This window comes from Streptomyces lunaelactis (assembly GCF_003054555.1).
Taxonomy (GTDB): domain Bacteria; phylum Actinomycetota; class Actinomycetes; order Streptomycetales; family Streptomycetaceae; genus Streptomyces; species Streptomyces lunaelactis.
This window is the reverse complement of the sequence record NZ_CP026304.1, coordinates 7,003,583-7,233,248: the sequence shown is the minus strand read 5'-3', so window position 1 is coordinate 7,233,248 and position 229,666 is coordinate 7,003,583. Positions and strand designations below refer to the sequence as shown.

The window sequence follows — 229,666 nt, the reverse complement described above, 5'->3', positions numbered from 1 at the left end:
CGCCGCGGCGCATGTCCTCGATCTGGACATGCCGCAGCCAGGGGGCGGCGTCGCGGACGCAGTCGGCGGGCGGTGCTGCCTCCAGGCACTGGCAGTGGCCGATGTCGAGGGTGAGCCCGAGGGGTTCGGGATCGCCGAGGAGACGGCGGAGGTGGTGGAAGTCGTCGAGTGTGGCGAGGAGGTGGCCGGGCTCGGGCTCGATGGCGAGGGGTGTTGCGGCGTTCTGCGCGGCGTCGAGGACGGGGGTGAGTGCCTCTTCCAGCCTCTCCCACGCGGTGTCGTTGGAGGTGTCCGCGGGGGTGATGCCGCTGAAGCAGTGCACGGCGTGGGCGCCGAGGTCGGCGGCGACCCGCACGGCGGTGGTGAGGAGGTCGGTGCGGGCGGCACGGCCGTCGGGGTCGGCGTCGAGGAGGGAGGGACCGTGTTTGCGGCGGGGGTCGAGGACGTAGCGGGCGCCGGTCTCGATGGTGACGCCGAGGCCCAGCTCGCTGAGCTTCTTGCCCACCTGGCGGGTGCGGGCGGCGAGTTCGGGGCCGAGGGGGTCGAGGTGCATATGGTCGAGGGTCAGTCCGACGCCGTCGTAGCCGAGGTCGGCGAGGAGGGCGAGGGCGTCGTCGAGGCGGAGGTCGGTGAGACCGTTGGTGCCGTAGCCGAGGCGGAGGTTCGTTGCGGGGCTCATGTCGGGCTCACCTTCCGTGCGAGCTTGCGGGCGAGCGGTACCAGCCCCATGACCGCGAGTGCGGTGGTGCCGGCGCCGGCGCGGGCGGCGAGGGCGGCCTGGAGCGGGATCATGGCCCGGATGCCGCCGCCGACGGCGCGCTGGGTGAGGGGCGGGGAGGGGTTGAGGGCGGCGTGGAAGAGGGGCTTGGCGGCAGTCCGGACGTAGGCGGCGGCGAGCGCGGCGGTGGCGAGGCGGCCGGGGGTGAGCGCGGCCCGGAGTGCGGGCGGTCCGGCTGACCGCTGGAGGCTCTCCCCTCCCCCGCCCCTTCCCGGCTGTGCCGATATGCGGCTCCGCCGCGTGGGGGGCAGGCCACCTCCTCGCGGAGGTCTCGATGCGAGCGCGCCCAGCGCGATCGTCGCCGCGAGCGCGGCGAGCGGCGCGAGGGTCGAGCCGCCCTGCGCCTCGCGTCGCGAGACGGTGGTGACGGCGTAGGTGTGCGCCGCGAGCAGGGCGGCGGACGGCAGCGCGGTGAACGCCGGACCGCGCGCGCCCGCAGCACGCCTCGGCTCGCCCGAAGTCCCGCGCCCCAGGCTCCCGCGCCGGGGCGGCGTGCCCGTCGCGACCGCGCCCAGTACCAGGTCCAGGCCTCTCGCCGTGGCCATCGCCGCCGGGCCGCCGGGGGTGTGTTTGAAGTGGAGGTCGTACGACCAGACCGCCGCTGACAACGCTGTCGCGACCGCCAACGCCGGGCGGCCCGCGCGGGACGCCAGTGCCAGGCCCGCCACCGTCAGCGCGCCCGCCGCCGTGAGCGCCGCCGTCGGGGTGATGCGGCCCGAGGGGATCGGGCGGTGCGGGCGGTCCACCGCGTCCTCCTCGCGGTCGGCCCAGTCGTTGAGGGCCATCCCCGCCTCGTACAGGCACAGGGACGCGCCCACCGCGAGCGCCGTGCCGCGGTTGGGGCGGGTTCCCAGGGTGGCCGCACCCGCCAGCGCGTCGCCCGGGACGGTGAACAGAGCGGAAACGCGCAGCAGTTCCGCCCAGGCCCGCAGGGTCACTTGGCCTCCCGCAGCCGGTCGGCGAACGACAGCAGTTGCCCGAACTGTTCCGAGAGCCCGGCCGGGCCGCCGTCCGGGTCCTTGAAGTAGAAGCCGAGTTCGGGCAGCGGCCCCGACAGGCCCGCCTCGTGGGCGCGGGACACCAGTCGCGCCAGGTCCAGGACCAGGGGCGCGGCCAGTGCCGAGTCGCAGCCCTGCCAGATGGTCTGGAGGATCATCCGCGAGCCGAGGAAGCCCTCGAAGGCGATGTGGTCCCAGGCGGTCTTCCAGTCGCCGAGGGCCGGTACGTCGTCGATGTGGACCTCGCCCTCCGGCGTATGGCCCAGCGTGTCGGCGAGGACGCGCTCCTTGCCCGCGTTCTTGGCGGCCGCGGCCGCCGGGTCGGCCAGCGACGCTCCGTCCCCGCCGCCCAGCAGGTTGGTGCCCGACCACGCCCGTACGGACAGGGCGCGCTGCACGAACATCGGGGCGAGCACGGAACGGAGCAGCGTCTGGCCTGTCTTGCCGTCGCGGCCCGCGTGGGGAAGTCCACTGGCCGCGACGGCGTCGGTGAGGGCAGCGGTGCGCAGCCCGGTGGAGGGGGTGAAGTTGACGTACGGGCAGCCGGCCCGGACCGCCGCGGCCGCGTACAGCGAACTCGGCGGCAGCCGTACGGCGTCGGGCGTCGGCTGCGGTTCGGTGGAGGAGACATTGACGACGACCACCCGGGCCAGCCCCCGCCGGGTCCGGAAGTCGGCCAGGTCGGCGGTGAAGGCGGCGATGAGCTCTTCGTCGCTCCGCGTGTCGCCGGACTGCGGCCCACCGGGACGTATCTCGCTGTCGGCCGCGGTCAGTTCACCGCGAACCGCCGCCGCCAGCCCGTGCGGCAGCACGCCCGCCGCCGCCAGTTCTTCGGCCCGCTTGGGCAGCGGGCAGTGCGCGATGTCGTGTCCGCCGAAGACCAACGACGACAGGGCGGGCAGGCAGGCATCGGCGAAGGGAGGCGTTTCGGTGACCATGCCGGCCGGCGAATGCAGCCCGGCGGTGACCGCCGCGCATCCGGCCACCGCGGTGGTGGCGACGGAGCCGCGGGCTCCGACGAACCAGACTCCGGTACTTCCTTGAGCGGTCTGAGCGGGCTCAGCGGACGAAGCGGACTCGGCGGACACGGGCTGCCTCCCTGCCATTTCGGTGTGGTGGAGGACGGCGGGCGGGGGGTACGGCGCCTCCCCGCCCGCCGCCGTCTGACGGGCGCGCCTAGGAGGGCAGCTCCCTGAGCTGGATGTTCCGGAAGGACACCTGGTCGTCGGCGCCGTGGTTCTGGAGGCCGATGTAGCCGTCCTTCAGGCTGCGCACCGGGTCGGTGTTGGTGAAGTCGTTGATCTTCACGCCGTTGAGGAAGATCTGCAGACGTTCGCCCTGGACCCGGATCTCATAGCTGTTCCACTGGCCGGGCGGCCGCAGCACGCGGTCGCGGGCCTTGATGTCGGCCGACTTGAAGCCGTAGACGGCGCCGGTGGTGCGATCGGCCGCATCGCTGGCGTCGATCTGCACCTCATAGCCGTTGTTCACGGCCGACCAGGGGTCGTCGGAGGCCGGGAAGCCCACGAAGACACCGGAGTTGTCGTCGCCCGCCATCTTCCAGTCGAGCTTCAGCGAGTACGAGGTCAGCTCCTTGGCCTGGTACCAGAGCATGCCCATGCCGCCCTCGGTACGCAGTTCCCCGTCGACGACGTTGAACTTTCCGGGCCCGGCCTGCTTCCAGCCGTCCACTGTCTTGCCGTTGAAGATCGGCCGGTAGCCGGTCTGCGGCTTGCAGTCGGCCTCGACCTGGCCGGCGGCGTAGCGCAGTCCGCCCAGCAGGTGCGTGCGGAAGGCCGGGTCGGCGTACGTCTCCTTGGTGTGGCCGCCGCCGGTGTAGAAGGAGCGGCCGCCCTGGTAGGTCTGGCACCAGGCGATCGGGTGGTCGCCCTTCATGGTGCCGCCCTGATAGGTGGTTTCGTCCAGGGTCGCCAGCACCCGGGCCTTGCCGCGCGGGTTGGTGCGGTAGTTGTACCACTCGTCGGTGCGCTCCCAGGCGTCGTCCAGATGCGCGGTCGACGGGTGCGTGTGGTCCTCGACCCGCACGGTGGCGGGCTGGATCTGCGGGTGCCCGGCGAAGTACGCGCCGACGAGCCCGCCGTAGAAGGGCCAGTCGTACTCGGTGTCGGCCGCGGCGTGCACGCCCACGTACCCGCCACCGGTGGTGATGAAGTTCTCGAACGCCTTCTGCTGCTCGGCGCCCAGTACGTCACCGGTGGTGGACAGGAAGACGACCGCGTCGTACCGGGCGAGGTTGCTGGTGGTGAACTGCGCGGCCTCCTCGGTGGCGTCGACCGTGATGTTGCTGGACGCGCCGAGTTCCTTCAGTGCGGCGACGCCGGCCGGGATGGAGTCGTGCCGGAAGCCGGCGGTCTTGGAGAAGACCAGGACACGCTTGGCGGTCCGGTCCGGTGCGCTGTTGGAGAGCTCGAAGTCGTCGACGTCGTAGAGTGCTCCGTCACCGCCCTTGAAGACCAGGAAGAGTTCGGTGGTCTTCTTCGGTACGGCCCGCAGGGGTACGTCGATGTCCTGGAAGGTGTCCCAGCTGCCGGTGACGGGCACGGGCGCCGAGCCGAGGATCGGGCCGTTCGCCGAGCCGGTGCGCACCTCGAGGAAGCCGCCGGCGCCGCCGGAGGAGATCCGGGCGGTGAGCTTGGTGGACCCGGTCAGGTTGTAGGGCTTGAAGGAGATCCAGTCGCCGTTGTGGATGTCTCCGACGGTCTTGCCGCCGTGCGCGCTCGCCTTGTCGTAGATCTTGATGCCCGAGGAGTTGTTGTAGTGCTCGGCCTGCCGGTGGCGCGGCTGGAGCTGCGCCTGGTCGTGGCCGGTGAGCGCGGCCTGGCCGCCGCCCCCGCCGTCGGTGTACTCGGCGTCGAAGACTCCGAAGATATTGGCGTTGGGGTCGTGGCCGCCGTCGGCGGAGGTCTTGATGGTGCCGGTGCAGCCGTTGGCCGAGGTGACGGGGTGGCCGTGGCTGTCATGGCCGAGGATGTAGGTCACCTTCACCTTGGCGCAGTCGACCGGCCCGTCCTCCGGGTCGGTGACCGTCACCTTGAAGGGGATCTCGTCGCCGAAGCTGAACAGCGCTCCCTCGGCCGGGAGTTCCAGGGTCACCTTGGGCGCGGTGTTGCCGACGACGACATGGACGCCGGCCGAGCCGGTGCGGCCGGTCGGGTCCTTGGCGGTGACGGTCGCCGTGTAGGTGCCGTTCTTCTTGTACGTGTACGTGGGGTTGGCCGCGGTGGATGTGCCGCCGTCGCCGAAGTCCCAGGCGTACGTGAGGGTGTCACCGTCGCCGTCGGTGGTGCCGGCCGAGGAGAAGGCGACCCGCAGCGGGGCCTTGCCGGAGGTCTTGTTGGCGGCTGCCTCGGCGACCGGGGAGAGTCCGCCGGTGGCGTTCTCGATCCGGTAGAGGCCGGAGTTCTCGTCGCCCCCGAACCAGGCGGTGCCGTAGTCGAGTACGTACAGCGCGCCGTCCGGGCCGAAGGCCATGTCCATGATCTGGGTGCCGGTCCATGGCACGGGGTTGATGGACTGGACCGCGCCGTCCTCGCCCTGCTCGATCCGCTTGATCCAGCGGCGGCCGAACTCACCGGCGAAGAAGTCTCCGTCGTACGCCTCCGGGAACTTCACCGGGGACGTGGAGGCCGCGTCGTAGCGGTAGACGGGCCCGCCCATCGGGGACTCGGAGCCGGTGCCGAACTCGGGCAGTGAGCCGCCGTCGTACGGGATCCAGGCGGGCTGCGCCGGCGGCAGGTCGACGAGGCCGGTGTTGTACGGCGACTCGTTCTTGGGCGCCGCGCAGTCGAAGGCGGCTCCGGACGTCTTGGTCACGAAGTCGTAGTCGACGTAGGCGTTGTTCTTGCCGGTGCAGAAGGGCCAGCCGAAGTTCCCGGGCTGCGTGATCCTGGCGAACTCGACCTGGCCGGCCGGGCCGCGCTTGGGGTCGGCCGCGCCCGCGTCGGGCCCGTAGTCGCCGAGGTAGACGATGCCGGTCTTCTTGTCGACGCTGAACCGGAAGGGATTGCGGAAGCCCATGGCGTAGATCTCGGGCCGGGTCCTGTCGGTCCCGGGCGCGAAGAGGTTGCCGTCGGGGACGGTGTACGAGCCGTCGTCGGCGACCTTGATCCGCAGAAGCTTGCCGCGCAGGTCGTTGGTGTTGCCCGAGGTGCGGCGGGCGTCGTACGCGGGGTTGCGGCCCGGCGTCTCGTCGATCGGGGTGTAACCGTCGGAGGCGAAGGGGTTGGAGTCGTCGCCGGTCGACAGATACAGATTGCCCTGGGCGTCGAAGTCGATGTCGCCGCCGACGTGACAGCAGATGCCGCGCGTCGCCGGGACGTCGATGACCTTCTTCTCGCTGGCGTTGTCGAGAGTGCCGTCGGCCTTGAGGACGAAGCGCGAGAGGCGGTTGACGCCGTCGAACTTAGCGAAGTCCTCGGGGGTGCCCGTGTTGGGGGCGTCGCCCGCGGGGGTACTCAGCGGGGGTGCGTAGTACAGATAGATCGCGCGGTTCTCGCTGAACTTCGGGTCCAGACCGATGCCTTGGAGACCCTCCTCGTCGTGCGAGTAGACGGGGATGGTGCCGACGACACGGGTGTTGCCGGCGCTGTCGGTCATCCGCAGCTCGCCGTTGCGTGAGGTGTGCAGCACACTGCGGTCGGGCAGGACCGCCAGCGACATCGGTTCGCCGGTCTCCTCACCGCCCTTGGCGAGGGTGACCTGCTGGAATTCCTCGGCGGCCGGCTCGGGGTCGGCGGCGGCCGCGATCTGCGGCGCGGTGAATACGAGCGAGGTCGCGGCGAGAAGACTGCCGGTGAGGAGTGCGAGTGCCTTGCGGGTTCTGAGCCTTTTCCTGTGCACGAATGTCCTCCGGGAGTGGCCGGTCGAACGGGCGGGCGGTGCTCTGCCCTCAATCGCCGGGCAGGCTGCGGGTGGAGCGCGTCCGCTGCGCTCTCGGGGCGGTGCTCGTCCTGCACCGCGCACCGGGCTGATTTCCGTGGGATCCGGAGTGCGCCGTCACGCCGGGGACCACCTATGTCCTGTACACCTCATGGACCGTATCCGGGTTCGTCCGGGACGGAAAGCCCTTGTGCAGCAGGGAAGTTCAACTTTTTCCTACCGCAGGACAAAGGCGTCACCGGGCAGGCCGGACCGGCCCGGCGGCGAATCCACCACCGGGCGCGGACCTGGACCGATCGACCCGGTCAGGTCTAGTCGCCGCCCCCGAAGGCCGCGTCGAAGGAGGCCGTGGGCGGGTCGAAATCGAATCGCTTCAGATCGGCAAGCGCTTCCGGGGCGCCCACCATGCGGTCCATGCCCGCGTCCTCCCACTCCACCGAGATCGGCCCGTCGTAACCGATCGAGCGCAGCATCCGGAAGACGTCCTCCCACGGCACGTCACCGTGCCCGGCCGAGACGAAGTCCCAGCCGCGCCGCGGGTCGCCCCAGGGGAGATGGGAGCCGAGCCGGCCGTTGCGGCCGTCGAGCCGCTTGCGCGCCTCCTTGCAGTCCACGTGGTAGATCCGGTCCCGGAAGTCGTAGAGGAAACCGACCGGGTCCAGGTCCTGCCAGACGAAGTGACTCGGGTCGAAGTTGAGCCCGAAGGCCGGCCGGTTGCCGACCGCCTCCAGCGCCAGCTTCGTGGTCCAGTAGTCGTACGCGATCTCGCTGGGGTGCACCTCGTGGGCGAAGCGCACGCCCTCCGCGTCGAAGACGTCGAGGATCGGGTTCCAGCGCTCCGCGAAGTCCTCGTAACCGCGCTCGATCATCCGCTCGGGCACCGGCGGGAACATCGCCAGCAGATGCCAGATCGACGAGCCGGTGAAGCCGATGACCGTACGGACTCCGAAGGCGGCCGCCGCACGCGCGGTGTCCTTGATCTCGGCCGCGGCCCGCTGCCGTACGCCCTCTCCGTCCCCGTCGCCCCAGATCCGGGCGGGCAGGATGGCCTGGTGGCGTTCGTCGATGATGCTGTCGCAGACCGCCTGACCGACCAGATGGTTGGAGATCGCCCAGCACGTGAGGCCGTACTTCTCGAGCAGCGCGTGCCGGCCGTCGAGGTACGAGGGGTCGGCGAGCGCCTTGTCGACCTCGAAGTGGTCGCCCCAGCAGGCCAGTTCGAGCCCGTCGTAACCGAAGTCGCGCGCGAGCCGGCAGACCTCCTCGAGCGGCAGATCGGCCCACTGGCCGGTGAAGAGCGTGAACGGACGGGGCATTCGGACCTCCTAGACCTGTGCCTGTACGGATGTCTGTGCGGATGCCTGTGCGGATGCCTGCGGTGCTGTCGGTACGGGGGTGAAGACCGCGTTCTTCTCCGCGCTCTCCTCCACCGCCGCGAGCACCCGCTGCACCTGAAGCCCGTCGGCGAACGACGGCGCCGGGTCGGTGCCCGTGGCGATCGCCTCGACCAGATCGCGCGCCTGGTGGGCGAAGGTGTGTTCGTAGCCGAGTGCGTGGCCGGGCGGCCACCACGCCTCCAGATACGGATGCTCCGGCTCGGTGACCAGGATCCGCCGGAAGCCGGAGGAGGCGGCGGGCTCGGTGTGGTCGTGGAAGGAGAGCTCGTTCAGCCGCTCCAGGTCGAAGGCCAACGACCCCAGCTCGCCGTTGATTTCGAGCCGCAGAGCGTTCTTGCGCCCCGAGGCCATCCGGGTGGCCTCGAAGGAGGCGAGCGCCCCCGACGCCAGCCGCCCGGTGAACAGGGCCGCGTCGTCGACGGTGACCGCTCCCCGCTCGACGCCGCCGGACGCGGAGAGACCGGCCGAGGCCCCCGCGAGCAAGGGCCTCTCCCGTACGAAGGTCTCCGACAGCGCCGAGACCCCGACCAGCGGCTCCCCCGCCAGATACTGCGCGAGGTCCACGATGTGCGCGCCCAGGTCGCCGAGGGCCCCCGAGCCCGCGTGCTCGCGCTCGAGCCGCCAGGTGAGCGGGAAGTCGGGGTCGACCAGCCAGTCCTGCAGATAGGTGAAGCGCACGTGGCGCAGCGTCCCGAGCCTGCCGTCGGCGATCAGCCGGCGGGCGTACGCGATCGCGGGCACCCGCCGGTAGTTGAAGCCGACCATCGCCAACTGGCCGCGTTCTCTTGCCAGTTCCGCCGCCGCGACCATCGTCTCGGCCTCGGCGACGGAGTTGGCGAGCGGCTTCTCGCACAGCACGTGCTTGCCCGCCTCCAGCGCCGCGACGGCGATCTCCGCATGGCTGTCCCCCGGTGTGCAGATGTCGACGAGCTGCACATCGTCGCGGGTCACGAGGTCGCGCCAGTCGGTCTCCGCCGCCGCCCAGCCGTGTTTGACGGCCGCTGCGCGCACGGCGGCCGCGTCACGGCCGCCGATCGCGGCGAGGACCGGCCGCATGGGCAGATCGAAGACGCGTCCCGCGGTGCGCCACCCCTGTGAGTGGGCGGCGCCCATGAACGCGTAACCGACCATGCCCACGCCCAGCGTCGGCGGAGCGGCCTCACTGTCCCTCTGTTCCATGCGGGTTCCTCTCATCGGTTGCTCGGTGGGGGCGGGCACGCCGGTCAGCTGAAGCCGGTGGGCAGGTACTGGGCGACGTTGTCCTTGGTGACGACGGCCGAGTACAGGGTGATCGAGGCCGGGATCTCCAACTCGGACATCCCGGCAACCCCCTTGGCCTGCCCGAGTGCGCGGGCGAGGTCGATGGCGGAGGCGGCCATCGTGGGCGGGTAGAGGACGGTGGCCTTCAGGACGCTGTTGTCGGCCTTGATGGCGTCCATCGCGGACTTGGCTCCGGCGCCGCCGACCATCAGGAAGTCCTTGCGGCCCGCCTGTGCGATGGCGCGCAGCGCGCCGACGCCCTGGTCGTCGTCGTGGTTCCACAGGGCGTCGAACTGGCTCTGCGCCTGGAGGAGTTGCGCCATCTTCGCCTGGCCGGACTCGACGGTGAAGTCGGCCGCCTGGCGGGCGACCTTCTTGATGTTGGGGTAGTTCTTCAGCGCGTCGTCGAAGCCCTGGGTGCGCTGCTTGGTGAGCTCCAGATTGTCGAGTCCGGCGAGTTCGATGACCTTGGCGTTCGGCTTGTCCTTCAGCTGCTCGCCGATGTAGTTGCCGGCGTTGAGTCCCATGCCGTAGTTGTCGCCGCCGATCCAGCAGCGGTAGGCCTGGGGGGACGCGAAGATCCGGTCCAGGTTGATGACGGGGATGCCCGCCTTCATCGCCTGCAGACCGACCTGGGTAAGGGCCTTGCCGTCGGCCGGCAGGATCACCAGGACGTCGACCTTCTTGTTGATCAGCGTCTGGACCTGGCCGATCTGGGCGGCGGTGTCGTTGGAGCCCTCGGTGATCTCCAGGGTCACCTCGGAGTACTTCTTCGCCCGCGACTTGGCGTTCTCGTTGATGGCGTTGAGCCAGCCGTGGTCGGCCTGCGGTCCGGCGAATCCGATGGTGACGGCCTTGCCCGGCTTGTCGTCGGCGGCCGGGACATTGTTGCCGGCCGTTTCGGTCTTCTTGGGTTCGTTGCTGGTGCAGGCGGTCAGCAGCGCGCCCGCGGACACGGCGGCGGTCCCGAACAGCAGGCCTCTGCGGCTGGTGGCTGGGATTTCTGGCATGACGGATCAACCCTTCGGCTGGGCGGTACGACAGATGGTGAAGTGGAGGGGTGGGGCGGGGTCAGGCTTCGCCGCCTCGCAGGGTGCGGTGCTGCACGAGGACGGCGGCGACGATGATCGCGCCCTTGGCGATCTGCTGGACGGCGCTCTCGAGGTTGTTGAGGGCGAAGATGTTGGTGATCGTGGTGAAGACGAGGACGCCGAGGACCGAGCCGACGATGGTGCCCCGGCCGCCGCTGAGCAGCGTGCCGCCGATGATCGCCGCGGCGATGGCGTCGAGTTCGTAGAGATTGCCGTTGGTGTTCTGACCGGATCCGGCGAGGACGATCAGCATGAATGCGGCGATTCCGCAGCACAGGCCGGACAGCAGATAGAGGTAGAGCCGCTGGCGGCGTACGTCGATGCCGGCGAGGCGGGCGGCTTCCGCGTTGCCGCCGACCGCGACGGTGCGGCGTCCGAAGGTCGTACGGTTCAGCAGCAGCCAGCCGACGACGGTGACCGCCGCGAAGACCAGCACCAGCGGCGGGATGCCGAGGATGTACGCGTCCTTGATGCCGAGGTCGAGCACGGAGTTCACGGTGACCATCTGGGTCTTGCCGTCCGTGATCTGGAGGGCGAGTCCGCGGGCCGATGCGAGCATCGCGAGCGTCGCGATGAACGGCACCATCCCGCCGTACGCGATGAGCAGTCCGTTCACCAGACCGCAGCCGAGTCCGACGATCACGGCGGTGAAGAGGATGCCCGCGAAGCCGTACTCCTGTGTTGCCAACGTTGTCGCCCACACCGAGGCGAGTGCCACGATCGCGCCGACCGACAGATCGATGCCGCCGCTGGTGATCACAAAGGTCATGCCGACGGTGACGACGCCGATGATCGAGGCCTGGGTGAGGACGAGCTGGAGGTTGCTCGTGGCGAGGAATTCGTCGGGCTTGGTGATGCCGCCGACCGCGATCAGGACGGCGAGGACGCCCAGCAGCGAAAGATTGCGGACATCGGGGCGCAGCCCGAGCGGGCGTTGCCAACTGCCTTTGTCCGGTGCCGGCTTGGCGGCGGGTATCGGCGCGTCGTGCTTCGCCGGAGAGGCTGGCTGCGTCATGCCTTCGGGCTCCCTTCCATCACAAGGTCGAGTACGCGGTGCTCGTCGAGCTGCCGGGCGTCCGCCGCGTGCACGACGCTGCCTTCGCGGAGCACCAGCACCCGGTCGGCGAGGCCCAGCACTTCCGGCACTTCGCTGGATACGAGAAGTACGGCGAGACCTTCGTCGGCCAGCCGGCGGATCACGGCATAGAGCTCGGCGCGCGCGCCGACGTCGACGCCCCGGGTGGGCTCGTCGAGCAGCAGCACCCGGCAGCCGCGCAGCAGCCAGCGCGCGAGTACGGCCTTCTGCTGGTTGCCGCCGGAGAGCGTACGGACGCGGGCGTCGGGGTTGTCGGGGCGCAGGGAGAGTTCCCTGGTCGCCTGCTGTGCGGCCCTGCGCTCCTCCTTGCGGTCGAGCCAGCCGCCGCGGGAGAAGCGGGACAGGGTGGAGACGGAGACATTGCGCGTGACGGACTCCAGCATCAGCAGCGCCTGCGCCTTGCGCTCCTCCGGGGCGAGTCCGATTCCGGCGCGGACGGCGGCGCGGACGCTGCCGGGGCGCAGCGGGCTGCCGTCGACGAGGACGCGGCCCGCGCTGGGCTTGCGGGCGCCGTAGATCGTCTCCAGGATCTCGGAGCGCCCGGAGCCGACGAGTCCGGCGAGCCCGACGATCTCGCCGGGCCGCAGTTCCAGATCGACGGGGGCGAACTCCCCTTCCCTGGCCAGCCCTTCGACTCGCAGGACCGGTTCCCGGGCCCCCGCACTGTCATTGGCCGGGCGCTCGGGGAAGACGTACTCGACGTTCCGTCCGGTCATCAGCGCGACGACTTCGCGGGTCGGCGTGGACTTGGCGGGGAGTCCGACGGCCACGGCCCGGCCGTCCTTGAGGACGGTCACGCGGTCGCCGATGCGCCGGATCTCCTCGAGGCGGTGCGAGATGTAGACGACGGCGACCCCGTCGGCGGTCAGGTCGCCGACGATTCGGAAGAGGTTGTCGACCTCGTCGGGGTCGAGGGCGGCCGACGGCTCGTCCATCACGATGAGGCGTACTTCGTGGGAGAGGGCGCGGGCCATGGAGACGATCTGCTGCTGGGCGGCGGACAGGTCGCCGACATGGCGGCCCGGGTCGATCTCGGGGTGGCCAAGTCGCTTGAGCAGCTTGGCTGTTGCCGACCTGGCCTCCCGGCCGCGTACGACGAATCCGGCGGCTGTCGGCTCGTGCCCGAGGAAGACGTTCTCGGCGACGGAGAGTCCTTCGACGAGGTCGAGCTCCTGGTAGATGGTCGCGATGCCGAGCCGCATGGCGGCGATGGGTGACTTCAGAGAGACGGTCTCGCCGCGCCAGGTGATCTGTCCGTCGTCGGGCTGATGGGCGCCGGCGAGCACCTTGATGAGGGTGGACTTTCCGGCGCCGTTCTGGCCGAGGAGGCAGTGGACCTCGCCGGCCTGGACCTCGAGGTCCACGCCGTCGAGAGCGCGGACGCCCGGGAACGACTTGGTGATGCCGGACATGGTGAGAAGGGGTGGTTCTGGTGCCATGACGAATCCCCTCGGCGGGTGCGGCCGGTGAGCGGGCAGGGCGTGGGGTGCTGGTGACGCTCATGGTGCTGGTTGCGCTCTTGGTGCTGGTTGCGCTGGTGGTTCGTGATCGACCGGCCCGGTCAGGCCGGCGAGAACAGGTGGTCGCTGATGAGCCGGGCCGCGCCGATCACTCCGGCGGTCGGTCCCAACTCGCCCAGCACGATGGGCAGATTGCCGGTGGCCAGCGGCAGTGACTGCCGGTAGACCTGGGTGCGTACGCTGGCCAGCAGCGTGTGGCCGAGGCCGGTCACGCCGCCGCCGATCACCACAAGACCCGGGTTGAAGAAGCTGACGAGCCCGGCGATGACCTGGCCGACGCGGTTGCCGCCCTCGCGGATGAGGTCGAGTGAGGTGGCGTCGCCCGCGGCCGCCGCGGCGGCGACGTCGACGGCCGTGAGCTTCCCGGCCGTCTCGAGCCGGGCGGCGAGCTCCTCCGAACGGCCGGAGCGCGCCGCGTCCTCGGCGTCGCGGGCGAGCGCGGCACCGCTGAAGTGGGCTTCCAGGCAGCCCCTGTTGCCGCAGGCGCAGGCGCGGCCGTCCGGTTCGACCTGGATGTGGCCGATGTCGCCGGCGCTGCCCGTCGTACCGCGGTAGACCTCTCCGCCGACGACGATGCCGCAGCCGATGCCCGTACCGATCTTGACGCAGAGGAAGTCGCCCACGGAGCGGGCGACGCCCGCGTGCTGCTCCCCCATCGCCATCAGATTCACGTCGTTGTCGACCATGACGGGGCAGCCGAGGTCCTGGCTCAGCGCCTCGCGGACCGGGAAGCCGTCCCAGCCGGGCATGATCGGGGGTGCGACCGGCACGCCCTCGGGGAAGCGGACCGGTCCTGGGACTCCGATGCCCGCGCCGTCGAAACCTTCGGCGAGTCCGGAGGCCCTGAGCTTGGCCGCCATCGACAGCACCTGCTCGAAGACGGCGACCGGGCCCTCGCGTACGTCCATGGGCTGGTTGACGTGGCCGAGCACCTCGAGCTCCGCGTTGGTGACGGCCACATCGATCGAGGTGGCGCCGATGTCGACGCCGAGGAAGCGCAGCGCGGGCGCGAGCCGGATGTTGTGGGAACGGCGTCCGCCGCGGGATGCGGCCAGTCCGTCCGCGACCACGAGCCCGGTCTCGAGCAGCCGGTCCACCTCCACCGCAAGCTTGGAGCGGGACAGATCAACCTGGTCGCCGAGCTGGGCACGGGAGTTGGGCCCGCCGTCGCGCAACAGCCTGAGCAGTCGCGCCTGGTGCGCGTTGGCGGGTCGAGCGGTCATACGTCTCACGTGCCCCTCCCCGCCTGATCGGCCGTCTCCGTCGGGCTTTCGAGGGGAACGTAGCAGCGCTTTCACGAACTGGGAAGAACTTGCGCGGGGTTCGGGTACAACTTTCTCCACACCCGGGACAAAGGTCCGATCGCCCGGGGACACTGGGCGGAGTGAGGCCTTCCGAGCGACGACGACGGGGACTGTCGTCAGCGGACCGGTGCATTCCCGATCGCTTTTTCGAGAACGTCGAGCACGGTGTCCCGGAGCAGCTCCACCTTGTAGCGGGTCTGCGGCAGGGGCGAGCAGCGTTCGGTGGCCGCGGTCGCGGCGCTGAGGAGGATCTCGGGGGTCGGTCTGCGCCCGACCAGGGCGTCCTCGACTTCCGGCAGCCGCAGAGGGGTGTGGGCGATGCCGCCGGCCGCGACGGCGACCGCGGTGACGACGTCGTCGGAGACGGTCACGCGGGCCACCGCTTCGACGAGCGGCCATTCCGCCTCGGCGCGGCTGATGGCCCGGTTGTAGGCGGCCCGTTCGCCGGGAACCGGAGCCGGCAGGGTGACGGCGGTGAGGATCTCCTGCGGAGCGAGCAGATGGTCGCGGGTGGGGTCCGATCCGTCGCCGTACAGGTCGGCGACGCTCAAGGTCCCGCGTTCGTGAATGTCGACCTGGGCGTCGTGGACGAGCAGGGCGATCGCGATGGATGAGGGGTGCGGTGCGATGCAGGGGCCTTGGTCGATCACCGCGGCGTTGGGGTGCACCCCGGTGCGCGCGGGACAGCCGTCGCCCCCGTCGCGATAGCAACTGAAGTGGGGATTGCGGTAGTACCAGCAGCGGTTGTGCTGGAGCAGGTTGCCGCCCAGCGTGCCGGCGGTACGGATCTGCGGCGTGGCCAGGGCGCCCGCCGTCCGGGTCAGGGCGGGATAGCCGGCCTGGAGACCGGGGTCGGCACAGAGCTCGGCCACACCGGTCAGCGCTCCTATCCGCGTGGTCCCGTCGGCTTGGCGGGCGATGCCGTGCAGGGCGGGGAGCAGGGGAATCTGGACGGAGGCCCTGCGAGTGACTCCGCCGCGCCGGCGGGCGGTGGTGTCGGTGCCGCCGGCGCGCAGTTCCGCGTCGTTGTCGAGCACGACTGCCGAGGCCTCGTCGAGGGTGAGGGGCTGGTTCACGGGCGCAGTCCTTCCAGGAGGCGGTCCGGGCGGATCGGCAGGTGATGGGGGCGCCAGCCGGTGGCGGCGTGGACGGCGTTGCCGACGGACGCCGCCACCGGCATCGTCGAGACCTCTCCCAGACCGACGCCACCACCGTCGACGTGATCGAAACCCTCCTCGTGGAAGTGGATGTCGATCTCCGGAATGTCGCCGATCCCGGGGATGCGGTAGTCCTCGAGGTTGTCGCTCAGCACGACACCGGTCAGCGGGTCGGTGACGCGCTCCTCGTACAGGGCGTAGCCGATGCCCTGGATGACGCCTCCCTGGCACTGACTCAGGGCACCGGCCGGCGAGATGATGCGACCGGCTGCGATCCCGCCCCAGACGCGCGTGACCCGCGTCCGGCCGAGGCGGGTGTCGACCTCGACCTCGGTGACATGAACGGCGCCGGTGAAACCCCTGCCGATGAGTACGCCACCGAGCCGTACGGGAGTGACGTAGCCACGGCGGTCCCGTGGACGCTTGCCGACCACCCGAAGGCCCTCGGCGTCGGCGAGAAGCTGTTCCACCACGCCGCCGGCACCCCGCGCGGGAGCCCTGGCGGCAAGCGCGGAGCCCAGCGCGGCGCGCAGGCGGACGGCGGCGTCGCGGGCGGCGGGCGCGATCGAGGTGGCGGTACGGCTGCCCCCGGAGGCGGGTCCATGGACGGTACCGGTGCGGCCGATGTCGACGCGGACCCGATCGGCGGGCAGGCCCAGTTCGGCGGCGATCACGTCGGCGATGACGGACCGGGAGCCCTGGCCCATGTCCTGGGTGGCCGTGCGGGCGACCACGGTGCCCTCTTCGACGGTGAGCTCGACCTGCGTGCCCGGGTCGAGGAAGTACATCCAGTTGGCGGCGGCGACGCCCACACCGCGCCGGAAGCGGCCGGTCTGCGAACCGGTGGCGGGCCGCCCGGTCCACATCGGCAGAGCCGCCGCCACGTCGTACAGGGCGCGCCGTTTGGAGTTGCCGTCCCAGCGGCGGCGCAGCGCGATGGGGTCCTCCCCTCTGCGGTGGGCCGTTTCGTCGACGGTCTGCTCGAGGACCCAGGCCAGGGGCGGTCCGCCGGGCCCGCGGAACGGGGTGGCAGGGGCACGGTGGGTGACGATGTCGTAGTCCCGCAGCCGCCGCGGGGCGTGCCCGTACATGAACCGTGCCAGGGCGGCCACGCCGGACCCGGTCGAGGTGCCGCCGTCTCCATGCACATCGAGGGTCAGCGCGGCCAGTTTCCCGTCCTCGTCAGTGAGCAGGGCGATGTCGGCCCGGGTGCCCGGCCGGTAGCCGCCGTCGGTGAGTTCCTCGGCGCGGCTCAGGACGACCCGCACCGGGGCGGCGTGCATCCGGGCCAGCTCCGCCGCGGCAACGATCTCGCTGGTCAGGGTGAGTTTCGAACCGAATCCGCCACCGACGTGCACCGCGGAGGCATGCACCTGCCCGGGCCGCAGACCGAATCGCTCGGCGGCCCGTTCGGCGACCAGGCCGATGGCCTGGGTGGAGACCCACAGATGAAGGTCGCCGTCGCCGTCCCACGAAGCCAGGCACGCGTGGGGCTCCAGCGACGTGTGCGCCTGGGGTTCGGCGGTGTACGTGGCCTCCACCAGACGCCGGTCCTCCCCCTGATCGCGGGCCTGCTCGATCCGCTTCTGGGCGAGAGTGCCGCGCCAGTTCATCTGCACCGGGCCTCGTACGTTTCCGTTCCACTTGGCGGGCAGCGCAAGCCCCTCGGACGAAGTGGGGGCCTGCTTGCGCTCCTCCTTGGTGGGATAGACCACCGGGCTGTCCGGGAGCTCGGCCCGGCCCAGATCGACGGTGGCCGGCAGAACCTCGTAGTCCACCTGGACCCGCTCGGCAGCGGCCTCGGCCGCGGCGAGGGTCTCGCCCGCGACGGCCGCGATCGGCTGGCCGACGTATCGGACCGTACGGTCCGCGGGCAGCAGGTCGACCAGCTGGTCGACCCCGCTCACCGACCTGACGCGGGCGTGCGCGTGCCGGGAGCGGATGATGACCCCGTCGAGGAGGCCGTCCGGGTGGATGTCCGTCGTGTACCGGGCCTGGCCGGTGATCTTCTGCATCGCCTCCACGCGGGGCGGCGGAGCGTCATCCTTGTCGTGTGCGCCCGTGCACGCCGCGGCGACAGCCGCGTAGATGCCCTCGTACGCCCCGCAGCGGCACAGGTGTCCGGCCAGGGCAGCGGCGATCTCGGCCCGCGAGGGGGCACTGTCGCCGTGCTCGGCACGCCACCGGTCCACGAAAGCTGCGGCTTCCATGACGAAGCCGGGCGTGCAGTAGCCGCACTGCAGCGCGTCATGGGCGGCGAAAGCCCGTTGCACCGGGTGCTCGCCCCGCAGACCCTCCACCGTGGTGACGGACGTGCCCTCCAGGGCTGCCGCCGGGGTCAGGCAGGCGACCTTGGGGACACCGTCGACGTGGACCGTGCACGCCCCGCAGACTCCGGCCCCGCAGACCAGTTTCGTCCCCGTCAGCCCCAGCGTCTCCCGCACGAGGTGGACCGCGGTTGCGTCCGGTTCACTCCCGACCTGACGCGCAGTTCCATTGACCGTTACATCCATGGGCGCCGCTGCTCACTTCCGGTTGCGGCACGCGGCATCCATCGGCTTCGAGCACCGCGCGCTCTTGAGCGTCAGTTTGCTCCTGCAGAGGGTGTTCAGCGAGAGGGAACGCCGCCGCCAAGCTGTGCGTGGCCGGACAATTCCTAGGAGCGCTCGCGCTGGTGGTAGGTCCGGCGTGTGTGCTCCGTGTGCGCCTTCATGACCTCCGTCGCCCGCACTTCATCACGCCCCGAGATCGCCGCGATCAGCTCCCGGTGCTCGATCCACGACTGCCTGCCGCGCTGCCGCGCCACCGGCGTGTAGTACCAGCGGACCCGCCGGTCCACCTGGCCGGCCAGCTCCGCCAGGACGGGATTCCCGGCGAGCTCCATCACCTTCGCGTGGAAGCGCGCGTTCGTGGCCACCGCCAGGTCGACGTCGTCGTCCGCCACGGCCTGTTCGCCCTGCGTGCACAGCTCCTCAAGGGCCGCGATGCCCGCCGAGCCGGAGTTCGCCGCGGCCAGCCGGGCCGCCTCCGCCTCCAGGAGCGTGCGGACCGAGAGCAGGTGGTCCGCCTCCGACTCGGTCGGCTCATGGACGAACGCGCCCTGCGCCGGGCGCAGATCGACCCAGCCCTCGGTGTTCAGCCGCTGCAGCGCCTCGCGCACGGGCTGGCGGGAGACCCCGAGATGGCCCGCGAGTTCGCTCTCGACCAGGTGCTGGCCGGGGCGCAGGGCGCGGGTCGTGATCAGTTCCAGGAGCGCCTCGTACACGCGCTCCCGCAGCGGACCCGGGCGTTCCAGCTTGGGCACGGTTCCCTGCGGCAGTCCTGCGGACAACATCACGGTCCCCTCCTGGCCAACAACGGCGAGCGACAATTGGCTATCGTCTACAGTCTACCGAGCGCAATCCGCGCCATGCAGAGATCCTCGTCACCTCTGGTCGGTTCACGTCATTTCACGTCGGCTGCGAGGAGCTCCGCCAGCCGTTCGAGGAAGACGCGCTGCCCTGTCACCAGCTTCTCCCGCGCCTCTTCGACACCGAACCACTCGGCCCGGTCGATCTCGGGGAACTCCTGCACACGGCCCGATCCTCGCGGCCACTCCATGGTGAAGGTGCCCGGCGCGAAGAGCGCGGTGTCGAGGTCGCCCTCCAGCGCCCAGACGGTGACGATCTTGCCGCCCCTCTGGCGGGCGTCGCCGAGCGGCAGCCAGGTGCCCTCGGGCGGCGCCAGGCCGAGCTCCTCCTCGAACTCCCGCCGCGCCGCGGCCATCGGCTCCTCCTGCGGGGTGTACTCACCCTTCGGTACGGACCAGGCCGCCGCGTCCCGGCCCTGCCAGAACGGCCCGCCCATATGGCCGATGAGCACATCGGCGCCCGTCCCTCGCCCGCGGAACAGCAGCAGGCCCGCGCTTCGCTTCGCCACCATGCCGCTCAGTCTGCCCCGGTTCAGGGGCAGCGGATGACCTGACCCGCGTACGAGAGATTGCCGCCGAAGCCGAAGAGCAGGACCGGATCGCCCGACTGGATCTCGCCGCGCTCGACCAGCTTGGAGAGCGCCATGGGGATCGAGGCGGCCGAGGTGTTGCCGGACTGGACCACATCACGGGCGATGACGGCGTTCACCGCGCCGATCTTCTGGGCGACGGGCTCGATGATCCGCAGATTCGCCTGGTGCAGAACGACCGCGGCCAGCTCCTCGGGGGTGACGCCCGCCCGCTCACAGACCTTGCGGGCGATGGGCGGCAGCTGGGTGGTGGCCCAGCGGTAGACGGACTGGCCCTCCTGCGCGAAACGCGGCGGGGTGCCCTCGATCCGTACGGCATGGCCCATCTCGGGCACCGAGCCCCACAGCACGGGACCGATCCCGGGCTCCTCGCTCGGCCCTGTCGCCTCGACGACGGCCGCACCCGCGCCGTCGCCGACCAGCACGCAGGTGCTGCGGTCGGTCCAGTCGACGATGTCCGCCATCTTGTCGGCGCCGATGACCAGAGCGCGCGTCGCCGCTCCGGCCCGCACGGTGTGGTCGGCCGTGGCGAGCGCGTGCGTGAAGCCGGCGCAGACGACGTTGAGGTCCATGACGGCGGGCGAGCCCATGCCGAGACGGGCGGCGACGCGGGCCGCGGTGTTCGGGGAGCGGTCGATCGCGGTGGAGGTGGCGACCAGGACGAGGTCGATGTCGGCGGGCGTCAGACCGGCGGCGGCCAGCGCCTTGGCGCCGGCGTGCGCGGCCAGCTCGTCGACCGGCTCGTCGGGGCCCGCCACATGCCGGGTCTCGATCCCGACACGGCTGCGGATCCACGCGTCGCTGGTGTCGACCATGACCGCCAGGTCGGCGTTGGTGAGCACCTTGGCGGGCTGGTAATGCCCGAGCGCGACGACACGTGAGCCGGTCATGGATGGGGTTCCCCTCGTACGGAAGTCAGGAACCACCCAGTCTTGGCTGCTACCACCCGGTACGACGGCATGTGATCCCACAGCTTCCCGGCCCGGACTTTGGAGCTTCTCCAAGGGTGCGACGAGCCTTGACCCGACTCTTGACCCTCTGGAAGGCATACTGTAGACAATATTCTGTCGACTCAAACCCTCAACGCCTCCTCCCTCGCTCGGTCGCTCAACCGAACGGAGAGCCCCGTGAAAGTCGCAGTTGTCGGCGCCGGTGCCATCGGCGCGTATGTCGGGGCCGCGCTCCATCGCGCCGGTGCCGAGGTCCATCTCATTGCCCGCGGCCCGCACCTGGCGGCCATGCGCCGTGACGGCGTGCGGGTGCTCAGCCCGCGCGGCGACTTCGTCGCACGGCCCCATGCCACCGACGACCCGTCCTCGGTCGGGCCCGTCGACTACGTATTCCTCGGACTCAAGGCCAACTCCTATGCGGGGTCGGGCCCGTTGGTGCATCCGCTGCTACACGAGCGCACGGCCGTCATCGCCGCGCAGAACGGCATCCCGTGGTGGTACTTCCACGGCCTGCCCGGCCCGTACACGGGACGCCGCATCGAGAGCGTCGACCCGGGCGGCGCCGTCAGCGCGACGCTGCCGCCCGAGCGGGCCATCGGTTGTGTCGTCTATGCCGCGACCGAGCTCGAATCCCCCGGTGTCGTACGCCATTTGGAAGGCACCCGCTTCTCCATCGGCGAACCCGATCCGACCGTGTCGCGGCGCTGCCTCGACTTCAGCGAGGCGATGGTCGCCGGCGGGCTCAAATGCCCCGTCGAGCCCGATCTGCGCAACGACATCTGGATCAAGCTGCTCGGCAATATCTCCTTCAACCCGATCAGCGCGCTCTCACGGGCCACGATGGCGCAGATCTGCCGCCACCGGGACACCAAGGCGCTGGTCGAGACGATGATGCGCGAGACGCTCGAAGTCGCGGCCGCGGTCGGCTGCCACCCCAAGATCTCCGTGGAGCGGCGCATCGCGGGCGCCGAGCGCGTCGGCGACCACAAGACCTCCACCCTCCAGGATCTGGAGAAGGGCAAACCACTCGAACTGGACGTGCTGCTCCCGGCCGTCGTCGAGTTGGCCGCCCTTACGAAGACCCCCGTACCGAAACTGTGCGCCGTGCACGCGCTCGCCGATCTGCTTGCCACGACCACGACCTCCTCAACAGGGAGCGCAGCATGAAGAAGAAGCCGCAGAAGCAGTATCCGAGGCTCACCCATCCGCTGGTCCGCGACGGCAAGGGCCAGTTGCGCAGGGCGAGTTGGGACGAGGCGCTGGAGCGGGCCGCGGCCGGGTTCCGGCAGGCCGGTGAGACGTACGGTCCAGATGCCTTCGCGATGCTCTCCTGCGCCCGCGCCACCAACGAAATGAACTACGTGGCACAGAAGTTCACCCGCGTGGTGATGGGCACCAACAATGTCGACTCCTGCAACCGCACCTGCCACGCGCCGAGTGTGGCGGGCTTGTCGGCCGTCTTCGGCTCCGGCGGCGGCACCTCCTCGTACGAAGAGGTCGATCACACCGACCTGATCGTGATGTGGGGCTCCAACGCCCGCTTCGCGCACCCGATCTTCTTCCAGCACGTCCTGAAGGGGATACGGAACGGGGCGCGGATGTACGCCGTCGATCCACGCCGGACCTCGACGGCGGAGTGGGCGGAGAGCTGGCTCGGGCTGAACGTCGGCACGGACATTCCACTGGCGCACGCGGTGGGCCGCGAGATCATCCACGCCGGTCTGGTCAACCGGGCCTTCGTGGAGCGGGCGACGACCGGCTTCGAGGAGTACGCGCAGCTCGTCGAGCCGTGGACACTGACGGCGGCCGCGAAGGTGACAGGTGTGCCGGCGGCGGCGATCCGCGAGCTGGCGCACGCGTACGCCACCGCCGAACGGGCCCAGCTGTGCTGGACCCTGGGCATCACCGAGCACCACAACGGCACCGACAACGTGCGGGCACTCATCAATCTGTCGCTGCTCACGGGCCATGTCGGCCGGTACGGCGCCGGGGTCCAGCCGCTGCGCGGCCAGAACAACGTCCAGGGCGGCGGCGACATGGGCGCGATCCCGAACAAGCTGCCCGGCTTCCAGGACATCCTCGACCCGGTCGCCCGGGTGAAGTTCGAGCAGTCCTGGGACACGGTCATCCAGCCGCGGTACGGCAAGACGCTCACCGAGATGTTCGAGGCGATGGAGACCCGTGAGCTGCGTGCGGTGTACTGCATCGGCGAGAACCCGGCGCAGTCCGAGGCGGACAGCGAGCAGGCGATCCGGCGGCTGGCCGCGCTCGACCATCTGGTGGTGCAGGACATCTTCCTGACCAAGACGGCGGAGATGGCGGATGTGGTGCTGCCCGCGACGGCCGCCTGGGCCGAGACGGACGGCACGACGACCAACAGCGAGCGGCGGGTCCAGCGGGTGCGGGCGGCGCTCGTGCCGCCGGGTGAGGCGCGCGAGGACATCGACATCATCTGCGCGATGGCCGAACGGCTGGGCCACGACTGGAAGTTCACGGACTCGCAGACCGTCTGGAACGAGCTGCGGTCCCTGTCCCCCGACCACTTCGGGATGACGTATGACCGGCTGGAGGAACACCAGGGCCTGCAGTGGCCGTGCCCGGACATGGAGGAGCTGCCCTCCAGCTACCTGCACGGCCGGCTGTGGGAGACGGACCCGGTCAGGCGCGGCACTCCGGCGGCCTTCGGTCTGGTCCAGCACGATCCTCCGGTGGACCTGACGGACGAGGAGTATCCGCTGCGGCTCACGACCGGGCGGCGGCTCGACTCGTACAACACCGGTGTACAGAGCGGGAGTTTCGCGTCTCCGATGCGGCGCGGGGAGTACATCGAGCTGTGCCCGGAGGACGCCGAAGCCTACGGCGTCTCGGTCGGCGAGGAGGTACGGATCTCCTCGCGGCGGGGCTCGGTGACGGCGCCGGTGTGGGTCGACCCCGCGCTGCGGCCCGGGCTGGCCTTCATGACCATGCACTTCCCGGACGAGGTCGACACCAACCAGCTGACGATCGAGGCGAACTGCCCGATCGCCGGTACGGCCGAGTTCAAGGCCTCCGCCATCCGGATAGAGAAGTTGGTACCCGCATGGACCTGAAATTCGCGGACGCGGCGAAGGTGTCGGACGACGAACGGGCCGCTGTCGACGGGTTGCTGGGCCCGGCGGGCACGGGCTGGGAGGGCGGCACCGAGCGTACGGACGAGGACCTGCGCTGGGCGCGCGGTGGCGCGGCGGCCCGCGACCGGCGTGACCTGCTGCTGCCGGCGCTGCACGCGGTGAACGACCGGGTGGGCTGGCTGAGCGAGGGCGCGCTGGACTACATCTGCCGGCGGCTCACGGTGCCGCCGGCGGAGGCGTACGGGGTGGCGACGTTCTACTCCATGTTCTCGGTGAAGCCACGGGCGTCGAAGGTGCTGCACGTGTGTACGGACCTGGCGTGTGCGGCGCGCGGTGGTTCGACGGCGCTTGCCGAAGGGCTGGGCCCGGACGTGGCCGTGCAGCCGAGCCCGTGCCTGGGCCTGTGCGAGCGGGCCCCGGCGGCGCTGCTGCTCCAGGCGGGCGCGCCTTCCCGGGGCTCCGCGCCCCCCGCTCCCCGGGGCTCCGCCCCGGACCCCGCGCCTCAATCGCCGGCGGGGCTGGGTGTGCCCGGAGGGGCTGAGTATTACGCCACCGCCGTCATCGCCCCGGCCGGCGTCGAGGCCGTCGTCTCCGCCGTCAACGCCCCGCAGCACGCGCCCGACGAGCCCCCCGCCGCCGCAGCCGTGCCACAGGCCGGGGATCCGGGGCTGGTGCTCCTCAAGCGCGTCGGGCTCGTCGACCCCACCTCCCTCGACGACTACCGCGCCAACGGCGGCTACGCCGCCCTCCGTCGCGCCTTCGCCATCGGCCCCGCCGCCGTCATCCGCGAAGTCACCGACGCCGGACTCCTCGGCCGCGGCGGTGCCGCCTTCCCGACCGGTCGCAAGTGGCAGGCCACCGCCTCCCAGCCCGACCACCCGCACTACCTCGTCTGCAACGCCGACGAGAGCGAGCCCGGCACCTTCAAGGACCGCGTCCTGATGGAGGGCGATCCGTATGCCCTCATCGAGGCGATGACCATCGCGGGCTACGCCATCGGCGCGCACCAGGGATACCTCTACCTCCGAGGTGAGTACCCCCGCGCCCTCGAGCGGCTCGGCAACGCCATCGCCCGGGCCAGGGCACGCGGACTGCTCGGCGAGGACGTCCTCGGCCAGGGGTACGCGTTCGACATCGAGATACGCCGCGGCGCCGGCGCGTACATCTGCGGCGAAGAGACAGCGATCTTCAACTCCATCGAGGGGTACCGCGGCGAGCCCCGCTCCAAGCCGCCCTTCCCCGTCGAGAAGGGCCTCTTCGGGAAGCCCACGGCCGTCAACAACGTCGAGACGCTGGTCAATGTCCTGCCCATCCTCACCGGCCGGGCCGAGGAGACCAAGCTGTTCTGTCTCTCCGGCAATGTGGGCCGGCCGGGCGTGTACGAGCTGCCGTTCGGGGCCACGCTGCGTGAGCTGATCGAGCTCGCCGGGCCGCCCGGGGCCATGCGCGCCGTGCTCCTCGGCGGGGCCGCCGGAAGCTTCGTACGCCCCGACGAGCTGGACATAACGCTGACCTTCGAGGGCACCCGGGCCGCGGGCACGACGCTCGGCTCCGGCGTGGTGCTCGTCCTCGGCGACACCGTGGAACTGCCTCGCATCCTGCTGCGCATCGCGGAGTTCTTCCGGGACGAGTCCTGCGGGCAGTGCGTTCCCTGCCGCGTCGGCACGGTCCGCCAGGAGGAGGCCCTGCACCGCATCAAGGACCGTACGGGCGCCGACGCCGCTGACGACATCGTGCTGCTGCGCGAGGTCGGCCGGGCCATGCGCGACGCCTCGATCTGCGGTCTCGGACAGACCGCCTGGAACGCCGTCGAATCCGCCATCGACCGGCTGGGAGCCTACGAATGACCGTGGTACCGCTTCAGCCGCCGCGCAGGCTCGTCGAGTTCACGCTCGACGAGCAGCCCGTACGCGTCCCCGAGGGATCGACGATCCTGGACGCCTGCCGAGGCGCCGGCAAGGACATCCCGACCCTGTGCGAGGGCGACACGCTCACGCCCAAGAACGCGTGCCGGGTGTGCGTGGTGGAGGTGGAGGGGGCGCGCACGCTCGCGCCCGCTTGTTCCCGCCGCGCCGAGGCGGGCATGACGGTGCGCACCGACACCGAGCGCGCCCGGCACAGCCGCAAGATCGTGCTGGAGCTGCTCGCCTCGTCCACGGATCTGTCGACCACCCCGCGCGCAGCCGAGTGGATCAAGGAGTACGAGGCGAAGCCGGCCCGCTTCGGCGCGGACGCGGCCCGCGTCAACGAAGAACCCAAGGTCGACAACGAGCTGTATGTCCGCGACTACGACAAGTGCATCCTCTGCTACAAGTGCGTGGACGCCTGTGGCGAGCAGTGGCAGAACACCTTCGCCATCGCCGTCGCGGGCCGCGGTTTCGACACCCGTATCTCCACCGAGCACGACGCCCCGCTCACCGACTCCGCCTGCGTCTACTGCGGCAACTGCATCGAGGTCTGTCCCACCGGCGCGCTGTCCTTCAAGACCGAATTCGACATGCGCGAGGCCGGCACCTGGGACGAGGCCGCCCAGACGGAGACGACCACGGTCTGCGCCTACTGCGGCGTCGGCTGCAACCTCACTCTGCATGTGCAGGAGAATGAAATCGTCAAGGTCACCTCGCCGCACGACAACCCGGTGACCCACGGCAACCTCTGCATCAAGGGCCGCTTCGGCTACCAGCACGTACAGAATCGGATGTGATGGCCATGGGACGGGTCACCGAGCGCCGCCGCACCATCCGCATCAGGGACGGGGTGGTGTCGAGCCGTCCCGACACCCTGGTCGCCGAGGAGCCCCTGGAGATCCGGCTCAACGGCAAGCCGCTCGCGATCACCATGCGCACCCCGGGCGACGACTTCGCGCTCGCGGCGGGCTTCCTGGTCAGCGAGGGCGTGCTCGGGGCGGCGGGCGAGGTGCGCAACATCGTGTACTGCGCCGGTGCGAAGGACGACGGGACCAACACGTACAACGTGGTGGACGTCCAGCTCGCGCCCGGCGTGCCCGTCCCCGACATCACGCTCGAGCGCAACGTCTACACCACGTCGTCCTGCGGTCTGTGCGGCAAGGCCAGCCTGGATGCCGTACGCACCACCGCCCGCTTCCCGATCGCCGACACTCCCCCGGTCCGCGTCGAGCCCGCGCTGCTCGCCCGCCTCCCCGACCGGCTGCGGGCGGCGCAGCGGGTCTTCGACCGGACCGGGGGTCTGCACGCGGCCGCGCTCTTCTCCGAGGAGGGCGAGCTGCTGGACGTACGGGAGGACGTCGGCCGGCACAACGCGGTCGACAAGCTCGTCGGCCGCGCGCTCCGAGACGACCGGCTGCCGCTGTCGCGGGTGATCCTGCTGGTGTCGGGGCGGGCGTCCTTCGAGCTGGCACAGAAAGCGGTGATGGCCGGTATCCCGGTCCTGGCCGCGGTCTCGGCCCCGTCGTCGCTCGCCGTCGACCTGGCCGCCGAGGCGGGTCTGACCCTGGTCGGCTTTCTGCGCGGCGCCAATATGAACGTGTACGCGGGCGACGAGCGCATCGCCCTGAGCACCGGGGTCTGAGGCGCCCCCGCTGCACGGGATACGGGCCCGGCCGGCGGGGAGCGCCCCCTGCGCCGGCCGGGTCCCTCCGTGCCGGGTCCCTCCCGTGCCAGGTCCCTCAGCGGACCACGTCCACGAAGACCGGGTTGGTGTAGAGCCAGGTGTCCACCCACGGGTCGCCGTTGCCCGGCTCGTGCGTGATCGGACCGTGCGGGTCGACGGACGCGCCCAGGCGTCCGGGGCCGTTGCGCTTGCCGTCGCTGCCGCGCAGCCGCAGGTAGCAGGACTCCTCGGCCCTGCCCAGCGGGATACGCAGGGTGTAGCGGCCCGTGCGGCCCTCGACGTCGGCGGTGTGCACGACCTTGGTGTCGGGCGCGCGCCACTCGTCGCGGTCGGCGGCCGGTCCGCACACCGCCCCGCGGATCACATCGAGGTGGGCCAGTCGCGGCACCTCACCGTGGTGGTTGGGGCGGGACGCGGTGGTGACGGTGACGTTGAGGACGATCTTCTCGCCGCGTCGTACGCGCAGCCGCCCGCCGAGGGTGACGCCGCGGCCGATGCCGTGCTCCCGGTTCACGCGTACGTCGATGCCGTCGATGAGCTGGCCGTGGTCGACCCAGACGCGGCCCGCCCGCAGGCCCGCCATCACCTGGCGGTAGCCGTAGCGGGTCACGCCGACGTGCGTACGGCTGAACTGGCCGGGCCAGAGGTCGCTGCCGGGCTGCGGCTCGGTGGTGTTGACGGGGTCCGGGAGCCGGCCGGTGTTGTCGAAGTTCTGGCCGGGCAGCCAGTCACCGTTCTTCCAGGTGTCGAACACGACCCGGTGAACGTCCGAGTTGGACGTGATCGAGAAGAGCTTGCCCTCGGCGAGCATCGCGTCCCAGAGGCCGCCGACGGTCGCGGTCGCCCAGTCGAAACCGCCGTACGTGACATAGGCCTCGCGCGGAAAGCCGGGCCAGGAGTTCGCGGAAGGAGAGTTCTCGTACTCTCCGCGGATACTGGAGGCTCCGCGGCCGGGGTGCGCGGCGCCCTGGGCGCCGGGCGCGCCCTCCATGCCGATCATGATCCCGGGCGCGGCGTCGCGCCAGGCGCGCATCTCGTGCGGGGAGTCGATGCCGAGGCGCTGCGGGTGGTTGGCGAGGACGAGGACGTCGTCGACATATCCGCGGCGGCGCTGCTGGTCGAGCCACTGCAGGGCCTTGACGGCGTGGGCCTCGTTGCGCGGGGTGTCCGGGTGGGTGGGGGCGCCCGCGGTGTAGCCGAGGAGCTTGCCGTCGTAGGCCTCCTCGAAGCGGGTGAGCAGCTCGACCTCGTGGCGCCCGGGCGGGGAGAAGACGGTGGCGTGCTCGGCGCCGGGGATGTACCACTCCAGGCCCTGGAAGATCAGCATCCGGCGGTTGTCGGCGCGCGCCCTGAGGATCTCCCGGTGCTCGGCGTCGGCGCCGCCGGCCCTGGCGTGACCGAAGTTGCTGTGCTCGGTGAGGACCATCCAGTCGACGCCGTACCGGGAGGCGGCGGTGGCCAGCTGGGAGAAGGTGTACTTCGCGTCATGGCTGTAGACGGAGTGCACATGGTGGTCGCCGACGAGGTAGGCGAGGTCGGGGTCGCCCCAGGCGGGGGTGTGCGCCTCGGCCGCGGTGGGCCCGAGGAGGGCGCCGCCCGCGAAGGCGGCGCCGAACAGGCCCGCGGTGCGCAGCAGTCCGCGCCGCGAGAGTCCCTGCGGGTCGAGCGAGTCCGCGGGGACGTCGGGGTCCGCCCAGCTGGGCAGGGGCTGATTCGGGCTCGGCATGGCTCTCCTCGGTGGGTGGCGCGGGCGATGGGTGGCGCGGGCAGTGGGTATGGAGCGGGCTGCGTCGCGGACGTCAGGCGATCATGAAGTCGCGTACGGGCAGGGCGCGTTCGACGATCCTGATGTCGCCGAGCCAGCCGTGCATCAGCCGGTCCAGTACGCCGCCGTACTCGTAGCCGCCCACCAGCCAGGGCAGTCCGAGGGTGGCGAGTCCGGTGGTGCGGGTGGCGGGGTTGCGGGCGACCGGGCAGCCGTCGACGTACATCGTGGTGTGCCTTCCGTCGTTGACGACGGCGACATGCCACCAGGTCTCGCGCTCCAGCTCATGGCCCCAGTTGGTGACGAGCCCCGGCTGGTTCAGCGGCGCGGCCGCCCACTGGAGTCCCGGTCCGTCGGAGACGGAGAGGGTGAGCAGGGGCTCGTCCGGGTCGCCTTCGGTCTTGCCGCCCGCGCCGAGGGTGCCCCGGCGGCCGAGTACGGCTCCCCAGGCGTGACGTCCGGCGTCCCAGTCGGCGGGGAGCCTGAGGAACGCCTCGACGGTGTAACCGGAGCGGAAGGTCTTGGCGTTGAGCGGGGCGCCGTTGGCCGTACGCAGATACGCGCCGCGCAGCGGGGGCTTGCTGCCGTCGAAGTACAGGCTGCCGTGTCCCGGCTGGTCGGGGTGGTGGCTGTCGGACCAGCGGAGCGTCTCGGCCGGGCTGCCGGGGACCGCCTCCCGCATCAGGTCGTTGCGGTGCCCGGAGAGGTCGGGGACGCGGAGGGCGGCGTCGCCCGGGGAGCCGCTCTGGTGCGAGCCGTCGAAGCGCCAGTACGCGACGGTGCCGGGCACGAGCATCTTCGCGGCGGGGCGCGGCCCGCGTGCCGGGACGGGCGCGAAGCCCGCGAAGCGCCTCTCGAAGTCGAGGGGCACGGAGAAGAGGTCCTGGGAGCCGGTCATTTCGATCTCCCGGCGCTCCAGCTCGTTGAGCCTGTCGCCCGCGCGGCCGAGGATCCACGGGGAGATGGTCTCCACGTCGATGGTGTTCCTGGCGAGGTCGAAGCGGTAGAGGCGGATCATCGCGCTGCCGCCGTAGTAGCGGTTCTGGTAGTTGGTGATGTGCAGATGTACGTCGTGGCCCGCGTCGTTCCGGCGGGTGGTGCGGGCGGCGGGCCAGTAGTGGCCGTTGAGCGTGAGGAAGATCTGGTCGTGACCGGCTATCAGCTCGTCCCACAGGTGCTTGCCGTGCGCGGAGAACTCGGCCTCGTCACCGGAGTTGTCCGCGTACACGAGCTCGTGCGTGGTGAGGATGACCGGCGTCTTCGGGTGCTCGGCGATGACGTCCCTGGCCCAGGCGAGGCCCGCCGCCGAGGGGCGCCAGTCGAGCGCGAGGACCAGCCACTCGCGGCCGGCTGCACGGAAGAGGTGGTACGTGTTGTAGCCGTCGGGCGTGGCCCCGCCGAAGGTGGGCAGCCGGCGCAGGCGCTGCGGTCCGAAGGCGTCCAGGTACGGGGTGCGGCCGCGCTGGTCGTCGGTCGACGACTTGATGTCGTGGTTGCCCGCGACGACGCTGTAGCCGACGCGGCGGCGGTCGAGGAGGTCGAAGGCCTTGCTCAGCGGCCCGAATTCGCCCGGCTGCCCGTTCTCGGTGAGGTCGCCGAGATGCGAGAGGAAGACGATGTTCTCGTCGCGGCCGTGGTCGAGGATGTAGCGCAGGGAGGCCTCGACGGGCGCGGAGTTGATGCTGGCGCCGTCGAAGAGGTACTGGGTGTCCGGCATGACGACGACCGTGAATCTGGGGCTGTCGGTGTCGGGACGCCAGCTGGCAACGTTGTCAGGTGCGTTGTGGGGTGCGACCTGTTGGGGCAGCGCCGCGGCGGGGGTGGCGGCACTCGCGAGTCCGGTGGCGGCGGTCGCGGTGGCGGCGCCCGCGAGTCCGGTGGCACGGAGGAACGTACGACGGCTGGAGCCGGGGACGAGCGGGCCGTCGGGCTGGTGAAGCGGACTGCACATGGACTTCTCCGCGGGGCGATCGTCGGGGGGACCGAGTGCACGCTAGCGGGGAGTGTCGGGCGGGCCGGGGCAGAGTTGGCAACTACTGAACGAAGAATCAGTGAATGGGGGTGGACCGGGCAGGCGTGTGGGGTGGGAGGGGGACCACCCCCTGCCTCGGGCCGCCGGCTCGCCCGGGCACATCCCGGGCCCTCCGCTTCGCCAGCACCGCGCACACCATCAACTGCATCTGGTGGAACAGCATCAGAGGCAGCACCGCCAGACTCGCCTGCGCCCCGAACAGCACGCTCGCCATCGGCAGCCCCGCCGCCAGGCTCTTCTTCGAACCCGCGAACTGGATCGCGATCCGGTCCCCCCGGCCGAAGCCCAGCCGCTTCGACCCGTACCACGTCAGCGCCAGCATCGCTGCGAGCAGCACCGCCTCGACGAGCAGCAGCACGCCCAGCCCGGCCGGTGTCACCTGGTGCCAGACGCCCGAGACCATGCCTTCGCTGAAGGCCGTGTAGACGACCAGCAGGATCGACCCGCGGTCGACGTAACCGAGCGCCTTCTTGTGGCGCATCAGGAACGCGCCGACCCAGCGCCGCAGCAACTGCCCCGCCAGGAACGGCACCAGCAGCTGCAGCACGATCTTCAGCAGCGAGTCCGCGGAGAAGCCGCCCGCGCTGCCGCCCAGCAGCACCGCCGCCAGCAGGGGCGTCATGAAGATGCCGGCGAGGCTGGAGAAGGAGCCCGCGCACATCGCCGCCGGCACATTCCCGCGGGCGATGGAGGTGAAGGCGATCGAGGACTGGATCGTCGACGGCACCAGGCACAGGAACAGCAGCCCGTTGTAGAGCTGCGGGGTCAGCACCAGCGGTTCGAGGCCCTTCGCCGCGAGGCCCAGCAGGGGGAAGAGAAGGAACGTCGAGGCGAGCACGGTCAGATGGAGCCGCCAGTGCCTGACCCCGTCGAGCGTCTCGCGCGTCGACAGCCGCGCGCCGTACAGAAAGAAGAGCAGGGCCACCGCGCCGGTCGACGCCCCGCCGGCCACTTCGGCCGCCGCCCCCGACGCCGGCAGCAGTGCCGCGAGGACCACGGTGCCGAGCAGCGCCATGATGTACGGATCGATCGGCAGCCAGGACGGCAACGGCAACGTGCGGCGGCTCATGTGCTCCACTTGCTCTCGGTTCAGGGCGTGCCCGCCCCATGGTCCTCCCGATCCGCGCGATCGGGAATCCCGTACACCACTCTGACTGTCATCACGGATCGCGATAGGCGGCTAGTCTTGGGGTATGTACGACCCGGCACAGCTGCGCACGTTCCTCGCGGTCGCCCAGACCTTGAGCTTCACCCAGGCCGCCCACCGACTCGGCCTGCGTCAGTCCACGGTGAGCCAGCATGTGCGCCGGCTGGAGGACGCGACCGGGCGCCAGTTGTTCAGCCGGGACACCCACAGCGTGGAGCTCACCGAGGACGGCGAGGCGATGCTCGGCTTCGCCCGGACGATCCTGCAGGCGCACGAGCGCGCGTCCGCGTTCTTCGCGGGTACCCGGCTGCGCGGGCGGCTCCGCTTCGGGGCCTCCGAGGACTTCGTCCTGACCCGGCTCCCGGAGATCCTGGAGTCCTTCCGCCGCGACCACCCCGAGGTCGATCTGGAGCTCACCGTCGAGCTCTCCGGGACCCTGCACAAGCAGCTGGAGGCGGGCCGGCTCGATCTGGTGCTGGCCAAGCGCCGGGCGGCCGACGACACCCATGGCGAACTGGTCTGGCGCGATCACCTGATCTGGATCGCGGCCGAGGGCGTACGACTCGACCCGGACCGGCCCGTACCGCTGATCCTCTTCCCGCCTCCGGCCGTGACGAGGGCCCGCGCGCTGGACGTCCTGGAGCGGCACGGCCGCCCCTGGCGCATCGCCTGTACGAGCGGCAGCCTCAGCGGCCTGGTCGCCGCAGCCCGCGCGGGCCTCGGGGTGATGGCCCACACCCGCGGCCTGGTCCCGCCCGGTCTGGTCCCCGTCCCCGACCGCGCGGGGCTGCCGGAGCTGGGCACGGTGGACTTCGTCCTGCTGCACGGCCGCCGCCGCTCCGCTGCTCAGGAGGCCGCGGACGCACTGGCCGGTGCGCTGCTGGCCGCGGGCGACCGGCTGCACGGACCCGCCGGCCGCCGACCGCCGGGCAGCATCAGCGACGCTCCTCGTAGGTCAGCTGTTTGACTGTCCGCAGCACCGGCGTGCACTCGACGTGCTGCACTCCCTCCAGTCGCCCCAGATCCTCGTTGAGGTAGCGGTAGACGGACGCCGTGTCGCGGCAGACGATCACCGCGACCAGATTGCAGTGACCGGCCGTCGCCCCGGCGAAGGCCACCTCGGGGTGCAGGGCGATGGCACAGCCGACGGTGTCCATCGCCGAGGGTGCGGCGGTGATCCAGAGGAGGGCGCGGGTGCCGTAGCCGAAGGCTTCGGGGTCGAACTGCACGTCGATGAAGAGCTCTTCCGAGCGCAGGAGTTGGTCGAGCCTGCGGCGTACAGCGGACTCCGAGCGGCCGGTGGCCTTCCGCAGCTCGGCGAAGGAGGCCCGGCCGTCGCGTTCGAGGGCGACGACCAGGGGCTCGTCGTCCGGGGTGATTCCGGATGCGGCGGACGGTTCTGCGTGGACCGGGCGCAGCGCGTCGGCCTGTTCCGGGGTGAGTGCCTGCTTCTTGCCCAGCCAGCCCGAGGGCCCGCCGTAGAAGCGGTGCAAGAGCTGGTGGGCCCGGATCTCGACAATGCTCGGCGTGCGCGGGAGCTTGCCGAGGAGCAGTTCGTCGTGTTCTCCGCGGGTACGGCTGACGGTCATGCAGACCACCTCCGTACCGCCCGACGTCAGGCCGATCCAGGCGGTGTCGGGGCGCCGGGCGAGTGCCCGGGCTATGGAGTCCGCGGCGTCGGGCGTGCAGCGCATCCGCAGCATCCAGCGGTCCTGGCCCAGGCGTTCCGCGTCACGGACTCCGACGACGCGCACACCGACCTCGGCGCGCAGCCGCCGGTAGCGGCGGGCGATCGTCTGGTCGGAGACGCCGAGTACGGCGGCGATCCGGCTGAAGGGGGCCCGGCCGTCGACGTCCAGGGCGTGCAGCAGCTGAAGGTCGAGTTCGTCGAGTGCGTGGGAATCCATCGCTGATCATGCACCTCATGTCGGATTCCGGTGACACGCGCGTCGTGACCGCTGGATCACGCCCCTTCTCCCGGATCGTACGGCAGGCAGGGAAACCGATTCCGACGGAGGACGTCATGCGTAAGTGGAGGCCGTTGATCGCGGTCTGTCTGGGGACATTCATGCTGCTGCTCGACGTGACGGTGGTGATCGTCGCGCTGCCCGACATGGCGAGCGGTCTTGCCGCCTCACTCACCGAACTCCAGTGGGTGATCGACATCTATGCGCTGGTGCTGGCGGCGCTGCTGCTCGGCGCCGGGGCAGCCGCCGATGTGGTCGGTCCCCGGCGGATGTACGTGGCGGGCACGGCGCTGTTCGCTCTGGCCTCGCTCGGCTGCGGCCTGGCGTCCGGACCGGGCTCGCTCATCGCGATGCGCGGGGTGCAGGGGCTCGGCGCGGCGGCGATGTTCGCCACCACGCTGTCGCTCCTGGCCGCGGCGTACGAGGGGCGGGACCGCTCCTTCGCGCTGGGGATCTGGGGGGCGGTCAGCGGAGCGGCCGCGGCGCTCGGTCCTGTGCTCGGCGGAGTGCTGACGCAGAGCCTGGAGTGGCGGTGGATCTTCTTCATCAATCTGCCGGTGAGCGTTGCGGCGGTCTGGCTGACCCTGCGCGCGATCGCGCCGTCGAAGCGAGCGGGCGGGCGACGCGTCGACTGGGCGGGTACGGCGGCGTTCGCGCTGTTCGCCGGGGCGGCCACGTACGGCGTGGTGCGGGCCGGGTCCGAGGGCTGGGCCTCGTCCCGAACGGGCCTGACGTTCTCCGTGGCCGCTCTCGCGCTTGCCGCCTTCGTCGTGATCGAGCGCCGCGCCGCGCATCCCCTGATCGATCTGTCGCTGTTCCGGCGGCCGTCGTTCGTCGCGGTCATGGCGGCCGGGGTGGCCTACAACGCGGCCGCCTTCGGGGTGCTGCCGTACACGTCCATCTGGCTGCAGACGGTGCTCGGCATGAGCCCGGTGGGAGCCGGTCTCGCACTGCTGCCGCTCGCCGCCACGGCGTTCGTGGCGGCCGCGGTGTCGGGACGGCTGCTGCACGACGCGCCGCACCGGCTGGTGATCGGCGGCGGACTGCTGCTCATCGGCGCCGGAACGCTCGGGCAGGCCGTGCTGGACGCGGACTCGGGGTGGGCGCCGCTGACGGCGGGGCTCGCGGTCGCGGGCATCGGGGTGGGTCTTGTCTCGCCGGGGCTCGCGGGCGCGGCGCTCGCTTCCGTACCGCCGCGGAACGCGGGAATGGCGGGCGGCTCGGTCAACACCTTCCGCCAGCTCGGCTACGCACTCGGCGTGGCCGTCTTCGGCACCGTCGCCACCGCGCGGATGTCCCACTCACTGGAGCGCGCGGGCGTGGACGGGGCGACGGAGGCGGCGCACACACTCGCGGGCGGCGGGGCGGGGGTGCTGCGGCATACGACGGCGGAGGAGGCGCTGCGCGCGGCGTTCGCCTCGGGTCTGAACACCGCGGCGGTCGTCGCCGGGGTCGTCGGACTGCTGGCCGGCGTCGCGGTGCTGGTGTGGGTACGGGCGTCCGCCGCGCCACCGGCCGAGCAGGTACGTACCAATCGCCCCGTCGCCGTAGAGCGACGGTGATCACCCCGTACAGATTCGGTGGAGATTCGGGCGCGGGGTTCTTACTCTTCGGTCAGAACGCCGCCCCAGGCCTCCCAACTGTGGCCGGATATCTATGGCTGACCTGTGGTGATGCCATTCGTCCACAGTTCTGCAGGCCCCTCCCGCCCGAAGACGCCGTGGGGTAGCGTCACGGCGCTGTGCGGAGCGTCACAAGGAGCAGGTCATTGCGCGAGTTCACTGTCCCACCCATGGCCGCGGCGCCTCAGGTAGGCGGACTGGCGGATGCGGTGTTCGACCATGCCCAGGACGACCCGCAGCGGGTCGCGCTCGGGCGCAAGGACGAGGCCGGCCAATGGCAGGACGTGACCTCCGCCCAGTTCCGTGACGAGGTGCTGGCGCTGGCCAAGGGGCTGCTGGCGCACGGGGTGCGGTTCGGGGACCGGGTCGCGCTGATGTGCCGTACGCGCTACGAGTGGACCCTCTTCGACTTCGCGCTGTGGAGTGTCGGCGCGCAGTCCGTGCCCATCTACTCCACCTCATCCGCCGAGCAGGTCTTCTGGATGCTGCACGACTCCGAGGTCTCGGCGTGCATGGTGGAGCACGAGGACCACGCCATGACCATCGGCTCGGTGATCGACCGGCTGCCGCAGATGAAGCGGCTGTGGCAGCTGGACGCCGGCGCCGTGCCCGAACTCATCGAGGCGGGCGCGCACATCGAGGACGACGTGGTGCACCGCCACCGGCGGGCCGTGACCCCCGACTCCGTCGCCACGATCATCTACACCTCGGGCACCACAGGACGCCCCAAGGGCTGTGTCCTCACCCACGCCAACCTGATGTTCGACACCGAGACCCTGGTGGCGCGCTGGGAGCCGGTCTTCCACTCCAAGCCGGGCGACGAGCCCTCCACACTGCTCTTCCTGCCGCTGGCGCATGTCTTCGGGCGGATGGTCGAGATCGCGGCGATCCGCGGCCGGGTCAAACTCGGCCACCAGCCGGTACTCCAGGCGAGCGCGCTGCTGCCCGATCTGGCCGCGTTCCGGCCCTCGTTCATCCTGGCCGTGCCGTACATCTTCGAGAAGGTCTTCAACGCCGCGCGCCGCAAGGCGGAGGCGGGCGGCAAGACGGGCCCCTTCGACAAGGCGGTCGAGGTCGCGGTGAAGTACGCGGAGGCCATGGAGCACCGGGCCTTCGGACTCGGCCCCGGGCCTTCGGCCGCGCTGCGGATACAGCACCAGCTCTTCGAGAAGCTCGTGTACGGGAAGGTCCGCGACGCGATGGGCGGCCGGGTGCGGCACGCCATGTCCGGCGGCTCGGGCATGAACCGGCGGCTCGGCCTCTTCTTCGAGGGCGCCGGCGTCACCGTCTTCGAGGGGTACGGACTCACCGAGTCCAGCGCGGCGGCGACGGCGAACCCGCCGGAGCGCACGCGCTACGGCACGGTCGGCCAGCCGATCCCCGGCACCACGGTGCACATCGCGGAGGACGGCGAGGTGTGGCTGCACGGCCCTCACATCTTCGCCCGGTACCTCGGTGACCCGAAGGCCACCGACGCCGTACTGCACGACGGCTGGCTGGCCACCGGGGACCTCGGCGCGCTCGACGAGGACGGCTATCTGACCATCACCGGGCGCAAGAAGGAGATCCTGGTGACCTCGAGCGGCAAGAGCGTCTCGCCCGTGGGCCTGGAGGAGCGGGTGCGCAACCATCCGCTGGTGTCGCAGTGCATCGTGGTCGGCAACGACCGTCCGTACGTCGCGGCACTGGTCACCGTCGACCAGGAGGCCATCGACCACTGGCTGGCCATGCAGGGCAAGCCCCCGCTCCCGGCGGCCGACCTGGTGCGGGACCCGGATCTGGAGAAGGAGATCCGGCGGGCGGTGGTGGCCGCCAACACCCTGGTGTCGAAGGCCGAGTCGATCCGTACGTTCCGGATACTGGCGCACCCCTTCAGCGAGGAGCACGGACTGCTGACCCCCTCGCTCAAGCTCAAGCGCAAGGCGATCGAGTCGGCGTACGCGGTCGAGGTGGACGCCCTCTACAGCTGAGGTCGCGCTTCTGACAGACAAGGCCGGAGCAGTATCAGGCCAACTTCGGGACCGGGAATGCGTCCGAGAGGGTGATCGTTAATGCTGGCAGTACCAGTTAGCGCTGGATTACCGACCGACGACCTAAGGATCGACCGCTCGTGAGCAAGGTCCCCTCAATCTCCCTCAACAATGGCGTCGCGATGCCGCAGCTCGGCTTCGGCGTCTGGCAGGTGCCCGACGACGAGGCGGCGAAGGCGGTTGCCACGGCCCTGGAGGCCGGGTACCGCAGCATCGACACCGCCGCCGCCTACGAGAACGAAGAGGGCACCGGCCGTGCCGTCGCCGCCTCCGGTGTCGCCCGCGAGGACCTCTTCATCACCACGAAGCTCTGGAATCCCGACCACGGATACGATGCGACGCTGCGCGCCTTCGACGCCTCGCTGGACAAGCTGGGCGTCGACCACATCGACCTGTACCTGATCCACTGGCCGCTGCCGTCCAAGGGCACCTACGTGGACACCTACAAGGCCTTCGAGAAGATCCACGCGGACGGCCGCGCCAAGGCGATCGGCGTCTCGAACTTCCTCCCGGAGCACCTCGAGCGCCTCATGGGCGAGACCTCGGTCGTGCCGGCCGTGAACCAGATCGAGCTGCACCCGCAGCTCCAGCAGGCCGAGCTCCGCGCCTACCACGCGAAGCACGGCATCGCGACCGAGGCCTGGTCCCCGCTGGGCTCGGGCAGGGGCCTCCTCGAGGTCCCGACGGTCGTCGCGATCGCGCAGAAGCACGGCAGGACGCCGGCCCAGGCGGTGCTGCGCTGGCATCTGCAGATCGGCAATGTGGTGATCCCCAAGTCCGTGACCCCGTCCCGGATCCGGGAGAACCTCGACGTCTTCGACTTCGAGCTGGACGCCGACGACCTGGCCGCGTTCGCGGCGCTGGACGAGGGCAAGCGGCTCGGCCCCGACCCGGCGACGTTCGCGTACGGCGCCTGACCGGCCAAGTATCGCGCCGCCGTCCGGTTCACTCCGGGCGGCGGCGTCGTGCTGTCCGGACTCGATGCCCCGCGATACTCACTGATTCCTCCTGGCGCAATCCAGTCGGCGGGGAACGTCGGCGACGGCAACCCAAGGTCGTTTTGCTCTAAGCGCGTCGATTCCTCATATTTTCTTGCCATATGCCTAGTCTTGGCGCTCCGTAGTTCCCCTTCACCAAGGAGAGTGCTCCATGGAGCGTTTCAAGCGCGCATCGGTAATGGGTATCGCGACAGCAGCCGTACTGGCCGGGTCCGTCGGCGTGGCCATGGCCGTTGTCGACCCGTCACCTCCCACGCCCCCGGCCTCGGAGCCGGTCACCGCACGACCAGCGCTGACGGCGAGAGCCACGGTCGGCAGCATCGGGGCGTGGCAGCAGTTCCGGGTGTACGGCACCGCTGAACACCTGGCCCCCGGCACCAAGGTGACCCTGCAGCAGAAGCAGGGCAAGCAGTGGGTGTCGCTGCCCGCCTCGATGCACACCACGCACAGGTCCACCTACAGGATGCGTGTCTACCTCGGTCTCAAGGGCCAGAACAAGCTCCGGATGGTGGGCGGCGGCACGACCTCGGAACACGTCACCGTCGTGGTGCACTGACTCGATCAGCGCGTGGACGGCGCCGCCCACGCCTGGTGGGTGGTTCATCGGCACGGACCTCAATTCGTACAATCGGTCCATGTCTACGGAGATGGCCCCCGGGCTCTACCTGGTACGCAATATCGGCAGCGGGCTGCTGCTCGAGGTGTACGGCGGGGCCAAGGGCGGCGGCGCCAATGTCCAGCAGGGCAAGGAGAGCGGCTCGCCCGCGCAGCAGTGGCAGATCGACCCCGTGCCCAACGGCAGCGGGCTCTACCACTTCGTGAACGCGGCCAGCGGCAAGCGGCTGGACGTCGCGAACGCCTCGACCGAGAACGGCGCCGACATCCAGCAGTGGAGGGCCAACAACTTCGGCGCCCAGGAGTGGATCATCGAGCGGCACCTGGACGCGCCGGGCACCGTCACCATCGTCAGCTTCATCAGCGGGCTGATGCTCGAGGTCGCCGACGGCAGCACGGACGACGGCGCGAATGTGCAGCAGTGGGAGGACACCGACTCCCCCGGTCAGTGGTGGCAGTTGGAGCCGGTCACTTCCTGACCAGCAGCGCGGCCCCGGCGGCAACAGCGACCGCGCCGATCGCCCCCGCGGCCAGGAAGCCGCGCGACGAGCGCCAGGAGAGCACGGACCACTGGGACTGCGCGGACAGCAGCGACCCCGTGCTCTGCCACGAGCCCACCGAGAACAGCGACTGGGCGGAGCCGATCGAGCCGACGGACAGGGTGCTGCCGACCGAGCCGACGGACAGCGCCGACCCGACGGAACCGATGGAGAGCACCGAGCCCACCGAGCCGATCGACAGCACCGAGTCCTTCGACCAGAGGGAGAGAACGGACTGCTTGGGCATGAGGCCATCCTGCCCCTGATTCAGCCCCGGCGGGCGGTGTGCACCGTGTGTGCCGTGAGCAGATACGCGTCCGCCCGGTGCCGAAGGCCCTGCGGGTCGTCCGCGTCCAGCAGCCGGTCGAGTACGGCCAGGTCGTCGGCCGCGAGCCGGCCGTCCAGGATCTTGCGCTGCCAGGCGAAGGCGGAGACGAGCTGTTCGCCGACTGCCTCCGGGACCGGCGCCGGGATGTCGAGCAGGAAGGAGCGCGTCCCGCTCGGCGTGAGTCCTCCGGCCGCCAGCAGCGCCCGCCAGTCCTCCACCTCGTCCTTCGTACCGGGCAGCTCCGCCCGCATCTGGATGAACCACTCCCCCGCGGCCGCGTCCAGCCTGCCCTCCAGACCCGGGCGGCCGATGCCGATGTCGCGCGGCAGATGGCGGGTGGGCAGTCCGCCCTCGACCACCGCGAGCACTCCGCCCGGGCGCAGCAGCCGGGCGAGGTCGCTGAGAGCGGCGCGCTGGTCGCCGATGTGATGCACCGAGTGGCCCGCCCAGACCAGGTCCGCCTCGCCCAACTCATCCAGATTGCTGGGGAGTTCGGCGTACTGCGTACGGACGCGGTCACCGAAACCGGCGCGCTCGGCCCGGATGCGCGCCCGTTCCAGGAGCGGCGGCGTGGCGTCCACGGCGACCACTTCGGCGTGCGGGAACGCCTCCGCGAGCAGCGAGGTGAGCACGCCGGGACCACTGCCGATGTCCAGGATCCGCCGGATACCGGCCGCCGGCAGCAGCTCACCGAGCCAGGCCGCCGCCTGCCGGTACAGGGGACTCTGCAGCTCCGCCCCGCGCTCCAGCAGCGGGCCCATCTCGTCCCAGTCGATGTGCGTCGTGTCGTGATGATTGCTCATGGCCCCAGCGTCGCGCGGCCCGTGCCGTCACGGCAAGCGTTGTTGCCGTTCCCGCAAAAGAGCACCTGTTCGGTGCTCCTGCGGACTGACGCCGCGTACTCGTTTGAAGGCGGCGCTCAGCGCGAACGAGCCGCTGTAGCCGACCTTCCTGGCCACCGCCTCGACCGTCGCGTCCGTCTCCCGCAGCAGATCCGCGGCGAGCGCCAGCCGCCAGCCGGTGAGGTACGCCATCGGGGGCTCCCCCACCAACTCGTTGAAGCGGCGGGCGAGTCCGGCCCTGGAGACCCCGCACTTGGCCGCCAGCAGGGCGACCGTCCAGGGGTGCGCGGGATCGTCGTGGAGCAGCCGCAGCGCCCGGCCGACCACCGGGTCGCCCATCGCCACGTACCAGGCGGGCGCCTTGGCGTCCGGGCGCGAGAACCAGGACCGCAGCGCGGCGATCAGCACCAGGTCCAGAATCCGGTCGAGCACCACGCTCTGGCCGGGATCGTCCCGGGAGATCTCGTCGTCCAGCACCGGCAACAGCGGGCAGTCCCAGACGTCGGCGGGCAGATGGAGCAGCTGGGGCAGGACGTCCAGCAGTCGCCCGCTGACCTCGCCCTCCATCTGGTACGTCCCGACCAGCATGGTGGCCGAGCCCTCGGGGTCGTTGCCCCAGCTCCGTACGCCCAAGTGCATGGATTCCGCGAGCGGTTCGCCCTGCAGGGTGTGGCAGGTGCCGCCGGGACCGATCAACGCCATCGGCTCGCGAGTTGGCTCGTCCGCCGTGGTGTAACAGTCCGGGCCGCGGGCGATCGCGACATCGCCGGGACGCAGCACCACCGGGTCACCGCTGTCGGGCACGATCCAGGCCTCGCCCGCGGAGACGCACATCAGGGTGAGCGGGGCGTGGTCCTCGATGCGTACGGACCACGGCGGCTCCATCACCATGCGCAGCAGGAACGCTCCCCTGGCGCGCGGTCCGTCCAGAAGTCCGGCGAGAGCGTCCATGACTCTCAGCGTAGACGGACGCGTATGGCATTGAGTCTCTGACGCATGGAGAGTCCAAGCCCGGGCCGCGAACCTGGAGACATGACAGAGAACCTGAAGCAGGAGACGGTGTTGGTGACGGCGGCCTCGGGCAAGACGGGTCACCGGGTGGCGGAACGGCTCGCGGCCCTCGGCAGGAACGTCCGGGCGGGCTCGCGCAAGGGAGCGGTGCGGTTCGACTGGGAGGACGAGTCCAGCTGGGGGCCGGCGCTGGCCGGCGCGGACGCGGCTTATGTCGCGTACTACCCCGACCTGGCGGCCCCGGGCGCACCCGATGCGATGCGGGCCTTCGGGCGCGTGGCGGCCGCGAGCGGAGTGGGGCGCCTGGTGCTGCTCTCCGGGCGCGGCGAGCCGGAGGCGGTGGTCGCCGAGCACGCGCTGCGGGACTCGGGCGTGGATCTGACGGTGGTGCGGGCGAGCTTCTTCATGCAGAACTTCAGCGAGGGTGCGTTGTACGAGGGGGTGCTGACCGGTGAGATCCCCTTCCCGGGGGGAGCCACGCCGGAACCCTTCCTGCACGCGGACGATCTGGCGGACGTACTGGTCGCGGCGCTCACCGATGAGGGGCACGTCGGGCTGGTGCACGAGCTGACGGGCCCGCGGCTGCTCACCTTCGACGAGGTGGCGACGGAGATCGGCCGGGCGACGGGCAGCGAGGTGCGGTACATCCCGGTGCCCGGTGACGAGTATGCCGAGATGCTCCAGCAGTTCGGCTTCCCGGCGACGGACTCGGAGTGGCTTGCGGAGTTGTTCACGACGCTGCTCGACGGGCACAACGCATCGCGGACGATCGGTGTGCGCAGCGTGCTCGGACGGGAGCCGAAGGACTTCACGGCCTTCGCGCGGGAGGCGGCGGAGTCGGGCGCGTGGCGGTAGGGCACCTGGGGGTAAGGCCGGGCAACTTCAGCCCGTCCGGCGTTTGAGGACAAGGCCGAAGGCCGTACGGGGTCCGGGGGCTTGCCCCCCACGCGGCGGAGCCGCACATCGATACAGCGGGAAGGGGCGGGTTGGCGCCCGGCGAGCGGGGAACGACGACCGATGGCCGCCGGCCGCTGACCGGCGGCCCCGCCCGTCAGCGGGCGCCGTGTGCCGGGGCGATCTGCTCCACCCGCTGGGCCAGGTCGAAGTCCTTCTCGGTGACCGCGCCGCCCGCGTCGTGGCTGTTCACCGAGAGAGCCAGGGTGTTGTAGCCCAGGGTCAGATCCGAGTGGTGGTTCAGCTCGTCCTGGATCCGCGCGATGTGTACGGCCATCGCGGCCGCCGCGAAATGCGTCGGGAGCCGGTACGCGCGGGCGATCCGGTCGCCCTCCAGGGTCCAGCCGGGGAGTTCCCGCAGCCGGTCCTCGATCTCCTTCTGCGACAGCGGCTCTGTGGGCATGACCGGGATCCCTTCGGGAGACGGCGACGACTGCGGCCACCATAGATCGGATCAGCCCTCCCCGCGCCACCACCGGGCGGCTCCGGCCGGGTGCTTTCGCTGTGCGCCGGGCGAGCCCGCCGTACATCCTCGTGTGCGGTTCAGGCGCGGGAATCCAGGACCTGTTCGATGGTGTCGGCCTGCTGCGCGGACTTGTCGGGGCGGTGGCGCAGCACACGGGCGAAGCGGAGGGCGACGCCGGCCGGGTAGCGCGGGGAGCGCTGCACCCCGTCGTACGCGATCTCCACGACGAGCTCGGGACGGACCGTGACCGTGAACCCGTCGTCGGCGATGGCCAGTTCGCGCAGCCGGTCCGTCTGCCAGCGCAGCATCTCGTCGGTGAGCCCCTTGAAGGTCTTGCCGAGCATCACATACGTACCGTCGGCGGCGCGTGCGCCGAGGTGGAGGTTGGACAGCACTCCGGCGCGCCGGCCGTGCCCCCATTCGACGGCCAGGACGACGAGGTCGAGCGTGTGGACGGGCTTCACCTTGAGCCAGGAGCGGCCGCGGCGGCCGGCGACGTACGGCGCGTCGAGGGCCTTGACCAGGACGCCCTCGTGGCCGCGGCGCAGGGTCTCGGTGAAGAACTCCTCGGCGGCGGCGATCTGTCGGGCCGACGCGGGGTCGTCGACGACGGTACGGCGGACCCGCATCGGTTCGGGGACGAGGCGGGCGAGTACGGCGTGCCGTTCGCCGCCGTCGAGGTCGAGCGTGGGCTCGCCGTCGGCGGCGAGGACGTCGAAGAAGACGGGTGACAGGGGCAGCGTGGCCCGGGCCGCGTCCACGTCCACGCGGGAGCCGACGCGGGAGGCGATGTCCTGGAAGGGGACGGGGCGTCCGGAGCCGTCGAGTGCGATCACCTCACCGTCCAGAATGAAGTGATCACCCGTCATCTCGCGTGCGGCAGCGGTGACTTCGGGGAGCCGGTCGGTGATGTCGTCCAGGGACCGGGTGTAGATCCGGATGCCGTCGCCGCTGCGGTGCACCTGGACACGGATACCGTCGAGCTTCTCCTCGACCACGCACGGGGTCCGGAGCGCCTGCACTGCTTCGGTCACCGACTTCGCCGTGTGGGCGAGCATGGGCTGTACGGGGCTGCCGACGCGCAGCCTGAACTGCGCGAGGACGGATGGCCCCTCGGCGAGCAGGGCGGCCGCGACGCGGGGCAGCGAGCCGTCCAGCATCACGGCCCGGCGCACATCCGCGGCGGGCGCGGCGGCCGCCTTGGCGACGGCCTCCAGCGCGACCGCGTCCAGGGCGCCCTGGCGTACCTCGCCCATCAGCAGCCGCATCAGGAACTCCTGCTCCGCCGGGGTGGCGACGGCGAGCAGCTCCCGCACAAGGCGCTTGCGCTCGGCCTTGGCGCCGGGGCCTGCGACCTCGGCGAGGGCGGAGAGCGCGGTGTCGGTGCCGGCGACGGTGAGACGGGGGTCGTCGGCGGGCGGCACGGGTTCCTTGAGGACGCTCCAGCCGATGCCGATGCGGCCTTGGGGCACGCGCCCGGCGAGGTAGGAGATGACGAGGGAGACGTCGGCGGGCCGGGTGCCGGCGAACAGCTCGGCAAGCGCGGCGATCTTCCGCGACCGCGCGGAGGTGGCGGCGACGGTCCGCGACACGTCGACGAGTCGAGCCAGCAACATGGCCCCATGGTGCCGCGCCCTCCGGGTGTGCGCGCGCTGGACGGGGGTCTTGCGGGGGTCGCCTCCGCCTACGCCAACCACATGACCGGGTGAGTGCGGGGCCGACCCTGCACGGCCCCTCCCCACCAGGACGAGACAAGACCAGCGGGCCGGGGTGCCCGCGCTTGCGCGGTGCGGGCTTCCGGTTCGCCGGTGGAAACCACCCACCGGACAGCAACCACCAACGCCCCCGGCCCACGCCCACCACATGACCGGGTAAGTACGCCACCGGCCCACACCCACCACATGACCGGGTAAGTACGCCACCGGCCCACACCCACCACATGACCGGGTGAGCACGCCGCATCGGTAACGGCCGGGTCCAGTCTCCCCACGGTTCACCCAACTCCCCTACTCTTCCGTCGATTTGATCGATCCGATGCAATCGACGTAAAGGCAGGGGACCCATGGGGAAGCTCTCGCGCGCCGCCGTGACCACCGCAGTCGCGGCCGGCCTGCTCGCCCTCGCACTCGCCCCGGCGGAGGCGTCCACGCCCCGCTCCGCGGACCCGGCGCAGTTGCCCTACTCCTCGGCCACCTGGGTCGGCGTGCACAACGCGTACGAGAAGGCGAAGTACTCCTACTTCGCGGACGCACTCGACTCCGGCGCCGGGATGCTCGAACTCGACGTGTGGACCAATGTGTTCGGCCGCTCGTGGCGGGTCTCGCACAGCAACCCCCTCGGCAACGACAACAATTGCGAGAATGCGGCCAACCCCGCCGAACTGCGCACCAAGTCCCGCAACCGGGACCTCGGCGGCTGCCTCTCGGACATGAAGGCCTGGCACGACGCCCACCCCGGCCACCGCCCCATACTGATCAAGATCGAGATGAAGGACGGCTTCCAGGGCAAGAACGGTCGCGGTCCCGCCGCGCTCGACGCGCTGCTCTCCGCCCGGCTCGGCGACGCCCTGTTCCGCCCGGCGGACCTGGCGGGCGGCAGCCCGGACCTCGACACGGCGGTACGGGCCAACGGCTGGCCCGCCCGCTCGGCGCTCGCCGGCAAGTTCGTGATCGAGCTGATCCCGGGCACGGTCGAGGAGGGCAACCCGGCCGACTCACTGTGGACCGACCGCGAGTACGCAACGTATCTGCGCGATCTCGCGGCGGCGGGGCGGCTGCGCGAGGCGGCCGCGTTCCCGGCCGTCCACGGCGCGGCCGCCGGCGACCCCCGTACCCGGTACGCGGATGCCCGCATCCGACCCTGGTTCGTGCTCTTCGACGGTGACGCCGGGACGTACTCGGGCGGCTCCGTCGACACCGCCTGGTACGACCGGAACCACTACCTCGTCGTCATGACGGACGCGCACAACGTGGCGCCCGCGATCGACGGCACCAATCCGACCGAGCCCCAGGCCCGGGACCGTGTCGGCCTGCTGGCGGGCCGACACGCGAGCGTGGTCTCGGCCGACTGGTACCCGCTGCCGTCGGTACTCGCGACCGTGGTCCCCCGGGGAGCGGGCCAGTAACAGGGCGTAACCCACATCACAGCCGAGCGGGCGGATTCAACGGAACGCCGAGGTATGGTTTACCGTTCATCAATACGTGGGTGTGGATGGGACTGTGTCCCCGAGCCTCACCTTTTGCCCACAGGGACGATCGTTCGGCTGAAGCCCTGTGGAGCGTTTCGCCGAGAGGCGACCGCCATGCGCACCCACCCCTTGGCTGCCCCGGCTGGAGACCCCCGCTCCGGCCGGGGCTTCTTACTGCCCGCCGCAGACCTGGAGGGACCCGCCCACGAGGCAGGCCGAGCCGGGGTCGGTGCTGGGCTCCACCGGAACGGCCGGCTCGGCGGGAACGGTCGGTTCGACCGGCGTCGGATCAACGGGGTCGGAAGACACTGCGGGGGCCGTCGGCCCAACCGGCGCCGTCGACGCGAGGCGAGCTGTGGACTCGACCGGGGCGGAGGGCTGCGCCGGAACCGCAGGTATGGCCGGTACGGGAGCCGCAGGCTCCGCAAGGGCCGCGGGCTCGACGGGCTCGGCCGGGACAGCCGCCGTCGGCGCGACGGGAGCTGTGGACTCAGCCGGAGCGGAGGGCGGCACGGGAACCGCAGGTACAGCCGGTACAGCCGCCGAAGGCTCCGCAGGAGCCGCGGGCTCGACGGGCTCAGCCGGTACAGCCGGGACAGCCGGCGACGGCACCGTAGGAACCGCAGGTTTCACGGCCTCGGCCGGGACAACCGCCGACGGCACCGCGGGCTCGGCCGGGGCAGTCGGCGCCTCCGCTTCCGCCCGAGGCGCGACCGGCGCGGCGCTCCGCCCGCCCCGCTCCGCCGAAGCCGGGCCCGAATCCGCCCCACCCGCATCCACCCCACCCGCATCCGTCGCACCCGAGCGCTCAGGAACCGGCCGCTCAGCCGGACCCTGGCGCTCAGCCGGCGCATCGCTCTCCCCGAGGCGCACCGGAGGCCCCTCCGGGCGCGCCTCGGTCGGCGCCGCGAGCGCCCGGGGCCCCGGCACCTGCGCGTCCGTGCCGCTGAAGACCAGCCCCACCGCGACCGCCGCCACCGCCACCGTCACACCGACCGCCCCCACCGCCACCGCCGGGAGCTTCCCTCCCTCGGTGAGCACATGGCGGACCGGCTCCCACAGGCCACCGTGCCCGCCGGACCCCCTGCCCGCACCGGCTCCGGCTCCCGCACCCGTTCCCACCAGCGGTGCGAGGAACTTGCCCGAGCCTCGCAAGAAGAACACCAGCAGCGCAGGCCCGACCATCGCGTGCAGCCGGTCGTTCGCGCTGTTCAGCAGGACCAGTCGGGCCCGGCAGTCCGCGCAGCCCTCCAGGTGCAGCCGCAGATCACTCGCCTGCTTGGCCGTGTCCGCCTCCCGCACGTGCGCGGGCATCCGTTCCCAGTGCCCCTCGCACCCCGGATCGCCGGGCGTGCCGGGGTACGCGCGCAGAAAGGCCTGGCGCATCCCCTCCCGCGCCCGGTGCAGCAGTACCGCCGTCGCCCCGCAGCCCGCGCCCATGCGCCGGCCGACCACGTCGAGGGGCTGGTCCTCGGCCTCGGCGAGCCAGAGTGCCTTCACCCAGCGCTCCGGCAGCTGCCCCAGCACGCGCGACAGGAGGTCGACGTACGCGATACGGCTGCCCGGATCGCCGTCCCCCCAGACCGCCGCCCTCTCCGCCGCCGCGGCTTCCGCCGGATCCCGCGGGGACTCCCGGTCCGCCCGGCCGACCGTCGCGGCGAGGTTGCGCACGGTCGTCAGCAGATACGCGGGCACATTGTCGACGGAATGCCCCGATGACAGCCGCCGCCAGACCAGGAAGTGCGCCTCGGCGACGAGATCGTCGGCCGGCCAGGAACCGCCGGTGAGGGAGCGTGCATACGCGACGAGCTGCGGCTGCTGCTCCTCGTAGAGGCGCGCATAGGCGTCCGAGTCCAGCATCGCGGGACCTTCGGACATGAGCAGGCTCCTGTCCCCGTTTAGGGCGTTATGCGGGATTGCGAGCCTAGCCACCTGGCGCTCGCCGAATCGACTCCTTGTGATGTAGGTCACATTACTCGGGGTCGGGACTGCCGGGCGGCGCGGAAGGCGTCGATGACGCCTGAAGTAATGGCGGCGGAGGGTCGTCAGGTACGCCGGTTTTGCCGAAACGGCAACGTCTCTCGCACCTGCCATGGTGCGACCGCATGATCGTGGGGCAGGGAAATCCTGCGTCGACCGCATCGGCGTGACCAGGGCCTCCAGGAGGAAAAATGTCGCAGCCCGCCCACTCACCCTCGGCTCAGGCGCTGGATGTGAGGCACCGGTTGGTGGACGTCCCCGGTGCCCGTATCCATCTGGTGGAGCAGGGCAGCGGCCCGCTGGTTCTCCTGGTCCATGGGTTTCCCGAGTCGTGGTACTCGTGGCGCCACCAGCTCCCCGCGATCGCCGCGGCAGGGTTTCGCGCGGTCGCCATCGACGTTCGGGGCTACGGACGTTCCTCGAAGCCCCGCGATGTCGCGGCCTACCGGATGCTCGCCCACGTCGCCGACAACGTCGCGGTCGTGCGCGCCCTCGGCGAAGAGACCGCGGTGATCGTGGGCCACGACTGGGGTTCACCCATCGCCGCCAACTCGGCGCTGCTCAGGCCCGACGTCTTCACCGCCGTGGGGCTTCTCAGCGTCCCCTATTCGCCTCGGAACGGGTTCCGGCCAACGGATGCCTTCGCCCGGATCGGTGGGACCGGGGAGTTCTACGTCAGCTACTTCCAGGAGCCGGGCCGGGCCGAGGCGGAGATCGAGCCGGATGTCCGCGCGTGGCTGGCGGGGTTCTACGCCGGGCTCTCGGCCGACACGATGCCGCCGGTCGGCGAGGGCAGCCTCTTCTTCGTCCCTGAGGGCGGAATGCTCTCCGACCACTTCGTCGGCGACACCCTGCCCGCCTGGCTGTCGGAGGCCGACCTCGACGTCTACGCGGGCGAGTTCGAGCGGACCGGGCTGACCGGCGCGCTCAACCGCTACCGCAACGTCGACCGGGACTGGGAGGATCTCGCCGCGTGGGACGGGGCGCCGATCACCCAGCCCTCGCTGTTCATCGGCGGGGAGCTTGACGCCTCCACCACCTGGATGGCCGACGCCATCGCGGCGTACCCCACGACCCTTCCCGGCCTGGTGTCCTCGCACATCCTCAACGGCTGCGGGCACTGGGTGCAGCAGGAACGCAGCGACGTGGTCAACCAGCTCCTGACCGACTGGCTGCGCCGAGGAATACGGCCGGCCGTTCAGACCGGCTGAGCCCGGGCGGCGTCCAGTTCGGCGTTGGCCCGGGCCTTGACCGTGGTCAGCACGCGGCTCGCGGTCGCCACCTTGGCCCCGGTGACACCGGCGACGATGACGACGGCGGTGGCCGCGTGGTCAGGGCGTCAGAGCCTCAGGCGGCGCCGTCGTCAAGTGACGGGCGGTGGCCTTCGGTCGCGCTCTCCGGTGCGTCGGCCTCCGCCTCGGCGGTCCGCCGGACCTCCTCCGGTTCGGTGGACCGGGCGGCTTCGGCGCGGAGCATGGCGTTGAGTGCTGCGAATGGGTCGATGGGCATGGCTGTTGCACCTCTGGGTGTGATGTCGCTGATGAGGGCTCGGAGAAGGCCGGGCCCGTCAGCAGCGCAGGACCACACAGCGCGCGGTGCGCGACGGGGGCGCCAGGTCCACCGGCCGGCCGATGCCGGGGCGGTACGGGGCGGGGGCGACGGTCTCGTCGCCGGGCCGCAGCCCGGGTGGCGGCACGACGGTCCGCGCCGGGCGGCGGTCCCGGGCCGGTGCCGACTGTTCGGTGCCGGACTCCTCCGGGAGGCTCTCGCCCACGGGGTCGAACGGCACTGTGGCAGGCATCCGCAGCTCCGGAGCACCCGCCATGGAGCCCGAACCGTGGCACACGCCCAGGAGTGCCAGCAGCACCAGGAGCACGACGGCGCGGCGCGCCGTCGCGGCGGCGGGCACGGGCCGGTTCATGCGCACGGGGATCACGGGGCTCATGGGGCACGACCTCCTGGACATGCCTCCTGTGCCCAGGAACCGCTCCGTTGTGCCCCGTTACGGCCGAATTCCGCTCTACCGGGGTACGCCCATTACGCCGAACTCACCGCGCCGCGCCCGTTCCGTGCGGGGTGATCACAGTGACACCCGTCCCCGACGCACCGCCCAGACCGACGAGCGCCGCCGGTGCCTCGTCGAGGCCGATCTCCGTCGTCACCAGCAGATCCGGCCGCAGCGCTCCGGAGGCCACCATCGCCATCATCTCCGGGTAGGCGTGCGCCGCCATGCCATGGCTGCCAAGGATCTCGAGCTCCAGCGCTACGACCCGGTCCATCGGCAGCCGGACGCCGTCGGGCAGCAGGCCGACCTGCACATGCCGGCCCTGGCGGCGCAGGCTCTGCACAGAGTTCACGCAGGTCACCGGCGCACCCAGGGCGTCCAGCGAGAGATGGGCGCCGCCGTCGGTCGCCTCGTGGACCGCTTCGGCGACGCTCCCGGTCAGCGCGGAGGCATCCAGGCACACCGATGCGCCGAACGTCCTGGCCAGCTCCAGCGCACCGGGCGAGACGTCGACGGCGACGACCCGGGCCCCGCACGCAGCGGCGATCATCACCGCGGACAGGCCCCCCCCGCCGCAGCCGTGTACCGCGACCCACTCCCCCGGCCGCACCCTGCCCTGCCCCACCACCGCGCGGTAGGCGGTGGCGAACCGGCAGCCCAGGCTCGCGGCCGTGGCGAACGACATCGTCTCGGGAAGGGCCACCAGGTTGGCGTCGGCGTGGTGGACGGGGACGTACTCGGCGAAGGACCCCCAGTGCGTGAAGCCCGGCTGCTCCTGCCGCTCGCACACCTGCTGGGCGCCGCGGGCGCACGCGTCGCACCGGCCGCAGGCACAGATGAAGGGCACCGTGACCCGGTCGCCGGGGCGCCAGTTGGCGACGTCGTCGCCCACCGACTCGATCACGCCGGACAGTTCGTGCCCGGGGACGTGCGGGAGCGTGATGCCGGAGTCGTGACCCATCCAGCCGTGCCAGTCGCTGCGGCACAGACCCGTCGCCTCGACCCGGACGACCGCACCGTCGTGGGCCGCCACGGGGTCGGGCACCTCCCGCACCTCGAGCGGCTTCCCGAATTCCTCGAACACCACAGCACGCAACGGGCACACTCCCTGCTCCGGCGGACCTTCCGTTTCCTCAACGTATCCGGAAGGCCGCGCTCAGCGGAAGGAAAACCCCTGGTCCCCGGGGCTCACGCTGCGACGAGAGGCAATACTCCACATCACCCGCTTTTGTCCGGCACGGCGGGACCGGCTGCCGGAACCCCTGCTTCCGTTTCGCCGTGGGGCCGGGAAACCTCCAGCGGTCCGACCGGCACCTGCGGCACCTCGCACTCGAGCAGCCAGCGCCTCAGCACCCGGTGGACGTGCTCCGCACCGACGAGTTCCCCGCCCGCGGCGACGGGTGCCGACAGCTCGAGCGGCGAGAGCAGGAAGGGCCGGGACTGTTCGCCGCCGAGCCCGCCGTGCGAGCTGATCTGCTCCTCGAAGGCGTGCACCGCGCCCGTCGCCGGATCGTGCATCGAGTTGACCATGATGTCGGCGACATGCGGGAACGAGTCGGTGCGGCGTACGGCATCGGCCGCGCCCTTGCCGAAGACGGCCAGCGGACCGTAGTCCGTCAGCTCCTTGACCGGCACCTCGGCGCCGTCCCTGCCGAGCACCACCGAGCCGTGCTCCTCGCTGCGCACCAGCAGAAAGCCGATTCCGGGATGGTTGGCGAGCGTACTGAGCAGCGCGGGGTGGCGGCGTTCGATCTGCTCGCGGCTCAGGCGTCCCTCCGAATCCGGGAAGGAGATCAGCGCGAGATTCCCCGAGGCGAGAACGATCGGGTCGGAGCCGGCCGGCGGTTGTTGTTCCGCGCCCTCGGCCACCCGCCGGTGCAGCGCGCTGCGCAGGGCGTCGCCCGCGGCGTCGCGTGCCTCGGCGCCGCGCTTGGAGCGTTCCGCCCGGCGCGAGACCGGCAGCCCGCAGCCCGCCCGCACCAGGTCCTTGAGCGAGAGCCCGTACGCGCCCTCGAAGGTCTCCCCCGGGCTCTGGCCGTGGTCGGACAGCAGCACGATCCGGTAGCTGCGCGGGGCGTGTTCGGCGACCTTGGCGATCAGCGCGAGCGAACGGTCGAGGCGCTCGAGCACCAGCGACACGTCCCGGCTGTGCGGCCCGGAGTGGTGCGCCACTTCGTCGTACGCGACGAGGTCGGCGTAAACGGCGGTACGTCCGACGAGCATGTCCCCGATCACCGCGGCGACCACCACATCCCGCTCGACGACGGTCGCGAACGCGCGGATGAGGGGGTACAGCCCGCCACGCTTGATCCGCGGCCGGTCGCCGCGCAGCCGCGCCCGCGTCGACTGGACGATCTCGCGCGCGACTTCGGCGATGAACGACAGTGCGGTACGGACGGCGTTGGCGGGGTCGCAGAAGTACGCGAAGTAGCCGGCCCGCGATCGGTTGGCCCGGCCGCGTCTGGCGGCCATGGACAGCACGAGGGCGAGCTGGTCGGCGCCGCCGCTGAAGAGGTTGCCGCGGCTGGCGCCGTCGACGGTGAGCAGTCCGCCGTCGCCGGTGCGTTCGATGGCGCGGCGCTGCAGTTCGCCGGCGCTCGCGGGCCGGTTGCTGACCATGACCCGGCCGCTGTCCTTCTCGTACCAGCGGAAGGCCGGGACATCGTGGTTGGAGCCGTGCAGGATGCCGAGCTGGCTGGCGCCGGTCTGGCTGGACCAGTCGGTGCGCCAGGGCGTGAGCCGGTGGGTGTTCCCGATCCAGTCGGCGACGGTCGGCATCACCCCGTCGTCGGCGGCCCGCCGCAGCACCTGGTGCCCGACCCCGTCGAGCTGCAGAAAGACCGTACCGGGAGTTCCCGTACGGCTGCCGTCCTCCCCGCTTCTGCGGCGACGGCGGTCGGCGAGCCGGGAGAGCCTGCGCCGGTAGGCGTTGTCGTCGCGGACGGCGAGCGCGGTGGAGGTGGTGGAGGCGACGGCGGACATGACGGCGGCGACGACGACCGCGGTCTCCGGGTCGGCCGCGCCGCGTCCGTCCGGGATCAGCCAGAGGGCGATCAGCAGCAGCGAGCCATTGAGGAAGAACACCAACAGGCCGAGCACCAGGGCCGGTACGAGCAGCAGGGCCCGTACCAGAATCGGCCAGACCAGCGCGCTCAGCAGACCGAAGGCGCCCGCACCCAGAGCGGCGGTGACCGCGGTTCTGGTCATGCTGTCGCCGTCGTCGGACTGGAGCTGGAAGTCGGGCAGCAGCCCGGCGAGCGCCAGCAGCGTCAGCGTGGACACCGCCCACACCACGATCACGCGCAGCAGGGCACTGCCGGCCGTACGCCATCTCCCCTGGACCACGCCGTCCTCACCTCACCCTTGGAGCGGATCTCCAGCGTGGCACAGGGGCGGACGCGATCCGGCGCTGCGTGCCGCGGCGCGATCAGCAGCCGCCGTAGCCGGCCGTCGGCATCGAGAGCCTGCGGTGGACGCCGGCCTTCATCGCCGCGTCGTAGGCGGGCTCGTCCAGGCCCGCGGTCTCCAGCCTCACGCCTCGGCGCTCGCACTCGGCGAAGAAGTCGGGCACGGAGGTCAACGCCCGTGACAACACACGTTCGTTGGGTGCGACGAAGAGGTTCACATGGCTCGCTTCGACGTCGGACTCGTACGCCGTCCATGGTCCGTCCCCCTGCGCTCGCCGTCGTCGCCGACGCTACTCCGATCGGCCCATCACCCGGACAGGACCTAGGCTCGTACGAGAACGGGAGCGGGAGCGGGAGCGGTCAGCGGGAACAGTCAACGGGAGCGGTCGGCGGGAACGAGGAGGCGGCGCGTGCCGGTGGAGGTCACCTGGTGGGGTCATGCCACCTGCACGATCGAGGACTCCGGGGTGCGAGTACTCACCGACCCGCTGTTCGCGCGCCGGATGGCGCATCTGCGCAGACGGAGCGGTGAGCTGCCGCCGGCCGAGGCCGCGGTCGCCGAGGCGGTCCTCGTCTCCCATCTGCACTCCGACCATCTGCATCTGCGCTCGCTGGCCCGGCTGGCGCCCGGTACCCGGCTGGTGCTGCCGCGCGGCGCGGGCCGCTCCGTGCCGGGGCTGAAGCGGGTCACGAGCGCGGCCGGGCTGCGGGTCACCGAGGTGGCGCCGGGCGACGAGGTGCGGGTCGACGCGCTGCGGGTGCGGGCCGTGCCCGCCCTGCACGACGGGCGGCGGCTGCCGCTGGGGCCGCACCGTTCGCCCGCGCTCGGCTATGTGATCAGTGGTGAGGCGCGTACGTACTTCGCCGGGGACACCGGGCTCTTCGACTCCATGGCCGAGGAGGTCGGCCCGGTGGATGTGGCGTTGCTGCCGGTGGGTGGCTGGGGGCCGTATCTCGGGCACGGGCATCTGGACCCGGGCCGGGCGGCGCAGGCACTCGCCGCGCTCGCGCCGCGCGCGGCGGTGCCGGTGCACTACGGCACGTACTGGCCGATCGGGATGGACGGGATCCGGCCGCACGAGTTCTACGCCCCGGGCGAGGAGTTCGTACGCAAAGCGGCGCGACTGGCTCCGCAGGTGGCGGTGCATCTGCTGGAGCACGGCGGGCGGGTCAGACCGGAGGCAGCCCGGTGAGATCTCAGGTGTCGCGAACGCTCGGACAGCTGTCGGAGGCCGTGGGGCGACTGCCGCCCGAGTCGACGCAGCAGGCCGTCGGCTATCCGTCGTTGTTCCTGCTGGTGGCGCTGGGTGCGCTGGTACCGGTGATCCCGACGGGGGCGGTGGTGAGTTCGGCCGCGGTGGTGGCCTTCCATCAGACGGATCCGCTGGCGCTGCTGTACGTGTTCCTGGTGGCGTCGTTCGCCGCGTTCCTCGGGGATGTCGGGCTGTACTGGCTGGGGCAGCGCGGGATCCGCTCCAAGAACGGCTCTCGCTGGCTGGTGGCGTTGCGCGACCGGGCCGCACCCGACCGGCTCGAGCAGGCGCAGCGCAAACTGGACGAGCACGGCGTTGCGGTGCTGGTGCTCTCCCGGCTGGTGCCCGCCGGGCGGATCCCGGTGATGCTGGCCTGTCTGCTCGGCAGGATGCCGCTGCGCCGGTTCGTGCGCGGCGACATCCCGGCGTGCCTCGCCTGGGCGGCGACGTATCAGCTGATCGGGATTCTGGGAGGCTCGCTCTTCGACGAGCCGTGGAAGGGCGTGGTCGCGGCGGTGGCGCTGACCGTGGTGATCAGCGGGGCGCCGGCGCTGTGGCGCAGGGTGCGGCGCGGTGCCGGAACCAGTTCTGGGAGCGGTTCCGGCAGCGGTTCCGGGACCGGGACGGCCGGTTCGTCCGACTCCACCGGCTCCACCGGTTCACCCGGCTCACCCGGCTCACCCGGTCAGCACGCGTGAGCCGCCGACCGGCAGGTCCCACAGCTGCCTGCGCGGGCGGCCGGTGCGCTCCCAGGCGGCACGGACCCGGCTGAGCGGCTCGAGCACCGGCTCCGCGGAGAGCACGAACGTCGCCCAGTGCATCGGGGCCATGTTCCGCGCCCCGAGGTCCTCGAAGGCGCGCACCGCCTCCTCGGGATCCGTGTGTACGTCGCTGAGCCACCAGCGCGGTTCGTACGCGCCGATCGGCAGCAGGGCCAGATCGAGATGGGGGTGCCGTCGGCCGATCTCCTTGAACCAGTGGCCGTAGCCCGTGTCGCCCGCGAAGTACACGGACTGGCCGTACGGGTCCGCCAGCACCCAACCGCCCCACAGTGAGCGGCAGGTGTCGGTGAGGGTCCGCTTGGACCAGTGATGGGCCGGCACGAAGTCGAACCGCACCCCCTTGAAATCCGCACCCTCCCACCAGTCGAGTTCGGTCACCCGGGTGAAGCGGCGGCGCCGGAACCAGCGGCCGAGGCCCGCCGGGACGAAGAGCGGAGTGCGGCGCGGAAGTCTCTTCAGCGTCGGGGCGTCCAGATGGTCGAAGTGGTTGTGGCTGATGACCACCGCGTCGATGCGCGGCAGATCCTCCCAGCGCACCCCGACGGGGGTGACCCGGGCAGGAGTACCGAGGATCCGGCGCGACCACACGGGGTCGGTGAGGACGGTGAGCCCGCCGATGCTCAGCACCCAACTGGCGTGTCCCGCCCAGGTGACGGCGAGGGTCGCGGTGTCGACGGAGGGCAGCGGTCCCGGTGCGAACGGCAGCAGCGGAATGTCCAGGAGCCCGTCGGGGCCGGGGCGTACGGCGCCTTCTCTGGCGAGGCGCGCCATGGCGCGTACGCCGGGGAGCGGCGCGGTGAGGCGGTCGGCGAAGGACCCGGGCCAGTGGCGGAGCTCGCCGAGGGGACGGGTGAGGGAGTGGGGGCGTATGCCGGCGGCCGGGGCGGCCGGCGGGCCGGCGGCCGCTGTGTGTCCGGCGGCTCCTGCCCGCGCTGTCTCCACCGCTTGACCTGCCTGACCTGCCTGACCTGCGTGTGCCGAGTGCCGCGTCCGTCCCGAGGGCTCCGAGTGCTCCGCCTGCTCCGTCCGATCCGTCATCCGGGGCTCCGTTCAACGCAGTTCGTCGAAGGCCGTTCCAAGAGTCCTCAACGCCTCGGCCACATGCGGCAATTCCAGAGGTGTCAGTGAGGTGAGGGATTCCAGTCGCTGCTCCGGAGTCGCTCCCAGCAACGGCCCCGTGGCCAGCCGTACGCGCAGTGCGCCCAGCTCGTCGCCGAACCGGTGCCCACCGGGCACGGGGGTCCCGAGGCGGTCCGTCAGATACTCCTCGAGCTCCATGGAGTCGTTCACGCCCCGTTCGGCGAGCCGGGAGCGCAGCGGTCCGAGGTCCACATACAGATGGCGGCCCGCCTGCGGAGGGCGGGCCAGCGCGCCGGAGACGAGGACCGCGCGGTGCGCCGCTGCCGCCACGCGCGCGTGGAGCGCGGCGGCCTGCACCGCCCTGGCCGTGACCGGACCCGGCTCGCCGAGCGCGTGGGCGGCTGCCGCCGCGATGGGTGCGGCCACGACCGCGCCGAGGGCGGTGAGGATGTCCAGGGTCCTGGCACGGCGGACGATGCCCTGCTCGGTGGGCGGGAAGCGGGCGACGGCGACCGGCCAGGAGGCGGGGGTGAGCGCCCCCGCCAGGTCACTGATGACGGTCACGTCCTCGGGGCACATCTCGGCGGGGCTGAGCAGCACGGTCTCGTGCGGCTGGTGCAGGGTGTCCCGCCAGGTCTCGTCGCTGATGATGTGCAGGCCCTCGCCCACCGCGGCCTCGCACGCCTCGCGCACGGTCTCGGGCGGGGCGACGGTCGCGGTGGGATCGTCGACGACGGACAGCAGCAGCAGACGGGGCACACCGCCCTCGGCGCGCACCCTGCGTACGGTCTCAAGGAGCGCGAACGGATCGGGTACGCCGCCGCACTCCGCCGGGGTCGGCACATGGTAGGCGGGCCGGCCGAGGAGCCGGACCTGCGGAGTCCACCAGACGGGGCACGGCCGGGGCATCAGCACATCCCCGCCGTACGCGCCGATCAGCGCGAACAGCAGGGCCTGCGCGCCGGCGGCGGCGGCCAGCTCGTCGGGCCGGGAGCGCAGCCCGCGCCGCCACCAGTAGCCGGCGGCCGCCTCGCAGAGCTCGGGGCCGCCACCCGGCGGCTCGCCCTCGGCGCGCTCGCCCGCCGCCGCGAGCACGGCGGCGAGCTCGGGCAGCACGGGCAGTCCCGTCTCGGGGGCGGGCGGGCCGTAACGGACGGGACCACGGCCTTCCGGAGACGTCCGCTGCATGCCGCCACCTCCGCCGCTCGCATCCCGGAACCTCGGCCCGGCCCGTAGGGGTGGCTTGCGGATCAGGCCACGCCTCGGGGGCCTCTTACCCAGCCCTTTATGGGGCCCCTTCCCTAGCCCTTTATACGGAGGTTTGGGGCAGCCCGCCGTGCGGGAGCGGCAGACGAACGAGCCTCAGACGACCGTGACCGGGTGGCGGACCACGGCGTCGAGGAGATAGCCCTGGGTGTTGTGGACCGTACGGCCCGGCTGCGTGTTGCCCGCCCGGTCCGTCGTACGGGCCAGCAGCTGGGCCGGGCCCGTACGGCGCGGGTGCCAGTCCGCCGTCCAGCGGACCCAGCTGTCGCGGCGCGGGGTGTCCCGCAGCCGCGCCCGGTGCCAGTGCGCGCCGCCGTCGGTGCTGATCTCTACGTGCCGCACGGGGGCCGCCGCCGACCAGGCGCGGCCGGTGAGCCGGTGGTGCTCGCCCGCCTCCAGGTTCGCGCCGATCGGCAGCTCGAACGCGCTCTTGACGGTCTGCCGGCTCAGCGGTGTGCTGCCGCCCGGCGGGTAGGCGTCGCCGAAGAGGCGGTAGAAGTCCGTGGTCCACGGCGACGACAGCGGTGTGTCGCTCACCTCGATGTCGCCGAGCCACTTGATGGAGGCGATGCCGATCCAGGCCGGGACGATCGCCCGGACCGGGTAGCCGTGGTCGTACGGGAGGGGCTCGCCGTTCATCTCGTACGCGAGGATCACATCGTCGAGCGCCTTGGCGACCGGCAGCGGGCGGCGCACGCGGCCATGGTTGACGCCGCCGCTGATGAACTCCTCGTCCAGCCCGCGCGGCATGACGTCGACGGCGGAGGAGGAGATGCCGGCCTCGTGCAGCACATCTCGCAACCGCACTCCGCGCCAGCGCGCCGCGCCGATCGCACCGAGTGTCCAGGGGGTGCCGCTGACGGTCTCGCCCTGCTGGGTGGCGTAGAAGTTGCGGCCGTTTCCGGCGCATTCGACGAGGACGGTACGGGTGACGGACGGCAGCGAACGCAGCCGGCCGTAACTGAACTCGACCGGGCGGCGGCCGTGGAGCCCGCTGCCCCACACCGTCAGTTTCCAGTCCGACTCGCTCAGCACGGGGGTCGAGGTGTGGTTGCGGACGAAGAAGCGGTCGGCGGGGGTGTCCAGTCCGCTGGAGCGCAGGGCGGCGAAGTTGGTTTCGGCATTGGTGCCGCGGATCGTGAACAGCTCGGGCGGCAGCGATTTGACGATGCCGCGGGCTGCGGGCGCCGGAGCGGGAGCGGCGGCGGCCGGAGCGGCGGCCGCGAACTGGGCCGCGACCGGCGCGGCGGCGAGCAGCTTCAACAGATCACGGCGGTCCAGGGCAGGGGACAACGCAGTTCTCCTCCTGTCGATGAGCATGTCCGTGATCCTAGGTCTCGGCAGGCGGCAGGCAGGAGGTTCCCGTGACCCCGGCGTGGCTGTGGCCGATACTTCACTTTCCGCGTGGCGGTCGCGTCCACGGGGTACCCGCGAAACATGTCCGACGCTTACGCACAGACAAATCCGCAGGTCCGTGCCCGGATCGCGGCGCTGCTCAGCGGCTGGGACCGGCGCGTGCTGCACGCCGTCGCCGACCGGGAGTGGCCCGGCGCCGAGCCGGTGCTGCCACGGCTGAGCCGCAGCGCCAACCACGGGCTGCTGTGGTTCGGGGCGGCCGCCGGCATGGTGGCGCTGGGGCGCGGGGCGCGCTCGCGGCGGGCCGCCGTACGCGGTATCGCGTCCCTCGCGGTCGCTTCAGCCACCATCAACACCGTCGGCAAGCGTTCGGTACGCAGAGCGCGGCCGGTGCTCGACGCGGTCCCGGTGATAAGGCGGCTGAAAAGGCAGCCGTTCACCACATCCTTCCCCTCCGGGCACGCCGCATCGGCCGCGGCCTTCGCGACGGGGGTCGCCCTGGAGTCCAGGAGCTGGGGCGCGGTGGTGGCTCCGGTGGCCGCCGCGGTCGCGCTCTCGCGCGTCTACACGGGCGCGCACTATCCGAGCGATGTGCTGGTGGGAGCGGCGCTGGGGGTGGGCGTGGCATTCGCGGTACGCGGGGTCGTGCCGACCAGGTCGCAGCTGCCCCCGCCGGGCAGGCCGCACGCCGATGCCCCCGTACTGCCCGACGGCGAGGATCTGGTGGTCGTGGTCAACCGGCAGGCGGGCTCCGCGGACGCCGCCGTGCCGGTGGTGCGCGAGGCACTGCCGCTCGCGGAGGTCGTGGAGTGCACACCCGACGAGCTGCCCGCGGAGCTCGGGAAGGCGGTGGGCCGCTGCCGCGCACTGGGCATCCTCGGCGGCGACGGAACGATCAGCCTGGCGGCGTCCGTCGCCGCCGCGCACGGTGTGCCGCTGGCCGTCTTCCCCGGTGGCACGCTCAACCACTTCGCGTACGACCTGGGCATCGAGTCGGTCGACGACACCTGCCGGGCCATCGCGGCCGGTGACGCGGTCCGGGTCGACCTGGGACGCTTCACCCCGGGCCCGGACGGCGGCACGGGCCACTTCCTCAACACCTTCAGCCTGGGCGTCTATCCGGAGCTCGTACGGATCCGGGAGCACTGGTCGCCGCGCATCGGCGGCTGGCCGGCCGGTGTGCTGGCGGCGGCGCTGGTCCTGCGCGGCGAGCACCCGCTGGAGGCCGAGGTCCAGGGCAGGCACCGCCCCATGTGGCTGCTGTTCGCGGGGAACGGCATCTACGAGCGGATGGGCCCGACGCCGGGCCACCGCCTCGATCTGGCGAACGGTCTGCTGGATGTCCGGGTGGTGCACGGCGGCCGCTGGCCGGGGCTGCGGCTGCTGGCCGCGGCGCTGGCAGGACCGCTGAGCCGCTCACCGGTACACGCGGCGCAGAAGCTGCGGCAGCTGCGGATCAGCGGGCTCGCGCCGGGGACCCCGCTGGCGTACGACGGTGAAGTGGCCGAAGCCCCGCGGGAGCTGGTCGTGGACAAGGCCCTGGAGGCGCTCACGGTCTACCGCCCGCAGGCTCTGCTCTAGGCCGGCTCTAGGCCGTGTCTGACAAATCCCGCCTCGAGGACGGCGGCTCCGTCGAAACCTGATCGACGGGGCCGGGCCGCTTCCCGCACCATGAGGCCATGCAGATCCGCCGTGCGCTCACCCCTGACGCGGCCGGGATCGCCGCGGTCCACGTACGGTCCTGGCAGGCGGCGTTCCCCGGTCTCGTACCGCAGCGGCATCTCGACGCGCTCGACCCCGCGCGGGAGGCGCTGGCCTGGGCGGGACGGCTCACCGAACCGCGCCGGCCCGCCGCGGGGGTGCTGGTCGCCGAGACCGATGAGGGGATCGTCGCCTTCGCCGGTTACGCACCGGGCCGGACCGCGGGCACCGCTGAGATCGGCGCGCTGTACTCGCTGCCCGAGGTGTGGGGTACCGGAGTCGGCCGGCGTCTGCTGGCGGCCGTCGTCCAGGAACTCACCGCGGCCGGCCGCACCCGGGCGTCCCTGTGGGTGCTGGAGGCCAACGAGCGCGCCCGGCGCTTCTACGAGGCGGCCGGCTGGCGCCCGGACGGCGCCGTCGAGGTGGATACGACCGGCGGTCGCCCGCAGATCAAGCTTCGCTATCAACTCCCGCTTCTCGGCCCCGTCGTGGCCGAGCCCATCCGCACCGACCGGCTCGTCCTGCTGCCGCTCACCGTCGAGCACGCGCGGGAGATGGCCACGGTCCTCGCCGACCCGGCGCTGCACACGTTCATCGGCGGCGAGCCCGATACTCCCGGCGCTCTGCGCTCGCGCTATGCCCGCATGCTGGCGGGCGCGCCCGATCCGACCGTGTCCTGGTGCAACTGGGTCATCAGCCTGGAAGCCGAGTCCTGCCTCACGGGCACCGTCCAGGCGACGGTCGGCCTCGCGGGACGCGGCCGCACCGCCGAGATCGCGTGGCTGGTCGGCACGGACTGGCAGGGCCGGGGCATCGCCACCGAAGCGGCGCGCGGACTCGTCGGCTGGCTCGCCCGGCAGCCGGTGCACACCGCCGTCGCCCATGTGCACCCGGACCACCTCGCCTCCGCGGCCGTCGCCGCGGCGGCGGGGCTCACCCCCACCGACCGGGTGCAGGACGGCGAGGTGCGGTGGGAGGGGAGGCTTGCCGTGGCTTCGGTTCCCGGTCCGGACCTCGCGTAGTCCATATTGCAAGACTCAGGTCTCGATATGCGGAACATCGGCGTACCGTTGCCGTACCCGCTTCACGGAGAAGGAGTCCGGCATGCCGAAGGGGACCGCCGTCTACACCCACGGGCACCACGAGTCCGTGTTGCGCTCGCACCGCTGGCGGACCGCCGCCAACTCGGCGGCGTATCTCATCGGTGAACTCCACCCGGGCCTGGAAGTGTTGGACGTGGGCTGCGGCCCAGGGACCATCACCGCCGATCTGGCCGAGCTGGTCGCGCCGGGGCAGGTGACCGCGGTCGACGCCGCCGAGGACGTACTGCACCAGGCGCGCGGGACCGCCGCCGGACGCGGTCTGGACAATGTCCGCTTCGCGGTCGCCGATGTCCACGCACTGGAATTCCCCGACGACTCCTTCGACGTCGTCCACGCCCACCAGGTGCTGCAGCATGTCGGCGATCCGGTGCGCGCGCTGCGCGAGATGCGGCGCGTCTGCCGGCCCGGCGGCATCGTCGCGGCACGCGACAGCGACTACGGCGCGTTCACCTGGTTCCCCGCGATCCCGGCCCTGGACGAGTGGCAGCACCTGTACCAGCGGGTGGCGCGCGCGAACGGCGGTGAGCCCGACGCCGGCCGCCGGCTGCTGTCCTGGGCCCGTGCCGCCGGCTTCACCGATATCACCGCCACGGCCGCCACGTGGTGTTTCGCCACGCCGGCCGAGCGCGCGTGGTGGAGCGGTCTGTGGGCGGACCGTACGACCGCGTCGGTGTACGCGAAGCTCGCGGTCGAGGGCGGCCACGCCTCGGCCGGGCAACTGGCGGCGATCGCCGACGCCTGGCGGGAGTGGGGCAGCCAGGACGACGCCTGGTTCATGGTTCCGCACGGCGAGGTGATCTGCCGGGCCTGAACGATGTGCCGGGCCTGAACGATGTGCTGGGCGCGAGAAATGGGCCTGGGACGTACGCGTATCGGGCAACCGATTTCGTCATCCGCGACCCCGAACTAAGGTCGCCCGTATGGAGATCCTCGGAACCACGCTGCGTATCTGCGTCGACGACCTGGATGCCTCGGTGGCCTTCTACGAACGTCTCACCGGCGCCACGCCACTGCGCTTCGAGCGCGCCGGCGTCTCGGCCGCCGCGGTCGGCTGCTTCCTGCTGATGAGCGGCCCGGTGTCGGAGCTGGAGGTGCTGCGCAAGGTGACGGCGACGATCGCGGTGAAGGACGTGGACGACGCGTACGCCACGCTCGCCGAGGTCGGCGCCCGGATCATCGCTGGTCCGGTGGCGACGCCGGCGGGCCGCAATCTGATCGCCGTCCACCCCGACGGGTCGGTCTTCGAGTACGTCGACCGCAAGACGGCCGAATGACCGCGCGCGCAACCTCGTTGGCAACGTGCACACGCGTGGCGAACCCGCGCCGGACGCCCCCTCGGGCCTGAGAGTCCCTCAGGCCCGAGAGCGCCTCAGCTCTGCGGCCGCATCCGGTAGTCGTACGCGTCCGGCAGCGGCTCGTCAGTGAGTGCCGACCACACCTCGCCCAGGATCTCCGCGCCCTCGCGCAGGTCCGCGACCTCGAAGCCCGCGTCGAACACGGCGCGGGCTTCCGCCGCCCGCCCCTCGGCGAGCAGCAGTTGGGCGTCGATCAGCCGGAAGCGGCCGCGCTCCAGTACCGACGGACGCAGCCGGGACCAGACGTCGCGGGCCTCGGCGGTGCGGCGTACGGCGAGCAGTGCCGCGATCGCCTCCCGGCCGAGGGCCACCGTCGCCGCCGTCCAGGAATCGCCGTCGTCGCGGCGCTCCTCGCACAGGTCGTCGAAGGCCTCGGCATACCGCTCCGCGGCCCGCTCGGCATTGCCGCCCTGCTGGTCGGCGACGGCGAGGCAGCGGAGCAACGGCCAGCGGGAGGGGGCGAGTTCGAGGCCGCGTTCCCAGCTGCGCACGGCCTGGGCGAGGTCGCCGGCGTGCCACTGGGCGACGCCGAGGTGGTACTCGGCCAGCGGATCGGCGGGGGCCGTCTCCAGCATGTCGCGCCAGTGCGGTGCGACGAGCGAGGGTCCGGGCGGGGTGACCCGGCGGGGCTCCGGGAAGACACCGGTCCGCAGCAACTCCCGCCAGGGCGCCTGCTCCTCGCCGAGCGTCGACTCGTCGAAGGGGGTGCCGGGCAGCTTGTGTCCTTCGCGCAGCACTTCGAGCGCGCCCCAGCCGGATCCGGTGGCGAGCGTCTCGGCCGGTTCGGCGTCCGCGTAGGGGCGCCACGCCTCGTACGCGGCGTCCACCGCCGCGCGGGGCAGGGCCTCGGACAGCCGCGACCCGACCTCCGCGCGGGCCGCGCTCCAGTCGTCGCCGTGCACCGTCGCGGCGTCGGCGGCGAGGGCTCCGTACGACTCCAGCCAGCTGAACTCCTCGCCCCCGTCCAGGCGTATGTGCTCGAGCTGGGTGCGGGCGAGTCCGGCCTGGATCTCGGCGTATCCGGTCGTGCCCGGCTCGGTCAGCCAGTCCTGCCAGCGGCGGCCGCCGCGCCCCGAGCCCCAGAGGAAGAGCTTGCGGCCGCGCAGGATGTCGGTCGACGTCTGGACCAGGCCCCGACCGCCCTCGTCGAGGGATGCGATCCACTTACGCGCCTCGGCCGGGACGTCGTAGAAGTAGTCCGCGGGGTATTCGCTGCGCAGCGGGTACGTACGGTCCGCGCCCTGGAAGTCCGGCACCGGCACCCGGCGCAGGCTGCGCTCGTAGCCAAAGTGCCAGGCCTCGTCGGCGGGTGCGATCACCCGCGTCGACTCATGCTCCTCGACGGCGATGTTGGACCACCAATAGACGGGCGCGGGCCGCTCGTGCGGATTGCGGATCCGTACGCCGACATGGAGGAAGTCCGAGTCGGCGGGCAGCCACAGATCGACCTGGAACGGCAGATCGCGCAGCCGCTCCCACTCCCAGAGCCGGACCATCTCGCCGCCGTCGGGGGCGGGAACGAGGGCGGCGTGCAGCGGGGCGCAGGAGAGTGTCGTGTGGCCGGTCGCGCCGATGTTCCACTCGATGCCGCCGGAGAACCAGGCGCCGTTGAGCGCGAAGTCGGCGGGCTGGAACACCGGGTTGCGGTAGAGGAGTTCACGCCCGGCCGGCTTGTGGTGCAGCGAGTGGATTCGGCCGCCGAGGCCCGGCAGTACGGTGGCCCGCAGCCGTTCGTTCTCGATCACGATGGCGTCGAGGCGGGTCGGTGTGCGCTCACGGCCGTATCCGTCGAGCACCCGCACCGGCAGCAGGGTGCGCAGCGGCTCGTATCCGATCTGCCGTGCCATGTCGCGCGGCAGCCCCTGCCTGGCGCGCTCGTCGAGGGAGTGCGTCTCGTCCAGCGGCCGCAGGGCGGGCAGCGGGTTCGGCGGTCCCACGGTGGCTGCGGGCAGGGTCAGGACAGTACGCCGCACGGTCGTGGCCAAGGCAACCTCGCTTCGCTCGCGCGGGCTGCCGGCAGCTCCTTGTGGCCGGCACCCCGGTGACCATGGAACACGGTGGGCTCCGGGGTGACCAGGGGCTCTACGGGTCAGTCTTCGGCAAAGGCGGCCACGATCGGATCCGCGAGCTGCGCCCGACGGTGACTGACATGGACACGATGAAGATCAACTGCAAGGGCCGCTGAGGCCGGGCGTTCTCACCTGGCGCGCCTGCGGAAGAGGAACCAGCCGCACAGGACGCCGATCACGAACATCGCGAGGAAGCTCAAGTACAGCGGCATGGTCACTTCGGGGATCAGGAGCCGGACTTTGACGTGGCGGGTGTTCTCGAAGATGAAGACGACCGCCAGGATCGCGATCACGATCACGATGATCCTGGCCGGCGTGAACCGGCCGCTGACGCCGCCCTTCGCTCTGCTCGATGCTTCCTTGGGACTCATGGGACCAGGATGAACGGATCCTGGTCCCCTGCGGGCGGTGGAACGGGCCGTACGGGTGAGCCGTGTCGCCCGTCGGTGGCTGCCCGCCCGTGGTGGGCGAACTGTGCCGACGCCACCTTGTCAGACAAGTAGCGCGTGGACAGTGGCCTCGCATAACTTGCTGACAGTGAGCCGAGGAGGATCAGTGGCAGTCAGCGCGCAGCGGAGGCCGGTCGTCGTTCTGTACGAGCGGATCGCGGACGCCATCCACGAAGGCACCTATCCGCCGGGCTCCACGCTCCCCTCCGAGCCCAGGCTCGCGACCGAGCTGGGGGTCAGCCGGCCCGCCCTCCGCGAGGCCCTGCTGCTGCTCCAGGAGGACGGGCTCCTGTCGGTACGGCGCGGGGTCGGCCGGACCGTCAACGACCGTCCGCCGAGGCGTGGTTACGAACACATCCAGCCGCTGGAGGAGCTGCTGTCCGCCGGCTCCCCGCTCCGGGTCCGGCCCCTGCTGCGCGCCGTGGAGGAGCCCACCGACTTCACCACCCAGCATCTGCTGGCGCCGGCCAGGGCGGAGCTGCGGTTCTGGGAGTCCCTGCTGGCCGGGGAGGGTACGGCGGCGGCGCTCAGCCAGGAGTGGGCGGCGGCCGAAGAGGTACTGGACGAGGTGCATCCGGCCTTCGCCGCCGCACTGCGGGCCGCCCCGGCCCCGGCCACCTCGATGCTCGCGGTGCTGACCGCGACCTCGCGCGGGGTGGCACTGACGGCGCACAGCGGGGTGACCGCGACCCTGCTCGGGCAGCGGCGCGGAGAGCAGCTGGGCCGGGCGCCCGACACCCCCGCCGTGCTGGTCACACAGGTGGTACGGGTGGAGGACACCCCGATCCTGGCGGCCAAGCACATGCTGCCCACAGGGGCGCCCGCCATGCCCGTACTCCAGTCGAACTGAGCGCCGCGCGAGCACGGGAGACGCCCGTCACGGCACGATCCCCGGCCGTGCCGTACACTCCGGGCGCATGCACTTGTCTGACATCCTCCGCGCACCGAAGGCCGTTCTCCACGACCACCTGGACGGCGGCCTGCGCCCCGCCACGATCATCGAGCTCGCCCGGGAGTGCGGCTACACCGAGCTGCCCACCGAGGACCCGGCCGCGCTCGCGGTCTGGTTTCGCGACGCCGCGGACTCCGGCTCGCTGGAGCGCTACCTGGAGACCTTCGCCCACACCTGCGCGGTGATGCAGACCCGCGAGTCGCTGCAGCGGATCGCGGCGGAGTGCGCGGAGGACCTGGCGGTGGACGGAGTCGTCTACGCCGAAGTGCGGTACGCCCCCGAGCAGCACCTGGAGCGCGGTCTGACACTCGACGAGGTCGTCGAGGCGGTCAACGCGGGATTCCGCGAGGGCGAGCGCCGCAGCGGCGGCCGGATCACGGTCCGCGCGCTGCTCACCGGCATGCGCCACACCGAACGCTCCCTGGAAATAGCCGAGTTGACGGTGGCGCATCGCGACCGCGGAGTGGCCGGATTCGACATCGCGGGCGGCGAGATCGGCAATCCGCCGGCCCGCCACCTCCCGGCCTTCCAGCATCTGAAGCGGCACAACTGCCACTTCACGATCCACGCGGGCGAGGCGGTGGGCGCCGAGTCGATCCACGAGGCGGTCCAGATCTGCGGCGCCGAGCGGATCGGCCACGGCGTGCGCATCACCGACGACATCACGGTGCACGACGACGGCACGGCGGACCTGGGCCACCTGGCCTCGTACGTACGCGACAACCGCATCGCCCTGGAGGTCTGCCCGACCTCCAACCTCCAGACGGGTGCTGCGAAGGACTACGCAAGCCACCCCATCGATCTGCTGCGCCGCCTCGGCTTCCGTATCACCCTCAACACGGACAACCGGCTGGTCTCCGGCACCACCATGAGCCGGGAGTTCCAGCAGATGGCGGATGCCTTCGGCTACGGCCCCGAGGTCTTCGAGGAGTTCACGGTCGCCGCGGTCCAGTCGGCGTTCCTGCCGCTGCCGGAGCGGCGCCGGCTCATCGACGAGGTGATCCGCCCGGGGTACGCGGCGCTGGTCGCCTAAGCGGTGTCGGGGAAGTCCGGGTGGGTGAAGGTGGGGGCACCCCCGTGCCCGAAGGGCTACGGGGGAGGGTCGAGGGCCGAGTCTGGCAAGGCGGAGGAAGGAGTCCACGCGGAGCGTCGGCGACTGACGACAACGCAGCCAGGCGACAGCCATCGGCCCGCGACGCCGCCCGGACTTCCCCGGGGCCGCTCAGGGTTTCAGGCCGAAAGTCAGCCGGTCAGAGCAGCGCCGGCTCGTCGAGTGTGAGCGTGCCGGCGTCGGCGTCCAGCACCGCCGGCACGCCGAACGGCACCGTCAGCGCGGTCGCGCTGTGCCCGAACCCCAGCTCCTCCACGACCGGCACGCCGAGCCCGCCCAGCCGGTCGTGCAGTACCGCGCGCACCTGTTCGTACGGACCGCACTCCGCCCAGGAGCCGAGCGCGACTCCCGTCACGCCCTCCAGCAGGCCGGAGCGCAGCAGTTGGGTGAGGATGCGGTCGAGGCGGTAGTCCTCCTCCCCCACGTCCTCGATCAGCAGCAGTCCGCCCCGGGCGGAGGTGCGGGCGTGCGGGGTGCCCACATCGGCGGCGAGCAGACTGACGCAGCCGCCGAAGGTGATGCCCCGGGCCCAGCCGGGGACCATGGTGCGGGCCGTCTGCAGACCGAGGGTGCGTACCGACTCGGGCTCGAACAGCGTGGCGCGCAGCGACTCCTGGGTGCGGCCGTCCTTGAGGAAGCTCAGCGCGCCCACCATCGGGCCGTGCAGCGTCGCCAGTCCCATCCGCACGGCGAACGCCTCATGGAGGGCGGTTGTGTCGCTGTAGCCGACGAGGACCTTGGGGCCCGCCGCGCGGATCGCGGTCCAGTCGAGCAGATCGACCATGCGCTGCGCGCCGTATCCACCTCGGGCACAGATCACCGCCGTGACCGAAGGATCGCACCAGGCCGCCGTCATCTCGCGGGCACGGGCCTCGTCCGCCCCCGCGAGGTACCAGAACTCCGGGTGCCGGCCCCGGACATGAGGCATCACGACGGGGTCCAGGTCCCAGCTGCGCAGGATCTCCAGTCCCGCTTCGAGCCGGTCCTCGGGGACGGGACCGCTGGGCGCCACGACGGCGACCTTGGCCCCCGGCCTCAGTCTCGCGGGCCGGATCAGGGGCATGAGGGTCACGTCCTGAGCTCCAGCAGGGGGACGTCACGGCGTGGGATGCGGAAGGTCTGGGCGTAGAGGGAGAGTTCGCACTCGAGCGCACGGATCATGGTCTCGGCTCTGCGGAAGCCATGGCCCTCGCCCTCGAAGGCGATATACGCGTGCGGGATGCCGCGCCCGGCCATCTGTGCCAGGAACCGCTCGCACTGCACGGGCGGGCAGATCACATCGTCGAGCCCCTGGAGCAGCAGGAACGGCGTGGTGATCCGGTCGACGTTCCGCAGCGGCGAGCGCTCGCGGTAACGGCCGGGCACGTCGGCGAGCGGGCCGATCAGCGACTCCAGATACCGCGACTCAAAGTCGTGCGTCCCGTCGGTGGCCCAGCCCAGCAGGTCGAGGATGGGATAGATGATGGTGCCGCAGGCGTAGACATCGGTGGTGGTGAGCGAGGCGGCCGTGGTCCAGCCGCCCGCGCTGCCGCCGCGGATGGCGAGCCGCGCGGGGTCGGCGGTGCCCTCGGCGGCCAGCGTCTCGGCGACGGCAGCGCAGTCCTCGACGTCGACGACTCCCCACTGTTCGCGAAGCCGGTTGCGGTACTCGCGGCCGTAGCCCGTGGAGCCGCCGTAGTTGACCTCGGCGACACCGATGCCGCGCGAGGTGAAGTAGGCGATCTCCAGATCGAGGACGAGCGGGGCATGGCCGGTGGGGCCACCGTGCGCCCACACCACGAAGGGCGGCAGTTCGTCGTCGGGCGCGATCCGGTCCGGGCTGTGCGGCGGATAGATGTGGGCGTGGATCTCGCGGTTGTCGGGGCCCGCGAACGTACGGATCTGCGGCTCCGGGTAGTACGCCGGGTCCACCGGGTCGTCGTGCGCCGAGCCGATGACGCGGGTCCGCCCGCTGCGGGTGTCCAGCTCGACGACCTCGTACGCGCTGCGCGGGCTTGCCGCGACCCCGATCACCCGGTCGCCGTGCACGGCGAGGGTGGGCGCCCACTCGGTCCAGGGTCCGGCGGCGTCGACGAGCTCGCCGGTCTCCGGGTCCAGGATCCCCAGCGCGGTGGCGCCCCTGCCGTGGATGACGGCGACCAGCCCGTTCTCCATGGGGTGGAACCACGTGAGGCCGAGCTTCCACAGCGGCCCGCCGAACTCCTCGCCGCGCCCCGGGCAGAGGCCGGTGCTCGGCACGACGCCGGGCCCGAGCGCCTCGGGACGGATGCGCTGCAGTTCCCACCAGTTGCCCACGTCGGAGACGAAGAGCAACGAGCCGTCCGGCGCCCAGTCGACCTGGGCGACCGACTCGTCCGTGTCCCCGACGACCGGCCGCACCCCACTGAACGGGCCGCCGTCCGTCACCTCGCCGAGCATCACCACCGTGCCGTCCCAGGGCATCTGCGGATGGTCCCAGGCGATCCAGGCGGCGTGCCGCCCGTCCGGTGAGAGCCGCGGCCCGGTGACGAAGCGGTGCCGGTCGTCGGAGAGCTCGCGCACCGCGCCGCGGTCCTCGGCCGCCGAGCCGTCCAGCGGCACGGCCGCGATCACCCGTCGTACGTCCGCAGGGGCCTCGCCGGTGAACTCCTCCAGCACACACCAGACCTCGCCCCGGTCCAGGTGGAGCTGCGGGTCGGCCCAGCGCAGCCCGCCGCCGAGTGCCGACACCGGTGTGAGCGGCCGCGGCTCGGCCTCGGGCGCGTCCGGCTCGTACGCATAGAGGCGCTGGTCGTTGAAGTGGACGAAGACGACGAGCGGGCCGCCATCGGCGCGCCGGGCCCCGGCCCAGGGCCGGCCGCCGTACTCGATGACTCTGCTGCGCAGGTTCCACGGGGCGGCGAGCACCGACGCCTCGCCGCCGTCGGCCCGTCTGCGCATCAGGGCGCGCCTGCCGCCCTCGGTGGGGCGTGCGGCGGTCCACCACACCTCGTCGCCGACCATGCCGAGATACTCCGCGCGACCGTCGTGCGAGGCGGCCAGCACCGCGTCGATCGGTGACGGCCAGGTTCCGTAGGCTCCCGTGGGTACCATTCCCGACTCCCCCTATGCGGACCGCAGATAGTGGTCGAGCACCTCTACCCCGAAGTGCAGCGCCTCGACCGGGACGCGCTCGTCGACCCCGTGGAACATGGCCGCGTAGTCGAATCCGACAGGCAGCTTCAGCGGCGAGAAGCCGTAGCCGGTGATGCCGAGCCGGGAGAACTGTTTGGCGTCGGTGCCGCCCGGCATGCAGTACGGGACCACATGCCCGTCCGGGTCGAAGCGCTCGACGGCCGCGCGGAGTTTGGCGTACGTCGGGGAGTCGACGGGCGCCTGCAGCGCCACCTCCCGGTGGTGGAACTCCCACTCGACGTGCGGCCCTGTCAGCCGGTCCATGGTCTCGTGGAACTCGGGCTCGCCGCCGGGCAGCATCCGACCGTCGACATACGCGGTGGCGTGCCCGGGAATCACATTGATCTTGTAACCGGCGTCCAGCATGGTCGGGTTGGCGCTGTTGCGCACAGTCGGCTCGACCAGCGCGGCGGCCGGGCCGAGCTTCGCCATCAGCTCGTCCGGGTCGAAGCCGTCGGCGTCCACATCGGTGTCGATGCCGTGCAGCGCGGCGAGCTCGGCCAGCGCGGCCCGTACGGTCGGGGTGAGCCGCACCGGCCACCGGTGGTGGCCGATCCGGGCGATGGCCCCGGCCAGCCGGGTCACCGCATTGGCGTGGTTGACCTTGGAGCCGTGTCCGGCCTTGCCGTGCGCGGTGAGCTTGAGCCAGGCCGTGCCGCGCTCCCCCGCCGCGATCGGGTAGAGCGTCATCCCGGGCCCGGCGTGGAAGCTGAAGGCTCCCGACTCGCTGATCCCTTCCGTACACCCCTCGAAGAGCTCCGGATGGTGGTCGGCGAGGAAGCCGGAGCCGTCGATCGCGCTGGCTTCCTCGTCGGCGGTGTATGCGATCACGATGTCCCGGCGGGGCCTGATGCCGGCGCGTGCCCATGCCCGTACGACCGCGAGGACCATCGCGTCCATGTTCTTCATGTCGACGGCGCCGCGGCCCCACACCACACCGTCGCGGATCTCTCCCGAAAAGGGGTGCACGGCCCAGTCGGCGGGTTCGGCGGGCACCACGTCCAGATGGCCGTGGACGAGCAGGGCGTCGGCCGAGGGATCGGTGCCCTCGACCCTGGCGACCACATTGGTGCGCCCGGGCGTGCGCTCCAGCAGGGTGGGTTCGAGGCCCGCGCCGGCCAGCCGCTCGGCGGCGTACTCGGCGGCGGGCCGCTCCCGGCAGTCGCCGCCCCCGCGATTGGTGGTGTCGATGCGGATCAGCTCGGAGGTGAACGTCACCACCTCGTCGAGCGCCCGGCCGTCCATGGACGTTGTCACGTCAGCCATACTGCTCCTCCACCGCCGCCGAGACGATCGTCGTGACCGCTTTGAAGGTACGAATGCCCTCATACATCGTCCCGCTGGTGTAGGCGACACGCCGCTCACCGCCGGCTGCCACGCCCGGGACGACCGTGGCGGCCGCTGCCAGATGCTCGGCGTCGAACTCCAGCTCCACGGTGAACGAGCCGCCCCGCACCGGCTCGAATCGCCTGGCGAGAGCCGTCGCCTCCTTGGCCGCGGCGCGGATGTCGGACGCGGTCCGGCCGGGCGTGCGGCAGACCGCCGCATACCGCGACACGTAGTCCTTCACTGCGACCTTGCGGGCTTCGGGCGCATAGCCGCCGGCATCGACACAGGTCAGATTGTCTCCGGTGACCAGCACCACCGGAACGCCGTACTCCGCGACCACATGGGCGTTGAGCAGGCCTTCGCTCGCCCGCGCGCCGTTGAGCCATACCCCTGTGATCGAGTTGGCGAGGTAGGTGTGCGCGAGCACGCCCTCCGTGCCGGCGCCCGTGTGATAGCCGACAAAGGCGATGCCGTCCACGTCGCCGTGCTGCACGCCCTCGACCATCGACAGTGACTTGTGCTTGCCCGTGAGCATCTGGACCCGGTCGTCCAGCCGCTCCAGCAGCAGATTGCGCATGGTCCAGTGCGCTTCATTGATGAGCACGTCATCGGCGCCGCCGTCGAAAAAGCCGAGCGCCGCGGCGTTCACATCCGAGGTGAACATGGTCCGGCAGCGCTCCCACTGGGGAGTACCCGGCAGCACGTCGGCAGGCCAGGTCACACCGGTGGCGCCTTCCATGTCGGCGCTGATGAGGATCTTCACGGCATCACGGTACGCGCCCGCGAACGCCCTGGCAGGACCGATGCGAGTATCAGAGGTCCGGACCACCGCCGAAGGCCGGTGCGGTCGGCAGGGGTCCGTAACGAAGGCCCCACCGCGAAGGCGAATTCGGCGGGGCCTTCGTCGTGCCGTGGTCCCGGGTACCCGGGCTACTCCGGCGGGACGAGAGTGCGCTCGGCGCCGAAGGCGGCACCGGTGTGCGCGTACATGGTGGTCTCGCCGAAGGCTCTCTGGTCAACGAGATGGATGATGGGCACTGAGGGCGATTACGCCTGTCCGGCGCTCTTCAGCCGTCGGCGTCGGCGCATGACGAACCCCCCGGCCCCCGCCAGTGCAAGGATGACGGCTCCCCCGATCAGCCAGGCGCGGTAGTGCGTGACGGGTTCGCCGCTCACCACCAGTTGTGCCGAGCTGGTCTTCTTGCCGTGGTGGCTGACGACGGTGAGCGAGTACGTTCCGGCGGGGATGTCGTCCCTCAATGTGGTGTGTCCCGCATACACGGTGGACCCGTCGTCACACTTGCACCCGGGGTCGTCCTCGCTCTCCGTCCTGATGGTCAAAGGACCTTCGAACGCCTTGGACTTGACCGTGAGGGAGTCTTCCTTCCGGGCGGGGTTGCCGTCAGCGAGGAGGACGACGATCTCGCCGCCCGGTCGAACGGTCACTTCTGGGGTGGAGTCACCGCTGCCCAGAATCCCGCCCTTCGGGCCGGCCACGAACCGGGATATGGATGCGGGAGCCTCAGGTGTGACCGTCAGCTGCGCGGTGGCGACGGTGCGGCCGTCGCTGGTGGCGGTCGCCGGATACGTTCCCGGCGCAATGTCACTGCGGACGTCTTCCCCCTTCGAGTCGGGGAATTGTCTGGACTGCGACGCACCCTGCCGCTCGGGGGTCAGACGGATCGGCTTCTTCAGTGCGGGACAGGTGACGGTCACGACGTCCCAGTCCGGAGGCATGCCCGTGATTCCGACTCCGACTCGTCCCCCTACCTCGACCTTGTCCCAGTCGAACTCCAGGTGAGGCTCCCCTGATGGGCTCGGGGCGGCCGTGGCAGCAGGCGCGCGCCACTCGGCCGCCTGACCCGGTACGGCGCCCAACAGGGGAAGCAGGGCAAGACCGGTGACCGCCGCGGCGCGGGCTGCTCTGCGGAACACGGTTCTCCTCTCCTCGGCGGTTTCTTGATCGAGAGGAGGGCGTTACGGCCCGTTGCGTTGCGTGGTCGGCCGGACCAATTCCCCGGCCGAATCGGCATCAGCGGCCGACGACCAGCCATTTCGAGGGCAGCTCGATACGCGAGCCGTCCGACGCGTACTCCGTTGTCGTCAGCGGCAGTTCACCCTTGGCGAGCACATCGAGACCCGCCGTACGGAAGAACTCCACCATGTCCGCGTCGGGCACCGACCCGGGCTGGAGGCCGTGGCGGAACACCGGCTGCAGCTTCGGCGGCGGGCCCTCCGGTGACTGGGCCAGGCCCATCAGCTTCTGTCCGGCGGCCTCCGCGAGCTCCACCACGAAGCCCCGCCCGCGCTCACCGACGAGCGTGGCGATCGAGTCCGCCAGCGTCTGCCGGTCCTCGGGGTCGCACTGGTGGAGCACTCCGCGCATATAGACATTCGCGTCGCCGAGGTCGTCGTGCAGCCGCGCCACCGCCTCCCCGTCCACCGCGTCGATCTCCTGGAACCGCGCCTCGTTCAGCTTGTCCTGCTGCTTCGCCAGCCCGATCGCCGCTGCCGACAGGTCCACGCCGAGCACCTGCGGGAAGCGGTCGGCGAGGAAGCGGGTCTGGGTACCGTTGCCGCAGCCCAGATCCACCAGGGTCAGGCCCGGGTGGTTAACATGCGGTTCGTAGACCGCGAGATGGGGCCCCGCGGTGAGCGCCGGCTCCGCATCCCAGAAGACCTCCCCGGGCTCGCCCGAGGCCTCGCTCCAGAAACCTTCCCAGGCGTCCTTGTACCGACTCGTCACGCTCATGACCAGCTCCCCAGGATATGACACGACGTCAAGATCGGTCTATCGCTCCTGGGTTGCGGCGACAAGCGTCCGGAGCATTCCTTCACCTGGCGTTCGACCCCTGCGCCCAGCCCTCACAAGCGCCCCCCGCCACTGCGACAGTGTGGCTACGCCAGTGCCAGCTCGAACCAGACCGTCTTGCCGTCGGACGTACGGCTGGTGCCCCACTCCCGCGCCAGGCTGCTCACCACCCGCAGTCCCCGCCCGCGCTCACCGTCGGGGCGCGCGTCGAGCAGGGTCGGCAGCGTGTGGTCCTCGTCCGCCACCTCGCACAGCAGCGATCCCGCCCGTACCAGCCGCAGCTCCGCACGGCGGCCGCGCGCGTGCCGTACCGCGTTGGTGACCAATTCGCTGACCAGCAGTTCCGCGGTCTCTGTCACCTCGGCAAGGCCCCAGGCCCGCAGCTGTCCACGGACCAGCCGCCGCGCCCGCGCCGCCTCGCGCGGCTCCAGCGACAGCTCGAAGGCCGCCACCGACTCGGCGTCGATGCCGTTCAGCCTGGCCATCAGCAGGGCCACGTCGTCCTTGCGTCCGCCACGGCCCGCTTCCGGGAATGACGCAGCCAGCGAGCGGATGATGGTGTCGCAGGCCTCGTCCATGGAGGCGGCGGGGTGCGCAGCGGATTCGCAGAGGGTCGCGAGACCGACGCCGATGTCCTCGCCCCGCACCTCCACCAGGCCGTCCGTGCACATCACCAGGCGGTCGCCGGGCGCCACGGCCACCCGCACGCTCTCGAAGGGCACCCCGCCGACGCCGATCGGCGCTCCGGTCGGCAGTTCCAGCAGCTCGCTGCGCCCGTCGGCCGCGCGGACGATCACCGGCGGCACATGCCCGGCGTTTCCCAACCGCAGCTCATTGCGGATCGGGTCGTAGACCGCGTACAGACAGGTCGCCAGGTAGTGCTCGCCAAGACGCTGGGCGAGGTCGTCGAGGTTCCGCAGGAGCTGCTCGGGCGGCAGGTCGAGTGCTGCCATGGTCTGTACCGCCGTACGTAACTGGCCCATCATCGCGGCGGAGTTGAGTCCGTGCCCCATCACATCCCCCACCACCAGCGCGGTGCGCGAGCCGGGCAGCTTGATGGAGTCGAACCAGTCGCCGCCGACCCGCCCGAGCAGGGTGCCCGGCAGATAGCGGGTGGCCGTGTCACACCCGGCCATTCTCGGGGTGACCTGCGGAAGCATCGAGTCCTGGAGGGTCTCGGCGACGCTCTCCTGGTAGGTGTACATACGGGCGTTGTCGAGGACGAGCCCCGCGCGGGCGGCCAGTTCGGCCCCCGTGACCCGGTCCATGTCGTTGAACAGGGCGCGCTCGGCGTGCCGGAGCAGGATCATGAAGCCCAGCACCACATGGCGCGCCTTCAGCGGCACGACGAGCATCGAGCGGTTGTTGATCAGCGGCCGGATGTCGCGCTTCTCGAACTGCGAGGCGATGGCGTTGCCCATCTGCTCGCTGATGCGCGGCACCAGCACCGGGTCGCCGGTGGTCATGCACTGGAAGAACGGCGTGTGCTCGGGGAACGGCATGGATTCGCCGACCGGTACGACATCGTCCCAGCGACCCGGCTCGTCCACATGCTCGACAGCCACCCGGTGCCACATCGTGGTCGCGTCCGGCGGTCCGTCCGGAAAGCCTTCGCCCGCGATGACCTGTTCCCGCAGATAGGTGCCCGCGACGTCGGTGAAGCGCGGCACCACGGCCGCGCTGACTTCCTGGATCGTACGGGCGAGGTCGAGCGAGGAGCCGATGCGGCCGCTGACCTCGTTGAGGAATTCGAGCCGCTCGCGCACCGCGGCGTACTCGAGATCCTGCTCGAGGTCGGCCGTCTCCACCGCCTGCCCCGCCGCTGCCGCCTCTGCGGCGGCGCGCTGCCGCTCCTTGCGCTCCGCGCGCCTGGGCACACCCCAGTCCGGGGTGACGGGCACCCGGTCGTGATGGCTGAACTCCAGTACCGGATAGCCCAGGTCGAGGACCTGGGAGACGATCCGGGTCGACTCCTGGACGCTCATGCTCGGCAGGATCTCGGGGAGCCTGCGGGCCAGCTCGTCGAAGCCGGGGAACTCGGTGTGCAGGGCGAATCCGGGCGCGATGCGCTCGACACTCTCGTCCTCGCCGCCGAACTGCGCGGCGTCCGCCGCCAGTACGAGCAGCCGCTCGTCGCCGGGTCCGACCATGGGGTAGGCCCACCACAGCACATCGACCCGCTCGCGCCCCGGCTCCGAGAGCCGGGCCCGGCCCGCCGCCGGGTAGGAGGTGAGGCCGTTCAGCGATGCGTCGAGTCCGGGGCCCAGACCGTCGTATCTGTCGTACGCGTCGTACTCGCCGTCCTCCGTCAGCGCACCGGAAACGGGGAGCAGCTCGACGGCGGGCTGTCCCACCGCCTGCTCCTTGGTGGCGCCGAAGAGCCGCCGCGCACCCGTCGACCAGTGCGACACCAAGCCGTCGCCGTCCACGACGACCACGGCAAGGGGAATCCGGCCGGCCGCCGCGTACTGCTGTGGCGGTGTCGCCGGAACACCACTGTCCATGGGTGTCAGGCTCCTTCCCCGCTGCCAGGATCTGCGGCCCTGCAACCACGGTACGGCGCTGCGCGGGCGCCGCGCGGGGCAACCGCGGAATAGGTGGTTCGCCCGCGCCGAACTGACAAGACGTCAGTCCTCGTGCCCCAGCTGGAGATCGCGTTCGGTGCGCCCGCCGCCCGCGACCTGCAGGACTGTCGCCACCGGCGGATAGCCCGCCGCGATCACCGTGTACTCCCCCGAGGACAGATCGACGAAGCGGAAGGTGCCGTCGGGGCCCGTGGTGAGGGTGTCCACCACATTGCCGGCCACATCGAGCAGAGTGACCCGCGCGTCCTCGACCGGGCGCCCGCCGCCGGCCCGAACCGTGCCGCGCAGCAACGCCCCGCCGGCCAGCTCGATGTCCTGCCGGGTCTCGCGGGAGGACTGCACGCTCACCGGGAGCGCGGCCGGGCGGAAAGCGGGGGCGCTCGCGGCGAGCGTGTACTCCCCCGCCACCAACTCCGTGATCACAAAGCCGCCTTCGCGGCCGCTGCGGGTGCTGGCGACGACCTCGCCGCGTACGTCGGTCAGCGTGACCGCCGCGTCCCGTACGGGCGAGCCGTCCGCCGTTACGACGGCTCCGGCGAGCCTGCCGGCTCCGCCGAGCACCACGTCCAGTTCGACGGGCCGCTCGCCGACGGTGACGGTGACGGCCTGCGGCTGGTGTCCGCCGGCCGCAGCGATCATGACGTACGAGCCGGAACCCGGCACGCTCAGTGCGTACCGCCCGTCCTCGCCGCTCGCGCCGCGCCCGATCTGCTTTCCGCGTACGTCGATGAGGGTCAGGGCGGCGCGCGGGACGGTACTGCCGTCGTAGTGCTGGACGGTGCCGCAGACCGGGACACCGGAGGAGTACGCCGGCGTGGTGCGGTCGGAGCGGTCGGTGCGGTCGGAGCGCGCACTGCGTGCCGGGGGAACGGGGGCGGTGGCGGGCTCGGCGGCCTGGGTGCTGTGGGACACCAGCGGTTTCTCCTTGAGGAAGAAGGCGAGGAAGAGGCCGAGCGCGAGCACCGGCACGAGATAGAGGAAGATCCGCGGCATCGCGTCTGCGTACGCCTGGATGTAGCCGTCCCGCAGGGCGGGCTCCATCGCGTGGACCATCTGCGGAGTGATGGACTCGGCGTGTGGAATGGACGCGGTGGGCAGGCCCGCGCCGGCCGGGAGCCGGTCGGCGAGCGCGTCGGTGAGCCGGTTGGCGAAGAGGGTGCCGAAGACGGCGGCGCCGACGCTGCCGCCGATCTGCCGGAAGTAGTTGTTGGCGCTGGTGGCGGTGCCGAGGTCGGCGGGCGGTACGGCGTTCTGCACGGCGAGGATCAGCACCGGCAACACCAGTCCGATGCCGACGCCGAGCACGGCCTGCCAGATGCTGTAGTCGAGCCGGGGTGTACCGGTCTCCAGACGCGACAGCAGCCACATGCCGACGGCCGAGATCGCGCTGCCGAGTACGGGGTAGATCCTGTAGTGCCCGGTACGGCTGATGAGCCGGCCGGAGACGATCGAGGCGACGACGATGCCGCCCATCATCGGGAGCATCAGCAGACCGGACTCGGTGGCGCTGGCTCCGTCGACCATCTGGAGGAAGGTCGGCAGATAGCCGGCGGCGCCGAAGAGTGCGACGCCGACGACCGCGCCGACGAGGCCCGTGATGTTGAAGATCGAGTCGCGGAACAGCCGGAGCGGGATGATCGGTTCGGGCGCGAAGTACTCGACGACCAGGAAAAGGATGGTCGTTCCGGCCGCCCCGGCGGCCAGTCCCAGGATGACGCGCGAGCCCCACGCGTACTCCGTGCCGCCCCAACTGGTCAGCAGGACGAGGCAGGTGGAGGCGGCGGCGAGGAACAACGCGCCGAGGACGTCGAGTCGGGCCCTGGTGACCGGCTTCGGGAGCTTCAGCACCGCGGTGATCACGATCAGGGTGACCAGGCCGAAGGGAACGTTGAAGTAGAAGCACCAGCGCCAGGAGGCGTGGTCGGTGAAGAAGCCGCCGAGCAGCGGTCCGGCTACGGACGCGAGCCCGAAGGCCGCGCCGATGAGGCCCATGTAGCGGCCGCGTTCGCGGGGCGGCACGATGTCCGCGATGATCGCCTGTACGCCGATCACGAGGCCGCCCGCGCCGATTCCCTGGATGGCGCGGAAGGCGATGAACTGGTCCATGCTGCGCGACCAGCCGGCCAGCGCCGAGCCGATGATGAAGACGACGATCGCGAACTGGAAGACGCCCTTGCGGCCGATGAGGTCGCCGAGCTTGCCATAGATGGGCAGGCCGATGGTGGAGGTCAGGAGGTAGGCCGTGATCGCCCAGGGCATCCGGTCCAGGCCCTGGAGTTCACCGACGATCTTCGGAAGGGCGGTGGCGACGATCATCTGCTCGAGCGCGGCGAGCAGCAGCGCGAGCATCAGCCCGATGAAGACGAGGCGTACGCGGCGCGGGCTGAGCGCGGCCGGCCCGGTCGGTGGAGGCGGTGCGGCAGCGGCCGCGGCCGCCTGCTCGTCCTTCACCAGAGTGATCCCGCCCACGTCACTGCTCCCCTCGTCACGGCTGCGCGGCGTCATTCTTCGCATTACACGCCAACGGGGAGCAAGCGTGACGTTACCGGGAGCAGAGGCGCGTCGTGGGGCCCAACTGCCGCCGGTGGGGCGCACGTCGGGCGCTCATCAGGGCTTTCCCGCGACCCGTGGTGCGCGGGGCGCATCACGGCGCCGCGGGGAAAACCACTCGAAACGGTGAGCGTTACGGCAACCCCGCAGGGCTACTTCACGGGCTACTTCTCGACCTCGGCGGCGAGATTGGCGAGAATCGCGTCGTAGATCCGGCCAAGTCCCTTGGGGGCGAAGGTCTTCTCGAAGAAACCGCCAACACCGCCCGCGCCGTTCCAGACGGTACTGACGACGGCCTTCGACTTGCCCTCGCCGGCCGGGGTGACGGTCCAGGTGGTCACCATCGAGGAGTTGCGGTCCTTCTCGATCAGCTGCCCGTCGGTCGGCTCGGTCACCTCGAGCAGGCAGTCGCGGATCCGCTTGCTGGTCGCCTGGAGCTTCCAGTGGACGAGAGTGCCCTCGCCGTCGCCGCCCTCACGGACCTCGAACTCGCTGAAGTGCTCGGGCAGCAGCTTCGCGCGGGTGTTCTCGTAGTCGGCCAGCGCCTCGAACACCTTCCCCGCGTCCGCCGCGATGATCCGTTCCGTGGTGGCCTCGACCTGCGCCATTCGCGTTCCTCCAGCACTCGTTCTTCGGGGGTGCCGCTAGCCAATCACCTCGGGTCCGGCCGCCCAAATCCAGCGGCACCCCGGTCGCGGCTGTGTCATGCGTCAAGGAGTTGGCAGGGTTTGATCTTGGTATAGCTGGGCTCAGTACGTGTAGGTTTAGCCTCCGGTTAGTGAGATTTTCACCGTACGGGGTATCTGCAACAGCGCAGATCACAGCGGTGGCGGCGGGCTCGTCGCGTCCCCGCCGGTACGTCGGAGGTTTCCTTTCCGTACGGAGCATCTGCTTGGCGTGGTGGTCAACTGGCCCTCGGTGTGGCCTGACCGATGAGTTTTGCGCGCCGTGCTGGTCTGTACGCCGAATACCGACTCACGGGAGGCTGACGCCATGCGGAAACTGACCTTCGGCATGAACATGAGCCTGGACGGCTACATCGCCGCGCCCGGCGACGACCTCGGCTGGAGCGTGCCGAGCGACGAGCTGTTCCAGTGGTGGTCCGACCGGGTGGACGCGACGGGCCTGGCGCTGTACGGGCGCAAGCTGTGGGAGACGATGAGCTCCCACTGGCCGACCGCCGACAAGCAGCCGGGTGCCACACCGGCGGCGATCGAGTTCGCCGGCCGCTGGCGGGACATGCCGAAGGTGGTGTTCTCCTCTACGACCAGCACGGTCGACTGGAACACCCGTCTGGTCACCGGCGACGCGGTCACCGAGATCACCAGGCTCAAGGCCGACGACGGCGGCCCCATGGACATCGGCGGTGCCACACTCGCCGCGGCGGCCATGCGGGCCGGGCTGATCGACGAGTACGCGATCGTCACCCATCCGGTCCTGGTGGGCGGCGGCACGCCGTTCTTCACAGCCCTGGACAACTGGGTGAACCTGAGCCTGGTGGAGACCCGGACGTTTCCCGACGGCGTGGTGCTGACCAGGTACGAGACCAGGCGCTGAGTGCCCGACAGCGGATCAGCGCGGGCTTCGGGCCACCCAAGGATCTCGTGGCGCTGTGTTCCGAGGCGATCGTGACGTCCCTGCCGGATCGATCCTGTTCTTCACCGCAGACGATCCGTCCGGATAGGGATCCCCTAACGGACGACCGGACCGGTGGCTATTGGCTCTCCCGGCTGGTGAGGTACGCCTGTCGCGGCGTCCGGTCGTCGAGTGCCTGGTGGGGGCGGAGGGTGTTGTAGGTGTGGCGGAACTGGTTGATCTCGACGGCGAGGGCATTGCCGTCGCCGATGATCGCGCGGTAGAGGTGTTCGTACTTCAGGGTGCCGAAGAACCGTTCGACTACGCCGTTGGTCTGCGGGCTCCTCACCCTGGTACGGACGTGTCGGAGCAGCGGGTCGTCGCCGGTGAACGCCTCGGCGAAGGTGCCGCCGCGGAAGCATGGGCCGTTGTCGGTGACCACCGCGATCGGCGCCGCCGTCTGATCCAATGACGTAGTCGTCGGCGTCGACGACGTCCATCTCGCCGCGGTCGGCGCGGAGGTCGTCGAGGTCGAGGACCCGTTCCGCCTCGACGACGGCGCGGCGCAGGCAGGCAAGCGCGTCGGCGCCGCGAGACGTGGGCGTGACAGTAGCCGCGAGGCAGTACTTGGTGGCGTAGTCGATCACCGCGCAGATCCGCCAGATCCCGCCCGGGCGGTCTCGAACTCGGAGAAGTCCGTCTGCCAGACCCGGTTCCGCTGCCTCGGCGGGTCGCGGAACACCCGCTTACGTAGCCGCGCCCAGGATCTGCGGTCAGCGCGGAACCCGGACGGCAGCGGCAGCCCGCGGCGGCGCAGCGCCCGTTCCACGGTCGAGGTGGACACCTCGCAGCCGTCGGCGCGCATCATCGCGGCGATCTTGCGGTGCCCCCAGGCCGGCCAGTCCGCTGCCTACTTGGCTGCGGTCGCCTCGACCGCGTCGGCCTTCGGCGCCGGCCATGGGCCTTTGGCTGGGTCGCCGGCGCGGTGCCGGGCGAGCCGCCGCCAGTAGGTGCGTTCCGGGATCCCGGCCGAGCCCTTCTGCCAGATCCGCAGCTGCACCGTCGCCTCCGCCAGGGCGAGCTTGAGCTCTTTGCACTCGGTGCGGAGCCGCCGCTCTGTCTGCGACTGACCGCCGTCCGGGCCGGGTAGCGACCGGTCCATGCCTGCCTTGCCCGCGTCGACGAACCGGTCCCGCCAGTTCCCCACCGTCGCCGAGGAGACACCATGTCGCCGCGCCGCCTCGGCCAGCGAGAGCTCGCCTTTCAACACCGCCACACGAGAACTGCTCGTCCACGGACACCTGCCGGGACGGCTTCTGCGATCTGCTCACCCAGACACCCTTCGTGACCGGTCAACCTCGGACCCTGCCACAAAGTCTGACGCACTCCAGCTGCGATCAAGGGAACATGTGTTCTATTCTGTGGCCAGTGCTACCTAGGAGGCACCCATGCGCTGGGACAATCTGGTCGAGAACCCCACCACGGCCGGGGACACCGCGCTTTTCGGTACGTCCGCGGTGACCACCAGGACCTTCGACACCCCCGAATTCCGGGGCATCACCTTCCACGAGGTCCGCGCCCGTTCGATTCTGAACCGGGTGCCGGGCGCCTCGCGGATGCCCTTCGAGTGGACCGTCAATCCCTATCGCGGCTGCACGCACGCGTGCGTCTACTGCTTCGCCCGCAAGACGCACAGCTATCTGGACCTCGACACCGGGCTCGGATTCGACTCCCAGATCGTGGTGAAGATCAACGCACCGGAGCTGCTGCGCCGCCAGCTGGCCTCCCGGCGCTGGCAGGGCGCGCATATCGCGATGGGCACGAACGTCGACTGCTATCAGCGGGCGGAGGGGCGCTACCGGCTGATGCCGGGCATCATCAGCGCCCTGCGCGACCACGCGAACCCGTTCTCCATACTCACCAAGGGCACGCTGATCCTGCGGGATCTGGAGCTGCTGCGGCAGGCGGCGCAGGTGACCGAGGTCGGTATCTCCGTCTCGGTCGGCTTCACCGACCGCGAGCTGTGGCGCACGGTCGAGCCGGGCACGCCGTCGCCCGAGCGGCGCCTGGACGTCGTACACACCCTCACCGAGCACGGGATCGGCTGCGGGGTGCTGATGGCGCCGGTCATCCCCTTCCTGGGCGACCATCCCGACCAGCTGCGCGCGACGGTATGGGCGATCGCCGCGTCCGGGGCGACGTCGGTGACGCCGCTCGTGCTGCATCTGCGGCCCGGGGCGCGCGAGTGGTTCATGGCCTGGCTGGGGCAGCACCATCCGTATCTGGTCCGGCGCTACGAGCGGCTGTACGCGGAGGGGGCGTACGCGCCGAAGTGGTATCAGCGCCGGATCACCCGCCAAGTCCATGAACTGGCCACGGAGTTCGGCATCGGTCCCGCGGACCGGGGGACGCCGCGACGGATCTCGGCGCATGCCGAGCCGGTGCCCGCGGAGGCTGAGCCCACGCAGCTCACCCTGCTCTGAGCCGGGCTGTCGGTCCGGACTGTCAGTGGCGTCCGCAAGGATGGACGCATGACGACGCGACTCACCCATGTACAAGCCCCTGATGCGCGTATCCGCGAGATGACACCGGACGACTGCGAGGCGGTCGCCAGGGTCCGGGTGCGGGGCTGGCAGTCGGCGTATGCGGGGCTGGTGCCGCAGTCGTATCTGGACGCGATGAGCGTGGAGAAGGACGCGGCGCGGCGTCGTGAGTTCCTTGCGGAGGGCCGCGCCCGGACGACCAATCTGGTGGCCGAGCGGGACGGGGAAGTGGTCGGTTGGGGGTGCTGCGGACCGAGCCGCGACGAGGACGCGACGGGCGAGAAGTGCGAGCTGTACGCGATATATGTGCTGGAGGAGCAGCTCTCCACGGGGGTGGGGCGGGCGCTGATGACGGAGCTGACGGGGCGGGCCGTGGCTGACGGGTTCGCGGGAATGCTGCTCTGGGTCCTGAAGGAGAACGACCGCGCCCGCCGCTTCTACGAGAAGGCGGGCTTCGCGCCGGACGGAGCGGAGGAGCCGTTCGAGGTGGACGGGGTCGCCGTACCGGAGGTGCGCTACGCCCGCGCGCTGACTCCGTAACTGGGGAAGCCCCGGACCGGCTCGCACCTCCGCGGCGGCGCGCACCCAGGAGTCCCATGGGAGCAGCGGCCCCCTCAGTCCACGCGGGCCAGTGCCGCCTCCGCCGCGGCCGTCAGCCGGGGGTGCGCGCGTGCCAGCCGCAGCACGTCCCCCGCCCTCTTGTCCTCCAGCGCCCCCAGGCCCTCCACACAGGCCAGGGCCACCCGCCAGTGCGGGTCGCCCGGGGTGAGCCTTCTTCTCAGGACCGTGATCAGCGCCGGGGCCGATTCCGGTGCCCGCAGCCGGGTGAGGAGCCGCACCGGGAGCAGTGCGTAGGCGACCCTCAGCTCATTCGTCGCGAGCGCGGCCGCCGCCCGTGGCGTACGCGGGTCGTTGAGCGTCGCCAGCGCGTGCGCGGCCGAGACGCAGCGTGCGGGGTCCCGGTGGTTGAGGAGCAGGACGAGGACTTCGAAGGCCCGGCGGTCCCCCGCACAGCCGAGCCGGAACGCCGCCATCTCCCGTGCCCACAGGGGGCGTTCGTGTTCGGTGAGGACTCCGGCGAGTTCCTCCCGGTCCTCGGTCACCAGCAGCCGCTCGTACGCCACCGAGCCGCCCGACTCGCCCCTCAGCCGGCCGGCGAGCGACCGTAACTCCTCATCCATGGCGGTCAGGGTATCGGCGGTTTGTCGGCGATGGACCCGCAATGTACCGGCGATCCAGATCACACCCTCCCAGGTCTGGCGCGCTCGTTACTCGCGAGTTAATCTCAAGTGAGCGGGTAACCCCCGCACAGCTCACGGTGGCCTGGTGACGCAGCCGCCGCGAGTGCTTGTCGGTTCGGTAGTTCTGCACATGAGTTCTGCACCTGCGTGAGCACGACGCGACTCCGGGACAGAGTCCGTCGGCCCCTGCACCACGACACGCAATTGCCGTGCGCCCCGCGCCCTTGGCGTTCTCGCCCGCGCGCGCCCCTCATCAGTCGTCACTCATCCCTGGAGTCCCCCGATGGACACCCCTCTGAACACCATTGCCGTCGTCGGCCTCGGCACCATGGGCACCGGCATCGCCGAAGTCCTCGCCCGCGCCGGCCGTGAGGTCATCGGCATCGACATCAGCGACGCCGCCGCCCGCCAGGCCGTCACCGTCCTCGAGGCCTCCACCGCCCGCGCCGTGGAGCGCGAGCGGATCACCGAGGAGGAGCGCCGGAACACCCTCGCCCGCTTCCGCACCTTCTCCGATCTGCACGCCGCCGCCGACGCCGATCTGGTGATCGAGGTCGTGCCCGAGTCCTACGAGGCCAAGCAGCAGGTCTTCCGCGCGCTGGACGCCATCGTCCGTCCCGGCGCGATCCTCGCCACCGGCACCAACGCCCTCTCCGTGACCCGGCTCGCCGCCGACTCCGAGCACCCCGAGCGCGTGCTCGGCCTGCACTTCTTCAACCCGGCCCCGGCGATGAAGCTGGTCGAGGTCGTCTCCTCGGTGCTCACCTCGCCCATCGCCGTCGAGGCCGTCACGACGCTCGCCCGCGAGCTGGGTAAGGAGCCGGTCGCGGTCGGCGACCGCCCCGGATTTGTCGCGGACGGGCTCCTCTTCGGCTATCTCAACCAGGCCGCCGCGATGTACGAGGCCAAGTACGCCTCCCGCGAGGACATCGACGCCGCGATGAAGCTCGGCTGCGGGCTGCCGATGGGCCCGCTCGCCCTGCTCGACCTGATCGGCATCGACACCGCCCGTACCGTCCTGGAGGCGATGTACACCGAGTCCCGCGACCGGCTGCACGCGCCCTCGCCCATCCTCAAGCAGCTCAGCGAGGCGGGGCTGACCGGCCGCAAGACAGGCCGCGGCTTCTACTCATACGCGGCCGCCGGCACCTCGGTCCTGGTCCCGGACGCCCTCACACCGCAGCCCGCGGCCGAGGGGGCGGCCGGCCGCGAGATCCGCTCCGTCGGCGTCGCCGGCTCCGGGACCATGGCGAGCGGTATCGCCGAGGTCTTCGCCAAGGCCGGTTACGAGGTCGTGCTCGCCGCCCGCAGCCCGGAGAAGGCGGAGACGGCGAAGGCCCGTATCGCCAAGTCCCTTGCGCGCTCCGTCGACAAGGGCCGGATGACGGCCGAGGCCCGTGAGGCGACCCTGGGCCGCATCACCCCGGCCGGTTCGCTCGACGCCTTCGCCGAGGTCGACCTCGCGGTCGAGGCCGTCGCCGAGGACCTGGATATCAAGCAGGAGCTCTTCGCCACCCTCGACAAGGTCTGCAAGGAGGGCGCGGTGCTCGCCACCACCACCTCCTCGCTTCCGGTCGTCGCCTGTGCGCGGGCCACCTCGCGCCCGCAGGACGTCATCGGGATGCACTTCTTCAACCCGGCTCCGGCGATGAAGCTGGTCGAGGTGGTCCGTACGGTGCTGACCTCCGACGAGGTCCACGCCACCGTCCGCGAGGTCACCACGAAGATCAAGAAGCACCCGGTGGACTGCGGCGACCGGGCCGGCTTCATCGTCAACGCCCTCCTCTTCCCGTACCTCAACAACGCGATCAAGATGGTCGAGGAGCACTACGCGACCCTCGACGACATCGACGCCGCGATGAAGCTGGGCGGCGGCTATCCGATGGGCCCCTTCGAGCTGCTCGACGTGGTCGGGCTCGATGTCTCGCTCGCCATCGAGAAGGTTCTGCACCGCGAGTTCCGCGACCCGGGCCTGGCGCCGGCGCCGCTGCTCGAGCACCTGGTGGCCGCGGGCTGCCTCGGCCGCAAGACGGGTCGTGGCTTCCGCGAATATGCCCGGCGCTGATCACGACGCGGGCTGGGGCGGGCTGCTCGGCCCTCCGGGCGGCCCTCCCCCCGCATCCGGCGGGGGTACCCGCAACCCACAGGCGCGGTCTCCTGCACGGATGCAGTACGTTCGGGTCATGCCCCAGCCCGCCAGGTCCACCCGCACCAAAGCCGCGTCCGACGCCCCTGAAAGTGCCGCGGGCAGTCGCGCCGCCGCGCAGCGCCTCAAGATGCGGCGCGAGCTGGCGGCGGCGGCGATGGAGCTGTTCGCGACCAAGGGCTACGAGGCGACGACCGTCGACGAGATCGCGGCTGCCGCCGGGGTCGCCCGCCGGACCTTCTTCCGGCACTTCCGCTCCAAGGAAGAGGCGATCTTCCCGGACCACGACGACACGCTGGTGCGGGCCGAGGCGGTGCTGAACGCGGCTCCGGCCCACGAGCATCCGCTCGACACGGTGTGCCGGGGCATCAAGGAGGTCATGCGGATGTACGCGGCCTCCCCGGCGGTCTCCGTCGAGCGCTACCGGCTGACCCGTGAGGTGCCCACGCTGCGGGAGCGTGAGATCGCCTCGGTGGCCCGCTACGAGCGGCTGTTCACCCGCTATCTGCTGGGCCACTTCGACGAGCGCGACCACCACGACGGCAATGACGACCCGCTGCTGGCGGAGGTGGCCGCGTCCGCGGTCGTCACCGCGCACAACCATGTGCTGCGCCGCTGGCTGCGGGCGGGCGGTCAGGGCGATGTGGAGACCCATCTGGACCACGCGTTCGCGATCGTCCGCGACACCTTCGGCACGGGCATCGGGGCGGGCCGTTCGCAGGCTGGGCGTACCGAGGCGGCGAGCGCGGACCTGGCTCCGGCCGCCGCGGTGAAGGCGCAGGGCGAGGTGCTGGTGGCGGTGGCCCGTACGGACGCGCCGCTGGGCGAAGTGATGCGCACGATCGAGCGGGCGCTGCAGGACCGCAGGGCCTGACCAGACGGGCTGTAGTTACCGTCACCCGAATGGCGGTACCGCACGCATCACTCGAGAGTGAGCTGACCGCACACGATCACGCACAGCAGGTAACGGCCGCCCCCACCCGGGGCGGCCGTTGTTGCTCGTACGTGCCGCGGAGATGACAACTGAGAGAAATTGTTGGCACGCAGTGTCTTGTCAGCTGGCACGCGGTGCCATACGTTGATGTTGTCCGGGCGGCCGGCGTGCAGAGACCATTCGTACGCCGGCTGTCCCAGCAACCCGAAGTGATCGGGGTTTGTGGCCCGGACGCCTGCGTCACAGGCAACCTCCCGCGCCCACCGGCGCTGCCAGCAGTACCACCCGCCGAACCGACGGCACACCTCCACAGCAGCAGAACCCCGACGTTCCCCTCAGCGTTCTCTCAGACGCGCTTCGCCGGAGGCACCCCGTGAAGGAAATCCTGGACGCAATCCAGTCGACGGACAGCACACCCGCCGACTACGCCGCCCTGTCCATCCCCGAGTCCTACCGCGCGGTGACCGTGCACAAGGACGAGGTCGAGATGTTCGCCGGCCTCGAGACCAGGGAGAAGGACCCCCGCAAGTCCCTCCACATCGAGGACGTGCCGGTGCCCGAGCTCGGTCCCGGCGAGGCGCTGGTGGCGGTCATGGCCAGCTCGGTGAACTACAACTCCGTCTGGACCTCGATATTCGAGCCGATGGCCACCTTCGGCTTCCTCGAGCGGTACGGAAAGCTCTCCGAGCTCACCAAGCGCCACGACCTGCCGTACCACGTCATCGGCTCCGACCTCTCGGGCGTCGTGCTGCGCACCGGCCCCGGCGTGAACGCCTGGAAGCCGGGCGACGAGGTCGTCGCGCACTGCCTGTCGGTCGAGCTGGAGAGCTCGGACGGCCACAACGACACGATGCTCGACCCCGAGCAGCGCATCTGGGGCTTCGAGACCAACTTCGGCGGTCTGGCCGAGATCGCGCTCGTCAAGTCCAACCAGCTGATGCCCAAGCCCCAGCACCTGAGCTGGGAAGAGGCGGCGGCGCCGGGTCTGGTCAACTCCACCGCGTACCGCCAGCTCGTCTCGCGCAACGGCGCGGGAATGAAGCAGGGCGACAACGTCCTGATCTGGGGTGCGAGCGGCGGACTCGGCTCGTACGCCACCCAGTTCGCGCTGGCCGGCGGCGCCAACCCGATCTGTGTGGTCTCCAGCCCGCAGAAGGCGGACATCTGCCGCGCGATGGGCGCCGAGGCGATCATCGACCGCAACGCCGAGGACTACAAGTTCTGGAAGGACGAGCACAACCAGGACCCGCGGGAGTGGAAGCGCCTCGGCAAGCGCATCCGTGAGCTGACCGGCGGCGAGGACGTGGACATCGTCTTCGAGCACCCGGGCCGCGAGACCTTCGGCGCGAGCGTGTACGTGACCCGCAAGGGCGGCACGATCGTCACCTGCGCCTCGACGTCGGGCTACAACCACGAGTACGACAACCGCTACCTGTGGATGTCGCTGAAGAAGATCGTGGGCTCGCACTTCGCCAACTACCGCGAGGCGTGGGAGGCCAACCGGCTGGTCGCCAAGGGCAAGATCCACCCGACCCTGTCGAAGGTCTACTCGCTCGACGACACCGGCCAGGCCGCGTACGACGTGCACCGCAACCTCCACCAGGGCAAGGTCGGCGTGCTGACCCTCGCCCCGCGCGAGGGACTGGGTGTGCGCGACGAGGAGCTCCGCGAGAAGCACATCGACGCCATCAACCGCTTCAGGAATGTCTGAGGTTTCACAGATGACTGAGCGTCACAAGGACCGGCCCTGGCTCATGCGGACGTACGCCGGTCACTCGACCGCCGAAGCGTCCAACGAGCTCTACCGGCGCAACCTCGCCAAGGGCCAGACCGGCCTCTCGGTCGCCTTCGATCTGCCGACGCAGACCGGCTACGACCCCGACCACATCCTCGCCCGCGGCGAGGTCGGCCGGGTCGGGGTCCCCGTCTCGCATCTGGGCGACATGCGGCGGCTGTTCCAGGACATCCCGCTGGAGCAGATGAACACCTCGATGACCATCAACGCCACCGCCATGTGGCTGCTGGCGATGTACCAGGTGGTCGCCGAGGAGCAGGGCGCGGACATCACCAAGCTCCAGGGCACCACCCAGAACGACATCGTCAAGGAGTACCTCTCGCGCGGGACGCATGTCTTCCCGCCGGGTCCGTCGCTGCGCCTGACGACGGACATGATCACCTACACGGTGAACCACATCCCGAAGTGGAACCCGATCAACATCTGCAGCTACCACCTGCAGGAGGCCGGGGCCACGCCGGTCCAGGAGATCTCGTACGCGATGTCCACCGCGATCGCCGTGCTCGACGCGGTGTTCGCGTCCGGCCAGGTCCCGGAGGACCGCAAGGGTGATGTCGTCGCCCGTATCTCCTTCTTCGTGAACGCGGGCGTCCGTTTCATCGAGGAGATGTGCAAGATGCGCGCCTTCTCGCGCATCTGGGACCAGGTCACGCGTGAGCGCTACGGCATCGAGAACGACAAGCAGCGCCGCTTCCGCTACGGCGTCCAGGTCAACTCCCTCGGGCTGACCGAGGCGCAGCCGGAGAACAACGTCCAGCGCATCGTCCTCGAGATGCTGGCCGTCACGCTCTCCAAGGACGCGCGCGCCCGGGCCGTACAACTCCCGGCGTGGAACGAGGCGTTGGGCCTCCCCCGCCCCTGGGACCAGCAGTGGTCACTCCGTATCCAGCAGGTGCTGGCGCACGAGAGCGACCTGCTGGAGTACGAGGACATCTTCGAGGGCTCGCACGTCATCGAGGCCAAGGTGGAGTCCCTGGTCACCGAGTGCCTCGCCGAGATCGCCCGGATCCAGGAGATGGGCGGCGCGATGGCTGCCGTCGAGTCCGGCTACCTCAAGTCGCAGCTGGTCTCCTCACACGCCGAGCGCCGGGCCCGGATCGAGTCGGGCGACGAGAAGATAATCGGCGTCAACATCTTCGAGACCACCGAACCCAACCCGCTCACCGCGGACCTGGACGAGGCGATCATGACGGTCGACCCGGCGAACGAGGCGCGTGTCGTCGCGAAGCTCCACGAGTGGCGCGACAACCGCGACGAGGCCCGCGCGACCGAGGCGCTGGCCGCGCTGAAGAAGGCCGCCGCGGGCGACACCAACCTGATGGCCGTCACCGTCGAGTGCGCCCGCGCGGGTGTCACCACCGGCGAGTGGTCATGGGCGCTGCGCGATGTGTTCGGCGAGTTCCGCGCGCCGACGGGCGTGTCCAGCGCGCCCGTCGCGGTCACCGCCGAGAAGGGCACGCCGCTCGCTCTCGTACGGGAGAAGGTGTCCCGTACGGCCGACGAGCTGGGCGCCGGACGGCTGCGTCTGCTGGTCGGCAAGCCCGGTCTGGACGGGCACTCCAACGGCGCCGAGCAGATCTCCGTACGCGCCCGTGACGCGGGCTTCGAGGTGGTCTACCAGGGCATCCGGCTCACGCCCGAGCAGATCGTGAACGCCGCGCTCGCGGAGGACGTCCACTGCGTGGGTCTGTCGATCCTGTCCGGCTCGCACGCCGAGCTGGTGCCCGATGTGCTGGAGCGGCTGCGCGAGGCCGGCGCGTCCGACCTTCCGGTGATCGTCGGCGGGATCATCCCCAACGCCGACGCGGCCGATCTCAGAGCGGCGGGCGTGGCCGCCGTGTTCACCCCTAAGGACTTCGGTATCACGGAGATCATCGGCCGTATCGTCGACGAGATCCGGAAAGCGAACAAGCTCGACCCTCTGGAGGTCCCCGCATGACTGCCCCTGCCGCCCCCGTGAACCGTCTGCGTCCGCGACGCTCCTGCCTGGCCGTACCGGGCAGCAACCCGCGGTTCCTGGAGAAGGCCCAGGGCCTCCCGGCCGACCAGGTCTTCCTGGACCTGGAGGACGCCTGCGCGCCGCTCGCCAAGCCCGAGGCCCGGCACACCATCGTCAAGTTCCTCAACGAGGGCGACTGGACGGGCAAGACCAGGGTCGTACGGGTCAACGACTGGACGACCCAGTGGACGTACCGCGACGTCGTCACGGTCGTCGAGGGCGCGGGGCAGAACCTCGACTGCATCATGCTGCCGAAGGTGCAGGACGCCCAGCAGGTCATCGCCCTAGACCTGCTGCTGACGCAGATCGAGAAGACGATGGGCTTCGAAGTCGGCAAGATCGGCATCGAGGCGCAGATCGAGAACGCGAAGGGCCTGGTGAACGTCGACGAGATCGCGGCCGCCTCGCCGCGCGTCGAGACCATCATCTTCGGCCCGGCGGACTTCATGGCCTCCATCAACATGAAGTCGCTGGTCGTGGGCGAGCAGCCGCCCGGCTACCCGGCGGACGCGTACCACTACATCCTGATGCGCATCCTGATGGCCGCCCGTATGCACAACCTCCAGGCGATCGACGGCCCCTACCTTCAGATCCGTAACAGCGAGGGCTACCGGGAGGTCGCCCAGCGCGCCGCCGCCCTCGGCTTCGACGGCAAGTGGGTGCTGCACCCGGACCAGGTCGCGTCCGCCAACGAGATCTTCTCGCCCTCGCAGGACGACTTCGACCACGCCGAGCTGATCCTGGACGCGTACGACTACTACACGTCCGAGGCGGGCGGCAAGAAGGGCTCGGCGATGCTCGGCGACGAGATGATCGACGAGGCCAGCCGCAAGATGGCGCTGGTCATCTCGGGCAAGGGCCGGGCAGCCGGCATGCAGCGCACGTCCAAGTTCGAAGTGCCGGAGGCGTAAGCGATGCAGTTCGGACGCACCTACGAAGAGTTCGAGGTCGGCGCGGTCTACAAGCACTGGCCCGGAAAGACGGTCACGGAGTACGACGACCACCTCTTCTGTCTGCTCACCATGAACCACCACCCCCTCCACATGGACAGCAACTATGCGGAGAAGACGACCGATTTCGGGAAGAACGTCGTCGTCGGCAACTACATCTACTCGCTGCTGCTCGGAATGTCCGTCCCGGACGTCTCCGGGAAGGCGATCGCCAATCTGGAGGTCGAGTCGCTGAAGCATGTCGCGCCGACCTTCCACGGCGACACGATCTACGGCGAGACGACGGTCCTGGACAAGACTCCGTCAAAGTCCAAGAGCGACCGCGGGATCGTCTACGTCGAGACCAAGGGCTACAAGCAGGACGGCACCCTCGTCTGTGTGTTCCGGCGCAAGGTGATGGTCCCGACCGAGACGTACATCAAGGAGCGCGGCGGCGAGCAGCCCGGCCGCCCGGAGCTGCGGGACATTCCCAAGAAGGGCCAGGAGAAGTAGCCATGAGCCGACTCGCCCAGACCCCCGGTCTGACCGACGTCCAGCAGGAAATCCTGGCCACCGTCCGGGATTTCGTCGACAAGGAGATCATCCCTGTCGCCACCGGGCTGGAGCACCGCGACGAGTACCCGACGCAGATCGTCGAAGGCCTCAAGGAGCTCGGCCTGTTCGGGCTGATGATCCCGGAGGAGTACGGCGGCCTGGGCGAGTCGCTTCTCACCTACGCGCTGTGCGTCGAGGAGATCGCCCGTGGCTGGATGTCCGTCTCGGGCATCATCAACACGCACTTCATCGTGGCGTACATGCTCAAGCAGCACGGCACGCAGGAGCAGAAGGACACCTTCCTGCCGCGGATGGCGCTGGGCGAGACGCGTGGCGCGTTCTCGATGTCCGAGCCGGCGCTCGGCTCCGATGTGTCCGCGATCACCTCCAAGGGCGTCAAGGACGGCGACGAGTACGTCCTGAACGGCCAGAAGATGTGGCTGACGAACGGCGGAACGTCCAATCTGGTCGCCGTTCTGTGCCGGAGTGACGAAGGACACCCGGAGGGCACGGCCCCCCACAAGTCGATGACGACCTTCCTGGTCGAGAAGGAACCCGGCTTCGGAGAGGTCCGCCCCGGACTCACCATCCCCGGGAAGATCGACAAGATGGGTTACAAGGGTGTCGACACCACCGAACTCATCATGGACGGACTGCGCATTCCGGCCAATCGGGTACTCGGCGGCACCACCGGCCGAGGGTTTTACCAAATGATGGACGGCGTCGAAGTCGGCCGCGTCAATGTCGCGGCACGTGGCTGTGGCGTCGCGCAGCGTGCATTCGAGCTGGGCGTCTCGTATGCCCAGCAGCGTCACACTTTCGGCAAGGCGATCGCTCAGCACCAGGCGATTCAGTTCAAGCTGGCCGAGATGGCTACCAAGGTCGAGGCCGCTCATGCGATGATGGTTAACGCGGCACGCAAAAAGGACTCCGGGGAACGAAACGACCTGGAGGCAGGGATGGCGAAGTACCTCGCATCCGAATACTGCAAGGAAGTCGTCGAGGACGCCTTCCGCATCCACGGCGGTTACGGCTTCTCCAAGGAGTACGAGATCGAGCGCCTCTACCGCGAGGCGCCGATGCTGCTGATCGGCGAAGGTACCGCCGAGATCCAGAAAATGATCATTGGTCGTCGACTGCTCGAGGAGTACCGATTCCAGGGGTGATTGTCGTACTTGAGTCGGTATGGCCGCGAAGAAGATCACACCCTGTTATCGTCTTCCGGCCGCCGACTCGGCTTCTGGCTTTCCCAGTTGCGGCTCGCAACCGATAACATCGCCCGAAAGCCGCCGTCCCCCGTTGCCAGCGCGGCATCATCCGCTACGAAGGTCATCCATGCCCCACAGCCAAACCTCTGCACCACGCGGCCGCGTCCGCCTTGCGCGCGGAGCATCGCCGTGGCTTCTGCCGACCGTCGCAACCGCAGTACTCAGCCTGGCCCGCTCGCGCCGCTCCCGGCGCGCCGCGGCCATCGCTGTGCCCACCACCGCACTGGCGGCGGGCATGCTGTGGTTCTTCCGCGACCCCGAGCGCGAGATCGCCCAGGGCCGGGTCATCTCGCCCGCCGACGGTGTGGTGCAGAGCATCATGCCGTGGAAGGACGGACGCACTCGCGTCGCGATCTTCATGAGCCCGCTGAACGTCCACGTCAACCGCGCTCCCCTCGCGGGCACGGTGACCTCGGTCGAGCACATCCCCGGCGGTTTCGTCCCGGCGTTCAACAAGGAGAGCGAGAACAACGAGCGCGTTGTCTGGCACTTCGAGACTGAGCTCGGGGACATCGAGATGGTGCAGATCGCGGGCGCCGTCGCGCGGCGCATCGTGCCGTATCTGCCGCAGGGGACCAAGGTCGAGCAGGGCGAGCGCATTGGTCTGATCCGCTTCGGATCGCGCGTTGACATCTACCTTCCGGAAGGTGTCGACGTCGCCGTCGAGGTCGGTCAGACCACGACCGCGGGGGTGACTCGAATTGACCGTGATTGATCCCGACACACAGGCCGGCTGGGTCGCCGAGGCCGAAGACGACGCGGAAGAGATGCCCCTCTCTCTGCGGCTGTCGATAGCGGACACCCTTACGCTCGGTAACGCCACGTGCGGCTTCATGGCGGTGTACTTCACCACCACCGGAATCCTGATCCCGCACCTCACCGGCAGCAACGAGAGCGGCATGGCGCGCAACAGCGCGGCGACCGCCGTCATCCTGATGCTGCTGGCCGCGATCTTCGATCTCTGCGACGGGCTCGTGGCGCGCAAGCTGCGCAGCTCGCCGATGGGTGCGGAGCTGGACAACCTCTCCGACCTGATCAGCTTCGGCCTTGCCCCCGCCTACTTCGTACTCGTGTACGGAATGGTGGCGGACGACGCCCAGCAGAAGGTCTCGGCGGTGGCCGCGATCGTGGTGCTGCTGGCGGTGGTGCTGCGGCTTGCCAGATTCTCGTGCGTGACCCTGAAGGACGGCATGTTCCAGGGCATGCCGAGCCCCTTCGGTGCGCTCACGGTCGTCTCGATCGTGCTGCTCGAGCTGCCGTTCATCCCGACGCTGCTCGCGATCATCGGTACGGCATGGCTGATGGTGAGCCGGGTCGAGTACCCCAAGCCGCGGGGTGTCCTCGCGGTGGCGATGCTCGGCTGGATCGTGGCCGCGATGGGGATGCTGGCGGCCTGGGCATTCGACGCCCCGGGCGGTCAGGTGCTCCTCCAGATGGGCTGCGCGCTGCAGATCGTGATGGCGGCGACGATCCCGCTGTTCGCGACGGCGCGGCGCGTGAACACGTTCCGCGACAACCGCCGTGAGAACCGCGAGGCCAGGGCGGCTCAGCCCTGACGCAGTGGCTACGCAAGGTGAGGGCCCGGGTGCGATCCGCATCCGGGCCCTCGTCATGTCCGGCGGCTTCTCCGCCCCCGGAACCCCCGCTCCTCAAACGCCGGAGGGCTTAGTTTGCGGCCTTGTACGACTCCGCCGCCTTCGCCACGGTCGCCGGCTGGACCACCTTCAGACCGCCCGGGACCTTGTTGTCCGGCTTCATGATCAGGCTCTGCCGGGTCGAGGGGACAGCGGGGTCGGAGAAGTCGTGCGTGATGCCGAAGCCGCTGTCGTACGACGACAGGGTCAGCAGCGCCTTGTCGATGCCCTCCCGGGTCAGGTCCTTGTCCGCGCAGGCTTTCTTCAGCACCTCGCCGTAGACGCCGGCGGCGGTGTAGCCGGCGACCACGCCGTTGTCGAGGCCGTCCTTGGGGTAGGCGGCCGCGTACTCCTTGGCGAGCTTGGCCGGGCCCGCGTCCGGGGCGCCGATGGGGAGGGTGGAGGCGGCGACGTAGTAGTCCTTCATCAGCGCGGGGCCCGCCGGGGTCGCCAGCAGTTGCGGCGCGAAGGCGGAGTTGTTGCCGATGACCGGGACGTTGAAGCCGCCCGCCGCCGCGACGCCGACCAGCGAGGCCGCCTGGCGCGGTCCCGCGCTGATCACCACCGCTTTGACGCCTGCCTTCTTGAGCGCCGCGACCTGGGCCGACATGTCGTTGTCGGTGGGCTTGATCTTCTGTTCGACGACGGTCAGCCCGGCCTGTCCGGCCGCGTACTTGGAGCCGGTGAGTGCGTTCTCGCCGTAGTCGCCCTCGAAGTAGACATGGCCGATCTTGTCGCCCTTGGCGATGCGCTTCTGGGTGAGGAGGTAGTCGACCGCGTTGATGGTCTCGATGTCGTACGTCGCGCCCACGACCCGTACGTACGGACTGCCGAGCAGACTGGCCGACCAGGCCTGGGGCAGCACGAGTCCCTTGTCCTGGCCGTCGATGCGCTGTTTGACGGCGGCGACGAAGGGTGAGCCGATGAACTGGGCGAAGCCGAGCACCTTCGGTTCGAGCTCGGTGTAGGCGGCGACGGCCTTCTGCGGGTCGTAGCCGTGGTCGCGGATGGTCAGTTCGACGGTCCGGCCGCAGATGCCGCCGGACGCGTTGGTCTGCTTCGCCCACAGCTGCTGGGCCTGGGTGACGCTCTTGCCGAGTGAGGCGTAGACACCGGTCATGTCGGTGAGCACGCCGAGGGTGATCGTTTTGGCGGTGACGCCGTCGCCGGTCTTCACTCCCCCGGCGTCCTTCCCGCCGCCGTCGCCGTTGGTGGCCTTCTCGCTGCATCCGACGACGGTGAGCGCCAGTACGGCCAGCACCGCCACGTACATCTTCGGCTTCATGTCTTCTCCCGTCGGGACACTGTCGGGCGGGTGAGTCCGCCGGGCAGGAACAGCACCACCGCGACGACCGCGGCGCCGTACAGATAGCGGGACGCCTCGCCCGGCGAGACTCCGCCCGTACCCGGGGCGGAGACCAGCGGGAGGCTGTCGCTGTAGTGGGTGAGGACTTGCGGCAGCAGGGAGACGAAGACCGCGCCGACGACCGCGCCCGCGACCGTACCGAGGCCGCCGATCACGATCATGGCGAGGAATTCGAGGGACAGGATCATGCCGAAGTACTCGGGGACGGTGCGCTGGAAGACCAGCGCGAGCAGGACGCCGGCCAGGCCCGCGTACATCGAGGAGAGGACGAAGACGGCGGCCCGGTAGCGGGCGACCGGCACGCCCATCACGCCGGCGGCGATGCGGTGGTCGCGCACGGCGTTCATGGCGCGTCCGGGGCGGCCGCGCAGGACTCCGCGGGCGAACAGGCCGCCCGCGAGGAGGGCGAGCAGCGCCGCGTACCAGAGCTTCTCCGCGGACTGGAAGGGGACGGCGGCGATGACGACCTCGGTGTCGTCGAAGTCGAAGCCGAAGAGGGAGAGCGGCGGGACGGCGCGGCCGTTGAACCCCCCGGTCAGATCACGGGCGTTGAAGAGCACATGCTGGCCGATGAAGATCAGGGCGAGGGTGGCGATGCCGAGGTACGCGCCGCGCAGCCGGCTCGCGATGGGGCTGAACAGGCCGCCCGCCGCGCCCGCGAGCAGTACGGCGAGGACGGCGGCGAGCCAGGTCGGCAGGCCGAGACCGGTGAGACGGTGACCGTTCTCTACGTCGTTGCCGCCCGCGAGGACGCAGTAGCCGTACGCGCCGACGGCGAGGAAGAAGGCGTGCCCCATGGAGAGCTGGCCGGTCGCGCCGGTGAGGAGGTTGATGCCGATGGCGCCGATCGCGGCGGCCATGGCGAAGAGTCCGGCCTGCAGCCAGAAGCGGTCGAGATAGAAGGGGAGCGCGAGGAGCAGCAGGCTGCCGAGGATCCAGGCGTACGCCTTGGGGTTCTTGAGGGTCTCGGACGCGCGGCCGGACACGGGGCCGGAGACGACGGCGGAGGCTCCTTTGGACGGGCTGTCGGACAAGCTCTCGGGCACGCTCTCGGGCTCGGGCACGGTCTCAGACACGGGCGGGCTCCTTCGTGCCGAAGAGCCCGGCGGGCCGGATCAGCAGGACCAGCAGCATCACGAGATACGGCGCGAGGTCGCCGATCCCCCGCCCCAGGAAGGACAGTTCGCTCTGGTAGCCGGTGGCGAACGACTCCGTCACCCCGACGATCAGGCCGCCGGCCAGGGCTCCGGTGGTGGAGTCGAGTCCGCCGAGGATCGCGGCTGGGAAGGCCTTGAGCGCGGCGAGAGAGGTGGCTCGTTCGAGTCCGGGGGTCGGGAAGACGGTGAGGAACAGCGCGGCGACGGCGGCGAGCGCGCCCGCGACCGCCCACGCGGCGAGCGAGACCCGGCCCAGGCGGACCCCCATCAGGGCGGCGGTCTGCGGATTCTCGGCCGCCGCGCGCATCGCCACGCCCCACATGGTGAAGCGGAACGCGAGCAGGAACGCGGTGATGAGGAGGGCGGCGGCGACGAAGGCGGCGATACGGGTCTGCGCGATGGTGATGTCGCCGATGGTCACGACCCGGTCGCCCCAGGGGTCGCCGAGCGCGAGGACGTCGGTGCCGATACGGCGGGTGAGTTCGGTGGTGAGAAGGATGTCGACGCCGATGGTGACGATGGCGAGAACGCTGTGGTCGGAGCCCCGGTAGCGGCGCATGACAAGGAACTCGACGGCCGCGCCGACGAGGGCGGCGCCCGCGATGCCTACGGCGAGAGCCGCCCAGAAGCCGATGTCGTCGTGGAGGACCGCGGTGATGTAGCCACCGGCGAGGAGCAGGGAGGCGTGGGCGAAGTTGACGACCTCGGTGGCTTTGAAGATGACGACGAAGCCGAGGGCGATCAGGGCGTAGACGGAGCCGATGGAGAGCCCGCCGAGAAGGAGTTCGGTGAAGGTCGTCATGCCGGTGCCCCCGTTCCGAGGTAGGCCTGGACGACGGCGGGGTCGCTCTGCACCTGGGCGGGTGTGCCGCCCGCGATCCGGCGCCCGAAGTCGAGTACGGTCACGGCGTCCGCGAGCCGCATCACCACCCCCATGTCATGTTCGACCAGCACGATGGATATGCCGAGGCCGTCGCGTACGCCCGCGATGACGGCGGCGGTCTGGCGCCGCTCGTCGGCGGTCATGCCGGCGACGGGCTCGTCGAGGAGCAGCAGCCTCGGCTCCATGCACAGGGCGCGGCCGAGTTCGACGAGCTTCTGTTTTCCGTACGGGAGGGCTCCGGCGGGTCTCTCCAGGTCGTCGCCGAGACCGACGAACTCGGCGATCTCCCGTACACGGTCGTGGTGTTGGCGCGCCTCGCGGGCGGCGGACGGCAGCCGGAGCCCGGCGGCGAGGAACCCGGCGCGGGTGAGCCGGTGGCGGCCGAGCAGCAGGCTGTCGGCGACCGTGGCGTGGGGCGGGAGTGCGAGGTTCTGGAAGGTGCGGGCGATGCCGAGGGCGGCGATGCGGTGCGGGGGCAGTCCGGTGAGTTCGGCGGCACCGAAGCGGACGCTGCCGGAGGTGGCGCGGTAGACACCGGAAAGGACGTTGAAACAGGTGGACTTGCCGGCGCCGTTGGGGCCGATGAGGGCGTGGACGCTGCCGGGCTCGACGGTGAGGGAAACGGCATCGAGGGCGGTGAGCCCGGCGAAGCGGACGGTGAGGGTGTTGAGGTGGAGCGTCGCCGGGACGTCCGGTTGTGGGGTGGGTGTCATGGGGTCCTCCCCAGCGGGAGACTCGGCCTCGCCGGCGTTTGAGGCGCGGAGTCCGGGGCGGAGCCCCGACAAGAGCCCCGCCGGCGATTGAGGCGCGAGGTTCGGGCGCCCGTACCCGTCATGCCGACCACCTGCTCAGCACCGGCGCCGCCGCCTCCGCGCGTACCGCGTCCTGCGCGGCGTCCTCGTCGACCACCCCCAGATACCGGCGCCGCACCTCGTCCGACGCGGCCAGCCGTTCCGCCGGTCCTTCGAGGGCGACCTCGCCGACCTCCAGGACGTAGGCCGTCGAGGCCAGCCGGAGCGCGATCGCCGCGTTCTGCTCCACCAGGAGCACCGACGTGCCGCTCGCGTTGATCTCCTGAACCGTCTCGGCGATCCGTGCCGCCATCAGCGGCGCCAGGCCCAGCGACGGCTCGTCGAGCAGCAGCAGCCTCGGCCGGGCCATCAACGCCCGCCCCAGCGCAAGCATTTGCTGCTCGCCGCCCGACAGCAGCCCCGCCCGCTGGCGGGCACGGTCCGCCAGGACGGGGAACAGTTCGTGTACGCGGGCGAGCGCCGCCGCGGTCTCCCCCCGGCCGCCGCGCGCCCCCAGCGCACCCGCCCGCAGATTGTCGGCCACCGTCATCCGCGCGAACACCTGCCGCCCTTCGGGGACTTGGACCACTCCGGCGGCCACCACCCGCGCTGGGCTGAGCCCGTCGATCGGGCGGCCCTCGAAGCGGATGGAGCCGGACGTGGCGTGGCCGCGCTGGAAGGCGAGCGTGCGCGAAATGGCGCGGAGCAGTGTTGACTTGCCGGCGCCGTTGCCGCCGAGGACGGCGACGATCGCGCCGTCGGGTACGTCGACGGAGACCTCACGCAGCGCCCGCACCGGCCCGTAGCCGACGGACAGCGCGCGCACTTCGAGCGAGGCGACGGCCATGGTCCCTCCTTCTCCGGCTTGCCCTCTCCGGCTTGCCCTGTGCTGGCACACATCAGCACCGGGCAGGCCCACCGTCCACGCCGTACGGCCGAATCGCTGCGGATGACCAGCGGTGCCGCGCGCGCATTGTGCACGGGCACAAGGGCTGGCATCCTCCAGCCATGGGTGGCCGCAGAGCGCGCACCGAGCGTGAGTGGTCCGTCCTCGTGAGCGCCTCCGAGGTGCTTCTGGAGCGCGTGCCGCGACTGACGGATCAGCTCATCGAGGAACTGGTGGCCCATTCACCGCAGTTCGACCTCGCCGTGCCGCGCGACGAGCACTGGCAGCAGATCAACGAGGCGATGCGGTACGGCGTCGAGGCGCTGGCGGCGACTCGTTCGGCGCCGCGGCGGGACCTCCAGTACGCGGAGCGGCTCGGCCGGCGGCGGGCGGAGCAGGGGCTGCCGCTCGATCTGGTGCTGTACGCGTACCGGCACGCGGGCTATCTCATCTGGGACCAGCTTCTGGAGATCGTCTCCGAGAAGGATCCGGATGCGCTTCAGGTGCTGGTGCATCTGGCGTCCCACATGTGGGAGGGGGTGGACCGGCAGGCGTCGACGGTCGCGGACGCGTACCGCGGTACGGAGCAGGAGATGCGGCGGCGGAGCGACGAGCGGGTCCAGGCGCTGTTGGACGCGTTACTGGAGGGCAGGACCACGCCGGGGCTCGCGGCGAGCGCCGCGGCGGGCCTGGACCTGCCGGAGCAGGGGCGGTACGCGGTGGTCGTGGTGCGGGTGGAGCGCGCGGCGGGGCGTGAACCGTTCCACCGGGTCGCGGCGTCGGACGGGCTTCGCTTCTTCTGGCGGATGCGTACGGACTACGAGATCGCGGTCGTGGCGCTGGGGGCGGAGGCGGGGCTGACGGAGCTGGCTTCGGCGCTGCACCGGTGGTGCCCGGGGCCGGGCGGGATCAGCCCGGTGGTGCCGGGCCTCGCGGACCTGGGCCTGGCGCGCCGCCTGGCGGAGACGGCACTGCGCACGTGCGGCCCGGACGCGGACCGGATCGTGCGGCTGGACGAACGGCTCCCCACGGCGATGGTGGTCAGCCAGCCGGAACTGGCGGCGCGCCTGATCGCGGACGTGTTCGGCCCGCTGCTGGACCTGGACCCGACGGACAGGGCGGTGCTGCTGGAGACGCTGGACGCGTGGCTGGAGTGCGGGGGGTCGGCGGGCCGGGCGGCGACGCGGCTGTACTGCCACCGGAACACGGTCTTCAACCGCCTGCGCCGCTTGGAGCAACTGACGTCGAGGTCACTGGGACGCCCGAGGGACCTGATCGAGATGACCCTGGCGCTGGACGCCTTCCGCCTGACACCGGGGTGAGGGGGCGTGGGCGCCCGGCCCTGGCCGCGCCGGGGTCTGGGGCACCGCCCCAGTTTCGAAGGGGCGGGTGGGGAACCAGAACAGGCCCCGCCCCACCGCCCCACCGCCCTACCGCAGAAAGTCCCGCGCGATGTTCTCCGCCGCCCGTTCCAGCAGCGGCCCCGCCTCCGCCATGCACCTCTCCGGGTCCGGCTCCAGTTCCGTGAGCGCGTACGCCCGGCGGATCCCCGCCCGGCCCAGTGCCTCCGGCGGCAGCAGGAGGCGGCCGCAGACCGCCACGACCTCGATGTTCTGCGCGCGGGCCGCCGCCGCGACGCCCGCGGGGGCCTTGCCGTGCAGCGTCTGCTCGTCCAGCGAGCCCTCGCCCGTGATCACGAGCGTCGCCCGCGACAGCGCCGGCGCGAAGCCGAGCACGTCGAGCATCACCTCGATGCCCGCCCGGAAGCCGGCGTCAAGGCCCACCAGCGCGCCGTAGCCGATGCCGCCCGCCGCGCCCGCGCCGGGCGAGAGGGCGTACTCCGCGGCCTTGGGGCCGACGGCCGTCTCCAGGACGGAGGCGTAGTGGGCGAGCGCCGCGTCCAGCGTGGCGACGTCCTCGGGGGTCGCCCCCTTCTGGGGGCCGTACACCGCGGGTGCGCCCTTCGGCCCCGTCAGCGGGTTGTCGACATCGCTCGCCAGGACCAGCTCCACGTCCTTGAAGCGGGCGTCCAGGCCGGAGAGGTCCGCGGACGCCAGGTCGCGCAGACCGCCGCCGCCCGGGCCGACCGGCTTGCCGTCCGCGTCCAGGAAGCGCGCGCCGAGCGCCGCGAGCATTCCCGCCCCGCCGTCGGTCGTCGCGCTGCCGCCGACGCCGAAGACAATCGTCCGCGCCCCCGCGTCGAGCGCCGCGCGCAGCAGCTCGCCGGAGCCGTACGTCGTCGAGGTGAGCGGTGCGAAAACGCCCGCCGGGAGGTGCTGGAGGCCCGAGGCCTCCGCCATCTCCACCACCGCGGTCCCGTCCCGGAGGGCGTACGCCGCGGTGAGGGGCTCGCCGAGCGGCCCAGTCACCCGGACCTCACGGCGCTCGAATCCGGCCGCCACCGCGGCCGCGACCGTGCCGTCGCCGCCGTCGGCGACGGGCAGGGTCTCGACCGCCAGACCTGGTACGACCCGCTGGAGGCCGGCCGTCACCCGCTCCGCGACCTGTACGGCCGTGAGCGAGCCCTTGAACTTGTCAGCCGCAACGAGCACGCGCGCGGGCTGAATAACTGCTCCGTCCGTCACCTTGCTATCCCTTGCTTTCGAACAGGCAGTCGCGCCGCCCCGACCCTATCCGTCCGGTCAGACGGCATACCACCCCATCATGTCCGGATATGGCGCACCATGCCTGCTTACCGGTCTCGCCGACCACCGCGCGGTTCGGGCGCCGATTCGGTAAACCGGACGTATGGGCCTACCGCACCCCGACCTCACCGACCGGATTCTCGGCGGCTGGCTGGGCAGAGTCGCCGGCAACATGCTCGGCAAGCCTGTCGAGCGCGGCGACCACTGGACCCGCGAGCGCATCGACCGCTATCTGCGCCGTACGGACGCGCTCCCGCTCACCGACTACCTTCCCGAGCCCCCGGCGGACGCCGGCGTCGGCGAGTTCGAGCTGCGTCCCGAGTGGCGCCGGTGTGTACGGGGCCGGATCCACGGCAGCTGCCGGGACGACGACGTCGACTACACGATCCTCGGCCTTCATCTGCTGGAGACGCACGGCTTCGACTTCACCACGGAACAGGTGGGCGAGGCGTGGCTGCTGCACCTGCCGTTCCTGCAGACGTTCACCGCCGAGCGGGCCGCCTACCGCAACCTGGCGAACGGCCTCAAGCCCCCCGTCACCGCCACCCACGACAACCCCTACCAGGAGTGGATCGGCGCCCTCATCCGCGCCGACATCTTCGGCTGGACCTCCCCCGGCGCCCCGCGCCGGGCCGCCGGACTCGCCCGCCGCGACGCGGTCCTCTCCCACACCGGGAACGGTGTGTACGGCGCGATGTGGGCGGCCGCCCTGATCGCCGCCGCGTTCACCGCGGACACCCCGCGTCAGGCGATCGATGCGGCACTGGAACACATCCCGGCGGGCAGCCGCCTCGCCCGCACCGTGCGCCACACCACCGCCCTGCACGACTCGGGGACACCCTGGTCCGAGACGCTCACCGTGCTGGCCGCCCAGACAGGCCACCTCAGCTGGATCCACACCGTTCCGAACGCCGCCGTCATCACGGCCGGACTGCTGTACGGCTCCGGCGACTTCACCTCCACCATCACGCTCACGGTCCGCGGCGGGCTGGACACCGACTCCAACGGCGCGACGGCAGGCTCGGTGGCAGGTGTGCTGTGCGGAGCCGCCGCCATCCCCGCGCAGTGGACGGACCCGCTCGAAGACCGCCTGTCCAGCGCGGTGTTCGGCTTCGACGGCGTACGGATCAGCGAACTGGCTGAGCGTACGGTGCGGTTGGCCTCCCACTCTTGACTGCGCTGCCCGCGTGACCACCTCTGACTACGCCACGTACATCGCCTCCATCTGGCCGCGGCGCCCGCACCAGATCGCGGGCGGCAACACCGGGGTATCAATGACGTGAAGTTGCTTCACATACCGTCGTCCATAGCGAATATGAAGCTGCTGGAGTTGTAATAGTTCGGCAGTTGCGCAAGGTAAGATCCCGCCCTGGGCGGGTTGGCCTGGGGCCAATCCTCCGGACCGAGCAGGTGCGAAGAATAGTCGCTTGAGCCCACCTGCGGGACAAAGAACAATCGATATCCGGGCGCTGTCGCGTCCGACGTGAAGGTCCACAGCTGTACTGAGCGGTCATCTGAGACGTGGCAGTCCCATTGGACGACCCTGACCACGTTTCCGCCATTGTGAGTGCCGTCGAGGCACTTCCCGGTGCCCGTGTTCCTCAATTGGTAGGTGTCCTGGCCGGCCGTGATGCGTTCCCAGCGCTGGGTCGCTTCGCTGCTGACGCACTCCTGGAGCTGCATCATGGCACCCTGGGTGTTGACGGCGCCCTGGATCCCCACACACAGGCCCGTCGCTTGGTTGACCAGCTGGAGGCCCTTCGGTTTTCCGCTCGGCGCCGGAGGTGCGGCAACTACGGGTGGAACAGAACCGGTTACGCGGTCGTCGCGAGACCTCGCTACGGCGGAGGTATGGGTGGTCGGCGTCGCGGTGGCCGATACCGTAACGGTTGCGGTCACAGCCACGGCCGCCTCCGCGACGGAGCCGGTGGCGGAATCAGAGGCGGCCAGGGGCGGTCGGGCGGCGGTGGCCGGGTCGTCCGAGACGACGACAGTGACAGATGCAGCAATCGCTGCGGCCGCGGCCACCACCGCGGCGACGGCAAAGGCCGGGGTGGCCGGGACAACGCGGCGGGAGGATGCCTCACGCGAAATGCCGCGTGGAGAAGGGACTTCGGTGGGCTCGGGCGTCGCCAGAGCCGGGATCGCCAGGGCAGCAGAGCGCCCGTCGCCTGGTGACGAGGCCGGCCGCTCCGTCGTACTCGGCAGCAACGCCTTGGACAGGGTGGTGTGCTGGCCTGTGTGGATCGCGACGATGTCTGTACGTGCCCGGGCGCAGCTCCCGCACGTGGCCGCGTGCTGGTCGAAGTCCTTGGAGCGTGGGCAATCCCCGTGGCGGACGGTGTCATCCAGCACGGCGGCGAAATGGCGGCACGCTCGGCCGGCGGCCTGCGCGGCATAGGTGCGGAGGTAGGCCTCGTACAGGCCCTTGAGGGCGCGGGTGGCCTCGGAGTCTGCTGTGTCAGGGCTCAGCTCCGCCAAGGGTGTCGTGTGCCCTTCGTGTTCCTCGAGGCTTTGCAACAGCGTCGTCTGCCACGATTCGGGCAGGGCGCGAAAGGCCTGCAGCATCAGTGAGTTGGCCTGGGCGGCCGCTGGCTCGGACACGGGTCTCCTCGTGCATGTGTGTCGCGTAGTGGTCTTGCTGATCCAAAGGCGGAGTCAGCCGGCCTGCTGGAGATGCAGTGGGCTGATCAGGACCTCGCGATTTTGGAGACGATGCGCTAACGGGTTGGACGGCTGGTGGCAGGGGTGCAGCCGTTGGACCCCTGGGTAGTGGATAGATGCCGTGGCCGACTTGTGTCAAGTTCTGCGGCGACCGAGTTGATCACGCTGCTGTAGGCATCGACACCGAACTCGACAGTCGCCCCTCCTGCGGGGTTTGCCTGGCCACTGGCATGCCGAGTCGGGTCGCCGGCCGGGCTACCGGTCTGCCCAGCCACCCTGTCCCCGTCCCAGTCCCAGTCCCAGTCCCTGGCGCGACGAGCCCGGCTGGTTTCTGCTCACGACACGGACGCAGGTACTGAACCAGGTAATTCTGCGCTGCCGTTCCGAGGCCTCAGGCCCCACGCTGGAACCCAAGATCGCTCTCTTCGCCTGCACGACGCTACGTCAGACCCGAGTCGCCTTGGAGCGCCGCGCCGGCCTGACAAGGCCGTGGCAGCAGGACCAGAGAAATTCATGATCTCGGAACCGCCTCAAGGCAGTCTTCTCAGCCTTGAGGAGTGCGGCACCGCAGGAGTGCCACGACAGGGGGAGGAAGTAACAGATGCGCCATACAGACGCCGCTCAGGCACAAAAGTCCCGAAGACGTCGTTTCCGATCACCGGTGTGCCTCATGGCTCTGGTGTCGATGGTCTTCGCGTTGGTGGCCGTCGATCTCAGTGTGGGCGCCCAGTCGGCACAGGCGAGAGCCTGGTGGGCCAACGGAACGTCCCACCAGTGTCGTCCGACCGATGAGGGAGCCGTCGACTGCGTATTCACCGTCGCGAAAGACCGCAACGATTCGTCTCCCCGGGTGATCGACGTGCCCAGCGGTACGTCCAGTACTGGGTCGTGGCTGGTGGCATACGCCCGCAATGACGATGCCAACCAGGTGTTCTCACTGCGTCCGCAGGGCGATGGCAGTTTCCAGATCAAGTCCAGTTCCGGGCTGTGCCTGCAGCCCGGAGGCTGGGACTCCACATGGCGGATTCGCCCCGTACAGCAGGAGCGTTGCAGCGGCTCCGAAAAGGAGCAGTACTGGTATTTCCAGCCGGGTCCGGTCAAGGACAGCGGAACATCCTTCATGATCCGCAACGCAGCTGATGACCAGTGCATCGACGTGGCCAAGAGCTGGCTCGTCGGCCACTCGGACTACCTGAACATGTGGCCCTGCCACGGCGATGACAACCAGTTGTGGGGCACCCGCCTCGACGACGGCGGGCTCGACTTCACCACGGAGTGGGCGGCGAAGTATGCGCTGACCAAGTGCGATGCCAGCGTTGCCGAGCATTCGGCCTACCCCTACTGCAACTACAGTCAGACGCAGGTCGCGGTAACCGGCAATGATGAAGGGGTCGCTCAGTGCCTGGTGGCTCAGCACAGTGACGTAGCGATCCCGTCGACAACCGTCGATTACAAGTCGACCACCAGCACGTCGACGATCACAACGGATTCCATCGCCAACGGCGCGAAGGAGACCGTCACCGTCAAACTCGGCAGCTCCAACGACTTCTGGCACGTCGACTTCGCGGCCGAGGCGTCCCAGTTGATCACCCACTCGGTTCAAACGGGGACTACTTCGACCGAGGAGAAGACCTACCGCGCTGTGGTCCCGGCAGCACCTGCGCATTCCACAACCTGGGTGAAGGCCTTCCCTGTCAGCAAGACCTACACCGGCAAGTTCGTCTTCGCCAAGGGCAGCTGGGACGAGTGGACATACAACACCGAAGCCAAGATCACCGTCACCTACCCCGCCGGGTCGGGAACCACCATGATGTACGACTCCGGTGTCGCTGAAGACAAGCTCGACGCCAATGGGCGATGGGTGCGGCAGCCGGCCTGCGTCAGTGGCGGACCGACCGAGACCATGACCAACTAGAGGTCCCACTGGGTTCAGTCCACCGACACACCGCTCATGGGGGTGCCCCGGCTTCGGCCGGGGCACCCTCACTGCGCCGACTGCAGAGCAGAGTGCCTCCGGAAACTCAGAGGCGAGGGGCATGTTCCTGCGCCCAGGTGGCAATCTGGGTGCGGGTGGTGAACCCGAGCTTGGCCAGGATGCGCTGGACGTGTCCTTGCGCGGTGCGCGGTGAGATGACGAGCTGGGCTGCGATCTGCTTGTCGGTCAGTCCCTGAGTGACCAGGAGGGCGACCTGACGCTCCCGAGGGGTGAGCACGGTCACTGGATCATGCTCCGGTGGGCTGGGCTGCGCGGGGGGCTTGTTCAGTGCGCGGGCGATGGCCTGCTCCATGGTCAAAGCGGCGCCCGACTGCACGTGGGCAGTGAAGCACTCCTCGCTCAGGACGTCTCGGAGCAGGGCCTCGCACTCGGTGCGATGGTGCAGCAGACGCCCGACACCGGGCAGCATGGTGCCGGCCTTCTCCCAGGCGCTCTGTGCCGCGCCGAGGAGTTCCGCAGCCTGTGCGCCGTCCCCGTCGCTCGCTCGCGCCCAGGCCAGCACTTCCAGGCACTGGGCCACAGCCAGCCCATTGTGCGCGGGCCGACCGGTGCTCAGGCTCTCCTGGAGGTTTCTGACGGTCTGCCGGGTGTCTCCGTTCAGCCAGTTCTGGAGCCCGAGGAGCCACAGCGTGAACGAGCGGGACCATTGAGCGCCGTGGGCGTCGCACAGTGCCAGGCACTCCTCGCCGAGGGCGACGGCGCGCGGGTCGGCGGAAAGGCAGCAGGCCAAGCTGAGCAGGTAGAGGGTGGCCCATGTGTCGCCGATGTCTCCGTCCGTACGGAACAGGGCGAGGGCTCGGTCGAACAAAGGGATCGCGCGCGCGAAGTCGTCCTGGAACAGGGCGGTCAGCCCGTCGAACTGCTCGGCGTACGCCTGTGCCAGCGGGTCGTCGAGAGACTGCGCCAACGCGCGGCAGTCCGCCATCCGGACGTGTCCCGAGGAGGTGTCTCCGCGCAGGAGAGCCAGCCATCCGTCGGCCCACAGGGCCTTCAGTCTTGCGGGGCTGGGCGTGGCGTCCGATGCCAGCGCCCTGCCCAGCCAGTGGCGCTCTTCCTCCAAGCTGCCCGCGCCGAGACGGTGGCACCAGAGCGATCCGGCTATCTCCAGACCAACTTGGGCCTCGCCCGGTTCGGTCAGGCAGTAGTCAAGTGCGGTGCGGAGATTGGGCCGTTCCTGGTGCAGGCGGGCGAACCAGGCCGTCTGCTCGCCGGTGAACCACTGGGTCTCGGCACGCAGTACGAGCGCTCGGTAGTAGTCGCGATGGCGGCGGCGCAGCGCCCGGTCTTCCCCGTCGCCCAGCCGCAGGTGGCCGTACTGGCGGAGGGTTTCCAGCATGCGGTACCGCGCGTGCTGCTCCTCGCGGACCAGCACGGACTTGTCCACCAGGCCTGCCACAACGCCGAACACTTCCTGCGCGGTGAGGCCGGAACCGGTGCAGACCGACTCGATCGCCTCCAGGTCGAAGGCGCCGGGGAAGACGGACAGTCTGGCCCAGAGCAGTTGCTCCCCGGGCGCGCACAGATCGAAGCTCCAGTCGAGCGCTGCGCGCATGGTCTGCTGGCGCGGCAGGGCGGCTCTGCTACCCCCGGCCAGCAGCTCGAACCGGTCGCCCAGCCGTTCCAGGATCTGCTCGCAGGTCAGCACCCGAAGGCGGGCAGCGGCCAGTTCGATAGCCAGCGGAATGCCATCCAGGCGACGGCAGATCAGGGCAGCCGTCCTGCCGTGCTCTGAGGGTGCGCACTCCCCCAGCGCGGCAGCCGCCCGGTCGGTGAACAGGTCCAGCGCATCGCTGCGTCCGGCATGCGTGTCCCGCTCGGACTGCGCGGATTGCCCGGACTGCCCCGCCGGCCTGGGATCGTCCGGATCGGGCGCCGACAGCGGGGGCACCGTCAGCAGGCACTCTCCGGTGACGCCCAGAGCCTGCCGACTGGTGGCGAGGATATGCAGGTCCGGGACGGCTGCCAGCAGTGCGTCGGCCAGGACCGCACAGGGGTGCAGCAGGTGTTCGCAGTTGTCGAGCACCAGCAGGACCCGCTTGTCACGAAGGTGACCGGTCAGCGCGGCCATCGGCGGCCGGCCCATGTCGTGGTTCGGTTCGAACGCCGCCAGCACGGCATGTTCGAGCAGTTCTTCCTTCTCGACCACGGCAAGATCTGCCAGCCAGACGCCGTCGGGGAAGGAGCGTCGCACCTGCGCCGCCAGCCTCAAGGCGAGCCGGCTCTTGCCCATGCCGCCCGGACCCGTCAGAGTCAACAGCCGCGTCCGCGCGAGCAGTTGCCGCGCCCGTGAAATCTCGGCGTGCCGGCCGACGAAGCTCGTCGTGTCCGCAGGAAGATTTCCGGACTCTCTGCGCATCCCAGCCACCCGTGGGCCTCATCTCTCGTGCGCACCCGTCACCCGCTGGACAGTCACGGTGACCAGGCTGGAGTTGCGACCGGTGGGCGGTCGCCGTAGGGGGTCAGGCCAAACGCAGCCCGCCGGACCGATGAAGATCCAGATGTCTCGTGTCAGCCGCGAGTCAAACGGCGGTCCTCGTGGGCCCAGCCACCCAACGCTCAGAGCCTCAGCATCCCCGGGGTAACGGAGCGATGCACGGCCGGCTCGCGCCGCATCACCGAAGCCAGTAAACCATCCTTTAGCACCCCAAGAGCACTGAACCCCCTTCGTTCCGCGGCCTGTTCGCCATCTGTCAGGGCAGATTCCCAGTCCGTAACCGTGAGTTGGTATTGGTTCCATGGGCCGCCGCCTCTCGCGGAGGACCACTCGGCACCAAGGGGAGGGCGCGGGGACCGTTCACAGCGCCCCACGGCGTACGCGGGGGACCTTCACAGCGCCGGACGGCGTACGCAGTGTCCGCAACGGCAGATCCGCCACGCGCATCGGACGCCGGGAGCAACCTGAGTCTGAGTCGGCCAGGCAGCCGGCCTCTCCGCAGAAGGAGTCCGTCGTCGCCTCCACCCCTGCGGCGCGGGCTCCATCGACGGCGGCCGACCGGCGCCCCGTCGGCAGCCCTCGGCCTGCAACCCGGCGGAATCCGTGGTTGTTGCCGTCGCTACTGCCGTCAGAGGCGCAGGCCGTGCGGTCGCGGTGTCACTGGCGCGGTGTCGGCGTGGGGGGACTTTACTGCCATGCCCCGGGCTCGGCGCGGAGTATGGCGCGGACGGTCTGCTCGTAGTGCTGGTGGCCGGTCTGGGCGCAGTGTCCGGCGACCCAGTGGGTCAGCTCGTCCGGGGTGTGCAGCGTGCCGGATTCGGCGCCGCAGTTGCGTTCCTCGCCGGTGACGCAGAGCGCCTCGTAGACGGGCACCGCCATGGGGTCGGCGACGGTGGTCACGCGGTATTCGCGGAACCGGAAGCGCCCTCGTGTGGCGTTATGGGCCGGAGCGTCGCTGTTCGCGGTGTCAGGCATCCTCGGTCGCCTCTTCGGGGTCCGGGATGCGTTGTCCGCGTGAGTCGGCGACCCTGAGTGCGTCGGACAGGGCCTCGGTCAACCGGCGGGCGAGCCAGCGGTATTCGGTCGCCGACTGGGTTTGCGCCCCGGGGGCCGTGGCGCTTCGGGCGTACTCCAGTACCTCCTCGCCCATGCTGAGCTGCACCGTCTCGATGCTGTCGGCAAGGTCGGAGAGGTAGCCCCGGCCATTGGTGCTCAGATAGCAGGGCTTCCCCTCCGGTGTGGTCCACGGAAGCAGGCGGGGACCTGCTACTCCTGCTGCGGCGTCGTGTAAGTCTCGGCGGCGGATGCGATCCGCGTCGCTCCTGGGCTGGCTCACCGTGTACCCCCCGGCCTGGGTCGCTGATAGGGACACGGTGACCGTAGGTACTGGCTGGCCGTCACTCCATGCATGAGGCATGCCAGTTGGTGACGCATGGTGTGGGAAGTGTTGCGTTGCGTGGCAGTTATCCGACGACGCCCAGGTAGGCGGCCATCTCGCGCATCTCGGCAGTGAGGGTGCGCTTGCGCCTCTTGAGGATCTCCTGCATGGTCTCGGCGGCCATGCGCTGGTGGCGCAGCCATTCCGGGGAGGCGTGGCGGACGCCGGCCAGTTCGTCCATCGCGGTCGTCAGGTCGTTGGTGCGGGCGTGGGCGCGGGCCACATCGAGGCGGTGGCGGTTCCAGTTGTCGTCGCTTGGCCGACCGGTGTTCTTCCAGGCCTTGGGTGACATGGCGTCCTCGCTGGACTTGCGGACGACGGTGCGGGCGTCTCCCAGGACCATCGCGTCCTCGACGCCTTTCATGCCGACGGTCAGTGGCCCGAAGGTGGTCCAGTGCCGGAAGAATGATCCGGTGTGCTCCCGTCCCACCGCGGATGCCGCGGTGGTGGCCACCCGGTGGTATTGGAGGGCTTCCTGGGGGCGGTTGTTGCGGCCTGCGGCTGCTGCGGCGCGCAGGGCCAGCCATCCCCAGGCCGCGCATTCGTCCGGTGTCGCCCTCGACAGCCGTGGTTCGATCACGTCCGCGGTCTGGGAGGCGAGTTGTTCGGCCTCGTCCAGGCGGCCCTGGCGCAGCAGCAGCCAGCACATGCCGATGACGCCGGATGCGGCGGTGAGGGTGTCTTGGGCACCGCGGGCATCGGCGATCGCTCCGGACAAGGCAGTGTAGGCGAGGTCGTACTGCCGTACCTGGGTCAGATACCGCCCGGCCAGCTGCATCACCTCGGCGCGCGCCAGCAGCGCCTGGTGATGCTCCTGGCCGTGGTCGAAGTGGGCGAGGGCGCTGTTGGCATCGCGTAGTAGGGCAGGGAGTTGGGAAGCGACGCTCTTGTAGCTGTCGGAGTGGTAGAGCACGGCCCCATCGTGGACAGCGCGGCGGAAGCGGCGCAGGTTGGGCTCCTCCCCCGCGGCCTCGCCGTCAATGTCGGTGAGGCCCACTGGTGGGGTGAGGGCGGCACGGAGCTGGATCAGGTTGACGCGATTAGGGTCCTCGGCGCGGCCCACGGGTTCCGGGGCGTCCGGCGCGAGCAGCGTCGCCGTGGTCACGCGCAGCGCGCGGGCGAGCGTATGCAGGGTCTCCATGCGGACGGTTCCGCCCTGTTCCACCTTGCGCACGGTGCCCGGTGACACGCCTGCGGCGTGGGCCAGTTCCTCCTGGCTCATTCCGGACCGACGTCGGTACTTGCGGACGTTGTCGGCCAGCTCCGTAGTCATCAACTCACCACCTCCCATGCCACGGTACGCCCGGCCGGCGCATCAACCGGGGGCGATCCGGCAGACACCCACCCGCAGGGGTGTCCCACCACGTCGCGGGCCGGGCTCCGGCAGGATCGCGCCTGAGCTGGAGGGGACCCCTCCCGCGACCCGCGACCGCTCACCACGACGAAGCCGCACCCGCACTCGGCCCCTGCCCCTCGGAGGGAGGGCCGGGGTCTGGGGCGGAGCCCCGGAAAGGGTTCGTTGCGCTGGCTGTTGCGCGCCCGGACCGGCGGGGCCGTCGGCAGCGGGGCGGAGACAGGAATGGGCGGCGGCCCCGAGGGGCCGGAGCGCGCGCGGGCCGCCCCAGCGGACCGTCTTGATTAAGCACCGCCCGCTGACGCTGGCGTACATCCACTCCGTACTCAGGTCCGCCCTGGAGCACGCCCGTCCGCACCGGCACACCCCGCCCCCGACGCTTCGAACCCCTCACCGCTGACGAGGCCCGCCAGTTCCTCACCGCCGCGAACGGTCACCGGCTGTGTGCACTGTTCGAGCTGGCTCTCCACACCGGACTTCGCAAGGGCGAACTCCTCGGCCTGCGCTGGGAAGACCTCGACCTCGACGCCGGTACCGCTGCTATCCGCCGCACCTTGCAGCGCACCAGCGCAGCCGGGCGCACCACGTTGCCCACCAGGACCCGGGCCTCCGAACGCCGCATCGCCCTCCCCACCCGCTGCCTCCAGCCCCTGAAGCACCACCACGAACAGCAGCAGCGCGAGCGCGAGACCACAGGCACCACTTGGCGGCCCAACGGGCACGTGTTCACCGCTCCGCAGCGGTAGACCGATCGACCCGACCAATCTCACCCGGACGTTCACCGCGCTTCTCCGCAAGGCTGGCCTCCGCCGTATCCGCTTTCACGACCTCCGGCACTCGACTGCCACCCTGCTCCTGGAGCAGGGCGTCGAGCTCGTCGTGATCAAGGAACTCCTCGGCCACGCTCACATCGATGTCACCGCCACCGTCTATGCACACGTCCGGCTCCGGCTCCAGCGCCAAACTATCGACATCCTCAGCACCGCACTCGACGGACCAACGAGCACCATGTCCAGCAGGACCAAGGGCGATGAACCTCCGCCCTGCGCAGCCACCGTCCGCTGACGTTGCCGTCAACTACTGCCGTCACGGCGCCCCGAAGCCCCGCCAGGACACTTGAGTTCTAGACGAGTAGTTCCGATGGTGGTGCTGTCTCATCGGGGGTTGAGCGGTGTCACCAGGTACGTCGTGACATCGTGGCGCCATGACCATCGCAGTTCGCCCGGCTTCAGCCTTCGAGGATGTCCGTACCCTGGTCGGTCCAAAGTCACCTGGGGCCAACGTCTGCTGGTGCCTGAGCTACCGGATCCCGTCCAAGCTCAACAACGAGCTTCGCGGGCCGGCCCGCGGCGCGTACGTCGCCGAGCTGTGCCGTACGGATCCCCCTCCGGGGGTGCTCGCCTACGACGGCGACGAGCCGGTCGGCTGGGCCGCCGTAGCGCCGCGCTCGGACACCTCCTTCGCGCGCAGCCGTAAGATCCCGCACGTTGACGACCTGCCGGTCTGGTCGCTGTGGTGCATCCGCGTACGCCCTGGTCATCGCAAGAGGGGGATCTCGCACGCCCTGATTGCCGGTGCGGTCGAGTTCGCCCGTGCCCACGGCGCACCGGCGATCGAGGCGTACCCGCTCGACAGCGGTGGCGCCAAGGTCGACGTGACGATGGCGTACGCCGGGATCCGGAAGAACTTCGAGCGCGCCGGGTTCGCCCACGCCGCCGACACCACCTCGGTGCTGGCCGGTCATCCCAGAGTCCTGATGCGGCTCGACCTGCGCTGATAGATCAGCCCGGCGCCTCAACGGCCGGCAGGACGGTGGTCAGTGATCGAAAGCGGTCAGCGATCGCAGGACCGGAGCGCCGGTCTTGTGGTTGTGCCAGATGGCCGTGGCCATCGCGAGGATGCGCTGGGCGACGCGGACGGCGACGCCCTCGAAGGTCCGGCCGCCGTGCTGTTCGAGATCGAGCTGGCCCTTCAACGTGTCGTTGACCGACTCGATCAGCTGCCGCACCGACTTCAGCAGCGACTCGCCCTTGCGGGGCTTCTCCCGCTTGAACGACGGGCGGAGCAACTCCGCGCCCTGGAAGGCAAGGTCGGCCTCGAACTCCTTGGAGGCGAAGCCCTTGTCCGCGATCAGCAGCAGGCCGGGCCGGTCGGCGGCCAGCTCGGGCTCGCGGTCCAGCATGGCGGCCATCACCTCCCGCTCGTCGATCTTCGGGTTCGCCAGGGCCCATCGGCATGCCGGTCGGGGTGCAGACCAGGAACAGACGCAGGCCCCAGTAGAACCGGGAGTGGGATGCGCAGTACCCGTACCCGGCCCAGCAGGCCAGGTTCGACCGCTTCACCGTCGGCCTCGACATGCCGCACGGCACCGGCGTGGAGTCGACGATCCAGTGGTTGTCGAACCAGAAGTCCGTATCCGTCGCGAGGAGGCGTATCGCCTTCTTCACCAGCGGCAACGCGGCCCGCAGCCGCTTGTTGTATCCCGGCCGCTTGGTCAGATACGGGAACATCGAGGTCAGGTTGTCGTGAGCGAACCGAAGCCAGCGGGCCTCGGAGGCGAAGCCCAGCAGGGCCTGCGCAACGGCCAGGCAGATCAGCTCGGCGTCGCTCAACTGCGGTGGCCTGCCCAGGCATCGGGTCCCTCCGATCTCGTCGTCGATCTTCACGTACAGTCCGGTGATGAGGGCGTCCAGGTCTTCGTTCGTCACAAAATGATCTTGGACGCCCTCTCTGCATCCCCGGACGCACCGTCAGCATTCGGAACTACTCGTCTAGCGGTCGTCGCAACACCCCAGCTCAAGGGGTGCGATGGACTTCGAGATCCGTATGGTCCGGACTGTGGCTCAGGGGCCAAGGAAGCTCAGCGCTGAGCGGGCGGAATACTTCCGGCTCGTGACAGCGGGTTACAGCAACAAAGATGCATGCCGGATCGTCGGCGTGAACGAGCGGACCGGCCGTGAGTGGCGCAACGGCGGTGGGATCCGCAGCGGCCCAGGAAGCCGGCGGATACCCAGTGGACAGCTGCTCACGCCGACCGACCACAGCCCTACACCGGGCGGGCACCCGTTTCCCAAGAGCGGGTGCCCGCTGTCGGCCAAGGGCCGACAACCGCTGCCACTGTGCCGTCCCGGTATCGGAGCACCTCCCTGACCTGGGACCAGGGCGCCGAGATGGCCGCCCACCACAGCTTCACCCTCGCCACGAACGTCCCGGTCTACTTCTGCGACCCCGCCAGCCCCTGGCAGCGCGGCTCGAACGAAAACACCAACGACCTGCTCCGGCAGTACTTCCCCAAGGGCACCGACCTGTCCGTCCACACCCGTGCGCACCTCGACGCCGTCGCCGCCCAACTCAACGGACGCCCACGCAAAACGCTCGACTGGGAAACCCCAGCCGAGCGTCTGCATAACTGCTCGCCGTCTGACACAACCGATCATGTGTTGCGACGATCTCTAGAATCCGCCCTTCGCCTGACGGGGCTTCGCTTCGCTGGCGGGAACACCGGAGCTACTTTGACCAACCCCCGCATTTGTTGCCTCAGCGTGAACTTGACGCCTGGAGCAGGCTGCACACGGAGGACCAAGACGGCAAGGCATCTTGAACCTGCTTCAGGTCCATACTCGAATAGTCGGGGGGCACGTCGCCAACTCCTTCCACTTCGAGGACATAAAACTCTGCCAGATCACCCACCACCCCAAGTTGCGCCCCCGGGAAGAATTCAAATCTCGCACGAAAAGAATCGTTCAACCGGTCAGGAACACTGGATACGACCGTCAGCGCCGCAAGAGGACCTTGCGCCGCCGGCGAGTTCCACCCGAACGAGTGCAGACCGCGCACTACAAGCAGCGCAGCATTCCCTACTTCAAACTGCAAGGAAGTTCGCAGCTCAAAGAGCAAGGCCGCCGTGGAGGTCAACTGGCACACCCGAGAGTCGAGCAACTGCGCCTCCTGTAGGGCATCCTCCTCCCGCAGGGGATCCGACTCGGCCGAGTCAAGAGCCGACGAATAGAGCCTTGCCTTGACGAGATCATTTATCGAGATCATGGAATCGGGATGTGATTGTAGGGGTCGGCCTTGCCGACCGTCTGTCCAGTTAGAGGATTGACCGATTGCCCTGCTTTATTCATGTAGACCACATAACCGTTGGGGTACTGATACTTACCAGTGGTGACAGGATCCATCACCCGGACTTGTACCACCCGAGGGTCGAGGCCCTTAGTGCCAGCCGGGATATCGTAAGCCCCGCCTTTACCCGTTGCCACCGGGGTACCGGCCGCCCCCTTGGGCAGGGGCAATGTTTCTCCAGCAGGCCCAGTTACAGATCCGATAGAACAGTTGCTGTTGTGAACCAGGACCGGAGTCTGCCCCGCCAGCACATAGTACGTGTGCAGGTCTTCCACCGTGAGGTTGTAGGTGCGGGCGTGCTTGGTGAACGCGTGGTTGCCCGTCACAGTGACGGTTGTGCCGTCATCCGTGAGGAGTGTCATCCCGCGCGTCAGCTTGGCCGCTTCGACCCATCGCCCCTCGGACGGGGACCAGAAGGGGTGCTCATGTGTTGCTGTGAGCTCCTCGGTGCCTTCGCTGGCTTCGATGGTAAGCGTGTTGAAGTGCTTGTCGTCCTCCGTGACGATGAGCCGGGTTACTTCCCGGGGCCCGGATTCACCGGTTTCCGGGTCTGTGGCCAGTACTTGGTCACCCAGCTCGACGTCCTCAATGTTCTTGGTGGTGCCATCTGCCATGAGGACTTCGGTTCCTGCCAGGAAGCACTTGTTGCAGCCAGCGCCTGCCAGTCGCGCACCACGAGCTGCGGCAACGATTCCTGGGAGGGCTGCGAAGAACGTCTGCGTCGCCTTATAGCCGACGGCATCACTCGCGCACTTCTCAGCATTGTTGAGGCAGTAGGTTGCCGCGATCTTCTTGGCACCGGCAACGTCTCCGGTTTCCAGAAGGTGCTTGTAAGCTGCCGCGCAGCCCAGGCGTCCGTAGCAGGCGTTGGCAGTACGGTCACCGTCACCTACTGGCGTATCCCAGTAGCTGCCGCCATCGACCCTGTAGTAGGCCATCCACATCTGGGACAAGCGGGTCTCATCGTCGGTGCTGGGGCCGAAGCTGAGCAGCCATTCTTCTACGTCGCCCTCATCGCCATCACCGCTTGCCGTGCCATTGGTATCGCCAGAGCCGGTGTCGCTACCTGTCGGAAAGAGTGGTGGGAAGCTCTCGTGGTCCGGCTCCTGGTCCCCGAGCTTGCCGCCGTCATCGGGTGTGCAGTGCCCGTTGCCGGGATCGATGCACAGACCAGTGGGATCCGAGAAGGTGACAGGGGTGTTGTTGGCGTAGGCATAGCCATTCAGGGACTGGTGCTGTCCAAGAACCATGACGAGGTCAACACTGATGAATTGACCGATGCCAGGGTCATACTCGCGGGCGCCGATGTGAGTCATGCCCGTCTTGGTGTCGGCCGGTTTGCCCAGAAAGCCCTTGTCGTCCGGCCAGGCCGTTGCGGCAGTGCCTCGAGCGGCGCCGAAGGGACTGCTGTAGCGCTTCGTCACCGCAAGGGTTGTGGCATCCAGTGCCACGCTCGAGGTGCCGTGGTGATCGGCGGCCAGGAAGCTGAGCCTGGTGCCGGCGACGCCCACCGTAGCGGCGCGGACTGCGATCGTCTGGCCTGCCGCGGTGTAGTAGCGGGTGCCGGAAAGGGTCTTCGTGGTGCCCTTGGTGGTGAGGCGGACCTCGGTGCCGCCCAAGTAGAGAACGGTGTCCCCGTCCGTGGTGGTGGGGCGGCGGATGAGGAGCTCACCTGAGGCGTCGTAGAGGTAGCTGGTGCCGAGCGCGGGCTTGGAGCCGGCGGCCGGTTCCGTCGTGCTGACGAGCTTGCCTTCGGCGTTCCAGGCCAGGGTCTGCTGGGCCTGGGTGCCGGGGCGGTTGGTGGTGTTGCCCGCCTTGTCGTACGTGTAGTTAGCGGCCTTGGCGCCGGTGGTATTGGCCAGCGGGTGAGGCTGCCCGGTGGCAGTGCCGTAGGCGTAGTTGGTCGTCTTGTCACCCGTCGTCATGTGCTGGGTTTCGGTCTTGCGCTGGCCGGAAGGCGTGTACGTGTAGGTGGTCCAGTACGGGGCCGCGCCGTCGATGTTGGCCATCGTGCGCCCGGATGCCGCACAGTCGGCGGTCTTCGGGGTCCATGCCTGTGTCATGCGGCGGTGGCCGTCGTTGGCGAAGCACTGGTAGTCGGGCTTGCTGGTTCCGCCCAGTGTGGCCGTGTCGAAGATGGAGGTGACGTTGCCCGCGTCGTCCTGGGTGAACTTCAGTTCTTGCGGAAGGTAACTGTGGACGTCGTCGCTGACCCAGGAGTTGGTCAGGCGTCGGGTTCCATCCTCGTAGGCGTAGTTGAGATATGCCTTCTTCGCGGTGGGGCTCACACCGAGGCTCAGCTGGAGAAGGTCGCCCTGTGGCGAATATGCCGCGGCCTGGACATAGTCGGTGGTGCCATGCGAATAGGTGAGCTGACCCAAGGCGCCGTACTTGTATTCGACGGTCTCGGAAGGCAAGCCAGCGACAGCGGGGCTTCCGTTCTGTTTGGGCGTGCCATCCAGGTTGTAGAAGGCGGAGGTCGACAGAGTTTTTGGAACGCCGGCTGTGACGAGCGGGTCGTTGTCAGGCAGGGTCAGCGATGTGCCGGTCGGCTGGTACATCGCGTCGTAGCTGTCGATCTTCTGGGTGTAGGCCTTGCTCGTGGGCTGGCCGAAGCCGTTCTCGTAGCGGACTGCGGTGTCCTGCTGGCCCTTGGCGAGGGTGTCGAAGGTCCAGGCTGCGAGCTTGTTGGCGTCCGTTTTGGCAGCGGTGCTGGTGTCCCATAGACCGGTCTTGCGGCCCATGACGTCGTACTCGGAAGTGAGGATCCTGCCGCGGGAATCGGTAGCGGTGTTGACCTGGTCGAGCGCGTTGTACGTGGTCGTCGAGGTGCCCTTGTCCGGGTCACTCGCACTGGTCTGTCGGCCGAACAAGTCGTACTTGTAGATCCACTTGGCCTGATCCGGACCGGCGACTGTCTCCTGCTGCCCGGTGGGGAAGTAGGTGAAGTTCGTGCTGGTGTAGTCGTCGCCGATCGGCTGGGTGCCGCCGTATTCGCGGCGCTGGGTCGTCTGACCGAGTGCGTTGGTAACCACTGCGGTGGCCTGGCCGCCAGCGGGGGCTGTGGTGGTGACGGTGTCGCCGGTGTAGGCGGTGTCGATCGTCCAGCGCGTGACGCTCCCGACCTTGGTCTCCGCCTTGATGGCCCGTCCGGCACCGTCGTAGGTGGTGTCGACCCGCATCGGGGCCTGACCGCCGTCGATTCCCACCAGGGTTCCGGAGGGGGCCGTGTCGTCGTCCCAGATGTCGGACTGGGCCGAGATCGCGAGACCGCGCTCGTCGTACCAGTTCAGCGCGATCAGACTGCCGCCCCTCGGAGACGGCGCCTGAGTCTGCCTAGGACGCAGGAGGTTGTCGTAGATCTCGTACGTGGTGTTGTAGCCGCTGCCGTCGCCCTTGAGCACGGCGGTGGACACCCACGGCAGGTCAGAGGCAGTGACGCTGTAGTCGTACACGTAGTTGGGGGTCTTGCCGAGGCCCTTGGAGCGGTTGGGCAGCCAGGTCTTGGTGACACGGCCGAGGCTGTCGTACTCGCTCTCGGTGATCTTGCCGTTGGTGTCGGTGACCTTGAGGGCAGCGCCCGTGGCGAAGTCCACGAGCGTAGTCGTGGTGTGCCCCTTGGCATTGCCGACGGTGCTCCTGGTCGTCGGGCCGGTTGCAGCCGGGGTGTAGGTCGTCGTAGCAGCAGTGGTGTCGTTGGTGTCCTTGACCGTCAGAGGACGGCCGAGGGTGTCGTACGTCGTCGTGGCGAGCTTCTGCCAGACCGGGTTGTTCGCGGTGGTGTAGCCCTTGGCGCGGCCGGTCCAGCGGGCCTCACCCTTGGTGGGGGTCTGTGTTGAGGACCAGGTGGTCGTGTCGTAGGCAGTGGCGTCGTCGGAGATGACGTCGCCCGGCACAGTGGAATCAGCCGGCAGGTTGAGGTCGTCACCTGTGATGGCACAGGGCTTCCCTGTGACGCGGGTGCGGGAGACCAGGGAATTGATGCCTGCGGCGTCATTGCGGGCGTACCAGATGCGGGAGCACTGTTCGTCACCGGTAATGCCGTCGTCGCCCTTGTCCTCGATGTTTGTGGCCATGCCGTAGGCGTCGTAGGTCGTCACCGTGGAGCGGACCCGGTCACGGGCGGGGAGGTTGGTGGTGATGTTGGTGCGTGCGTGGCTGGCGCCGGTGCGTATGTAGTAGGCCTCGGTGTCGGCGTAGGACTTGTGCTGGGTCGCCGTCCGCTGGGACCACGGGTCATTGACGGCCCCTGTGACTTCCTGCGCTCCGTTGTAGGTGACGGTTTCGCGGGTGAAGCCGGCGTACTGGCCCGAGTCGGTGATCGCCGGGGCCTTGATACCTGTGACGTGGGCGGTCTTTCGTGCGGTCGGGTCGGGGGTCTTTCCGTCGGTGCCGAGAAGGCGGTCGCCGTCCATGCCGCGCATGTAGACCGTGGCGGTCTTGGACTGGGTCTTGCCGGCCATGCCGGTGAGGTGGGTGACCTTCTCGAAGCCGCGCCAAATTGACCAGGTGCGTTCCTTCTCCTTGACCAGCGGATCCTCGTTGTAGTGCCAGCCGGCGCCGGAGTAGCTGTAGGTGTGGCTGACTCCGGATGAGCCGCCCTTGGGGTCGGTCGTAGAGACCTGCTCTACCGGGTACTTGTGGAACCAGTCGAGGATCGGGTCCTTCTCACCGTTCGGCGACCAGTACACGGGGTAGCAGCGGCGGGTGTTCTCATCGAGCTTGGGCCGGGCCTGGCCTGCGAGGCAGTCGGCCTGAAGGTAGTTGACGATCGTGGCAGAGCCGGTCTCCGACGTGATCGTGTACAGGCGGGGCTTGTGCAGCGGCAGGATGTTGTCCTGGGCGCCGTCGACGCGGTTGGCCCGGAACTCGTGATCGAATTTGACCGGATCCAAGGTAATCGGCGTGCCGCGCATCCCGGTGTGGCGGATCTCGTCCAGCCACAGGGACTGGTCGGAGGAGTCACCTGTATCGCCCGGGTCCAGATAGGCCTGCGTGAGCGCCCACTGATCCACCGGAGTGAAGGCGGGCGTGGCGGCAGCCGCTTCCCATGCGTAGGTGGTGACGGCCGTCATCCGTTTGCGCGTGAAGAAGCTTGGGCCCGTGTTTCCGGTGCACTTGGCGTCGTTCTGGCAGATCGCGTCGAGTGGGACGTCGGGCCAGTTGTCGCGGGTGTCCGGGTCGAGGTTGCTGCAGCCGGTGCCGGACTGGATGCAGCGTTCCTTGTAGTCGAAGACGACCTTGTTCGAGGCGGCAGGGCTGCCGGTGAACAGTGCGCCGGCCCGCTGGCCGTAGCGGATCTCACGCAGATATCCGCCGCGGGTGTAGAGGGTACCGGTGGTGTCGTCGCCGAGCCTGTCGTAGTTGTTCTCTTCGGCCGTGTACCAGTAGCTCATGGCGTTGCCGTGGGTTTCCTCGACATAGTCGAGGTTCCAGCGCCAGGCCTGCTTCTTGTCACGGCCGGCGAAGCTGGTGCCGTCCGCGTAGCCGGGCTCGCCGGAGTCGTCACCGAAGACCGGCACGGTCCACACCGACTGCGTACGTTCGCCGGCCGGTGCGCCATCGAGCTTGTTGAGGCCGAAGACGTACTTGGTGCCCTCACCGGTGATGACGGTCCAGGACTCGCCGTCGTCGTCCCCGTTCTCAGCACCGGTGGAGTGAATGACGGTGGAGGCATCGTCGTTCTTCAGCCGCCACTTGCCGCTGGTGTCGTCCTTGACCAGCTCAGTGGCCTTGCCGTTCAGGACGAGCGAGGCGTTCTCGTACTTCCAGCACAGGTCGAACTTGTCGGTCTGCCCATCGTCGTCGCAGGAGCCGTATTTCCGCTCGACGTACGAGGAGGTGATGTCGAAGCCCTCGCCGACCGTGCTGCCCTGGTTGTTCGTGTTGGCCGTACGACCGTCCACACTGCCCGAGTCGTACGAAATGGTCAGGCCCGGCCTCGGGCCGGCAGCCGACGGCGGGACGCGAAGCGGGTAGCTCCAGGTAAAGGAGCCTGAGGAGCCGCCGGCCTCCCAGGTGGAGGAGGACGCGAGCGGGGTGGCCTTGTAGTCACCCGTACTGGACTGTGTGCCGGCGGCGAGGGCGAGCACCATCGTCTGGCCCGCAGCAGGTGCGGCCGCCGACTTCGCCGCGCGGGTGGTCACGGTGGCGGCGGGCTTGAAGGACAGGTCCGCGTCGATGCGGTTGTTCTTGCGGTGGTTGTTGAAGGCCATGGGCGTGCGGGTGCGGCACTTCGCGCTCGCAGGATTCTTCAGTGCACAATCCTGCAGGCGAAGGACCTGCAGACGCCCCGCCCAGTCACCGCCATAGGCGGATGCGAACTTGCCATAGTCGATGCCGAGTTCGGTCGCACCACCATTGGCCGGACCGGTGACGGTGAGGACGACGCCCTTCACGCCCAGAGCAGCCGCCTGCCTCTGGTCGAGCACGTTGACCTTGACGCTGCCGGCAGCCTTGCCGGACTTGGCCTTCTTGACGGGCTTCGGCGACGTCAACGTGACGGGGAGAGCGCCCGGGGAAGCCTTGACGGCACCAGCCGACGGGACGGTAATCGTTGCCGTGCCCGCCGTCGGCCAGGAGACCGACTTCGCCTGATCCGCCTTCGCCCGAACTGCGTCTTCGCGACCGGTCTCCGCAGCCTTCTTCAGCAGCGCGGCACTCTTCTTGTCCAGCTTGCCTGTAAAGCGAGAGACCGACTGCGGCGTCGGAGCCTTCAGCTCGGGCTTGCCGAGCGGATCGACTGTGGCGGCAAAAGCCACGGGAGTGAGCAAGCCGGGTATGAGGCTGACAGCGACGACTGCGGCGACGTGCCGAAAGGGCAACCTGTGTGCGCGTCTTTGATTCCGGCCCCGCCTGAGGGGAGGCGGCGTGAGCGGCTTCATGCATGTCCAATTCGGTCTGGCCGCGCGAGCGGCAGGAAAGAACCAGGTCTGGTGTGTCGTGGCAGTACGCGAAGCGATTGGAAGGCGTCGAGTCGCTTGGCCGGGGGCGGACACGATGCGCCCGCCCCCAGGCTGGTGATCACGCAGGTCCCGTACCGTATTACGGGGCTCCGACGACCTTCTCGCCTACTTGACCGTCGTTCATCGCGCCCGCCCACACGCGCAGGCCGTGCAGACTTCCGGGCAGATAGTGAGCGGTGGTTCCATCAGCGGAGCCTCGGCCGGCAGCAAGCGCGCCGCTGCCCTGCATGAGCTCGCTGAAGGAGTAATCGGCGTCCGCGGTCATGGGTTGCTTGTTGACAAACAGACTTGTTGCGCCGTAAGTCGCGCCGTTATCGGCTGACTTGGCGGCGTTGAAGACACCGGTGACCTGAACCGGGATGTCCATATCCGCGGCGAATTCAGAAGCCACCTGACCACTGCCGATGACCTGGCCGGTACCGTCGGTCGCCGTACGACCGAACTTCCACAAGTAGCCGCCTCCGGCGGTCTTCTCCACCCACAGAGCCCACGACGACTCTCCCCCGGCGGGAGTGGCCTGCCCGAAGACATACGCGCGGTATCCCGGGTTCTTGGCGATGAGCTTCGCTCCGTCGAGGGTCACGTTGGCTGAAACGGTGAACGATGCGGTCTCATCGATGACCGGCCCAGTAGCCGCGACGTAGCCGGCCGTGCCGTCCAGGACCAGGCCCTCATCTCCGCCGACGAGCGAGGCACCCGATGCCGACAGCTTCAGCGGCCCGACCGGATACGCCGAGCGGTTGGTCAGCTCCGTGCCTGAGGAACTGACGGCATCCCAGTGAGCGATCAGAGGGACTGCCGGGTTGCCGTCCGCCGACTGGATCGCTTCCGCATCGGTGCGCAATTCAATGTCACTGGCCTTCAAGGCGCGCTGCCATACGGCGACCTCGTCGATGTTGCCCCGGTAGTACTGGGTGAACGCACCCTTGGTCTTCGTACGGCCGAACTGCAATCCGTTGGAGGATTTCCAGGGGGTGTACGTGCTGGACTTGCTGCTGGCCACGACCGCGCCCTGAGCGCGTCCATTTACGAACAGCTCAATGGTGTCGTTGGCCACGTTGGTATCGTTCTTCGTGTCGAAGACTCCGGCCACATGCGTCCACACGCCCGCGGTCGCAGGCTGATCCGCAACAGTCTCGATGTTCACCGCATCCGCCGCGTCCTTCGACCCCCGCTTGAAGACCCAGGTCTTCTTCGTCGGCGAATACAGCAGCGTGAAGGCGGAGTCGTGCGTTCCCGGGGCGGACAGCACCGCACGGTTGGCAGTGGTGTCAGTGAGATACACCCAGGCGGACACCGTGAAGGACTCCTGGGTATTGAACGCCGCCGTGCTCGTGGCGGCGTAGCCGACCTGCTTGGCTGGGTCGGTGACTGATTCGTTCAAAGCCAGTGACCAGTCGCTGTCACCTCGGCGGCCTCTCGGCGACCACGTCGCGGTGTTCGGCTGCGGCTGGTAGAGCGTGGCGTCATGCCGAATGCTGCCTTCGACGCCGGTGTCCTCCGCCGTGCCAGTGCCCTCGGCGAACCTCCAGCGGCCGGTCTCTTGCTCACCGATCCCCACACGGAACTTGAACTCGGCGGTGGCGCCGTAGCGTTCGCGATCAGTGATGTCGTAGGCCTGCACGAAAAGTCTCTGATCGCCGGACAACAACGGGACAACGTCAGTAACCGTGACCGTCGCCCCGGTCACCTTCTTCGCCCCGGCGGAGTTGTCCGACGACAGCCACCACCGGTAGCCCTTGACGTCGGTGTCTGCAGAGTCAGGCTTGAAGGTGAAGCTGCCAGGCGTTCCCGGGGCTTCGCGTGCCGGGCAGTTGTTGGCGTCAACGCACTCCACGTAGCCCCTGCCGTCAACGAGGTTGGCCGTGACGTCAGGTTCCTCGGGTCCCAGCGTGTCGACCTTGAAGTAGCACCACGCTGAGCGACCCGAGGAAATCTTCCCGTTCTGACCGTTGTGGGTCCAGTACGACTCGGTGAGCATGTTGAACCGGTACGTCGCACCCTCCGCTACCCCATCGATTGCGAACGGCACCACGGTGTCATCCGGAACCGAGCCAGTCGAGGGCACGTTGACCGTGAAGGCGTCGGCCCATGTGCCATCGCTCTTCAAGTACTCGGTGTGGAACAGTGCCCGCAGGGAACCCCGGAACTCGTTGCCCTGGGGCTGCTGCTGCGTCTGAACCATGCCCCGGATCGTCGGATCCTTACGTGTGACGATCGTCGGGTCAGAGACGCTCTTGTCGCAGAACTGCGTATTGCCGTAGCCGGGAAGAACACCGACGTTGTTCGGCAGGTACGGCTTGGGTACGTAGATGACCTGCAGGTCGGCGTTGTCTTCGAATCGCTTCCACGCGTCCGGGTCGCCCTCGTTCTTCGCCTTCAACATCAGGGTCAGCCGGGAGAACTTGCCGTCAGCGAAGTTCTTCACCGTGGCGGTGAGGTTCTCGTCCGTCTCGGCCGGGTTGTCGTGGAACTCGATCCACTTGTCCGGCTGCCCCGGGGAGCAGTTGTCGCCGCGGCCGGCCGAGACGTTCTGGTCACCCATGTGGTCCAGCTCGGACGGGCCCGGCCAGCGAGTGGCCTCCGACATGTTGCCGGTCCGCACCAGCTCGATCTCGTGCGGGCTGCACGAGAACGACCACGTCTCATACGCGCGGAACGTCGCGTCCAGCACGTGCATGCCGGAGATCTTGGTGGGCGCGAACTCGAAAAGCATGCGGTTGGTGTGGTCCGCGTCGCAGTACCAGGGGCCGACCCGGTAGCAGCGGCCCACTCCGTAGTCGCCGTCGAAGTTCCACCAGCGGTCACCGTCGGAGGAGATCACCGACTTCTCCGAGGCCCCGGTGCCGATCGGCGGGTCGATGTAGACCGGGAAAACGGTGTCCTTGCCGCGCAGGAGCTCCTGGTCGGGGACCACGCTCACCGAACCGTCGGCGACCTGCACGGGCAGGACCGCGGTCGCGTCGCCGGCGTCGGGCTGCGCCGGGTCCCGGCCGCCCTCGGCCGGCTCCACGAAGTCGTCAGAGGCGGTGCGCATCAGTTGAGGCTCGGGCTGGGAGCCGAGGTCGCCGGCAGAGTCCCACATCATCCCCGCAGGGCCGCTGAAAACCGCGTTGCCATCGCCGTCCAGAGCACGCAGGCCACCGCCGGCGCCGGAGACGATGTCCAGGCCCTCACCGGTAGCCGACAAACTGATCTTGTTCAGGGCCGGATTGGCCGCCGCCTCAGCGGACTTGACCACCAGGATCTCGCGAAAGCCCTCCGCCGTCGCAGTCAGCTGCAGATCCACCCCCGCGTACACCTCGGGGTACGTAGCCGTCGCCCCCTCCAGCCTCGGCTCCGGGAGCGACCCCGGCCAGCCCAGCTCGATCGCACCCTTCGCAGACGCCAGTCGGATCAAGTCCTTACCGGCACCCCCACCGGAGAACGACAGGTCCACCACGGTCGACTTCGGCCCCACCGAGCCGTCCGACCGACGCGCCAGCGTCGCATCGATGCTCCGCCACGAGCCGTCCTCGGCCCGGGCCCGCTGCGGACTCGTCGACTGCGTCAGCGTGTATGTGCCATCCGGATTCGCCATCGTCTGCGTGTACTCGGAGCGTTCCCCGATCACCTCGACCGGCTCACCGGACTCGGCCGCCAACGCGGACGCAGCCTGCATCGAGCCGGCCGGCCCCGCAGGCACCTGAGCCGAAGCCTGCCCGGTCAGTGGGGGAAGCACCGAAGCAATCACCGCCGCCGCCAACAACACACCGGATCTGCGACGCACACAGCGCCACCCCCGACCTTTCACAACCCCACCCCTGACTTACATGATCCTTACACAGGTTGGCCAAATATGAACCGCACGTTCGAATCCGTCAAGGGCGGTACTCGCAAAGGCAGTTGTTGGCCATCACCAGGACAAGCAAGCGCTTGGACGTCCCGGACGTCACCCCGCCCACACTGCCCCGCCCGGTTGGCCTCCCACTCTTGACTACGCTGCCCGCGTGACCACCTCTGACTACGCCACGTACATCGCCTCCCTCCCCCGCATCCTGGCCGGTGCCGCCGCGCTCTTCCGCGATGGCGAGGGGCGCGTGCTGCTCGTCGAGCCCAACTACCGCGAGGGCTGGGCGCTGCCCGGCGGGACCATCGAGTCGGACACCGGCGAGACGCCACGGCAGGCCGCCCGCAGGGAGACGCTCGAAGAGATCGGTCTGGATCTGGAGCCCGGCGCGCTGCTGGCGATCGACTGGGTGCCGGGCGAGGCGCGGCCGCCGATCGCCGCGTATGTGTACGACGGCGGGGTGCTGACCGACGCCCAGTTCAAGGCGATCCGGCTGCAGGAGGACGAACTGGTCTCCTGGCGGCTGGTGTCACGCGAGGAGATGCACGAGTATCTGCTCGGTTCGCTGGGCCACCGGGTGCTGTCCGCTCTCGACGCCTTGAAGTCGGGGGCGGGAGCCGTGGAGCTGGAGAACGGGCTGCCGCCCGCCTGGAACTCCAGCCCCTCCGGCATTTGAGGCGCGGGGTCCGGGGCGGAGCCCCGGCGGTCAGAACAGGGCCGCTTCGGGCGCGCCCCGCTCATGCGCCAGCAGCCGCTGCTTGCGGTCGAGCCCGCCCCCGTACCCGATCAGGCTCCCCGTCGAGCCGATGACACGGTGGCACGGGACGATGATCCCGATCGGGTTCTTGCCGTTGGCCAGGCCCACCGCGCGGGAGGCGGCGGGCTTGCCGAGTGCGTCCGCAAGTTCGCCGTACGTACGCGTCTCGCCGTACGGGATCTGCCGCAGCTGGTCCCAGACGCCCTGCTGGAAGGGCGTGCCGTCGAGCCGCATCGGCAGGTCGAACTGCTTGAGCTCGCCCGCGAAGTACGCCTCGAGCTGACGGAACGTCTCGCCGAACGGGGCAGGGTCGGGCTCGCCGAAGGTCTCCTCGTCCGGGCGGTGGCGCTGCTGGACCATGTAGAGGCCGCTCAGCACCCCGTCGGTGGCCACGAGAGTCAGCGGGCCGTAGGGGCTCTCGACGACCGTGTGCTGCCTGGTCATGGGTGAACTTCCTTACGCGGGGAGGTGGTTGATGGCGTGATCGTCGGTGGCCCAGAGGTATTGGACGGCATACGCGCGCCAGGGCCGCCAGGCAGCGGCGCGCGCGGTGAGCGCGGCCGGGGTGGACGGCAGCCCGAGATCGGCCGCCGCGCGCCGCATCCCGAGGTCGCCGGGCAGGAAGGCGTCGGGGTCGCCGAGGGCGCGCATCGCGATCACCTCGACCGTCCAGGGGCCGAAGCCGGGCAGCGCGGTGAGCCGGGCGCGCGCCTGGTCCCAGTCGCTGTCCAGGCCGAGCCGCAGCGAGCCTTCGGCCAGCGCGCCGACCAGGGTCGTCAGGGTGGTGCGGCGGCTGCGGGGCAGCGCCAGGGTCTCGGGGTCGAGCCCGGCCAGCTCCTCGGACGACGGGAAGAGATGGGTGAGACCGCCCTCGGGGTCGTCGATCGCCCGGCCGTGTGCGGTGACGAGCCGGGCGGCGTGGGTGCGGGCGGCGGCCGTCGAGACCTGCTGGCCGAGCACCGCGCGCACCGCGAACTCCGCCGCGTCGACCGTGCGCGGCACCCGCCGGCCGGGCGCCTTGTCGACCAGCGGGGCGAGCAGCGGATCCGTACGCAGCTGGTCGTCGACGGCCTCCGGATCGGCGTCCAGATCGAGCATCCAACGGCAGCGGCTGATCGCGATGGTGAGGTCGCGCGGGTCGGTGAGGGAGAGCCGGCAGGCGATGTGGCCGGGCCGCGGGGTGAGGGCGACGATGCCGTGCCCGTACGGCAGGCAGAGCGTCCGCCGGTACGCGCCGTCCCGCCACTCCTCGACGCCGGGGACACCGGTGGCGGCGAGATGCCCGAAGAGGTTGCTGGGGTTGAGGGGCGCGCGGTACGGGAGCCGCAGCGCGATCACGCCCGGGGTCTGCGGCGGTGCGGACTTGCTGCGGGTGGCGCGGGTGCGCAGCTCACCAGGGGCGAGGGCGAAGACCTCGCGGACGGTGTCGTTGAAGGTCCGGATGGAGGAGAAGCCGGCCGCGAACGCGGCTTCCGCCATGGGGAGTTGGGTGGTCTCGATGAGCAGGCGTGCGGTCTGGGCGCGCTGGGCCCGGGCCAGGGCGAGCGGGCCCGCGCCCAGTTCGGCGAGGAGCTGGCGCTCGATCTGGCGGGTGGAGTAGCCGAGGCGGGCGGCGAGGCCCGGTACCCCTTCGCGGTCGACGACCCCGTCCTGGATGAGCCGCATGGCGCGGGCGACGGCGTCGGCGCGGGCGTTCCACTCCGGCGAGCCGGGGCTGGTGTCGGGGCGGCAGCGCTTGCAGGCCCGGAATCCGGCCTGCTGGCAGGCGGCGGCGCTGGGGTAGAAGGTCATGTTCTCGACCTTGGGCGGCACCACCGGGCAGCTGGGGCGGCAGTAGATCCGCGTGGTCAGTACGGCCGTGAAGAACCAGCCGTCGAAGCGGGCGTCCTTCGACCGGACGGCGCGTACGCAGCGCTCGGTGTCGGTGTGCATGGCTCAAGCATCGGCCACACCGAGGGGTGAGGCTAGCGAGAAAACGACATCAGCCTTGCGCTGCCAGGGCCGTCTCGAACGCCTTGTACGCGTGCTCGTCGAAGAGGACGAACCGCACCTCGGTGATCGGCGCTACGGCCGCCGCGCGGACCGTGCGGATCGCGATACGGGCGCCGTCGTCGATCGGCCAGCCGTAGATGCCGGTCGAGATGGCGGGGAAGGCGACGGTCCCGGCGCCCAACTCGGCTGCCACACGCAGCGATTCGCGATAGCAGGAGGCGAGGAGGGCGGACCGGTCCTCCTCGCGGGACCAGACGGGGCCGACGGTGTGGATCACATGGCGGGCGTCGAGGCGGCCGGCTGTGGTGGCGACGGCCTGTCCGGTGCGCAGACCCTTGCCGTAGTGCGAGGCGCGCAGGGCGCGGCACTCGGCGAGGATCTCGGGGCCGCCGCGGCGGTGGATCGCTCCGTCGACGCCGCCGCCACCGAGCAGCGAGGAGTTGGCGGCGTTGACGATGGCGTCGACGTGCTGCTGGGTGATGTCGCCGCGTACCAGAGTGATCTCGATCATGACTTCACCTTACGCAGACTGCGCCACACCGCCTTCGCGGCGTGGTGGCCGGACATACCGTGCACGCCCGGGCCCGGCGGGGTCGCCGAGGAGCAGATGAAGACGGCGGGGTGCGCGGTGGCGTACGGGACACGGGCGAGTTTGGGCCGGATCAGCGTCTGGAGCCCGGCGAAGGCGCCGCAGGCGATGTCACCGCCCACGTAGTTGGCGTTGCGCAGGGCGAGTTGGGGCGGTCCTGCGACGGCGCGGGCGAGCACGAGGTCCCGGAATCCGGGTGCGAAGCGCTCCAGCTGCCGCTCGATGACGTCGGTGGCGTCGCCCTCCCAGCCGGCCGGCACATGGCCGTAGGCCCACAGGACATGCTTGCCCGCCGGGGCCCTGGAGGGGTCGATCACGCTCGGCTGGGCGGTGATCAGGAAGGGCACCTCGGGGTCCCGGCCCGCAACGGCGGCGCCGAGAGCCGCCTCGATCTCTCCGGCGGTGGGCCCGATGTGCACGGTGCCGGCCGTGCGGGCCTCCTTCGCGGTCCAGGGCATGGGCCCCGACAGCGCGTAGTCGATCTTGAACGCGGCGGCGCCGTAGCGGTAGTGCTTGTACGCCTGGCCGAGACCGGCGATCCGGGCGAGCGCGGTCGGGGAGGTGTCGAAGATGTACGCGCGGGCCGGGGGCAGCTCGTCCAGCCGCTTCACCTCGGTGCCGGTGTGGATCGCGCCGCCCTGCTCGCGCAGATACGAGGCGAGGGCGTCCGAGATCGCCTGCGAACCGCCGCGGGGCACCGGCCAGCCCACCTCGTGGGCGGCGAGCGCGAAGCACAGTGCGATACCCGCGGTCGCGAAGCCGCTGGTGGGGGCGATGGCATGGGCGGCGAGCCCGGCGAACAGACCGCGCGCCTTCTCGCCCTCGAAGCGGCGCGAGACCCAGGTGGCGGGCTGCAGCGCGGTCATTCCGAAGCGGGCGAGGCGGTACGGGTCGCGGGGCAGCCCGTCCCAGGGGGTGCGCAGGAAATCGGCCGCGAGGGTGTCCCAGTGGCCGCGGTAGGGGGCGACGAGGCGGCGGTAGGCGCCGGCATCACCAGCCCCGAAGGACATCGCGGTCTCACCCACCGAACGGCTCAGCACGGCGGCGGTACCGTCCGGGAAGGGATGGGCGAGGGGCAGTTCGGGGTGCAGCCACTCGAGGCCGTGCCGCGCCAGGGGCATGGCGGCGAAGGCGGGCGAGCCGATGCCGAGCGGGTGGACGGCGGAGCAGGGGTCGTGGCGGAAGCCGGGGAGGGTGAGCTCCTCGGTCCTCGCGCCCCCGCCGATCGTCTCCATGGCCTCGTACACGGCAACGGAGAAGCCGCGGCGGGCCAGTTCGACGGCGGCGGTCAGTCCGTTGGGTCCCGCCCCCACGACGACAGCATCGAGCATCGACGGCACCTTCGGACTCCTTCGTCAGCCGATGGCCAAGACCCCCAGGATATTCCGGCCCCCGGACCCGTACATGACGGGGTGAGGCGCGGGTCGTCTCCGGCGGGGGTGCGGGGTTGGTGCGTCGGAGCCCACGCCCGGAGCCCACGCCCGGAGCCCACGCCCGGAGCCCACGCCCGGAGCGCGAGGTCACCGCCGCAGAAGCGCCCGGACCCGCCGCGCCGTCTCCGCGTCCCGAGCCGCCGTGAACGGCAGCGCATTGCCGCCCGCGATACGGAACGGCTCCCCCGCCACCGTCATCTGCGAGCCCCCCGCCTCCGTCACCAGGAGCAGCCCCGCCGCGTGGTCCCACGCGTTCTCCCACGAGAAGGCCACCGCGTCCAGATCGCCTCGGGCGATGCCGAGATACTCCAGGCCCGCCGAGCCGCAAGGACGGCCGTGCACCTCGGGCACGTCCAGGCCCAGCAGCGCCCGCTGCTGGTCGGGGGTCGAGAAGTCCGGGTGCGAGTGGGCCACCTCCAGCACCGCGCCCGGAGTGGGCGAGCCCGACCGGATCACCGTGCCGTTGAGACGCGCGCCACCGCCCCGTACCGCGATCGCCATCTCCTCGAGCACCGGCGCGTACGTCCAGGACGCGAACACCTCGCCGTGCTGAGCCAGCGCGACCAGGGTGCAGAAGCCCACCTCGCCGCGCACGAACTGGCGCGTGCCGTCGACCGGGTCGACGATCCACACCGGTGCGTCGCCGCGCAGCGCCTCGTACACGGACGGATCCGCGTGCACCGCCTCCTCGCCGACGACGACGGACCCCGGAAGCAGGGCCGTCAGGGAGGCGGTGAGGTGCTCCTCCGCCAGGCGGTCGGCGGTCGTCACCAGGTCGTGCGGGCCGTTCTTCTCGACGATCTCGTGCGCGGCGAGCTGCCGGAACCGCGGCGTGATCTCGGTGGCGGCCGCCTTGCGGACCGCCTCCTCGACGTCGGAGAGATCACCGTTCAGAAATTCATCGATCATGTTTCCAGCTAAGCACGGCCCGCTGACATCGCGCTGTCCGCTCGGCGCCCCACCGCGTAACCCCGCATTCCCCTGGGGTTCGCCGCGGCGGACAGGATGCCCGTGCGCGGGTCCCGGGCGACCCCGCACAGCCTGCCCTCCGACCAGGCGTCACCGACCGTGACGCCATGGCCGCGCTCCCGTAGTGCGGCGATCACGCCGGGATCCATGCGGGACTCGGCCGTCACACTGCCCGGACGGCGACGAGCCGGGCGCCGACCGCCTCGTACAGCGGCCGGCCGAGATCGCACGGCACCACGAATTCATCGGGCGCGAAGGCGGAGTTCGACATCCGTGCAGGCCGGCCGCCTACGCTCTCCGGCCATGAGCCAGTCCCCCGCCCCTCCCGCTTCCGCGCTCAAGGCGTTCGGAGCAGCCGAAACACCGGTTCCGCTCCACGGCGGCCAGGGTTCGGCCTGGCGCTCCGGCGCGCTGGTGCTCAAGCCGGCCGCGATGGCGCCGGAGACCACCTGGCGTGCGGGTGTACTGCACCATCTGCCGGAGAGCTCCGGTTTCCGGGTGGCCAGGCCGGTTCCGGCGGCCGACGGGTCCTGGGCCGCGTACGGCTGGGAGGCCTGGCGGCCGATCGGCGGTTCCACCGATCCGCACCGCGCGGACGACGTGATCCGGGCGGGCGAGGCCTTCCACGCGGCGCTGGCGGACCTGCCCAGGCCGCGCTTCATCGGCGTACGCGACAACGCCTGGTCCCACGCGGACCGGCTGGCCTGGGAAGAGACCGAACAGGCCCCGGACTTCCCGCTGCTGGGGCCGCTCCTCGCCGCGCGCCGTCCCGTCTCGGCCCCCGCCCAGATCGTCCACGGCGATCTGCTGGGCAATGTCCTCTTCGAGCCGGGCCACCCGCCCGCGATCATCGACTGGCCGCCCTACTGGCGCCCCGCGGCCTGGGCCTCGGCGGTCGTCGCCGTCGACGCGCTGTGCCGGTACGAGGCCGAGCCCGAGCTGCTCGACCGCTGGTCGCACCTGCCCGACTGGTGTCAACTGCTCGTCCGCGCCCTGATCTTCCGTATCGCCACGCACGAGACGCTGGACGACGCGACGGAGCGGAAGTACCGCCCGGTCGTGGACCTGGTCCTCAACGAAGCCTGAACGGGCCGCCGTCCGGCAACTGCGGCCGGAACCGGCTTACCGGCAGCATCGGCCCGATCCGGCGGAGGATGACCACCGCCATCGCCACGTAACCAGGAACCCTAGGAGTCTTCGCCCTCTTCAACGCTCAAGGGGATGTGGTAGGTGCGGGAACCGGGGTATTCGGTTCGCCGCGCGCCTCCCGGCGGGAAGGCCTCGGCGTGCCGCAGATACTCCTGCGCCACCGACTCCACCACCTCCGGCAGGAGCTGCCCGAATGCCTCCATGCTGGGCACTCCTCTGGCAGCCGCGCGGCAGGCGGCGCGGCCCTGCCGCATCTGACGGGGCATGGTCCGCTCGAGCCTCTGCACCAGCTCTGCCTCCGCCACCCGGCTCTGCGGGTCGTTCCGGTTCCACGGCACGACGACGCTCACCCACGGCCGCGGCTCTGCGTCGAAGGCGGCCAGCCGCTGACGCCACTCCTCGTCCTCCAGCGCCCAGCGATCGACGAGAAGCAGCTCGGGCCGCGTGGGCGGCCGGCTGAGCTGCGACTGCGTCTCGTGGTCGAAGGAGGAGACCGTGGCCTGGTAGTTGAGTGAGCGCACCAGATCCTGTGCGACATACGCCAACGGCCGTGCGGAGTCCGGATAGTAGGGGTTCCAGTCCTGTGACTGCGTACCGTAGTAGTCGGAGGCGCGCCCGTCGGGCAGATCGTGCCTGGTGGGCGCCGCAACCGTCACATGCATCGGGCGGGCACCGCCGCTGGGCCTCCCGAAGGCGCTGGGCGCATGCCGGTAGTCGACAGGGCTACCAGGGGCCAGGCGGGTTGCATCCGCCGCGCTGACGATCCGTTTGGCGAGTTCATAGACCGCCCTCTCGTACTCCTCGGCGAATATTCGCAGTTTGATCAGCCCGTAGAGCCCGTCGGTGACATAGCGGTCGCCCATCGCCCGGTGGTTGAACTGCAACCGCTCGGCGGGACCTGGCAGTTGCTCCGGCGGCATCGGCACCCACTGCACGGGCACGATCGCCTCCGCCGGCCGGTTGCTCTTCGCCTGGTGGTAGATCGCCCGCTGCGCGAAGGCGTACCACTCCTTGCCACAGGTTTCGCTGGTGAAGTACCGCGGCGAGAACAACGGGACGAACACCCGGCAGGTGCCGAGGACTTCGCCGAGCCGCTCGGACCAGCCCTCCCCCGTCCGGATCTCCCGGTCCATGAAGCCGGCGGGCACGCCGGCCGGAAGGTCGGTCATCGCCATGACATGGCCGCAGAGATCGCGGAAGAGCCGCTCCACCCACATGTCCGGGTCGGGACCGCCGGTCCCGTACCGCGGCGTGTGGGCATAGCTCAGGAAGAAGTACGGCCGACGGGCCGGGTCCCGTGGTACAGGGCGGGCTCTGAGCTGTCGTGCTTCGTCCACCTCGGACGCCGTTCCCAGCGCAATGGTCCGACCCGGCGAAGGTAGGGGTGCCTCAACGGCGGTCGGCTCCTGTGCCGTCGTGGCCACCTCCTCGACGGCCAAGCCCAGTGAACGGAGCGTCCGCGCGGACGCGGCGGCGAACGGCACGAGACCGGATGCGATTTCCGCGTCTCCTGCGGCGTCGGGCACAAGGGCCGGGAAACGCGACGGTGCCAAGGCGTGCGCGGCGATGAAGCGGCTTACGGCGTCGTGAGTGCGCAGAGCGTCTCGCGCGCCAAGTCTGGAAGCCAGGCGTTCGCCCACGCCCTCGCGGAATCGCAGCACGGGACCGCCCCGTCCCGTCTCGCCCTCGACGATCGACACCAGACCGCCGACGACCACTTCGGCGACGTCGGCCGACGTCGCTTCGGGGACGAGTTCCTGACGCACGAGGTGCAACAGTGCGATATTCAACTGCGGGTAGGGGGAGCAGAGCACGGCCAGGCGCACAGCTGCCGTGGAAGCACGGTGGAGGAAAGCCTCGACGAGCAGCGCCCCGTCGGGTGAAGTGCCTTCTGGGGCGGGTGGCCGATGGAGAAGGCCCGGTTCAGGGACGAGCACTGCCTCGCACCCCTCCGGGTCGCCCCGCATGAGAGTGCGGGCCCATTTGGCGACGGCGCGCGGCGACAGGCCGACGATCGGCACGGGCAGCCATGTATGCCGCCGACTACCGCGTTGCTGGAAATCGTGGTCCATCAAGGGTGGTGCGGTAAACCGCAGTTGGGCGTTGCGCACGCTGGGAACAGCGGGTGGCGTGACCCGGACCGCCGGGAGATCCAGGCCCGAGTGCCGCCAGATTTTCGGCGGCAGGGGATTCAGGAGCACGGTGGGGATCGCTCCGGCCCAGTGATGGATCCGGTCCCACAGCCGGTTGTCGCCGCCCGCACCGGAAACGCAGTCGGAGACGACGAGAATGAGACGTCGTGGCTGTGCGTTCCGTGGTCCGGCTCCTGGCGGTCTGCCCTGAGCGGAGCGCGGCTCGGAGTCGGCGTCCCAGATGCTGACGTCCCGGACACGGAGGGTACGGAAAACGCCCGTCCTCGAAAGGACCTTCAGCAGCTCATCGACGGTGTCTCCCCAGACAGCCATCGTGGGCGACCGGTCGAGTACGACTGTCAGGTCGAACCAGCGCTCCGGGGTGGGGCGGAACGCGGGGACGAGCTCTCCGGTCCGGGCGTAGTCGGACACCGTTGCCTCGATGTCCAGCTGCTGTCTGCGCCCGGCGAGCCATGGCCGCCTCAACGGCCGTAATGCGGTGGCGAGTTCCCTGGCACGCGGCAGCGCTGCGCCCCGTGGCAGGGACACCACCCGGGCGGGCAGCGCGGCGCCGCTGCCACCCGCCGACGGTTCGTACAGCGGCTTGCGAAGACGATCCCAGTCGCTGAGGCCTTCGCGCGGATCGGAGGCCGAGGCGCTCGCGCTCGCGCCCCGGGTGATTCCGCTCCCGTCTCCCCCGGCTGCCCGGTTCTGTGCCCCGGCTGCGAGCCAGAGCAGCTCGGCCACCGACACCCCGTCCAGGTCCCGGTCGAGGCCGTGGAGGGCCTCGACGACCTTGTTCAGGGCAGCGGCGGCATCCGGGGTGGTGTCAGGCACCCGAGAGATCCTTCATCAAGAGGCCGATCAGCCGCTCGCGCTCCACGCCCTCCGACCGGGCCGGTCCGTTCAGGAGGTGCAGGGTCCCCAGCAACTGGTCGATGGCGACGCTCTCGCCCGCCGCGACACGTCGCACGAAGTCGTCGACGAGATCCGCTGTCGGCCCGGTGTCGGACACCTCCATGTTCAGGTGACCGCGTACCACTTCACGTATCAGAGCGACCGTGGGCTTGGGCATGGTGTAGCGCACGCAGCGACGCAGGAAGGGCGCCGGCAGCTCCTGTTCACCGTTGCTCGTCATGACGATGAAGGGGAATTCGGTGCACTGCACATGGCCGTTCTCGACGAGATGACGGGCGTCGGTGTCCCACATCCGTACGTGGGCGGCGTCCTGTCCTTCCCGCATCAACTCCGCGATACGGAACTCTCCTCGCTCCAGGACATCGAGCAGATCGCCCGGAAGATCGAGGTCGGCCTTGTCGATCTCGTCGATGAGCAGGGCGCGGGGCCGGGACGACGGCAACAGCGCGGTCCCCAGCGGACCGAGATGGAGGAAGGACGCGATGTCGTCCCTGCCCCCTTCGTCGCCGGGGCGCATCCGCTCCTGCTGGAGCCGATGAGCATGGATACGGCCGAGCGCGTCATAGCGGTAGAGCGCCTCCGCCAGAGAGCTGCGTGAGGTGATGTGCCAGCGCAGCACGGGCCCAAGCGCCAGCTCGGCCGCCACCTGCTCGATGACCGTGGACTTCCCGGTGCCGGGGCCTCCGGTGATCAGCAGCGGACGGCGCAGCGCGAGCGCCGCGTTCACCGCGTCGATCAGTCCCACCGGCGGCCGGAACACTTCGGCCGCCGGGCGGCTCGGGAACCTGCGCCATGGCGGCGGAGCGGGCAGTGGGGTGTCGGCCCTGACGGCCCCGTCACCTCGGTAGTACGCGTCCCATGTCATGAGGTTCCCTCGTCTGGAGTCCGGACAGGAAGGGTTACCGTTCTGAAGGACCAGCAGAAGCGCAGCCAGTCATGGTCGTCCCACACGGCGCGGAGGTCGGCGAGATTGCCGGCATCTCCGGCGTCCTGGCCGAGCCAGCGGTCACGATAGGCGCGGGCCAGCGCCCCCGGCATGGCCCACCAGTTCTTGTCGACACAGCCGTGCCGTTCCTTCGGGAAGCCGTCGGAATTGTGTGGCCACAGGAGAACCGGGGTGTACGCGAGCAGCATCTCCATCAGCCTCGCATCGGCCCCGGGATGGTTCGTGAGACCGATCCCGCGTGCGTAGCGGCCGTTGCGCAGATGGCTTCGCAGGACGAGCGGATCTGCGAGATCCTCATGTACCAACCAGTCGACCGGAGCGCCCCCGTCGCACTCGGAGATCGCCTCCCAGCGCTGGGCGACAACGCTCTCGATACTCTGCAGCACCGCGTCAGGGGTGAGGCGGCTGCTCCAGTGCAGCCTCACCTCGAAGCGCGCTCCCAGCAGCATGGCGACACCGGCCTCTTCGGGGCGCCAGGCCAGCAGCACCCCGCTGGGAACGGCGAGGTCGAGCCGCTTGAGCGGCAGATCGAGAGTCCTGGCATGCTCCTCGGCCCACAACACCGCGTCCTCCACGGCACCCTCTGCTCCTCGTCTGTCCACCGTCGCGCTGGGGAACTGCTCGTGACGGAGCATCGTCCCGTCCAGCAGAAGCCAGCCGTCGAGTACTTCGGGCCAGTCCCCGGTGAGGGAGGAGTGGAGACTGACCACGAGGCTCAGTCGCTGCCCGTCTCTTCCTCTGGCCGCGTACTCGACCGCGTCGTTGACCTCGACCAGCGCCTCGATCTGCTGTGCCCAGCCGCGCAGTTCGGGGTCGCCGAGGTCCTTCCCGCAGGACTGTGCGAGCAGCGCGACGAACCGGGCGACGGTGCGTCTGCCGTCCCCGTCGGAGGCGGGATGGTTGAAGGTCAGCTCGTCGATGATGCCTACGTCGGTGACATTCAGATCTGTGGCCGGCAGCCGGCCTTCGGCCGCCAGCATGGTGTGGAGGGCCTGTCGCATCCTGGCGGTGGTCAGGTCGCCTCCGATCCAGCGACGGATGAAGGTGACCGTCCGCACCGCGATGAGCAGCCCGTCGACGGCGCGCAGCGCACGACCACGGGTCGCCGATGCCGGGTGCCCGAGAAGGTCTTCGCGGCAGCGGAGTGCCGATCGCAGATCCGCGGAAGCCGACGGAACGGGTATGCATGGGTCTACGGCACTCAGTGCCTCGGCCAGTTCCTCACCGGCCAGTCTGCCGCCGAGACCACCGAGCAGGCCATCACTCACACGGGCATTGAGCGCGATCCAGACCGGCTCACCGGCCGATCCGTCTCCGTCGTAGTCGAGGCCGGAGACGTTCTGTCCGACAAGCACGGTGCGCAGTACATCGCGTGTGGCAGCCACACCCAGGGCGCTGCCCACGCCCGGGAGCCCTGTCCGCAGAATCCTGGTCAGACTCCGGGAGAAGGAGAGGTCGACGGCGGCCTGGTCCAGGGACGAGGCCATCAACAGGCTCAGGCGCGTGCGGCCGTTGCGGGCGCCGGCCGCAAGATCCTGGGCAGCGGGCACCGCCCCTGCGGCGTGACAGGTGTCGACAATCCCCAGTACGCCTGCGACACCCGGGTGGTCCACCGCCACCGTCAGCAGTTCGCTCACATTCACCGCGCAGTGCCTGATGTCCTCGGTGGAGTCGGCGCACATGAGGTGAAGCGTGCTGGTACGCCCCGGCGCGAAACCATGTCCGAGGACGGCCAGGACCAGGACGGCCCCGCATCGTGCCGCGTACTGGATCGCGTCGTCCACGGTGTCCCTGATCGTCGCGCTCGTCAGATCGTCACCGGTGAAGAGCCCGCTGCGGCCGTCCGGCAGTCCGGGCACGCACGCGCCGAGCGAGGGGTCGGCCAGCACGACGTACAGCCCGGTCGCCGCCTCCTCCAACCGCGTCAGGTGTTCCATCGACGCGCATTGGGGTGCGATCACCAGCACGTGACGGCGCGGCCCTGCGCCTCTCATTCCGGTCATTCCGAGTTACCGGACGGCTCGCTCGCCATGCTCATCAGCGCTTCCGCGACACGGCCGGCGACCGCGGGCTGCGCGAGATACTTGTCGGCCGAGTGGACCCAGACGCCGTCCGAGTCGATGCGTGAGCTGACGGGAACAACCCCGGCCCGGTTCGCCCCCACGTCACGTTCCAGGTGGGGCCGGACGGCGATGATGTCGTCCCGGTCCCAGAAGTTCAGCCACTCGGCGACCGTCTCGGGCACGCTCGGCGGTTGGGGAACGAGCCGCGGCCACACCACTGTCCGCATGGCGATCGGTGATCCCAGGGTGACGAGCAGGCGTATGTCTGAAGGGTGTTCGTGCAGTGCCTCAAGGGCGACGACCGTTCCCAGGGAGTGTGCCACCACCACAACGGGTCCGGCACCGAGCACGTCGGCGACCCGCGCGCGGACCCGGCGGTCCAGGCCGACACCCTCCTCATCGTCTTCGCCACGTGCCAGGTAGCGAGCGACCTGAGCAAGTTGACGAACCATCAGCTTGGGGGTGATCCATTGAGCGGCATCGCCCCAGGGCTTGAGCGACAGTACCGTCGTCGCCACATTGATCGCCCTGCGGACGACCTCCAGACTGCCCTGCGTCTGCCCTCTGGGGGCCGCCTCAGCCCGAGCGTGTTCCAATAAGCGGCGGTCCCGCTCGCTGACATCCTCGGCTGCGAGCGCATCCACCCACGCGACGAGGAGGTCCGAGAGGACCTCGGCCTCCGCCTCATCGGGCAGGCCGTCCGGCTCGCCCTGGGACTGCCCACGCCCGAAAAGGTCGGCGTAGTGGGCAAACACGCACTCGACGCCGGATCCCGCCGTCAGTTCGCGGCCCAGTCGCGCATGCCCGGCATCGCGCATGCCCGAAGCCAGGGCGCTCGTCCACCTGGCGAGTTCACGGGCCGGGTCACGAGGGCCGCCTATCCCATGGATGAATACCAACTGCGGCCGCATCAACCGCCCTCCCCGAGGCACAGTGCAGTGGCCAGCAGGTTAGCAATGAGAGGACAGGCACGGGTCTTGATTGCTCAGGCGGTCGCGTCCCGCGCCCCCGGCGCCTACCGCCCTGCCTCTTGGGCGACCGCGCCCCGCGCGAGCAGCAGCAGGGCGTCGACGAGGTCATCGGCCGGCCCGCCCGTGGCCAGTCGGCGCAGTTGCAGTCCCATCACCAGCGCGACCGTCGTCGCGGCGAGGCGTTCGGCGTCCGGGACGCCCAGGCCGGTGAGGATCTGCGCAGCGAGCCGGTCGTACGCCGCGAAGGCCTCGGCGGCCGCTTCCCGCAGCCGCTCGTCGCGCCCGGCCTCGACGTACAGCTCGAAGGGCGCGATGTGCTCGCTGTCGAAGGACGTACCGCCCGCCACCTGCCCCGCCAGGGCGGCGGCGCCGTCGATGTCGACGCCGTCGCTCTGGCACTGGTCGGCGAGCTCGGTGAAGCGTCGGGTCTCCTCGCGCACAAAGTGCAGGAGGCTCTCGCGCAGCAGCTCGTGCTGGGTCTCGAAGTGGTACGTCACCGAGCCGAGCGAGACCCCGGCTTCCTTGGCTATCCGCCGGTTGGTGACCGCCGCGACGCCATCCCTGCCGATGATGTGCAGGACGGCGCGGATGATGCGCTGCCGGGTCGGGGCGGAGCGGGCGTCGTTGGACATGGCGGTCATTGTTCCACCGGCACGTCCTCGCAGCTCACCGGGGCGGGCGGCCGCTTCTCGTACCACCGCTGGTCCGCCTCGAGCTGGGCGGCGAGCGAGATCAGCCGTTCCTCGCCGCCCGCAGGGCCGAGGAGTTGGGCTCCCACGGGCAGTCCGTCGGCGGTGAGACCGGCCGGGACATTGACGCCGGGCCAGCCGAGGACGTTCCAGGGCCAGGCGTACGGGCACGCGGCCGCCATCGTCGAATCGGTGCGCCAGGCGCCCATTCCGTCGAAGGTTCCGATGCGCGGCGGCGGCGCCGCGGTGGTCGGGGTGAGGACGATGTCGTAGGTGTCGAAGATCGCGCCGATCCTCCGGTGCTGGCGGGCCTCGCGGGCGCGGGCGGCCCGCACCACCCGGCCGCCGAGCCGCTTTCCGTTGCGCAGGGCTCTGCGGGTGCGCGGGTCGAGCAGGGCGGGGTCGGGGTGCAGGGCGGCGACCTCCGCGATCCCTGCGGTGGCGCGGGGTACGAAGGCGAGACCGATCAGCCCGTAGCGCGGGCGGGCTTCCTCCACGTGGTGACCGAGGCGGGCGAGCGCCTCGGCGAGCGCGGTGACAGCGCGGCGCACCTCGGGGTGGGGCATGGCGCCGGTGAGGGTCAGCGGGGGCCGCCAGGCGAGCGCGATACGCAGCCGGCCCGGGTCGCGGCGGGCCGCGGCCGATGCGTCGATCGCGTCGGGCCGGTGCAGATCCTCGGCGTGCGGGCCCTGCACCACGTCGAGGAGCAGGGCGGCGTCGGCGACGGTGCGGGCGAGCGGGCCGTTGACGGCGAGGCCCTGGAAGGCGTCGGCGTAGGGGTGGAGGGAGACCCGGCCGCGCTGCGGTTTGATGCCGACGAGATGCGACCAGGCGGCGGGGATACGGACCGATCCCGCGCCGTCCGAGCCGAGCGCGGCGGGCACGAGCCCTGCGGCGACGGCGGCCGCGGAGCCGCCGGACGAGCCGCCCGGGGTGTGATCGGTGGACCAGGGGTTACGGGTGGCGCCGAAGGCGGGCCCCTCGGTGAACGGCCACTGGCCGAGCTCGCAGGAGTTGGTCTTGCCGACGATCACGGCACCGGCCGCGCGGAGGCGGCGTACCGCTTCGCCGTCCGTGGCGGCCGGGGCGATCTCACCGCGGCAGCCGAAGAGGGTGGGCAGCCCGGCCACATCGGTGTCGTCCTTGACCGCGAGCGGCACGCCGAGCAGCGGCAGCCGCTCGCCCGCCGCGAGGCGCCGGTCCGCGTCCCTGGCTTCGGCGAGTGCCTGTTCGCCGCGTACCCACCGGAAGGCGTTGATGGTGCTCTGGCTGGCCTCGATGCGCTCGATCGCGCTCGCCACCAGCGCCTCGGACGAGGTCTGACCCTCCCTCAACACCCGTGTGTGTTCTGCCAGTCCGCCGAATTCATCTGTGGACACGACCGCCCCGCCTCCCTATTGTTCGTTCGAACGAACAGAACTGGAGGGTAACCAGATGCGCATCACCGGAGCAACCGTTCTGCTGACCGGGGTCACCGGCGGCATAGGCGGCGCCCTCGCCGCCGAACTGTCCGCCAGGGGCGCCAAGTTGGTGCTGACCGGCCGCCGCCGCGAGGCGCTGGAGCCGCTCGCCGACCGGTACGGCGCCCGCGCGATCGTCGCCGACATGGCGGATCCCGCGGATGTGGAACGGCTCGCGGACGAGGCCGCGGGCACGGACATCCTGATCGCCAACGCCGCGCTGCCCTCCAGCGGCGATCTGCTGGACTACACGCCCGAGCAGATCGACCGCGCCCTGGCGGTGAACCTCCGCGCCCCCGCGATGCTGGCCCGGCTGCTCGCCCCCGCGATGGTCGAGGCGCGGCGGGGCCATCTGGCATTCGTCGGCTCGATGTCGGGCAAGACGGCGACGAAGTACTCCGCGCTGTACGACGCCACCAAGTTCGGTCTGCGCGGCTTCGCGCTCTCGCTCCGGCAGGATCTGCACGACCACGGGGTGGGCGTGTCGATCGTCCAGCCCGGCTTCGTGAGGGACGCGGGCATGTTCGCGGCGACCGGAGCGGCGGCCCCGGCGGGGCTGCGCACGGTCTCACCCCGGCAGGTCGTCGCGGGGGTCGTCCGTGCCATCGAGCAGGACCGGGCCGAAGTGAACGTCGCCCCGGTCGAGATGAAGGTGCTCACCGCGATCGGCGGCCAGTTCCCGGGCTTCTCGGAGCGCGTCCAGCGCCGCGCGAGCGGCGCGGACCGCACGGTCCGCGACATCGTGGAGGCCCAGCGCGACAGCCGGTGAGGAGGTAAGAATCAGCCCCGCCGGCGATTGAGGCGCGGGGTTCGGGGCGGAGCCCCGACAGGGCCGTCCACCGCGCGGGCCCGCTCCGGCAACCGGCTCGTCCTCAAACGCCGGACGGGCTTGAACTCGCCGCGCGGGCCCGCTCCGCCCGCATCAGCGCCACATAGAGCACCAGCGACGACGCCAGCCCCACCGCCCAGCCGTAGTCCGCGAGCGGCTTCAGGAAGGGGATCAGCCCGTCCTCGGGGAACGGCCCCTTACCCTCCGCCGAGTGCGAGCCGCCCACCGCCAGCACCCCGCCGACCACGAACGCCGCCACGGCGCGCAGATTCCAGCCGGAGGTGTACCAGTATCGGCTGCCCGGGGTGTACAGCCCCGCCAGGTCGAGGACCGTGCGGCGCACGACCCAGTAGTCGGCGATCAGGATGCCCGCCACCGTACCCAGCAGTCCGCCGACCAACCCGAGCCAGGTGAAGATATAGAGCTCGGGCGTCTCGGTCAGCTTCCACGGCATGAGCAGTACGCCGACGACACCCGTGATCAGCGCGCCCCTGCGGAAGTTGATGACCTTCGGCGCCAGATTCGCCAGGTCGTACGCGGGCGAGACGACGTTCGCCGCGATGTTCACCGAGATCGTCGCGATCAGCACCGTCACCAGCGCGAAGAGCAGACCGAAGACATTGTCGGTCTTGGCGGCGAGCTGGACCGGGTCCCAGACGGCCGCCCCGTACACCGCCTGCGAGCCGGAGGTGACGAAGACCGAGAGCAGCGCGAAGAGCGTCATCGTCGTCGGCAGACCCAGCGACTGCCCCCAGATCTGGGCCCGCTGGCCCGCACCGAAGCGGGTGAAGTCCGGGATGTTCAGGGACAGCGTCGACCAGAAGGCGATCATCCCCATCAGCGAGGGGAAGAAGACCGGCCAGAAGTCCGCGCCCCAGCCGAGCTTCGACGGCTGGTCGAGCAGCGGACCGAGGCCGCCCGCCTTCACGGCGATCCACACCAGCAGTACCAGCGCGCCGAGGATGACGAAGGGCGCCGCCCAGTTCTCGAAGCGGCGGAGCGTCTCCATCCCCCGGTAGATGATGGCCAGTTCGAGCACCCAGAAGAGTATGAAGCACACCCACAGCGTCCACGGCTGCCCGCCGACCTCCGCCGCCTCAGCCCAGCCGCCGAAGATCTTGCCGAGCAGTACGAAGATGCCCTGGCCGCCGATCCAGGTCTGGATGCCGAACCACGCGCAGGCCACTCCCGCCCTGATCAGCGCCGGCAGATTCGCGCCGCGCAGCCCGAACGAGGCCCGTGCGAGAACGGGGAAGGGAATGCCGTACTTGGGTCCGGCATGCCCGGTGAGCAGCATCGGCGCCAGCACGATCAGATTGGCCAGCGCGATGGTGAACACCGCCTGCTTCCAGTCCATCCCCAGAGCGACCAGGCCCGAAGCGAGCAGCCACGACGGGATGTTGTGGGCCATGCCGACCCAGAGCGCCGCGAAGTTGTACGTCGTCCAGCGGCGCTGCGCGACCGGGACGGGCAGCAGATCGTCGTTGACGAACCGGCTGTCGGTGGGAGCCGCTCCGTACGCGAGTTCGACGCGCCCCGCCGCGTCGGCTATCAGGCCCTCGGACGGGGTGGGTGGGAGGGTCGCGGTCATGGCTGCAGGCTCCTTCGGCGGTTCAGCGGGCAGCAGTTCAGCAGTTCAGCCGTTGAGTGCCGGGATGATCTCGGAGCCGTACGCGTCGATGGTCGCTTCCTTCGCGTCGTGCATGTTGTAGACCGCGAACTGGTCGACACCCAGCTCGCGCAGCGCCTTGAGCTTCTCGATGTGCGCCTCGGCCGGGCCCAGCAGGCAGAAGCGGTCGACGATCTCGTCCGGTACGAAGTCGGTCGACGGGTTCCCGGCGCGGCCGTGGTGGCTGTAGTCGTAGCCCTGGCGGGATTTGATGTACTCGGTGAGCTCCTCGGGAACCATCGAGGAATGTTCGCCGTAGCGGGAGACCAGGTCGGCGACGTGGTTGCCGACCATCCCGCCGAACCACCGGCACTGGTCGCGGGCGTGGGCCAGGTCCTCGCTCACGTACGCCGGAGCCGCCACGCAGATGGTGATCGAGTCCGGGTTCCGGCCGGCCGCCGCAGCGCTCTCGCGGACCGACTTGACCATCCATTCGGTGAGGTAGAGGTCCGCGAGCTGGAGGATGAACCCGTCGGCCTTCTGCCCGGCCAGGGCGAGGGCCTTGGGCCCGTACGCCGCCATCCACACCGGCAGCTTTCCGTTCCGCACCCACGGCAGCCGCAGCGGCTGCCCGTCGACCTCCGCCTCCCGGCCCTCGGCGAGATCGCGGATGACGCCGATCGCCTCGCCCAGCCTGGCCAGGGTGTTGGGCTTGCGGCCCGCGACGCGCATCGCGGAGTCGCCGCGGCCGATGCCGCACACGGTGCGGTTGCCGTACATGTCGTTGAGCGTCGCGAAGGTGGAGGCGGTGACCTCCCAGGTCCTGGTGCCCGGGTTGGTCACCATGGGTCCGACGACAAGATTCTCCGTATGCTCGAGAATCCGGCTGTAGATGACGAAGGGCTCCTGCCAGAGCACCGCCGAGTCGAAGGTCCAGCCGTAGCCGAAGCCGTTGCGTTCCGCGCGCCGCATCAGTCCGACGACGGCCGAGGCGGGCGGGTCGGTCTGCAGGACGAGTCCGAAGTCCATGACGTAGAGCTCCTAGTTCACGTACTGACAGGTGCCGCGGGGGGTGTACTGGCCGTGTCCCGCCCGGCCGGTGAACTCCCGCTGGCCGATGACTACTTCGCCGCGCGACAGCACGGTCTGAACCTGACCGGTGATCCGCTTGCCCTCGTAGGCCGAGTAGTCGACGTCCATGTGGTGGGTCTCGACCGAGAGGGTCTGCTCGGCGTGCGGGTCGTAGATGACGACATCGGCATCGGCGCCCGGCGCGATGGTGCCCTTCTTCGGGTAGAGGCCGAACATCCGGGCCGGCGTCGCACAGGCGACCTCGATCCAGCGGCGGCGGGTGAGATGCCCGTCGACGACCGCCTGGTGCAGCAGGTCCATCCGGTTCTCCACGCCCGGCAGCCCGTTGGGGATCTTGGAGAAGTCGCTGCGGCCCAGATCCTTCTGGCCGGTGAAGCAGAACGGGCAGTGGTCTGTGGAAACGACCTGGAGGTCGTTGGTGCGCAGTCCGCGCCAGAGCGCGGCCTGATGCTCCTTGGGCCGCAAGGGAGTTGAGCAGACGTACTTCGCACCTTCGAAGTCCGGCTCGGCGAGGTTGTCGGTGGACAGGAAGAGGTACTGCGGGCAGGTCTCGCCGAAGACGTTGAGGCCCTTGTCGCGGGCGGCGGCGAGTTCGGCGACGGCTTCCTGGGCCGACACATGGACGACGTACAGGGGCGCTCCGGCGACCCGCGCGAGCTGGATGGCGCGGTGCGTGGCCTCGGCCTCCAGCAGGACCTTGCGCACCTCGCCGTGGTAGCGGGGATCGGTGCGGCCCTCGGCCAGCGCCTGCTCCACCAGGACGTCGATGGCGATGCCGTTCTCGGCGTGCATCATGATCAGCCCGCCGTTGGTGGCGGAGCGCTGCATGGCGCGCAGGATCTGGCCGTCGTCGCTGTAGAAGACGCCGGGGTAGGCCATGAAGAGCTTGAAGGAGGTGATGCCCTCCTCCACCAGGAGGTCCATCTCCTTGAGCGACGACTCGTTGACGTCGGAGAGGATCATGTGGAAGCCGTAGTCGATGGCGCAGTTGCCGTCGGCCTTGGCGTACCAGGCGTCCAGGCCTTCGCGCAGTCCGTGCCCGACCGACTGGACCGCGAAGTCGACGATGGTGGTGGTGCCGCCCCAGGCCGCTGCCCTGGTCCCGGTCTCGAAGGTGTCGGAGGCGTGGGTGCCGCCGAAGGGCAGTTCCATGTGAGTGTGCGCGTCGACGCCGCCCGGGATGACGTACTTGTTCGTCGCGTCGATGGTCCGCTCGGCCGTCCAGGCCTCGGAGACGGCCGAGCCGTGGGCGGCGAGCGCCGCGATGCGGCCGTCGTCGATCAGTACGTCGGCGTGGATCTCGTCCGCGGCGGTGATGACCAGACCGCCGCGGATCAGGGTGCGGGTGCTGCTCATTGCTGGTGCGCTCCCTCTCGTACGCTGAACTGAACACCGGACTACACGCTGTGCAGGGCGCGTTCGAGGATCGCGGCGCCCTCTTCCGCCTCGGCGACGGTCAGGGACAGCGGCGGGGCGATCCGCAGGACGCTGGTGTTGTGGCCGCCGCCCTTGCCGATCAGCAGCCCGCCCTCACGGGCGGCCTCCAGGACGGCCGTCGCCGCTTCGGGGTTCGCCTCGTCCGTGCCGGGCTTGACCAGCTCGATGCCGATCATCAGGCCGCGGCCGCGCACTTCCCGTACGGACGCGACACCCGCTCCGATCGCCCGCAGCCGCTCGATCAGCAGTCCGCCGACGCGGCGGGCGTTGCCCTGGAGGTCGTGCTCCAGCAGGTACGAGAGGTTGGCGGCACCGGCCGCCATGGTCACCGGAGAGCCACCGAAGGTCGAAATCGAGTTGGCGTCCAGGGAGTTCATGATCTCGGCGCGGGCGACGACACCGCCGATGGACATGCCGTTACCGATGCCCTTGGCGAAGGTGAGCAGGTCGGGCGGGCCGCTCTCGGCGTGTGCCTGCCAGCCCCAGAAGTGGTCGCCCGTGCGGCCCCAGCCGGTCTGCACCTCGTCGGAGATCCACAGGATGCCGTGCCGGCCGAGGACTTCGCGGAACGCGGCGTACAGCCCGTCGGGCGGGGAGGTGAAGCCGCCGACACCCTGGACGGGCTCGGCGATCAGCGCGGCGATGCCCCCTCGCGTCTGGCCGAGGATGTCCTCCAGGTCCGCCACGCACGCTTCGATGAACTGCGCGTCGGACAGCTGGGCATAGGGGCCGCGGGTGCGGACGCCGCCGTGCACGTACAGCGTCTGCAGCGGGGAGAGGCTGGTGGGCGACCAGCCGCGGTTGCCGGTGATGGACACCGCGGAGAAGGACCGGCCGTGGTAGCTGTTGCGCATCGCCAGGATCTGGTTGCTGCCGCGGTATCCCGTCGCGAGCATCAGGGCGGTGTCATTGGCCTCGGTCCCCGAGGTGGTGAAGAAGACCCGCGCGTCGGGGATGCCGGAGAGGGTCGCGACCCGCTCGGCGAGCTCCACCATGGGGCGGTTGAGATAGAGCGTGGAGGAGTGGATGATCCGCCCGGCCTGCTCGCTCACCGCCTTGGTGACCTCGGGGAGGGCGTGGGCGGTCATGGTGGTGAGGATGCCGCCGAAGAAGTCGAGATAGCGGTTGCCGTCCGCGTCCCAGACATGGCGGCCCTCGCCATGGGTGATCTCTATCGGCCGCTGGTAGTAGAGCGCGACCCAGTCGGGGATGACGGCCCTGTGGCGGTCGTGCAGGCCGGTCACGGCTGCACCAGTCCTTCGTACGCGTCGGGGCGGCGGTCCCGGTAGAACGCCCACTGCTGTCGTACGACATCGATCAGGTCGAAGTCGAGGTCCCGTACGAGCAGTTCCTCTTCCTTGTCGCTGGCGACGTCGCCGACGAACTGGCCGCGCGGGTCGACGAAGTAACTCGTCCCGTAGAAGTCGTTCTCGCCGTACTCCTCCTGGCCGACGCGGTTGATCGCGGCGATGTAGTACTCGTTGGCGACGGCGGACGCGGGCTGCTCCAGCTGCCAGAGGTACGACGAGAGACCGCGCGAGGTGGCGGACGGGTTGTAGACCAACTGGGCGCCGTTCAGGCCGAGTTGACGCCATCCCTCGGGGAAGTGCCGGTCGTAGCAGATGTACACCCCGACCCTGCCCACGGCCGTGTCGAAGACGGGCCAGCCCAGATTTCCCGGCTTGAAGTAGTACTTCTCCCAGAAGCCCTTGACCTGCGGGATGTGGTGCTTGCGGTACTTGCCGAGGTAGGAGCCGTCGGCGTCGATCACGGCGGCGGTGTTGTAGTAGAAACCGGCGCCCTCGATCTCGAAGACCGGGACGACGATCACCATGCCGGTCTCGCGGGCGAGCTCCTGCATCCGGCGGACGGTCGGGCCGTCCGGGACGGGCTCGGCCCAGCGGTAGTGCTCCGGCTCCTGGACCTGGCAGAAATACGGCGCGTTGAACACCTCTTGGAAACCGATGACCTTGGCGCCCTGGCGGGCCGCCTCCCGGGCGTGTTCCTCATGTTTGGCAATCATGGATTCGGTGTCGCCGGTCCAGGTCGCCTGGACGAGTGCGGCGCGTACGACATTGGCCATGGTTGCTCCTTCTGCGGCGCGTCAGAGAGCCTCTACGCACGTAGATGCGGTGCGTAGGAGGAGAACGTAAGCCCCGTCACACACGGGGGCAAGACCATCGTCGTTAACCCGCAGAGTCGATCATGTTTCACACCCGAGCGGTCCACATCGAACGGCCTCAGGCGCCGAGATGACCCGCTACGCGCAGCGCGTGGACGAGATCGCGCTCGTGCGCGGCGGAGAGGGCGCGGGCCGCGCCGAGCAGCTGCGGTATGAGGCGGCGGGGGTCCCGCTCGGCGATTCTGGCGCTGTCCTCGGGCGTGTGCACCTGTACGAACGCGGCCAGTAAAGCCTGCGCCTCCGGGTCCCGGCCCTCGTCCTCGAGAGCGAGAACGGCCGCGGCGATGTCGTCGGCGGGGCGGGCGACGCCCTGGCGGAGCAGCTGCCCGCTGTCCTCGGTGCGGCCGGCGGCGGCGAGGGCTCCGGCCGCCGCCGCGAACCTTGAGGCGGGCTGCGAGGCGGTCTCCCACAGGAGGGTGGCCCAGTCGGCGCCGAGGCCGGCGCGGTGCAGTTCGGCGGCGAGTACGGGCAGCCAGGGGGCGGGCCGGGTGGCGGCCTCGCAGAGCACGGCGTGCGCCTCACCGCTCCGGCCCTGGGCGCGGAGGCGCCCGAGCGCGGCGACGGTCTCGCGGGCGGCCCGGCGTGCCCCGTCAGGGACGGTGGGGGCGGCGGGCGTTTCGTGGGCCGCTGCGGGGGCGCCGCCGTAGCGGGCTCCGCGGGGGGCGTCGTCGGCGACGGGCAGTACGGGGACGGCGGCGATCTCTTCCCCGGCGCCCTCGACCCCGGCGAAGCGGGCGCCGCCACGGGGCCGCCGCTTCTTGTTCTTGACGACCCGGGCGGCGGGCGGGGTGCCGGATGCCTGGGCACCGGGTCGACCGGGCGCCTCCGGGGCGCTGTCGGCGGTGGGATCCGGCCGGAACCAGTCGTCGGGCACCGCGGACGGCCGACGAGTGGCGTCACCGTAGGCCGGGGCCGGACCCTGCCGTTCCTCGAGGCCGTCCCCGCTGTCCGGGACGGCGGCCGGCGCCTCTGGCGCGGACCCTTGGTACCGCCCGGCGAACCCCGACCAGTCGTCGTCCTCCCGGGTGTGCTCCGGCTCGTCACCCGGTCCACCGGCCTGGTGCGCGGGTTCGCCCGTCAGCGACGCCGAGACGTGCCCCCGGCCGTCGGCCACCGCCGCGAGGCGGCTCCGCAACTCCAGCACCCGGGCGGTCGCCCTCGCGTGGTCGTCGCGGGTCCAGGCCAGTTCGTTGGCCAGTTGCTCCGCCTCGGGTGTGCTCCCCGGCTCCGCGAGACGGCGGCGCACCAGCTCCTCCGCGCGGCCCGTGGCGTACACCTGCTCGCGGCGCATCAGCTCCAGCCGCTCCTCCAACGCCTCGCGGCCGCCCGGAAGTCGGTCGTGGGCCGCGGCCGCCGCCGTGTGGAGTTGTCTCGCGCGAGGGGACTCCGGCCCCGCGAACTCCGCCCCGCGCGCCGACGCGAGGTCCTGGAGCAGCGACTCCACCACGTCCCACGGCGGGATCTCGGCGCCGTCCAGGCAGGCCCGCATGCCGTCCGGATCACGCTGCCAGAAGATCGCGTACCAGCCGTCGCCCGGGTCGAGCAGCGCGGTCAGCCCCTTCAGGTACCGCGCGAACACCCCGGTCTCTACCGGAAGTTGATACACCGCCATCGCCGCCCCTGCCCTGCCCACTGGAACCGTCGAGTCCGGAGGCATTCGACCCCAGGCGTGTTACGGGGCTGCTACGCGGAGTTTTCAGATCGTCACGGCGATGCCCGTGTGCGGCCGCTTGCCGCGGCGGACGATCGTCGCGGGCAGGTCGACCAGCCAGAACTGCCAGGTGTACTTGCGGGCCAGGAGTCTGCGGATCGCGCTCATCGCGTCGGCCCCCTCCACCAGCCGGGCCGTACCCTCCGCGCTCGGGGCGCCCTCCGCGATACGGCCGCGTGCGTCGCAGACCGTGATGACGACGCGGCTGTCGTTGCGCAGTCGCTTGATCTTCCAGGAGTCGGAGCGGCTCCAGACGAACAGCTCACCGCCGTCCACCGCGAACCAGACGGGCGTGGCGACGCCCGTCCCGTTCTTGCGGAAGGTGGTCACGCTGACGTATCTGGCCCTGGCGAAGTCCTGGAGTGTCGCGGTCACGGCGCGAGACTACGCCGCAGAGGAATCCGAGCGCATCCCGCCGGCGGTGGCCGACCGGACCCGTCCGGCGGGAAGTGGTCAGGCCGCGGGCACCAGCGCACAGCGGACCACCAGCTCGTCCATGGACAGCCCGAGGGCCGCGGCGAGCGCCGCGACGGTGAAGAAGGCGGGCGTCGGGGCACGGCCCGTCTCGATCTTGCGCAGCGTCTCGGGGGAGAGACCGGCGGCCGCGGCCACCTCCACCATGCTGCGGTCGCCGCGCGCTCGGCGCAGCAGCCGGCCGAGCCGTTCGCCGCGTTCGCGTTCTTCGGGAGTGAGAGGGGTGCGCACCATGACGGTATTCTAATGCCGGGATTCTAATACCGGTAGAACCGGTATAGTAATTGGCATGGTGGAGATCAAAACAGACACATCGATCGAGGCGATGCGCGAGGCGGGCCGGATCGTGGCCCAGGCGCTCACCGCGGTCCGCGAGACCGCTGCCGTCGGAGTCACCCTCCGCGAGCTCGACCGGGCCGCCCGCGCGGTCCTCGACGAGGCCGGCGCAGGCTCACCCTTCCTCGACTACCGCCCGAACTGGGCTCCGACCCCCTTCCCCGCCGTCATCTGCACCTCCGTCAACGACGCGATCGTGCACGGCATCCCCGACGACTACCGGCTGCACGACGGCGACCTGGTGAGCGTCGACTGCGGCGCGATCCAGGGCGGCTGGGTCGGCGACGCGGCCGTCAGTTTCACCGTCGGCCGCGCCCGCCCCGCGGACGTAACGCTGATCCGTACGGCCGAAGAGGCGCTCGAGGCGGGCATCTCGGCGGCCGTCGTCGGCAACCGCATCGGCGACATCGCGCACGCCATCGGCCGGGTCTGCCGGACGGCGGGATACGGCATCCCGGACGGCTTCGGCGGCCACGGCGTGGGCCGCAGCATGCACGAGGACCCGGGTGTACCCAACGAGGGACGCCCGGGCCGGGGCATGCCGCTGCGGCACGGCATGGTGCTCGCGATCGAGCCCATGGTGATCGGCAGCGGCACCGACGACCACTACACGGCGCGCGACGGCTGGACGATCCGTACCGCCGACGGCAGCCGCGCGTCCCACGCGGAGCACACGGTGGCCATCACGGACGACGGCCCGCGTATCCTCACCGCGCTCTAGGCCTTCTCCGGGGCGCTCTAGTTGTCCTGCAGGAACTTCTCGGCCAGGGCTTCGCCAAGGGTCACTGCGCCACTGTGGCTCTCGATCGGCGACACCCGCGAGTTCGTGAACAGGATGTACGTGACTCCCGACGCGACACCCCCGACCCTCGGGTCGGGGGTGATGCCGAGGGCCTTCGCAGTGGCGTAGGAGGCCTCGCCGATGATCCCGCTGGGGCCCGTGTCACCCACGACCGCGTACTGCACGCGGTCCTTGTAGATGACGGCGGCGACCGTCCCTCCCATGACGCCGGACGACCGGTAGTTCCAGATGGCACTGGCCGTCGGCACCACGATGAACGGCAGCTTCTCGGCATCCAGCTGCGTGCCGTCGGACTGCTGGAAGGCGGTCGAGCTCTGGAACCACGGGTCGGTCGTGGAGTTGCACTTCGAGGTGCGTTTGCCGTCGCAGTCGATGTCCATGTCGGCCTTGAAGAACACCGCCCCCCTCTTCTGGCAGACCCGTACGGTCGCGGACGCGCCCGCGTCCTTCCGGTATCGGCCCATCGAGATCTGCGTGCAGCCCATCACCTTGGCGAGCAGGGCGGCGGCGCCGACCGAGCTCTCCACGTCGGCCGAGCTCTCCACGTCGACCGAGCCCTCCCGGCCGGCCGAGCCCTCCACGTCGGCCGAGCTCTCCACGTCGGCCAGGCTCTCCAGGTCGGCCGGGCCCTCCAGGTCGACCGGACCCTCCAAGTCGGCCGGGCCCTCCAGGTCGACCGGACCCTCCAAGTCGGCCGGGCTCTTCCCGACGGCGTGGGCCTGGGGCACGGCAGCCGCAGGCAGCACGGCGGCCGCGAGCAGCGCGGAACCGGCGGCCGCGGCGAGAACGGTATGTCGAATGCGCACAGGGAGCCTTTCTGTCCGAAAGTGCCGAAAGGCTCCCTACCCGTTCCCCGGCCCGGCGCGTCCGGTCAGCCGCCGGACGGGTTACCGCTCGGGTGGACGACCATCGCGGATCCGCCGCCCCTGCGTACCTTCTCGGCGGCCGCCAGCCACCGCCCGTCGGGCAGCCGCTGGATGCCCGTCGCCGCGCCGATCTCCGGGTTCTGCCGGAAGGCGTGGCCGATCGCCTCCAGCTCGGCGCGCAGCGGACTGTTCCACAGCGCCGGCTCCAGCTCCGTCGTCGCCTGGTTGCGCTGACTGGCACGTGGTGCCGCGATGGCGTCGACCAGCGGCAGGCCCCGGTCGAGGTGGCCCGTCAGGGTCCGGAGCACCGTGGTGATGATCGTCGCGCCGCCCGGGGAGCCCAAGGCCAGGACCGGACGGCCGTGGTCGAGCACGATCGTCGGCGACATGGACGAACGCGGGCGGCTGCCCGGACCCGGCAGATTCGGGTCGTGGACGGCCGGGTTCGCCGGGGCGAAGGAGAAGTCCGTCAGCTCGTTGTTGAGCAGGAAGCCGCGGCCCGGCACGGTGATGCCGCTGCCGCCGGTCGACTCGATCGTCAGGGTGTACGCGACGACATTGCCCCACTTGTCGGCGGCGGTCAGGTGGGTGGTGTTCTCGCCCTCGTACGTGGTGGGGGCGGCCGTGCCCGAAGCGCTGCACGCCGCGGGGTGGCCAGGGTCGCCCGGCGCCAGCGGGCTGGTGAGCACCGCGTTGTCCTTGATCAGGCACTCCCGCGAGTCGGCGAAGCGCTGCGACAGCAGCCCCTTCGTCGGTACGTCCTCGAAGGCCGGGTCGCCGACCCACCTCCCCCGGTCCGCGAACGCGATCCGGCTCGCCTCGATGAAGCGGTGCAGATACTGCGCCTGCGTGGCCTGCGAAAGGTCGGTCCGCTCCAGGATGTTGAGCGCCTCGCCCACGGTCGTACCGCCCGACGAGGACGGCGCCATGCCGTACACGTCAAGACCGCGGTAGCCGGCCCTCGTCGGGGCCCGCCACTCCGTCTCGTACGACCGCAGGTCATTCGTCGTCAGATCGCCGGGCCGCACGACCCGCGTCGCGCCCGCGGCGACCGGGGGCTTGCGCACCGTACGGACGATGTCGCGGGCCAGCTCGCCGCGGTAGAGCGTGCCGACGCCCTTGCTCCCCAGCTCCTTGTACGTACGCGCCAGATCGGGGTTCTTGAAGACCGAGCCGACCACCGGCAGCTGCCCGCCCGGCAGGAACAGCTCGGCCGTGTCGGGGAAGTCCGCGAAGCGTGCCTGGTTGGCCTCGGTCTGCGAGCGGAAGGTGGCGTCGACGGTGAAGCCGTCCTTCGCCAGCCGCTCGGCCGGCTGCAGCAGCTGCCGCAGCGGTCTGGTGCCCCAGGCGTCCAGTGCGGTGTCCCAGGTGGCCGGGGTGCCCGGCGTACCGACGCCGAGACCGCTCGTCATCCCCTCCTCGAACGGGATGGGCTTGCCGTTCTCGACGAAGAGCGAGGCGTCGGCCGAGCCGGGCGCGGTCTCGCGGCCGTCGATGGTGTGGACCTTGCGGGACCTGGCGTCGTAGTAGACGAAGTAGCCGCCACCACCGATGCCCGCGGAGTACGGCTCGGTGACGCCGAGTGCGGCGGCGGTCGCCACCGCCGCGTCCACGGCGTTGCCGCCGCGCCGCAGCACCTCGATCCCGGCGGCCGACGCATCCGGGTCGACGCTCGCGATCGCGCCGCCGTAGCCGGCCGCCACCGGCGACTTGACGGGTGTGTTCGCGGGCGTTCCCACGGGCGGGGAGTGGCTCGGCGGTGCGGCCGCACCGATCGACACCACGGCCGCGGCAACGGCGAAAACCGACACATTACGTGCGGCGGAGCGACGCATCCGTACCTCCAGTCAACGCATGTCCGCGCACTGTAACTTCACCGCCACTCCCCCGTCAGGACCGCCTCGAACAATGGTCCGCAAACACCGCTAACATGCGCGCCCATGACTGACGACGTACGCAACATCGTGCTCGGCGTGATAGCCGCCGGCATCAGTGCAACCTTCGGCTGGTTCGCCCGTACCTACCTGTGGCGGCGCAAACTCCGCCGCAAGCAGGCCTTCCTCGGCCTGCCCAGGAATTCCGAGTCGCTGCTCGTGGTCAACAGGGAGGCGGGCAATGACGGAGCCGTGCACCGCTACGACGTCTTCGCGCTGCTCGAACTCTCCGCTCTGATCAAGGACTGCGGCGCGAACGCCCAGATCGTCTCCCACGACACCGCGCAGCAGGGTTTCGGCGAGCGTACGGAGTACTGCGTCGGCGGCCCCACCTCCAACCGGCGGATGGCCGCCCATCTGCACTCCATGCTGCCCGGCATCAAGATCAACACCGACCTGGAGCCGGGCCCGGACCGGCTGGCCTTCCAGATCGGCAGTGAGCGCTACCGGCTGGAGAAAGGGACGGCCGAGTACGTCGTGCTGGCCCGTCTCACCGCCGGACCGGACGCCAGACCCGTCTTCCTCTTCTGCGGCCAGGTCGCGATCACCAATCAGGCGGCCTCCCGCTATCTCGCCCGCAACCACGAGAAGCTGGCCCGCAAGCACGGCGACAAGTCCTTCTGTCTGCTGCTGAAAGTGGTCAACTCCCAGGCGTACGGCCCCGATGTGGTGGAGCAGGTCGCCGATGTGACCCGTGCGGCGCAGACGCCCCTGCCGCCCGTCCGCACTTCCCACCGCGCCTCGGCCTGACAAACGATTGCCGGCGAGCGGGGGTTGGCGGCACGGTCTGACCGGGCCTCAGCATGCCCGCATTGTCATACGCGACGGTCCTCCCGCAGGAAGTCCTCGACGGTACGGATGAGCTGGAGCGGGGTCTCGTCCATCGCGTGGTGTCCCGCGCACGCCAGCTCGGCGAGCTCACCGCGTGCGTAACACCGCAGCCAGGTCTGCCGCATGAAGTCCGCGCTGATCGCCGGGTCGAGCGCGCCGGTCACCGCCAGTGCCGGAATCGGCGCGCCCGCCACCTCGGCGTGGAAGTCCTCGCCCGCCCAGGAGTCGAGCCAGGCGCGGAAGGCATCGGGATCGCTGCGGGCCACCGACCGGTCGACCATCCGGTCCAGCCAGGCGGCCGGCCGCACCGAGCCGGTGGTGTAGTCGATGATGGCGCGCCGGCTCTCCGGCTTCCCGGCGGCGGATGCGAACAGCTCCCACTGCTCGGGCGGCATCTTCAGTCCGCTCGCGGGTACGGGCGAGATCCCGACCAGCCGCCGCACCCGGTACGGGGCGGCGGCCAGGACGCGCTGGACGACCGCGCCGCCCATCGAGTGGCCGATGAGCGAGAACGAGTCCCAGCCGAGCCGGTCGGCGAGCGCGAGGATGTCGGCCGCGCCCTCGGTGGTGGTGTACGCGCCGGGTGCCTCCCGCGCCTCGCCGTAGCCGCGCAGATCGACGAGAACGTAGGTGAAGTTCTGCCGGTCGAGGTCCGGCAGTCCCCCGCCGTAGTCGGTCCGGTCGGCGAGCCAGCCGTGCACGGCGATGATCCGGTGGGGGCCCGATCCATGCAGTGAATGGGGCAGAAGGAAGGGGGCCACGGCTACTCCGATCGCGGACAGCGGGCTGCACGACCACGGTCGCCTCAACTGCCCGAACGGGCAAGGCCGGTGAGGGGGCCTGCGGAAGCCTACTGGCGCGTTTCGTCCGTTACCGTGAGCCCTACCGGCGCGTACTGCCTGATGGCGTCCAGCAGTTCGGCCGGATCCAGATCGAAGACCTGTGTCTCGAAGCAGAGCCCCTCGCCTGTATCGGACCCTTCTGAAGCGGCGAGTCTGCGGTACGCGGCCCGCAGCCGGCAGGTCCGCGGCAGCTTCCCGACCGGCGCGCGGCCCTCGACGACGACGTACCGCGGCGATGCGCTCACCCGCGAGATGGCGGACCAGGGGACTGTCCTGCCCGGCCAGGTCGGCAGCCGCACGGTCAGCCCCTCCGCGTCGGCTCTCACGCGCAGCGGCCGCACCAGATGGCCCGCGCCGCTGACCGCGAGGACGGCGATCGGGACACCGACGACCGACATGGCGATGCCGCCGGCCGTGCCGTTCGGGCCGTCGACGACCGTCCCGACGGCGATGCCCCAGACGACCGCGAGTACGAGCGCCGCCACGGGCACCCACTCCACCTGCCGTCTCAGCCGCAGTCGCAGGGTCTTGCCTCCGGTCACCGTGTCCATACGGCGAGACTGCCGCTCCCCCGGTGAGAACGCCAGGGGGCGGCAAGACTCTTTTCCAGGGACCAAAGACCCTTACCGCTGCGTTTCTTGTCACACCGGAGTTACCGGGAAATCCGGGATGTTCCGCAACCCTTCGCGCCGGCTCGCACTCTCTCCCCGCGACAGAGATCGCATCGGAGGTTTTCCCGTTGAGCCGCATACGCCCGCGCACCCCGCTCCGCCGCCGCCCCGTCCCTAGTGCCGTGATAGCCGGCACCGCGGTCCTCGCGGCGGCACTGACCGCGTGCTCCGGCGGTGGCGGAGCCGATTCGGGCAGCGCCGGCCTGGGCGGCGGAAAGAAGCAGACCGCGATCTCGGTGAACCTCTCGGGCAAGCAGGCCACGGCGGGCGAGCCGGTGAAGGTGACCCTCGCCGACGGCAGGCTGAAGGAGGTCAGGGTCACCGACTCCAAGGGCGCCGAGCTGGCCGGCGGGATCTCGGCCGACGGCAGGAGCTGGACCTCCACGCGCACGTCCGCCCCCGGCACCAGCTACTCCGTGGCGGCGAAGGACACCGAAGGCGGCAGCGCCACCGCGGCCTTCACCACGGCCGCCCCCGACAAGGTCAACAAGCTCACCCTGGTCCCGGGCAAGAACTCCACGGTGGGCATCGCCCAGCCGCTGTCGATCGTCTTCGACCACCCGGTGAAGAACAAGGCCGAGGTGGAGAAGCACCTCAAGGTCACCACCTCCGACAAGACGGAGGGCTCCTGGGGCTGGATGCAGGACTGGTCGGGCAAGGACAGGGCCGACTGGCGCCCCAAGGAGTACTGGAAGCCCGACACCAAGGTCACGCTCAAGGCCGACCTCAACGGCATCGACTCCGGTCCGGGCGGCGGCTGGTTCGTCCGCGACTACACGACCAACCTCACCGTCGGCAGGAACCAGATCGTCAAGATCGACCTCGACAACCACCGGCTGAAGCTGCTGCGGGACGGCCAGCAGATCAAGGACATCCCGATGTCGGCCGGAACGCCGGGCGGCGAGAAGGCGTCCTGGCGCGGCAGGACCGTACTGATGTCGAAGGAGGGCACGATCAATATGCGCTCCGAGACGGTGGGCCTCGGCGACGCCTACGACAAGATGGTCGACTACTCGATGCGGCTGACCTGGTCCGGGATGTACGCGCACGCAGCGCCCTGGAACGCCGGGTACTTCGGCAGCGCCAACAAGTCCTCCGGCTGCATCGGCATGAGCGACGCCGACGCCAAGTGGATCTACGACCAGGTTCAGGTCGGTGACCCCTTCGAGGTGACCGGCGACGACGCCAAGGGCACGCAGGCGCTCAACAACGGCTACGGCGAGTGGAATCTGTCCTGGTCCGAGTGGCAGGCGAAGAGCGCCCTGCGCTGAGCCACTGCTGACGCGCCGTCCAATATCGTTACTCTCACGTAACTTACCGAGGAGTTACTTCAGGTAAGTCCTCCCGGTTACCGTCGGGTCACTTTGAAGTGACACGTGAGGAGTGACCCGTGGGACAACCGCGCAAGGCTCTGCGTACGACCGCGATCGGTACGGTCTCCGCCGCGCTTCTCGCCGGACCGGCCGTCGGCGTGGCACCCGCCGCCCCGGCGGTCGGCATCCAGGCCCAATCCACCGCCACCGGTATACGGTTCGTCGACATCGAGGGTGACGGCGGCACCGTACTCAAGGCCAATGTCATCACGCCCTCAGGCTCGGACGGCACGCACAAGTACCCCGTGATCGTGCTGCCCACGAGCTGGGGCCTGCCCCAGATCGAATACATCGCCCAGGCCAGGCAGCTCGCTGACTCGGGCTACGTCGTGGTGAGTTACAACACCCGCGGCTTCTGGCAGTCCGGCGGCAAGATCGAGGTGGCCGGGCCTCCCGACATCGCCGACGCCTCCAAGGTGATCGACTGGGCGCTCGCCAACACCCCCGCCGACCCCGGCAAGGTCGGCATGGCGGGGGTCTCCTACGGCGCGGGCATCTGCCTGCTGGCCGCCGGCCATGACAAACGGATCAAGGCGGTCGCGGCGCTCAGCGGCTGGGCCGACCTCGTCGAGTCCATCTACAGCGGCCGCACCCAGCATGTGCAGGCCACGGCGATGCTCGCCGGGGCGGGGTATGTCACCGGCCGGCCGAGCGAGGAGTTCCAGCGGATCACGGCGGACTTCTTCTCCTCCAACCTCGCCAAGGAGCAGGAGTTGATCGCCTGGGGAAAGAAGCGCTCCCCCATCACCTATCTGGACCGGATCAACGCCAACGGCGCCGCCATCATGCTCGGCAACGCCTGGGGCGACACGATCTTCCCGCCCAACCAGTACGCGGACTTCTACGAGAAGCTCACCGGCCCCAAGCGGCTGGAGCTGCGCCCCGGCGACCACGCCACGGCCGAAGGAACCGGACTGCTCGGGCTGCCCAACGACACCTGGACCAGCGCCCACCGGTGGTTGGACCACTACCTCAAGGGCGTCGACAACGGCGTGGAGCGCGAGCAGCCCGTCCGCCTCAAGTCCCGTTCCACCGGCGCGTACGAAAGCTATCCGGACTGGAAGTCGGTGGCGGCGACGGAGCGGAAGATCGACCTGGACGGTACCAAGAAGATCTTCGCCAACATCGACTCGGGCGCCAACGGCGGGATCATCTTCCTCTCCAGCATCCTGGACCAGTTCGCCAAGCTGCCCCCGATGGCGTCGATCCCCTTGCTGCCGCGCTCGTTCGCCGCGGTCTGGCAGTCCGAGCGGTACGGCTCCGAGCAGCCTGTGCGCGGCACCACGAAGCTGCACACCACGGTCACCAGCACCAAGGAGAGCGGCACCCTCGTCGCGTATCTCTACGACGTGGGCCCGCTCGGCCTCGGCAAGCTGGTCAGCAACGCGCCGTACACCTTCCACGACAAGACGCCCGGCAAGCCGTTCGCCGTCGACCTGGAGTTGTTCTCCACCGCCTACGACGTACCGGCCGGCCACCGTCTCGCCCTGGTCGTCGACACCGTCGACCCGCTCTACATCGAGCACAACCCGTCCGGCGCGCAGCTGACCTTCTCCTCGTCCGCAGCCGACCCGTCGTATCTGTCGGTCCCGCTGCGCGAGAAGTGATCACCGGCTACCGCCAGGTGGTCCCCCCACCGAAGGCAGGGGGAGGGCCGTGCCCCACGAGCTGCTGCGCTCTCCCCCTATGCCCTGGCGGGCGTGGGGGGACCTGTTGGCAGCAGCGTCCCTGGTTGGGCCGGGGCACTTTCCACGGCCTCTGTTCTCGGATTGCGGGTGTCGGGCCCCGGGATGTCGTAGAGGTCAGGAGGATCGGTCATCCGGCGACTCCATGGCACTTCAGTGGGTCTCGTACGCATCATGAGTCCAGCAATCCCCCGGTCAGTGCTTGAGGATCTTGGAGAGGAAGTCCTTGGCGCGGTCACTCTCCGGGTTGGTGAAGAAGTCCTCCGGCGTGCGGTCCTCGATGATGCGGCCGTCCGACATGAAGACGACGCGGTTGGCGGCGGAGCGGGCGAAGCCCATCTCATGGGTGACGACCACCATGGTCATTCCGTCCCGGGCGAGCTGCTGCATCACCTCGAGGACTTCGTTGATCATCTCCGGGTCGAGAGCCGAGGTCGGCTCGTCGAAGAGCAGGGCCTTGGGGTTCATCGCGAGCGCGCGCGCGATGGCCACGCGCTGCTGCTGACCGCCGGAGAGCTGCGCCGGGAACTTGTCGGCCTGGTCGGCGAGGCCGACGCGGTCCAGAAGTTCGCGCGAGCGCCTCTCCGCCTCTTCCTTCTTGCGCCCGCGGACCTTGATCTGCGCGAGCGAGACATTGGCCAGCACGGTCTTGTGGGCGAAGAGGTTGAAGGACTGGAACACCATGCCGACGTCGGCGCGGAGTTTGGCGAGCAGCTTGCCCTCCTCGGGCAGGGGCCGTCCGTCGATGGTGATCTGGCCGGATTCGATCGTCTCGAGTCTGTTGATCGCCCGGCACAGCGTCGATTTTCCGGAGCCGGAGGGGCCGATGACCACCACCACCTCGCCGCGCCCCACGGTGAGGTTGATGTCCTGAAGGACGTGCAACTGTCCGAAGTGCTTATTGACGTCACGCAGCTCGATCAATGGATCGACGACCATACGCTGCCCTACCCACTCTCAGCCGTGTCGAGGTCAGCGCAAACTATCCAGCCCGATAAGGGACTTCACACTCGACACGCATAAATAGGGCATAAGCCGTATTAATAACGGCAGCCGTCAGGCACGAGCCGGGCTCGGCTCAGGCTTCGGCCGCTTCCGCGTAGACCTGGGAGAGCTGGGGCGCGCCGGTGCCCGCCCAGTCGAGTCCCGCCTCCACCACGCCGATCTCCCGGCCCGAGACGAGCCGGACGACCGGATGGCCGCCGGGCCAGATGTGCCAGGTCGCGCCCGGGACCGTACGGACGATCACGGTGCCGAGGTAGAGACCCGCGTCGTTGCCCAGCCAGGGCAGCTCCTCCGGGTCGTCGCGCCAGCGCGGGGGCAGCTGGTCGAGCGCGCCCAACGAGGCCGGGGAGTCGTCCAGTTCGAGCCCGGCCTGCCCTGCCCGGACACGCAGCAGCTCGCACTCGGAGAGCAACTCGGCGACGGCTGCCGCTCTCTCCGGGTCGTTCTCGCTTCCCGCGGTGAGCGCGTTCTCCTCGTGCTCACCGCCGTGCCGCTTGAGCCAGTTGTCCAAGAAAGGGATGTTCATACCGCTCAGCCTCGCATCCCTGCGGCTGAACGCACCACTGGGCGCGCGTCAACCGACGTCAGATGTCGAGATCGACAACAACAGGCGCGTGGTCCGAAGCGCCCTTGCCCTTGCGCTCCTCCCGGTCGACATAGCTGTCCTTGACCGCCTTGGCGAAGGCCTCGTTGCCGTAGACCAGGTCGATGCGCATGCCGCGGTTCTTGGGGAAGCCCAGCTGGCGGTAGTCCCAGTAGGTGAAGGGGTGGTCGTACTTGAGGGGCCGGGGTACCACGTCCGAGAGCCCGGCCTGGCGCAGCGCCTCCAGCGCCGCCCGCTCGGCCGGGGTGACATGCGTCTGTCCCTCGAAGAACTCCCGGTCCCAGACGTCGTCGTCGGTGGGGGCGACATTGAAGTCACCGAGGACCGCGAAGGGGCGAGCGGCCCCCGCGTCGGAGGCGACGGCCGCCTTCAGGGCATCGAACCACTGCAGCTTGTACGCGTAGTGCGCGTGGCCGGGCTCACGGCCGTTCGGCACGTACACCGACATGACGCGGACCGGGCCGCAGGTCGCGGAGATCGCCCGCGGCTCCTGCACGCCCTCGTACTCCGGGCCGCCGGGAAGGCCCTTGACGACGTCGTCGAGGCCGACCCGGGAGACCAGGGCCACGCCGTTCCACCTGCCGGTCGCGTGGACCGCGGACTCGTAGCCGAGATCGCGCAGCTCGTCGGAGGGGAACTGCTGCTCGGTGGTCTTGGTCTCCTGGATGCACAGCACGTCCGTGCCGCTGCTCTCCAGCCAGGCCAGCAGGCGGGGCAGCCGGGCGGTGATCGAGTTGACGTTCCACGTGGCGATGCGCATGCGAAGAAGCCTAGCCGGGCGGTCTGACAGCCGGGGGTTCGGCTGTCACAGGTCGGTGCTCTCGCCCGGGGTCAGCCGGTTGTGGTCGGCCCCGCCGAGCGCGCCGATCTGCGTGTCGTAGATGGGCCTCGCGAGATCCGTGAGCAGGGCGTCGTGGACGTCGATGGCGCGCTGCGGCTTCACCTCGCGTACGTAGTCGATGACCTCGGAGATCTTGCTCCACGGGGCGTGCACCGGGAGCATCAGCGTCTCGACCGGATGGTCGGGGACGGTGAGGGCGTCGCCGGGGTGGAAGAGCGAACCGTCCACCAGATAGCCGACGTTGGTGATCCGGGGGATGTCCGGGTGGATCACGGCGTGCAGCTCGCCGTGGACCTGTACGTCGAAGCCGGCCGCGGTGAAGGTGTCGCCGTGGCCGACGGTGTGGACGCGGCCCGGGAAGGCCGCCGAGATCTTCTCGGCGACGCTCCGCAGGGTCCAGATCCCGGCGCCCGGGTTAGCCTCCATGGCGGCCCGCAGCCGGTCCTCGTTGAAGTGGTCGAGATGCTCGTGGGTGACGAGGATGACGTCCGCTCCGACAGCGGCATCCTCCTCACTGAAGGTGCCGGGATCGATGACGAGCGTCCGCCCGTCCTTCTCCAGCCGGATGCAGGCATGCGTCTTCTTCGTGAGCCTCATACCTCCATCCTGCATCCGGTTACGTCCTGGGGGTGGTCTCCTCCTGAATGACGGCGTGGGCCACCCTGAAGGCGGAATTCGCCGCCGGGACGCCGCAGTAGACGGCCGCGTGGATCAGGACTTCCTTGATCTCGGCGGGGGTCAGTCCGTTGCGCAGGGCGGCGCGGGTGTGGAAGGCCAGCTCGTCCAGGTGTCCGCCCGCGACCAGCGCGGTCAGCGTCACCACGCTGCGGGTGCGTCTGTCCAGGCCCTCGCGGGTCCAGACCTCGCCCCAGGCGTAGCGGGTGATCAGCTCCTGGAAGTCGCCGGTGAAGTCGTCGGCGGCGTCCGTCGCCCGGTCCACATGCGCGTCGCCGAGTACCTCGCGGCGTACCTTCATCCCCGCTTCGTACGGATCGGGGCGCCCGGTGTGCACGGCTCGCGGCTGCTCGGGCGAGGCGGAGGTGAGCTCGGCGACGGGTGTCACCGGGGCGGAGATCGCGGGCACGGCCGGGGGCGCGGGAATGGCCGAAAGACCCGTGGTCGAATCAGATGCGGTTTGCCAGGCCAGGGAGAAGTGGCGTACGAGCAGGTCGGTGACGGCGGCGGGCTGCTCGACGGGCGCGAGGTGCGAGGCGCCCGGCACCAGCGCGAGCCGGGCGTCGGGTATCCCGGCGACCAGGGTGCGGGCCTCGGCGGGCCCGGTGACCTGGTCCTCGGAGCCGACCAGGACCAGCGTGGGGACGCCCACGAGGCCGAGTTCGGCGCGGACGTCGAAGGCCGCGAGCGCCTCGCAGGCGGCGATGTAACAGCCGGGGTCGGTGGTGCGGACCATCTGGACGGCCCACTCGACGATCGCGGGCTGGGCGGCGGCGAAGCCGTGCGTGAACCAGCGTTCGGGGGCGGTACGGGCCACCGGGTCCAGCCCGTTGGTGCGGACGATCACGCCGCGCTGGCGGAACTCGTCCGCGGTCCCGAACCGGGGCGAGGCCGCGACCAGCGCCAGGGAGGCGACACGCTGCGGCTGCCGCAGCGCCAGCTCGATGCCGACAGCGCCGCCGATCGAGCAGCCCGCGTACCCGAAGCGGTGGATGCCCAGCTCGTCGAGCGTCATCAGCAGCCGGTCGGCGAGCTCGCCGACGGCCGCTGCCGGGTGGGCGGGCGCGCCGCCGTGGCCCGGCAGATCGAACCGGAACACCCGCCACTGGCGGGACAGCTCGGCTATCTGCCGGTCCCACATGTGCCATGTGGTACCAAGCGAGGGTCCCAAGATCAGGACCGGTGCGTCTTCTGGCCCGTCAAGGCGGTATTGCAGGGTCTTAGTCGTCGTCTCACTCACCCGCTCACGCTCCCATATCTCACAATTTCTCACGGGAGGGGGTCGGGAGACTCGCCATTCCTCCCCATGTTTCCGCCGCCGGGCGAAGGTCCTCCACGTTCGGTTTCACATACCAGCGCTTCGTGGTCCTGGCGTTGGTGTGCCCCGCCCACAGGGCAAGGAGGTGATCCGGCACCCCGTTGTTCGCGAGGTACGTGAAGCAACTCGCGCGGGCATCGTACAAGCGGACCCTCCGAAGCGCGTTCTCGGCCATGACCTTGTACGCCCGCACGCGCAGATGCCGCCCGCTGCTGTCCCCTGGCCAAGGGACGAGGTTTCCCTGCCAAACCGGGTGGGAGCAGAGCTGCTTGAAAAGCCACACCCGATTCCCCCGGGTGCCACAACCCCTGGTGGCCATGCCTGCGAGTGGGTTCGGGTGGCGACTACCGTTCGGGTGACCCTTCGTCATATTTCGTGCTTTGTTGCGTATTTCCTACCGTCCTGGGTCTAGAACGGTTTCTGACACTTTGGCGCGTCTGGAACTGTGGGTGAGTTCGCCACTTCCAGAGGGTCGCCGTTCGTTCTGTGAGAAAGGTTGTTCGGTGGGCCGTAAAGGGAATCGGGATGCACGTTTGAAGACTGCGGCGATGGTGTCGGTTGGGACGCTGGCCGTGTTGCTCAATGCTCTACCGACCGTGCAAGCGGTCGCTGACGCTGTCCATGGGCCAGGGGCGGGGTCCAGCCAGAGAGCGCCAGGGCCGAACGGCGCTACTAGTGAGGAGTTCCGCGCGATGCGGATGGTCCCGGTGGCGGGCACTGACCCCGATCGGGACCGGGACCGGGACCGGGACCGGGACCGTGGCCCGCAGGGAAGGCCGGGCGCCCAGGGCCCGCAGGGTGTTCCGGGCCAGGACGGAGTGGATGGCTCCCAAGGCCCGCAGGGTGTCCAGGGCAATCAAGGTGTGCCGGGTGACCCGGGAGGTTCCCAGGGTGCTCAGGGTCCGCAGGGCTCGCAGGGCGAAGTCGGAGACCAGGGTCCGCAGGGCTCGCAGGGGTCGCAGGGTGAAGTCGGCGGCCAGGGTCCGCAGGGCACGCAGGGCGACACCGGCGGCCAGGGACCACAAGGCACACAGGGCGACACCGGCGGCCAGGGACCACAAGGCACACAGGGCGACACCGGCGGCCAGGGACCACAAGGCACACAGGGCGACACCGGCGGCCAGGGACCACAAGGCACACAGGGCGACACCGGCGGCCAGGGACCACAAGGCACACAGGGCGACACCGGCGGCCAGGGACCACAAGGCACTGCCGGAGCGCAGGGTGCGCAGGGTGTGCAGGGGTCGCAGGGTGTGCAGGGGTCGCAGGGCGTCGCGAGCGGCGCGCAGAGCGTCGTGGTCTCCCTGGAAGTTGCCGGCCCTCAAGCAGCCGACAGCACGTTTACGGTGGATTGCCCAACTGACACGTTTGCCACGGGCGGTAGCGCGGTGGCACACACCGCATCCCCGATCGGTCCGGGCAACGTCACCGGTCCCGTGCTTTCTACTCCGGTAGGTCCGGTGGGAGGGCCTTCCAGCGGATGGCAATTCGTCAACGCCGACGCCCAAGTCGCGGACACCTTCGTGACTGTCTACGCGGTTTGCGCGCCGTAAGACGGTGCGGCTCGTACCGGCCGAACTGTGGCGTGCCCGTATGAGAGGAGACGCGGCCGGGAGGTGTCACGCGGGCGACCGCCGTGACTTCCTGCCCGGCGCTCTCAGCCTTGGTGTGCGGGGTTGTGAGCCCCCCAGTCGGCGCGAACGCCGGACCACTCGCTGGGAGCCGGCTCCGCAGGCGTTCGGCATCGCCTTCGGCGGCCGCCTCACCAGCGAGCAGATCTGGCTCGGCACCCAATCTCGGTTTTACACCGGAGAATTGGCGGTCTCCCAGCGAGCGTCAACGGCTGGGTGGTACTGCGCTCACTCAGATACTGGGGAGTTGGATCCGGGTGTAGGTAAGTCCCGCGCTGGTGCCGCCGGCGCTGATGACGGTGACCTGGACGGCTCCCGCGGATCCGGTGGGGGCGGTGGCGGTGATCTGTGTGGCGGACACGACCGAGAACGCAGCCGCTGTCGTGCCGAAGCGGACTGCTGACACGTCGCCGAGGTTGGTTCCGGTGAGTGTCACCGTGGTGCCGCCCGCGGTCGGTCCTTCACCGGGAGACACGCCCGTCAGGACCGGCAGAGCGACATATTGGTAGCCCACCCCTCCGCTGGTGCCGCCGGGTGTGATGACGGTGACCTGGGCGAACCCCGTGGATCCGAGAGGGGCGGTGGCGGTGATCTGTGTGGCGGACACGACCGAGTACGCAGCTGCTGTGGTGCCGAAGCGGACACTCGTGGCATTGAGCAGGTTGGCTCCGGTGAGTGTCACCGCGGCGCCGCCCGCAATGGGTCCTTGACCGGGAGACACGCCCGTCAGGACCGGCAGAGCGACGTAGTAGTAGGCCAGCCCGCCGCTGGTGCCGCCGGGACTGGTGACGGTCACCTGGGCAGGTCCCGGGGATCCGGCAGGGGCCGAGGGGGCGATGGAGTTGATCTGTGTGGCGGACAGGACCGAGAACGCGGCTGTTGTGGTGCCGAAGCGGACTGTCGTCACTTGGCTGAAGTTGCTTCCGGTGAGTGTCACCGCGGTGCCGCCCGCGGTCGGTCCTTGACCGGGAGACACGCCCGTCAGGACCGGCAGGGCGACGTAGTAGAAGGCCAGCCCTCCACTGGTGCCGCCGGGGCTGGTGGCGGTGACCTGAACAGGCCCCACGGATCCGGGAGGGGCGGTGGCGGCGATCTGTGTGGCGGACACGATCGTGAACGCAGCTGCTGTGGTGCCGAAGCGGACTGTTGTCACGTCGCCGAGGTTGGTTCCGGTGAGTGTCACCGTGGTGCCGCCCGCGGTCGGTCCTTGATTGGGAGACAGGCCTGTCAGGGCAGGTGTCGTCATGGTGCCTCTTTACAGCGGTGGACGGATACGGCCATAGGGGGTGGGGCACGGTGACGGCCTGGGCGCCTTCCGGAGGTGCCCGGGCCGCCTGCTCGCCCGGCAGGTGCCGGGAACGTCGATCAGATGCCGGGGCTCGCCACGTAGGTGAAACCGCCCGATGCGGTGGCGCTTCCGCCGGTCGTGTTGACGACGACGTCGACCGCGCCCGCCGTGCCCGGCGGTGTGACCACTGACAGCGTGGTGCTGTTGACCACCGCGAAAGGCGCGGTTACGCCGTCGAAGGTGACCGACTCGGTGGTGGCGAGCTCGGTTCCGGTGATCGTGACCGCGGTGCCGCCGGAAGTCGACCCTGACGTCGGTGCCAGCTCGATGATCGTGGGCACATCCACGTAGGTGTAGGAGAAGCCGTTGTTCGTACCACCCGTGGTGGTGACGCTCACGCCGACTGAGCCACTGGTGCCGGCAGGAACGGTGACGTTCAGCAGGCTGTCGGAGGTGACGGTCGGGGTTGCGTTGTTGCCCCCGAAGGCGACAGAAGAGGCGGTTGCGAGACCGATGCCGCTGATGGTGACGGTGTTACCGCCGGCGGAGGGTCCCGAAGCAGCACTCAGCGAGGCCTTGAACGGTGCGCCGATGTAATAGAAGTTCAGGGGGTTGCTTGCGCCTGCGGCCGTGGTCACCGTGACTGGGGCCGTACCGCTGCCCGACGGGGAGGTGACGGTCACGGAAGTCGGGGTATTGGAGGTGATTGTGGCCGGCTTGCTACCGAACTTCACGGCAGTGGCGCTGCCGAGGTTGGTACCGGTGATGGTGACGGTGGTGCCGCCGCCAGTGGATCCCTGGTTCGGGGAGATGGGCATGGTGTACCTCCTAGAGGGCAAACCGAGGGTTTGGGTGAGGTGTTGTTCTGCCCGGCGGGTCAGTCGTCGTTGCTCGTCAGCAACGCATGCACCGCGCTGGAATTGGCGGTACACAGGGGGAAACTAGGTGCTCCCTGAATGAGCTCGAATTCCGTGGAGTCGACGGCTGGTCGGCCCGGAGTCGAATGCGCGCCCCTGAACGCGGGGCGTCAAGGAGTAGGTGAGGGAAGGGAGATGCCACCGCCGATGGCGGAGCCTGGCCGTTCGAACGTGCCGCGCCGCCGCCGGCCCAGTCGTGGGAGTGGGCCTATCGTGCAGCTCAGCTGCTTCTATTGACCCATCAGCGCCGGTCTGGGCACAACCCCCTCAGAGCGGGATTGCGAGAATAGCCGATTTCAGTCTCGCTCTGATTCGCTAATCTCGAACGAATCTGCAAAGTTGGGGAGTATGGGGCGTCGACCTCGCGATTTCGGAGCGCCAGAGAACCGCACTCCCTCGCTTGCCCGTTGACTCAAGTGTGGCGAAGGCTGTCGTCCGGAGCTCCGCCGGCTTTCTTCAAGTAAGCTCCATATAGAGCGAGTTATGCATATTGCAGTCGGACCATCCGGTCAGCTCGCCGCCTCCGATACGGGAATGGGCGCGATGCGTACGGAAGGCGCACCACGTGGGGTGCTCAATCGATTTTCGGCCGCCGTAACCGTGCATGATCTATCGCGTGCGCACGAGGGCGAATGTGGTTGCGGTGGCCACGGCCCAGTGCGGCAGATGCGGGCCAACGTACCCGCCTCGGCAGCACCCGCAACCGCCCCCGGCGGGTGAGTGGACCCGAGTCCTGCGGTCAGGGGGTCGCAGTCGAGACGACGAACACCACGGGACGGGCCTCGTCCGCGAGGTTCACAGTGATGTCCTGGCTGGGCCGCGGGTCCTTCTGCGCATGGCTGACGCCGGCCCAGTCGCCCGGCCCCGCGCCGAAGTCCCAGCCGACCGTGTCGGCGTCACGCGTGCTGATGGTGACCTCGCCGTCCTCCAGCTGGGCGCGGCTCGTCCCGACACCCTCCAGGAACCGGTCGAGCCCGGCGGACGTGGTGCGGAACTGCACGAACAGCCGGCTGGTCTTCCAGTTGCTGGTCTCGTAGTAGGCGACGTGCTTGGACTTCGGGGGGATCGGCACCTCGAAGACGCGGCGCTTCATCTGGGACGGCCAGGTCTCCTGCAGACCGGTGGCCGAGGACTCCGCCTCCTTGTCCCGGCCGCTGTCCCGGCTCTGCTCGGCGGAGATCACCAGATAGCCGGCCGGGATACCGACGAGCAGCACGATGGTGATCGCCGTCAGCCACCGGCGGAAGAGCATGTGCCGCCTGCTCTCAGGGGGGCGGACGCTCTCGTCCGGGGACGTGGACTGTCGGGGCAGGGTCATCGCTACGGTTCCTGGGTGGGGCGGGTGGGGCTGGAGTTACGAATGGCCTGCGCATAGCGCTCGTACCGCTCATGGCGCTCCACACGGCGCCGGTTGGCCCGGCGAAAGCGGCGCGCCACGAGACGCGCCAAGTCCGCGGCACCGACCATACCCGCCTCGGGGCCGAGCTGGGCCTTCACGATCCGGGCCTCCGGGCGGTAGCCGCGGCCGGTGAGATGGCGGCGGAAGGCGTCCCGGGCGGGGCCGATGAGGAGGTCGTCGGCGGCGCTGACGCCGCCGCCGATGACGAAACAGGAGGGGTCGAGGGCGGCGGCGAGGTTGGCGATGCCGACGCCGAGCCACTGGCCGATGTCCTGGAAGAGCTCGATGCACATCGCGTCGCCCTCGCGGGCGAGCTCGGTGATGACCGGTCCGGTGATCTCGTGGACATTGCCGCCGACGCGCTCGATGAGGCTGTGGGCGACCGGGGAGTCGGCGGCGGCGAGCTCGCGGGCCTCACGGACCAGGGCGTTGCCGGAGCTGTACTGCTCCCAGCAGCCGCGGTTGCCGCACGGACAGCGGTGACCGCCGGGCACAACCTGCATATGGCCGAATTCGCCGGCGACTCCGTACTTGCCGCGCTTGACCTTCCCGTCCTCGAGGATCGCCCCGCCGATGCCGGTACCGAGGGTGATCATCACGAGGTGGTCCTCGCCGCGGCCGGCGCCGAAGCGCCACTCCGCCCAGGCGGCGGTGTTGGCGTCGTTGTCGACCAGTACGGGAACGGCGAGGCGGCCCGAGAGGGCGTCGCGCAGGGGCTCGTTGCGCCAGGCCAGATGGGGCGCGAAGAGGACCTTGGAGCGGTCCGCGTCGACCCAGCCGGCCGCTCCGATGCCCACGGCGTGCACATCGTGCCGGTCGGAGAGGTCGAGCACCAGCTCGCAGATGGTGTCCTCGACGACCTTGGGGCTCTTGGACTTGTCCGGCGTCTCGGTACGGATCTTCTCGAGGATGATCCCGTCGGCGTCGACGACACCCGCCATCACCTTCGTACCGCCGATGTCGATGCCGACGGTGGGGACGCGGGGCGCGGTGAGGTGCGAGCGCCGCTCACGGGTGCCGACGGTCTTCAGGACGGTGGCGCGGGCGGAGCCGCGGTACGCGAAGTCGCGGTAGGTGCTCATGTCCCTGCGGGGTCTCGGGGGCGGTCGCTGTCAGGAGACCGATTCTGCCATCCGGTATGCCCCGCCGCGGCCGGGCCCGAGCCGGGGCTCCGCCCCGGGCCCCGCTCCTCAAACGCCAAAGGGGCTGAAAATCAGGCTCTAGGGCCTCTCGTTTGGATCTTGCCGGGCTCGCGTGCCCTGGCACGCACGCTCATCCGGCCTGATCCAAACGAAAGAACCTAGTCATGGCCGCCCAAGTGCGTCGGCGTCGGGGCGCGCTCCAGTTCGTGGCGCAGGTCCTCCAGCTCGCTGCCGCCCGCCATCTGGCGGGTGAGCTCATCGAGCGTCACCGAGTTCTTGGTGTGGCTGGCGGACATCGTGCCGCGCTTGAGCAGCACGAAGCGGTCGCCGACCAGATACGCGTGGTGCGGGTTGTGGGTGATCAGCACGACACCAAGGCCCGCGTCGCGTGCCGCCGCCACATACTTCAGCACGACGCCGGACTGCTTGACTCCGAGCGCGGCGGTCGGCTCGTCCAGGACCAGGACCTTCGCACCGAAGTAGACGGCCCGGGCGATCGCCACACACTGGCGCTCACCGCCCGACAGCGTCCCGATGGGCTGGTCGACATCGCGCAGGTCGATGCCCATGCGCAGCAGCTCGGCGCGGGTTGTCTCGCGCATCTTCTCGACGTCGAGACGCTTGAAGGGGCCGGCCCCCTTGGTCGGCTCGGAGCCGAGGAAGAAGTTCCGCCAGACCGGCATCAGCGGTACGACGGCGAGGTCCTGGTAAACGGTGGCGATGCCCCGGTCCAGGGCCTCGCGCGGACTGGCCAGGCTCGTCTCCTCGCCCTCGATCAGGAAGGTGCCCGCGTCGTGCCGGTGCAGGCCCGCGATGATCTTGATCAGGGTGGACTTGCCGGCGCCGTTGTCGCCCAGCACGCAGGAGATCTCCCCGGCGTGCACCTCGAGCGAGACGCCCTCCAGGGCGCGGATGTTGCCGTAGTACTTACTGACGTTGTCGAGCTCGACGAGGGCTGTCACTTGCTTGCCTCCGCACGCTTGCGGACCCATGCGTTGAGCAGGGTGGCCAGAAGGAGCATCGCTCCGAGGAAGAACTTGAACCAGTCCGGGTTCCACTCCGCGTACACGATGCCCTTGCTGGTCATACCGAAGATGAACGCGCCGACCGCGGACCCGATCGCGGAGCCGTAGCCGCCGGTGATCAGACAGCCGCCGATGACGGCCGCGATGATGTACGTCAGCTCGTTGCCGACGCCTTCGCCGGACTGCACCACGTCGAAGGAGAACAGCAGATGCTGGCCGGAGACCCAGGCGGCGAAGGCGACGCCCATATAGAGGCCGATCTTGGTCTTGTTGACCGGGACACCGACCGCGCGGGCCGCGTCCGCGCCGCCGCCGACCGCGAAGATCCAGTTGCCGAAGCGCGTACGCAGCAGAATCCAGGTGGCCAGGGCGACCAGGACGAACCACCACAGGATGGTCACCTTGAGGGTGACGTCACCGAGGGTGAGCTCGGAGGCGAAGACCTTCTTGGCGGACGCGAAGCCCTCCATGTCGCCGATGGACTTCGTCGAGACCGTGCCGCTGATCAGCTTGGTGAAGCCGAGGTTGAGGCCGGTCAGCATCAGGAACGTACCGAGCGTGATGATGAAGCTCGGAAGCTTCGTACGGGTCAGCATGAAGCCGTTGAAGACCCCGACCGCGAGCGTGACGAGCAGCGAGACGAAGATGCCGGCCCAGACGTTCGCCGTCATCTGGTAGCTGACCATCGAGGAGATCAGCGCGGAGCTGGTCACCAGGACGCCGGCCGAGAGGTCGAACTCGCCGCCGATCATCAGGAGCGCGACCGGTACGGCCATGATGCCGAGGGTCGATGCCGCGTACATGACGGTGGAGAGGCTGGACGCCTGCAGGAAGGAGTCCGCGATGATCGAGAAGAAGATGAAGACCGCCACGGCGCCGACGACCGATCCCAGTTCGGGCCGACCCATCAGCCTGCGCAGGGGCGAGGTGCGCAGCAGCCGCTCGTCGGTCGCCCTGTCCGGCGTCCTGTCCGGTGTGGCAGGTGGTGCGGTCGTACTCATCGGGTCCCCCGCTCCGTGTATATCCGCAGCTCGGCGGCGTCCTTCTGGGAGATGATCTGCGGTCCTGTGAGGACGGGCCGCCCGCCGCCGAGGACATCGGCGTTGTACTTGTAGAGCCACAGCAGATCCACGGCCTGGTACCCCTGGAGGTAGGGCTGCTGGTCGACGGCGAAGCCGAGCGTGCCCGCCGTCAGGGCGGTGGCGACCTTGGCGTTGAGGTCGAAGGTGTCGATCTCGGCCTTGCTCTCCGCGGTCCTCTTCGCCTGGACGGCGGCGTCCGCGAAGGGCGCGCCGAGCGTGACGACGGAGTCGATGGAACGGTCGGACTGGAGCTTCGCCTCGATGGAAGCCTGGACGTCGGGCATGTTGGTGCCGTCGACGTAGAGGTTCTGCAACTGGCCGCCGAAGGCCTTCTTCACTCCGGCGCAGCGCTGCTCATGACCGACGTTGCCCTGTTCGTGCAGCACGCACAGGGCCTTCTTCTTGCCCCGTTTGTCGAGCTCGTCGCCGACGGCCTCGCCCGCGATGGTCTCGTCCTGGCCGATGTGGGTGAGCGCGCCGTACGCCTTGGACTGCTCGGATCCCGAGTTGACGGTGATCACCGGGATGCCGGCCTTCTCGGCCCTGGCGATGACGTCCTTCATCGCGTCGGGCTTGGCGAGCGAGACGATCAGGCCGTTGACCTTCTTGTCGATGGCCGCCTGGACGAGCTGGGCCTGCTGCTGGCCCTCGTCGCTGTGGGAGTAGAGGAAGTTGATGTTGTCCTTGACGGCGGCCTGCTCGGCGCCGTTCTGGACGATGTCCCAGAAGGTGTCGCCGTCGCCCGAGTGGGTGACCATGGCGAAGGTCCATCGGGGGGTGTTCACGGCGGCCTTGCCCGCGGCGGTCTGCGCCTTGCGGGCGTCCTCCGCGCGCTTGCCGCCGGTGCTGCTGCAACCCGCCAGAGAGGCTCCGAGTACCGCTGCCAGCAGCGCGCCGATCGCGCGTACCCCTGTCCTTGCCCTAGCCACGAAGCCGTGCCCTTCTTGCCGTACTCGCTGTGCTTCCCGGTGCGGCCGGGGGGCGTGATGGCGCGCCCCGGCCGCCCAAGTATGTGTCACGGCAGGTCGGAGGCTGGGCAGCGGGTGCGCCGCGTAGGTCATCGGGTGCCGTCGGCGGTGAGCTTCTCCAGCGCGGGCACGTCCTTCTCGGTGACGAGCGCGGGGCCTGTGAGGATCGGCTTGCCGCCGCCGATCACATTACCGTTGATCTTGTTGAGCCAGAGCTCGTCGACGGCGAGATAGCCCTGGAGGTAGGGCTGCTGGTCCACGGCGAAGCCGATCTGCTTGGCCTTGAGCTGCTTGACCACCTCGGCGTTGAGGTCGAAGGTGTTGACCTCGGCGCTGGAGCCCGCGCCCTCCTTGGCCTTGACGGAGGCCGCGGCGAAGGGCGCGCCGAGGGTGACGATGGCGTCGATGTCCTTGGCGCTCTGCAGCTTCGCCTCGATGGAGGAGGTGGAGGCGGGCATGTTGGTGCCCTCGACGTTGAGGTTCTCGACGGTCCCCTTGAACGTCTTCTTCACGCCGGCGCAGCGGGCTTCGAGCGAGACATTGCCCTGCTCGTGGATGACGCAGACGGCCTTCTTCTTGCCGCGCTTGTTGAGCTCCTCGCCGACGGCCTCGCCGGCCACGGACTCGTCCTGGCCGATATGGCTGAGCGCGCCGACCGCCTTCGAGAACTCGGCGCCGGAGTTGATCGTGACGACGGGTATGCCGGCCGCGACGGCCTTCTTGACGACGTCCTGGACGGCTTCGGGCTTGGCCAGGGTCACGATGATGCCGTCGACCTTCTGGTCGATGTAGGTCTGGACGAGCTGGGCCTGCTCCTTGCCCTCCTTGTTGGCGGCGTAGAGGAACTCGACGTTGTCCTTGCGTGCCGCGACCTTGGCGCCGCTCTGGACGATGTCCCAGAAGGTGTCGCCCTCGCCGGAGTGCGTCACCATCGCGATCTTCAGCCGTTGGGTGGTGGCGGCCTCGCCGCCACCGCCGCCCTTGGAGGGGGTCTCCTTCGCCTCCTTGCCACCGGAACTGCTGCATCCGGCGACGACGACCAGGGCACATGCGGCGAGCAGGGCTGCTGCCTTGCGGTTGGTACGCATGGTGGGTCCGCCTTCTCTCCCGGCCGCCCGGTTGCGGCTGGGTGAGTTTTTACGGCGGTCGCGGGGACCTCGTCAAGACTTTGTCCGAACATTCTTACGCGACTGACATTCTTACGTGACCTGATCGTGCGGGCCGCTACGTCGCGTCCAGGTGAGCCGGTCCCAGGTGAGCCGCGGACGGGCCGGGTGGGCTATGGCCGGACGAGGAGCTGGAACTCGAAGGCGTAGCGCGATGCACGGTAGATGTGCGAGCCGAACTCGATCGCGCGGCCGGTGTCGTCGAAGGTGGTGCGCTCCATGGTCAGCAGCGGTGCGCCGGTCTCCTCGGTCAGCAGCTCGGCCTCCAGCTCGCTGGCGGCCCGCGCCCCGACCGACTGCCGGGCGCTGTGCAGCGTGATCCCCGCGGCCCGCATCATCCGGTACAGGCCAGTGGCCTCGAGCCGCTCGGTGTCGCATTCGAGGAGGCCGGACGGCAGATGGTTGCGCAGCCGGGCCATCGGCTCGCCGTGGGCGAATCTCAGCCGCTCGATCAGCCGGACGTCGCTGCCCTCCGGCACGCCGAGTGCGGCCGCGACCTCGGCGCTCGCGGGCTCGATGCGGTTGGTCAGCACGATGGTGGCCGGCCGCTGACCGGCCGACTCCAGGTCGTCGTAGAGGCTGCTGAGCTCCAGCGGGCGCTTGACCTGGCTGTGCACGACCTGGGTGCCGACGCCCCTGCGGCGTACGAGGAGGCCCTTGTCGACGAGGGACTGGATGGCCTGGCGGACGGTGGGGCGGGACAGCCCGAGCCGGCCGGCCAGCTCGATCTCGTTGCCGAGCAGGCTGCCGGGGGTGAGGGTCCCTCTCTCGATGGCCGCTTCCAGCTGTTGCGACAGCTGGAAGTAGAGCGGGACCGGACTGGTGCGGTCCACGCTCAGCTGGAGAGACAGGGACGGGTCCGTCACGTGTCTGGGCTGCTTGGGCACGGAGCGAGCGTAGTCGCAGGGAATGTTGACGGGAAGTCGTGAAGTTCGGTTGTCAGGACAAAGTCTTGACATGGTGGCGGGCCCGGCATCACCTTTGGGCCATGCGCATCGGACTCATCGGGACGGGACGAATCGGCACTTTCCACGCGGGCGTGCTCAGCCGCCATCGGGAGGTGGGTTCACTGGTCGTGGCGGACGCGGACGCGGCGCGGGCGGCCGAGGTCGCCGAGCGCACCGGCTCCACCGCCGCGCCCGGCGTGGCCGAGATCTTCGCCTGGGGCGTGGACGCCGTGGTGATCGCCTCCGCGACCTCCTCCCACGCCGACCTCATCGCCCGCGCGGCCCGGGCCGGCCTCCCCGCCTTCTGCGAGAAACCCATCGCGCTGGACCTGCCGCGCACGCTCGGCGCGCTGCGCGAGGTCGAGTCGGCGGGCACCCTGCTCCAGCTGGGCTTCATGCGCCGGTTCGACGCGGGGTACACGAAGGCCCGCGAGATCGTACGGTCGGGTGCGCTCGGCCGGCTGCACACCGTACGTGCCATCACCTCCGACCCCGCCCCGCCTCCCGCCGCGTATCTGCCGCTCTCCGGCGGCCTGTACCGGGACTGCCTGGTCCATGACTTCGACATCCTGCGCTGGGTCACGGGCCGCGAGGTCGTCGAGGTGTACGCGACCGGTTCGGACGCCGGGCCCTCGATGTTCCGCGACGCGGGCGACGTCGACACGGCGGCGGCGCTGCTCACCCTGGACGACGGGACGCTGGCCACCGCGACGGCCACCCGCTGCAACGGCGCGGGCTACGACGTACGGATGGAGCTGGCGGGCGAGCTCGACCAGGTCGCGGTCGGCCTGGACGACCGCACCCCGATCAGCTCGACCGAGCCCAAGGGCCCGCCCGCGGCGGACAAGCCGTGGCCGGGCTTCCTGGAGCGGTTCGCCCCGGCGTACGAGGCGGAGCTGGACGCGTTCGTACGCATGGTGCAGGGCGAGAGCGAGAACCCGTGCGACGGGCGCGAGGCGCTGGCGGCGCTGCGGATCGCGGAGGCGTGCGAGGTGTCTCGGCGGGAGCGACGTCCGGTGCGGCTCGAGGAGATCCCCGGCGGCTGACTCTCAGGACTGCTGGGCGGACAGTACGGTGCCCTGCGCGACGGCACAGAGCGTCTCGTCGCCGTCCGCGTTCACCGTGAACAGATCGCATCGGACGACGGCCTGCCGACGTCCGGTGTGCACGACTGCGGCCCGGGCGACCAGGGCGTGCCCGGTCGCCGGGCGGACGTACTGCACGGAGAAGCCACTGGTCAGCACGGCGGCCCCGAGCGCCGTACCGGCGGCGAAGGTGATGGAGTTGTCGGCGGCGTACGCGAGGACTCCCCCGTGCAGATAGCCGTTCTGCTGTTGCAGCTCCTCCCGGATGTCCACCTCGAGCACGGCCCGCCCGTCACCGAACGCGGTGATCCGCGCCTGGAGCAGCCGGCTGAAGGGCTGGCTGTCGAGGACCTTCTGGGCCGTGTCGAGGTCAAGTCCGGGCATGGTCGGGCTCCTTGCGCGTTCGGAGGGGCGTTGACAGGTTCGCAGCGAGTTCGGCGACGGCTCCGCTACCACCGCACCGGGAGCCGGCGCACTCCGCGCATCAGCATGCCGGGCAGCCAGTCGAGCGTTCCCGCCGAGGCGTCCAGGGCAAGGTCCGGGCAGCGCTCCAGCAGCGAGCGGAGCGCGATCCGCGCCTCGAGCCGGGCCAGCGGGGCGCCCAGGCAGTAGTGGATGCCGTGCCCGAACGCGAGGTGCCCCTGGGTGTCGCGCCTGATGTCGAAACGGTCCGGGGACGGATAGCGGTCCGGGTCGTGGTCGCCCGCGGCGATGCCGACCAGGACCGCCTCGCCGGCCGGGATCACGGTGTCGCCGACAGGGACGGGTGCCGCCGTGAAGCGCACGGTGCCGGTCTCCACCGGGCCGTCGTAGCGCAGCATCTCCTCGATCGTCCCGTCCAGGAGGCCGAAGTCGGCGCGCAGGGCGGCCAGTTGGCCGGGATGTGCGAGCAGGGCGCGTACGCCGTTGGAGATCAGATTGACGGTGGTCTCATGGCCGGCGATCAGCAACAGATAGGCCAGGGCGCGCAGTTCGGCAGCGGAGAGCCGGTCGTCGTCCTCCGCGCGGGTGCGGATGAGGGCGGAGAGCAGATCGTCCGTGGGGCCGGCGCAGCGTTTGTCCTCGATGAGTTCGTTGAGGTACGCGGCCAGTTCATGGATGGCGCTCTCTTCGGCCGCCACGCCCGTCGGGGCCACGACCTCGTTGGACCACTTCCGGAAGGCCTCGCGGTCCGCGGCCGGAACGCCCAGCAGCTCGCAGATGACGATGATGGGCAGCGGGAAGGCCAGCGCGTCCACCAGGTCCCCGTGACCGGCCGGCAGCATCGCGTCGAGCAGCCCGTCGGTGATCTGCTGGATGCGCGGGCGCAGGCCCTCCACCCGGCGCGCGGTGAACTCACGGGCGACGAGCCTGCGCAGCCTGGTGTGGTCCGGCGGGTCCAGGACCAGCAGATTCGGGCCGATGACCCGCTCGTCGAGCATCGTCCCGCCCACCGTGGCGGGCGACTTGGACAGCCGTGGGTCGGCGAGCGCGGCCCGCGCCTCCTCATGGCCGACGATCAGCCAGATCTCCTCGCCGTTCGGCAGTCGCACCTCATGAACGGGCCCCGAATCGCGGAGCCGTGCGTAGTACGGATACGGGTTCGCGACGAAGTCCGCCCCGTACTCCCCAAGATCGACGATTGTCATCGCGTCAGCCTACGTCGGCTCCTCCTCGTCGAGCAGCCCGGCGTCGTGCGCCAACAGTGCTATCTGGACACGGTTGTTGAGGCCCAGCTTGGCCAGGATGCGCGAGACGTGCGTCTTGACGGTCGGCACGCTCATAGCGACGGCGAGGGTACCCACGACCGCGACGGGCTTGAGGCGCCTGGGGCGGGGCGCGTGGGACGGGGCGCGTGGGTGCCGCTCGCTTCAGCTTGCCTAGTAGGTGCCGTACTCGGGACGGCCCGCCAGTTCGTAGGTGTTGATGGCCACGCCCGCGGCCGTAGTGCGGCCCCCTGTGTGCCGGAAGGCCGTCGGTACCGCGCCGTTCGCGAAGAGGCGGCGGCCCGTGCCCAGGACGACGGGGAACGTGAGTACGTTGAATGTGTCGATCAGGTCGTGCGCCATGAGGAAGTGGGCGAGGGCGCCGCTGCCGTGAACCTGCAGCTCCCCGTCCGTGCGCTCCTTGAGCGCGGCGATCTCCTTGGCGAGGTCACCTCTGACGATGGTGGTGCCTTCCCAGTCGGCCTTTTCGAGCGTGGTCGAGACAACGTACTTCGGCAGGGAGTTGAGCCGGGAGGCGACCGGGTCGGCGGGGTCCGTCACCTTGGGCCAGTAGCCGGCGAAGATCTCGTACGTACGGCGGCCGAGCAGAAAGGCTCCGGCCCGCTCGAAGACCTCGCTGATGAAGCGGCCGAAGTCGTCGTCCCCGTAGGGCACGGACCAGCCGCCCAGTTCGAAGCCGCCGCTGGGGTCCTCGGCCGGCCCGCCGGGGGCCTGCATCACGCCGTCGAGGGTGACAAAAGAGGTGATCGAGAGCTGTGCCATGGGAGATACCTGCTTCCGGGAGTGTGCGGTGTTCCGTTCATGAGCTGAGACCCCGGCCGCGCCGGGAATTCATCGGTCGGCAGGGCGAGGGGCGGGCGGTCAGCCCGCGTTGGTGGAGAAGAGCCCGCCGGTCGGGCCCTGCTTGTCGCCGCCCTGGGCCTTCCTTAGTGCGTTGGCGAGGCCCTCGATGGTCAGCGACTGGAGGATCACCCGCCCGTTGCCCTCCAAGGTGGCGAGCGAGAGTCCCTCGCCACCGAAGACGGCGTTCATCAGGCCCTGGCGGTTGAGGCCGCCGACGCGCTGGACTCCGTACTGGATGCCCTCCTCGAAGGCGACGATGCAGCCGGTGTCGACCTCGATGCGGCCGCCGAAATCGGCGGGGTTGAGGTCGATGAAATTGCCGGCGCCGCAGATGATGACGGTTCCGAGGCCGGTGAACTTCTCCAGGATGAAGCCCTCGCCGCCACTGCGGCCGGTCTTTCCGCCCTGGAAGGCGATACCGAAGACGACGCTGGACTCGGCGGCGACGAAGGCGTCCTTCTCGGCGAACCAGGCGCGAGAGCCGTCGAGTTCGAGTGCGCGCATCTCGCCGGGGAGTACGCCCGCGAAGCCGACGGTGCCCTCGCCGCCGGTGGAGGTGAAGTACTGGAAGGCGAGGGACTCACCGGCGAGGGCGCGCTGGCCGGCCTGTATGGCCGTGCCCATGGCCTGGCGCAGCATGCCGCTCATGCCGCTCGTACCGGATCCGCCGCCCCCGCCGTCCCCGGCGCCCGCGGCCTGACCGCCGCTACCGCCCGGTGGACCCGACAGCCGGGTCTCCATCGTCACGTTGGAGGTCTTGAACAGGAACTTCCCGGCCTCGCAGTAGACGGTCCGGCCGGGCTGGAGGGAGACGACCGCCATCTGCATGGCGGTCCCGACGATCTCTTGCTGGAGGGTCACGGCAGAGATTCAACGTCCGTTTGCCGCCAGACCCGAGGAGGCAGGGCCGATTTCCTTGAGGCCCTGACCACTTTCCGTCAGAACCAGTTACGGACACGAGGGATACGACATGTCGAGGACGGCTTTGGTGACAGGTGGCAGCCGCGGTATCGGGGCGGCGATCGCCCTGCGGCTGGCGCAGGAGGGCGTCGATGTGGCGATCACGTATGTACGGGGCGAGGACGCCGCTCACGAGGTGGTCCGCAAGATCGAGGCGACGGGGCAGCGGGGCCTCGCGCTGCGGGCGGACGCGGCCGACGCCGAGGCGCCCGGGGCGGCCGTCGTCACGGCCACGGACCGGCTGGGGCGGCTCGACATCCTGGTCAACAACGCCGGCGTCGGCGTGCTCGGCCCCCTCGACAGCCTGTCCGCGGGCGATCTGGAGCGGGTGCTCGATGTGAACGTACGGGCGGCGTTCCTCGCCTCGCAGGCGGCGGCCGCCCGGATGGAGCGCGGCGGCCGGATCGTCTCGATCGGCACCTGCATGACGAAGTACGTGCCGGGCCCCGGCGGCACCCTCTATGCGATGAGCAAGTCCGCGCTGACCGGCCTGACCAAGGCGCTGGCCCGTGAGCTGGGCGAGCGCGGCATCACGGCGAACCTGGTCCACCCGGGCCCGATCGACACGGACCTGAACCCGGCGGACGGCCCGTACGCCGAGCCCCAGCGGGCGGGGACGGCGCTGGGCCGGTTCGGCAGGCCGGAGGAAGTGGCGTCGCTGGTGGCGTACTTGGCGAGCGACGAGGCGGCCTACATCACGGGCGCGGAACTGTCGGTGGACGGCGGCCACGCGGCCTAGGTGTATTGACCGCATAGGTTCACCGGGTTGAGGTCTCTTGCTCTGTGCCCGCTCAGAGAGCGGTCGTGGTCGCCCAGTTACGGAAAGGCGTGAGGGCCTCGGTGAGGTTTCCAGGGCCACACGCGGCGTGGAAGGTCTTCTCGACGTCTGCCTGCACCTGCTGCGCCGCGAGTACGGCGCCGCTGCCGCCAACGCCGTGGCCCGCGACCTCGTCCTGCCGCCGCACCGGGACGGCGGGCAGGCCCAGTACCTGGCGGCGCCCGTCCCCGAGGACGGCGAGGACGAGCGCCGCGCGGACGTACTCGCCTGGGCCCGCGAGCACCTCCACGAACCGCTGCCCGTCGCGGAGTTGGCGCGGCGCGCCCTGATGAGCCGCCGCTCCTTCGCCCGCCGGTTCACCGCCGCGACCGGCACGACGCCGCACGCCTGGGTGCTCGGCCTGCGGCTCGGCCGGGCGGAGGAGCCTGGAGACCACGGACCTGTCCGTCGAGGAGATCGCCCGCTCGGTCGGCTACGGCTCCGCGGCCGTCCTGCGCGAACAGTTCGTCCGCCGCCGGGGCGTGCCACCCCGCACCTACCGCCGTACGTTCACGAGGACGCAGTAGCCGCTGGAGCCGCCCCGCTCGCACACCAGGTATCGACTCGGTAACGCAGGGTGATGACCGGCGGGTAGCTCTTTAGGCTCCTCGCGAGCCGCTCTGGTGGCGGCCTTCTGCGGGGGGGCTGGTCCATGGAGAGATACCGGCGGTGGGCTTATCCGGTGGCAGCGGGTGCTCTGTGTGGTGTGGCCGCGGCGGTGTGCATCGCGGCCTACGAAGGGCGACTGCAGGACCTGTACTGGGGCGATGCCGGGGTCTCGGTGTCTTTCGCGGCCGTCGGAGGATTGCTGGCGCATCGGCTGCCGCGCCACCCGCTGGGCTGGCTCATGCTCCTGATGGCGCAGAGCGGTTCGCTCGGATGCCTGATCCACCAGGTGTGGCCGCTGGCGTCAGCAGCACGGATGCCCGGCACAAGTGTTCTCGGCTGGATGACGGCGTGGGTGTGGTGGCCGGCCTTCGGCGCGCTTCCCCTGGCTCTTCTGCTGTACCCCACGGGACGCCTGCCTTCGCCGCGCTGGCGCCTGACCGGCCTCATCTTCTCGGCTCTGGTGGTTCTGCCAACCGCCACCCTCGCAGTGGTCGGGGCCATCCATCCCACGGCCGGCGTGGTGGATCCCGAGGACATCGGGCAGAGCCCCCTCTTTCCCGTGAACCGGGTCACGTTCATCGCTTTGCAGGTATGTCTCCTGATTGCCCTGATCTCGGTCGTGACACGGTGGCGAAGAGGAGCGCGGCTGGAGCGCGACCAGTTGAAGTGGCTGGCCTTCGCCGTCGCGCTGGCCATAGGCGGGCAGGTCGCGCTTGACCTCGTCCCGTACTCGCCCGTGGTGCTGCATGGGATCGGCTTCTGCCTCGATGCCGGCGTCCCCGCCGCCGTGGCCGTCGCGGTACTGCGTTACCGGCTGTGGGCCATTGATCTGATCATTCGGCGCTCGCTTGCCTATGCGGGGCTCACTGCGGGCGTGGTTGTCCTGTATGCGGGTGTGATGTGGTCGGTCAACGGTGTTCTCCACCGGAGGTCCACCTTCGCGGCCTCCGTGCTGGCGACCGGCGTGGTCGCGGTGGCTCTTCAGCCGCTGCACCAGCGCAGTCAGCGTGCCGTGAACCGGATCTTCTTCGGTGACCGGGACGAACCCCACACCGTCATCGCCCGTCTGACCGCACGTCTGCGGTCCTCGGTCGAGCCGGACGCCGCCCTGCCCATGGTGGCCAGCACTCTGGCAGACGCGCTGCGCCTGTCGTACGTAGCCATCGAGACGCCCGCGGGACCCCGCGTGCGTCATGGTGCGCCCACCGGCACCGTACTGACCCTTCCGCTGGAATACCGGAACGCGGTCATCGGCCGGCTGATGGTCAGCCCCCGACTGCCGGGAGACGACCTTTCCTCCGCCGACAGAGAGCTGCTCAACCAGACAGCCGGACTGGCGGCGATGGCCGTGGAGACCGCCAGGCTCACCGCCGACCTGAGGGAATCACGTGAACGTGTGGTACGTGCACGCGAGGAAGAGCGTCGGCGTCTGCGCCGGGACCTGCACGACGGCGTCGGGCCCTCCCTCGTGGGGCTCCGCCTGCGGCTCGCGGCAGCCGAGCACCTGGCTGAGGGCAGCGCGGAGCACCTGCGCGAACGGCTCCAGGCCCTGCAGGTCCTGGTGGACGGCATCACGTCCGATGTTTCCCAGGCGGTGGTGGGCCTGCGCCCCGCCGCTCTCGACGACGAAGGTCTGATCGAGGCTCTGCGTCTGTACGCGGAGCGGCTGTCCTCCCCCGACAGCATCCGCATCACCGTGGAGGCTGAAGGGGACGCAGCGGAACTGCCCGCAGCAGTGGACGCCGCCGCGTACCTCATCGCTACAGAGGCCATGACCAACGTCGTCCGGCATGCAGCCGCCACGCAGTGCGTCGTGACCGTGCGGGTGTCCGACATTCTCGAACTGAGTGTCGCCGACAACGGAAAGGGGCTGAGGGCGCAGCGTCGCCCGGGAGTGGGGCTGACCTCCATGCGTGAGCGGGCGGAGGAGCTGGGCGGCGAGCTGTTGCTCGACACGAAGCAGGAGCGCGGTCTCACTGTGGTGGCGCGCCTTCCGCTGGGGAGCCCGAGTTGACACCGATCCGGATGGTCATCGTCGATGATCACGAAGTCTTCCGCAACGGTCTGCGCGACTACGCGGAGGTGGCGGGCATGCATGTGGTGGGTGAGGCCGGCAATGCCGCGGAAGCGGTGGACGTCGTTCTGGACACGGAACCGGACGTCGTGGTGATGGACTTGGAGATGGCGGGAGGCGACGGGCTGACAGCGATCCGCGCCTTGGCCGGTGAACGGCCGGACCTGCCGGTCGTCGTCGTGTCGGGCTACGACGAGGGTTCCCGGGTCAGCGACGCGCTGCGCGCCGGTGCCGCCGGATTCGTACTGAAGACGTGTTCAGCACCCGCTCTGCTGGCGGCTCTCGGTGCGGCCGCCCGAGGACTGACCGTGCTCGACCACACTGCGCGCAGCCACCTCTTCGGTGCCCTGGAGGCGGCACGGACGCCGGCGGCCAGTCCCTTCCCCTCCCTCAGCGGGCGGGAACGTCAGGTGCTGACCCTGCTCGCCCAGGGCAAGGAGCCGTCCCGAATTGCCCGTGAGCTCTTCCTCGACCCTCACACGGTGCACAACTACCTGTCGTCCGTCGTTCGCAAGCTCGGTGTGGCCGGGCGCAATGAGGCCGCAGAAGTAGCGCGAGCCCACGGCTTGGGGAACGGTTCCGGTTCCAGGCCGGGTGACCCGTGACCGGGAGAATCGAGGACTGATCAGGGAGTGCTCCCGGGACACCCGGGAGCCGAGCATGGGATGCATCGGCTCAGTACTCCGATTCGGCCGGGAGCAGCAGAGAGAAGAACCACTTCTCCAAGGCCGCCTGGACACCAGATTGAAGGAGCATCGCATGACTCGAGCGTCGCTTCGGCGCCTTGCCGTCACCCTGTCGGCCATCAGCGTCGTGTCAGGTCTGGGCCTGGGACCGGCCGGCCTTGCCCAGGCATCGCCACGGCCGGCGACGGTCGCCGCGGCACAGCACGTCCTCTCGGCTCCCGTTCGGGCAGCAGCAACGCAATCACCGGCCCTCTACTACCACGACGACTACAACTTTCCGACGTGGGTCTTCGGGAAGACGCGGCTGTGTGTCACAGCCGGCTACTCGGCCCCGGGCACCGCAAGGGTGCAGAGCAGAGCGCCCCTTGCGGCTCCTGAGTACGTCTCCGTAGGAGCGGGCCAGACGCGTTGTGTTGAGAGGTGGTGGGGCGGGTTCCCGGTCAACGCGATGAACATCACCTACAGCCGGCTGACCGTCACGGCCAGCTGAGGAGCGGGGCCACGGTTCTGGTCCTGTATACCAGCCGCTTGTCGCTCCGGAGACCCCCCTGGGCTTTCCGGAGGCGCGTGAAAGCCGGCGCCCCGCCCTCGGGGCAGAACGAACGAAACCATTCGCTTGGCGTCCTACGAAGGAGCTCGAGCATGAAAAGGTCACGTATCAGAGCATGGATCGTCGCAGTGAGCTCGACGATGCTGGCCGCGGGGGTGGCGCTGGCACCCGTGCAGACAGCCATGGCCGATCCCGCCGGCGTGCAACGCACCCTCGACTGGGAGCAGTCGGCTGACCGGACCCTCCCCGCCGCGGCACCCGCCAACCTCAACAAGCAGTGGGCCACTTCGTACGGCGCCACCAACGTCACCAGCCCCACACGCGACGGCTCCCACGCAGCCCGCTTCGAGCTGCGCAAATCCGATCCGGTCGTCTCCAGCAGCAAGCGGGCGGAGATCTCGCAGCGCGACGAGCAACCCGCAGGCGCCGACCGGTGGTACGGCTTCAGCATCAACCTCGCGACCACATGGACCCACGACACCTCGGCCGAGATCGTGAGCCAGTGGCACCACTGCGACGTCGGCTGCCCGGGCACCTCTCCCCCCTTGGCACTTCTGACCGACGAAGGGCGCTGGAAGATCGACTTCCGCGGTGAGCCCATCGATCTGGGTGCCTACACCACGGGGACCTGGGTGGACTGGGTCTTCCACGTGACCTGGAGGACGGACAGCACCGGCCTCCTGCAGGTGTGGAAGAACGGCGAACGCGTCGTGCACCAGACCGGCGCCACCCACGACGGGGGACCACGGTCGCCCTACTTCAAGTTCGGTATCTACAAGTGGGACTGGAACACCGGAGCTCCCTCCAGCACCACGCAGCGGGTGATGTACTACGACGCTCTGCGTCTGGGTGACGAACGCGCCGTCCACAGGGACATCGCGCCCCAGCGAACCTGTGCGCGAGCCCCAGCGGTCGCCGCCGCGTCCGCCACCACGTACGAACCGGCGAACCCACCCTCCAACGCCATCGACAGCAACCTGACGACCCGCTGGTCCGGCCAGGGATTCGGCGCCGCACTGATCCTCGACACGGGCGCACCCCGCCAGCTCTGCGGCGCCACCGTGGCCTGGCATCGCGGTGACCTGCGGTGGAACGACTACACCATCCACGCTTCACAGGACGGCGTCTCGTACACCAAGGTGTGGGAGGGCCGCAGCTCCGGGACGACCACGGCGCCGGAGACGGTGCACTTCACCTCGGGCGCCCTGGACGCCCGATACCTCAAGATCTCGTTCTGGGCGAATCCCGAGAACGACTGGGCAAGCATCACCGAAGCGAGGCCACTCGGTCTCTAGTGCTCTGACCGCGTGGGTTTACCGGGTTGCGGGTCATGCTGCGTTGGCGAGGGGGGCGGCCTCCCCATCGCATGCCCTCCTCGCTGCGGATTCGGGCGCGCTCTCGTCGCTGAGCTGTGAGGACGTCGGGGTGGCGAGTGTTGGCGTTGCGCCAGCGCAGGTATGCATGGACTGCGAGGGTCTGGACGGTGTGGTTGGGGTGGGGGGAGTTGGCCAGGGTGAACTGTCTCAAGGGCCCGAAGTGGGCCTCGATCGGATTCGCCCAGGAGGCATTAGTCGGGGTGAAGCACAGTTCAACCCGGTGCTTCTTCGCCCAGGTCCGGATCTTGGCGCCCTTGTGAGCGGACAGGTTGTCCGTGATCACGTAGATGGGGGCGCCGTCGGGGCGGGCGACCCGGATCGACTTTCAGCGCGGCCAGGGACTGTGCGGCGCCCTTGTGCCGGCGGTTGACGCCCCACCTGGTGTCGTCACCGATCGAATAGCAGCCGTGGAAGTAGGTGACGCCGTGGGTGCGGTGGTAGGTCGCCGGGATCCGTTGGGGTCGGTTCTGCGGCGCCCAGCAGGATCCTGCGGTGGGGCGGATGCCGAGTGGCCCGAACTCGTCGAACGCGAAAACGCGGTCGGGTAAGTGCTCCAGGACGTGCTCGATGCGGTCGAGCTTGGCGTCTCGTTGCGGGTCGGTGGACTCCTTCCAGGTCTTGGTGCGTTGGAAAGTGATGCCGCGTCGCGACAGGAGGCAGCGCAGGGCTTCGCGGCCAATGCGGATCACGCGTCCGTGGACTTTGCGCAGGTAGGCGGCCAGTTTGCGGATGGACCAACGGGTGAAGAGCTGGTCGAGTTTGGTCGGGCGGGTGGTGGCCGTCACGACGACGAAGTCCTCGTCGTCAGCGCTGAGCAGGCGGGCACGGCCTCCCGCCCACTTGGGGTCCAAGCAGGCCAGGCCGATCTCGTTGAAGCGGTGGATGACATCGCGCACAGTGTCCTCGTCGGCCGCCACAAGCTGGGCGATGACCGGCACCCGGGGGGCCTCGGCCCCCGGACTCCCCGCGCCTCGATCGCAGGCGGGGCTGGAAACTCCAGCCCCGCCGGCGATCGAGGAAACGGCCGAAGGCCGTACAGGGTCCCCTGGGTCAGCCGCCCAGTTCCTGGTGGCGCGCGGCCAGCCTCGTCGCGCCGACCTCCGTCAGCGAACCGAACAGCCGCAGCCGCGAAATCCCGCCGTCCGGGTAAATGTCCACCCGCACATGCGTACCCACCGCCCCCGCCCCCAGCACAAAGCGGTGGTTGGTGTCCGGCTGGAGGCGCGTACGCGGCAGCGCCTCGGCCCACTCACCGGACTCGCCGTCGCGGACGGACAGCGACGCCCAGCCCGCGCTGTTGCCCTTCAGATACGCCGTGTCGATCTCCACCGCGCGGATCGACGCCTGCTCCACCAGCTCGTAGCGGATCCAGTCGTTGCCCTTGTCCCGGCGGCGGCGGGTCTCCCAGCCGTCGTCCATCTTGCGGGAGCGGCCCGGCTGGATGGTGTTGGTGGCCGGGGAGTAGAAGCGGTCGGACGCGTCCTCGACCTGGCCGCCGTTCTCCAGCGCCACGACGTCGAACGTGCCCAGCACGCCGAGCCACGCCGGGTCGGGCGCGACCTCGCCGTAGACCCGCAGGCGGGCGATGCCGCCGTCGGGGTGCTGGTTGACGCGCAGGTGCGTGAAGCGCTGTTCGACGTCGACGGCGAAGCCGTTCGCCGCGTGGCCGCCGATGGCCGTACGGGGGACGAGCGTCGCCCACTTCACGTCGGGGGCGAGCAGTTCCTCGGGCGAGGGGGATCCGGCCACCGACGCGGCCTCGACCGACACCGCCTGCGGGTAGTTGCCGCGGAAGTGGGCCGTGTCGATCACGATGCCGCGTACGACGCCGGGCGCACCGAGCCGTACCAGCGCCCAGTCGTGGTCGTCGGCGGTCGGGTGCGGCTGCTCGGCCGAGATGCCGCGGCGACGGCGGGTCTCCCAGCCGTCCATGATCTTGCCCTTGTGGCCGAAGTGCTCCGGGTCGAACTCCGCGGCCTCGGGCTTGAGCATGTTCTCGCGCTCGGCGAAGAACTCGTCGTTGGCGGCGATGACGCCCGCGCCGAGCCGCCGGTCGGCGAGGTCGGCGTGGTGCGCGAACGGGAAGTCGGCCGTGCGGTAGTCGGCGTACGGGTCACCGCCGCCGAACGGGCCGGCGTCACCGGTGAAGGAAGGGATGGACACGATTCAGATGTTCCTTTCGAGCAGCCGGCCGGTCGGCTCGGCCAGGGTGCCGTTCTCCACGATGCGTTCGCCGCGCAGCCACGTCGACCTGACGACTCCGTGCAGGGTCTTGCCCGCGTAGGCCGTCACCTGGTTGCGGTGGTGGAGTTCGGCCGGGTCGACGGTGAAGGTCTCGTCCGGCGCCAGGACCGCGAAGTCCGCGTCCCGGCCTGCCTCGATCGCGCCCTTCTGGTCGAGCCCGGCGAGCTCCGCGGGAGCCGCCGACATCCAGCGGACGACGTCCTCCAGGGTGTGGCCGCGCTTGCGGGCCTCGGTCCAGATCGCCGGGAGGCCCAGCTGGAGCGAGGAGATGCCGCCCCAGGCGGAGGCGAAATCGGGGGTCTTCAGATCGGTGGTGCAGGGTGAGTGGTCGGAGACGATGCAGTCGATCGTCCCGTCGGCCAGGCCCTCCCACAGCGCGTCCTGGTTCTCGGCCTCACGGATCGGCGGACAGCACTTGAACTCCGTTGCCCCGTCGGGGACTTCCTCCGCCGTGAGGGTGAGGAAGTGCGGGCAGGACTCGACCGAGATCCTGACGCCCTCACGCTTGGCGGCGGCGATCGGCGGCAGCGCGTCGGAGGAGGACAGATGCAGTACGTGCACGCGCGCGCCGTGCCGCTTGGCCGCCGCGATCAGGCCCTCGATCGCCGTGTTCTCGGCGTCGCGCGGCCGGGACGCGAGGAAGTCGGCGTACTTGGGCCCGGACTCCTGGGGCGCGGCTGCCAGCTGGTGCGGGTCCTCGGCGTGCACGATCAGCAGCCCGCCGAAGCCGGCGATCTCGGCCATGGAGCGGGCGAGCTGCTCCTGGTCGAGCTCCGGGAACTCCTCCACGCCGGACGGCGAGAGGAAGCACTTGAAGCCGAAGACGCCGGCGTCGTACAGCGGTCGCAGGTCCTTCACATTGGACGGGATCGCGCCGCCCCAGAAGCCGGTGTCGACGTGCGCCTTGGGCCGCGCCACGTCCTGCTTGGTGCGCAGGTTGCCGACCGTGGTGGTCGGCGGGAGGGAGTTGAGGGGCATGTCGAGCAGGGTTGTGATGCCGCCGGCTGCGGCCGCGCGGGTGGCGGTCCAGAAGCCTTCCCACTCGGTGCGGCCGGGGTCGTTCACATGGACATGGGTGTCGACGAGGCCGGGGAGTACGACATCGTCCCCGAAGTCCTCGAGCCGGGCCCCGGCCGGCACCTGGGCGGCGTACGGCTGTACCGCCACGATCTTCCCGGCGGCGACGGAGACCGATGCGGCGCACGTCCCCTCCGGGGTGATGACGCGTGTCGAGCGCAGAACCAGGTTCACGTCCCTGTCGGACACCCGTGCCCTCACTTCCATTCCGTACAGCGAAATTCAACGAACTGTTGAAGGAGTCTTCACTCCGGAGTCCTCTCCGTCAAGACCCTCCCGATCCATGCTGCCCGCCTGAACGTTTCCACAAAGTGAAACTGGAATTTCGCTGAGCAGAAGGTAGATTTGACCGAAGAGACCGGCAAGAGATGGCCGGAGGTGGCTGCCGACCCGGGGACAAAGGGGCCCTGACCGGCAGAGACGCCTTGACGAGAGCAGTGTGCCGGGCGCAGGCGCCCGGTAGGCTGCTGACTTGCCCGCCTGCCCGAAAGGACCGTTGACGTGCCGACGTCCAGCGCCAGCACCACCGACACCGCCAAGACCGCTCCCAGCGGTGGCGTGCAGTCCCTGGAGCGCGCATTCGACCTGCTCGAGAGAATGGCCGACGCCGGTGGCGAGGTCGGGCTGAGTGAGCTCTCCGCCAGCAGCGGCCTGCCGCTGCCCACGATCCACCGCCTCATGCGCACCCTCGTGGCCTGCGGCTACGTACGCCAGCAGTCCAACCGTCGCTACGCGCTCGGCCCCCGTCTGATCCGGCTGGGCGAGTCCGCATCGCGGCTGCTCGGCACCTGGGCCCGCCCGTACCTCGCCCGCCTGGTCGAGGAGACCGGCGAGACGGCGAACATGGCGCTGCTCGACGGTGACGAGATCGTGTACGTCGCTCAGGTGCCGTCCAAGCACTCCATGCGGATGTTCACCGAGGTCGGCCGGCGGGTGCTGCCGCACTCCACGGGCGTGGGCAAGGCGCTGCTCGCGCACACCCCGCCGGAGGAGGTACGGGCCCTGCTCGCCCGGACCGGCATGCCGGCCGCCACCGAGAAGACGATCACGACGCCCGAGGGCTTCCTCGACGCACTGGAACAGGTGCGGCGCGCGGGCTACGCGGTCGACGACAACGAGCAGGAGATCGGGGTCCGCTGCCTGGCGGTCTCGGTGCCCAACTCCCCGACGGCGGCGGCGGTCTCGATCTCCGGCCCGGCGGGCCGGGTCACCGAGGAGGCCACGGAGAAGATCGTCCCGATCCTCCAGGAGGTCGCCCGGGACCTCTCGGCGGCGCTGGCCAGCACGGCGGCCCAGGCCTAGGAGACTTCTGAAGATCTTTGTGTGGGGCTGTCTGGGTGCAGGGCGGACGGCACCTCTGGCTATGTGGTTCCGGGCTTGATCGTCCAGGTGCCGTGGGTGACGTGGAGTCCGAGGTTGATCAGTCGGCGGAGGTTGAGGGCGGCGGCCCGGTGGTGGAGCCAGGCGTCGTTCTTCAGGGTGCCGCGGTAGCGGAGTCTGCGGCTGTGGCGGGTGAGCCAGGCTATGCCGCGTTCGACGAGGGGGCGCCAGTGGCGGTATTCGTTCTGCCAGGCGGGGTCGGTGGCGGCCTGGTGTCGGGCGTTGGCCTGCGCGTCGTGGTGGGGACGGATGGTCACGATCCGCCCGGCCTTGCCCTTGGTGCACCGCCCGCGCAACGGGCAGCCGGTGCATAACTGGTTGAAGTAGGCACGTCGTTGCCGGCGGCGGCCGGACTCGGGAGTCAGCGGCACGGTGTGCCCGGCCGGCAGGTCACTGCCCCGGCCGTTGTGTCGATGCGGAAGTCGTCCAGGGTGAAGCCACCGGGAACGGCCGGCCGCAGCGGCGGGGGCTTGACGACGGGGGTGTGCCCCGCGGCGGCCAGATGGCTGCGGGCCTCGCCGGTGCCATAGGCGGTATCGCCCAGCACCGTCAGCGCCCCTTCCTCGTCGGCGAGCAGGTCGTCGGCGACGGCAGCCTCATGGTTGTCCGCACCGTCACCACGCCGCAGGGCGACGGCGGTGAACAGGCCGGTCTCCGGCTCCAGCGCGATGTGGCCTTTGTAGCCGTCGGTGCGCTGATGGCGGGTCTTGTGGATGTGCCTCGCCTCGGGGTCGACGGTGGAGACGATGCGGCCCTCGGCGGTCTTGCGGGCGATGCGCCAGCGGCCGTCGGTGCCATCGGAGTCCTCGGCGAGCTCCACATCCTGCCCCGCCACCAGGGCCAGGATGCCCACCGCGTCCGCGGCCTGCTCACCCAGGTCCTGTTCGGGCAGATGGCCCAGCAGCCGCAGCGCATCGGACACCAGGGCATCCACCAGCACGTCACGGGCCGCTTCGTCGTCCCAGGCGATCCGGGGCTTGCCCGGATCGCGGTAGTCGTGCGCGGTGCACTGGACGGCGGCGACCTCGGCCGCACCGGGCACCTGGCGGATCACCCGGCGGATCGCGGCGATCAGCTGGGTGACGGTGTCCTGGGTGGCCACCGCGTCCTCGAACACCGTCGAGTCAAGTGCCCGCCGGCGCCGTCCCTTCAGCACACCGGTCTCGTTGATGATCTCCCTCACCCGGCTGAAGATCCGGTCCCGGTCACCGGATATGGCCAGGCGGCGCCGGAAGTAGATGAACAGCGACGGATCGAACCCCGTGTCATACAGGCCCAGCCCACAGGCTGCCTTCCACCGCAGGTCACACCGCAACTCGGCCACCGCGTCATGATCCGTGCGGTTCTCCAGCACCTGTAACACCGTCGCACAGGCCAGCACCTGCGGCGGCACCGACGGCCGCCCGTTCGCCGACGGATACAGATCAGCGAACATCTCCTCCGGGAACAATGCATCCCGGTGCTCGGCCAGGAACGCGAACACGCTCCCGGACGGAATCAACTCCCGGCACGTGGCCCACACATCAGGCCCGACCGGCTCCTTCGGCCGCCGCCCCAACATGCCTACAACTCTGGCCCCGGACCACATGATCCCGGGCCAGAACGGTGCTGCTGATGGCGAGAGTCTGCACGCGGGTCGCCCGCAGCAGCGGGTTGTGGATCCGCAGCGGGCCCATGTCGTTGTGGGTGTAGCCGAGAGCGTGGTCCACCTGGCCGCTGATGACGTTGGCGGCGAGCATGCCGCAGACGACGAGGACGAGCGAGTAGTAGAAGGCGCTCAGGCCCAGGCCGCTGTGCGAGTCGAGCGGATGCCCGTCCTCGATCTGCACCTCGGCGGGATCGGCCAGCAGCAGGAGTGTGGCGGCGGGCAGTTCGGCTTGCGTGGCCTTGGCCTGAGTGGTCAGCTGCTTGCCCACCTGCGCGGAGGCCGACTGTGCCGCCGTCGTCGCCGCCTGCCGCGCCATGCTCGAACCCACGCTGCCGGCGGACTGGTTGGTAAGCACGGTGAGCGTCGGGCGGACGGCGTCGCCCGACGCCTCGGTGCCGGCGAGTGCGGCGACGGAGGAGGTGAAGTCGCTGGGGACGACGAGCGCGCCGAACAGCTTGCCCTTGCTGAGCTCCTCCTTCATCTCCTTCTCGTCCATCACCCTCCAGTCGATCTTGTCCTCGCCCTGGGACGACTTCTTGATCGACTGGACGATCTGCGCGCCGAGGTCGGTCTGTTTGCCGCCGGCATTCACCCCCTTGTCGGCGCTGACCAGGCCGACGGGCAGCTTGTGCAGGTGACCGGCGGGGTCGATGTTGGCGCCGACGTAGAACACCGCGAACAGCAGGGCCACGAAGCCCACGACCATGCCGTTGACGATCCACAGACGCTTCGCGCGCAGAACGCGGAAGGGGTGGACATTACTCATTTCCAACTCCGGTAAGTAGAAGAGGGGCACAGCGGGAGGAGCCGTCGACGTCGTCGCGGGCCGGTGCCTCACACTGCTGACTCACACGGCTGGGGAGGTATACCCGGTGGACGAGGCCACCGGAAGCAGGGTGGGCCGTTTGGCCTGGCGGCCGTCACCGGAGGAGCGGCCGCGCAGGCGACGGCCGAGCCAGGGGCCGAGGAAGGTGCCGGCCCAACGCAGTTCGGCGCCCACGACCCGCAGGGCCGAAGCCCGGGCCCCGTCGACTGGCAGGGGCCGGGTCCAGCTGTCGTCGCTGTCAGGCAGGCCGAGCGACTGGGCGACGGCGGCCGCGATGCGGGCGTGCCCTAGCGGGCCGGCATGCAACCGGTCGGCACTCCACAACCGCGGATCGGTCGCCACCGGGTGCGCGGCCGTCTCCGCCACCACCACGTCGTAGCGCCCGGCGGCCTCCCGGATGCGCTCGTTGAGCGCAAGCACCCTGCGCCCGACCGGGCGGGCCAACGGCGTGATGCGCCCCACGTCGGGAAACATGAGCGTCGCGACCGTGGCACCCTGCGCGGTGAGAGCGGCGAACATCGCCTCCAGGTGGCCGACCACCTCGTCGAGATCGACGCTCGGACGCAGCACGTCATTGACCCCGGCCACCACGGTGGCCAGGTCAGGCCGCATCGCCAGAGCCGGGGCGAGCTGCTCGGCACGCACCTGACCGGCCTTACGACCGCGCACGGCGAGGTTGGCATAGCGCAGGCCGGGACTGTGACGGGCGACCTGCTCGGCGAGCCGGTCCGCCCATCCCCGCAGACCACGGACATCGTCGCCGTCCCCGAGACCCTCTGTCTGACTGTCGCCCAGGGCGACGTAGCGCAGATACGCACTGCCTGACACGGCCCGACCGCCTTCCGTCAACGCTGCTGGTGGCAGTGGCCACCGACCACTGATCGACAACTACGCACCTATGTGCATTGTTGACTATAAAGATAGCGTTGGGTCGAGCGCCCGGCAAAATCGATGAGGCGGACCACCCGGAGTCGCCCCTGTTCCCGTGCAGCTACCTGGGACGCAGCTGCAGGATGGAAGGTGGCGAAGGAGCAGTCGGCGACCGCGCAGGTATCCCCGGGCTCTGTATGCCCAATCGGGACAGCGGTCGCTGTGAACTGTTCCAGGTCGGGCCGCCCGATGTAGATCCAGCGGGTGTGGTGGGCCGTGCAGAGCCCCCGGGAGTGCGCGCCGCGCGGGCAGCTGGACACCTAGCACAGTGATGAGGAGCCGAAGACCGGGTCGTCAACGGGGAAGACGATCTCGTCACCGCGGAACTCGGGCCGGGTCGCCGCCAGCAGCTTCTCCCGCAACCCCCGGGGCGCCCCCGTTGTCCCCAACCCATGGTTCTGCTGGGCGTGTTCGCCGGTCACCAGGTCACCTCGTTCCCGGTGAACCAGCCTGCGGCTTCCATGGCCTTGCGGGCATCGGCGGCGGTGAGGTGGCCGTAGACCGACAGCGTCACAGTCACCGAGCTGTGCCCGAGCAGCAGGGACACGGTCTCGATCGGGATGCCGTCGCGGAGCATCCGGGTGGCTGCCGAATGCCGGCACCAGTGCGGGTCGAAGTCGAGTCCGGTGCGGCGCCGTATCCGTTTCACAAGGCCGTAGACCGCCGGGTAGGAAAGAGCCTGGCCGCGCGGTTCGGCGAAGAGGTTCACGAACACGTAGTCGGAGTCGAGGTCGCCGTACTCGCTGTGCATGTAGTCGCCGTAGAGGCGGATCAGCGAGGCGCTGACGGGGATGGACCGGCGCCGCTGGGACTTGCTGCGGGCCCGGTTGGCGTTCAGCCGGGGAACGACGGTGACCTCCGACTTCGCGGCGGCGATGTCCTCGTGCCGCAGCCCCAGAGCCTCGCCGATCCGGATGCCGGTGTCGTAGAGCAGGGCGAACAGGAACCGGTCCCGCAGGCGGGTGCAGGCGTCCAGGATCGCCTGGACCTCGCCAGCGGCCAGGACCCGGGGCAGTTTCTTCGGCGCCTTCAGCACGATGGCCCGCCCGGCATGCGGCGTGCCCTTGGTGATGTGGTGCAGGAACGGCTTCCAGCCGCCCCGCCCGCCGGTCTGCCAGGTGGTCAGCAGCTCACCGATATCCTCCCCGTGCCGGGACTGATGCTGATAGAAGGCGGAGACCGCGGCGAGCTTCCGGTTGACCGTGCTCGGCGAGACGTGCGACTCCACGCTCGGCAGGACGGTGACGCGCCCTGCGCGGGCCGCTGGCGGAAGCCGACTACGTCACAATCCAGTAGGACCGCTTCTCGATCAGCTTCCCGTCCTTGAAACAGAAGCGGAAGACGTGATCCCTGCCCTGGTCGTCCATGTCCTCCGTCGACATGAGGGAGAGGCACTCCGCGCCCGTCGGCTTACCGGACCCCTTGTCGTCCAGGCCCTCGGTGAAGAACGAGTCCCCGTCCGGCAGTTTGTCCCGCACCTCTGCCTCGGCGTCGCCGGCCTTCACCGAGTTGTAGACCGACGGTTCGATCAGGTCCTTGCGGGCCTCGTCCACCAGCATGGCGAGCCCCACGAAAGCCGCCGCCACAAGTCCCACTGTGATCAACAGTGAGATGCCGCACCCGATCGCAATGCCCTTCGTGTGTTTGTGTCCCATTACGTTGTCGAATTCCTTCTGCCTCAGCGGCGGACCGGACCAGTCGATGACTGCTCCACCGTCGCCGAGCAGTGCCCGGGCGTTCTGCTCCCGAAAGTTGTCCCCCGCATCGACGAGGGTCTCCTCGGGCCGCCCGGACCCCAACTGCTGGTCCCGCGCGTGGGGCCCCTGAGGCCCGTACGGCAGTACGCCCGCAACGCGGAACCCGCCGCCCGCCGCCGGCTCACGGAGAGCCGTCCGCGGCGAGGCGGTAGCCGACGCCCCGGACGGTGTGGATGAGCGGCGGCTCGCCCAGCTTGCGGCGGAGCTGGGAGATGAGGACGTCCAGGACGTTCGACTGTGGCTCGGCCATCTCGTCCCAGCAGCTCTCCAGCAACTCCGAGCGGGAAACGGCCTGATCGGCGCGTGTGGCTAGCATTTCCAGGACCGCGAACTCCCGGCTCGTCAGGGTGAGCAGCACACCGGCGCGGTGCACGCGCCGGCGGGCGGTGTCGATCTCCAGCTCGCCGACCTGATGGACGGGCGGGCGGACGACCGCGGAGCGCCGGCACAGACTGCGTACCCGGGCGACCAGCTCCGGGACGGCGAACGGCTTGATCAGGTAGTCGTCACCGCCGCTCGCGAAGCCCTCGACCCGGTCGGCGACAGAGTCGCGGGCGGTGAGGAAGAGCACCGGGACCTCCCGGCCGCCCCGGCGCATCGTCTCCACGTAGGTGGCGGCGTCCCCGGACGGGAGCATCCGGTCGAAGACGGCGCAGTCGTACGCGGTGACGAACAGCGCCTCGTCGGCCTGCGGCAGGTCGGCGGCCGCGTCGACGGCGAGTCCGGCGGGCACGCAGTGCGGCGGCGATCCCGAATCGCAGATTGTCGTCGTCCTCGACCAACAGCACTCGCACGCCGCACACCCTAGCTTTGTACTTCGCACGTCACCGATTCGGGTCGCCGCAGGGGCGGTCATGATCGATCGATCTTCACGATCGGGTGACTCGCGAAGTACGGAACTAGCCTGCTGGAGGCCGCGTCCCGCGGCCAGATTCGAGACGATGCCGCGCAACGCGGGCTTGGTCAGGCCCTGAAAGACGCCGTTGAGGGCAGCCAGCGGCAGCAGGAACACCGGGTGCTGATGAGCCAGGAGCACGAACGCGACGCCGGCCTGGGTGAGGCCGGCGCCCAGGCTGGTAAGGAACAGGACGGTGTCGCGCCGGTAGTGGTCGGCGATACCGCCGCCGAGGAGAAGCGTCGCGACCATCGGGACCAACGCCGCAGTGGTGACGGCGGACAGCCAGGCCGCGCTTTCGGTGACCTCCAGGACACCGAAGGCCAGGGCGACAGGCGCCATGGCGCTGCCAGCCATGGAGATCGACTGGCCGACCAGGAACCACCGGAAGGCGGCGGAGCGGAGCGGCTGCCCGGAGGCGAGGCCGGTCGGATACCGGTACGCGTCGCTCAACGGGGTGCCGGATCACCTCCTTGCCCTGTGGGCGGGGCACACCAACGTCAAGACCACGAAGCGCTGGTATGTGAAACCGAACGTGGAGGACCTTCGTCCGGCGGCGGATACATGGGGAGGTCTGGCGAGCTCTCCCGACCCCCTCCCGTGAGAAATTGTGAGATGTGGGAGCGTGAGCGGGTGAGTGAGACGACGGATGAGACCCTGCAATACCGCCTTGACGGGCCAGAAGACGCACCGGTCCTGATCTTGGGACCCTCCCTCGGTACTACATGGCACAGGTCGTAGCGAGCGTCCCGAGGCGTCCAGCTGCTCCAGGGCAGGTGCTTAGTGCCAGGTCAGGGCTAACGGTCCGGGGGAGTCCGCACAGTTTGTGAGACCTGTGTGAGAGCGCGTGAGACGACGAACCCCCGCCGGTTTGCTCCGGCGGGGGTTCGAGCGCGGCGGGGTCACGACGGCGTGCAGTGTCCGGCGTGGCACCGTTGCACTCCGGCTCTCCGCTTTCGATTACGCGGAGCAACGACACGGTGACGACGCGTGTCCCACGGCCGATGCGTAGCACGCGGCACCGTCACGGGCGGCACGCCCGGTGGATCACTGCCGCTCACCTCCTCCCGCAGCAGGTGGCTCAGCGTCACATACGCGGTGTCCTCGCGGGAGCGGGGCTGCACGACGCTGAAGTGATCGCCGGGCAGGGCCGCGCAGTCGGGGAAGGCGCCCTGCGCGGACGCGCGCGGTACCACCCGGTCGCTCTCGGCCGCGAAGACGGAGAACGGGCCCGGGCAACCGCGCTCGCTGGCCGCCTCCGCGCCGACGACGTCGCGCAGGACGCTCACGACCTCACCACCCGCGCACTCACCAACTCCCAGAAAACCACCGAGGATTGATCCCCTACACCACCACAAGGGACACGATCGTTCCTCGCCGCCGCATGGAAAGCAGCGCGTCACACGGACCCTGGACCGATGACCACTGACGCCCCGGTCCGGCTCGCCGCACTGCCGAACCCCGGCTGACCAGTGGCAGCTTCTGCCGAAGACGTATGTTCTGAACGCGTGCGCACGTCGTCGGCAGAGCCCTGGCACGAGAGGGTCACGGACCGGTTTCCGGAGCACGCGGCAGGGTGAAGCCTTCCTTTACCATCACGTCGATGGCGGGAACGTAATAGCTCAGGTACGGCTCGTTCGCCGCTTTCATGTCGCCGTTTCCACCGCTGAGCGTTCCAATGGCTATCTCGGGATGGTTCTTGTCGTAGAGCGGTCCGCCGCTGTCTCCCCCGTGGGACTCGATGTCGGTGACGATGAGGTCACGCACGGAGGTTCCATCGTCGTAAGGGATCGTCTCGTCGGTCTTGGTGATCTTGCCGCACCTTTGCTCTCCGGTCTTCGCGCCGGACTTGCAGACCTCCCGACCGACATAGGGCAAGCCGACCCCGGAGAATCGATCCTTGGGGCCGGGTCCGCGATCGGTTTCCACAAAGCTCCAGTCGGTATCGCCGTCTCCGAGCCTTTGGGTCTTGCCGATCTCCCGGCGATCCTCATCAACCCAGACGTCATCCGTCTTGCAGTGTCCTGCGGTCAGGAATCCGTTGTCCTGCCCATCGGTGACGTGGATTCCGGCTGTGCAGAATCCTTGTATTTCCTTGTCGAAGTTCTCCCTTGGGATGATTTTGGCGCCGCGGGGGAGGGTCAGGTCCTCCGTGCTGGGCTGTGCTTCGTCGACTGGCTCCTGGTCATCCGTGCCGGGCGGTACTTCGCTAGACGGCTGCTGCCCCTCTCCGCCGGACTGCCCTTCTTCGGGCTGTTCTGCCGGGTCCGGTTGGGCTGTGTCGGTGCCTTCGGTGATCTGGAAATCCGGTTCCTCGTCGACCTCGTTCACCTGCGCGGCTTCAGAGTCCTCGGTGGGCTGCCAGTCTTCTGTTCCGGACTCCGCATCCCCAGACGGCTGCTCGGTGGTGCCCGGCTGTATGTCCTCCGTGCTGGTGGACTGTGCATCGCTAGGTTGTTCAACTGCCGACGCGCCGGAGACGAACAGCGCACCATACAGCAGCCCTCCCGCCGTGGCGGATGCCAGTCCTGGGCGGCCCTTCGCGGAAGGTTTTCTGTGTCTGCCCAAGGCGGAAGTCCTCCTGTGTTTGCCCATCGCGAAAGCCCTTCCTTCTGTCTGTGATTGGTTGACGCCACTATGGTCAAATCGCGGCCGAAGCCCCGTTACCCCGATCGCGCCCGCCCGCCCGCCACGGTCACGACCACTGGCCACGGGCGAGGGATGACCAATGCCCACGCCGAGCCGAGATGTGGCCCGTTGAGGGCTTCCGCGTACGGCTCACATGCACGGGCACTTCGTCGCTCGACCCACACACTCGGCAGGCGGCCTTTCCTGCCCAGCGACCCTAGAGAGCGCACCGGCAATCAGCTATCCGTAGCCCTGAAACACGGATACGTACGCGAGTGCGGAAGGCATGCCAGCTCCCGCACAACGTCCCCTGGAGTCGCCATGCCCGCGCCTCCCGTCGCGGTGGATGGCTCCGCTCCGTCGCTCGTCGACGTTTCGGGTCTGATCGTTCTGCTGCGGGCGACCCTGCCGATGGCGGCCAACTGTCTGCCGATCCTGGGGGTGGCCAAGGGGCTGGTTCCGCTCACGCTGACCGTTCCGTCGCTGTCGCTGCTCGCCTGTCCGCGGTCCGCAAAGCCCTGGACTAATTGCTGTCTCACGTTTCTCGCACGACCTCCGGCTCCTGGCGCCGTAGGAATCGGATCGTGAGCACGTAGCAGACCATCGACGTGCCGAGAAGTACGCCCGTGTCGGTCAGCCACTGACTGAGCGTGTGATCCCACAGAGGGTCAGTGGCCATTTTGTCCATCGGACCGAGCAGCTGTCCGAGATCGAGTGTCACGCTCTCCGCGGCGATAGCCCAGCGCGACGGCGCCAGCCAGGCCGCCTGTTCGGAGAAGACACGCCTTCACCACAGCCCTCACGATCCTGCTCGTCCTTGCCATGGCCGCCGCCTCAGTGGCCTACCGGCAACGCGAAACCGCACTCGCCGCCCAGCAACAGGGGCTGTCCAAGCAACTCGCCGCCCAGTCCGACGCGCTCATCGACACCAACCCCGACCTGGCTTCCCTACTGGCCGTCCACGCCTACCGGACCAGAGCCACCAACGAAGCCACCGCCAGCCTCTATGCGGCAGCAGAACTCCCCCTCCACCGCCGCCTCACCGGCCACAAGGACACCGTGTATTCGGTGGCGTTCAGCCCCGACGGGCACACTCTCGCCACCGCCGGCGACGACAGAACGGTGCGGCTGTGGGACACCAAGACCGGCCGCACCCGCACCATCCTCACCGGCCACACAGGCACCGTGTATTCGGTGGCGTTCAGCCCCGATGGCCACACCGTCGCCACCGCCAGCGAAGACGGCACGGTGCGGCTGTGGAATGCAGACATGCCTGACGAGACCGCAGCAATCAGAAGGATCTGCCAGGCCGTCGGCCGAGATCTCACCGCGAAAGAACGCTCCGAGTACCTCGCCGGACAGTCACCTGACCGCGTGTGCCTCACCTGACCTCCGCCTGAACGCGCAGATGGCATTCGACTTCTAAGAGCCGTACTTCCCCGACAACGCTCGGATCGACAGCTTCAATGGCCTGCTGTTCCGGCGGATACAGTAAGCAGCTCATGCCTGCATAAACGGCCTTGGGGACGTTGCGGCGCTGTGGCGGGCGCTGGAGGAGGTCGCGCCCCGGGCAGCGCTCTCCAGCGCGCCCGCCATGGTGGTGAGCCTGGTGGCGGAGGACGACAGCACGGCGGAGACCGCGTTGCGGGGTGCGCTGGCGCTGCGCTACAACACCGTCAAGCCGTTCCTGTCTCTGTTGGGCGAGCCGAAGGCGCTGGATGCGGCGACCGGCGGGATGCGCATCCTGACCGGGGTGAAGCGGCTCCCGGCGCTCTCCCGGCGGAAGGTGTCGGAGAAGCCGCTGCTGCCGCGCGAGGTCGACGAGAAGCTGGTGCCGCCGCACTGGCGCAAGGCGGTGTACGCGAACGCGGACCTGCCGGAGGGCGCGGTGGACCGCGACGCCAGCGGAGATGCAGCGATCGATGTGTCGCACGAGCTGGCGATGGCCACGCTCCATCTGCTCGCCGCCAGGAAGCAGCTGCGTCGGGCCGAGTCCTGCCGTTCGACCTCTGACCTGGTCAAGCTGTGTGACCAGGTTCAGGGGCCGGTCAGTGAGATCCGCGCGCTCCGACGAACACGGCGGCCTTGCTCGCGGCGAGCTCCTTGAAGCTGCGGATCACCAGGTGCTCGGCGCGCGGGTCCATCGCGGACGTCGCCTCATCCAGCATCAGCATGGCAGCCTCCCTGTAGAACGCTCTGGCTACCGCGATTCTCTGCCACTGCCCGCCGGACAGGTCGGTGCCGCCCCAGTTCGAGCTGGCGACCAGGGTGTCGAGGCCGTGGGGGACCTTCGCGATGACGCTGTCCGCGCCGGCCGCCTTCGCCGCGTCCACCAGTTGGGCGTCGTCTTCGGTGCGGGGCTGGCCGAGGTGGATGTTGGCGCGCAAGTCCATGGACCAGCGGGTGTAGTCCTGCGGCACCAGGCCGACGCGGGCCCACACGCTGTGCGGATCCGGCCTCGCTGAGATCGATCAGACGGTGTTCACGCGTCGTTCCGCATCGGGGGCGGGTTCCCGAGCCGCCCGCCCCCGGGCAGGAAGCGGCGGTCTACGCGTCAAGCTCCACATCGGTGATCGGGTACGCGACGCAGGAGTGGGTGTAGCCGAAGCGGGCGTCGGACATGCGGAGCTTGGCCTCCTCGGCAGTGTGCAGAGTGCCCTTGAGGACGCGGACGCGGCACAGGCTGCACTCGCCGGAGCGGCAGGCGGCCTCGGGACGGATGCCCTCGTCCTCCAGGGCGTCCAGGAGCGGGCGGTCCCTGCGGGTGCGGAAGGTGCGTCCGGCGGCGGTGACGGTGACTTCACCGTCGGGGGCCGCGTCGGCGGGCCAGTGCGCCTGGCGGGTGGGATCGGCGGGAGCGCCGTTCGCCTCGAAGCGGATACGACGACGGGGGTGTCCGAGGTCGAGGAGCTGCTGGAGGGCGTACGGGTAGAGGGCCTGCGGGCCGCACACGTAGACCGTGCGGGCGTTCAACGGTCCGGCGAGCGTCTTGATGAGGGACGAGGTCAGGAAACCGGTGGGGCCGGCCCAGCCGGGGCCGGGCTCGGCGATGACGTGGTCGATGCAGATGTTCGGGTGGTGGTCTGCGGCGAGGGCGTCGAGTTCGTCGCGGAAGATGACGTCGTCGTCGGTGCGGGAGCCGTAGACGAGGTGGAGGCGGCGGTTGAGTCCGTGGTCGACGATGTCGCGGATCATGCTCATCGCCGGGACGACGCCGGAGCCGCCGGCGAGGAAGACGACGTCGTCGCCGTGGAAGAGCGGGTTGTGGTGGAAGGTGCCCATGGGGCCGGTCGTGGTGAGGGTGTCGCCCGGCGTCACGGTGTCGATCAGGTGGTTGCTGATCCGGCCGCCGGGGACCCGGCGGATCGTCAGGTCCCAGTGGTCCAGGCGTGCGGGGCTGGAGGACAAGGCGTAGGGGCGGTTGGTGCCGTCCGCGAACACGCCCACGTACTGGCCGGCCAGGAAGGGCGGCAGGTCCGCTCCGTCGGGGCGACGCAGTCGGAAGGTCTTCGTGGTGGCGGTCTCCGTGATGACCTCGGTGACCGTGAGGGTGAGCCGCCTGGGGTGGTACGTGTCCACCGTGCGGCGGACCTCGGAGAGGTGGTCCGTGGTGTCGGCGGGGCGGCTGTCGATGTCGGCCTGGACGGCGTCGTGGCCGTCGAAGAGCGGGGCGAGCGGGTGTTTCACGGGTTCTCCCTGTCGGGTCGGGCGGTCAGGCGGCCTTGGTGCGCAGCAGGCGCCGGGCGACGCGGTGGCCGGCTTCGAGGGTGGGCTGGAAGCCGCCGGGGCCGACCCAGGCGCCCGCCAGGTGCAGGCCGGGTACGTGCGTCTCTCGTTCGCTGTCGCGGAACAGCCAGCTCTCGGCGCGGTCCTGGTCGTAGCCGTAGATCGCGCCGCCGGGGTGGCCGAGGTAGCGGGCGACGGTCAGCGGGGTGGCGACGTCGACCTCCTCGATGGCATCGCGGATACCGGGCATGGCCCTCTCGGCCAGGTCGAGCAGGGTTTCGGCGTAGGCGAACTTGGTGCGCGCGTACTCAGCGGGCGGGACCTTCTCCCAGACGTCGCCGTACTGCAGCGTCAGCAGGCTGACGTGGCTCGCGCCCGACGGGGCGAAACCGATCGGGGCGACGTCGTAGGAGGAGACGCAGATGCCGCGGGCGGGCTCCAGCGAGCGCCAGACGGCGTAGGTGCGGTCGTCGTCCAGGTCCACGCCGACGAAGGTGGTGCTGGTGGTGAAGCCCAGGTCGGCGGGGGTGGCGTCGAGGCCCATGTGCAGGGCGAAGGCCGAGACGCCGACGCGCCTGGTGGCCAGGTCGTCGCGTACGGCCGTCGGGACGGCGTCGTCGCCGAGCATCGCGTAGGTGACGGGGAGCGAGGCGTTGGAGACCACATCGCGGGCGGACACCTCCTGGCCATCGTCGAGTCGGACGCCCACCGCACGGCCACGCTCGGTCAGGATCGCCTCGACCGCCGTGTTGAAGCGGACCTGGCCACCCGCCGCGACGAAGGAGTCCAGCAGCGCGCTCGACATGGCCTGCGAGCCGCCCCTGATGTGCCAGGGCTTGAACTCGATGTAGCCATAGAGCATGAGCGCCATCTCCTGGAACGCGAGCCGGGAGGGCGGCTGGCCGATGTACGGCCAGTACGTGCCGAGGACCGACTTGAGGCCGGGATCGTCGAAGTGCTCGTCCAGGACGTCCTTCAGCGGGCGCAGCGCCTGACGGAAGAGCACGGGGTCGATGTCGGCAGCCGGTGTCCTGCGCAGGGCGGCGATGTACCAGAACGTCACGTCCCGCACGAGCGCGAAGAACCGTTCGACGCGGGCGCGGTTGCCGGGGAAGGCGTCCTCCAGCGCGGCCACGGCGCCGGACCAGTCGGCGGGCAGGGTCACGTCGTACTGACCGGGCACCACGGCGCGGTACAGGTCGTGCTCCTGGACGAACTCCAGCGAGTCGGCGACACCCAGCCGGTCGAACAGCGAGCGCAGCGTGTACTGCTGGCCCTCCATGCCGACGCCGGACAGCTGGTGCAGCGCCGTCTCGAACTCGAAGCGGCCGCGTCGGAAGGAAGTCGCGCAACCGCCGGGGATGTTGTGGCGCTCCACCAGGAGGGTGCGCAGTCCGGCGCGTTGCAGGGTGGCGGCGGCGGTCAGTCCGGCGTTGCCCGCGCCGATGACCACCGCGTCGAAGTCGGTCGTCGCGGTCACTGTTCAGCGGCCTCTCGTGCGATCTGCTCGAACTGGGCGCCCATGGCCTCGGACAGCGCCTGGGCGGCCGAGAGCGGGCGCACCATCACCGTGAACTCGTCGATCCTGCCGTCCTCGTCGAAGTGCAGGAAGTCGCAGCCCTGGAGCTTCTTGCCGGCGACGGTGGCGGTGAAGACGAAGGCGTGGTCGCCTCCGTCCGGGTTGGCGATCTCACGGATGTACGTGAAGTCCTCGAAGACGCGGGACACGCCACGCAGGATCGCGGCGGTGATCGCCTTGCCTGGGTACGGCTTGAAGGCGACCGGGCTGGTGAAGACGACGTCGTCGGCCAGCAGGGCGGCCACGCCGTCCATGTCGCCGCTCTCGACGGCCTTGCGGAACGGGTGCATGAGCCACCTCTCATACTCAACAAATTGAATAGGTGAAGTGGAGAGTAGAGGGGAAAAGATGCCTTGTCCATGGGATGGAGGCGAACTATCAGTCACCTCGTTGACTAGTCACAGCAGTGTTAGCGTGTGGCCCATGGCTTTGCGGAACGCGGTGATGGCCGCACTGTTGGAGGGCGAGGCGTCCGGGTACGACCTCGCGAAGGGGTTCGACGCGACGGTCGCCAACTTCTGGATGTCGACGCCCCAGCAGCTCTACCGGGAGCTGGAGCGCATGGAAGCCGAAGGACTGGTCACGGCCCGCGTCGTCGAGCAGGAGCGCCGCCCCAACAAGCGACTGTTCTCCCTGACGGAGGCCGGGCGCGAGGCCGTATACGCCTACACCGCAGAGCCGTTGGGCAAACCGGCCGTGATCCGCGACGAACTGCTGGTCAAGGTGCAGTGCCTGGACGCGGGCGACATCGAGGCGGTCCGGAAATCCATCACCGAGCGCATGGAGTGGGCCACCGCCAAGCTCGCCCGCTACGAGAAGCTCCGGCAGCGCCTGCTCGACGGGCGCTCGGAGGAGGTGTACTTCGCCGAGGCCGAGCGCATCGGCCCGTACCTCACCCTGGTGCGCGGGATGTCGTTCGAACGGGAGAACCTCCAGTGGGGGGACATGGCGCTCCGCAGGCTCGATCAGCGTGCGGCCGTTCCCCGAGCCAACGGCTAGCTCAACGGCCAACCCGCCTGACGCGATTAATCAACAAAGGGGGTACGAGGAGGGGCTGCCACGGACCAGCCGAGCCCCTCGCCGAGACCCCACGCCCTGTCCGCTAGCAACCACCCGCCGGTCTATGCGTGAGCGGGCACCGGCTCCGGCTCTTCGTCGGCAGGGATGCGGTGCAGGCCCTTCCGGTCGTAGAACCGGGTCACGCCGAAGCCGAAGAGGCAAGCGACCGCCAGGCCCACGCCCAGCATCACCCAGCCCCGGGTCAGACCGGCGTCACCCTGGGCGTCGTAGTAGAGGATCGAGCGGACGGCGCCGGTGATCTGGCGCAGGGGCTCGAACTCGCCGAGGACGCGGTAGAAGTCGGGCAGCGCCTGAAGGGGCACCGTGGCGCCGGACGTCGGGACCGCCATGGCGATGTAGAAGACCGTGATGAACAGCATCCCGGGCGTACCGAACACGGCGAGCAGGCCGAGCGCGCCGATGCCGACGACCGCGATGGTGCACACCGAGAACAGCCACAGCAGGGGCAGATGAGAGGCGTCCATGCCCATGATGCACACCGCACCGGCCAGGACGAGACTGCCCATGAGGAGGGACAGGCCGATCATGACAGCACTACATCTTCAGAAATCTCCTAGGCCGTGCCTGACCGTCACTTCCCAAGAACACACTGCGCCGGCGGCCCATGGTCGCCGGCGCAGTGTGTTCACGGCGCCTTGACCTCATCATCCGCGACCTCATCCGCGTCCAGCAGCCTGCGGGCCGCCTCCCGCGCCTGACCGGCGGGCGCGCTGCTCCCAGAGATGGCGGCGGTCGTGATCGCCCCCTCCATGAGCAGGAAGAGGGGCTCCGGCAACCAGGCGGCGTGGCCCTCCGCGTCCACCAGCCCCGCGAGATACCGCTTCAGCGCATCGGCGTGATCGCGGGCGGCGCTCGCGACGCCCTCCGATGTGGCGCCCAGCTCCCCGAACGAGTTGACGAAGGCACAGCCCCGGAAGTCGGGCTCCTCGAACCACGACTCCAGCCAGTCGAAGACCGCGAGGATCCGGTTCTCCTCGGCGGGCCGGGCATCCACATAGCCCGCCAGCGACGCGCGCCAGCGCACATCACGTCGGCGCAAATAGGCCTCCACCAGGCGCTCCTTGGACGGGAAGAGCTGATAGAGGCGCTTGAGGGACACCCCCGACTCGTTCCGGATCGCGTCCATGCCGACCGCCTGCAGCCCCCGCCCGTACAGGAGCTTCTCGGCCGCGTCGAGGACGCGCATCTCCGGCACTGCTTCCATCCCAGCCCTCGCCTCGGGTACGCCTTGCGTGAGAATCACCGTTCTCCTACGCTACGGCACACCGGGGAGAACGCACGTTCTCGCCATCGCGAACTCGCCATCACGAAGGGGAGAGTCATGTCCACCCAGGACCCCGCCCACAGGCCCAGGCCTCCATTCCCGCCGTTCACCGCCGAGACCGCCCTGCAGAAGGTCAGGGCGGCCGAGGACGCTTGGAACAGCCGGGACCCCGAGCGCGTCGCCCTCGGCTATACCGAGGACTCGGAGTGGCGCAACCGCGATGTGTTCCTCAGCGGGCGCGCGGAGATCGTCGACTTCCTGCGCGGCAAGTGGGAGTACGAGCTGGACTACCGCCTGCGCAAGGAGCTGTGGGCCTTCACCGACAACCGCATCGCGGTCCGCTTCGAGTACGAGTGGCGCAACGACGAGGACAGGTGGTTCCGCAGCTACGGCAACGAGAACTGGGAGTTCGACGAGCACGGCCTGATGCGGCGCCGGTACGCGAGCATCAACGACTTCCCCATCGCACCGGACGAACGCCGCATCGCCATCTGAGACCGCCTCAGCCCGGCACCGGCACCGGCACCGCCGCGAGCCGCCCGTCCGACATCGTCACCGTGCGGTCCGTCCGCTCCAGGTGCGCCCAGTCGTGGGTGACCAGCACCGTCGCCGTGGACCGCTCGCGCGTCAGGGTCACCAGCAAGTCCAGGACCGCCGCGCCCCGTTCATGGTCGAGCGCGCTCGTCGGCTCGTCGACGAGCAGCACCGCGGGCTCGTTCATCAGCGCGCGGGCGATGTTCACTCGCTGGCGCTGGCCGCCCGACAGTTGGTGGGGACGGCGGCCGGCCTCGCGGGTCAAACCGACCGCTTCGAGCAGCTCGAGCGCACGAGCCCTGGCCTGTCGGGCTGCCCTGCCCGAGAGATGCGTCATCACCTGAAGCTGCTCGGCCGCGGTCAGCGAGGGCAGCAGATTGGGCTGCTGGAAGACGATGCCGATGTGCTCCCGGCGCAGGGCGGCCCTCGCCGCGGGGGTCAGCCCGCCCGTGTCCGTACCGTCGACGACGACCCGGCCGCGGTCCGGGGTCACGAGCGTCGCGGCGACGGCGAGCAGGCTGGACTTGCCCGATCCGGACGGGCCGACCACCGCGGCGAGCGAGCCCGCGGGCACATCGAGGGAGACCCGGTCGAGCGCGGTGAGCCGTCCTACGCCGTCCGGGTAGGTGAGCGTGAGGTCGTCGAGTACGAGCTTCGCCGAGGTCATCGGGCGCTCCCGAGGGCGGTGAGGGGGTCGACGGCGGTGATCCGCCTGATGGACAGACCGGCGCCGACCGCGCCCAGCGCGATCATCACGGCAGCGGGCACCAGCACGGTCGGCGGATCCAGTACGAACGGCACGTCCCCGCCACTGATCAGCGCGCCGACGCCGACCGCCACGCCGGTGCCGAGCAGCGTCCCCGCGGCCAGCATCACCACCGCCTGCCCGAGCGCGTCGCGCAGGAGATACGGAGTGGAGGCACCGAGCGCCTTCAGTACCGCGACATCGCCGCTGCGCTGGATCGTCCACACGGTGAAGAAGGCCCCTATGACCAGCGCGGAGATGACGAAGAGGAAGCCGCGCATCAGCTGCAGCGAGCCGTTCTCCGCCTGGTACGAGCCGATCGCGGTCAGCGCTTGGTCCACGGTGAGCGTATTCGTACCGATGGCCTTGTCGCCCGCCGCGAGATCCGCCCCGCCGTCCGTCGTCAGCGCGATAACAGTGGCCTGTTCCTCCGGGGTGGTGCCGCTGTGCCCGATGCGCTGCCAGTCGTCGAGGGCCGTCCACACCACCGGCGTGTGGCTGTACGAGGCGTCGCCCGCGACGGCAGCCACGGTCTCCTCCAGGCTCCCGATCCGTACCGAGTCGCCCGCCGCGAGCCCCAGATCCTCGGCCGCCTGCTCGGACAGCACGACGCGGCCGGGCGTCACGGCCTCCGGCGCGAGGCCGGAGTCCGGCTCGACACCGAAGGACGACACCGCGGCCGTACGGTCCCCGGCGCCGGCGTTGAGCGTGCGGATCCCCAGCGGATGGGCTCCGGTGACCCCCGGCCGCCCGGCCCACGCGCGCCAATCGCCCTCCTTCACCGTGGAGTTGGCGAAGGAGACGGACCGGCCGCCGGGCGGGGCCGCGAAGACGAGGTGGTCGGCGGGCAGCCCGGTGACGGCCGAGGTGTTCTCCCGGGCAAGCCCGGCGGTCAGCCCGGACAGCAGCCCCACAAGCAGGGTGATCAGCACGACGACCGTGCCCATGAGCGCGAACCGCCCCTTGGCGAACCGTAGATCTCTCCATGCGACGAACATGCCTCCCAGCGTGGTGCGCGCGGCCCGCGCAGACATCGCGCGGCAGTGCGTCCACACATCAACCTTTTGATTGACGGCGCTCCCACGGACCCCGCTTACGCTGGACGGACCATGGATTCCCGCCCCCTCACTCCCGTACCGCGCGTGCTGGGCCTGTGCCTGCACGCCCTGCTGGCCGGGCTGCTGGCACTCGCCGCGGTACGGGCCGTGGCGGACGGCGCCCCGCATGCGTACGCCGTCGTGGCGGCCGCCGCGCTGACGGTCGCCGTGTACGCCGCGGGCGTGCTCAGCCCCGCCGTACACCGCTCCCCGCGTGCCGCCGCGCTCTGGCTCGCGGCCCTCGGCGCGTGCTGGCCGGCGCTGCTCGCCCTCTCCCCCGACGGCCTGTGGGCGGCCTTCCCGCTCTACTTCCTGCAGCTGCATCTGCTGCCGGTGCGCTGGGGGCTGCCCGCCGTCGCCGCGACCGCTGCCGCCGCCATCGGGAGTTTCCTGCTGCACGGGCAGACGGTCAGCCCCGGGACCTTCATCGGGCCGCTGCTCGGCGCGGCCGTCGCCGTGGCCACCGTGCTCGGCTACCAGGCGCTGTACCGCGAGAGCGAGAGCCGGCGCGAGCTCATCGAGGAACTGGTCTCCACGCGCGCGGACCTCGCCGACGCGGAGCACCAGGCCGGTGTGCTCGCCGAGCGGGAACGGCTCGCGCGGGAGATCCACGACACTCTCGCCCAGGGCCTGTCCAGCATCCAACTGCTGCTGCGCGCCGCCGAACGGACCCTGCCCGACGACGCCCCGGCCGCCGCCCATGTCCGCCGGGCCCGGCAGGCCGCCCAGGACAATCTGGCGGAGGCCCGCCGTTTCGTACGGGAGCTGTCGCCGCCCGACCTGGAACGCGGCTCGCTGACCGCGGCGCTGGAGCGGTTGTGCGCAACGGCTCCGGGGCCCGCGGTGCGGTTCGGGATCAGCGGAACCCCGTTCGAGCTGCCCACCCCGTACGAAGTGACCCTGCTGCGGATCGCGCAGTCCGCACTCGCGAACACGGTCCGGCACGCGGACGCCCGCCGAGCCGAGATCACCCTCAGCTATATGGACACCTCGGTGGCGCTGGACGTCGTGGACGACGGCTCGGGCTTCGACGCGCCGCGCGCCCAGGGCGGCTTCGGACTGTCCGCGATGCGCTCCCGGGCCGACGCCCTGGGCGGCACGCTGAGCGTCGAGTCGGCACCGGGGCAGGGCACGGCGGTGGCGATCACGCTGCCGCTGCCTCTGTCCTTGCCGTCGAGGAGCGCCGTATGAGTACGCCGATACCGCTGCCGCCGATACGGCTGCTGCTCGCCGACGACCATCCCGTCGTACGGGCCGGTCTGCGGGCCGTCCTGGACACCGAGGCGGACTTCGCCGTCGTGGCGGAGGCGGCGACCGCCGAACGGGCCGTGGAACTGGCCGCGTCCGAGGCCGTCGACGTGGTGCTGATGGACCTTCAGTTCGGCCCCGAGGGGATGCACGGCTCGGAGGCGACGGCGTCGATCACCGCCCTGCCGGACGCGCCCCGCGTGCTCGTCCTCACGACGTACGACACGGACGCGGACATCCTGGCGGCGGTGGAGGCGGGAGCGGCCGGATATCTGCTCAAGGACGCCCCGCCGGAGGAACTGTCCACGGCGGTCCGCACGGCGGCGTCCGGCCGCTCGGCACTCGCCCCGGCGGTCGCGCACCGGCTGATGGACCGGATACGGACGCCTGCGGCGGCGCTGACGAAGCGGGAGCTGGAGGTGCTGCAACTGGTGGGCGACGGCCTGTCCAATCTGCAGATCAGCAAGGAGCTGTTCCTCAGCCAGGCGACGGTGAAGTCCCATCTGGTGCACGTCTACGCGAAGTTGGGCGCGGACTCGCGCACGTCGGCGCTGGCAGCGGCGAGGTCGCGCCGCCTGATCCGCGGCTGAGACCGGTGCCCTGGGGTGCGCTGCCGCCAGGCCCGGCGCCTCCGGTACCGACGAGGCTCGCGTTGGGGCTCCACCCCAGCCCCCGTGCCTCAAACGCCGGCGAGGCTGAATTGTGCCCGGCGAGGCTGGACTCCCCTTTGGCGGGCTGGACTTCTCGCCCGCAGGGCGGAAAATCTCAGCCGGTCCGGCGATTGAGGACACGGCCGAAGGCCGTACGGGGTCCGGGGCTTGCCCCAGTTGTGGGAAGGGGCGGGTAGGGGAACAGCCACCCCCGCTCACACCTGACGTCGCGGCGGCACCTCACCGAACAGGTCCACCGCGTCCCGTACCCCCATCAGCGCCGGCCCCAGCGCGCTCACCGACCCGATCGCCCCCGCGATCAGCAGTAACGAGCGCCGCATCCGCGGGATTTCGGGGTCACCCGCCGCTACCATGGCCGCCAGCACCGCCAGTTCGTCCTCCGCGATGCCGCGGTCGGGGAACTCGGCCGGATGCCCCGCGAGTTGGCGGCGGAGCCGGGAGACGGCGGCTCTCAGCGCCGTCTCCCTCGGGTCCTCGCCGCTCCCTGTCACCCGCGTCTGCCCAACGCTCCGCAACAAAGCCTTCCCCCTCGCACGCCCTTGGGTTCGACGACCGTCAGCGGTCAGTCAGACACTGAGGGTCGCGGGAAAGCTACGCCATCCGGTGCGGTACGCGCCACTCCGCGGACGGAATTCAGTAGGAGGGCTGAACGGAGTCGATCGCACCGCGCCAGACCGTCACATCGACGGTGATGTAGTGGCTGGGATCCGATTCGGGCGCCCTGCCCTGGTAGGTCACCAGGCCGACGTTCCCCGTCTCGCTCAGCACGCAGAACTTCGCGCCCTTCGACAGGTTCTTGATAGTGAGCAAGGGGGCGAACCGTGTCTCGCTCTTGCACGTCGCCAGGTCGGCCTGCTGATCCGTGCGCAGCAGCACGATCTTGCTGTTCTTGGCAGCGATGTTGCCGATGTAGTACTCGTGCTCGAAGTCCACGGCGTCGCTGCTCTCAGCCGAAATCGGCTTGACCGGCTCGTCTCCGAGGTTGATGCCGTAGTCGTCCGTGACGTTGAGGCCGTTGTACGTCTTGGGCGTCGGGTCCTTGACCGGTTCGCCGGGCTTGGAGGACTTGTCGCCGCCCGGGCTGTCGGTGGCGCCGCCCCCGCTCGCGTCCGGCGTGCTGCCGGGGTTGTCCTGGCCCTGGGACTGGTTTCCCTTGTCCTTGTCCTTGCCCGACAGATAGATGCCGCCGCCGACGAGCCCGCCGAGCGCCACCACCGCGATGACGACGCCGATGGCGGCGCTTCGGCTGTTCTTCTTGGGCGCGCCGGGCGGGCGGGGCCCCGAGACCATTTGGTACGGCTGCGGCGGGTACGGCTGCGGGGGCCGCACGTGCTGGGGTGCCGTCTGCCCGTACGGAGTGGCATGCGCCTGCGGGTAGCCGTAGGTCGGGTTCTGGGGCGGCGGGCCGAAGCCGGGCGGCGGGGTCGCCGGGGCGGAGGCCACGGTGGGCGGCGTAACCGGAGCGGGCGACTGCAGCTGGGCCTGGCCGGCGGTCTGCGTCGGCTCGTAATGCGGCGGCTGCTGCCCCGGAGGCTGGACGGGCGCCTGAGTAGCCGCCTGCGTCGGCGGGTGAGCCGGAGGCTGCACCGGAGCCGGGGCCTGACCGGCCGGCGGGGTCACCGGCGGCGCGGGGGCCGCCTTGCGCGTGGTGATCTCCGCGGCGACGGCGCCCGGCAGCCACTCCTCGGGACGGCGCAGCACCGTTTCCCCATTGGCGGACTGGCAGATGGCGAGGAGGTCGGCGACCGAAGGCCGGGCCTCGGGGTCCTTGGCCAGGCAGCGGGTCACCAACTCCCGCAGCTGCTCGGGCAGTCCGGTGAGGTCCGGCTCCTCGTGCACGATCCGGTAGAGCACGCCGTGCGAAGTGCCTTCACCGAAGGCCGCCTTGCCGGTCGACGCGTACGCCGCGATCTGGCCGAGCGCGAAGATGTCGGTCGCCGCGGTGACCGTGCTGCCGGCCGCCTGCTCGGGGGCCATGAAGGACGGCGTGCCGATGGTGACGCCGCTGCTGGTGAGCGACGTGGCGTCGGCGGCGCGGGCAATGCCGAAGTCGATGACGCGCGGCCCGTCCGATGCGAGCAGCACGTTGGCCGGCTTGAGGTCGCGGTGGACGATGCCCGCGCCATGGATGACGTGCAGCGCCTCGGCGATCCCGGCGACCAGCAGCAGCACGGTGTCCACCGGCAGCTTGCCGTGCTGGATGACGGCGTCGGCGAGCGAGGGCCCCGGGACGTAAGCGGTGGCGAGCCAGGGCTGCTTGGCCTCGACATCGGCGTCTATGACCGGCGCGGTGTACAGGCCCTGCACGCGCTGTGCGGCCTGCACCTCCTGCGCGAAGCGGCGGCGGAATTCGGCGTCCTGGGCGAAGTCGGGCCTGATCACCTTGATGGCGATGGGGCGGCCGCCGGGCGTGTACGACAGGTACACCTTGCCCATGCCGCCGGCGCCGAGCCTGGCGGCCAGCCGGTATCCGGCGACGTGCTGCGGATCCTCTTCGCCCAGCGGCTGGAAGACCGTTCCATCGTGTGCGCGCCCACTCATCGACTCTCGTCCCCCATGGCGAACTTCAGTATCGGAGGTGCACCTTATCCAAGCTCACGCCTCACTCTCCAGGTCGGACGACCCTCGTACCCCAGGCGGTTGCAGAGCCTCGCGGACGGACCACGATTTGCGCAGCGCTTCGCCCGGATTTGAGGTAAGGAGTCCTTATGACGCACCTGGCACAACCGCCGAAGGAACCGATCGTCGCCGGACTGCTGCTCGCGGCGGGCGGCGGGCGTCGACTCGGCGGACGCCCGAAGGCGCTGCTGACGCACCGGGGCCGCCCGCTGGTCGAGCACGCGGTGCGGGTGCTGCGCGAGGGCGGCTGCGACCCGGTGCATGTGGTGCTCGGAGCGGCGTCAGACCGGGTACGGAAGGAGGCCGAGCTCTCCGGCTGCGTACTGGTCGACAACCCGGAGTGGGAGGAGGGCATGGGCTCCTCGCTGCGCGCGGGTCTGGAGTCCCTGGCCGCGACGACGGCGGACGCGGCGCTCGTCTCTCTCGTGGACCAGCCGGGCATCGGCGCAGCGGCGGTGGCCCGGATCCGCGCCGCGTACCGCTCCCCCGATTCGCTCGCGGCCGCGGCGTACGGAGGTGAGCGCGGGCATCCCGTCCTGTTCGGCGCGCACCACTGGACAGACATCGCGGCGAGCGCGGTCGGCGACCGCGGGGCGCGCGCTTTTCTCAAGGAGCACGAGTCCTCGCTCGCGCTGATCGAGTGCGGCGACATCGCCGAGGCGTACGACATCGACACGGCGGAGGATCTGGCGCACCTTGAGTGAACGGCGTGGCACTCAGCGCCATGGTCTGTCGAGCCAGAGAATCTCGATATCAACAAACCATTGAACTTCCACCATGAGGAAACTACTATCCACTGGTCAGAAGCGCCCGACTCCACAGAAGCGCCCGCGACCGCACCTCGGCTCTTGCGGCACCGAGTGCCGTATCTGAACGCCCGGCGGCCGCAAGGCACCGCCCGCTGAAGGAAGTGACAGCTCATGTCCGCACCAGCGCCGTCCCCGCTGGCCATCGTCGAAGCCGAGCCCCTGCCCCGGCAGGAAGAGGTCCTCACCGACGCGGCCCTCGCCTTCGTGGCCGAGCTGCACCGGCGGTTCACACCGCGGCGCGACGAGCTGCTCGCCCGCCGCGGTGAGCGCCGTGCCGAGATCGCCCGCACCTCCACGCTGGACTTCCTCCCGGAGACTGCCGCGATCCGCGCGGACGACTCCTGGAAGGTCGCCCCGGCCCCCGCGGCCCTGAACGACCGCCGCGTGGAGATCACCGGACCCACCGACCGCAAGATGACCATCAACGCGCTGAACTCGGGCGCGAAGGTCTGGCTCGCAGACTTCGAGGACGCTTCCGCCCCCACCTGGGAGAACGTCGTCCTTGGCCAGCTCAGTCTGATCGACGCCTATGAGCGCCGGATCGACTTCACCGACCCCCGCTCCGGCAAGTCGTACGCCCTCAAGGCCGCCGACGAGCTCGCGACAGTCGTCATGCGCCCGCGCGGCTGGCACCTGCAGGAGCGCCACCTGCAGCTCGACGGCAGCCCGGTGCCGGGTGCGCTGGTCGACTTCGGCCTGTACTTCTTCCACAACGCCAAGCGCCTCATCGAGCTCGGCAAGGGCCCGTACTTCTACCTCCCGAAGACGGAATCCCACCTGGAAGCCCGTCTCTGGAACGACATCTTCGTGTTCGCCCAGGAGTACGTCGGCATCCCGCAGGGCACCGTCCGCGCGACCGTGCTGATCGAGACGATCACCGCGGCGTACGAGATGGAGGAGATCCTCTACGAGCTCCGCGACCACGCGTCCGGCCTGAACGCGGGCCGCTGGGACTACCTCTTCTCGATCGTCAAGAACTTCCGTGACGGCGGCGAGAAGTTCGTGCTCCCGGACCGCAACGCGGTGACGATGACCGCCCCCTTCATGCGGGCGTACACCGAACTCCTCGTCCGCACCTGCCACAAGCGCGGCGCCCACGCCATCGGCGGCATGGCGGCCTTCATCCCCTCCCGCCGCGACGCCGAGGTCAACAAGGTCGCCTTCGAGAAGGTCAAGGCCGACAAGGACCGCGAGGCGGCGGACGGCTTCGACGGCTCGTGGGTCGCCCACCCGGACCTGGTCCCGATCGCGATGGCGTCGTTCGACGCGGTGCTGGGTTCCAGGCCCAACCAGAAGGACCGCCTGCGCGAGGACGTCTCGGTGGCACCCGGCGACCTGATCGCCATCGACTCGCTGGACGCCAAGCCCACGTACGAGGGCCTGCGCAACGCCGTCCAGGTCGGCACCCGCTACATCGAGGCGTGGCTGCGCGGCCTCGGCGCGGTCGCGATCTTCAACCTGATGGAGGACGCGGCGACGGCGGAGATCTCCCGCTCCCAGATCTGGCAGTGGATCAACGCGGGCGTCGTCTTCGAGAACGGCGAACTGGCCACCCCGGAGCTGACGCGCAAGGTCGCGGCGGAGGAACTGGCGGCGATCCGCGCGGAGGTGGGCGAGGAGGCCTTCACGTCCGGCAAGTGGCAGCAGGCCCACGATCTGCTGCTGCACGTCTCCCTCGACGCCGACTACGCGGACTTCCTGACGCTGCCGGCGTACGAGCAGCTGGTCGGCTGACCGCACAGCAGCCGCCCAGCCCGTTCCAGCCGACGCCCCCGTACCGCACAGCACCGGGGGCGTCGCGCTGTCGCGAACTGCGCACGCGCTGAGGTCTGTTACGACGGGCAGGCGTTCAACAAACCGTTTCAGCCGCGGTTTTGCGCGATGCGGCCGCGCTGGCGTCAGCGCTCTAGCGGACCACCACCGTGCGCTGTGCCGAGAAGTCGCCCCACTTCCCGTCCGGCAGCTTCGCCCGGAGCTTCACGCTGTAGCGGGTGCCCGGCTTGTCCGTGATCATGATGGTGTACGCCGCCGTCCCGGCGGGCGGCGCCGCTCCCCAGACGATGGTCGTGGCCAACTTCCCGTTCAGGAACAGCTGATGCTCCTTGACCGGGCCGCCCGTCCGGGGCGGGGTCCAGCTCAGGTCGACGTTCCCCTTGCGCGCGGTCGCCTTCAGGTCGGTGGGCGCGGTGCTCGGCGCGTCGTTGCCCGGTGCCGAAGCCGTAGTGAGGTCAACGGAGTTACTGTCGGGCGAGGAGTTCTCGGCGGCATCCCGGGCCCGCACGGTGAAGGTATAGACGGTGCCGGGCCGCAGGCCGGTGACACGTGCCGTGGTCTCGGTGCCGCTGACGCTGTGGATGCGGGAGTCCTCCTGGTAGATGTCGTACGAGGTGATCCCGATGTTGTCGGCCGCCTTCCCCCAGCCGAGGGTGACCGCCCGGCCTCCGTCGACCTTGCCCCGCAGCTCGGCCGGCCGCGCGGGCGCCTGCTTGTCCTCCGGTGTGGGGGCCGGGGTGGTGACGGCTGTCGCGGGGCTGGGCTTGGAGAGATTCCCGGCGGCATCCCGCGCCCGCACCGTGAAGCTGTACGCGGTCTTCGGGCTCAGCCGGTCGATATCGACCATGCTCTTCGTGGCGGGCACCGCCTTGACCTTGGCGCCCTTCTGGAACACCTCGTAGCCGGTGACCGCCTTGTTGTCGGTGGCCTGGTCCCACATGACGTGGACGGATGTGGCGCTACCCGCTTGCGCGGTCACACCGGCGGGTGTCGTGGGGCTCTCGGTGTCCTTGTCGTCGCCACCGCAGGCGGTGAGGAGTAGGGCGGCGGCGCAGGCCAACGCAGCGAGTGTGGGGGGACGTTGCACGGTCGGACCTCCGCGGACTACGGCAATGGTCCAGACCTGTATGGCACGATCGGCGGCCGACAACAAGACCGCGCGCCCGCCCTTTCGTGTTCCGGATGATCAGCGGTGGCGAGCCTTCCTCCCGGCCCGGCGACGACTCGGTGCGCCCGTCACGCGCCGGGCGACGGCCGCGACACGGGGGTCGGAGTGACGGCCGCTCAGGTGAGCCAACACCCCATTGGCACGGTGGGCATCGGCGTCGGCGAGCGCGGCGATCAGGGCCTGAGGGCCGCCCGGCCAGGTCGTGGCGGCGGCATCGAACGCGCTCACCAGGGAGGCCGCCACGGCGAGCGGGGCAAAGGCCTCGGCCCGCCGGTCGTCGCGGCGGCACGCATCCAGGTCGTCGAGGACGAGAGTCGCCCGCGCGCTCAGCGGAACCTGCTGCTCATCCGCCCGGTCGCCCCGGGTGCGCAGTGCCTGGAGGGCGTACGCGCCGAGGGCGGGGTCGGCAAGCAGACCTCGCAGGGGCTCGGGCGGTGCGACAGCCGTGTCCAGATAGGTGAACAGAAGGCGGGTGGGGCCCGCATCCTCGGTGCCGGGCTTTGTGGAAGCAATGGCACCGAGCAGGTCGTCCCATGCCTCGGCGGTGTTCTCGCGGGTGGTCAGCCAGTCCGTAAGGCCGCGGGTGGCGGCCTCCCGGATCCAGGACCGGGCCGCATCGACGAGGGTGGCGGCGTCCCAGCCCGTGACCGTTTCCCTGTCGGGCGCGGCGACGGCACCGGCCTTCAGCGCGTAGCGGACCGCAGCGGTACCGAGCGGCGTGAGGCCGAAGGCGTCGCCGGTCCGGAAGATCGCGCCGGTGGCAGCGAGCCGGTCGACGACCGCGGCGAGCGCCCGGGCGGGAGCCTCGAGCTCCGACCGGTCCTCATCGTCCAGGCCGGGGAGGCCGAGCAAGGCGGACAGCTCTCGCGGAGTCGGTGTCGCGTACTCGGTCGGGGCGCTGTCCGGGACCGGCACGGGCATGCTCTCCACGGCCGGGTCGACCAGCCAGTCGGCATACTCGGCGGCCTTGCGCGCCACGGAGTCGGCGGTGCAGCCGCGCTCGTACAGGACGTACAGCAGATGCGCCGCGTCGTCGGCGTACTCCGAGTCCATCTCAGGGGCCTCCGAAAGACGTCCGACGGCCGTCGCGAGGATGTCCGCGGCGAGTTCGGTGAGATCCTGCGGGGTGCCTTCGGTCCAGATTCCGGCGCCCGGGCCCGGCGTGGTCAGCATGCCGTCCTGGCGGAGCAGGCCGCAGGCAACGGCAAGGTGGCGTACCTCCTCGTCCACCACATCCGGGCCCTCGACGGCCGCCGAGAGCAGGGCGGGCAGCGGGGCGCCGTGGAGCAGACCGCGCATCTCCTGCGGCGCGGGCAGCGCGGGCGGCGGAGGGAGCGGGATGCCGGAGTACCCGAAGTAGCTCAGGTGCTGGTCGAGCAGTGCGTCGGCGAGGACGAGGTGGGGCGAGTCCTCGGGGCCGGGAGCGAGATGCGCGTACGGCCCCGAGAAGGCATCGGACAGCCCGGCCGCGGTCCAGCGGTCGGTCAACTCGGCGGCGACGAGCCGCATTTCGCCCGGGAGCCCTTCCTCCGGATCCTCCTCGTCCGCCGCCTCCAGCGGGAGACCGGGCAGCAGGGGCCCGGCGGGCGAGGGCTGCTCGAGATCACGGGCGAAGGCCCGCAGCAGGGTCTCGGTCAGGAGGATCTGCATGCCGACGGTCCGTCCCGTGACGTCCGCCCGCTCCACCCCGTCCGGCAGCACGGGACGATCGGCCCTCGGCGTACGGTCGTGAGCGGCGAGCCGGCGCAGCACCGCCTCGGGGTCGTCGACGGGTGTGCCGTCGGCCCGCATCAGGGACGCGTACCACCGCGGCCAGGTCAGGTTGCCCGGGTCGGTCATGGCCCGCCGATATTCCGGTACGGCCTCGTCGATCGCGGCCAGCAACCGGGCGTGACGCTTCGCGTTCAGCCTGCCCTTGGCCCGTACGAGGTCGGCGAGCGCGCTCAGGACGCCGGGGGCGACGGGCAGCTCGGCCTCCGTCATGCAGACGAGAACCGGAACATCCAGGTGGAGGACCTGCCGGACCAGCTCGGGGGTCGGTTCGGGCAGGCCGGTCCGGCGATCCGCGCCTCGGAGTGAGAGAAGAGTCAGTACGGCGTCGGCAATCCGGGCGGAGGCAGGGCTGTCGAAACCCTTGGTCTCGTGGAGGAAGAGGTCGAGGCCGACGTTGGGCTTGAGGCTTGTGGTCACGTATACAGCGTAGGAAACGGCGGCGGTACTGGGGTGGTCGTCGGGCCGGTGGTACCCGTTCCGGTGATCGGAGCCGGGTTTTTCCGCGACGGCGGCGGTCGGCGGGGGCTACCCAGTCCTCAAGCGGTACCGCGCTCGACTGCCACCCGCTGGGGGGTCAGCCCACGTCCGACCGCACCCGGCGAGACCGTCTGGGCCGAACACAGAATCGACACACCCGACCCCGTAGACTCGGTCACCGATTCCGGCCGCCGGCGGGAAGCGGTACGTAACCGTCCGGGAAAGGCACTTTCGACGTGAGCTCCACAGATCAAGCCGACGCACCGATCTACGCCGGCCTCATAGAGGAGCGCGGGGACGTCCCCGCCGATGTTCGCCGGACGGCTGAGCAGGCCTGGCGGGAAGTGGGCCGGGCCATGGACTTCAGCGATGTGCGCCCGGCCCGGGCGTACAGCTAAGCGGCCCCGGGGAAGTCCGGGCGGCGTCGCGGGCCGATGGCTGTCGCCCGGCTGCGTTGTCGTCAGTCGCCGACGCTCCGCGTGGACTCCTTCCTCCGCCTTGCCAGACTCGGCCCTCGACCCTCCCCCGTAGCCCTTCGGGCACGGGGGTACCCCCACCTTCACCCACCCGGACTTCCCCGACACCGCTTAGACCCCCAGCTTATGCACCGGCGACGCGCCGAACGGGTCCGGCACAATGGCGCGATGATCGGCAACCGGATCACCCATCGCATGGCGGACGGCATACGCGTACCCGGGACCTGGCGGCACGCCTTCATCCGCAACGGCGACTACCACCTCACCGACCTGTTCATCTACGCGGACGGGCTCATCAACTGCTGGGGCCTGGTCACCCTCGACGAGTTCGAGAGGAAGCTGCGCTCCGGCTGGGTCGCCACCGAGCTCCCGGAGGGCGGCAGGGCGTCCGGCCACGAGCTGGCCGGCTGGACGTTCAGCAAGCCGCGCACCTGGCTCACCCCCGAACTGCTGCTCGCCGAGGTGCGGGACACCATCGACCAGCTGAACGGCCGCCCCGATTCAACCGACCGATGCCTGGACGCCGTTGACGCGTTCCTCGCCGACCGGACCGAGGAGAAGCGGGCGGCCGCCCGCGCGGCGTATCTCGCCATCCCGGAGACCCAGCGCCACTACGCGCTCGGCGACATGGACCGGAAGGACTGGCCGCTCCAGGTCCTGGTGGCCGGGCCGGGCGGGCAGGTCGAGGACTGGCCGGACGAGCCCGTCACGCAAGAGGACTACGACGAGGCGGTCGCCTACTTCGAGGACCGGGCGAAGTGGATCGCCGAACGGCCCTCCCGGGCCCCGGCGGACGGACCGACGACCCCGGTCGCACCGGCCGTCCATCTGCCCCACTCGTATCCGCTGAAGCCGTCGGACGACCCGGGAAAGCAGGGGCTGCGCAACGACTATCCTGCGCCGATCGACGTCGACGGCGTCATCTACCCCACCGTCACCCACGCGTACTGGGCCCTGTCCACCACCGACCCCGACGCGCGGGCCGCCGTCACAGGCGCCGATACCCCCATCCCCCGCGGGCTCGCCGCCGATGCCACCCGCCGCGACGGCTGGGAGCAGGCCCGCGCCTCGGTCATGACCAGCCTGCTGCGGGCCAAGTACACCCAGCACCCGCACCTGGCCGAGGTCCTTGTGACGACCGGCGACGCGACCCTGATCTACGACGACGCCGACTCCGGTTTCTGGGGCGACAACGCCGGCCGCGGCCGTAACTGGAACGGCCGCCTCCTTGAACTCATCCGCTCCGAACTTCACGCGCGGCAAGCCGGGATCGGGTAACGGAGGGGCCCGGGACCGCCGTCATCCCTTCGCAGCAGGCGGCGCGAAGACGTCTCGCGCATCGAGCAGTTCACTGAAGAACGCCTCCGGCCGGGCCGACAGCGCCCGAGTCCGTTCCGCGTCGCTGATCGGCACGACGTTGATCACCCGCACGGGCTCCGTCGTGGTGTCGATCGAGCCTGCTTGTCCGTACTCCCACGGTCCGGCCAGGAAGACACTGCGGCAGCCGGGGAAGGTCGGAACGTCGTCGTCGAAGCTCACGGTCTCGCCCCAGCCGAGCGGCCGCCCGACCGTCCAGGGATACGTCGCCAGATTCGCCAGTTGCCTGGCGATGAGTCCCTGATCACGCGGTTCCACGGCGCCCTGCCGGACCAGTCGGAGCTCGGCCCTGCCGCCGGCCCGGCCGTCACGCGGCGCCATGGGCTCGACCGACATCCCGACCGTCGCGAACACGGTGGCAGTCAAAGGGGCCGCCGCGCTCCGTAGACCATGACGTCGATCCGGTCGAGCGGGAGCGGACCGTTGTCGAAGGTGATGCCGGTGTCCTCCTCGCCCAGCTCGGCACGCAAGGCATGGAAGACGTCACGGAGGATGGAAGGCGCGGGCATGGGGTCGACCCTATCGAGCGGGTCGCCCCTGCCCTCAGCTGGTGACGGCTGCCGGCGGCCCGGGCAATTCACGTATGCCGTCGAACACCATGGTGGCGGGCTACCTCCGGGTACCCGCAGGCAGACTCAGCAGGCGTCAGGCGATCCGTGTCCCCGTCCCGGTCACCCGCACCCGCGTGTCGCCCTCGCGCAGTTCCACGGTCAGCACCCCCGGACGCCCCATGTCCTCGCCCTGGTGGAGGGTGAGGACCGCTGCCTCGGGGACCAGGCCGAGTTCGCGGGCGTACGCGCCGAACGCGCCTGCCGCCGCACCCGTCGCCGGGTCCTCTACCACGCCGCCCACCGGGAACGGGTCGCGCACGTGGAAGACGTTCTCCGACTCCCGCCACACCAACTGCACCGTGGTCAGATCGAGACGGCGCATCAGGGCTTCAAGGCGTTCGAAGTCGTACGCCAGATCCGCCAGCCGCTCACGGGTCGCGGCGGCGAGCACCAGATGCCGGGCGCCGGCAAAGGCGATTCGGGGCGGCAGCGCGGGATCCAGATCGGCGGCCGGCCAGTCCAGAGCGGCCAGCGCCTCGGCCAGGTCCACATCCGCGATGTCCTCGCTGTGCGGCTCGACCGTGGTGAGTGCGGCCCGCAGCGTCCCGCCCTCTTCGCTCACGGTCACCGGCACCGTCCCCGCGCGGGTCGCGAACAGGAGGTCGCCGGTTCCGATGCGCTCGCCGAGGGCAATGGCGGTGGCGACCGTGGCGTGACCGCAGAACGGCACCTCGGCTTTGGGGCTGAAGTACCGGATGGTGAACGCCCGTCCGGGCTCCCCGCCGAGCCCCGCGGGCGGCGCGGACAGGAACGCGGACTCGCTGTACCCGAGGTCGGCGGCGATGGAGAGCATGTCGGCGTCGCCGAGCCCCGATGCGTCGAGGACGACTCCGGCGGGATTGCCTCCCTCGGGGTCGCTGGAGAAGGCGGTGTAGCGCAGGACCTCAGGCTTCGTCGTCATGACCGGCGGAACTACAGGCCGGGCCGGATTGTTCCCGGTGGGGACCGATGGGTACGCAGGTACCGGCACTGTGCCGCCTTGTTGCTCCCCACCCCGCAGCGGATCCATCCCGTGAGGTTGGCCAGTTGGGGGGGGCCGGATTGTCCCCGCCGGAGTCCGGCGGGGACAACAGGCTTTCCGGGGAGACCTGCAGCGATAGAACGCCTGGATCAGGCGAAATCGCGAGGGTGGCTGCCCGTGCCGGCCGGTGAACGATGCCGGTAAGCCGTGTGCGGAGAAGAGGACACGCACGGTGTGACGGGCGGGGCTGGAGACGGAGCCCTCACAGACCACCGAGCCCGAGCCAGTCCCCGACCATGCTCAGGCGCACTTTTCGCCTTGCTGATCACATCCCGGACGGCCGGCTCCGTGAGAGCGCGAGGTCAGCTGTCGAAGTGATGGCCGTTGTCGAGGTCGTCGATGAGCCCGGGGTGGGTCGGCTGCCAGCCCAGCAGTTCGCGGGTCAGCGCGTTCGAGGCCTGCATGTCGAGCCCGATGAGGCGGGACAGGAAGCCGAAGTGGGCACCCGCGTCCTCGGCAGCGACGGCGGTCACCGGCACGTTCAAGTGGCGGCCGATGACCTCGGCGACGGCGCGGATGGCCACGCCCTCCTCACCGACGCCGTGCAGCACCGATCCCGCCGGTGCCTTCTCCACCGCCAGGCGGAACAGGCGCGCGGCATCAAGTCGGTGTACCGAGGGCCAGCGGTTGAACCCGTCGCCGAGGTAGCCCGAGACGCCCTTCTCGCGGGCGAT

189 protein-coding genes and 14 pseudogenes (2 of these 203 cut by a window edge) are annotated in these 229,666 nt (G+C 70.1%); 66 read left to right on the top strand and 137 right to left on the bottom strand.

Annotated features, from left to right (window positions below):
- From SLUN_RS32990 to SLUN_RS32920, 15 genes are all read right to left on the bottom strand, one after another.
- Positions 1-679, bottom strand: partial view of a sugar phosphate isomerase/epimerase family protein gene (locus tag SLUN_RS32990; RefSeq protein ID WP_108153591.1) — the 5' portion only. It extends 194 nt beyond the left edge of the window; the window shows 679 of its 873 coding nt (coding positions 1-679); its start codon is at positions 677-679; its stop codon lies beyond the left edge, outside the window.
- Positions 676-1,716 (bottom strand): SCO3242 family prenyltransferase, encoded by a 1,041-nt coding sequence (locus SLUN_RS32985; protein WP_108153590.1) that lies wholly within the window; start codon positions 1,714-1,716, stop codon positions 676-678. The genes SLUN_RS32990 and SLUN_RS32985 overlap by 4 nt, the downstream gene beginning before the upstream one ends.
- On the bottom strand, positions 1,713-2,882 hold the full coding sequence (locus SLUN_RS32980; RefSeq protein WP_108153589.1) for an inositol-3-phosphate synthase: 1,170 nt from the start codon (positions 2,880-2,882) through the stop codon (positions 1,713-1,715). The genes SLUN_RS32985 and SLUN_RS32980 overlap by 4 nt, the downstream gene beginning before the upstream one ends.
- Positions 2,883-2,952: 70 nt before the next feature.
- Positions 2,953-6,636, bottom strand: coding sequence for a ThuA domain-containing protein (locus tag SLUN_RS32975; RefSeq protein WP_108153588.1), 3,684 nt, complete (start codon positions 6,634-6,636; stop codon positions 2,953-2,955).
- Between the two features lie 350 nt (positions 6,637-6,986).
- Positions 6,987-7,991, bottom strand: a complete 1,005-nt coding sequence (locus tag SLUN_RS32970; RefSeq protein WP_108153587.1) for a sugar phosphate isomerase/epimerase family protein — start codon at positions 7,989-7,991, stop codon at positions 6,987-6,989.
- Positions 7,992-8,000: 9 nt separating this feature from the next.
- Complete coding sequence (locus SLUN_RS32965; protein WP_108153586.1) at positions 8,001-9,251, bottom strand: Gfo/Idh/MocA family protein; 1,251 nt, start codon at positions 9,249-9,251, stop codon at positions 8,001-8,003.
- 44 nt (positions 9,252-9,295) lie between these two features.
- Positions 9,296-10,342: a substrate-binding domain-containing protein gene (locus tag SLUN_RS32960; RefSeq protein ID WP_108153585.1), complete on the bottom strand. Its 1,047-nt coding sequence runs from the start codon at positions 10,340-10,342 to the stop codon at positions 9,296-9,298.
- Between the two features lie 61 nt (positions 10,343-10,403).
- Complete coding sequence (locus SLUN_RS32955) at positions 10,404-11,438, bottom strand: ABC transporter permease (RefSeq protein ID WP_108153584.1); 1,035 nt, start codon at positions 11,436-11,438, stop codon at positions 10,404-10,406.
- A complete protein-coding gene (locus SLUN_RS32950) occupies positions 11,435-12,958 on the bottom strand; it encodes a sugar ABC transporter ATP-binding protein (protein WP_108153583.1) in 1,524 nt (507 codons plus the stop codon). The genes SLUN_RS32955 and SLUN_RS32950 overlap by 4 nt, the downstream gene beginning before the upstream one ends.
- Positions 12,959-13,080: 122 nt before the next feature.
- Positions 13,081-14,262, bottom strand: coding sequence for an ROK family transcriptional regulator (locus tag SLUN_RS32945; RefSeq protein WP_108153582.1), 1,182 nt, complete (start codon positions 14,260-14,262; stop codon positions 13,081-13,083).
- A 197-nt stretch (positions 14,263-14,459) separates the two neighbouring features.
- Positions 14,460-15,419 carry an FAD binding domain-containing protein gene (locus SLUN_RS32940; RefSeq protein WP_108153581.1) on the bottom strand — a complete coding sequence of 320 codons (960 nt, stop codon included), beginning with the start codon at positions 15,417-15,419 and terminating at the stop codon, positions 14,460-14,462.
- Positions 15,416-18,013, bottom strand: a complete 2,598-nt coding sequence (locus SLUN_RS32935; protein ID WP_108153580.1) for a molybdopterin-dependent oxidoreductase — start codon at positions 18,011-18,013, stop codon at positions 15,416-15,418. Before SLUN_RS32935 ends, SLUN_RS32940 begins: the two co-directional genes overlap by 4 nt.
- Positions 18,014-18,156: 143 nt before the next feature.
- The gene (locus SLUN_RS32930; protein ID WP_108153579.1) at positions 18,157-18,834 is read right to left on the bottom strand and encodes a GntR family transcriptional regulator; all 678 of its coding nucleotides are present in this window, start codon (positions 18,832-18,834) and stop codon (positions 18,157-18,159) included.
- Between the two features lie 110 nt (positions 18,835-18,944).
- Entirely contained in the window at positions 18,945-19,421 is a 477-nt protein-coding gene (locus SLUN_RS32925; RefSeq protein WP_108153578.1) for an NUDIX hydrolase, read from the bottom strand.
- 20 nt (positions 19,422-19,441) lie between these two features.
- Positions 19,442-20,389 (bottom strand): beta-ketoacyl-ACP synthase III, encoded by a 948-nt coding sequence (locus SLUN_RS32920; protein ID WP_108153577.1) that lies wholly within the window; start codon positions 20,387-20,389, stop codon positions 19,442-19,444.
- A 171-nt stretch (positions 20,390-20,560) separates the two neighbouring features.
- Here SLUN_RS32920 and SLUN_RS32915 point away from each other — a divergent pair, with 171 nt between their 5' ends.
- From SLUN_RS32915 to fdhD, 5 genes are read left to right on the top strand one after another with little or no spacing between them, the layout of a single operon-like run.
- Positions 20,561-21,616: a 2-dehydropantoate 2-reductase gene (locus SLUN_RS32915; protein ID WP_306610759.1), complete on the top strand. Its 1,056-nt coding sequence runs from the start codon at positions 20,561-20,563 to the stop codon at positions 21,614-21,616.
- Positions 21,613-23,538, top strand: coding sequence for a molybdopterin oxidoreductase family protein (locus SLUN_RS32910; protein ID WP_108153575.1), 1,926 nt, complete (start codon positions 21,613-21,615; stop codon positions 23,536-23,538). Before SLUN_RS32915 ends, SLUN_RS32910 begins: the two co-directional genes overlap by 4 nt.
- On the top strand, positions 23,529-25,406 hold the full coding sequence (locus tag SLUN_RS32905; protein ID WP_108153574.1) for an NADH-ubiquinone oxidoreductase-F iron-sulfur binding region domain-containing protein: 1,878 nt from the start codon (positions 23,529-23,531) through the stop codon (positions 25,404-25,406). The genes SLUN_RS32910 and SLUN_RS32905 overlap by 10 nt, the downstream gene beginning before the upstream one ends.
- Entirely contained in the window at positions 25,403-26,263 is an 861-nt protein-coding gene (locus SLUN_RS32900; protein WP_108153573.1) for a 2Fe-2S iron-sulfur cluster-binding protein, read from the top strand. Before SLUN_RS32905 ends, SLUN_RS32900 begins: the two co-directional genes overlap by 4 nt.
- Positions 26,264-26,268: 5 nt before the next feature.
- Positions 26,269-27,108, top strand: a complete 840-nt coding sequence (fdhD, locus tag SLUN_RS32895) for a formate dehydrogenase accessory sulfurtransferase FdhD (protein WP_108155071.1) — start codon at positions 26,269-26,271, stop codon at positions 27,106-27,108.
- A gap of 97 nt (positions 27,109-27,205) precedes the next feature.
- On the opposite strand, the gene SLUN_RS32890 is transcribed toward fdhD, so the two are convergent.
- From SLUN_RS32890 to SLUN_RS32880, 3 genes are all read right to left on the bottom strand, one after another.
- Positions 27,206-28,876 carry a PHP domain-containing protein gene (locus SLUN_RS32890; RefSeq protein ID WP_108153572.1) on the bottom strand — a complete coding sequence of 557 codons (1,671 nt, stop codon included), beginning with the start codon at positions 28,874-28,876 and terminating at the stop codon, positions 27,206-27,208.
- A gap of 73 nt (positions 28,877-28,949) precedes the next feature.
- Positions 28,950-30,866, bottom strand: a complete 1,917-nt coding sequence (locus SLUN_RS32885; RefSeq protein ID WP_108153571.1) for a LamG-like jellyroll fold domain-containing protein — start codon at positions 30,864-30,866, stop codon at positions 28,950-28,952.
- Between the two features lie 97 nt (positions 30,867-30,963).
- Positions 30,964-32,016 carry a bile acid:sodium symporter family protein gene (locus SLUN_RS32880; RefSeq protein WP_108155070.1) on the bottom strand — a complete coding sequence of 351 codons (1,053 nt, stop codon included), beginning with the start codon at positions 32,014-32,016 and terminating at the stop codon, positions 30,964-30,966.
- A gap of 124 nt (positions 32,017-32,140) precedes the next feature.
- Here SLUN_RS32880 and SLUN_RS32875 point away from each other — a divergent pair, with 124 nt between their 5' ends.
- Complete coding sequence (locus SLUN_RS32875; RefSeq protein ID WP_108153570.1) at positions 32,141-33,061, top strand: LysR substrate-binding domain-containing protein; 921 nt, start codon at positions 32,141-32,143, stop codon at positions 33,059-33,061.
- Here SLUN_RS32875 and SLUN_RS32870 read toward each other — a convergent pair.
- Entirely contained in the window at positions 33,030-34,001 is a 972-nt protein-coding gene (locus SLUN_RS32870) for an Lrp/AsnC family transcriptional regulator (protein WP_108153569.1), read from the bottom strand. The genes SLUN_RS32875 and SLUN_RS32870 overlap by 32 nt on opposite strands.
- A 116-nt stretch (positions 34,002-34,117) precedes the next feature.
- Between SLUN_RS32870 and SLUN_RS32865 the strand changes: the two genes are divergently transcribed.
- The 5 genes from SLUN_RS32865 (at position 34,118) to SLUN_RS32845 (ending at position 39,805) form a co-directional block, all read left to right on the top strand.
- A complete protein-coding gene (locus SLUN_RS32865; RefSeq protein WP_108155069.1) occupies positions 34,118-35,623 on the top strand; it encodes an MFS transporter in 1,506 nt (501 codons plus the stop codon).
- Between the two features lie 230 nt (positions 35,624-35,853).
- Positions 35,854-37,653 carry an AMP-dependent synthetase/ligase gene (locus SLUN_RS32860; protein WP_108153568.1) on the top strand — a complete coding sequence of 600 codons (1,800 nt, stop codon included), beginning with the start codon at positions 35,854-35,856 and terminating at the stop codon, positions 37,651-37,653.
- Between the two features lie 140 nt (positions 37,654-37,793).
- Positions 37,794-38,630, top strand: coding sequence for an aldo/keto reductase (locus SLUN_RS32855; protein ID WP_108153567.1), 837 nt, complete (start codon positions 37,794-37,796; stop codon positions 38,628-38,630).
- A 232-nt stretch (positions 38,631-38,862) separates the two neighbouring features.
- Positions 38,863-39,267 carry a hypothetical protein gene (locus tag SLUN_RS32850; protein WP_108153566.1) on the top strand — a complete coding sequence of 135 codons (405 nt, stop codon included), beginning with the start codon at positions 38,863-38,865 and terminating at the stop codon, positions 39,265-39,267.
- 79 nt (positions 39,268-39,346) lie between these two features.
- On the top strand, positions 39,347-39,805 hold the full coding sequence (locus SLUN_RS32845) for an RICIN domain-containing protein (RefSeq protein WP_108153565.1): 459 nt from the start codon (positions 39,347-39,349) through the stop codon (positions 39,803-39,805).
- Here the strand turns inward: SLUN_RS32845 and SLUN_RS32840 are convergent.
- Genes SLUN_RS32840 through SLUN_RS32830 form a run of 3 tightly spaced genes read right to left on the bottom strand, consistent with a single transcriptional unit; the run spans position 39,795 to position 41,986 of the window.
- On the bottom strand, positions 39,795-40,112 hold the full coding sequence (locus tag SLUN_RS32840; protein WP_108153564.1) for a hypothetical protein: 318 nt from the start codon (positions 40,110-40,112) through the stop codon (positions 39,795-39,797). The two genes, SLUN_RS32845 and SLUN_RS32840, sit on opposite strands and share 11 nt — an antisense overlap.
- A 20-nt stretch (positions 40,113-40,132) precedes the next feature.
- Positions 40,133-40,996 (bottom strand): class I SAM-dependent methyltransferase, encoded by an 864-nt coding sequence (locus SLUN_RS32835; protein ID WP_108153563.1) that lies wholly within the window; start codon positions 40,994-40,996, stop codon positions 40,133-40,135.
- Positions 40,997-41,023: 27 nt separating this feature from the next.
- Complete coding sequence (locus tag SLUN_RS32830; protein WP_108153562.1) at positions 41,024-41,986, bottom strand: AraC family transcriptional regulator; 963 nt, start codon at positions 41,984-41,986, stop codon at positions 41,024-41,026.
- A gap of 81 nt (positions 41,987-42,067) precedes the next feature.
- Between SLUN_RS32830 and SLUN_RS32825 the strand changes: the two genes are divergently transcribed.
- Positions 42,068-42,901 carry an NmrA family NAD(P)-binding protein gene (locus SLUN_RS32825; RefSeq protein ID WP_108153561.1) on the top strand — a complete coding sequence of 278 codons (834 nt, stop codon included), beginning with the start codon at positions 42,068-42,070 and terminating at the stop codon, positions 42,899-42,901.
- 196 nt (positions 42,902-43,097) lie between these two features.
- Here SLUN_RS32825 and SLUN_RS32820 read toward each other — a convergent pair whose 3' ends face one another.
- Together SLUN_RS32820 and SLUN_RS32815 are read right to left on the bottom strand one after the other, a co-directional pair.
- Positions 43,098-43,403: a 4a-hydroxytetrahydrobiopterin dehydratase gene (locus SLUN_RS32820; protein ID WP_108153560.1), complete on the bottom strand. Its 306-nt coding sequence runs from the start codon at positions 43,401-43,403 to the stop codon at positions 43,098-43,100.
- 140 nt (positions 43,404-43,543) lie between these two features.
- On the bottom strand, positions 43,544-45,082 hold the full coding sequence (locus tag SLUN_RS32815) for an ATP-dependent DNA ligase (protein WP_108153559.1): 1,539 nt from the start codon (positions 45,080-45,082) through the stop codon (positions 43,544-43,546).
- A 446-nt stretch (positions 45,083-45,528) separates the two neighbouring features.
- On the opposite strand from SLUN_RS32815, the gene SLUN_RS32810 reads away from it, so the two are divergent.
- Positions 45,529-46,590: a phosphatidylinositol-specific phospholipase C domain-containing protein gene (locus SLUN_RS32810; protein WP_108153558.1), complete on the top strand. Its 1,062-nt coding sequence runs from the start codon at positions 45,529-45,531 to the stop codon at positions 46,588-46,590.
- Positions 46,591-46,824: 234 nt separating this feature from the next.
- On the opposite strand, the gene SLUN_RS32805 is transcribed toward SLUN_RS32810, so the two are convergent.
- A complete protein-coding gene (locus SLUN_RS32805; protein WP_159100381.1) occupies positions 46,825-48,531 on the bottom strand; it encodes a sigma factor in 1,707 nt (568 codons plus the stop codon).
- Between the two features lie 293 nt (positions 48,532-48,824).
- Between SLUN_RS32805 and SLUN_RS32800 the strand changes: the two genes are divergently transcribed.
- Positions 48,825-49,844: an alpha/beta fold hydrolase gene (locus SLUN_RS32800; protein WP_108153556.1), complete on the top strand. Its 1,020-nt coding sequence runs from the start codon at positions 48,825-48,827 to the stop codon at positions 49,842-49,844.
- 136 nt (positions 49,845-49,980) lie between these two features.
- On the opposite strand, the gene SLUN_RS40175 is transcribed toward SLUN_RS32800, so the two are convergent.
- The 5 genes and pseudogenes from SLUN_RS40175 to SLUN_RS32780 form a co-directional block, all read right to left on the bottom strand.
- A complete protein-coding gene (locus SLUN_RS40175; RefSeq protein WP_170146631.1) occupies positions 49,981-50,142 on the bottom strand; it encodes a hypothetical protein in 162 nt (53 codons plus the stop codon).
- A gap of 58 nt (positions 50,143-50,200) precedes the next feature.
- Entirely contained in the window at positions 50,201-50,578 is a 378-nt protein-coding gene (locus tag SLUN_RS32795; RefSeq protein WP_108153555.1) for a hypothetical protein, read from the bottom strand.
- 103 nt (positions 50,579-50,681) lie between these two features.
- Positions 50,682-51,734: a zinc-dependent alcohol dehydrogenase family protein gene (locus tag SLUN_RS32790; protein ID WP_108153554.1), complete on the bottom strand. Its 1,053-nt coding sequence runs from the start codon at positions 51,732-51,734 to the stop codon at positions 50,682-50,684.
- Positions 51,735-51,856: 122 nt separating this feature from the next.
- Complete coding sequence (locus SLUN_RS32785; RefSeq protein WP_108153553.1) at positions 51,857-53,983, bottom strand: phage holin family protein; 2,127 nt, start codon at positions 53,981-53,983, stop codon at positions 51,857-51,859.
- Between the two features lie 82 nt (positions 53,984-54,065).
- Positions 54,066-54,284: pseudogene (locus SLUN_RS32780) on the bottom strand (hypothetical protein); the annotation flags it as partial.
- A gap of 171 nt (positions 54,285-54,455) precedes the next feature.
- Between SLUN_RS32780 and SLUN_RS32775 the strand changes: the two are divergent.
- Both SLUN_RS32775 and SLUN_RS32770 read left to right on the top strand, forming a co-directional pair.
- Positions 54,456-55,238: an MBL fold metallo-hydrolase gene (locus SLUN_RS32775; RefSeq protein ID WP_108153552.1), complete on the top strand. Its 783-nt coding sequence runs from the start codon at positions 54,456-54,458 to the stop codon at positions 55,236-55,238.
- Between the two features lie 29 nt (positions 55,239-55,267).
- Entirely contained in the window at positions 55,268-55,996 is a 729-nt protein-coding gene (locus SLUN_RS32770; RefSeq protein WP_170146669.1) for a DedA family protein, read from the top strand.
- Here the strand turns inward: SLUN_RS32770 and SLUN_RS32765 are convergent.
- The 3 genes from SLUN_RS32765 to SLUN_RS32755 all read right to left on the bottom strand — a co-directional run bounded on the left by SLUN_RS32765 (position 55,976) and on the right by SLUN_RS32755 (position 59,746).
- Positions 55,976-57,118, bottom strand: a complete 1,143-nt coding sequence (locus tag SLUN_RS32765) for an MBL fold metallo-hydrolase (RefSeq protein WP_217506085.1) — start codon at positions 57,116-57,118, stop codon at positions 55,976-55,978. The two genes, SLUN_RS32770 and SLUN_RS32765, sit on opposite strands and share 21 nt — an antisense overlap.
- Positions 57,119-57,130: 12 nt before the next feature.
- Positions 57,131-58,348: an aminotransferase class I/II-fold pyridoxal phosphate-dependent enzyme gene (locus SLUN_RS32760; protein ID WP_108153550.1), complete on the bottom strand. Its 1,218-nt coding sequence runs from the start codon at positions 58,346-58,348 to the stop codon at positions 57,131-57,133.
- 174 nt (positions 58,349-58,522) lie between these two features.
- A complete protein-coding gene (locus SLUN_RS32755) occupies positions 58,523-59,746 on the bottom strand; it encodes a sulfite oxidase (RefSeq protein ID WP_108153549.1) in 1,224 nt (407 codons plus the stop codon).
- 117 nt (positions 59,747-59,863) lie between these two features.
- Here SLUN_RS32755 and SLUN_RS32750 point away from each other — a divergent pair, with 117 nt between their 5' ends.
- From SLUN_RS32750 to SLUN_RS32735, 5 genes and pseudogenes are all read left to right on the top strand, one after another.
- Entirely contained in the window at positions 59,864-61,363 is a 1,500-nt protein-coding gene (locus SLUN_RS32750) for a bifunctional phosphatase PAP2/diacylglycerol kinase family protein (protein ID WP_108153548.1), read from the top strand.
- A gap of 98 nt (positions 61,364-61,461) precedes the next feature.
- Positions 61,462-61,887, top strand: a pseudogene (locus tag SLUN_RS41710) (GNAT family N-acetyltransferase); the annotation flags it as partial.
- Between the two features lie 84 nt (positions 61,888-61,971).
- Positions 61,972-62,505 (top strand): GNAT family N-acetyltransferase, encoded by a 534-nt coding sequence (locus tag SLUN_RS41705; RefSeq protein ID WP_257153953.1) that lies wholly within the window; start codon positions 61,972-61,974, stop codon positions 62,503-62,505.
- Positions 62,506-62,587: 82 nt separating this feature from the next.
- Entirely contained in the window at positions 62,588-63,397 is an 810-nt protein-coding gene (locus SLUN_RS32740; RefSeq protein WP_108153546.1) for a class I SAM-dependent methyltransferase, read from the top strand.
- A 109-nt stretch (positions 63,398-63,506) separates the two neighbouring features.
- Positions 63,507-63,860 (top strand): VOC family protein, encoded by a 354-nt coding sequence (locus tag SLUN_RS32735; protein ID WP_108153545.1) that lies wholly within the window; start codon positions 63,507-63,509, stop codon positions 63,858-63,860.
- 95 nt (positions 63,861-63,955) lie between these two features.
- Here the strand turns inward: SLUN_RS32735 and SLUN_RS32730 are convergent, their stop codons facing one another.
- Positions 63,956-65,926, bottom strand: coding sequence for a DUF5107 domain-containing protein (locus SLUN_RS32730; protein ID WP_108153544.1), 1,971 nt, complete (start codon positions 65,924-65,926; stop codon positions 63,956-63,958).
- Between the two features lie 212 nt (positions 65,927-66,138).
- The gene (locus SLUN_RS32725) at positions 66,139-66,381 is read right to left on the bottom strand and encodes a LapA family protein (RefSeq protein WP_108153543.1); all 243 of its coding nucleotides are present in this window, start codon (positions 66,379-66,381) and stop codon (positions 66,139-66,141) included.
- 184 nt (positions 66,382-66,565) lie between these two features.
- On the opposite strand from SLUN_RS32725, the gene SLUN_RS32720 reads away from it, so the two are divergent.
- A complete protein-coding gene (locus tag SLUN_RS32720) occupies positions 66,566-67,309 on the top strand; it encodes a GntR family transcriptional regulator (RefSeq protein ID WP_108153542.1) in 744 nt (247 codons plus the stop codon).
- A 67-nt stretch (positions 67,310-67,376) separates the two neighbouring features.
- Positions 67,377-68,444 (top strand): adenosine deaminase, encoded by a 1,068-nt coding sequence (locus SLUN_RS32715; protein WP_108153541.1) that lies wholly within the window; start codon positions 67,377-67,379, stop codon positions 68,442-68,444.
- 217 nt (positions 68,445-68,661) lie between these two features.
- Here SLUN_RS32715 and SLUN_RS32710 read toward each other — a convergent pair whose 3' ends face one another.
- The 9 genes from SLUN_RS32710 to SLUN_RS32670 all read right to left on the bottom strand — a co-directional run bounded on the left by SLUN_RS32710 (position 68,662) and on the right by SLUN_RS32670 (position 81,559).
- Positions 68,662-69,594, bottom strand: a complete 933-nt coding sequence (locus SLUN_RS32710) for a S66 peptidase family protein (protein WP_108153540.1) — start codon at positions 69,592-69,594, stop codon at positions 68,662-68,664.
- A complete protein-coding gene (locus SLUN_RS32705; RefSeq protein ID WP_108153539.1) occupies positions 69,591-71,594 on the bottom strand; it encodes a S9 family peptidase in 2,004 nt (667 codons plus the stop codon). The genes SLUN_RS32710 and SLUN_RS32705 overlap by 4 nt, the downstream gene beginning before the upstream one ends.
- A 12-nt stretch (positions 71,595-71,606) precedes the next feature.
- A complete protein-coding gene (locus SLUN_RS32700; RefSeq protein ID WP_108153538.1) occupies positions 71,607-72,941 on the bottom strand; it encodes a M20/M25/M40 family metallo-hydrolase in 1,335 nt (444 codons plus the stop codon).
- Positions 72,934-73,767: a M55 family metallopeptidase gene (locus tag SLUN_RS32695; RefSeq protein WP_108153537.1), complete on the bottom strand. Its 834-nt coding sequence runs from the start codon at positions 73,765-73,767 to the stop codon at positions 72,934-72,936. The genes SLUN_RS32700 and SLUN_RS32695 overlap by 8 nt, the downstream gene beginning before the upstream one ends.
- A 284-nt stretch (positions 73,768-74,051) precedes the next feature.
- Positions 74,052-74,939, bottom strand: coding sequence for a hypothetical protein (locus SLUN_RS32690; protein WP_159100380.1), 888 nt, complete (start codon positions 74,937-74,939; stop codon positions 74,052-74,054).
- 97 nt (positions 74,940-75,036) lie between these two features.
- Entirely contained in the window at positions 75,037-75,756 is a 720-nt protein-coding gene (locus SLUN_RS32685; protein ID WP_108153535.1) for a class I SAM-dependent methyltransferase, read from the bottom strand.
- A 146-nt stretch (positions 75,757-75,902) separates the two neighbouring features.
- Entirely contained in the window at positions 75,903-78,320 is a 2,418-nt protein-coding gene (locus tag SLUN_RS32680; protein ID WP_108153534.1) for an ATP-binding SpoIIE family protein phosphatase, read from the bottom strand.
- A 123-nt stretch (positions 78,321-78,443) separates the two neighbouring features.
- Positions 78,444-80,870 carry an MFS transporter gene (locus tag SLUN_RS32675; RefSeq protein WP_371413927.1) on the bottom strand — a complete coding sequence of 809 codons (2,427 nt, stop codon included), beginning with the start codon at positions 80,868-80,870 and terminating at the stop codon, positions 78,444-78,446.
- Between the two features lie 245 nt (positions 80,871-81,115).
- Entirely contained in the window at positions 81,116-81,559 is a 444-nt protein-coding gene (locus SLUN_RS32670) for an SRPBCC family protein (RefSeq protein ID WP_108153532.1), read from the bottom strand.
- A 385-nt stretch (positions 81,560-81,944) separates the two neighbouring features.
- On the opposite strand from SLUN_RS32670, the gene SLUN_RS32665 reads away from it, so the two are divergent.
- Complete coding sequence (locus SLUN_RS32665) at positions 81,945-82,508, top strand: dihydrofolate reductase family protein (RefSeq protein WP_108153531.1); 564 nt, start codon at positions 81,945-81,947, stop codon at positions 82,506-82,508.
- Between the two features lie 157 nt (positions 82,509-82,665).
- On the opposite strand, the gene SLUN_RS32660 is transcribed toward SLUN_RS32665, so the two are convergent.
- The 3 genes from SLUN_RS32660 to SLUN_RS32650 all read right to left on the bottom strand — a co-directional run bounded on the left by SLUN_RS32660 (position 82,666) and on the right by SLUN_RS32650 (position 83,802).
- Positions 82,666-82,995, bottom strand: coding sequence for an integrase core domain-containing protein (locus SLUN_RS32660; protein WP_159100379.1), 330 nt, complete (start codon positions 82,993-82,995; stop codon positions 82,666-82,668).
- Between the two features lie 174 nt (positions 82,996-83,169).
- Positions 83,170-83,394 carry a hypothetical protein gene (locus SLUN_RS32655; RefSeq protein WP_108153529.1) on the bottom strand — a complete coding sequence of 75 codons (225 nt, stop codon included), beginning with the start codon at positions 83,392-83,394 and terminating at the stop codon, positions 83,170-83,172.
- Positions 83,395-83,436: 42 nt separating this feature from the next.
- Complete coding sequence (locus SLUN_RS32650) at positions 83,437-83,802, bottom strand: helix-turn-helix domain-containing protein (RefSeq protein ID WP_108153528.1); 366 nt, start codon at positions 83,800-83,802, stop codon at positions 83,437-83,439.
- A 172-nt stretch (positions 83,803-83,974) separates the two neighbouring features.
- Between SLUN_RS32650 and SLUN_RS32645 the strand changes: the two genes are divergently transcribed.
- Both SLUN_RS32645 and SLUN_RS32640 read left to right on the top strand, forming a co-directional pair.
- Positions 83,975-85,009 (top strand): Rv2578c family radical SAM protein, encoded by a 1,035-nt coding sequence (locus tag SLUN_RS32645; protein ID WP_108153527.1) that lies wholly within the window; start codon positions 83,975-83,977, stop codon positions 85,007-85,009.
- 48 nt (positions 85,010-85,057) lie between these two features.
- Positions 85,058-85,609 carry a GNAT family N-acetyltransferase gene (locus tag SLUN_RS32640; RefSeq protein WP_108153526.1) on the top strand — a complete coding sequence of 184 codons (552 nt, stop codon included), beginning with the start codon at positions 85,058-85,060 and terminating at the stop codon, positions 85,607-85,609.
- Between the two features lie 74 nt (positions 85,610-85,683).
- Here the strand turns inward: SLUN_RS32640 and SLUN_RS32635 are convergent, their stop codons facing one another.
- A complete protein-coding gene (locus tag SLUN_RS32635) occupies positions 85,684-86,250 on the bottom strand; it encodes an adenylosuccinate lyase (protein WP_108155067.1) in 567 nt (188 codons plus the stop codon).
- Between the two features lie 343 nt (positions 86,251-86,593).
- Here SLUN_RS32635 and SLUN_RS32630 point away from each other — a divergent pair, with 343 nt between their 5' ends.
- The 9 genes from SLUN_RS32630 (at position 86,594) to pssA (ending at position 97,492) form a co-directional block, all read left to right on the top strand.
- Complete coding sequence (locus SLUN_RS32630) at positions 86,594-88,375, top strand: 3-hydroxyacyl-CoA dehydrogenase family protein (protein WP_108153525.1); 1,782 nt, start codon at positions 86,594-86,596, stop codon at positions 88,373-88,375.
- Between the two features lie 100 nt (positions 88,376-88,475).
- Entirely contained in the window at positions 88,476-89,330 is an 855-nt protein-coding gene (locus SLUN_RS32625) for a TetR family transcriptional regulator (protein ID WP_179955308.1), read from the top strand.
- Positions 89,331-89,763: 433 nt separating this feature from the next.
- Positions 89,764-91,101, top strand: coding sequence for a crotonyl-CoA carboxylase/reductase (gene ccrA, locus SLUN_RS32620; protein ID WP_108153523.1), 1,338 nt, complete (start codon positions 89,764-89,766; stop codon positions 91,099-91,101).
- 10 nt (positions 91,102-91,111) lie between these two features.
- Positions 91,112-93,124, top strand: a complete 2,013-nt coding sequence (locus tag SLUN_RS32615) for an ethylmalonyl-CoA mutase (protein ID WP_108153522.1) — start codon at positions 91,112-91,114, stop codon at positions 93,122-93,124.
- Positions 93,121-94,095 carry an HpcH/HpaI aldolase/citrate lyase family protein gene (locus SLUN_RS32610; RefSeq protein WP_108153521.1) on the top strand — a complete coding sequence of 325 codons (975 nt, stop codon included), beginning with the start codon at positions 93,121-93,123 and terminating at the stop codon, positions 94,093-94,095. The genes SLUN_RS32615 and SLUN_RS32610 overlap by 4 nt, the downstream gene beginning before the upstream one ends.
- A gap of 3 nt (positions 94,096-94,098) precedes the next feature.
- Positions 94,099-94,626: a MaoC family dehydratase gene (locus SLUN_RS32605; RefSeq protein ID WP_108153520.1), complete on the top strand. Its 528-nt coding sequence runs from the start codon at positions 94,099-94,101 to the stop codon at positions 94,624-94,626.
- Positions 94,627-94,628: 2 nt separating this feature from the next.
- Entirely contained in the window at positions 94,629-95,834 is a 1,206-nt protein-coding gene (locus SLUN_RS32600; RefSeq protein WP_108153519.1) for an acyl-CoA dehydrogenase family protein, read from the top strand.
- Positions 95,835-96,003: 169 nt separating this feature from the next.
- The gene (locus SLUN_RS32595) at positions 96,004-96,651 is read left to right on the top strand and encodes a phosphatidylserine decarboxylase (RefSeq protein ID WP_108153518.1); all 648 of its coding nucleotides are present in this window, start codon (positions 96,004-96,006) and stop codon (positions 96,649-96,651) included.
- The gene (pssA, locus tag SLUN_RS32590) at positions 96,644-97,492 is read left to right on the top strand and encodes a CDP-diacylglycerol--serine O-phosphatidyltransferase (protein WP_108153517.1); all 849 of its coding nucleotides are present in this window, start codon (positions 96,644-96,646) and stop codon (positions 97,490-97,492) included. Before SLUN_RS32595 ends, pssA begins: the two co-directional genes overlap by 8 nt.
- A gap of 109 nt (positions 97,493-97,601) precedes the next feature.
- Here pssA and SLUN_RS32585 read toward each other — a convergent pair whose 3' ends face one another.
- The 5 genes from SLUN_RS32585 to SLUN_RS32565 form a co-directional block, all read right to left on the bottom strand.
- Entirely contained in the window at positions 97,602-98,843 is a 1,242-nt protein-coding gene (locus tag SLUN_RS32585) for an ABC transporter substrate-binding protein (RefSeq protein ID WP_371413926.1), read from the bottom strand.
- A gap of 8 nt (positions 98,844-98,851) precedes the next feature.
- Positions 98,852-99,922: a branched-chain amino acid ABC transporter permease gene (locus SLUN_RS32580; protein ID WP_108155066.1), complete on the bottom strand. Its 1,071-nt coding sequence runs from the start codon at positions 99,920-99,922 to the stop codon at positions 98,852-98,854.
- Between the two features lie 82 nt (positions 99,923-100,004).
- Positions 100,005-100,895, bottom strand: coding sequence for a branched-chain amino acid ABC transporter permease (locus SLUN_RS32575; protein WP_108153515.1), 891 nt, complete (start codon positions 100,893-100,895; stop codon positions 100,005-100,007).
- Positions 100,892-101,689: an ABC transporter ATP-binding protein gene (locus tag SLUN_RS32570; protein ID WP_108153514.1), complete on the bottom strand. Its 798-nt coding sequence runs from the start codon at positions 101,687-101,689 to the stop codon at positions 100,892-100,894. The genes SLUN_RS32575 and SLUN_RS32570 overlap by 4 nt, the downstream gene beginning before the upstream one ends.
- A gap of 118 nt (positions 101,690-101,807) precedes the next feature.
- The gene (locus SLUN_RS32565) at positions 101,808-102,614 is read right to left on the bottom strand and encodes an ABC transporter ATP-binding protein (RefSeq protein WP_108153513.1); all 807 of its coding nucleotides are present in this window, start codon (positions 102,612-102,614) and stop codon (positions 101,808-101,810) included.
- Between the two features lie 161 nt (positions 102,615-102,775).
- Between SLUN_RS32565 and SLUN_RS32560 the strand changes: the two genes are divergently transcribed.
- Positions 102,776-103,975 carry a PucR family transcriptional regulator gene (locus tag SLUN_RS32560; protein WP_108153512.1) on the top strand — a complete coding sequence of 400 codons (1,200 nt, stop codon included), beginning with the start codon at positions 102,776-102,778 and terminating at the stop codon, positions 103,973-103,975.
- Positions 103,976-104,083: 108 nt separating this feature from the next.
- Here SLUN_RS32560 and SLUN_RS32555 read toward each other — a convergent pair whose 3' ends face one another.
- A complete protein-coding gene (locus tag SLUN_RS32555) occupies positions 104,084-105,238 on the bottom strand; it encodes a glycerate kinase (protein ID WP_108153511.1) in 1,155 nt (384 codons plus the stop codon).
- 163 nt (positions 105,239-105,401) lie between these two features.
- On the opposite strand from SLUN_RS32555, the gene SLUN_RS32550 reads away from it, so the two are divergent.
- Positions 105,402-106,472 carry an ADP-ribosylglycohydrolase family protein gene (locus SLUN_RS32550; protein WP_108153510.1) on the top strand — a complete coding sequence of 357 codons (1,071 nt, stop codon included), beginning with the start codon at positions 105,402-105,404 and terminating at the stop codon, positions 106,470-106,472.
- A 116-nt stretch (positions 106,473-106,588) separates the two neighbouring features.
- On the opposite strand, the gene SLUN_RS32545 is transcribed toward SLUN_RS32550, so the two are convergent.
- The gene (locus SLUN_RS32545; RefSeq protein ID WP_108153509.1) at positions 106,589-107,902 is read right to left on the bottom strand and encodes an RICIN domain-containing protein; all 1,314 of its coding nucleotides are present in this window, start codon (positions 107,900-107,902) and stop codon (positions 106,589-106,591) included.
- A 730-nt stretch (positions 107,903-108,632) separates the two neighbouring features.
- On the opposite strand from SLUN_RS32545, the gene SLUN_RS32540 reads away from it, so the two are divergent.
- Entirely contained in the window at positions 108,633-109,877 is a 1,245-nt protein-coding gene (locus SLUN_RS32540) for an RICIN domain-containing protein (protein WP_159100378.1), read from the top strand.
- Positions 109,878-109,983: 106 nt separating this feature from the next.
- On the opposite strand, the gene SLUN_RS32535 is transcribed toward SLUN_RS32540, so the two are convergent.
- From SLUN_RS32535 to SLUN_RS32520, 4 genes are all read right to left on the bottom strand, one after another.
- Positions 109,984-112,314, bottom strand: a complete 2,331-nt coding sequence (locus SLUN_RS32535; RefSeq protein ID WP_108153507.1) for an ATP-binding protein — start codon at positions 112,312-112,314, stop codon at positions 109,984-109,986.
- A gap of 765 nt (positions 112,315-113,079) precedes the next feature.
- A complete protein-coding gene (locus tag SLUN_RS32530) occupies positions 113,080-113,367 on the bottom strand; it encodes a DUF7848 domain-containing protein (RefSeq protein ID WP_159100377.1) in 288 nt (95 codons plus the stop codon).
- Positions 113,360-113,728 carry a hypothetical protein gene (locus SLUN_RS32525; RefSeq protein WP_257153838.1) on the bottom strand — a complete coding sequence of 123 codons (369 nt, stop codon included), beginning with the start codon at positions 113,726-113,728 and terminating at the stop codon, positions 113,360-113,362. The genes SLUN_RS32530 and SLUN_RS32525 overlap by 8 nt, the downstream gene beginning before the upstream one ends.
- Positions 113,729-113,855: 127 nt before the next feature.
- Positions 113,856-115,103 (bottom strand): helix-turn-helix domain-containing protein, encoded by a 1,248-nt coding sequence (locus tag SLUN_RS32520; RefSeq protein ID WP_108153505.1) that lies wholly within the window; start codon positions 115,101-115,103, stop codon positions 113,856-113,858.
- 376 nt (positions 115,104-115,479) lie between these two features.
- Between SLUN_RS32520 and SLUN_RS41700 the strand changes: the two are divergent.
- Positions 115,480-116,249 (top strand): annotated as a pseudogene (locus tag SLUN_RS41700) (tyrosine-type recombinase/integrase); the annotation flags it as partial.
- A 139-nt stretch (positions 116,250-116,388) separates the two neighbouring features.
- Positions 116,389-116,961, top strand: coding sequence for a GNAT family N-acetyltransferase (locus SLUN_RS32505; RefSeq protein ID WP_108153502.1), 573 nt, complete (start codon positions 116,389-116,391; stop codon positions 116,959-116,961).
- 39 nt (positions 116,962-117,000) lie between these two features.
- Here the strand turns inward: SLUN_RS32505 and SLUN_RS32500 are convergent.
- Positions 117,001-117,892: pseudogene (locus SLUN_RS32500) on the bottom strand (IS982 family transposase).
- A 435-nt stretch (positions 117,893-118,327) separates the two neighbouring features.
- Between SLUN_RS32500 and SLUN_RS41690 the strand changes: the two are divergent.
- Positions 118,328-118,591: pseudogene (locus SLUN_RS41690) on the top strand (IS30 family transposase); the annotation flags it as partial.
- A gap of 130 nt (positions 118,592-118,721) precedes the next feature.
- Here SLUN_RS41690 and SLUN_RS40170 read toward each other — a convergent pair.
- The 3 genes from SLUN_RS40170 to SLUN_RS32485 form a co-directional block, all read right to left on the bottom strand.
- Positions 118,722-119,228, bottom strand: coding sequence for a hypothetical protein (locus tag SLUN_RS40170; RefSeq protein WP_170146527.1), 507 nt, complete (start codon positions 119,226-119,228; stop codon positions 118,722-118,724).
- Positions 119,225-126,193: a polymorphic toxin-type HINT domain-containing protein gene (locus SLUN_RS32490; protein WP_108153501.1), complete on the bottom strand. Its 6,969-nt coding sequence runs from the start codon at positions 126,191-126,193 to the stop codon at positions 119,225-119,227. The genes SLUN_RS40170 and SLUN_RS32490 overlap by 4 nt, the downstream gene beginning before the upstream one ends.
- Positions 126,194-126,353: 160 nt before the next feature.
- Positions 126,354-129,935, bottom strand: a complete 3,582-nt coding sequence (locus SLUN_RS32485) for a laminin G domain-containing protein (protein WP_108153500.1) — start codon at positions 129,933-129,935, stop codon at positions 126,354-126,356.
- A gap of 328 nt (positions 129,936-130,263) precedes the next feature.
- Here SLUN_RS32485 and SLUN_RS32480 point away from each other — a divergent pair, with 328 nt between their 5' ends.
- Positions 130,264-130,779: an NUDIX domain-containing protein gene (locus tag SLUN_RS32480; RefSeq protein ID WP_108153499.1), complete on the top strand. Its 516-nt coding sequence runs from the start codon at positions 130,264-130,266 to the stop codon at positions 130,777-130,779.
- A gap of 30 nt (positions 130,780-130,809) precedes the next feature.
- Here SLUN_RS32480 and SLUN_RS32475 read toward each other — a convergent pair whose 3' ends face one another.
- From SLUN_RS32475 to SLUN_RS32450, 6 genes and pseudogenes are all read right to left on the bottom strand, one after another.
- Complete coding sequence (locus SLUN_RS32475; RefSeq protein WP_108153498.1) at positions 130,810-131,304, bottom strand: methylated-DNA--[protein]-cysteine S-methyltransferase; 495 nt, start codon at positions 131,302-131,304, stop codon at positions 130,810-130,812.
- 12 nt (positions 131,305-131,316) lie between these two features.
- Positions 131,317-132,792, bottom strand: a complete 1,476-nt coding sequence (locus tag SLUN_RS32470; protein ID WP_108153497.1) for an AlkA N-terminal domain-containing protein — start codon at positions 132,790-132,792, stop codon at positions 131,317-131,319.
- Positions 132,793-132,841: 49 nt separating this feature from the next.
- Positions 132,842-133,363 (bottom strand): O-acetyl-ADP-ribose deacetylase, encoded by a 522-nt coding sequence (locus SLUN_RS32465; protein ID WP_108153496.1) that lies wholly within the window; start codon positions 133,361-133,363, stop codon positions 132,842-132,844.
- Positions 133,360-134,781 carry a phytoene desaturase family protein gene (locus SLUN_RS32460; protein WP_108153495.1) on the bottom strand — a complete coding sequence of 474 codons (1,422 nt, stop codon included), beginning with the start codon at positions 134,779-134,781 and terminating at the stop codon, positions 133,360-133,362. The genes SLUN_RS32465 and SLUN_RS32460 overlap by 4 nt, the downstream gene beginning before the upstream one ends.
- Before the next feature lie 180 nt (positions 134,782-134,961).
- A complete protein-coding gene (locus tag SLUN_RS32455) occupies positions 134,962-135,783 on the bottom strand; it encodes an inositol monophosphatase family protein (protein WP_108153494.1) in 822 nt (273 codons plus the stop codon).
- 8 nt (positions 135,784-135,791) lie between these two features.
- A pseudogene (locus SLUN_RS32450) lies at positions 135,792-136,028 on the bottom strand (hypothetical protein); the annotation flags it as partial.
- 118 nt (positions 136,029-136,146) lie between these two features.
- On the opposite strand from SLUN_RS32450, the gene SLUN_RS32445 reads away from it, so the two are divergent.
- On the top strand, positions 136,147-136,929 hold the full coding sequence (locus SLUN_RS32445; RefSeq protein WP_108153493.1) for a TIGR02569 family protein: 783 nt from the start codon (positions 136,147-136,149) through the stop codon (positions 136,927-136,929).
- A gap of 101 nt (positions 136,930-137,030) precedes the next feature.
- Here SLUN_RS32445 and SLUN_RS41685 read toward each other — a convergent pair whose 3' ends face one another.
- The 6 genes from SLUN_RS41685 to SLUN_RS32415 all read right to left on the bottom strand — a co-directional run bounded on the left by SLUN_RS41685 (position 137,031) and on the right by SLUN_RS32415 (position 146,090).
- Positions 137,031-139,961: a TIR-like protein FxsC gene (locus SLUN_RS41685; protein ID WP_257153837.1), complete on the bottom strand. Its 2,931-nt coding sequence runs from the start codon at positions 139,959-139,961 to the stop codon at positions 137,031-137,033.
- Positions 139,954-140,907: an AAA family ATPase gene (locus SLUN_RS32435; protein WP_108153492.1), complete on the bottom strand. Its 954-nt coding sequence runs from the start codon at positions 140,905-140,907 to the stop codon at positions 139,954-139,956. Before SLUN_RS32435 ends, SLUN_RS41685 begins: the two co-directional genes overlap by 8 nt.
- Entirely contained in the window at positions 140,904-142,925 is a 2,022-nt protein-coding gene (locus SLUN_RS32430; protein WP_254709953.1) for a vWA-MoxR associated conflict system protein, read from the bottom strand. Before SLUN_RS32430 ends, SLUN_RS32435 begins: the two co-directional genes overlap by 4 nt.
- Positions 142,926-142,987: 62 nt before the next feature.
- Positions 142,988-143,869, bottom strand: coding sequence for an alpha/beta fold hydrolase (locus SLUN_RS32425; protein WP_254708699.1), 882 nt, complete (start codon positions 143,867-143,869; stop codon positions 142,988-142,990).
- Positions 143,870-144,066: 197 nt separating this feature from the next.
- On the bottom strand, positions 144,067-144,654 hold the full coding sequence (locus SLUN_RS32420; RefSeq protein ID WP_108155062.1) for a TetR/AcrR family transcriptional regulator: 588 nt from the start codon (positions 144,652-144,654) through the stop codon (positions 144,067-144,069).
- Between the two features lie 5 nt (positions 144,655-144,659).
- On the bottom strand, positions 144,660-146,090 hold the full coding sequence (locus tag SLUN_RS32415) for an amidase (RefSeq protein WP_108153490.1): 1,431 nt from the start codon (positions 146,088-146,090) through the stop codon (positions 144,660-144,662).
- Positions 146,091-146,145: 55 nt separating this feature from the next.
- Between SLUN_RS32415 and SLUN_RS32410 the strand changes: the two genes are divergently transcribed.
- A complete protein-coding gene (locus SLUN_RS32410; RefSeq protein ID WP_108153489.1) occupies positions 146,146-146,940 on the top strand; it encodes an SDR family NAD(P)-dependent oxidoreductase in 795 nt (264 codons plus the stop codon).
- A gap of 103 nt (positions 146,941-147,043) precedes the next feature.
- Here SLUN_RS32410 and SLUN_RS32405 read toward each other — a convergent pair whose 3' ends face one another.
- The 8 genes from SLUN_RS32405 to SLUN_RS32370 all read right to left on the bottom strand — a co-directional run bounded on the left by SLUN_RS32405 (position 147,044) and on the right by SLUN_RS32370 (position 155,739).
- Positions 147,044-148,591, bottom strand: a complete 1,548-nt coding sequence (locus SLUN_RS32405) for an NCS1 family nucleobase:cation symporter-1 (protein WP_108153488.1) — start codon at positions 148,589-148,591, stop codon at positions 147,044-147,046.
- A 45-nt stretch (positions 148,592-148,636) separates the two neighbouring features.
- Complete coding sequence (locus SLUN_RS32400; protein ID WP_108153487.1) at positions 148,637-149,638, bottom strand: TIGR03842 family LLM class F420-dependent oxidoreductase; 1,002 nt, start codon at positions 149,636-149,638, stop codon at positions 148,637-148,639.
- Between the two features lie 12 nt (positions 149,639-149,650).
- Entirely contained in the window at positions 149,651-151,057 is a 1,407-nt protein-coding gene (hydA, locus tag SLUN_RS32395; RefSeq protein ID WP_108153486.1) for a dihydropyrimidinase, read from the bottom strand.
- Positions 151,058-151,098: 41 nt separating this feature from the next.
- Positions 151,099-152,382, bottom strand: a complete 1,284-nt coding sequence (locus SLUN_RS32390; protein ID WP_108153485.1) for an aspartate aminotransferase family protein — start codon at positions 152,380-152,382, stop codon at positions 151,099-151,101.
- Positions 152,379-153,221: a nitrilase-related carbon-nitrogen hydrolase gene (locus SLUN_RS32385; RefSeq protein WP_108153484.1), complete on the bottom strand. Its 843-nt coding sequence runs from the start codon at positions 153,219-153,221 to the stop codon at positions 152,379-152,381. Before SLUN_RS32385 ends, SLUN_RS32390 begins: the two co-directional genes overlap by 4 nt.
- 157 nt (positions 153,222-153,378) lie before the next feature.
- On the bottom strand, positions 153,379-154,932 hold the full coding sequence (locus tag SLUN_RS32380) for a hypothetical protein (RefSeq protein WP_108153483.1): 1,554 nt from the start codon (positions 154,930-154,932) through the stop codon (positions 153,379-153,381).
- A gap of 84 nt (positions 154,933-155,016) precedes the next feature.
- Positions 155,017-155,406: a PPOX class F420-dependent oxidoreductase gene (locus SLUN_RS32375; protein WP_108153482.1), complete on the bottom strand. Its 390-nt coding sequence runs from the start codon at positions 155,404-155,406 to the stop codon at positions 155,017-155,019.
- 78 nt (positions 155,407-155,484) lie between these two features.
- Entirely contained in the window at positions 155,485-155,739 is a 255-nt protein-coding gene (locus tag SLUN_RS32370) for a helix-turn-helix domain-containing protein (protein ID WP_108153481.1), read from the bottom strand.
- Between the two features lie 55 nt (positions 155,740-155,794).
- Here SLUN_RS32370 and map point away from each other — a divergent pair, with 55 nt between their 5' ends.
- Complete coding sequence (map, locus tag SLUN_RS32365) at positions 155,795-156,562, top strand: type I methionyl aminopeptidase (protein WP_108153480.1); 768 nt, start codon at positions 155,795-155,797, stop codon at positions 156,560-156,562.
- Positions 156,563-156,579: 17 nt separating this feature from the next.
- Here map and SLUN_RS32360 read toward each other — a convergent pair whose 3' ends face one another.
- Both SLUN_RS32360 and ggt read right to left on the bottom strand, forming a co-directional pair.
- Positions 156,580-157,224, bottom strand: a complete 645-nt coding sequence (locus SLUN_RS32360) for a glycoside hydrolase family 75 protein (RefSeq protein WP_257153952.1) — start codon at positions 157,222-157,224, stop codon at positions 156,580-156,582.
- Between the two features lie 290 nt (positions 157,225-157,514).
- Positions 157,515-159,344 (bottom strand): gamma-glutamyltransferase, encoded by a 1,830-nt coding sequence (gene ggt / locus SLUN_RS32355; protein WP_108153479.1) that lies wholly within the window; start codon positions 159,342-159,344, stop codon positions 157,515-157,517.
- A gap of 105 nt (positions 159,345-159,449) precedes the next feature.
- Between ggt and SLUN_RS32350 the strand changes: the two genes are divergently transcribed.
- A complete protein-coding gene (locus SLUN_RS32350) occupies positions 159,450-160,193 on the top strand; it encodes a hypothetical protein (protein WP_108153478.1) in 744 nt (247 codons plus the stop codon).
- Between the two features lie 65 nt (positions 160,194-160,258).
- Here the strand turns inward: SLUN_RS32350 and SLUN_RS32345 are convergent, their stop codons facing one another.
- Positions 160,259-161,035, bottom strand: a complete 777-nt coding sequence (locus SLUN_RS32345) for an alpha/beta fold hydrolase (protein WP_108153477.1) — start codon at positions 161,033-161,035, stop codon at positions 160,259-160,261.
- Positions 161,036-161,124: 89 nt separating this feature from the next.
- Positions 161,125-161,667, bottom strand: coding sequence for a PH domain-containing protein (locus SLUN_RS32340; protein ID WP_108153476.1), 543 nt, complete (start codon positions 161,665-161,667; stop codon positions 161,125-161,127).
- A 188-nt stretch (positions 161,668-161,855) separates the two neighbouring features.
- Here SLUN_RS32340 and SLUN_RS32335 point away from each other — a divergent pair, with 188 nt between their 5' ends.
- Positions 161,856-163,058 (top strand): L,D-transpeptidase, encoded by a 1,203-nt coding sequence (locus SLUN_RS32335; RefSeq protein WP_108153475.1) that lies wholly within the window; start codon positions 161,856-161,858, stop codon positions 163,056-163,058.
- Positions 163,059-163,177: 119 nt separating this feature from the next.
- A complete protein-coding gene (locus tag SLUN_RS32330) occupies positions 163,178-164,767 on the top strand; it encodes a CocE/NonD family hydrolase (protein WP_108153474.1) in 1,590 nt (529 codons plus the stop codon).
- 273 nt (positions 164,768-165,040) lie between these two features.
- Here SLUN_RS32330 and SLUN_RS32325 read toward each other — a convergent pair whose 3' ends face one another.
- The 15 genes from SLUN_RS32325 to SLUN_RS32255 all read right to left on the bottom strand — a co-directional run bounded on the left by SLUN_RS32325 (position 165,041) and on the right by SLUN_RS32255 (position 180,739).
- Positions 165,041-165,784 (bottom strand): amino acid ABC transporter ATP-binding protein, encoded by a 744-nt coding sequence (locus SLUN_RS32325; protein WP_108153473.1) that lies wholly within the window; start codon positions 165,782-165,784, stop codon positions 165,041-165,043.
- A 139-nt stretch (positions 165,785-165,923) separates the two neighbouring features.
- Positions 165,924-166,376, bottom strand: a complete 453-nt coding sequence (locus SLUN_RS32320; protein WP_108153472.1) for a DUF6278 family protein — start codon at positions 166,374-166,376, stop codon at positions 165,924-165,926.
- A gap of 58 nt (positions 166,377-166,434) precedes the next feature.
- Entirely contained in the window at positions 166,435-167,214 is a 780-nt protein-coding gene (locus SLUN_RS32315; RefSeq protein WP_108153471.1) for an exodeoxyribonuclease III, read from the bottom strand.
- Between the two features lie 45 nt (positions 167,215-167,259).
- Complete coding sequence (locus tag SLUN_RS32310; RefSeq protein WP_108153470.1) at positions 167,260-167,892, bottom strand: MBL fold metallo-hydrolase; 633 nt, start codon at positions 167,890-167,892, stop codon at positions 167,260-167,262.
- Positions 167,893-167,911: 19 nt separating this feature from the next.
- Entirely contained in the window at positions 167,912-169,210 is a 1,299-nt protein-coding gene (pcaDC, locus tag SLUN_RS32305; RefSeq protein ID WP_108153469.1) for a bifunctional 3-oxoadipate enol-lactonase/4-carboxymuconolactone decarboxylase PcaDC, read from the bottom strand.
- Between the two features lie 665 nt (positions 169,211-169,875).
- Positions 169,876-170,613 (bottom strand): hypothetical protein, encoded by a 738-nt coding sequence (locus SLUN_RS42140; protein WP_159100376.1) that lies wholly within the window; start codon positions 170,611-170,613, stop codon positions 169,876-169,878.
- Between the two features lie 538 nt (positions 170,614-171,151).
- A complete protein-coding gene (locus SLUN_RS32295) occupies positions 171,152-172,165 on the bottom strand; it encodes an IPT/TIG domain-containing protein (RefSeq protein WP_108153467.1) in 1,014 nt (337 codons plus the stop codon).
- A 119-nt stretch (positions 172,166-172,284) separates the two neighbouring features.
- Positions 172,285-173,025 carry an IPT/TIG domain-containing protein gene (locus SLUN_RS32290; protein ID WP_108153466.1) on the bottom strand — a complete coding sequence of 247 codons (741 nt, stop codon included), beginning with the start codon at positions 173,023-173,025 and terminating at the stop codon, positions 172,285-172,287.
- 838 nt (positions 173,026-173,863) lie between these two features.
- A complete protein-coding gene (locus SLUN_RS32285; protein WP_170146630.1) occupies positions 173,864-174,442 on the bottom strand; it encodes a hypothetical protein in 579 nt (192 codons plus the stop codon).
- A 2-nt stretch (positions 174,443-174,444) separates the two neighbouring features.
- Positions 174,445-175,605 carry an ROK family glucokinase gene (locus SLUN_RS32280; RefSeq protein WP_108153465.1) on the bottom strand — a complete coding sequence of 387 codons (1,161 nt, stop codon included), beginning with the start codon at positions 175,603-175,605 and terminating at the stop codon, positions 174,445-174,447.
- 218 nt (positions 175,606-175,823) lie between these two features.
- A complete protein-coding gene (locus SLUN_RS32275) occupies positions 175,824-176,657 on the bottom strand; it encodes an ATP-binding cassette domain-containing protein (RefSeq protein ID WP_108153464.1) in 834 nt (277 codons plus the stop codon).
- Complete coding sequence (locus SLUN_RS32270; protein ID WP_108153463.1) at positions 176,624-177,691, bottom strand: ABC transporter permease; 1,068 nt, start codon at positions 177,689-177,691, stop codon at positions 176,624-176,626. The genes SLUN_RS32275 and SLUN_RS32270 overlap by 34 nt, the downstream gene beginning before the upstream one ends.
- On the bottom strand, positions 177,688-178,701 hold the full coding sequence (locus SLUN_RS32265) for a sugar ABC transporter substrate-binding protein (RefSeq protein WP_108153462.1): 1,014 nt from the start codon (positions 178,699-178,701) through the stop codon (positions 177,688-177,690). The genes SLUN_RS32270 and SLUN_RS32265 overlap by 4 nt, the downstream gene beginning before the upstream one ends.
- A 128-nt stretch (positions 178,702-178,829) precedes the next feature.
- Positions 178,830-179,828, bottom strand: coding sequence for a sugar ABC transporter substrate-binding protein (locus tag SLUN_RS32260; RefSeq protein WP_108153461.1), 999 nt, complete (start codon positions 179,826-179,828; stop codon positions 178,830-178,832).
- A 191-nt stretch (positions 179,829-180,019) separates the two neighbouring features.
- The gene (locus tag SLUN_RS32255) at positions 180,020-180,739 is read right to left on the bottom strand and encodes a GntR family transcriptional regulator (protein ID WP_108155059.1); all 720 of its coding nucleotides are present in this window, start codon (positions 180,737-180,739) and stop codon (positions 180,020-180,022) included.
- 155 nt (positions 180,740-180,894) lie between these two features.
- Here SLUN_RS32255 and SLUN_RS32250 point away from each other — a divergent pair, with 155 nt between their 5' ends.
- Positions 180,895-181,899: a Gfo/Idh/MocA family protein gene (locus tag SLUN_RS32250; protein ID WP_108153460.1), complete on the top strand. Its 1,005-nt coding sequence runs from the start codon at positions 180,895-180,897 to the stop codon at positions 181,897-181,899.
- A gap of 3 nt (positions 181,900-181,902) precedes the next feature.
- On the opposite strand, the gene SLUN_RS32245 is transcribed toward SLUN_RS32250, so the two are convergent.
- The 5 genes and pseudogenes from SLUN_RS32245 to SLUN_RS32225 all read right to left on the bottom strand — a co-directional run bounded on the left by SLUN_RS32245 (position 181,903) and on the right by SLUN_RS32225 (position 185,348).
- Complete coding sequence (locus SLUN_RS32245; RefSeq protein WP_108153459.1) at positions 181,903-182,322, bottom strand: PaaI family thioesterase; 420 nt, start codon at positions 182,320-182,322, stop codon at positions 181,903-181,905.
- A 65-nt stretch (positions 182,323-182,387) separates the two neighbouring features.
- Positions 182,388-183,566: a cytochrome P450 family protein gene (locus SLUN_RS32240; protein WP_108153458.1), complete on the bottom strand. Its 1,179-nt coding sequence runs from the start codon at positions 183,564-183,566 to the stop codon at positions 182,388-182,390.
- 9 nt (positions 183,567-183,575) lie between these two features.
- Positions 183,576-183,701: pseudogene (locus tag SLUN_RS32235) on the bottom strand (LuxR C-terminal-related transcriptional regulator); the annotation flags it as partial.
- A 96-nt stretch (positions 183,702-183,797) separates the two neighbouring features.
- Positions 183,798-184,406 carry a dihydrofolate reductase family protein gene (locus tag SLUN_RS32230; protein WP_108153457.1) on the bottom strand — a complete coding sequence of 203 codons (609 nt, stop codon included), beginning with the start codon at positions 184,404-184,406 and terminating at the stop codon, positions 183,798-183,800.
- A gap of 99 nt (positions 184,407-184,505) precedes the next feature.
- The gene (locus SLUN_RS32225) at positions 184,506-185,348 is read right to left on the bottom strand and encodes an AIM24 family protein (RefSeq protein ID WP_108153456.1); all 843 of its coding nucleotides are present in this window, start codon (positions 185,346-185,348) and stop codon (positions 184,506-184,508) included.
- Positions 185,349-185,457: 109 nt separating this feature from the next.
- Between SLUN_RS32225 and SLUN_RS32220 the strand changes: the two genes are divergently transcribed.
- From SLUN_RS32220 to SLUN_RS32200, 6 genes and pseudogenes are all read left to right on the top strand, one after another.
- Complete coding sequence (locus SLUN_RS32220) at positions 185,458-186,186, top strand: SDR family NAD(P)-dependent oxidoreductase (RefSeq protein WP_108153455.1); 729 nt, start codon at positions 185,458-185,460, stop codon at positions 186,184-186,186.
- A 142-nt stretch (positions 186,187-186,328) separates the two neighbouring features.
- Positions 186,329-186,791, top strand: a pseudogene (locus SLUN_RS32215) (GlxA family transcriptional regulator); the annotation flags it as partial.
- 155 nt (positions 186,792-186,946) lie between these two features.
- Positions 186,947-188,887, top strand: a complete 1,941-nt coding sequence (locus tag SLUN_RS32210; RefSeq protein ID WP_159100375.1) for a GAF domain-containing sensor histidine kinase — start codon at positions 186,947-186,949, stop codon at positions 188,885-188,887.
- On the top strand, positions 188,884-189,552 hold the full coding sequence (locus SLUN_RS32205) for a response regulator transcription factor (RefSeq protein WP_159100374.1): 669 nt from the start codon (positions 188,884-188,886) through the stop codon (positions 189,550-189,552). The genes SLUN_RS32210 and SLUN_RS32205 overlap by 4 nt, the downstream gene beginning before the upstream one ends.
- A gap of 154 nt (positions 189,553-189,706) precedes the next feature.
- Positions 189,707-190,123 (top strand): hypothetical protein, encoded by a 417-nt coding sequence (locus SLUN_RS39680; protein WP_159100373.1) that lies wholly within the window; start codon positions 189,707-189,709, stop codon positions 190,121-190,123.
- A 152-nt stretch (positions 190,124-190,275) separates the two neighbouring features.
- On the top strand, positions 190,276-191,478 hold the full coding sequence (locus SLUN_RS32200) for a heparin lyase I family protein (protein WP_108153452.1): 1,203 nt from the start codon (positions 190,276-190,278) through the stop codon (positions 191,476-191,478).
- A gap of 52 nt (positions 191,479-191,530) precedes the next feature.
- On the opposite strand, the pseudogene SLUN_RS32195 reads toward SLUN_RS32200, so the two are convergent.
- The 3 genes and pseudogenes from SLUN_RS32195 to allB form a co-directional block, all read right to left on the bottom strand.
- Positions 191,531-192,572: pseudogene (locus tag SLUN_RS32195) on the bottom strand (IS630 family transposase); the annotation flags it as partial.
- Between the two features lie 37 nt (positions 192,573-192,609).
- Positions 192,610-193,725, bottom strand: a complete 1,116-nt coding sequence (gene alc, locus SLUN_RS32190; RefSeq protein WP_108153451.1) for an allantoicase — start codon at positions 193,723-193,725, stop codon at positions 192,610-192,612.
- Entirely contained in the window at positions 193,726-195,069 is a 1,344-nt protein-coding gene (gene allB / locus SLUN_RS32185) for an allantoinase AllB (protein ID WP_108153450.1), read from the bottom strand.
- 312 nt (positions 195,070-195,381) lie between these two features.
- Here allB and SLUN_RS32180 point away from each other — a divergent pair, with 312 nt between their 5' ends.
- Positions 195,382-196,182, top strand: a complete 801-nt coding sequence (locus SLUN_RS32180; RefSeq protein WP_108153449.1) for an IclR family transcriptional regulator — start codon at positions 195,382-195,384, stop codon at positions 196,180-196,182.
- A gap of 59 nt (positions 196,183-196,241) precedes the next feature.
- Here the strand turns inward: SLUN_RS32180 and SLUN_RS32175 are convergent.
- From SLUN_RS32175 to SLUN_RS32125, 11 genes and pseudogenes are all read right to left on the bottom strand, one after another.
- A pseudogene (locus SLUN_RS32175) lies at positions 196,242-197,821 on the bottom strand (IS1182 family transposase).
- Entirely contained in the window at positions 197,784-198,674 is an 891-nt protein-coding gene (locus SLUN_RS32170; RefSeq protein ID WP_108153448.1) for a YhgE/Pip domain-containing protein, read from the bottom strand. The pseudogene SLUN_RS32175 and the gene SLUN_RS32170 overlap by 38 nt, the downstream one beginning before the upstream one ends.
- 81 nt (positions 198,675-198,755) lie before the next feature.
- Complete coding sequence (locus SLUN_RS32165) at positions 198,756-199,562, bottom strand: SGNH/GDSL hydrolase family protein (protein WP_108153447.1); 807 nt, start codon at positions 199,560-199,562, stop codon at positions 198,756-198,758.
- A 362-nt stretch (positions 199,563-199,924) separates the two neighbouring features.
- A complete protein-coding gene (locus tag SLUN_RS39675) occupies positions 199,925-200,086 on the bottom strand; it encodes a hypothetical protein (protein ID WP_159100372.1) in 162 nt (53 codons plus the stop codon).
- Positions 200,083-200,892 carry a tyrosine-type recombinase/integrase gene (locus SLUN_RS32160; protein WP_257153836.1) on the bottom strand — a complete coding sequence of 270 codons (810 nt, stop codon included), beginning with the start codon at positions 200,890-200,892 and terminating at the stop codon, positions 200,083-200,085. The genes SLUN_RS39675 and SLUN_RS32160 overlap by 4 nt, the downstream gene beginning before the upstream one ends.
- Positions 200,893-200,941: 49 nt before the next feature.
- Positions 200,942-201,250: a hypothetical protein gene (locus tag SLUN_RS39670; RefSeq protein WP_159100371.1), complete on the bottom strand. Its 309-nt coding sequence runs from the start codon at positions 201,248-201,250 to the stop codon at positions 200,942-200,944.
- Between the two features lie 292 nt (positions 201,251-201,542).
- Positions 201,543-202,209: pseudogene (locus SLUN_RS32150) on the bottom strand (winged helix-turn-helix domain-containing protein).
- A 125-nt stretch (positions 202,210-202,334) separates the two neighbouring features.
- Positions 202,335-202,769, bottom strand: a pseudogene (locus tag SLUN_RS32145) (MFS transporter); the annotation flags it as partial.
- A gap of 449 nt (positions 202,770-203,218) precedes the next feature.
- Positions 203,219-203,605, bottom strand: coding sequence for a hypothetical protein (locus tag SLUN_RS40155; protein ID WP_170146526.1), 387 nt, complete (start codon positions 203,603-203,605; stop codon positions 203,219-203,221).
- Between the two features lie 256 nt (positions 203,606-203,861).
- A complete protein-coding gene (locus SLUN_RS32130; protein ID WP_159100369.1) occupies positions 203,862-204,884 on the bottom strand; it encodes a S1 family peptidase in 1,023 nt (340 codons plus the stop codon).
- A 595-nt stretch (positions 204,885-205,479) separates the two neighbouring features.
- Positions 205,480-205,623 (bottom strand): hypothetical protein, encoded by a 144-nt coding sequence (locus SLUN_RS32125; protein WP_159100368.1) that lies wholly within the window; start codon positions 205,621-205,623, stop codon positions 205,480-205,482.
- A 143-nt stretch (positions 205,624-205,766) separates the two neighbouring features.
- Between SLUN_RS32125 and SLUN_RS32120 the strand changes: the two genes are divergently transcribed.
- Positions 205,767-206,333, top strand: a complete 567-nt coding sequence (locus SLUN_RS32120) for a WD40 repeat domain-containing protein (protein WP_108153441.1) — start codon at positions 205,767-205,769, stop codon at positions 206,331-206,333.
- A gap of 136 nt (positions 206,334-206,469) precedes the next feature.
- A pseudogene (locus SLUN_RS42450) lies at positions 206,470-206,847 on the top strand (Tn3 family transposase); the annotation flags it as partial.
- 145 nt (positions 206,848-206,992) lie between these two features.
- Here the strand turns inward: SLUN_RS42450 and SLUN_RS32110 are convergent.
- From SLUN_RS32110 to SLUN_RS32095, 4 genes are all read right to left on the bottom strand, one after another.
- Positions 206,993-207,385 (bottom strand): ATP-binding cassette domain-containing protein, encoded by a 393-nt coding sequence (locus SLUN_RS32110; RefSeq protein ID WP_306610724.1) that lies wholly within the window; start codon positions 207,383-207,385, stop codon positions 206,993-206,995.
- 106 nt (positions 207,386-207,491) lie between these two features.
- A complete protein-coding gene (locus tag SLUN_RS32105; RefSeq protein WP_108153440.1) occupies positions 207,492-208,631 on the bottom strand; it encodes a 2Fe-2S iron-sulfur cluster-binding protein in 1,140 nt (379 codons plus the stop codon).
- A 25-nt stretch (positions 208,632-208,656) separates the two neighbouring features.
- Complete coding sequence (locus SLUN_RS32100; RefSeq protein WP_108153439.1) at positions 208,657-210,150, bottom strand: phytoene desaturase family protein; 1,494 nt, start codon at positions 210,148-210,150, stop codon at positions 208,657-208,659.
- Positions 210,147-210,539 carry a nuclear transport factor 2 family protein gene (locus SLUN_RS32095; RefSeq protein ID WP_108153438.1) on the bottom strand — a complete coding sequence of 131 codons (393 nt, stop codon included), beginning with the start codon at positions 210,537-210,539 and terminating at the stop codon, positions 210,147-210,149. The genes SLUN_RS32100 and SLUN_RS32095 overlap by 4 nt, the downstream gene beginning before the upstream one ends.
- 133 nt (positions 210,540-210,672) lie before the next feature.
- Between SLUN_RS32095 and SLUN_RS32090 the strand changes: the two genes are divergently transcribed.
- Positions 210,673-211,248 (top strand): PadR family transcriptional regulator, encoded by a 576-nt coding sequence (locus tag SLUN_RS32090; protein WP_108153437.1) that lies wholly within the window; start codon positions 210,673-210,675, stop codon positions 211,246-211,248.
- A gap of 122 nt (positions 211,249-211,370) precedes the next feature.
- Here the strand turns inward: SLUN_RS32090 and SLUN_RS32085 are convergent.
- Both SLUN_RS32085 and SLUN_RS32080 read right to left on the bottom strand, forming a co-directional pair.
- Positions 211,371-211,865: pseudogene (locus SLUN_RS32085) on the bottom strand (DUF3533 domain-containing protein); the annotation flags it as partial.
- Between the two features lie 89 nt (positions 211,866-211,954).
- Positions 211,955-212,533 carry a TetR/AcrR family transcriptional regulator gene (locus tag SLUN_RS32080; protein WP_108153435.1) on the bottom strand — a complete coding sequence of 193 codons (579 nt, stop codon included), beginning with the start codon at positions 212,531-212,533 and terminating at the stop codon, positions 211,955-211,957.
- 117 nt (positions 212,534-212,650) lie between these two features.
- Between SLUN_RS32080 and SLUN_RS32075 the strand changes: the two genes are divergently transcribed.
- The gene (locus SLUN_RS32075; protein WP_108153434.1) at positions 212,651-213,088 is read left to right on the top strand and encodes a nuclear transport factor 2 family protein; all 438 of its coding nucleotides are present in this window, start codon (positions 212,651-212,653) and stop codon (positions 213,086-213,088) included.
- Between the two features lie 7 nt (positions 213,089-213,095).
- On the opposite strand, the gene SLUN_RS32070 is transcribed toward SLUN_RS32075, so the two are convergent.
- Together SLUN_RS32070 and SLUN_RS32065 are read right to left on the bottom strand one after the other, a co-directional pair.
- Complete coding sequence (locus SLUN_RS32070; protein WP_108153433.1) at positions 213,096-213,794, bottom strand: ABC transporter ATP-binding protein; 699 nt, start codon at positions 213,792-213,794, stop codon at positions 213,096-213,098.
- Positions 213,791-214,870: an ABC transporter permease gene (locus tag SLUN_RS32065; RefSeq protein ID WP_108153432.1), complete on the bottom strand. Its 1,080-nt coding sequence runs from the start codon at positions 214,868-214,870 to the stop codon at positions 213,791-213,793. The genes SLUN_RS32070 and SLUN_RS32065 overlap by 4 nt, the downstream gene beginning before the upstream one ends.
- A gap of 111 nt (positions 214,871-214,981) precedes the next feature.
- Here SLUN_RS32065 and SLUN_RS32060 point away from each other — a divergent pair, with 111 nt between their 5' ends.
- Positions 214,982-216,160, top strand: coding sequence for a sensor histidine kinase (locus SLUN_RS32060; RefSeq protein WP_108153431.1), 1,179 nt, complete (start codon positions 214,982-214,984; stop codon positions 216,158-216,160).
- On the top strand, positions 216,157-216,807 hold the full coding sequence (locus SLUN_RS32055; RefSeq protein WP_108153430.1) for a response regulator: 651 nt from the start codon (positions 216,157-216,159) through the stop codon (positions 216,805-216,807). Before SLUN_RS32060 ends, SLUN_RS32055 begins: the two co-directional genes overlap by 4 nt.
- Before the next feature lie 275 nt (positions 216,808-217,082).
- Here the strand turns inward: SLUN_RS32055 and SLUN_RS32050 are convergent, their stop codons facing one another.
- Positions 217,083-217,406 (bottom strand): DUF5955 family protein, encoded by a 324-nt coding sequence (locus tag SLUN_RS32050; RefSeq protein WP_108153429.1) that lies wholly within the window; start codon positions 217,404-217,406, stop codon positions 217,083-217,085.
- Positions 217,407-217,521: 115 nt separating this feature from the next.
- Positions 217,522-219,429, bottom strand: coding sequence for a serine/threonine-protein kinase (locus SLUN_RS32045; protein WP_108153428.1), 1,908 nt, complete (start codon positions 219,427-219,429; stop codon positions 217,522-217,524).
- Between the two features lie 167 nt (positions 219,430-219,596).
- Here SLUN_RS32045 and SLUN_RS32040 point away from each other — a divergent pair, with 167 nt between their 5' ends.
- Positions 219,597-220,211, top strand: a complete 615-nt coding sequence (locus SLUN_RS32040) for a nucleotidyltransferase family protein (protein ID WP_175313112.1) — start codon at positions 219,597-219,599, stop codon at positions 220,209-220,211.
- 216 nt (positions 220,212-220,427) lie between these two features.
- Positions 220,428-222,050 carry a malate synthase A gene (gene aceB, locus SLUN_RS32035; protein ID WP_108153427.1) on the top strand — a complete coding sequence of 541 codons (1,623 nt, stop codon included), beginning with the start codon at positions 220,428-220,430 and terminating at the stop codon, positions 222,048-222,050.
- Between the two features lie 172 nt (positions 222,051-222,222).
- On the opposite strand, the gene SLUN_RS32030 is transcribed toward aceB, so the two are convergent.
- Positions 222,223-223,176, bottom strand: a complete 954-nt coding sequence (locus SLUN_RS32030; RefSeq protein WP_108153426.1) for a fibronectin type III domain-containing protein — start codon at positions 223,174-223,176, stop codon at positions 222,223-222,225.
- 99 nt (positions 223,177-223,275) lie between these two features.
- Positions 223,276-225,447 (bottom strand): hypothetical protein, encoded by a 2,172-nt coding sequence (locus SLUN_RS32025; protein WP_108153425.1) that lies wholly within the window; start codon positions 225,445-225,447, stop codon positions 223,276-223,278.
- A 296-nt stretch (positions 225,448-225,743) separates the two neighbouring features.
- On the opposite strand from SLUN_RS32025, the gene SLUN_RS40150 reads away from it, so the two are divergent.
- Positions 225,744-225,905 carry a hypothetical protein gene (locus SLUN_RS40150; protein ID WP_170146629.1) on the top strand — a complete coding sequence of 54 codons (162 nt, stop codon included), beginning with the start codon at positions 225,744-225,746 and terminating at the stop codon, positions 225,903-225,905.
- Positions 225,906-226,151: 246 nt separating this feature from the next.
- Positions 226,152-227,261: an NADAR family protein gene (locus tag SLUN_RS32020; protein WP_108155056.1), complete on the top strand. Its 1,110-nt coding sequence runs from the start codon at positions 226,152-226,154 to the stop codon at positions 227,259-227,261.
- 21 nt (positions 227,262-227,282) lie between these two features.
- Here the strand turns inward: SLUN_RS32020 and SLUN_RS32015 are convergent, their stop codons facing one another.
- The 4 genes from SLUN_RS32015 to SLUN_RS32005 all read right to left on the bottom strand — a co-directional run.
- Positions 227,283-227,726, bottom strand: coding sequence for a suppressor of fused domain protein (locus SLUN_RS32015; RefSeq protein WP_159100367.1), 444 nt, complete (start codon positions 227,724-227,726; stop codon positions 227,283-227,285).
- Positions 227,723-227,869 (bottom strand): hypothetical protein, encoded by a 147-nt coding sequence (locus tag SLUN_RS39665; RefSeq protein ID WP_159100366.1) that lies wholly within the window; start codon positions 227,867-227,869, stop codon positions 227,723-227,725. The genes SLUN_RS32015 and SLUN_RS39665 overlap by 4 nt, the downstream gene beginning before the upstream one ends.
- A 136-nt stretch (positions 227,870-228,005) precedes the next feature.
- Positions 228,006-228,872, bottom strand: coding sequence for a PhzF family phenazine biosynthesis protein (locus SLUN_RS32010; RefSeq protein ID WP_108153423.1), 867 nt, complete (start codon positions 228,870-228,872; stop codon positions 228,006-228,008).
- Positions 228,873-229,294: 422 nt separating this feature from the next.
- On the bottom strand, positions 229,295-229,666 hold the 3' portion of the coding sequence (locus SLUN_RS32005; RefSeq protein ID WP_108153422.1) for an SDR family oxidoreductase. The gene runs 501 nt beyond the window's last position; 372 of the gene's 873 nt are visible here — the last part of the coding sequence; its start codon lies beyond the right edge, outside the window; it ends in the stop codon at positions 229,295-229,297.

Bases quoted from the DNA above. Each gene is read 5' to 3' on its own strand.
- SLUN_RS32245 (WP_108153459.1), bottom strand. From the start codon at position 182,322: ATGCCCGGACTTGACCTCGACACGGCCCAGAAGGTCCTCGACAGCCAG.
- SLUN_RS32445 (WP_108153493.1), top strand. From the start codon at position 136,147: ATGAGCCAGTCCCCCGCCCCTCCCGCTTCCGCGCTCAAGGCGTTCGGA.
- SLUN_RS32615 (WP_108153522.1), top strand. From the start codon at position 91,112: ATGACTGAGCGTCACAAGGACCGGCCCTGGCTCATGCGGACGTACGCC.
- SLUN_RS32795 (WP_108153555.1), bottom strand. From the start codon at position 50,578: ATGAGCCCCGTGATCCCCGTGCGCATGAACCGGCCCGTGCCCGCCGCC.
- SLUN_RS32950 (WP_108153583.1), bottom strand. From the start codon at position 12,958: ATGGCACCAGAACCACCCCTTCTCACCATGTCCGGCATCACCAAGTCG.
- SLUN_RS32080 (WP_108153435.1), bottom strand. From the start codon at position 212,533: ATGGAAGCAGTGCCGGAGATGCGCGTCCTCGACGCGGCCGAGAAGCTC.
- SLUN_RS32550 (WP_108153510.1), top strand. From the start codon at position 105,402: ATGGGCCTACCGCACCCCGACCTCACCGACCGGATTCTCGGCGGCTGG.
- SLUN_RS32800 (WP_108153556.1), top strand. From the start codon at position 48,825: ATGTCGCAGCCCGCCCACTCACCCTCGGCTCAGGCGCTGGATGTGAGG.
- SLUN_RS32605 (WP_108153520.1), top strand. From the start codon at position 94,099: ATGCAGTTCGGACGCACCTACGAAGAGTTCGAGGTCGGCGCGGTCTAC.
- SLUN_RS32045 (WP_108153428.1), bottom strand. From the start codon at position 219,429: ATGAGTGGGCGCGCACACGATGGAACGGTCTTCCAGCCGCTGGGCGAA.
- SLUN_RS32665 (WP_108153531.1), top strand. From the start codon at position 81,945: ATGCGGAAACTGACCTTCGGCATGAACATGAGCCTGGACGGCTACATC.
- SLUN_RS39665 (WP_159100366.1), bottom strand. From the start codon at position 227,869: ATGCCCGCGCCTTCCATCCTCCGTGACGTCTTCCATGCCTTGCGTGCC.
- SLUN_RS32240 (WP_108153458.1), bottom strand. From the start codon at position 183,566: ATGACAATCGTCGATCTTGGGGAGTACGGGGCGGACTTCGTCGCGAAC.
- SLUN_RS32280 (WP_108153465.1), bottom strand. From the start codon at position 175,605: ATGAGCACCTACCGCGACTTCGCGTACCGCGGCTCCGCCCGCGCCACC.
- SLUN_RS32925 (WP_108153578.1), bottom strand. From the start codon at position 19,421: ATGGTGGCGAAGCGAAGCGCGGGCCTGCTGCTGTTCCGCGGGCGAGGG.
- ggt (WP_108153479.1), bottom strand. From the start codon at position 159,344: ATGCGTCGCTCCGCCGCACGTAATGTGTCGGTTTTCGCCGTTGCCGCG.
- SLUN_RS39680 (WP_159100373.1), top strand. From the start codon at position 189,707: ATGACTCGAGCGTCGCTTCGGCGCCTTGCCGTCACCCTGTCGGCCATC.
- SLUN_RS40170 (WP_170146527.1), bottom strand. From the start codon at position 119,228: ATGATCTCGATAAATGATCTCGTCAAGGCAAGGCTCTATTCGTCGGCT.
- SLUN_RS32930 (WP_108153579.1), bottom strand. From the start codon at position 18,834: ATGTTGTCCGCAGGACTGCCGCAGGGAACCGTGCCCAAGCTGGAACGC.
- SLUN_RS40175 (WP_170146631.1), bottom strand. From the start codon at position 50,142: ATGCCCATCGACCCATTCGCAGCACTCAACGCCATGCTCCGCGCCGAA.
- SLUN_RS32040 (WP_175313112.1), top strand. From the start codon at position 219,597: ATGACGCACCTGGCACAACCGCCGAAGGAACCGATCGTCGCCGGACTG.
- SLUN_RS32875 (WP_108153570.1), top strand. From the start codon at position 32,141: ATGTACGACCCGGCACAGCTGCGCACGTTCCTCGCGGTCGCCCAGACC.
- SLUN_RS32065 (WP_108153432.1), bottom strand. From the start codon at position 214,870: ATGTTCGTCGCATGGAGAGATCTACGGTTCGCCAAGGGGCGGTTCGCG.
- aceB (WP_108153427.1), top strand. From the start codon at position 220,428: ATGTCCGCACCAGCGCCGTCCCCGCTGGCCATCGTCGAAGCCGAGCCC.
- SLUN_RS32490 (WP_108153501.1), bottom strand. From the start codon at position 126,193: ATGAAGCCGCTCACGCCGCCTCCCCTCAGGCGGGGCCGGAATCAAAGA.
- SLUN_RS32270 (WP_108153463.1), bottom strand. From the start codon at position 177,691: ATGAGTACGACCGCACCACCTGCCACACCGGACAGGACGCCGGACAGG.
- SLUN_RS32530 (WP_159100377.1), bottom strand. From the start codon at position 113,367: ATGCCTGACACCGCGAACAGCGACGCTCCGGCCCATAACGCCACACGA.
- SLUN_RS32010 (WP_108153423.1), bottom strand. From the start codon at position 228,872: ATGACGACGAAGCCTGAGGTCCTGCGCTACACCGCCTTCTCCAGCGAC.
- SLUN_RS32295 (WP_108153467.1), bottom strand. From the start codon at position 172,165: ATGACGACACCTGCCCTGACAGGCCTGTCTCCCAATCAAGGACCGACC.
- SLUN_RS32370 (WP_108153481.1), bottom strand. From the start codon at position 155,739: ATGGTGCGCACCCCTCTCACTCCCGAAGAACGCGAACGCGGCGAACGG.
- SLUN_RS32405 (WP_108153488.1), bottom strand. From the start codon at position 148,591: ATGACCGCGACCCTCCCACCCACCCCGTCCGAGGGCCTGATAGCCGAC.
- SLUN_RS32820 (WP_108153560.1), bottom strand. From the start codon at position 43,403: ATGCCCACAGAGCCGCTGTCGCAGAAGGAGATCGAGGACCGGCTGCGG.
- SLUN_RS32410 (WP_108153489.1), top strand. From the start codon at position 146,146: ATGCGCATCACCGGAGCAACCGTTCTGCTGACCGGGGTCACCGGCGGC.
- SLUN_RS32535 (WP_108153507.1), bottom strand. From the start codon at position 112,314: ATGCGCAGAGAGTCCGGAAATCTTCCTGCGGACACGACGAGCTTCGTC.
- SLUN_RS32810 (WP_108153558.1), top strand. From the start codon at position 45,529: ATGGGGAAGCTCTCGCGCGCCGCCGTGACCACCGCAGTCGCGGCCGGC.
- SLUN_RS32595 (WP_108153518.1), top strand. From the start codon at position 96,004: ATGCCCCACAGCCAAACCTCTGCACCACGCGGCCGCGTCCGCCTTGCG.
- SLUN_RS32430 (WP_254709953.1), bottom strand. From the start codon at position 142,925: ATGGAACACCTGACGCGGTTGGAGGAGGCGGCGACCGGGCTGTACGTC.
- SLUN_RS32705 (WP_108153539.1), bottom strand. From the start codon at position 71,594: ATGGTACCCACGGGAGCCTACGGAACCTGGCCGTCACCGATCGACGCG.
- SLUN_RS32765 (WP_217506085.1), bottom strand. From the start codon at position 57,118: ATGACGGATCGGACGGAGCAGGCGGAGCACTCGGAGCCCTCGGGACGG.
- SLUN_RS32285 (WP_170146630.1), bottom strand. From the start codon at position 174,442: ATGACCCTGCCCCGACAGTCCACGTCCCCGGACGAGAGCGTCCGCCCC.
- SLUN_RS32655 (WP_108153529.1), bottom strand. From the start codon at position 83,394: ATGATGCGCGCCGACGGCTGCGAGGTGTCCACCTCGACCGTGGAACGG.
- SLUN_RS32670 (WP_108153532.1), bottom strand. From the start codon at position 81,559: ATGGCGCAGGTCGAGGCCACCACGGAACGGATCATCGCGGCGGACGCG.
- SLUN_RS32715 (WP_108153541.1), top strand. From the start codon at position 67,377: ATGCACTTGTCTGACATCCTCCGCGCACCGAAGGCCGTTCTCCACGAC.
- SLUN_RS32340 (WP_108153476.1), bottom strand. From the start codon at position 161,667: ATGGACACGGTGACCGGAGGCAAGACCCTGCGACTGCGGCTGAGACGG.
- SLUN_RS32945 (WP_108153582.1), bottom strand. From the start codon at position 14,262: ATGACCGCTCGACCCGCCAACGCGCACCAGGCGCGACTGCTCAGGCTG.
- SLUN_RS32505 (WP_108153502.1), top strand. From the start codon at position 116,389: ATGACCATCGCAGTTCGCCCGGCTTCAGCCTTCGAGGATGTCCGTACC.
- SLUN_RS32755 (WP_108153549.1), bottom strand. From the start codon at position 59,746: ATGCTCATCGACAGGAGGAGAACTGCGTTGTCCCCTGCCCTGGACCGC.
- SLUN_RS32075 (WP_108153434.1), top strand. From the start codon at position 212,651: ATGTCCACCCAGGACCCCGCCCACAGGCCCAGGCCTCCATTCCCGCCG.
- SLUN_RS32740 (WP_108153546.1), top strand. From the start codon at position 62,588: ATGCCGAAGGGGACCGCCGTCTACACCCACGGGCACCACGAGTCCGTG.
- SLUN_RS32960 (WP_108153585.1), bottom strand. From the start codon at position 10,342: ATGCCAGAAATCCCAGCCACCAGCCGCAGAGGCCTGCTGTTCGGGACC.
- SLUN_RS32290 (WP_108153466.1), bottom strand. From the start codon at position 173,025: ATGCCCATCTCCCCGAACCAGGGATCCACTGGCGGCGGCACCACCGTC.
- SLUN_RS32200 (WP_108153452.1), top strand. From the start codon at position 190,276: ATGAAAAGGTCACGTATCAGAGCATGGATCGTCGCAGTGAGCTCGACG.
- SLUN_RS32630 (WP_108153525.1), top strand. From the start codon at position 86,594: ATGGACACCCCTCTGAACACCATTGCCGTCGTCGGCCTCGGCACCATG.
- SLUN_RS32400 (WP_108153487.1), bottom strand. From the start codon at position 149,638: ATGGACTTCGGACTCGTCCTGCAGACCGACCCGCCCGCCTCGGCCGTC.
- SLUN_RS32640 (WP_108153526.1), top strand. From the start codon at position 85,058: ATGACGACGCGACTCACCCATGTACAAGCCCCTGATGCGCGTATCCGC.
- SLUN_RS32170 (WP_108153448.1), bottom strand. From the start codon at position 198,674: ATGAGTAATGTCCACCCCTTCCGCGTTCTGCGCGCGAAGCGTCTGTGG.
- SLUN_RS32090 (WP_108153437.1), top strand. From the start codon at position 210,673: ATGGCTTTGCGGAACGCGGTGATGGCCGCACTGTTGGAGGGCGAGGCG.
- SLUN_RS32560 (WP_108153512.1), top strand. From the start codon at position 102,776: ATGGGTGGCCGCAGAGCGCGCACCGAGCGTGAGTGGTCCGTCCTCGTG.
- SLUN_RS32870 (WP_108153569.1), bottom strand. From the start codon at position 34,001: ATGGATTCCCACGCACTCGACGAACTCGACCTTCAGCTGCTGCACGCC.
- SLUN_RS32890 (WP_108153572.1), bottom strand. From the start codon at position 28,876: ATGCCGAGCCCGAATCAGCCCCTGCCCAGCTGGGCGGACCCCGACGTC.
- SLUN_RS32880 (WP_108155070.1), bottom strand. From the start codon at position 32,016: ATGAGCCGCCGCACGTTGCCGTTGCCGTCCTGGCTGCCGATCGATCCG.
- SLUN_RS32980 (WP_108153589.1), bottom strand. From the start codon at position 2,882: ATGGCAGGGAGGCAGCCCGTGTCCGCCGAGTCCGCTTCGTCCGCTGAG.
- SLUN_RS32575 (WP_108153515.1), bottom strand. From the start codon at position 100,895: ATGACGACCTTCACCGAACTCCTTCTCGGCGGGCTCTCCATCGGCTCC.
- fdhD (WP_108155071.1), top strand. From the start codon at position 26,269: ATGGGACGGGTCACCGAGCGCCGCCGCACCATCCGCATCAGGGACGGG.
- SLUN_RS32120 (WP_108153441.1), top strand. From the start codon at position 205,767: ATGGCCGCCGCCTCAGTGGCCTACCGGCAACGCGAAACCGCACTCGCC.
- SLUN_RS32260 (WP_108153461.1), bottom strand. From the start codon at position 179,828: ATGCGTACCAACCGCAAGGCAGCAGCCCTGCTCGCCGCATGTGCCCTG.
- SLUN_RS32920 (WP_108153577.1), bottom strand. From the start codon at position 20,389: ATGACCGGCTCACGTGTCGTCGCGCTCGGGCATTACCAGCCCGCCAAG.
- SLUN_RS32095 (WP_108153438.1), bottom strand. From the start codon at position 210,539: ATGCACCCGTTCCGCAAGGCCGTCGAGAGCGGCGACATGGACGGCGTG.
- SLUN_RS32465 (WP_108153496.1), bottom strand. From the start codon at position 133,363: ATGATCGAGATCACTCTGGTACGCGGCGACATCACCCAGCAGCACGTC.
- SLUN_RS32485 (WP_108153500.1), bottom strand. From the start codon at position 129,935: ATGCAGGCTGCGTCCGCGTTGGCGGCCGAGTCCGGTGAGCCGGTCGAG.
- SLUN_RS32885 (WP_108153571.1), bottom strand. From the start codon at position 30,866: ATGTGCAGTCCGCTTCACCAGCCCGACGGCCCGCTCGTCCCCGGCTCC.
- SLUN_RS32970 (WP_108153587.1), bottom strand. From the start codon at position 7,991: ATGCCCCGTCCGTTCACGCTCTTCACCGGCCAGTGGGCCGATCTGCCG.
- SLUN_RS32520 (WP_108153505.1), bottom strand. From the start codon at position 115,103: ATGACTACGGAGCTGGCCGACAACGTCCGCAAGTACCGACGTCGGTCC.
- SLUN_RS32420 (WP_108155062.1), bottom strand. From the start codon at position 144,654: ATGTCCAACGACGCCCGCTCCGCCCCGACCCGGCAGCGCATCATCCGC.
- SLUN_RS32735 (WP_108153545.1), top strand. From the start codon at position 63,507: ATGGAGATCCTCGGAACCACGCTGCGTATCTGCGTCGACGACCTGGAT.
- hydA (WP_108153486.1), bottom strand. From the start codon at position 151,057: ATGAGCAGCACCCGCACCCTGATCCGCGGCGGTCTGGTCATCACCGCC.
- SLUN_RS32760 (WP_108153550.1), bottom strand. From the start codon at position 58,348: ATGCAGCGGACGTCTCCGGAAGGCCGTGGTCCCGTCCGTTACGGCCCG.
- SLUN_RS32750 (WP_108153548.1), top strand. From the start codon at position 59,864: ATGTCCGACGCTTACGCACAGACAAATCCGCAGGTCCGTGCCCGGATC.
- SLUN_RS32220 (WP_108153455.1), top strand. From the start codon at position 185,458: ATGTCGAGGACGGCTTTGGTGACAGGTGGCAGCCGCGGTATCGGGGCG.
- SLUN_RS32125 (WP_159100368.1), bottom strand. From the start codon at position 205,623: ATGGCCACTGACCCTCTGTGGGATCACACGCTCAGTCAGTGGCTGACC.
- SLUN_RS32815 (WP_108153559.1), bottom strand. From the start codon at position 45,082: ATGTTGCTGGCTCGACTCGTCGACGTGTCGCGGACCGTCGCCGCCACC.
- SLUN_RS32585 (WP_371413926.1), bottom strand. From the start codon at position 98,843: ATGTACGTGGCGGTGCTGGCCGTACTGGCGCTCACCGTCGTCGGATGC.
- SLUN_RS32840 (WP_108153564.1), bottom strand. From the start codon at position 40,112: ATGCCCAAGCAGTCCGTTCTCTCCCTCTGGTCGAAGGACTCGGTGCTG.
- SLUN_RS32725 (WP_108153543.1), bottom strand. From the start codon at position 66,381: ATGAGTCCCAAGGAAGCATCGAGCAGAGCGAAGGGCGGCGTCAGCGGC.
- SLUN_RS32570 (WP_108153514.1), bottom strand. From the start codon at position 101,689: ATGACACCCACCCCACAACCGGACGTCCCGGCGACGCTCCACCTCAAC.
- SLUN_RS32475 (WP_108153498.1), bottom strand. From the start codon at position 131,304: ATGACCAGGCAGCACACGGTCGTCGAGAGCCCCTACGGCCCGCTGACT.
- SLUN_RS32965 (WP_108153586.1), bottom strand. From the start codon at position 9,251: ATGGAACAGAGGGACAGTGAGGCCGCTCCGCCGACGCTGGGCGTGGGC.
- SLUN_RS32835 (WP_108153563.1), bottom strand. From the start codon at position 40,996: ATGAGCAATCATCACGACACGACGCACATCGACTGGGACGAGATGGGC.
- SLUN_RS32865 (WP_108155069.1), top strand. From the start codon at position 34,118: ATGCGTAAGTGGAGGCCGTTGATCGCGGTCTGTCTGGGGACATTCATG.
- SLUN_RS32060 (WP_108153431.1), top strand. From the start codon at position 214,982: ATGGATTCCCGCCCCCTCACTCCCGTACCGCGCGTGCTGGGCCTGTGC.
- SLUN_RS32825 (WP_108153561.1), top strand. From the start codon at position 42,068: ATGACAGAGAACCTGAAGCAGGAGACGGTGTTGGTGACGGCGGCCTCG.
- SLUN_RS32935 (WP_108153580.1), bottom strand. From the start codon at position 18,013: ATGGATGTAACGGTCAATGGAACTGCGCGTCAGGTCGGGAGTGAACCG.
- SLUN_RS32680 (WP_108153534.1), bottom strand. From the start codon at position 78,320: ATGGACAGTGGTGTTCCGGCGACACCGCCACAGCAGTACGCGGCGGCC.
- map (WP_108153480.1), top strand. From the start codon at position 155,795: ATGGTGGAGATCAAAACAGACACATCGATCGAGGCGATGCGCGAGGCG.
- SLUN_RS32275 (WP_108153464.1), bottom strand. From the start codon at position 176,657: ATGGGTCCGCAAGCGTGCGGAGGCAAGCAAGTGACAGCCCTCGTCGAG.
- SLUN_RS32070 (WP_108153433.1), bottom strand. From the start codon at position 213,794: ATGACCTCGGCGAAGCTCGTACTCGACGACCTCACGCTCACCTACCCG.
- SLUN_RS32455 (WP_108153494.1), bottom strand. From the start codon at position 135,783: ATGATCGATGAATTTCTGAACGGTGATCTCTCCGACGTCGAGGAGGCG.
- SLUN_RS32230 (WP_108153457.1), bottom strand. From the start codon at position 184,406: ATGGCACAGCTCTCGATCACCTCTTTTGTCACCCTCGACGGCGTGATG.
- SLUN_RS32310 (WP_108153470.1), bottom strand. From the start codon at position 167,892: ATGAGGCTCACGAAGAAGACGCATGCCTGCATCCGGCTGGAGAAGGAC.
- SLUN_RS32425 (WP_254708699.1), bottom strand. From the start codon at position 143,869: ATGCGCGATGCCGGGCATGCGCGACTGGGCCGCGAACTGACGGCGGGA.
- SLUN_RS32625 (WP_179955308.1), top strand. From the start codon at position 88,476: ATGCAGTACGTTCGGGTCATGCCCCAGCCCGCCAGGTCCACCCGCACC.
- SLUN_RS32955 (WP_108153584.1), bottom strand. From the start codon at position 11,438: ATGACGCAGCCAGCCTCTCCGGCGAAGCACGACGCGCCGATACCCGCC.
- SLUN_RS32385 (WP_108153484.1), bottom strand. From the start codon at position 153,221: ATGGCCAATGTCGTACGCGCCGCACTCGTCCAGGCGACCTGGACCGGC.
- SLUN_RS32020 (WP_108155056.1), top strand. From the start codon at position 226,152: ATGATCGGCAACCGGATCACCCATCGCATGGCGGACGGCATACGCGTA.
- SLUN_RS32910 (WP_108153575.1), top strand. From the start codon at position 21,613: ATGAAGAAGAAGCCGCAGAAGCAGTATCCGAGGCTCACCCATCCGCTG.
- SLUN_RS32700 (WP_108153538.1), bottom strand. From the start codon at position 72,941: ATGGCTGACGTGACAACGTCCATGGACGGCCGGGCGCTCGACGAGGTG.
- SLUN_RS32860 (WP_108153568.1), top strand. From the start codon at position 35,854: ATGGCCGCGGCGCCTCAGGTAGGCGGACTGGCGGATGCGGTGTTCGAC.
- SLUN_RS32055 (WP_108153430.1), top strand. From the start codon at position 216,157: ATGAGTACGCCGATACCGCTGCCGCCGATACGGCTGCTGCTCGCCGAC.
- SLUN_RS32350 (WP_108153478.1), top strand. From the start codon at position 159,450: ATGACTGACGACGTACGCAACATCGTGCTCGGCGTGATAGCCGCCGGC.
- SLUN_RS32540 (WP_159100378.1), top strand. From the start codon at position 108,633: ATGGCTCTGGTGTCGATGGTCTTCGCGTTGGTGGCCGTCGATCTCAGT.
- SLUN_RS32685 (WP_108153535.1), bottom strand. From the start codon at position 75,756: ATGAGCGTGACGAGTCGGTACAAGGACGCCTGGGAAGGTTTCTGGAGC.
- SLUN_RS32470 (WP_108153497.1), bottom strand. From the start codon at position 132,792: ATGCACACCGACACCGAGCGCTGCGTACGCGCCGTCCGGTCGAAGGAC.
- SLUN_RS32380 (WP_108153483.1), bottom strand. From the start codon at position 154,932: ATGGCGGTGTATCAACTTCCGGTAGAGACCGGGGTGTTCGCGCGGTAC.
- SLUN_RS32565 (WP_108153513.1), bottom strand. From the start codon at position 102,614: ATGGCCGTCGCCTCGCTCGAAGTGCGCGCGCTGTCCGTCGGCTACGGG.
- SLUN_RS32600 (WP_108153519.1), top strand. From the start codon at position 94,629: ATGAGCCGACTCGCCCAGACCCCCGGTCTGACCGACGTCCAGCAGGAA.
- SLUN_RS32325 (WP_108153473.1), bottom strand. From the start codon at position 165,784: ATGGTCGTCGATCCATTGATCGAGCTGCGTGACGTCAATAAGCACTTC.
- SLUN_RS32635 (WP_108155067.1), bottom strand. From the start codon at position 86,250: ATGGATGAGGAGTTACGGTCGCTCGCCGGCCGGCTGAGGGGCGAGTCG.
- SLUN_RS32250 (WP_108153460.1), top strand. From the start codon at position 180,895: ATGCGCATCGGACTCATCGGGACGGGACGAATCGGCACTTTCCACGCG.
- SLUN_RS32805 (WP_159100381.1), bottom strand. From the start codon at position 48,531: ATGTCCGAAGGTCCCGCGATGCTGGACTCGGACGCCTATGCGCGCCTC.
- SLUN_RS32610 (WP_108153521.1), top strand. From the start codon at position 93,121: ATGACTGCCCCTGCCGCCCCCGTGAACCGTCTGCGTCCGCGACGCTCC.
- SLUN_RS32900 (WP_108153573.1), top strand. From the start codon at position 25,403: ATGACCGTGGTACCGCTTCAGCCGCCGCGCAGGCTCGTCGAGTTCACG.
- SLUN_RS32850 (WP_108153566.1), top strand. From the start codon at position 38,863: ATGGAGCGTTTCAAGCGCGCATCGGTAATGGGTATCGCGACAGCAGCC.
- SLUN_RS32845 (WP_108153565.1), top strand. From the start codon at position 39,347: ATGTCTACGGAGATGGCCCCCGGGCTCTACCTGGTACGCAATATCGGC.
- SLUN_RS32315 (WP_108153471.1), bottom strand. From the start codon at position 167,214: ATGCGCATCGCCACGTGGAACGTCAACTCGATCACCGCCCGGCTGCCC.
- SLUN_RS32645 (WP_108153527.1), top strand. From the start codon at position 83,975: ATGCGCTGGGACAATCTGGTCGAGAACCCCACCACGGCCGGGGACACC.
- SLUN_RS32320 (WP_108153472.1), bottom strand. From the start codon at position 166,376: ATGAACATCCCTTTCTTGGACAACTGGCTCAAGCGGCACGGCGGTGAG.
- SLUN_RS32435 (WP_108153492.1), bottom strand. From the start codon at position 140,907: ATGACATGGGACGCGTACTACCGAGGTGACGGGGCCGTCAGGGCCGAC.
- SLUN_RS32830 (WP_108153562.1), bottom strand. From the start codon at position 41,986: ATGGACGCTCTCGCCGGACTTCTGGACGGACCGCGCGCCAGGGGAGCG.
- SLUN_RS32905 (WP_108153574.1), top strand. From the start codon at position 23,529: ATGGACCTGAAATTCGCGGACGCGGCGAAGGTGTCGGACGACGAACGG.